The 200,271-nt window shown below is 60.3% G+C and carries 168 protein-coding genes, 2 tRNA genes and 5 pseudogenes (1 of these 175 only partly in view); 93 read left to right on the top strand and 82 right to left on the bottom strand.

The features are described from left to right. On the top strand, positions 1 to 325 hold the 3' portion of the coding sequence (locus J4D99_RS05555) for a hypothetical protein (protein WP_208130718.1). The gene continues 116 nt to the left of window position 1, outside the view; 325 of the gene's 441 nt are visible here — the last part of the coding sequence; its start codon lies beyond the left edge, outside the window; the stop codon is at positions 323 to 325. Between the two features lie 50 nt (positions 326 to 375). Here J4D99_RS05555 and J4D99_RS05560 read toward each other — a convergent pair whose 3' ends face one another. The 8 genes from J4D99_RS05560 to J4D99_RS05595 all read right to left on the bottom strand — a co-directional run bounded on the left by J4D99_RS05560 (position 376) and on the right by J4D99_RS05595 (position 11,035). Continuing rightward, positions 376 to 1,092 carry a VIT1/CCC1 transporter family protein gene (locus J4D99_RS05560; protein WP_208130719.1) on the bottom strand — a complete coding sequence of 239 codons (717 nt, stop codon included), beginning with the start codon at positions 1,090 to 1,092 and terminating at the stop codon, positions 376 to 378. 23 nt (positions 1,093 to 1,115) lie between these two features. Then, positions 1,116 to 2,384: a DUF3570 domain-containing protein gene (locus tag J4D99_RS05565; RefSeq protein WP_208130720.1), complete on the bottom strand. Its 1,269-nt coding sequence runs from the start codon at positions 2,382 to 2,384 to the stop codon at positions 1,116 to 1,118. 134 nt (positions 2,385 to 2,518) lie between these two features. Then, positions 2,519 to 2,749, bottom strand: a complete 231-nt coding sequence (locus J4D99_RS05570; RefSeq protein ID WP_208130721.1) for a DUF4266 domain-containing protein — start codon at positions 2,747 to 2,749, stop codon at positions 2,519 to 2,521. Beyond that, the gene (locus J4D99_RS05575) at positions 2,746 to 3,837 is read right to left on the bottom strand and encodes an FAD:protein FMN transferase (protein ID WP_208130722.1); all 1,092 of its coding nucleotides are present in this window, start codon (positions 3,835 to 3,837) and stop codon (positions 2,746 to 2,748) included. The genes J4D99_RS05570 and J4D99_RS05575 overlap by 4 nt, the downstream gene beginning before the upstream one ends. A gap of 6 nt (positions 3,838 to 3,843) precedes the next feature. Beyond that, complete coding sequence (locus J4D99_RS05580) at positions 3,844 to 4,308, bottom strand: thioredoxin family protein (RefSeq protein WP_208130723.1); 465 nt, start codon at positions 4,306 to 4,308, stop codon at positions 3,844 to 3,846. Between the two features lie 323 nt (positions 4,309 to 4,631). Then, entirely contained in the window at positions 4,632 to 5,834 is a 1,203-nt protein-coding gene (locus J4D99_RS05585) for an efflux RND transporter periplasmic adaptor subunit (RefSeq protein ID WP_208130724.1), read from the bottom strand. A 44-nt stretch (positions 5,835 to 5,878) separates the two neighbouring features. Then, positions 5,879 to 10,348 (bottom strand): CusA/CzcA family heavy metal efflux RND transporter, encoded by a 4,470-nt coding sequence (locus J4D99_RS05590; RefSeq protein ID WP_208130725.1) that lies wholly within the window; start codon positions 10,346 to 10,348, stop codon positions 5,879 to 5,881. 270 nt (positions 10,349 to 10,618) lie between these two features. Further along, a complete protein-coding gene (locus J4D99_RS05595; RefSeq protein ID WP_208130726.1) occupies positions 10,619 to 11,035 on the bottom strand; it encodes a hypothetical protein in 417 nt (138 codons plus the stop codon). Between the two features lie 135 nt (positions 11,036 to 11,170). Here J4D99_RS05595 and J4D99_RS05600 point away from each other — a divergent pair, with 135 nt between their 5' ends. Both J4D99_RS05600 and J4D99_RS05605 read left to right on the top strand, forming a co-directional pair. After that, positions 11,171 to 11,803, top strand: coding sequence for an LON peptidase substrate-binding domain-containing protein (locus J4D99_RS05600; protein ID WP_208130727.1), 633 nt, complete (start codon positions 11,171 to 11,173; stop codon positions 11,801 to 11,803). Between the two features lie 153 nt (positions 11,804 to 11,956). Then, positions 11,957 to 14,953, top strand: a complete 2,997-nt coding sequence (locus J4D99_RS05605; protein WP_208130728.1) for a DUF4394 domain-containing protein — start codon at positions 11,957 to 11,959, stop codon at positions 14,951 to 14,953. Positions 14,954 to 15,093: 140 nt separating this feature from the next. Here the strand turns inward: J4D99_RS05605 and J4D99_RS05610 are convergent, their stop codons facing one another. Genes J4D99_RS05610 through J4D99_RS05620 form a run of 3 tightly spaced genes read right to left on the bottom strand, consistent with a single transcriptional unit; the run spans position 15,094 to position 16,991 of the window. Next, the gene (locus J4D99_RS05610) at positions 15,094 to 15,588 is read right to left on the bottom strand and encodes an XrtX-associated membrane protein (protein WP_208130729.1); all 495 of its coding nucleotides are present in this window, start codon (positions 15,586 to 15,588) and stop codon (positions 15,094 to 15,096) included. Further along, entirely contained in the window at positions 15,585 to 16,130 is a 546-nt protein-coding gene (gene xrtX / locus J4D99_RS05615; RefSeq protein WP_208130730.1) for an exosortase X, read from the bottom strand. Before xrtX ends, J4D99_RS05610 begins: the two co-directional genes overlap by 4 nt. A gap of 45 nt (positions 16,131 to 16,175) precedes the next feature. Beyond that, positions 16,176 to 16,991 carry a M48 family metallopeptidase gene (locus tag J4D99_RS05620; protein ID WP_208130731.1) on the bottom strand — a complete coding sequence of 272 codons (816 nt, stop codon included), beginning with the start codon at positions 16,989 to 16,991 and terminating at the stop codon, positions 16,176 to 16,178. Between the two features lie 193 nt (positions 16,992 to 17,184). Between J4D99_RS05620 and J4D99_RS05625 the strand changes: the two genes are divergently transcribed. Together J4D99_RS05625 and J4D99_RS05630 are read left to right on the top strand one after the other, a co-directional pair. Continuing rightward, positions 17,185 to 17,595 (top strand): hypothetical protein, encoded by a 411-nt coding sequence (locus J4D99_RS05625; RefSeq protein WP_208130732.1) that lies wholly within the window; start codon positions 17,185 to 17,187, stop codon positions 17,593 to 17,595. 86 nt (positions 17,596 to 17,681) lie between these two features. Further along, complete coding sequence (locus J4D99_RS05630; RefSeq protein ID WP_208130733.1) at positions 17,682 to 18,389, top strand: RsmE family RNA methyltransferase; 708 nt, start codon at positions 17,682 to 17,684, stop codon at positions 18,387 to 18,389. Here J4D99_RS05630 and J4D99_RS05635 read toward each other — a convergent pair. Continuing rightward, a complete protein-coding gene (locus J4D99_RS05635) occupies positions 18,386 to 18,835 on the bottom strand; it encodes an ankyrin repeat domain-containing protein (protein ID WP_208130734.1) in 450 nt (149 codons plus the stop codon). The genes J4D99_RS05630 and J4D99_RS05635 overlap by 4 nt on opposite strands. Positions 18,836 to 19,036: 201 nt before the next feature. Between J4D99_RS05635 and J4D99_RS21750 the strand changes: the two are divergent. Next, positions 19,037 to 19,728 (top strand): annotated as a pseudogene (locus tag J4D99_RS21750) (IS5 family transposase); the annotation flags it as partial. Here the strand turns inward: J4D99_RS21750 and J4D99_RS05650 are convergent. Together J4D99_RS05650 and J4D99_RS05655 are read right to left on the bottom strand one after the other, a co-directional pair. Next, positions 19,725 to 21,086: an RtcB family protein gene (locus tag J4D99_RS05650; RefSeq protein ID WP_208130736.1), complete on the bottom strand. Its 1,362-nt coding sequence runs from the start codon at positions 21,084 to 21,086 to the stop codon at positions 19,725 to 19,727. The pseudogene J4D99_RS21750 and the gene J4D99_RS05650 overlap by 4 nt on opposite strands. A 60-nt stretch (positions 21,087 to 21,146) precedes the next feature. Next, on the bottom strand, positions 21,147 to 21,554 hold the full coding sequence (locus J4D99_RS05655) for a hypothetical protein (RefSeq protein WP_208130737.1): 408 nt from the start codon (positions 21,552 to 21,554) through the stop codon (positions 21,147 to 21,149). Positions 21,555 to 21,684: 130 nt separating this feature from the next. Here J4D99_RS05655 and J4D99_RS05660 point away from each other — a divergent pair, with 130 nt between their 5' ends. Continuing rightward, positions 21,685 to 22,353 (top strand): DUF4159 domain-containing protein, encoded by a 669-nt coding sequence (locus J4D99_RS05660; protein WP_208130738.1) that lies wholly within the window; start codon positions 21,685 to 21,687, stop codon positions 22,351 to 22,353. 129 nt (positions 22,354 to 22,482) lie between these two features. Here J4D99_RS05660 and J4D99_RS05665 read toward each other — a convergent pair whose 3' ends face one another. From J4D99_RS05665 to J4D99_RS05680, 4 genes are all read right to left on the bottom strand, one after another. Beyond that, the gene (locus J4D99_RS05665) at positions 22,483 to 23,055 is read right to left on the bottom strand and encodes a 1-acyl-sn-glycerol-3-phosphate acyltransferase (RefSeq protein WP_208130739.1); all 573 of its coding nucleotides are present in this window, start codon (positions 23,053 to 23,055) and stop codon (positions 22,483 to 22,485) included. A 31-nt stretch (positions 23,056 to 23,086) separates the two neighbouring features. After that, complete coding sequence (locus tag J4D99_RS05670; RefSeq protein WP_208130740.1) at positions 23,087 to 23,905, bottom strand: patatin-like phospholipase family protein; 819 nt, start codon at positions 23,903 to 23,905, stop codon at positions 23,087 to 23,089. 12 nt (positions 23,906 to 23,917) lie between these two features. Continuing rightward, positions 23,918 to 24,766 (bottom strand): MBL fold metallo-hydrolase, encoded by an 849-nt coding sequence (locus tag J4D99_RS05675; RefSeq protein ID WP_208130741.1) that lies wholly within the window; start codon positions 24,764 to 24,766, stop codon positions 23,918 to 23,920. A gap of 89 nt (positions 24,767 to 24,855) precedes the next feature. Beyond that, complete coding sequence (locus J4D99_RS05680) at positions 24,856 to 25,803, bottom strand: acetyl-CoA carboxylase carboxyltransferase subunit alpha (protein WP_208130742.1); 948 nt, start codon at positions 25,801 to 25,803, stop codon at positions 24,856 to 24,858. 294 nt (positions 25,804 to 26,097) lie between these two features. On the opposite strand from J4D99_RS05680, the gene J4D99_RS05685 reads away from it, so the two are divergent. From J4D99_RS05685 to J4D99_RS05700, 4 genes are all read left to right on the top strand, one after another. Further along, positions 26,098 to 26,171: transfer RNA gene (locus J4D99_RS05685), tRNA-Asp, on the top strand. 181 nt (positions 26,172 to 26,352) lie between these two features. Then, a tRNA-Asp gene (locus J4D99_RS05690) sits at positions 26,353 to 26,426 on the top strand. Positions 26,427 to 26,656: 230 nt separating this feature from the next. Then, on the top strand, positions 26,657 to 26,887 hold the full coding sequence (locus J4D99_RS05695) for a hypothetical protein (RefSeq protein ID WP_208130743.1): 231 nt from the start codon (positions 26,657 to 26,659) through the stop codon (positions 26,885 to 26,887). Between the two features lie 339 nt (positions 26,888 to 27,226). Continuing rightward, complete coding sequence (locus J4D99_RS05700; protein ID WP_208130744.1) at positions 27,227 to 27,598, top strand: hypothetical protein; 372 nt, start codon at positions 27,227 to 27,229, stop codon at positions 27,596 to 27,598. 769 nt (positions 27,599 to 28,367) lie between these two features. Here J4D99_RS05700 and J4D99_RS05705 read toward each other — a convergent pair. The 3 genes from J4D99_RS05705 to J4D99_RS05715 all read right to left on the bottom strand — a co-directional run bounded on the left by J4D99_RS05705 (position 28,368) and on the right by J4D99_RS05715 (position 30,761). Beyond that, entirely contained in the window at positions 28,368 to 28,934 is a 567-nt protein-coding gene (locus J4D99_RS05705; protein ID WP_208130745.1) for a recombinase family protein, read from the bottom strand. A 176-nt stretch (positions 28,935 to 29,110) separates the two neighbouring features. Beyond that, positions 29,111 to 30,589, bottom strand: coding sequence for an IS1182 family transposase (locus J4D99_RS05710; RefSeq protein WP_208130746.1), 1,479 nt, complete (start codon positions 30,587 to 30,589; stop codon positions 29,111 to 29,113). Positions 30,590 to 30,608: 19 nt separating this feature from the next. Then, positions 30,609 to 30,761 carry a hypothetical protein gene (locus tag J4D99_RS05715; RefSeq protein WP_208130747.1) on the bottom strand — a complete coding sequence of 51 codons (153 nt, stop codon included), beginning with the start codon at positions 30,759 to 30,761 and terminating at the stop codon, positions 30,609 to 30,611. A gap of 224 nt (positions 30,762 to 30,985) precedes the next feature. Between J4D99_RS05715 and J4D99_RS05720 the strand changes: the two genes are divergently transcribed. Further along, positions 30,986 to 33,562: a DUF7619 domain-containing protein gene (locus J4D99_RS05720; protein ID WP_208130748.1), complete on the top strand. Its 2,577-nt coding sequence runs from the start codon at positions 30,986 to 30,988 to the stop codon at positions 33,560 to 33,562. A 277-nt stretch (positions 33,563 to 33,839) separates the two neighbouring features. On the opposite strand, the gene J4D99_RS22160 is transcribed toward J4D99_RS05720, so the two are convergent. Further along, positions 33,840 to 33,989, bottom strand: coding sequence for a YcxB family protein (locus J4D99_RS22160; RefSeq protein WP_208130749.1), 150 nt, complete (start codon positions 33,987 to 33,989; stop codon positions 33,840 to 33,842). After that, positions 33,962 to 34,333: a hypothetical protein gene (locus tag J4D99_RS05730; protein WP_208130750.1), complete on the bottom strand. Its 372-nt coding sequence runs from the start codon at positions 34,331 to 34,333 to the stop codon at positions 33,962 to 33,964. The genes J4D99_RS22160 and J4D99_RS05730 overlap by 28 nt, the downstream gene beginning before the upstream one ends. Positions 34,334 to 34,465: 132 nt before the next feature. Here J4D99_RS05730 and J4D99_RS21755 point away from each other — a divergent pair. Next, positions 34,466 to 34,954, top strand: a pseudogene (locus tag J4D99_RS21755) (DUF1016 N-terminal domain-containing protein); the annotation flags it as partial. A gap of 150 nt (positions 34,955 to 35,104) precedes the next feature. After that, a complete protein-coding gene (locus J4D99_RS21760) occupies positions 35,105 to 35,479 on the top strand; it encodes a PDDEXK nuclease domain-containing protein (protein ID WP_309509638.1) in 375 nt (124 codons plus the stop codon). Positions 35,480 to 36,424: 945 nt separating this feature from the next. On the opposite strand, the gene J4D99_RS05740 is transcribed toward J4D99_RS21760, so the two are convergent. Beyond that, positions 36,425 to 37,369, bottom strand: coding sequence for an alpha/beta fold hydrolase (locus J4D99_RS05740; RefSeq protein ID WP_208130751.1), 945 nt, complete (start codon positions 37,367 to 37,369; stop codon positions 36,425 to 36,427). A 303-nt stretch (positions 37,370 to 37,672) separates the two neighbouring features. Between J4D99_RS05740 and J4D99_RS21765 the strand changes: the two genes are divergently transcribed. The 8 genes from J4D99_RS21765 (at position 37,673) to J4D99_RS05765 (ending at position 42,135) form a co-directional block, all read left to right on the top strand. After that, positions 37,673 to 37,897 carry a hypothetical protein gene (locus tag J4D99_RS21765; RefSeq protein ID WP_236018537.1) on the top strand — a complete coding sequence of 75 codons (225 nt, stop codon included), beginning with the start codon at positions 37,673 to 37,675 and terminating at the stop codon, positions 37,895 to 37,897. After that, positions 37,894 to 38,553: an amidohydrolase family protein gene (locus J4D99_RS21975; protein ID WP_255555004.1), complete on the top strand. Its 660-nt coding sequence runs from the start codon at positions 37,894 to 37,896 to the stop codon at positions 38,551 to 38,553. The genes J4D99_RS21765 and J4D99_RS21975 overlap by 4 nt, the downstream gene beginning before the upstream one ends. Next, the gene (locus tag J4D99_RS21980; protein ID WP_309509567.1) at positions 38,546 to 38,839 is read left to right on the top strand and encodes an amidohydrolase family protein; all 294 of its coding nucleotides are present in this window, start codon (positions 38,546 to 38,548) and stop codon (positions 38,837 to 38,839) included. The genes J4D99_RS21975 and J4D99_RS21980 overlap by 8 nt, the downstream gene beginning before the upstream one ends. A 111-nt stretch (positions 38,840 to 38,950) precedes the next feature. Beyond that, positions 38,951 to 39,643 carry a hypothetical protein gene (locus J4D99_RS05750; protein ID WP_208130752.1) on the top strand — a complete coding sequence of 231 codons (693 nt, stop codon included), beginning with the start codon at positions 38,951 to 38,953 and terminating at the stop codon, positions 39,641 to 39,643. Positions 39,644 to 39,723: 80 nt separating this feature from the next. Then, positions 39,724 to 40,407 carry a hypothetical protein gene (locus J4D99_RS05755; RefSeq protein WP_208130753.1) on the top strand — a complete coding sequence of 228 codons (684 nt, stop codon included), beginning with the start codon at positions 39,724 to 39,726 and terminating at the stop codon, positions 40,405 to 40,407. A gap of 115 nt (positions 40,408 to 40,522) precedes the next feature. After that, positions 40,523 to 40,657 carry a response regulator gene (locus J4D99_RS21985; RefSeq protein ID WP_255555006.1) on the top strand — a complete coding sequence of 45 codons (135 nt, stop codon included), beginning with the start codon at positions 40,523 to 40,525 and terminating at the stop codon, positions 40,655 to 40,657. Between the two features lie 245 nt (positions 40,658 to 40,902). Then, positions 40,903 to 41,589, top strand: a complete 687-nt coding sequence (locus J4D99_RS05760) for a DUF6624 domain-containing protein (RefSeq protein ID WP_208130754.1) — start codon at positions 40,903 to 40,905, stop codon at positions 41,587 to 41,589. 225 nt (positions 41,590 to 41,814) lie between these two features. Beyond that, a complete protein-coding gene (locus tag J4D99_RS05765; RefSeq protein ID WP_208130755.1) occupies positions 41,815 to 42,135 on the top strand; it encodes a hypothetical protein in 321 nt (106 codons plus the stop codon). Positions 42,136 to 42,175: 40 nt separating this feature from the next. On the opposite strand, the gene J4D99_RS05770 is transcribed toward J4D99_RS05765, so the two are convergent. From J4D99_RS05770 to J4D99_RS05785, 4 genes and pseudogenes are all read right to left on the bottom strand, one after another. Then, the gene (locus J4D99_RS05770; protein ID WP_370551402.1) at positions 42,176 to 43,402 is read right to left on the bottom strand and encodes a Y-family DNA polymerase; all 1,227 of its coding nucleotides are present in this window, start codon (positions 43,400 to 43,402) and stop codon (positions 42,176 to 42,178) included. 65 nt (positions 43,403 to 43,467) lie between these two features. After that, positions 43,468 to 45,216, bottom strand: a complete 1,749-nt coding sequence (gene ltrA / locus J4D99_RS05775) for a group II intron reverse transcriptase/maturase (RefSeq protein WP_309509568.1) — start codon at positions 45,214 to 45,216, stop codon at positions 43,468 to 43,470. Between the two features lie 534 nt (positions 45,217 to 45,750). Next, positions 45,751 to 45,861, bottom strand: a pseudogene (locus J4D99_RS05780) (Y-family DNA polymerase); the annotation flags it as partial. A 3-nt stretch (positions 45,862 to 45,864) separates the two neighbouring features. Further along, positions 45,865 to 46,332 carry a LexA family protein gene (locus J4D99_RS05785; protein ID WP_208130758.1) on the bottom strand — a complete coding sequence of 156 codons (468 nt, stop codon included), beginning with the start codon at positions 46,330 to 46,332 and terminating at the stop codon, positions 45,865 to 45,867. Positions 46,333 to 46,584: 252 nt separating this feature from the next. Between J4D99_RS05785 and J4D99_RS05790 the strand changes: the two genes are divergently transcribed. Continuing rightward, a complete protein-coding gene (locus tag J4D99_RS05790) occupies positions 46,585 to 47,109 on the top strand; it encodes a hypothetical protein (protein ID WP_208130759.1) in 525 nt (174 codons plus the stop codon). A gap of 75 nt (positions 47,110 to 47,184) precedes the next feature. Here the strand turns inward: J4D99_RS05790 and J4D99_RS05795 are convergent, their stop codons facing one another. Next, positions 47,185 to 48,969, bottom strand: a complete 1,785-nt coding sequence (locus tag J4D99_RS05795; RefSeq protein ID WP_309509569.1) for an ATP-binding protein — start codon at positions 48,967 to 48,969, stop codon at positions 47,185 to 47,187. A 308-nt stretch (positions 48,970 to 49,277) separates the two neighbouring features. On the opposite strand from J4D99_RS05795, the gene J4D99_RS05800 reads away from it, so the two are divergent. Next, positions 49,278 to 50,576, top strand: a complete 1,299-nt coding sequence (locus tag J4D99_RS05800) for a hypothetical protein (RefSeq protein ID WP_486327046.1) — start codon at positions 49,278 to 49,280, stop codon at positions 50,574 to 50,576. 242 nt (positions 50,577 to 50,818) lie between these two features. Here the strand turns inward: J4D99_RS05800 and J4D99_RS05805 are convergent, their stop codons facing one another. Continuing rightward, a complete protein-coding gene (locus J4D99_RS05805; RefSeq protein ID WP_208130761.1) occupies positions 50,819 to 53,008 on the bottom strand; it encodes a glutamine synthetase III family protein in 2,190 nt (729 codons plus the stop codon). Positions 53,009 to 53,606: 598 nt separating this feature from the next. On the opposite strand from J4D99_RS05805, the gene J4D99_RS05810 reads away from it, so the two are divergent. The 4 genes from J4D99_RS05810 (at position 53,607) to mtaB (ending at position 58,297) form a co-directional block, all read left to right on the top strand. Beyond that, positions 53,607 to 54,809: an outer membrane beta-barrel protein gene (locus J4D99_RS05810; RefSeq protein WP_208130762.1), complete on the top strand. Its 1,203-nt coding sequence runs from the start codon at positions 53,607 to 53,609 to the stop codon at positions 54,807 to 54,809. Positions 54,810 to 54,861: 52 nt separating this feature from the next. Then, positions 54,862 to 55,428 carry a DUF4468 domain-containing protein gene (locus J4D99_RS05815; RefSeq protein WP_208130763.1) on the top strand — a complete coding sequence of 189 codons (567 nt, stop codon included), beginning with the start codon at positions 54,862 to 54,864 and terminating at the stop codon, positions 55,426 to 55,428. A 45-nt stretch (positions 55,429 to 55,473) separates the two neighbouring features. Next, entirely contained in the window at positions 55,474 to 56,802 is a 1,329-nt protein-coding gene (locus J4D99_RS05820; RefSeq protein WP_208130764.1) for an ammonium transporter, read from the top strand. A 154-nt stretch (positions 56,803 to 56,956) separates the two neighbouring features. Continuing rightward, a complete protein-coding gene (gene mtaB / locus J4D99_RS05825) occupies positions 56,957 to 58,297 on the top strand; it encodes a tRNA (N(6)-L-threonylcarbamoyladenosine(37)-C(2))-methylthiotransferase MtaB (RefSeq protein ID WP_208130765.1) in 1,341 nt (446 codons plus the stop codon). A gap of 145 nt (positions 58,298 to 58,442) precedes the next feature. On the opposite strand, the gene J4D99_RS05830 is transcribed toward mtaB, so the two are convergent. Further along, on the bottom strand, positions 58,443 to 59,051 hold the full coding sequence (locus J4D99_RS05830; protein WP_208130766.1) for a helix-turn-helix domain-containing protein: 609 nt from the start codon (positions 59,049 to 59,051) through the stop codon (positions 58,443 to 58,445). Positions 59,052 to 59,131: 80 nt separating this feature from the next. Next, positions 59,132 to 60,382: an ABC transporter permease gene (locus tag J4D99_RS05835; RefSeq protein ID WP_208130767.1), complete on the bottom strand. Its 1,251-nt coding sequence runs from the start codon at positions 60,380 to 60,382 to the stop codon at positions 59,132 to 59,134. Positions 60,383 to 60,572: 190 nt separating this feature from the next. On the opposite strand from J4D99_RS05835, the gene J4D99_RS05840 reads away from it, so the two are divergent. Further along, positions 60,573 to 61,838, top strand: coding sequence for an asparagine synthetase B (locus J4D99_RS05840; RefSeq protein ID WP_208130768.1), 1,266 nt, complete (start codon positions 60,573 to 60,575; stop codon positions 61,836 to 61,838). Between the two features lie 380 nt (positions 61,839 to 62,218). On the opposite strand, the gene porX is transcribed toward J4D99_RS05840, so the two are convergent. Then, positions 62,219 to 63,787, bottom strand: coding sequence for a T9SS response regulator signal transducer PorX (porX, locus tag J4D99_RS05845; RefSeq protein WP_208130769.1), 1,569 nt, complete (start codon positions 63,785 to 63,787; stop codon positions 62,219 to 62,221). A gap of 223 nt (positions 63,788 to 64,010) precedes the next feature. On the opposite strand from porX, the gene J4D99_RS05850 reads away from it, so the two are divergent. Continuing rightward, positions 64,011 to 65,240, top strand: a complete 1,230-nt coding sequence (locus J4D99_RS05850) for an HD domain-containing protein (protein WP_208130770.1) — start codon at positions 64,011 to 64,013, stop codon at positions 65,238 to 65,240. 65 nt (positions 65,241 to 65,305) lie between these two features. Here the strand turns inward: J4D99_RS05850 and J4D99_RS05855 are convergent, their stop codons facing one another. Continuing rightward, positions 65,306 to 65,671 carry a cupin domain-containing protein gene (locus tag J4D99_RS05855; protein ID WP_208130771.1) on the bottom strand — a complete coding sequence of 122 codons (366 nt, stop codon included), beginning with the start codon at positions 65,669 to 65,671 and terminating at the stop codon, positions 65,306 to 65,308. 221 nt (positions 65,672 to 65,892) lie between these two features. On the opposite strand from J4D99_RS05855, the gene J4D99_RS05860 reads away from it, so the two are divergent. After that, a complete protein-coding gene (locus tag J4D99_RS05860; protein WP_208130772.1) occupies positions 65,893 to 66,681 on the top strand; it encodes an SDR family NAD(P)-dependent oxidoreductase in 789 nt (262 codons plus the stop codon). A 67-nt stretch (positions 66,682 to 66,748) separates the two neighbouring features. Here the strand turns inward: J4D99_RS05860 and dnaA are convergent, their stop codons facing one another. The 3 genes from dnaA to J4D99_RS05875 all read right to left on the bottom strand — a co-directional run bounded on the left by dnaA (position 66,749) and on the right by J4D99_RS05875 (position 70,214). Then, on the bottom strand, positions 66,749 to 68,281 hold the full coding sequence (dnaA, locus tag J4D99_RS05865) for a chromosomal replication initiator protein DnaA (RefSeq protein WP_208130773.1): 1,533 nt from the start codon (positions 68,279 to 68,281) through the stop codon (positions 66,749 to 66,751). 154 nt (positions 68,282 to 68,435) lie between these two features. Then, positions 68,436 to 69,362 carry a bifunctional metallophosphatase/5'-nucleotidase gene (locus tag J4D99_RS05870; RefSeq protein WP_208130774.1) on the bottom strand — a complete coding sequence of 309 codons (927 nt, stop codon included), beginning with the start codon at positions 69,360 to 69,362 and terminating at the stop codon, positions 68,436 to 68,438. Between the two features lie 96 nt (positions 69,363 to 69,458). Then, positions 69,459 to 70,214: a 5'-nucleotidase C-terminal domain-containing protein gene (locus J4D99_RS05875; protein WP_208130775.1), complete on the bottom strand. Its 756-nt coding sequence runs from the start codon at positions 70,212 to 70,214 to the stop codon at positions 69,459 to 69,461. A gap of 180 nt (positions 70,215 to 70,394) precedes the next feature. Between J4D99_RS05875 and J4D99_RS05880 the strand changes: the two genes are divergently transcribed. From J4D99_RS05880 to J4D99_RS05895, 4 genes are all read left to right on the top strand, one after another. Continuing rightward, positions 70,395 to 72,200 carry a methylmalonyl-CoA mutase family protein gene (locus J4D99_RS05880; RefSeq protein WP_208130776.1) on the top strand — a complete coding sequence of 602 codons (1,806 nt, stop codon included), beginning with the start codon at positions 70,395 to 70,397 and terminating at the stop codon, positions 72,198 to 72,200. A 143-nt stretch (positions 72,201 to 72,343) separates the two neighbouring features. Next, positions 72,344 to 74,449, top strand: a complete 2,106-nt coding sequence (gene scpA, locus J4D99_RS05885) for a methylmalonyl-CoA mutase (protein ID WP_208130777.1) — start codon at positions 72,344 to 72,346, stop codon at positions 74,447 to 74,449. A 39-nt stretch (positions 74,450 to 74,488) separates the two neighbouring features. After that, complete coding sequence (locus J4D99_RS05890) at positions 74,489 to 75,430, top strand: restriction endonuclease (protein ID WP_208130778.1); 942 nt, start codon at positions 74,489 to 74,491, stop codon at positions 75,428 to 75,430. A gap of 6 nt (positions 75,431 to 75,436) precedes the next feature. Beyond that, the gene (locus J4D99_RS05895) at positions 75,437 to 76,225 is read left to right on the top strand and encodes an SDR family NAD(P)-dependent oxidoreductase (protein WP_208130779.1); all 789 of its coding nucleotides are present in this window, start codon (positions 75,437 to 75,439) and stop codon (positions 76,223 to 76,225) included. A gap of 142 nt (positions 76,226 to 76,367) precedes the next feature. Here J4D99_RS05895 and J4D99_RS05900 read toward each other — a convergent pair whose 3' ends face one another. The 4 genes from J4D99_RS05900 to J4D99_RS05915 form a co-directional block, all read right to left on the bottom strand. After that, a complete protein-coding gene (locus J4D99_RS05900; RefSeq protein WP_208130780.1) occupies positions 76,368 to 76,868 on the bottom strand; it encodes an ankyrin repeat domain-containing protein in 501 nt (166 codons plus the stop codon). A 96-nt stretch (positions 76,869 to 76,964) separates the two neighbouring features. Next, the gene (locus J4D99_RS05905) at positions 76,965 to 77,366 is read right to left on the bottom strand and encodes a YybH family protein (protein WP_208130781.1); all 402 of its coding nucleotides are present in this window, start codon (positions 77,364 to 77,366) and stop codon (positions 76,965 to 76,967) included. A 106-nt stretch (positions 77,367 to 77,472) separates the two neighbouring features. Further along, complete coding sequence (locus J4D99_RS05910; RefSeq protein WP_208130782.1) at positions 77,473 to 78,954, bottom strand: M20/M25/M40 family metallo-hydrolase; 1,482 nt, start codon at positions 78,952 to 78,954, stop codon at positions 77,473 to 77,475. Between the two features lie 137 nt (positions 78,955 to 79,091). Next, positions 79,092 to 80,261, bottom strand: a complete 1,170-nt coding sequence (locus J4D99_RS05915) for a geranylgeranyl reductase family protein (protein WP_208130783.1) — start codon at positions 80,259 to 80,261, stop codon at positions 79,092 to 79,094. Positions 80,262 to 80,442: 181 nt separating this feature from the next. Between J4D99_RS05915 and J4D99_RS05920 the strand changes: the two genes are divergently transcribed. Then, complete coding sequence (locus J4D99_RS05920) at positions 80,443 to 82,296, top strand: glycoside hydrolase family 2 protein (protein ID WP_208130784.1); 1,854 nt, start codon at positions 80,443 to 80,445, stop codon at positions 82,294 to 82,296. A 73-nt stretch (positions 82,297 to 82,369) separates the two neighbouring features. Here the strand turns inward: J4D99_RS05920 and J4D99_RS05925 are convergent, their stop codons facing one another. Beyond that, complete coding sequence (locus tag J4D99_RS05925; RefSeq protein WP_208130785.1) at positions 82,370 to 83,065, bottom strand: hypothetical protein; 696 nt, start codon at positions 83,063 to 83,065, stop codon at positions 82,370 to 82,372. 185 nt (positions 83,066 to 83,250) lie between these two features. On the opposite strand from J4D99_RS05925, the gene J4D99_RS05930 reads away from it, so the two are divergent. The 3 genes from J4D99_RS05930 (at position 83,251) to fahA (ending at position 86,150) form a co-directional block, all read left to right on the top strand. After that, complete coding sequence (locus tag J4D99_RS05930) at positions 83,251 to 84,357, top strand: Mrp/NBP35 family ATP-binding protein (RefSeq protein ID WP_208130786.1); 1,107 nt, start codon at positions 83,251 to 83,253, stop codon at positions 84,355 to 84,357. 100 nt (positions 84,358 to 84,457) lie between these two features. Beyond that, positions 84,458 to 84,685: a NifU family protein gene (locus J4D99_RS05935; RefSeq protein ID WP_208130787.1), complete on the top strand. Its 228-nt coding sequence runs from the start codon at positions 84,458 to 84,460 to the stop codon at positions 84,683 to 84,685. A 157-nt stretch (positions 84,686 to 84,842) separates the two neighbouring features. Then, on the top strand, positions 84,843 to 86,150 hold the full coding sequence (fahA, locus tag J4D99_RS05940) for a fumarylacetoacetase (RefSeq protein ID WP_208130788.1): 1,308 nt from the start codon (positions 84,843 to 84,845) through the stop codon (positions 86,148 to 86,150). A 68-nt stretch (positions 86,151 to 86,218) separates the two neighbouring features. Here fahA and acs read toward each other — a convergent pair whose 3' ends face one another. The 8 genes from acs to J4D99_RS05980 form a co-directional block, all read right to left on the bottom strand. Continuing rightward, positions 86,219 to 88,132 carry an acetate--CoA ligase gene (gene acs, locus J4D99_RS05945; protein WP_208130789.1) on the bottom strand — a complete coding sequence of 638 codons (1,914 nt, stop codon included), beginning with the start codon at positions 88,130 to 88,132 and terminating at the stop codon, positions 86,219 to 86,221. 219 nt (positions 88,133 to 88,351) lie between these two features. Continuing rightward, positions 88,352 to 88,723 carry a response regulator transcription factor gene (locus J4D99_RS05950; RefSeq protein WP_208130790.1) on the bottom strand — a complete coding sequence of 124 codons (372 nt, stop codon included), beginning with the start codon at positions 88,721 to 88,723 and terminating at the stop codon, positions 88,352 to 88,354. Next, positions 88,720 to 91,524 (bottom strand): ATP-binding protein, encoded by a 2,805-nt coding sequence (locus J4D99_RS05955; RefSeq protein ID WP_208130791.1) that lies wholly within the window; start codon positions 91,522 to 91,524, stop codon positions 88,720 to 88,722. The genes J4D99_RS05950 and J4D99_RS05955 overlap by 4 nt, the downstream gene beginning before the upstream one ends. Positions 91,525 to 91,590: 66 nt before the next feature. Continuing rightward, positions 91,591 to 91,809: a hypothetical protein gene (locus tag J4D99_RS05960; RefSeq protein WP_208130893.1), complete on the bottom strand. Its 219-nt coding sequence runs from the start codon at positions 91,807 to 91,809 to the stop codon at positions 91,591 to 91,593. An 88-nt stretch (positions 91,810 to 91,897) separates the two neighbouring features. Then, on the bottom strand, positions 91,898 to 93,376 hold the full coding sequence (locus J4D99_RS05965; RefSeq protein ID WP_208130792.1) for an MFS transporter: 1,479 nt from the start codon (positions 93,374 to 93,376) through the stop codon (positions 91,898 to 91,900). Between the two features lie 45 nt (positions 93,377 to 93,421). Next, the gene (locus tag J4D99_RS05970; protein ID WP_236018540.1) at positions 93,422 to 94,987 is read right to left on the bottom strand and encodes a hypothetical protein; all 1,566 of its coding nucleotides are present in this window, start codon (positions 94,985 to 94,987) and stop codon (positions 93,422 to 93,424) included. A 428-nt stretch (positions 94,988 to 95,415) separates the two neighbouring features. Further along, on the bottom strand, positions 95,416 to 96,663 hold the full coding sequence (locus J4D99_RS05975) for an MFS transporter (RefSeq protein ID WP_309509570.1): 1,248 nt from the start codon (positions 96,661 to 96,663) through the stop codon (positions 95,416 to 95,418). Between the two features lie 95 nt (positions 96,664 to 96,758). After that, a complete protein-coding gene (locus J4D99_RS05980) occupies positions 96,759 to 97,181 on the bottom strand; it encodes an IS1/IS1595 family N-terminal zinc-binding domain-containing protein (RefSeq protein WP_208130887.1) in 423 nt (140 codons plus the stop codon). Between the two features lie 152 nt (positions 97,182 to 97,333). On the opposite strand from J4D99_RS05980, the gene J4D99_RS05985 reads away from it, so the two are divergent. After that, positions 97,334 to 98,248, top strand: a complete 915-nt coding sequence (locus J4D99_RS05985) for a flavin reductase family protein (RefSeq protein ID WP_208130793.1) — start codon at positions 97,334 to 97,336, stop codon at positions 98,246 to 98,248. Positions 98,249 to 98,619: 371 nt separating this feature from the next. On the opposite strand, the gene J4D99_RS05990 is transcribed toward J4D99_RS05985, so the two are convergent. The 5 genes from J4D99_RS05990 to lpxK form a co-directional block, all read right to left on the bottom strand. Then, positions 98,620 to 99,846: an alanine dehydrogenase gene (locus J4D99_RS05990; RefSeq protein WP_208130794.1), complete on the bottom strand. Its 1,227-nt coding sequence runs from the start codon at positions 99,844 to 99,846 to the stop codon at positions 98,620 to 98,622. A gap of 73 nt (positions 99,847 to 99,919) precedes the next feature. Then, on the bottom strand, positions 99,920 to 100,354 hold the full coding sequence (tsaE, locus tag J4D99_RS05995) for a tRNA (adenosine(37)-N6)-threonylcarbamoyltransferase complex ATPase subunit type 1 TsaE (RefSeq protein ID WP_309509571.1): 435 nt from the start codon (positions 100,352 to 100,354) through the stop codon (positions 99,920 to 99,922). 72 nt (positions 100,355 to 100,426) lie between these two features. Next, positions 100,427 to 101,029, bottom strand: coding sequence for a MiaE family protein (locus J4D99_RS06000; protein ID WP_208130795.1), 603 nt, complete (start codon positions 101,027 to 101,029; stop codon positions 100,427 to 100,429). Positions 101,030 to 101,091: 62 nt separating this feature from the next. Further along, positions 101,092 to 103,152 (bottom strand): putative porin, encoded by a 2,061-nt coding sequence (locus tag J4D99_RS06005; protein ID WP_208130796.1) that lies wholly within the window; start codon positions 103,150 to 103,152, stop codon positions 101,092 to 101,094. Between the two features lie 59 nt (positions 103,153 to 103,211). After that, the gene (gene lpxK / locus J4D99_RS06010; RefSeq protein ID WP_208130797.1) at positions 103,212 to 104,309 is read right to left on the bottom strand and encodes a tetraacyldisaccharide 4'-kinase; all 1,098 of its coding nucleotides are present in this window, start codon (positions 104,307 to 104,309) and stop codon (positions 103,212 to 103,214) included. A 36-nt stretch (positions 104,310 to 104,345) separates the two neighbouring features. On the opposite strand from lpxK, the gene J4D99_RS06015 reads away from it, so the two are divergent. The 10 genes and pseudogenes from J4D99_RS06015 to J4D99_RS06060 all read left to right on the top strand — a co-directional run bounded on the left by J4D99_RS06015 (position 104,346) and on the right by J4D99_RS06060 (position 115,230). Then, a complete protein-coding gene (locus tag J4D99_RS06015; RefSeq protein WP_208130798.1) occupies positions 104,346 to 105,029 on the top strand; it encodes a uracil-DNA glycosylase family protein in 684 nt (227 codons plus the stop codon). An 89-nt stretch (positions 105,030 to 105,118) separates the two neighbouring features. Next, positions 105,119 to 106,240: a Nif3-like dinuclear metal center hexameric protein gene (locus J4D99_RS06020; RefSeq protein WP_208130799.1), complete on the top strand. Its 1,122-nt coding sequence runs from the start codon at positions 105,119 to 105,121 to the stop codon at positions 106,238 to 106,240. Next, entirely contained in the window at positions 106,230 to 107,000 is a 771-nt protein-coding gene (locus tag J4D99_RS06025; RefSeq protein ID WP_208130800.1) for a zinc ribbon domain-containing protein, read from the top strand. Before J4D99_RS06020 ends, J4D99_RS06025 begins: the two co-directional genes overlap by 11 nt. A gap of 66 nt (positions 107,001 to 107,066) precedes the next feature. Further along, a complete protein-coding gene (locus J4D99_RS06030; protein ID WP_208130801.1) occupies positions 107,067 to 108,629 on the top strand; it encodes a DUF3808 domain-containing protein in 1,563 nt (520 codons plus the stop codon). A 10-nt stretch (positions 108,630 to 108,639) separates the two neighbouring features. Beyond that, on the top strand, positions 108,640 to 109,911 hold the full coding sequence (gene pabB / locus J4D99_RS06035) for an aminodeoxychorismate synthase component I (protein WP_208130802.1): 1,272 nt from the start codon (positions 108,640 to 108,642) through the stop codon (positions 109,909 to 109,911). A 291-nt stretch (positions 109,912 to 110,202) separates the two neighbouring features. Continuing rightward, positions 110,203 to 111,639, top strand: coding sequence for a tRNA (N6-isopentenyl adenosine(37)-C2)-methylthiotransferase MiaB (gene miaB, locus J4D99_RS06040; protein WP_208130803.1), 1,437 nt, complete (start codon positions 110,203 to 110,205; stop codon positions 111,637 to 111,639). Between the two features lie 46 nt (positions 111,640 to 111,685). Continuing rightward, a pseudogene (locus J4D99_RS22165) lies at positions 111,686 to 112,080 on the top strand (four helix bundle protein). A gap of 56 nt (positions 112,081 to 112,136) precedes the next feature. Continuing rightward, the gene (locus J4D99_RS06050; protein WP_208130804.1) at positions 112,137 to 113,471 is read left to right on the top strand and encodes a sigma-54 interaction domain-containing protein; all 1,335 of its coding nucleotides are present in this window, start codon (positions 112,137 to 112,139) and stop codon (positions 113,469 to 113,471) included. After that, positions 113,452 to 113,997: an LptE family protein gene (locus J4D99_RS06055; RefSeq protein ID WP_213019508.1), complete on the top strand. Its 546-nt coding sequence runs from the start codon at positions 113,452 to 113,454 to the stop codon at positions 113,995 to 113,997. The genes J4D99_RS06050 and J4D99_RS06055 overlap by 20 nt, the downstream gene beginning before the upstream one ends. 102 nt (positions 113,998 to 114,099) lie before the next feature. After that, a complete protein-coding gene (locus J4D99_RS06060) occupies positions 114,100 to 115,230 on the top strand; it encodes a DUF8458 domain-containing protein (protein ID WP_208130805.1) in 1,131 nt (376 codons plus the stop codon). Between the two features lie 827 nt (positions 115,231 to 116,057). Here J4D99_RS06060 and J4D99_RS06065 read toward each other — a convergent pair. The 3 genes from J4D99_RS06065 to J4D99_RS06075 all read right to left on the bottom strand — a co-directional run bounded on the left by J4D99_RS06065 (position 116,058) and on the right by J4D99_RS06075 (position 119,047). Next, positions 116,058 to 117,017, bottom strand: a complete 960-nt coding sequence (locus J4D99_RS06065) for a hypothetical protein (protein ID WP_208130806.1) — start codon at positions 117,015 to 117,017, stop codon at positions 116,058 to 116,060. A gap of 464 nt (positions 117,018 to 117,481) precedes the next feature. Continuing rightward, complete coding sequence (locus J4D99_RS06070) at positions 117,482 to 117,709, bottom strand: hypothetical protein (RefSeq protein WP_208130807.1); 228 nt, start codon at positions 117,707 to 117,709, stop codon at positions 117,482 to 117,484. 15 nt (positions 117,710 to 117,724) lie between these two features. Further along, complete coding sequence (locus tag J4D99_RS06075) at positions 117,725 to 119,047, bottom strand: tyrosine-type recombinase/integrase (protein ID WP_208130808.1); 1,323 nt, start codon at positions 119,045 to 119,047, stop codon at positions 117,725 to 117,727. A gap of 196 nt (positions 119,048 to 119,243) precedes the next feature. On the opposite strand from J4D99_RS06075, the gene secG reads away from it, so the two are divergent. The 3 genes from secG (at position 119,244) to groL (ending at position 121,831) form a co-directional block, all read left to right on the top strand. Then, on the top strand, positions 119,244 to 119,615 hold the full coding sequence (gene secG, locus J4D99_RS06080; RefSeq protein WP_208130809.1) for a preprotein translocase subunit SecG: 372 nt from the start codon (positions 119,244 to 119,246) through the stop codon (positions 119,613 to 119,615). A gap of 231 nt (positions 119,616 to 119,846) precedes the next feature. Continuing rightward, positions 119,847 to 120,137: a co-chaperone GroES gene (groES, locus tag J4D99_RS06085; protein ID WP_208130810.1), complete on the top strand. Its 291-nt coding sequence runs from the start codon at positions 119,847 to 119,849 to the stop codon at positions 120,135 to 120,137. A gap of 47 nt (positions 120,138 to 120,184) precedes the next feature. Continuing rightward, positions 120,185 to 121,831 carry a chaperonin GroEL gene (gene groL, locus J4D99_RS06090; RefSeq protein ID WP_208130811.1) on the top strand — a complete coding sequence of 549 codons (1,647 nt, stop codon included), beginning with the start codon at positions 120,185 to 120,187 and terminating at the stop codon, positions 121,829 to 121,831. A gap of 99 nt (positions 121,832 to 121,930) precedes the next feature. On the opposite strand, the gene J4D99_RS06095 is transcribed toward groL, so the two are convergent. Further along, a complete protein-coding gene (locus J4D99_RS06095) occupies positions 121,931 to 123,502 on the bottom strand; it encodes a peptide MFS transporter (protein ID WP_208130812.1) in 1,572 nt (523 codons plus the stop codon). Between the two features lie 359 nt (positions 123,503 to 123,861). Here J4D99_RS06095 and pckA point away from each other — a divergent pair, with 359 nt between their 5' ends. Next, entirely contained in the window at positions 123,862 to 125,478 is a 1,617-nt protein-coding gene (gene pckA / locus J4D99_RS06100; protein ID WP_208130813.1) for a phosphoenolpyruvate carboxykinase (ATP), read from the top strand. Between the two features lie 117 nt (positions 125,479 to 125,595). Here the strand turns inward: pckA and J4D99_RS06105 are convergent, their stop codons facing one another. Continuing rightward, the gene (locus J4D99_RS06105; RefSeq protein WP_208130814.1) at positions 125,596 to 126,090 is read right to left on the bottom strand and encodes a hypothetical protein; all 495 of its coding nucleotides are present in this window, start codon (positions 126,088 to 126,090) and stop codon (positions 125,596 to 125,598) included. Next, on the bottom strand, positions 126,090 to 126,785 hold the full coding sequence (locus tag J4D99_RS06110; protein WP_208130815.1) for an NUDIX hydrolase: 696 nt from the start codon (positions 126,783 to 126,785) through the stop codon (positions 126,090 to 126,092). The genes J4D99_RS06105 and J4D99_RS06110 overlap by 1 nt, the downstream gene beginning before the upstream one ends. Positions 126,786 to 126,924: 139 nt before the next feature. Between J4D99_RS06110 and J4D99_RS06115 the strand changes: the two genes are divergently transcribed. Continuing rightward, the gene (locus J4D99_RS06115) at positions 126,925 to 127,449 is read left to right on the top strand and encodes a metallophosphoesterase family protein (RefSeq protein WP_208130816.1); all 525 of its coding nucleotides are present in this window, start codon (positions 126,925 to 126,927) and stop codon (positions 127,447 to 127,449) included. A 53-nt stretch (positions 127,450 to 127,502) separates the two neighbouring features. Here the strand turns inward: J4D99_RS06115 and J4D99_RS06120 are convergent, their stop codons facing one another. Next, positions 127,503 to 128,009: a hypothetical protein gene (locus tag J4D99_RS06120; RefSeq protein ID WP_208130894.1), complete on the bottom strand. Its 507-nt coding sequence runs from the start codon at positions 128,007 to 128,009 to the stop codon at positions 127,503 to 127,505. Positions 128,010 to 128,104: 95 nt separating this feature from the next. Between J4D99_RS06120 and J4D99_RS06125 the strand changes: the two genes are divergently transcribed. The 9 genes from J4D99_RS06125 (at position 128,105) to J4D99_RS06165 (ending at position 137,169) form a co-directional block, all read left to right on the top strand. Next, positions 128,105 to 129,157, top strand: a complete 1,053-nt coding sequence (locus J4D99_RS06125) for a threonine aldolase family protein (RefSeq protein WP_255555020.1) — start codon at positions 128,105 to 128,107, stop codon at positions 129,155 to 129,157. A gap of 75 nt (positions 129,158 to 129,232) precedes the next feature. Beyond that, a complete protein-coding gene (locus J4D99_RS06130) occupies positions 129,233 to 130,519 on the top strand; it encodes a cation:proton antiporter (RefSeq protein WP_208130817.1) in 1,287 nt (428 codons plus the stop codon). 60 nt (positions 130,520 to 130,579) lie between these two features. Continuing rightward, positions 130,580 to 131,251, top strand: a complete 672-nt coding sequence (locus J4D99_RS06135) for a metallophosphoesterase (RefSeq protein ID WP_208130818.1) — start codon at positions 130,580 to 130,582, stop codon at positions 131,249 to 131,251. A gap of 38 nt (positions 131,252 to 131,289) precedes the next feature. Next, positions 131,290 to 131,961 (top strand): DNA-3-methyladenine glycosylase family protein, encoded by a 672-nt coding sequence (locus J4D99_RS06140; protein ID WP_208130819.1) that lies wholly within the window; start codon positions 131,290 to 131,292, stop codon positions 131,959 to 131,961. Positions 131,962 to 132,102: 141 nt separating this feature from the next. Beyond that, entirely contained in the window at positions 132,103 to 133,677 is a 1,575-nt protein-coding gene (locus J4D99_RS06145; RefSeq protein ID WP_208130820.1) for an acyl-CoA carboxylase subunit beta, read from the top strand. Positions 133,678 to 133,819: 142 nt separating this feature from the next. Then, entirely contained in the window at positions 133,820 to 134,890 is a 1,071-nt protein-coding gene (locus J4D99_RS06150) for a M42 family metallopeptidase (protein WP_208130821.1), read from the top strand. Positions 134,891 to 135,087: 197 nt separating this feature from the next. After that, a complete protein-coding gene (locus tag J4D99_RS06155; protein ID WP_309509572.1) occupies positions 135,088 to 135,846 on the top strand; it encodes a helical backbone metal receptor in 759 nt (252 codons plus the stop codon). A gap of 41 nt (positions 135,847 to 135,887) precedes the next feature. Further along, a complete protein-coding gene (locus J4D99_RS06160; RefSeq protein ID WP_208130823.1) occupies positions 135,888 to 136,745 on the top strand; it encodes a dienelactone hydrolase family protein in 858 nt (285 codons plus the stop codon). Positions 136,746 to 136,749: 4 nt separating this feature from the next. Further along, complete coding sequence (locus tag J4D99_RS06165; RefSeq protein WP_208130824.1) at positions 136,750 to 137,169, top strand: DUF7878 domain-containing protein; 420 nt, start codon at positions 136,750 to 136,752, stop codon at positions 137,167 to 137,169. 9 nt (positions 137,170 to 137,178) lie between these two features. Here J4D99_RS06165 and J4D99_RS06170 read toward each other — a convergent pair whose 3' ends face one another. The 4 genes from J4D99_RS06170 to J4D99_RS06185 form a co-directional block, all read right to left on the bottom strand. Further along, entirely contained in the window at positions 137,179 to 139,383 is a 2,205-nt protein-coding gene (locus J4D99_RS06170) for a xanthine dehydrogenase family protein molybdopterin-binding subunit (protein WP_208130825.1), read from the bottom strand. A 187-nt stretch (positions 139,384 to 139,570) separates the two neighbouring features. Then, positions 139,571 to 141,160, bottom strand: a complete 1,590-nt coding sequence (locus J4D99_RS06175; protein WP_208130826.1) for an FAD-dependent monooxygenase — start codon at positions 141,158 to 141,160, stop codon at positions 139,571 to 139,573. A gap of 51 nt (positions 141,161 to 141,211) precedes the next feature. Beyond that, on the bottom strand, positions 141,212 to 142,030 hold the full coding sequence (locus J4D99_RS06180) for a helix-turn-helix domain-containing protein (protein WP_208130827.1): 819 nt from the start codon (positions 142,028 to 142,030) through the stop codon (positions 141,212 to 141,214). A gap of 215 nt (positions 142,031 to 142,245) precedes the next feature. Further along, positions 142,246 to 143,823 carry a M28 family metallopeptidase gene (locus tag J4D99_RS06185; RefSeq protein WP_208130828.1) on the bottom strand — a complete coding sequence of 526 codons (1,578 nt, stop codon included), beginning with the start codon at positions 143,821 to 143,823 and terminating at the stop codon, positions 142,246 to 142,248. A gap of 691 nt (positions 143,824 to 144,514) precedes the next feature. Between J4D99_RS06185 and J4D99_RS06190 the strand changes: the two genes are divergently transcribed. The 4 genes from J4D99_RS06190 to J4D99_RS06205 all read left to right on the top strand — a co-directional run bounded on the left by J4D99_RS06190 (position 144,515) and on the right by J4D99_RS06205 (position 151,495). Next, on the top strand, positions 144,515 to 145,891 hold the full coding sequence (locus J4D99_RS06190; RefSeq protein ID WP_208130829.1) for a TolC family protein: 1,377 nt from the start codon (positions 144,515 to 144,517) through the stop codon (positions 145,889 to 145,891). A 15-nt stretch (positions 145,892 to 145,906) separates the two neighbouring features. Continuing rightward, positions 145,907 to 147,055, top strand: coding sequence for an efflux RND transporter periplasmic adaptor subunit (locus J4D99_RS06195; RefSeq protein ID WP_208130830.1), 1,149 nt, complete (start codon positions 145,907 to 145,909; stop codon positions 147,053 to 147,055). Positions 147,056 to 147,106: 51 nt separating this feature from the next. Continuing rightward, positions 147,107 to 150,343 (top strand): efflux RND transporter permease subunit, encoded by a 3,237-nt coding sequence (locus J4D99_RS06200; RefSeq protein WP_208130831.1) that lies wholly within the window; start codon positions 147,107 to 147,109, stop codon positions 150,341 to 150,343. A gap of 111 nt (positions 150,344 to 150,454) precedes the next feature. Further along, the gene (locus J4D99_RS06205) at positions 150,455 to 151,495 is read left to right on the top strand and encodes a glycoside hydrolase family 43 protein (protein ID WP_208130832.1); all 1,041 of its coding nucleotides are present in this window, start codon (positions 150,455 to 150,457) and stop codon (positions 151,493 to 151,495) included. A gap of 85 nt (positions 151,496 to 151,580) precedes the next feature. Here J4D99_RS06205 and J4D99_RS06210 read toward each other — a convergent pair whose 3' ends face one another. The 8 genes from J4D99_RS06210 to J4D99_RS06245 form a co-directional block, all read right to left on the bottom strand. Then, positions 151,581 to 152,402 carry an enoyl-ACP reductase FabI gene (locus tag J4D99_RS06210; protein WP_208130833.1) on the bottom strand — a complete coding sequence of 274 codons (822 nt, stop codon included), beginning with the start codon at positions 152,400 to 152,402 and terminating at the stop codon, positions 151,581 to 151,583. Between the two features lie 238 nt (positions 152,403 to 152,640). Further along, positions 152,641 to 154,314 carry a DNA repair protein RecN gene (gene recN, locus J4D99_RS06215; RefSeq protein ID WP_208130834.1) on the bottom strand — a complete coding sequence of 558 codons (1,674 nt, stop codon included), beginning with the start codon at positions 154,312 to 154,314 and terminating at the stop codon, positions 152,641 to 152,643. 268 nt (positions 154,315 to 154,582) lie between these two features. Next, entirely contained in the window at positions 154,583 to 155,494 is a 912-nt protein-coding gene (gene porD, locus J4D99_RS06220; RefSeq protein WP_208130835.1) for a type IX secretion system protein PorD, read from the bottom strand. After that, on the bottom strand, positions 155,487 to 156,140 hold the full coding sequence (locus J4D99_RS06225; RefSeq protein ID WP_208130836.1) for a phosphopantothenoylcysteine decarboxylase domain-containing protein: 654 nt from the start codon (positions 156,138 to 156,140) through the stop codon (positions 155,487 to 155,489). Before J4D99_RS06225 ends, porD begins: the two co-directional genes overlap by 8 nt. Before the next feature lie 116 nt (positions 156,141 to 156,256). After that, complete coding sequence (locus J4D99_RS06230) at positions 156,257 to 156,847, bottom strand: flavoprotein (RefSeq protein ID WP_208130837.1); 591 nt, start codon at positions 156,845 to 156,847, stop codon at positions 156,257 to 156,259. Between the two features lie 36 nt (positions 156,848 to 156,883). Next, entirely contained in the window at positions 156,884 to 157,222 is a 339-nt protein-coding gene (locus J4D99_RS06235; RefSeq protein WP_208130838.1) for a DNA-directed RNA polymerase subunit omega, read from the bottom strand. Between the two features lie 94 nt (positions 157,223 to 157,316). Beyond that, the gene (locus tag J4D99_RS06240) at positions 157,317 to 158,174 is read right to left on the bottom strand and encodes an outer membrane protein assembly factor BamD (protein ID WP_208130839.1); all 858 of its coding nucleotides are present in this window, start codon (positions 158,172 to 158,174) and stop codon (positions 157,317 to 157,319) included. Between the two features lie 83 nt (positions 158,175 to 158,257). Beyond that, entirely contained in the window at positions 158,258 to 160,054 is a 1,797-nt protein-coding gene (locus J4D99_RS06245; RefSeq protein WP_208130840.1) for an OstA-like protein, read from the bottom strand. A gap of 72 nt (positions 160,055 to 160,126) precedes the next feature. Here J4D99_RS06245 and tilS point away from each other — a divergent pair, with 72 nt between their 5' ends. From tilS to J4D99_RS06265, 4 genes are all read left to right on the top strand, one after another. Next, positions 160,127 to 161,455, top strand: coding sequence for a tRNA lysidine(34) synthetase TilS (tilS, locus tag J4D99_RS06250; protein WP_208130841.1), 1,329 nt, complete (start codon positions 160,127 to 160,129; stop codon positions 161,453 to 161,455). Positions 161,456 to 161,562: 107 nt separating this feature from the next. After that, the gene (mdh, locus tag J4D99_RS06255) at positions 161,563 to 162,507 is read left to right on the top strand and encodes a malate dehydrogenase (RefSeq protein ID WP_208130842.1); all 945 of its coding nucleotides are present in this window, start codon (positions 161,563 to 161,565) and stop codon (positions 162,505 to 162,507) included. A gap of 77 nt (positions 162,508 to 162,584) precedes the next feature. Then, the gene (locus tag J4D99_RS06260) at positions 162,585 to 163,607 is read left to right on the top strand and encodes a glycosyltransferase family 9 protein (RefSeq protein WP_208130843.1); all 1,023 of its coding nucleotides are present in this window, start codon (positions 162,585 to 162,587) and stop codon (positions 163,605 to 163,607) included. 65 nt (positions 163,608 to 163,672) lie between these two features. Further along, complete coding sequence (locus J4D99_RS06265; protein WP_208130844.1) at positions 163,673 to 163,840, top strand: hypothetical protein; 168 nt, start codon at positions 163,673 to 163,675, stop codon at positions 163,838 to 163,840. A gap of 26 nt (positions 163,841 to 163,866) precedes the next feature. On the opposite strand, the gene J4D99_RS06270 is transcribed toward J4D99_RS06265, so the two are convergent. The 4 genes from J4D99_RS06270 to pxpB are packed head-to-tail and all read right to left on the bottom strand — an operon-like array spanning position 163,867 to position 167,567. After that, complete coding sequence (locus J4D99_RS06270; protein WP_208130845.1) at positions 163,867 to 165,054, bottom strand: NRAMP family divalent metal transporter; 1,188 nt, start codon at positions 165,052 to 165,054, stop codon at positions 163,867 to 163,869. Beyond that, complete coding sequence (locus J4D99_RS06275) at positions 165,051 to 165,851, bottom strand: LamB/YcsF family protein (protein ID WP_208130846.1); 801 nt, start codon at positions 165,849 to 165,851, stop codon at positions 165,051 to 165,053. The genes J4D99_RS06270 and J4D99_RS06275 overlap by 4 nt, the downstream gene beginning before the upstream one ends. Then, a complete protein-coding gene (locus J4D99_RS06280; protein ID WP_208130847.1) occupies positions 165,848 to 166,852 on the bottom strand; it encodes a 5-oxoprolinase subunit C family protein in 1,005 nt (334 codons plus the stop codon). Before J4D99_RS06280 ends, J4D99_RS06275 begins: the two co-directional genes overlap by 4 nt. After that, a complete protein-coding gene (pxpB, locus tag J4D99_RS06285) occupies positions 166,842 to 167,567 on the bottom strand; it encodes a 5-oxoprolinase subunit PxpB (RefSeq protein WP_208130848.1) in 726 nt (241 codons plus the stop codon). The genes J4D99_RS06280 and pxpB overlap by 11 nt, the downstream gene beginning before the upstream one ends. A 165-nt stretch (positions 167,568 to 167,732) precedes the next feature. Here pxpB and J4D99_RS06290 point away from each other — a divergent pair, with 165 nt between their 5' ends. The 7 genes from J4D99_RS06290 (at position 167,733) to J4D99_RS06320 (ending at position 178,899) form a co-directional block, all read left to right on the top strand. Then, positions 167,733 to 170,327, top strand: a complete 2,595-nt coding sequence (locus J4D99_RS06290; RefSeq protein ID WP_208130849.1) for a M1 family aminopeptidase — start codon at positions 167,733 to 167,735, stop codon at positions 170,325 to 170,327. A 98-nt stretch (positions 170,328 to 170,425) separates the two neighbouring features. Then, entirely contained in the window at positions 170,426 to 171,664 is a 1,239-nt protein-coding gene (locus J4D99_RS06295; protein ID WP_208130850.1) for a M16 family metallopeptidase, read from the top strand. 8 nt (positions 171,665 to 171,672) lie between these two features. Further along, positions 171,673 to 172,587, top strand: coding sequence for a YDG/SRA domain-containing protein (locus tag J4D99_RS06300; RefSeq protein ID WP_208130851.1), 915 nt, complete (start codon positions 171,673 to 171,675; stop codon positions 172,585 to 172,587). Positions 172,588 to 172,594: 7 nt separating this feature from the next. After that, positions 172,595 to 173,050 (top strand): YDG/SRA domain-containing protein, encoded by a 456-nt coding sequence (locus J4D99_RS06305; RefSeq protein ID WP_208130852.1) that lies wholly within the window; start codon positions 172,595 to 172,597, stop codon positions 173,048 to 173,050. Between the two features lie 104 nt (positions 173,051 to 173,154). After that, a complete protein-coding gene (locus J4D99_RS06310) occupies positions 173,155 to 173,799 on the top strand; it encodes an O-methyltransferase (protein WP_208130853.1) in 645 nt (214 codons plus the stop codon). A gap of 61 nt (positions 173,800 to 173,860) precedes the next feature. Then, positions 173,861 to 176,809 carry a TonB-dependent receptor domain-containing protein gene (locus J4D99_RS06315; protein WP_208130854.1) on the top strand — a complete coding sequence of 983 codons (2,949 nt, stop codon included), beginning with the start codon at positions 173,861 to 173,863 and terminating at the stop codon, positions 176,807 to 176,809. Positions 176,810 to 177,039: 230 nt separating this feature from the next. Beyond that, positions 177,040 to 178,899, top strand: coding sequence for a LysM peptidoglycan-binding domain-containing protein (locus J4D99_RS06320; RefSeq protein ID WP_208130855.1), 1,860 nt, complete (start codon positions 177,040 to 177,042; stop codon positions 178,897 to 178,899). A gap of 77 nt (positions 178,900 to 178,976) precedes the next feature. On the opposite strand, the gene J4D99_RS06325 is transcribed toward J4D99_RS06320, so the two are convergent. Further along, positions 178,977 to 180,455 carry a TlpA family protein disulfide reductase gene (locus J4D99_RS06325; protein ID WP_208130856.1) on the bottom strand — a complete coding sequence of 493 codons (1,479 nt, stop codon included), beginning with the start codon at positions 180,453 to 180,455 and terminating at the stop codon, positions 178,977 to 178,979. A gap of 146 nt (positions 180,456 to 180,601) precedes the next feature. Between J4D99_RS06325 and panB the strand changes: the two genes are divergently transcribed. From panB to J4D99_RS06340, 3 genes and pseudogenes are all read left to right on the top strand, one after another. Beyond that, positions 180,602 to 181,417, top strand: a complete 816-nt coding sequence (gene panB / locus J4D99_RS06330) for a 3-methyl-2-oxobutanoate hydroxymethyltransferase (RefSeq protein WP_208130857.1) — start codon at positions 180,602 to 180,604, stop codon at positions 181,415 to 181,417. Positions 181,418 to 181,625: 208 nt separating this feature from the next. Next, positions 181,626 to 183,014 (top strand): annotated as a pseudogene (creD, locus tag J4D99_RS06335) (cell envelope integrity protein CreD); the annotation flags it as partial. Positions 183,015 to 183,179: 165 nt separating this feature from the next. Further along, positions 183,180 to 183,902, top strand: a complete 723-nt coding sequence (locus J4D99_RS06340) for a pseudouridine synthase (protein ID WP_208130859.1) — start codon at positions 183,180 to 183,182, stop codon at positions 183,900 to 183,902. On the opposite strand, the gene J4D99_RS06345 is transcribed toward J4D99_RS06340, so the two are convergent. Next, positions 183,899 to 184,834 carry a DUF6624 domain-containing protein gene (locus J4D99_RS06345; RefSeq protein ID WP_213019509.1) on the bottom strand — a complete coding sequence of 312 codons (936 nt, stop codon included), beginning with the start codon at positions 184,832 to 184,834 and terminating at the stop codon, positions 183,899 to 183,901. The two genes, J4D99_RS06340 and J4D99_RS06345, sit on opposite strands and share 4 nt — an antisense overlap. Before the next feature lie 210 nt (positions 184,835 to 185,044). Between J4D99_RS06345 and J4D99_RS06350 the strand changes: the two genes are divergently transcribed. From J4D99_RS06350 to J4D99_RS06390, 9 genes are all read left to right on the top strand, one after another. Continuing rightward, positions 185,045 to 185,818 carry an acyl-CoA desaturase gene (locus tag J4D99_RS06350; RefSeq protein ID WP_208130860.1) on the top strand — a complete coding sequence of 258 codons (774 nt, stop codon included), beginning with the start codon at positions 185,045 to 185,047 and terminating at the stop codon, positions 185,816 to 185,818. 138 nt (positions 185,819 to 185,956) lie between these two features. After that, positions 185,957 to 186,511 (top strand): 30S ribosomal protein S16, encoded by a 555-nt coding sequence (locus tag J4D99_RS06355; protein WP_208130861.1) that lies wholly within the window; start codon positions 185,957 to 185,959, stop codon positions 186,509 to 186,511. A gap of 111 nt (positions 186,512 to 186,622) precedes the next feature. Then, positions 186,623 to 187,189 carry a ribosome maturation factor RimM gene (gene rimM / locus J4D99_RS06360; RefSeq protein WP_208130862.1) on the top strand — a complete coding sequence of 189 codons (567 nt, stop codon included), beginning with the start codon at positions 186,623 to 186,625 and terminating at the stop codon, positions 187,187 to 187,189. A gap of 75 nt (positions 187,190 to 187,264) precedes the next feature. Continuing rightward, positions 187,265 to 187,942, top strand: a complete 678-nt coding sequence (gene trmD, locus J4D99_RS06365; protein WP_208130863.1) for a tRNA (guanosine(37)-N1)-methyltransferase TrmD — start codon at positions 187,265 to 187,267, stop codon at positions 187,940 to 187,942. A 173-nt stretch (positions 187,943 to 188,115) separates the two neighbouring features. Continuing rightward, entirely contained in the window at positions 188,116 to 188,490 is a 375-nt protein-coding gene (rplS, locus tag J4D99_RS06370; protein WP_173111843.1) for a 50S ribosomal protein L19, read from the top strand. 217 nt (positions 188,491 to 188,707) lie between these two features. Continuing rightward, entirely contained in the window at positions 188,708 to 189,490 is a 783-nt protein-coding gene (locus J4D99_RS06375; RefSeq protein WP_208130864.1) for a rhamnogalacturonan acetylesterase, read from the top strand. 12 nt (positions 189,491 to 189,502) lie between these two features. Continuing rightward, a complete protein-coding gene (locus J4D99_RS06380) occupies positions 189,503 to 190,321 on the top strand; it encodes a rhamnogalacturonan acetylesterase (RefSeq protein WP_208130865.1) in 819 nt (272 codons plus the stop codon). 1 nt (position 190,322) lies between these two features. Continuing rightward, positions 190,323 to 191,273 (top strand): pectinesterase family protein, encoded by a 951-nt coding sequence (locus J4D99_RS06385; RefSeq protein ID WP_208130866.1) that lies wholly within the window; start codon positions 190,323 to 190,325, stop codon positions 191,271 to 191,273. 81 nt (positions 191,274 to 191,354) lie between these two features. Next, positions 191,355 to 192,614 (top strand): pyridoxal phosphate-dependent aminotransferase, encoded by a 1,260-nt coding sequence (locus J4D99_RS06390; RefSeq protein ID WP_208130867.1) that lies wholly within the window; start codon positions 191,355 to 191,357, stop codon positions 192,612 to 192,614. Between the two features lie 86 nt (positions 192,615 to 192,700). On the opposite strand, the gene J4D99_RS06395 is transcribed toward J4D99_RS06390, so the two are convergent. After that, positions 192,701 to 194,995 (bottom strand): glycoside hydrolase family 3 C-terminal domain-containing protein, encoded by a 2,295-nt coding sequence (locus J4D99_RS06395; RefSeq protein WP_208130868.1) that lies wholly within the window; start codon positions 194,993 to 194,995, stop codon positions 192,701 to 192,703. Between the two features lie 316 nt (positions 194,996 to 195,311). Between J4D99_RS06395 and J4D99_RS06400 the strand changes: the two genes are divergently transcribed. Continuing rightward, positions 195,312 to 197,720 (top strand): glycoside hydrolase family 3 C-terminal domain-containing protein, encoded by a 2,409-nt coding sequence (locus J4D99_RS06400; RefSeq protein WP_208130869.1) that lies wholly within the window; start codon positions 195,312 to 195,314, stop codon positions 197,718 to 197,720. A gap of 92 nt (positions 197,721 to 197,812) precedes the next feature. Here J4D99_RS06400 and J4D99_RS06405 read toward each other — a convergent pair whose 3' ends face one another. Further along, positions 197,813 to 198,883, bottom strand: a complete 1,071-nt coding sequence (locus J4D99_RS06405) for an SDR family oxidoreductase (protein WP_208130870.1) — start codon at positions 198,881 to 198,883, stop codon at positions 197,813 to 197,815. 139 nt (positions 198,884 to 199,022) lie between these two features. On the opposite strand from J4D99_RS06405, the gene J4D99_RS06410 reads away from it, so the two are divergent. Next, positions 199,023 to 200,204, top strand: a complete 1,182-nt coding sequence (locus tag J4D99_RS06410) for a 1-deoxy-D-xylulose-5-phosphate reductoisomerase (protein ID WP_208130871.1) — start codon at positions 199,023 to 199,025, stop codon at positions 200,202 to 200,204. Positions 200,205 to 200,271 lie beyond the last annotated feature (67 nt).

A 200,271-nucleotide genomic window follows, 5' to 3' on the forward strand; every position in this document is an offset into this window, starting at 1 on the left:
CCTCGCCGACGAACAAATAGCCGAGCCCGTCATACTGGGCCGCACTACCCTAGCGCTCACGGGCATTTCGCAAGAGACGTTCGCTAGCTATGAGGAGGCAGGCGCTATGCGCGCCGTGTCACCTATTGCAGGTTTAGCCAAGCTGAAACTCATTACTGATAATAAGCTGTTGCTTCCTGATACATTAGTAGTTAATGGGTTACTTAACGAGGCAGCCGGCTCAAACTGGGTTGAATGGCGCATCACGTTCGCTACTAGCACCATCTCCTGGAAGGCATTTAGTACGCAGACAGAATGGCTTGCTGGCAAGCAGCCTCACGATTGAAACAGCTGTTTGAGTAGCGCAAAGCGAATGCTTCGCCGTGCTTGGCTACCCTAGCCGCCGTGGCCCTGCACCAGCCGCGCCACGTAAAAAGCAGCCGCAGCCGCAGCCGCGCCGGTAGCGGCCATTTTGAAGGCGCCGGCAATGGGTGCCTGGCCGGTGAGGCGGCTTTTGAAAAAGCCAAAAACCAGCAGGCACACCAGCGTAATCAGGCCCGACCACAGCAACCCCTGATGCGGGGTGGCCGTGAGGAAGTAGGCGCTGAGCGGGATAAGCCCGCCCACGGCGTACGCCCCGGCGATGGTGAAGGCGCTTTTAAACGCCTGCTTGGGGTCGGGCTCTTCGAGGCCCAACTCGTATTTCATCATAAACTTGACCCACTGCTCAGGGTCTTGCACCAGCTCGCCGGTGGCCTGGGCGGCGGTGGCTTCGGAGAGGCCCATCTCCACGAATAGCTCCTGCACTTCGCGGCGCTCCACATCGGGCACGGTGCGCACTTCTTCGTGCTCGCGGGCCAGCTCGGCGGCGTAGTGGTCTACCTCGGTGCGGCCGGCCAGGTAGCCCCCTAGCCCCATCGCGATGGAGCCGGCCACGATTTCGGCCAGCCCCGCCGTGATAACCAGGCCCGACGACTGCACCGCCCCGCTCAGGCCGGCGGCCAGCGCAAACGGCACCGTGAGGCCATCGGACAAGCCAATGACGATGTCTTGCAAAACGGCCGAGCTGGTGAGGTGCTTTTCGGCGGGCGCCTGGGTTTCGATAGGAGTCATAAACGGATTTTTGCTAGTATCTACTACGGCATTACGAACGAAAGGTCGGCGCTTATTACGTTGGCCGTGAGCCCCGTGCTTTGGCGGTAGTAGCCGTAGCGCAAATCCAGCGACTTGAATTTGGTAATGCGCTGGCCCAGCTTGAAGCGCCCCAGCCCGTAGAGCGGCGCGTAGCGAAAGCCCAGCCCCACCTTGCTGGCCGAGAAGGCCGACAAGTCGTAGTCGGAGGTGAAATATTCGTCGAAAACCGAGTGCGCCAGGTAGGGCGCAAAGTAGTCGGCCGCCGTCTGGGTGTGGTAGCGGTAAAACGGGTAGAGCGTGAAAAAGGGCGTCACCTTCAGCGGCGCTTCTACCTCGAAGGTGTGGGCCCGGATGCCGAAGTTGTCGTTATAGAAACGGTAGAAGCCCCGCAGCTGCACCAGGTCGGTGGCGTAGTACGTGAGGCGCAGGCTAGCGGGGTACTTGTAGCGCAGGCGCGGCAGCACCTCGGCCTTGGCCGTGCCCAGCGTGCCGGGCGCCAGGCCGCCGGGCGCGTAGTCGTAGAAATACACCCGCTGAAACGGCGTGCTCAGCAGCCCGCGCTGCGCCACCGGCTCGAAGCCCACGGCCGCCTGCAGGCGCTTGCTCAGCACCTGCGCATACACCAGCGACAGTGTGAAGCTCTGGCGGTTATCCGAGCCGTAGTTGTGGTTGCGAGTGCCGCCCACGCGCAGCTCGGCGGGCGTAATGAGCTTAATCTGGTCGAGAAATACCTGACCGCTGGCGCTGAACTGCCGGTTGCCATCGGCCGAGGCCTGCACCCAGCTGGCCAGGAGGTTAAACGACAGGTAGTCATATTCTTTCGACACGCCCGCGCCGGCCCCGAGCGTAGTCAGCTTGTTGGCTAGGGTGTGCGAGAGGCCGAAATCGGCGTGGTAGCGCACATCCGAAGCCGAGGGCGACGACATCACCTGGTCAATCTTATCCGACGAGGCCGAGGCGTAGTAGTCGATGCCCACATTGGCCGACAGCCGGGTGGTGGAGTCGAGCGGAATATTGAGCAGGATAGTTGGTGCCGCGTCGGTCAGGTGCTGGTCGCCGATGCCGCCCTCCACGGCCGAGTGGCTACCGTTCTGCTGGTAGTAGCTGCCCAGAATGTCGACCTCGGTTTCGCCGTAGCGGGCGGGCGTGGGCAGTTGCGAGCCGTTGGGCGCGATGCCCGAGCCATCGAGGCGGTTGGGCGTGGGCGTGGCCTGCGCCAGCACCCCTAGCGGCGCGGCCAGGGCCAGGGCAATGAGGAGTAGTTTATTCACTGATAATCAAGTAATGTTCGTTATTCCGCCTGTCATTGCGAGCAGAGCGAATCAATCTTTCCTTGTCGTTAGGATTAGTACCCCTAGCGGAAAGGAAAGATTGCCGCGCTGCGCTCGCAAGGACAACCGCTTTATTAGTTGCAGCCGCAGCCGCCGCCTACTTTGCCCCCGTTAGCGCCGCCAGCGCCCTCACGGTAGCTCTCGAAGTTGACCTCCGAAGTTTCTACTTTCTTGGTAGCCAGCTTCATATCCTCGTCGTTGAGGTAGGCCTTCTGGTAGGCTGCTACCGATACGCAGCCAGGCAGCGCGGTGGCCCCGGCCAGCAGCAGGCCTAGCAGGGCGGGCCGCAAGAGTATAGTTTTCATGATTTTGGTTTGGGCTGAGCCACCGCGGCCGGCGCGGCGCTGTGGTACGGATTGAGCTGCATCCCCTTGGAAACCAGCGTCTGGCCGCTGTCGGTGATGAGCGTGCAGTTGATGTCTTTGAGGCGGTTTATCAGGGCTAGCCCCTGCTCGGGGCCTAGCACAAATACGGCGTCGTCGAGGGCGTCGGCCAGCTCCACGTCGGGACAAATGATGGTAACCGAGCGCAGCCCCGTGGCCGGGTAGCCGGTATGCGGGTTGATGATGTGGCCGTAGTACTTGCCGCCCACCGTGAAATACTGCTCGTAGTTGCCGGCCGTCACCACGGCTAAGTCGCTCACCGTGAGCCACGACGACACGGTGTGTGGCCTGGCTGGGTCGCCGATGGCAATGCGCCAGCCGCTGCCGTCGGGCTGCTTACCCCAGCAGTACACATCGCCCGAGCCATTGATGAGTCCGCCGCTGATGCCCATCTTTTTCATGATTTCCGAAGCCCGGCGCACGCCATAGCCCTGCAGAATACCGGCCAGGTTAATCCGCATGCCCTTCTCAGGCAAAAACACGGAGTGGGTGGCGGGGTCGAGCCGCACCTTCTGCCAACCGATGCGCCGGATGGAGCGGTGCACCGTGGCCGAATCGGGCAGGCTGGCGTGCTCAGTTTTGTCGAAGTGGTAGATTTTGTCGCTGCTGGCAAACGTGATATCGAACGCGCCGCCACTAAGCTGCGAAATCTTCAGTGTACGCTGAATGAGGTCGTACACTTCCTGGTCAACCACCACCGGCCGGATGCCCGCCAACCGGTTGATTTTTACTACTTGCGAGGTCGAATCCCAATACGAGCAGAGGCGGTCGATGCGCCAGGTTTCGCGCAGGCCGGCGCGTAGCGCCCGCCAGGCCAGTGAGTCGTCGGCGCTCACGGCCGTGAACGTAAACGCCGACCCCATGAGGTGCGCCGAGCGCGTGTAGGCGCGCGGGCGCGGCGCTGCCCGCGGCTGGGCCAGCGCCGGGCTAGCCCCTAACGCCAGCAGCAGGCCGGCCGCCAGGCTGCCCACCCAGCCGCGCCACGTCGATTTTAGCCCAAAACCAGGCATACGCACTTATTTCTTAGCGAGCAGTTGGTCGAGGTAAGCGTCGTAGGCGGCAACGCCGCCGGGGCGGTAGCCGGTGCGCGCCAGCACCTTGCCCTCGGGCGAGAGCAGCACCACGGCCGGAAAAGCGCCTTCCTTGTTGAGCTGGGCCGCCGCAGACTCGTTGAGCTTGGTCTGGTCCTTGGAAAGCGCGTTTTTCTTGTTGCGCGGGAAGTCGAAGCGGGCCAGCACAAACTTGTCCTTGGCATACTGCATAAACTCGGGCTGGTCGAACACCTCCTGCTTGAGCTGCATGCAGGGCTTGCACCAGTCGGAGCCCGAAAACACGACCAGCACCGGCTTCTGGCTGGCCTTGGCCTGCTCCAGGGCGGTGGGTAGCGAGCTGGTCCAGGCCGTGGCCGGAGCCGTCTGGGCCGCGGCCGAAGCGGTGGCAAAAAAGGCAGCCGCAAGGCCGCTCAGCAAATATGTACGCATGGTAGAAAGGCAAAAAGCCTGATTAAACAAAACAACACTAAAACGGCCAGGCTGACGCCCGCAGGTGAGCGATAATCGGCCAGTAAGGTCAGGCAGTCGGCAAGCACGGCATCCTGACCGCCAGCTGCCGTGCAGCTACCCTAGCAGGACATTAGGTATGAGTTGAAAGAAAGCTGGAGACAAGTTGAGCGGCTAGCTTCTATACAACAAACGGCCCCGCATTGCAGGGCCGTTTGTTGCAGGGCCAGGACCCGATAAAAGCTAATTTCTTAGTTAAAGCAACGACTAAGGTGTACAACAAATAAACACTGATTTATACTACATTAATCACCGCCTTCACCTTTGCGGAGCTCGGCGTCGAGGAAGTAGGCGCCGCGCCGGACCAGCTGGGTGGTGTCGGGTAGCGGGTCGAGCACCGTCACGGCAACGTCGCCGTGCTGGGGCTGGCTGGCCCGCACCTTCACCCGGCGAAACACGGTGCGCCCCGAATCGGTGCCAACGCGCTGAAAAATGTAGCTGAGGTCGCCCGCCTGGATGAGGGCGGCCTCGGGAAGGGTTCTTACGCGGGCCCCGGCCGTCTGGATGCGGGCGGCCACAAATTGCCCCGGCAATAAGTCGCTGCGCTCGGGCTCCAGGTGGGCGTGCACGCGCACTGTGCGGGCATTGTCATCGAAGGCTTTACCTACCAGAAACACCCGAGCTTGCAGCTCTTCATCGCGGCCGGCATTTTGCACCTTAAAAAGTATCTTCTGGCCCACCTTCACCTGGGCCACATCTTTCTCAAACACTTTGAGTTCGAGGTGTAAATCGTCGCGGTTAAGCACCTCGGCCAGCGGGTCCTGCGGATTAACGAATTCGCCGGGGTTGCTATTCACCGACTTCACGTAGCCGGCAATGGGCGTGGTGAGCGGCACGGCGCTCACAATGGTACCCGCATCGAGCCGGGCCAGCGAAATGCCGAGCAGCCGCAGCTGGGCGGCCGTGGCGCGTAGCGTAGCCTGCTCGGTGGCGTAGTCGGCGCGGGCCTGCTGCAGCTTGCGCTTGGCGCCCACATCTTCCATGTCCAGAATGCGTTGGCGCTCCAGCTCCTCGGCCAGAAAGCGCACCTTGGCCTTGCTCTGCAAGTAGGTTTGCTGCAGGGTGAGGTACTCGGGCGAGCGCAGCGTGGCAATGACCGCGCCGGCCGCCACGTGCTGGCCGGGCAGCACGTTCACGGTCTGCACATAGCCCCCCATAATGGCCGTGATGGCCGCCCGGTTTTGGGGCGGCACTTCCACCGAGCCGTTGGCCTGCACTTCGGTGGTCATGTTCTGGCGCTCGAAGCTGCCGAGCTGAATGCCGGCCGCCCGCTCCTGAGCAGCGCTCACTTCTACCTGGTCGGGGTTGGCAGGGGCGGCCGGGGCAGCGGGCTGGCCAGCTTTGTTTTTGCCGGCGGGGGCTTCTTTGGCCGCGTCGGGCTTTGTGCCACAGGCCGTGAGTAGCGCCAGGCTAGTAGCCAGGGCGCAGTATTTTAAAGCAACTACCATTAGTTTGGGAAAGAGCCAAGGCTCATTTTTTCGGGGGAGAGGGGCTAGCGCATGGCCGTCGGGCCAGTGCCTACCAGGGTTTGGATGTTTGCAACTACCTCGTTGTAGCGCTGGGCCTGGTCGAGGTAGTTGCTCTGGATTTGCCAGGCGGGCTCGGTGTTCACCACGTAGGTTACGTAGTCGATGTCACCGGCCCGGAAGCTTTTTTCGGCCGTAGCCAGAATGAGCCGGGCCTGGGGCAGGGCCGATTTTTCGTAGTAATCGAGCGAAGCCCGCGCGCGCCGCAGCTGCAGGCGCAGCGTGCGCAGCTGGGTGCCGAGCTGGGCCGTGGCGTAGCTCAGCTGCCTGGCCGCCACCTGCTCGCCGATGCGCGCCGCCGCTACCCTGGCCCGCCCGGCGCTACCCAGCAGCGGAAACGCGAGCCCTAGCTGCCCCACGTTCAGGGCCCGAAACTCGGGGCGGATGCTTTGCTGAAAGTAGCCGGCGCGCAGGTCCGGCAGGCGGCGCAGGCGCTCCACCTTGGTTTGCTGCGCGCTTACGGCCACCTGCTGGCGCAAGAGGCCAAGCGTGGGGTTGCTCTCGGGCGAGAGGGCGGCCGTATCGGCGGGCGTGAGCGGGGCCACCAGCGCCGTGGTGGTGTCGATGGCCGCCGGGCCGGCCTGGCCCAGCAGCTGCCCTAGCTGGGCGCGCTGCACGTCGAGGTCGGAGAGCGTGGTAAGCAGGCGGTTTTCGAGCTCGCGGGCACGGGCCTCGGCGGCTACCTGTTCGAGGCGGTTGGTTTCGCCCACCTGGTAGCGAATGCGGGCCGCGTGGGCCGCCCGGCGGTAGAGGCTGTCCTGCCGGCGCAGCAGCGCCACCCGGCGGTAGGTCACGAGCAGGCTGTAGAAGCTGGTGCGAATGGAGCCGGCCAGCGTGCGCTGGTTGAGGCGCGCCTGCTGCTCGGCCGTGACGCTCTGGCCCTGCAGCAGCTGGCGCTGCGCCACATACAGGCCCGGAAAGGCCGTTTGCTGAATCACGTTGAAGGTGTGGTCAATCATATTGCTCGACACCTGCCCTAGCTGAAAATCGACCACCGTGCGCGGCGGCTCAATGCCGGTGCGAATGAGCGCCTGCGCCTGCTGCACCTGCAGGCTGGAGGTTTGCAGCGACTGGTTTTGCACGCCGGCCGTCTGCAAGGCTTGGCTGAGGTTCAGGGGCTGGCCAGCCGTGGAGCCCAACGTGTTCTGGGCTCGGGCACCGAGCGCTGCTCCCAGCAGCCCTAGCAGCAACACGGTAGCTACCACCGCCGGCTTGGGCGTGGGATTCTGGTCCGGGTTTTTAGTAGGCTGGCCTCCTTCGGCGGGCGGAGCCTCCCCCACCTCGGCGGCATGTTTGGCTTGCTCTTCGGCCTCGGCGGCTTCTTCGGGGTTGGGCTCGCCGTCTTTGGTGAAGAAAGAATAGAGCACCGGTAATACAATCAGCGTAAGCAAAGTGGCGGAGATAAGCCCGCCGATAACCACCGTAGCCAGCGGCTTCTGCACCTCGGCGCCCGCCGAGGTGCTCAGCGCCATCGGCAGAAAGCCCAGCGAGGCTACGCTGGCCGTAAGGATAACCGGCCGGAAGCGCTCTTCGGTGGCGCGCAGCACGCGCTCGCGCACCTTGCGCACACCCTCGGCCGCCAGCTCGTTGAGGCTGGCCAGCAGCACGATGCCGTTGAGCACCGCCACCCCAAACAAGGCAATGAAGCCCACGCCCGCCGAAATGCTGAACGGCATGCCGCGCAGCCACAAGGCCACAATGCCGCCAATGGTGGCCAGCGGCACCCCCGTGAAGATGAGCAGCGCCTGCTTCACCGACCGAAACGAGAGGTAGAGCAGCATAAAAATAAGCGTGAGCGACACCGGCACGGCCACCGCTAGGCGCTTCTTGGCCTGCACCAAGTTCTCAAACTGCCCGCCATACTGCAGGGTGTAGCCGGGCGGCAGTTTGAGGCCGGTGCTCAGCTTCTGCTGAATTTCTTCGACCAGGCTCTGCACGTCGCGGCCGCGCACGTTGATGCCGATGTTGATGCGGCGGCGGGCATCGTCTCTGGAAATCTGGATGGGCGCGTTGTGGTAGCTCACCTGGGCCACTTCATCGAGCGGGATTTTCTGGCCGCCGGGCGTGTCCACGTACAGGTCTTGCAGGTTGGCTAGCCCCTCGCGGTGGGTGCTGTCGAGGCGCACCACCAGGTCATAGCGGCGCTCGCCTTCGTACACCTGCCCCGCCACGTCGCCCGCAAAAGACGAGCGCAGTAAGGTGTTCAAATCGCTCACTTTCAGGCCATATTGCGCCATTTTCTGGCGGTCATAGCGCACGCGCAGCTGCGGCAGGGCGGCTATCTGCTCCACTTTTAAGTCGCCCACGCCTGCCAGGGGCCGAATGAGGTCGGCGGCCTGGTTGGCTTTCTCGAAAAGCACGGCCAGGTCGTCACCAAAAATCTTGATACTTACGTCCGATTTCACCCCCGAAATCAGCTCGTTAAAGCGCATCTGAATGGGCTGCTGAAACTCCATCGTGACGCCTGGAATACCCGCCAGGGCGGCGCGCATCTTATTGGCCAGCTCCTCGCGCGAGCTGGCCGACGTCCACTCCTTGCGGTCTTTGAGAATCACCATCTCGTCGCTGTCTTCCAAGGACATGGGGTCGGTGGGAATCTCGGAGGTGCCGCTTTTGCCCACAATCTGCTCGATTTCGGGAAATTTCTTCAGCAAAATCTGCTGCACGCGGGTGTTGGTGGCCACGGTCTGGGTGAGCGACGAGCCGGGGGCTAGCGTCACGTTCAGGGCAATGTCGCCCTCGTCGAGCTGCGGAATAAACTCGCCGCCCATGCGCGAGAAGATGAAGCCCGCCAGCACCAGCAAGGCCACCGCGCCGCCAGCCACCAGCCAGCGCGCCCGCAGCGCCGCCCGAATAATGGGGTCGTAGCCGCGGTGTAGAAACTTCATGATGCGGTAGGCCAGGGTGCCTTCCTCCTTGATATCCTTCTTGAGGGCCCAGGCGGTAGCCGCCGGCACAAAAGTGAGACACATGAGCATGGCCCCGATAATGGCAAAGCTCACGGTGAGCGCCATGGGCCGAAACATCTTGCCCTCGATGCCGGTGAGCGACAAAATAGGAAAGTACACGATGAGAATGATGAACTGCCCGAACAAGGCCGACGACATAAGCCGCGTAGCGGCGTGCTCGGTCATGTCATCCATGGTTTCGTGGGCGGCCTGCTCGCGCTGGTGCACGAGGTGAAAGATGACGGCCTCCACAATAATGACGGCCCCATCCACGATGAGGCCAAAGTCTAACGCCCCGAGGCTCATCAGGTTAGCCGACACCCCAAACAAGCTCATCATGCCCAGCGCGAAGAGCATGCACAAGGGTATCATAAGGGCCACGACCACGGCCGCGCGCCAGTTGCCGAGCAGCAACAGCAGCACGGCCAGCACAATTACGCCGCCTTCGATGAGGTTGTGCTCGACGGTGGCAATGGCCTTGTCCACAAGCTTGGTGCGGTCGAGAAAGGGCGTGATGACTAGGCCTTTGGGCAGCGTTTTCTGGATGGCCGCCACCCGCGCCTTCACGTTTTTGATGGTGTTTTCCGAGCTAGCCCCTTTTAGCATCAGCACAATGCCGCCCACGGTTTCGCCCTGGCCGTTGCGGGTCATGGCTCCGTAGCGCACGGCGTGGCCGTAGCGCACGGTGGCCACGTCGCGCACCAGCAGCGGCTGGCCGGGAGCGGCCTGCTTGATAACGGTGGCGCCCAGGTCGGCCAGCGACGCGGCCCGGCCCTCACCCCGGATGAAGTAGGCATTGGGGCCGCGCTCGAGGTACGAGCCGCCGGTATTGCCGTTGTTGTCCTGCAAGGCCTGGTAGAGCTCGGCCATCGTCACATTGTTGGCGGCCAGGCGGTTGGGGTCCACGGCCACCTCATACTGCCGCACAAAGCCGCCGAAGCTGCTCACGTCGACCACGCCGGTCACGCCAGCCAGCCGGCGCTTCACTATCCAGTCCTGCACATCGCGCAGCTGGGCTAGCGAAAAGCGTTTCTCGTAGCCCGGCTCCACCCGGATGCTGTACTGGTAAATCTCGCCCAGGCCGGTGGTGATGGGCGCCATGCCGGGCGTGCCCGAGCCGGCCACGAGGTCGCCCTCGGCGTCTTTCAGCTTTTCGGCCACCAGCTGCCGGGTGCGGTAGGTGTCCACGTTATCAGGAAACACGACCGTAATCACCGACAGCCCGAAGCGCGAGATAGAGCGAATTTCCGTAACGCCCGGAATGGTGCGTAGCTGCAGTTCGAGCGGGATGGTGAGCATCTGCTCGACCTCCTGCGCGGCCAGGGCGGGGCTTTGGGTGATAACCTGCACCTGGTTGTTGGTGACGTCGGGGATGGCGTCGAGCGGCAGATTGGCCGCCGAAAAACCGCCCCAGGCAATAAGGCCCAGCAGCAGCAGGCCCACGATGAGCTTGTTGCGCACGCTGGCCGCAATTATTTTTTCTAACATGAAAACAGAGGAATGCGGTGGATGCGCGAACCCGCCAGGGGCGCCGCGCTAGCCAAGCCGGGCGCGGCCCAGCCAAAACCACCCGCTAAAAATTCAGATAAACCACGCGTCAGCTGGAATGTCCCCGCGCACTACGCGCCGGGCCGCAGCCAGGGGCTAGCCAGGCACTGGGGCGCGGGCAACCGCTCAATCCGGAAGCCCTAAAGCCTTTTCTTAGAGCGAAATAGCCCCTTGATTGCTACGCACACTACGCCCGGGGGCGTAGCCAGGCTAGGCTCGGGGTGGCTGCAGCAGGGCCGCTTCGGGCTCGCCCCGGTACAACGAGGCATCAGCCGGGCGGTGGGCCAAGCCGGGGCTAGCCACTGCCTGGCTGCCCGCCACCGGGGCTAGCCCCAGCAGTAAAAACGCGACGTGCTCGCTGCACGAGTGCCGCCCGTGCAGCGGCAGGCCCTGGTGGTCTTGCTGGTGCCGAGGCTCGAAGGTGCAGCCGAAGTGCTGCTTGGTGCCCGAACCGTAGTGCTCGGCCAGAAATTGGGCCAGCGACAAGCCCCCGCCCGCCACCGAATGGTGGAAGCGGTAATGCTCCAGCAACTGGGGCAGCTTGCTCAGCTCCGACAGGTCGTTCTGCGGAATGAAGCTGCCGACCAGCATGAGGCAGGCGAGGAAAAAGGCAACCACCGATTTCATATCAGGCCCAAAACGTCGAGCTTGGCCGAAAGTTTGGCAATTGACGCGGGCCGGCAAAATTAATAGTCATTCTAAACAGTGGCTAGCCCTGGCTGGGCGAAAACATTTGCCCGGCCGTTGTATTCTTGGCGCACTATGCGCCTACTTCCGCTTTTTCCGCTCAACCTGGTCGCTTTCCCAGGTGAGAAACTGAATCTTCATATTTTTGAGCCCCGCTACCGCCAGCTCGTGCGCGACTGCCTGGGCGAGGGCCTTACCTTCGGCATCCCGCCCTTCCTCGATAATGCCGTGCAGGAGTTGGGCACCGAGATGCGCCTGCTGAGCATAGAAAAAACTCACCCCGGCGGCGAGATGGACATTCGCACCGAGGCCATCAGGGTGTTTCGGGTTGAGAAGTTTTTTCGCCAGGCGCCGGGCAAGCTTTACGCCGCCGGCCAGGTCGAAGACGTGGTGCAGGATGAAGAAGCCGACCCGGCCCTGCGCGAGGTGATAACCCGGCAGGTGCGCCAGCTCTACGAGGCGCTGGGCCTCCGTAAGCTGCTGCTGCAGCTCGACCCCAAGTTTCGCATTTTCGACGTGGCCCACCACATTGGCCTCAGCACCGAGCAGGAATACCAGCTGCTGGGCACCACTGCCGAGCAAGAGCGCCAGGAGCTGGTGCGCGAGCACCTCGAGCGCCTGCTGCCGGCCGTGCTCGAAGCCGAGCGCCTCAAGGAACGCGTGAAGCAAAACGGCCATTTCAAGCACCTGCTGCCGCCGCAATTTTAGGGCCTAAAACACTGACGAGGGAGACTCGAAAGCAACAGTTTATTCCTCAAACTCAACGACAAGCTAAATCGCCAGCGCCTGCGTACCTTGCTGTGCGTCCAGCTCAGGGGCGCGAAATCGTTGTCGTCTATCTTCCTCCCAATCAGTTTTTTTATGAAAAATCTTTCCTCTGTTACTACCATGGGGCGCCGGTTGCCGCAGCTCGCGCTGGCGCTAGGGTTGCTGGCGGGCCCGGCCCAGGTGTGGGCCCAGGCGCCTACCCTGGTGTATGCCACGGGCCTCACTACACAGGCGCTTCCTGCCAACGTGCTAGGCCCCAATCCCATTGCGGCCAATACCCCGCTGATAGCGCAGATTAATCCGACCACGCAGTCTTACGTGACTAACTCGGCGGTAGTAGTTACGGGGCTTACGCCGGGCCAGCAAATTGTGGGTATCGACGGCCGGCCGGCTACCGGGCAGCTTTACGCACTCGGCTACAACAATACCACCCAGGCTGCCCGCCTCTACCTGCTTGACCCTACTACGGGGGTGGCCACACCGGTGCCCGGCTCCAGCGAGATTACACTCAACCTGGTGGATGCCAACCGCGCCAACACGCGCGGCTTCATTCCTACTGTGGGCTTCGACTTCAACCCGCGCCTGGACCGCATCCGGGTAGTGGCACCCAACGGCACCAACTACCGCCTTAACCCTAATAACGGCGCCTTGGTCGCCACTGATGGTACCTTAACCTACGCCGCGAGCAGCTTGGTCACACCAGGCCGCGTGCCCTACATTGGCACGGCGGCCTATACCAACTCGGCGCTGGGCGTGATGGGCACCACGCTCTACGACATCGACGTGGCGAACACGAACGCTCTACTCTCAATTCAGGCCCCGCCCAACGCCGGTACGCTCAATGGAGTGGCCCCCGTCACGTTTCAAACCAACGGCGACCCTGCTTTTTATCCACTTACCTCGCCTACTATCGGGCTGGACCTGGATATTTTCTACGACCGGACTAACAAGAATAACCTGGCCTATTTGATTGAGGCACGCTATTCGGACTCCAAAAATACGGACATTAATAACGGCAGCTTCTACAACCAACTAGCCACTAACTTTTGGGCTTTAGATTTGGCGACGGGCAAGGCGGTCGGGCGCAACATTGTGGGCCAAGTGCCTGGCTTTTTTTCCAATATCGCGGTGATGCCCGTCATGCCCAAGACATGGACCGGCCTAGTAAGCACGGACTGGGGCAACGGCAGCAACTGGTACCCGGTGGGCGTGCCCACCAGCACCGACGACGTGGTGATTCCGGGCAGCGGCTCGTTCGTGGCCATTGCTAACGTGACGGTGAGCAACCAGCCCGTGGTGAGCAATACCCAACAGGCGGCTTCCGTCAACCTCGTCAACGGGGCCGTGCTTACCACGGCCGACGGCGGCGTGCTGAACGTGAGCGGCGACTTTGTGAACAACGACAGCCAGGTGGCCGGGAGCGGCACCGGTACGGTAGCGCTGGTAGGGGGTAGCCCGCAAGACATCGGCGGCAATATGGCCACCCGCTTTCAGAACCTGCGCGTGGGCACCGGCACTACGGCCAGTACCTCGGCCGATGTGTCCATCGGGCGCTCGGTGATGGCCTCAGGCAGCCTGGCCATCGGCGCGGGCCAGTCCTTTACGCTGCTCAGCGATGCCAACGGCACGGCCTATGCAGTGAACAACGGCAGCGGCCTCATCACCGGCACGGCCACGGTGCAGCGCTACATCACCCCCACCAACCCGGGACCGGGCTACCGCCACTACAGTACGCCGGTGAGCGGCAACACGGTGGCCGACTTCGCCACGGCTAGCTATTCGCCGGTGGTAAACCCGGCCTACAACAGCAGCAATACGCCGCGCCAGGTGAGCCCCTACCCCACGGTGTTTTACTACGACCAGTCGCGGCTGGCTACCAGCAATGCCTCCTACGCGGTAGGCGATTTTGACAACGGCTTCCTCTCGCCGGGCGACCTCACCGATGCGCTCACCATCGGCCAAGGCTATACGGTGAACATCGGCGGCAGCGAGCTGGTCGACTTTCAAGGCACCCTCAACCAGGCCAGCAGCTATGCGCGCACCGGCCTGGTGCGGGGCGCACAGGCTAGCGCCGGCTATCAGCTGCTGGGCAACCCCTATCCCGGAGCCATCAGCTACGACGCCCTAATTGCCAGCTCGACGGGCATGGAAAGCGCGCTGTACGTGTACAAGAGCACCGGGCAGTATGCGGGTACGTATACCACCTACGTGCCCGGCGGCCCCACCAACGGCGGGCCGGGTGTGAGCGCCAACGGCGGTACCAGCAATATCCCGCTCAGCCAGGGCTTCTTTATGCGCACGGCAGTGGGCCAGACCGGCAGCGTGACCTTTACGGCGGCTGCCCGCACCAATGCGCCCGAAACGGCTAAGTTTGAGCGCACGGCGGCCGACTCCCGCCCCACCCTGGCCCTGACTCTGCGCAACGCCAGCCTCGCCAACCAGACGCGGGTGTACTTCGACGAGCATGCCACTCCGGCCTTCGATGCCCAGTACGACGCGCATTACCTGCCTGCTACCCACGGCCTCGACCTGGCCAGCGACATCAGCACCGAGGCGCTGGCCATCAACGCCCTGCCTGCGCTGGCCAGTGCCGTAACCGTGCCCCTGCGCCTGCACGCGCCAGCGGCCGGCGCCTACACGCTGGCCGTAGATGAGCTCGCCAACCTGCCCGCCGGCTTCCGCGCCTACCTGCGCGATGCCACCGCCGGCACCTACACCGACCTCACGACCACACCCAGCGTGAGCCTCACCCTGAGCGCGACCGACCCGGCCACCGGCCGCTATGCCCTCGTGTTTAGTGCCAATGCGCCGCTGGCTACGGCCTCGGCTGCGCTGTCGGCCCAGGCGGGGCTTTACCCTAGCCCGGCCCACGGCACCGCCACGCTGGTATTGCCGCTGGCCCTGCGCGGCAGCAGCGCCAGCACCGTGCAGGTGCTCAACACGCTCGGCCAGGTAGTGCTGACCAAAACACTGGCCGCCGGCGCTGCCCCCAACGTGGAGCTACCCCTCTCGGGCCTGGCCACCGGCATCTACACCGTGCGGGCCACCACGGCCGCCGGCCTGATAGCCAAGCGCCTGGTGGTGCAGTAGCCTACCCGCCGGGCTAGCCCCACTCACAGCCAAAAGGCCCCGCCGGAGTTTCCGGCGGGGCCTTTTGGCTGGTTAAATACACCTGCTGCTGGCCGACAGCCATACCCTTGCGGCCAGGCCTGGCGCGTTGGTTGAGCTGCTTAACTGAGCCCTCGTTTGGTACCGGGCCACAGCACCGGCAGCAGGACCATCACCGGCAGCGGCGACACAACAAAGTCGATGATGCGGCGGCTCAGCTTGAGGGCCCAGTCCGGGTTGCCACCCAGCCGCCCGCCCAGCATCAGCACCACGTAGAGCCCCAGCAGCCCCAGGTAGACCTGCGCGGCCCAGCGGGTGCGGCGGCCATCGCGCAGCAGCACATGCAGCAGCAGCAGGCTCAGGCCCACGTACAGCAGCGCGTAGGTGGCCACGGCCGGCAGGCTGCGCGTCGTGACGAGATGGCTGGTGCCTTGCTGCCACCGGGCCAGCGCCGGGCCTAGCCCCAGCCCCTCAAAAGCGACCTGCCAGGCCCTGGTAAGCGCCGCAAAAATGGCCTCCGACTCGATACCTAGCAGAAATAACCCTAGTGCCAGCCCCCCGGCCAGCAGCCAGCGAGCGGGCGTCAGGGGCGGCACGGCCTTGGAAAGCGGGCTCATGCGGCGTCGGTGAGGTTTCCGTAGCGGCGTACCCACTGCACCCAGAGCAGGCAAATGAAGGCGTAGACGACGAAGCTAAAAGTATAGTGGTGGTTGAAATCAACCGACTGGTGCGCGTAGTGCTGGTTGAGGGCTAGCGCTCCTACCCGCACGATATTAAGTAGATACAGCGCCACAATACCCCCCGGAATAAACCACAGCTTGGGCCGTGCCGGCGCCGGAAAGGCCACGATAAATCCCGCAAACAGAGCATAAAGCACCAGTCCATCGCAGGGAGCCCCCACTATCACGGCCGGCCGGTTGTTCATGAGCAGCAGCGACGAGGCTGCACTGGCCGCGAAGCCCAGTACCCGTAGCAGGCCCGCGCTGGCCGCCGCGATATTGGTCGCAAGCCAGGTATCGAGCCGGCCATCGGGCCCGATAAACCCTTCATAGCCAATGAGCCAGCCCAGATACAAGGCAGCGGCCACAAGCAAAAACCGCCAGCGCGGGGCTAGCCGGGCCCACCACGAGCCAGGGGACGAGGGTACAGTTGGAAGCATAGGCACAAATATATCCGGCGCGGGCCTAGCTACCGCGGCCCCGCGCTAGGGATGCAGGCCGTCGGGCACACCCTGCGGATAAACCTGCTGAATATCCTTTTGCAGCTCCTCAATGCGATTGCCGGGGTTGGGGTGCGTGCTCAAAAATTCGGGCGGGTTGTTGCCGCCAGCTTCCTTTTCGAGCATCTGCATCACGTTTATCATAGCGTGAGGGTCGTAGCCGGCCTTAGGCGTAAACTCAACGGCAAACTTATCAGCGGCCAGCTCGTCGTTGCGGCTAAAGCGCAGGCTCACGAGCTTGGCAATCATGGCGGCGGCGGCGGCGCGCACGGCGCTGCTGCCAGGGCTGTTGGGGTCGTAGGCCGCAATGGCAGCGGCCCCGGTGAGGCCCTGCGTGAGCTGGCTCTGGGCCACCTGCTCGGCCGAGTGGCGGCCCACCACGTGGCCCACCTCGTGGGCCAGCACCCCGGCCAGCTGCGCTTCAGAAGTCAGATTTTTGAGCAGGCCCTGGGTAATGAACACCTGCCCGCCGGGCAGGGCAAAGGCGTTGATAGTCTGGTCATCGGCCAGCAAATGGAAGCGGTATTGGTACTGCGTTTTCTGGTCGAGGCCATTCGCCTGCACAATGCGCTGGCCCACCTGCTGCACGGCGGCGGTGGCGCGCGGGTCGCGGCTTTCGCCGCCGTACTGCTGCTCCATTTCGGGGGCAGCCTGCACGCCCAGGGCAATCTCCTGGTCGGCCGTCATATTCACGTGCTGCTTTTCGCCCGTCACGGGATTAGTCGAGGTGTTGAAGAAATAGCCCAGCAGCGTGACGACTGCGATAACAAGGCCAATAATAACGCGAAGATTCAGGCGCATGGTTAGATGAAAAAGGAAGAGTGAGGAAGCCGGACGCTAGTCCTCCGAAACCAGGCCCGGCCGAATGGGGTCTGTAACGGGACCGGGCGGGCTAGGTTATGCCTGGGCGCTGGGGTGGCCCGGTGCAAGTCGGTTTTCAGCCCTAGCTTCGTCGCGCCAGCCCGGCCAGTTCCGCTGGGTTGTTCGCTTTCTTATGGCTTTGCTTTCCTCTTTTACGCGTTCTGGGCGCCGGCTGCTGCTGGCCGCCCCGCTGCTGCTGGCCGGCTGCGGCCACGCGCTGCCCGACATTCCGGGCTTTGCAGCGCCCGCGTGGCGCGCCGACCGCTATGCCTGCGCCGGGCGCCGCGCGGCCCTGCTGCCGCCGCTGCTGGCCGCCCGCCCCCGCCTCTACGAGGCCCGCGCCAACGACGTAACCGCCCTGCTAGGCCCACCCGATGAGGAAGAGCTGCTCGCTAATACGGAGAAGGCCTACCATTATTACCTGGTGCCCGGCCCGCAGTGCGGCCCCCGCCGCCCCCACACCGCCGGCCCACGCCTGCGCATCCTCTTCGGCCCACTCGGCACCGTCACGGAGGTGCAGGCCGACCCCGTGCCGCTGCCCTAGCGCCTAAAGGCGGCCAGTAGCGCTAGGGCTCATTTGCTAGCCCTGCTGGCCGCCAGCCTACCTTCGCGGCCTTTTTGCCCCTGCTCATGCTCACCTGCTTCGCCCCCGACCTCCACCCCGACCAGCCCACCTACACGCTCTCTGAGGAAGAAAGCAAGCACGCCGTGCGCGTGCTGCGGCTAGCTCCCGGCGCGCCCGTGCTGCTCGTAGACGGGCACGGCACCCTAGCCAGCACTACCGTGCAGGACGCCAACCCCAAGCGTTGCACCCTAGCCATCACCAGCCACGAGTTCATCGTGCCCCGCGCCACCTACACCCACGTAGCCGTGGCCCCCACCAAAAACCTCGACCGCATGGAATGGCTCGTCGAAAAGGCCGTGGAAGTCGGCCTTGAGCGCCTCAGCTTCCTGCGCTGCGCCCGCTCCGAGCGCCGCGACCTCAAGCTCGAACGCTTGGAGAAAATCGCCGTCAGCGCCCTCAAACAGAGCGGCCAGGCCTACCTGCCGCAGCTCGATGAGCTAATTGACTTCGATAAGTTTATCGCCGAAATCGACCCTAGCACCACCTTCATCGCCCACCTCGAAGCCGGCGAGCGCACGGCGCTGGCCCAGGTTATCGGGGCCGCGCCGCGCTGCTGCGTGCTCATCGGCCCCGAGGGCGACTTCTCCCCTAGCGAAATCGCGCTGGCGCTGGGCCGGGGGGTTCGGCCCGTCACGCTCGGCAGCTCGCGCCTGCGCACCGAAACGGCGGCGCTGGCGGCCGTCTTCACGGCGCAGGTGGTGCGGGAGCTTTAGCGTAGCGTTTCCAAATCGATGCCAGCGATGGTTTCTGCTAGCTGCCTCGGCGTCCGCTGATACTTATTTAGGTTGTCAAGATTAGCACCAGCCTGAACGTAAAGCTGAACCAGCCGCATATCACCTTTCGCGTTAAATACTGCCGTCCACAGCGGTGTGTTTCCGTGAATATCCGCGATATCTATCTGCGCGCCAGCTTCCAATAGCAGCTTAGCCCCTAATTCATTTTTTCTTTCTGCTGCACAGTGCAAGGCAGTATAGCCATCCCTGTCTTGATGATTTATATCGGCACGATTATCAATCAGCCAAGCCAGTAAAGTATTATTAGTGTAAATAGCGGCCCATAAAAGCGCGCTTGTTGAATAACCGTCGCCAGCATCTATTCCTGTTTCAGCTAAAATCCTTTTTACCTCCTCATTATCTTGCTTTTCAATGAGGAAAGGCACCCCGTCAAGTCTGGGGTCTGATTTGCTCGGTCGTCCTGCTCTGGCCATGATTTAAGTTTAAGAAGCCTTCTTCTCCTGCCGCTTTTTCACGCGCCAAGGGGCGTTTTTCTCCCAGTCGCCGGCCATGATGCAGCCGTAGGGCCGAATCTCATCCACGGTGCGGGCTAAAGTGTGTGGACAGTGGCAGGGTTACTTTTGGGAATGCGCCGTCACGAACTAAGCGACCAGGAATGGCATCTCATTGAGCCCCACACGCTGGGTCAACCCGGCACGAGTGGTGGCACAGGCCGCGATAACCGGCTGTTTGTCAACGCGGTTTTCTACCGCACGCGCACGGGTATTGCCTGGCGCGACCTGCCCGCTCGCTTCGGCAACTGGAACACGATTGCGCGCCGGTTTCGGCGCTGGGCCTTGGCCGGGGTCTGGGAAGCACTGTTTCTGGCCGTGCAAGAGCCAGATTATGCGTGGGTGCTCGTGGATTCGACCACTGTCAAGGCCCACAAAGCCGCGGCAGGTCAAAAAAAAGCACGGCCCGCGCCGAATGCCTCGGGCGCAGTCGCGGCGGCTTCGGCACCAAAGTCCACGCCGTAGTCGACGCGCTGGGTAACTGTCTGTTTCTGACCCTGACTCCGGCGGAGCGTGCTGACAGCCCGCAGTTGCCCCGCTTGCTGGCCGCCCTCGCTCACCCACCGGGCGCGGTTGTATGCGACAAGGCCTATGACACAAATAAGGTGTTGACAGCCGTTGCCGACCAGGGCGCGGTATCCGTCATTCCACCCAAAACCAGCCGCTTGCACCAGCGCCCCTACGACCACAACCTCTACGCCGACCGCAACAAAATCGAGCGCTTTTTTGGTCGTCTCAAGGAGGCGCGCGGCTTCGCTACCCGTTACGAAAAAACCGCTGTCTCTTTTCTAGCTATTGCCCACCTACTGGCTGCCCTCGACTGGATGAGGTAACTGTCCACACACTTTAGCTTGAACTCGGCAATCTGGCGCTTCACCTCGGCGGCGTTTTTGTAGGCGCTGGGCAGCTCCGAGATGTCGATTTCGTTGAAGAAAAAGCGGGCGTCGATGCCTTGGGTTTCCTCGTCAAACCACTGCTGCTGGGTTTTGTCGGCCTTGCTGTATTTGTGGCGGGTGCGGCTGAGGTTGCGGCCCGCGCCGTGCGGGGCAAAGCCCAGGTTGTTGGCCGTGGTGTCGCCCTCCACAATTAGAATCGGCTCGGCCATGTTGAGCGGAATAATGCGCGGGCCGGTGATATCAGGCATAAACTGCGGGTCGAGCGGCGTGGCGCCCTTGGCGTGGTAGTAGAGGTCGCCGGCCCGAAACACGAAGTTGTGCTCGTTCCAGAAGCGCTGCTGCACGGGGGCTAGCAGGCGCTGGGCAATGTCGTCGTGCAGGCAGAGGTGGTTGAGCTTGGTCCACTGGCGCACGAGTTGCAGCGCCGCCCAGTAGGCCTCGCCCTCGGGCGAGTCGGCGGGCAGCCAGGCATTGGCCGGGGCCGTGTCGGGCGAGAGCTGCTGGCGGAAGCGCTCGGCTACCTTCATGCCCGCCGTGTAGAGGCGCGCGCCCACGCCCCGCGAGCCGTGGTGCGTCACGAGCACCGTGTCGCCGGTGGCGGCCGAAATGCCCACGTACAGGAAGTGGTTACCGTCGCCCTGCGTGCCCAGGTGCTCCTGGGCCAGGCTGAGGTCTTTGTCGGCGCTCAGAAACGGGTTGGCCTGAAACGCGGCCCGCAGCGCGGTGGGCAGCGGGTACTGCCGCTCGGGCGGGCGGCCGCCCGGCCCGAAGTGCGTGACTTGCTGGGCCACGTCGAGCACCGTTTTGGGGTCGATTTTGCCCAGGTTGGTCAGCATCACCGAGCAGCAGATGTCGGCCGAGTGCATGCCGGGGTGAATGGCCTGGCGCGTCACCACCACGCCACCCACCGGGATGGTGCCCACCGGCCCGGCCGGGCAGGCATCGGGCATGATGGCGCCCGTCACCACCGTGGGTGTGCGCATGAGCAGCGCCATCGACTGCCGCACCTGGTCGATGTTCTGCTGCTCCACCGTCGACTCGGCCCGGATGTTCTCAAAGAACGGCGCGGGCACGGCCAGCAGCGGTAGCTCAGCCGGCGGCTTCACGATATCAAGGTAGGCTAGCCGGGCCGCGCCTTCCAGCTCGTGTTCGTTGATATGCGCCAGGGCATCTTTAAACCATTTGCCCGATTTGAAGCCGAGGTCGAGGAGGTCTTTGCCGGTGGTCATGGGTGGGGAAACTTGGTCAAAATTTTTAACTGATACAGACTTTTCCTACTGCCTAAGTAATCAGGAAAGCGATGATAAATCAGGTACTGATGGCAAATACGGGATAATATCAGTTGAACTGTAATCGGGCTCAAGCATCATTATGATAATTTCATGCATACCCTTATTACCCACCCAAAACACCTTCTTATTAACCGCTTTAGCACTTTCGTAGTAGCTCTGCACTTCCAATCCCATTCCTAGGCCATGCAACAATTTACATTGCTGAAAGTCCAGAATTACATTCTTAATATCATTGTAAAAACTCTGCTTTTCAAGAAATTCAGTAGTACTGATAAAATCAGGAAAAAAGTATTCCTCAGGTATGAATACAAGTAAGACACTAGCAAGAACTGAGTACTTATAAACATGCCCTTGCTCTTCACCCTTAGGCCTGCCTAAAAATTTATCAAACAGTTTAAAAGCCATAGGTAAGCGCGGAGAAATAGGAGAGCGCTTGGCTAATGTAGCACCCGTTGACTTCTTACGCCTGCGCATGGAGAACTTTCTGCGCTAGCCCTTTCTTTGTGGAGTAGGCCGGCTAGCCCGGCGCCCCGCCATGCTGAAAAACTTCCTCCTCGCCGCTAGCCTCCTGCTCACTACCACGGCCGCCGCGCCGCCCGCCGCGCCCAGCTACCAGATTGCCAAGCTGCACTACGGCGGCGGGGGCGACTGGTACGCCAACAAAACGAGCCTGCCCAACCTCATCAGTTTCTGCAACCAGGCGCTGCACACCAACATCGCCCCCGACGAGGCCACCGTGGAGCTCGACGCGCCCGAGCTGCCCAGCTATCCCTTCCTGCACATGACGGGCCACGGCAACGTGAGCTTCACCCAGGCCGAGGCCCAGAACCTGCGCAAGTACCTCATCGGCGGCGGCTTCCTGCACATCGACGACAACTACGGCCTCGACAAGTTCATCCGCCCCGAGATGAAGAAGGTCTTCCCCGAGCTGGAGTTCGTGGAGCTGCCCTTCTCCCACCCTATCTACCACCAGAAGTATCAGTTCCCCAAGGGCTTGCCTAAGGTGCACGAGCACGACGGCAAGCGACCGCAGGGCTTCGGCTTGTTATACAAAGGCCGCCTTGTCTGCTTTTATACCTACGAGTGCGACCTCGGCAACGGCTGGGAAGACGTGGGCACCTACCCCGAAGACACCCCCGCCATCCACGACGCGGCCCTGCGCATGGGCGCCAACCTCGTGGCCTACGCCCTCACGCAGGACTAATCTCATTTGTCATTGCGGGCGCAACGAAGTGGAGCGCGGCAATCTTTCCTTCACGTCAGGGTTACTAATCCAACGACAAAGGAAGGATTGCCGCGCTCCACTTCGTTGCGCTCGCAATGACAGACGAATTTACCGCACACCCTTCTCCGGGAAGCGGCCTTTTTTGGTGCGATAAAACGCTTTGATTTCCTCCAAATCCTTTTCGTAGTCACCGGTAGGCCAGAATACCGGACCAACGCCGGCCTCGCGCTTCGAGTAGTCGAGGAAGCCTAGCACGATGGGCACGCCGGCATTGAGAGCAGCGAAGTAGAAGCCCTTGCGCCACTTGGGCTGGTAGGCGCGGGTGCCCTCGGGGGTGATGAGGATTACTAATTCTTCGTGCTGTTGGAAGAGCTGCACCATGCCATCGACGAGGCTGTTGTTGCGGCTGCGGTTCACGGGCAGCGCCCCAATGGCCTTCACCAGCCACCCTAGCACGGGGTTTTCGGTCCACTCGCTCTTCACGGTAAAGCGCACGTCCACGTCCATGATGTAGAAGGCGGCGCGGGCCATGATGAGGTCCCAGTTGCTGGTATGCGGGGCCGCAATCATCATGCACTTCTTAATCTCGGGCGGAATCTGACCGGTTTGCTTCCAGCCAGCCACGCCAAATATCGCCTTGGCGATGTAGTACCAGAATGTAGATGTTTTGCGCGCAGCCATAAACAAGAAAAGAGCGAAAAGGACCGCAAAGCTAGCCAGAAACCAGGGCAGGCCCCGCACTCAGGGCCCGCAGCGCGGCTTCCTGGCTAAGGGCGTAGCGGAAGCCGATGTCAAAGATTTCGGCCGACTTGCGGTAATCGAGCGGGCGGTAATTGACCAGCGCGGGCGGTTCGAGCAGCAAGTCGCATTGCGCCTGCCGGGCAATGGTGTTTGAGTGAATAGCTAGCTGCAAGGTGCGCTCGAGCACCCTGCGCAGGGTCGGCACTGTTGCTTCCCGGTTGAGGGGGTTGCAATGCACGCCCACCAGGGGCGCGTCGCCGGGCCGGGCCAGCAGCGGCTCCACGGGCAGGTTATTGAGCAAGCCGCCATCCACTAACAATTTGCCCTGGTACTCGACCGGACGGTAGATAATTGGCACCGCCGACGACGCTAGCAATGGGGGCAGCAGCGGCCCCTGGCTGAAATATACCGTTTCGCCCGCCACCAGGTCGGTGGCCGCTAGCGTAAGAGGCAGGCGCAGGTCTTCAAAACGCAGCGCAGGGCCTAAGTGCTTGGCCAGCAGCTGTTCCACGGCATCGAGCCCTAGCAGGCCGCGCTGCCCAAACACCGGCCGCGTGAGCCGCACCACGTTAACAGCCTGAAACAGCTTGAGTACCTCGCGGGGCGCTACGCCGGCTGCATAAAACGCCGCCGCGATGGCCCCCGAGCTTACGCCCGCCAGCCGCCCTACCGGCAGGCCCAGCTCATCGAGTGCCGCCAGCACCCCCAGGTGCGCAATGCCCCGCGCCCCCCCGCCCGAAAGGGCTAGCGACAAGGCGGCGGCTGGAGCATGAGCAGGACTGGGCGACATGAGCAAACCTTATTACAACTCGCTGATGCGCAGCGTTTCGCCCAGGCGCACGCCTTTGTCGGTGAGCTGTAAGGTGCAGGCCTCATTGAGAGGGTCATGCTCAAGCAGCAGCACCCAGTTTTCTTCGGCGGCGCGGCGCAGCACGGTTTCCTTCTCCCCGAGCGTCAGGAGTGGGCGTACGTCGTAGCTCATCACGTAGGGCAGCGGAATGTGGCCCGTACTTGGCAGCAGGTCAGCCATATAGGCTAGCGTGCGGCCTTTATACTGCATGAGCGGCACCATCATCTTCTCGGTGTGGCCGTCGGCAAACAGGATATCACTGAACTGCGGCAACGCATCGGGCACGCCCCGGCTAGGGTCGATAAACTTCAGCTGCCCGCTCTCCTGAATGGGTAAAATGTTTTCGCGCAGAAAGCTGGCCTTTTCGCGGGCATTGGGGTGCACGGCCCAGTCCCAGTGCGCCGCGTTGCTCCAATAAGTAGCGTTGGCAAACGCCGTTTGCAGCGCGCCGTCGGGCCGGCGCACCACCGAGCCGCCGCAGTGGTCGAAGTGCAGGTGCGTAAGGAAAACGTCCGTCACATCGGCACTCGTGAAGCCCAGCTTTTGCAAAGACTTTTCCAACGAATCGTCGCCGTGCAAGTAAAAATGGCCCCGAAACTTCTCATCCTGCTTGTCGCCAATACCGTTGTCGATGAGCACCAGCCGGCCGCCATCCTCGATGAGCAGGCAGCGCATGGCCCAGGTGCACATGTTGTTGGCATCGGGCGGATTGAGCTTTTGCCACATGCTTTTGGGTACCACGCCAAACATGGCGCCGCCGTCGAGCTTAAACAAACCGGTATCAAGCGAATGGATTTTCATTTTTTAAGCTGTTAGCTTTTAGCGGCTGGCTGTTAGCTTCTCCCGAAAAAAAGCTAATAGCCAGCCGCTAAAAGCTAACAGCTCATTATTTATTCTACGACCACGCCCATCGCCGAAAACTTGTCGATACGCTGCGAAATAAGTTCATCGACGGGTAGGGCCGCCAATTCCTTCAGAGTATTGATAAGCGTTTGCTTAAGTGTAGCAATCATTTGCTCCGAGTTGGTGTGGGCGCCCCCTAGCGGCTCCTGAATGATGCCATCGACTAGGCCGGCCTTTTGCATATCGGTGGCCGTGAGCTTGAGCGCCTCGGCGGCCTGCTCCTTATAATCCCAGGAGCGCCACAGAATGCTGCTGCACGATTCGGGCGAGATTACGGAATACCAGGTATTTTCCAGCATCAGCACCCGGTCGCCGATGGCGATGCCCAGGGCGCCCCCGCTAGCCCCCTCGCCAATCACCACGCATATCACGGGCACCTTCAGCATAAACATCTCCTTGAGGTTGCGGGCGATGGCCTCCCCTTGCCCGCGCTCCTCGGCCTCAAGACCCGGAAACGCACCGGGCGTATCGATGAGCGTAATAATGGGCCGGTTGAATTTCTCGGCCAGCTTCATCAGGCGCAGGGCTTTGCGGTAGCCCTCGGGGTTGGGCATCCCGAAGTTGCGAAACTGCCGCTGCTTGGTGTTGCGCCCCTTCTGCTGGCCTATCAGCATCACCGGCATCCCATCAAGCTCAGCAAAGCCGCCTACCATCGCCTTGTCGTCGGCCACGGTGCGGTCGCCGTGCAGCTCCACAAATTTATCAGTCATGCCCGCGATGTAGTCGAGGGTATACGGCCGCTCGGGGTGGCGCGACAGCTGCACCCGCTGCCAGCGGGTGAGGTTGGCGTAGGTTTCTTTTTTAAGAGAATTGATTTTAGCTTCCAGAGCCACCACCGCCTCCGTTACATCAACGTCGCTTTCGGCCGCTAGCTTCTGCATTTCCTGCAGCTTGCCTTCCAGGGCGGCGATGGGTTGTTCAAAATCAAGCAGCATAAGTCAGGTCGAAGGTTCCTGTTTTCTTGAGAGAAAAAATAAGTCAGCCAGACGCTAAAAAGCACGGCCTACAGCCGCTCGCTTTTTCGGCGCTCCTTGCCGGGCGACAAAGGTAAACCCAAACCTAGCCAGCTAGCCCGCTCAAAAATAATCAGCCTGAGAAACAACCCACAACGTTTATCTAAGCCCAAAACAAGCGCTTTTTTAGCCTTTTGGCTTGTACGAGGCATTTTTTCAGTTCTACCTTTGCAGCACCAAAGCGGAAAACGGCAGCGTTTTTCAGCTACGGCAAACGGTTTGGTAGTTCAGTTGGTTAGAATGCCGCCCTGTCACGGCGGAGGTCGCGGGTTCGAGTCCCGTCCAGACCGCTCCGTTTAGTAAAAGCCCCTTCCCTATCCTGGGAAAGGGCTTTTGCTTTTCCGGCTTTTCGTTCAAGAAAAGTTCATAATAAGATGCTTTTTTTGCGCACTGCTTGCGGATTTGAATTTTATTTTCCTACCTTTGCAGCACCAAAGCGGAAAACGGCAGCGTTTTTCAGCTACGGCAAACGGTTTGGTAGTTCAGTTGGTTAGAATGCCGCCCTGTCACGGCGGAGGTCGCGGGTTCGAGTCCCGTCCAGACCGCTCCGTTTAACAAAAGCCCCTTCCCTACCCCGGGAAGGGGCTTTTGCTTTTCCGGCACCCTAGAAGGCACCGCCGCCTTGTTCTCAAGCCGGCCATTTGCCGGTGTACTCGTTTACACTGAAAAGGTAAATGCCTGTTTGCCAAGCCTAAATAATTGTTCAAATAGTTTTTTTCGTTAATTGGACGAAAAAAAGGTAACAGAGTTGGGCACCACATCCTAACTTTAGGACATGAACTATCCCACCCCCACTCTTCAACCGCTACCCGTTTCTTCACTTGTTACGGAGCAAAGCCGCCAGCGCCTAGTAACAGCCATTATTTCTGTTACAAATGGTATCGCTTATTATATCGAACCCTACCAGCAACAGTTGCTCGACCGCTATACCCGGGGCCGCATGACTCTTGACGAAGTTGTATATTCCCTAGAGGCAGCTGCATCTTTTAGAGCCAGCGCCAAGTAAGCAATACTTGTGGGTTGCTTTTCACTTACTATTTATCACCACCTAATTTCTTCTACGCGCCTGCTCTAGCCCTGTTAACTACTACCCACGAACAGGGCTAGCTAGTTAGGGTTAGGGTAGGTGTGTTGCTTTTGGGACTATCACTAGCGAACGTTAAAAAAATTACTATTACTTCAATATAATAGCATTTACACTTTCTTAAAGCAACTGCAATAACAGAACAGAAACTTCCCACATTTAGGTTGATAATCTCTGCGTTACATTGGTTCGTAATTTTTTTATATCTTTCTCCCCGGCAATTAGTACAAATCATTCTTGCCATTATACATTCGTTGTCCAATGGCTACCCTCTCAAAACAAGCAGCAGGATTTCTATCCCGCGCTACTGACCCAACCTGGCAAGACCAGCTGCGAGCTAGCGTACGCTTGTACTTAAGTTTAAATCCAGCTTCCACGCTTGGGCAAGAGCTTGATGATTTGCTAAAGCGCAGCGAGCAGGAGCTGCTCGACTATCTTTTAGGAGGTGAGCCCCCTACCCCAGCTGCCCGCCAACGGGCACGGGATTTTTTAGATATGGCTCAATGTCAACTCTTGAGTTCGACACTCGACGTACAGCAATTGCTAGCTGAGTTAGCTGCCGAGCGCTCGCCTCAATTGCCCTCAGAAGCACTTAATGAAGCAAAATCACCAGATTGCGTACTTCAGAAGTAGATATCCTAACGCTTTACACCGTGAGCTTCGGGGCCGCACTGGCCTTTATTGAGCCGGGCTAACACAGTATCCAAACTTTGCCGAGCACTCAGGCGAGCTTCGAGACGCTGTAGGGGGCTAGCCCCCGATGGGCAAAGACTACGGCAGAGCCACCGCTAACCGCCCGGCGCTTGCCCAAGTAGGAAACCTAAAAAATGGGGGCAGATTGCCTACTGATCTGGCCGGGGTTATCGACACAACAATGCCCTAGCGACAGCAGCAAGGCCGATAAGCCCCATCGGAAAAGTATAGGCACAAAAAAAGGCCGCGCCACCCGGCACAATATGAAACTTGCTTTCTGCTCAATAGAGGCGCTTTTTGACTTTTAAGGGGCAGAAACAGGGGCAGACCATTCCTTAGCGCACTATTTTTTCGCTATCGGCGCAGTGTTGCTACGGGCACATCCGAGGGGACGCCACGCTTGGCGGCTTGCGCTTGGTAAGTAGTGACAAAGTCTTGTGCCTCAACTAAGGTGCTAGGATAGGTAATGTAATGGCCGCCCCAAGGATGTTCATAGATGTGCTGGTAGTAAAAGCCGTGCGCTGCTAGATACTGGGCCACTTTCCATTTAGCTTCCTCTCGCTTTTTGGGTGGTCGAAACCGATGAGATAATACCTCCAGCGGGCCCCCGCACCCAGGGCAAGTAGTGGGCCCTACTGCGTTATAATGGGCATTAAAGGCGTGCCGGCACGCAAAACAGACGTGTTTCCTTCCCATAAAGACGTTGAAATTAGCTCTCGTCCTGTAATTCCTGGCGGTAGCGTTTGACGCTGGCGCGGCTGATACCAGTGAGCGTCACAATCTCGGCCACCGATAAGCCCTTCTCTAAGGCTTTGTCCACCTTAGTCAGTTTCTCCGTATCCCGCCCCGCCGGTCGCCCCAGGTGCTTACCCTGCTGCTTGGCCAGGGCGATGCCTGCCAAGCTTTTCTCCCGGTTGTTCTCGCGCCCGTATTGATTGAAGCTAGAGAACACGCCAATAATCATCTTGCCCGCTGGCGTACGCGAGTCGATACCCAGATCTAAGGCCCGAAAGTGCACCCCTCGCCTATTAAATTCCTCTACCAGCTGGATGGTGTGCACCGTGTTGCGCCCTAGCCGCGCCAGCCGGTTAACCACGACCACGTCTCCCTCCCGCACGGCGGCCAGCAGTTCGTCGAGTGCGTGGCTACGGGTGCGCGTACCCGAAACCTTCTCTTGAAAGATGCGGCTGCAGCCGGCGTGGGTCAGGTCTTCGAGTTGGGTATCGAGGTTCTGGTCGGCCGCCGAAACGCGGGCGTACCCGAAGGTGTGTTGCATGGCTCTGAAAGTATAGCTCACAAAGCTACGTTTCAGAACCCACTTCTTGACCCGAGAAAACAGCCGAAAATAGGCTTTTTAAGGATGTGTCCGAAAGGTGCAGTGGCTGTTGCAGAACTCTTGGCTCCTGAGCGCGCGCTGTGGCTAAGCCGGTTCTGACGGCGGGGGCACCGCTGCTAACCGCGTAAAAAGTGCCCTGCAGGCGCTGGGACAGGCAGCGTGATGGCCAGGCACCGGGTCTGCTTAGGCTGGTGCTTGAGCAGCTTCTTGAGATTAAAGGCGACGGCGGTCAAGAGCATCGTTTTGTGGGCACTACTGCGGCCTCGCGTGTTCACGCGCCGCAGCCCGTAGTGCTGGAGTAAGCTGCCAAAAACGGGCTCCACTGTACGCTGTCGCAGCCGGCGCATACGCCGGCCAGGCCGACTTTGCTGCCGGGCCAACGCCCGGCGATAGTGGGCATCGTAGGCCGTACGGGTAATCTTGCGACTCTTGCTTTTTGGAATGCAGGTTGGTTTTCGCGGGCAGCGGCGGCAGTCGCCCGTCGCCGCGCTATAGCGTTTACTGAGGCGACCATCGGGATCCACATCGAAGCGCTTAAACGGTAGTTTCTTGCCCGCCGGGCAGGTAAAACAATCTGTTTCCTGCTCATAAGTAAAGCCCTCGATGTGGGGCTTGTACTGCCCGAAGACCGGAATCCAGGGCGTGATGCCGCGGGCTTCGAGCAGGGCGTAATTCAGCCCATTCGAGTAGTTGGTGTCGGCCACGACGTCGACTACCGGCAGATTGTGGTCTAGCAGACGCTGGTGCAGGGGTGCCACAATACTAGGTAGTAAGGTGCTATCACGGCGGTCGGCAAAATCGGCCTGCACGTGACTGATGACCCCGTGGGCTTCATCCACGGCCAGGCTACATAAATAGTTAAGGGCGCGCGCTTTGCCGGGCTTGACGGAGATGCGCGCATCCGAATCGGCCGGGCTGTAATGCGTTTTGTTGCTCAGCAGCCGCGCCTGCGCCCGATCGCGTCCTAACGGTCCACTGTCCTGGCGCAGGTAGCGGGCATGCGCGCTGGCCACCCGGCGCAGGTGGTGGTCGGGACTGGTCACTAAGGTCTCAAGTGGGGTACCAGCCACCAGCTCGCCGGCCACGTGCAGCGCCGGCGCCGTAGCGTCAGCAGGCTGCTTCTCGCACAAGCTTTCGAGCGAAGCATTGGCCTTGACGAAGGCCGAGTCCACGGCCTGGGTGTGGCCCGTGACAAGCCCCGCGGCCACGCACTGGGCAAACACATGCTCGAACAAGCGCTCGAAGACCCTCGCCGGGTAGAGCTGGCGGGTGCGGCTGATGGTCGAGTGCCAGGGCAGGTCCTCGTCGACCTCGTAGCCTAGAAAGTAGAGAATGTCGAGCCGCAGGCTACAGTGCTCGATGAGCCGGCGGTCACTGACCAGGTTTTCCAGCCGACTGACCAGCATCAGCTTGAAAAAGACCACCGGGTCGAGCGAGGGCTGGCCGGTGTGGCTGTAAAAGGGCTGGGTCTGGGCATAGAGAAAGTCCCAATCGAGCAGCTCGGCGAGGCGGCGGTAGAGATTGTGCTTGGGTACGCGCTCCGACAACTGGAAGCGCAGCACGACTTTGTCGACGAAGTGTTTGTGGCCCTGCATACTCCCAAGGTACCGCTGGTCAAGCACCCACTTCTGCAACAGCCACTGCACCTTTCGGAATATTCTTCACTGAAAAAAGAAGATAGAGATACGCTATGTGGCCGGTCAAGACGTAAGCTATATTTGCTGCTATTGGATTTTTATTCCAAAAAACTCCTAATAGCTTTCTCATAGCCTATGGCTGAATCTTTACTTGTCTTGCACTCTCTTACTAAAAGCATTCAACGAGTTGCACGCGCCCTAGCAGAGACGACTTGCGGTAGCGCTAGGACTTTTCACCGTAGAAATTTCTTATTTCTAGTCTATCTGCTACTGCCCATCACCTCGGCAGTCGCCCAGCTACGCGATCTCCGACTAGAGCGCACGCTGCGCGCGGCCGCTGTGGCGGGTAACCGGATGCGGCAGGATGAAACGGGTAACCTTTATTACAGTGACCAAAATCAGACGCGCATCTTAAAGCTTAACCCAGCTGGACAGCTCCTGGCCACCATCGGCGAGCCCGGGCGGGGGGATGGCCAATTTGGGGTGCTCAACAGCTTTGCCGTCGACTTGCAGGGCAATCTCTACGGGCTAGAAGGCAGCACCTTTCCTCCCCGCGTGCAGAAGTTCGATCCACAGGGCCGATTCGTCAGCAAAATCCTCTTGCCCGACCCCAAGACCAATCCTAACGGCTATTGGCCCACGGACTTGACGGTGGATCCCGACGGCAACCTCTACGTGCTGGATTACTGGAGTGCCGTGCGCAAGTATGATGCAACGGGTAAACTGCTGCTGCAGATTGGCGCGGGGGGTAGTAGTGGCGGGCCCGGTCCGGGACAGTTCTACGCCCCGCGCGGCGTCGTACTCGATTCGCGGGGTAATGTCTACGTTTCGGACGGGGCCGGCAGCCGCGTACAAAAGTTCAGTCCCACGGGGCAGCTCTTACGCGAGTTTATTTCCACTTTTCCGCCCTCGTTCACCGGCTCGCCTTCCTTATCCCCGGGCGACGCGGGCTTAGCCGTGGATGCGGCGGGCAACGTCTACGCCAGCATTGGCAAGAATAACTACATCACCCTGTTTGAGGGCACGAGTACCCGGCAGGTGAAGCTAGAAGGGGGCGCGAATCTCATCACTAGCAATCAACGCGGCACGCGCCTGACGTGTGGCTTTCAGGGCAGCGAGGTGCTGCGCGTTTACGCGCCTACCACCCAGCTACCCGAGAATCTAATCACGGGCAAGGTCTTCGCGGACCTCAACAACGACTGCGCGCAGCAAGCCGATGAGCCCGCGCTACCCAATATCGTGGTCATGGCCGAGCCAGGCGGCTTTTATGGCCTTACCGATGAGAGCGGCCGCTACACGGTAGCCGTCGATACGGGGGCCTACACCGTGCAGCAAGCCCTGCCCGCTCCGCAGCCGGGCCGGCTCGTGCAGCAGCTCTGCGCCAGCCCATCAACGACAGTATCCTTTCGCTCCTACGGCCACGCCGTCAGCGGCCCCGACTTCGGCAACTACGTCAGCACCGCGCCGCAGCTGACCGTGAGCGTGGCCTCGAACCGGCGCCGACGCTGCTTCCGCAACACGACCGTCGTAAGCTACGCCAATACCGGCTTTGCCCCGGCTCCGAATGCTACGGTAACGGTTGCCTTGCCGCCGCAAGTGGTGTTCGTGCGCGCGGACGTGCCCCACACCGTGGACGCGGCGGGCAACTACGTGTTTGAGGTAGGGACACTGCAGCCCAATCAGCACGGCACCATCACCCTGCAAGACTCGGTGGTATGCGGCAACCCGGCTCTGCGCGGGCTGACCGTGTGTACCAAGGCCTGGATTCGACCCGTGACACCCTATTCGGCCCCAACAGGCTGGAACAGCGCCTCGCTGGTCGTCACGGGCAAGATAGTCGGCGGCAGTCAGGTTCGCTTTGTGGTGCGCAACCAGGGCAGAGGCGCGACGACCGATAGCCTGGGGCTACGCATTTTTCAGGATGCACAACTAGCGCTGCTGCGCCACATTTCCTTGGCTGCGGGCGACAGCCTCGTGCTGCGCTGGCCGGCGACCCGGCCAGTGGTGCGGGTAGAAACCGACCAGCCGGCTCATCACCCCTATAGTCAGCTCGCCAGTGCCACCGTGGAAGTGCCCGCATTGCGCACGACGAGCTTACCCAGCGCCTCCATGCTCGCCATGCCGCCCAATCAAGGGCAGCCCGAAGTCGCCGAAGACTGCCAACCTATCCTCGACTCCTACGACCCCAATGACAAGCAAGTCGTCCCACAGGGGCAGACGGCCGAGCACTATACGCCTCCCACCGCGGCGCTTCAGTATCAGATTCGGTTTCAGAACACGGGCACTGACGTTGCCTACCAAGTTGTCGTCGTCGATACGCTCGCCGCCGACTTGGATCTGCGTACGCTGCAGGTAGGGGCCGTCTCGCATCCCTACCGGCTGACGCTCACGGGCCAGCAGCGGCCGGTGCTCACCTTCACCTTCGACCACATCTTGCTGCCGGATAGCACGCATAATAAAGTGGGTAGCACCGGATTCGTTCAGTTTAGCATTCAGCCCAAATCAGGATTGCCCGCCCGTACCCGTATCGACAACCACGCCGACATTTTCTTCGACTACAATCCCGCAGTGCGGACCAACACCACGACCAACCGCCTCTACGATATACCGGCCGTGGTAGACCCGGCGGTAGCCCTGAGCTACCCGGCTGTGCTGGCAACTACGCGGCTACAGCAGCTGCCCGGCCTAGCGCTGTGGCCTAATCCCGCGCACACCGCAACGCTAGTGTCCTTGCCTGGCGTCGCCGGCGCCACCCAAGCCGCGCTCGTACTATGCGATGCGCTGGGGCGAAAGGTGCGTACCGAACTCGTGCGCCTACCCCCAGCAGGAGCCGTACATGAGTTCCAGGTAGCGGGGCTGCCCCCTGGGCTCTATTTGTTACAAGTAGAAGCTGGAACAGCTAAAACGGCCCGGCAGTTAGCGGTGGAGTAACGAGGCTGATCAGGTGGCTATTGAGCCTGCTTGGTAGGGCCGCGTACTCGTAAAACGAAGGCAGCTTACTTAGATCAGTTGTCTATCCAAGCGCTGCCGCCAAATAGTTCTAGGGAGTTAGGCTTGCTACAGTGGCAGCTATGATGGAATCGTGCGCGTAGGGCGTGCGTGTAGAGATAAGGCAGGTTTTGACGTTTGCTACTTAGCCTTAGGAAAATGTCGAGCGACGCGCTGCTAACGTTAGCAAGCCTCGCTTAGCAACCGTTAGAAGCGCGCCTCATTTTTGCTGGGCATGTAGCAGCAGGGTTTGGAATTGTTCAGGCGAGCGAAAGGCAGTTTTGGGTAAATAGACACTACTACCATTCTCAAAAAGGAGAAAGAGCCCACGGGCGGTTTCCTTTACTTGTCGGATGCCGGTCCATAGCAATTGCCCTTGCGCAAATGGCCCAATATGCGTATCGCCTCAGGCTCGAAAGTCAAGCTTACTTGCTGATTGACTAATTTACTTTGCTGTCTACTCTGCATCCATTGTCGGCGCGTGTAGAAAAAGGCGCCTATCTCATACCCCCCAGCCAGCACAAACCCGAAGGGAATAAGCCATAAGTCGGGGAGACGAGGCCCGCACAGTATCGCCAGAAAGCAAGCTACCCCAACTAAGAGCAACCCAACTTGCAGTTGCCAGCGCTTGCCTTTGCTACGGAAACGCAACCACTCTTCATACACTTCCTGATAGTAGGCTTTCGATAAAATGAAAGCAACTTCAATTTTCATTAATTGTCTGAATAGAACTAGCGGGCTAAGGTAGATAAAATGAAGAACTCATCAATTAGTTGGCAAAGCTGATTGTACGCTTCCCTAAATCGAGCGCTAGTTGTGAGTAGAGAAAGGCGTAACTTGGGCCTTATGGCGGAAACCACGTTTTCTACACTGGCGAAACAGATTGGACAGCTACACGCACAAACTCAGCGAGCGGCGGCGCAGCAGCTAAATTATTGGCTAACGGTGCGCAACTGGCTTATTGGCTGGCATATTGCGGAGTATGAGCAGGGCGGCAGCGACCGAGCCGAGTATGGCGAGCAATTGCTTCCAGAGTTGGCCCGGCAGCTACACGGCATCAAGGGGCTAGCCGTGCAACGTCTCTATGATTGCCGGGCGTTTTACCGAGCATATCCGACAATTCTCTAGACAGTGTCTGGAGAATTACAACGCACTGGTTTGCTGAGTGCTGACAATCTTCCAACGCCGTTGGCAGCTGAGCAGCCGGTAGGAGTAGATGTATCAATAGGCCTTGCCCCCACCCTACTGTTGACCCGGCTCAGTTTCTCCCATTTTCTGGAACTGCTGGCCCTGGACCGGCCGGTACAGCGCGCTTTTTACGAGGTGCACGCGGTGAAGAACAGCTGGTCAGTGCGCGAGTTGAAACGGGCTATTAGCTCAGCGCTGTACGAGCGCACCGGGCTCTCGACCGATAAAGCGGCGGTGTTAGCTGGTCATGCCGGGGCACAGCCGCTAGTGGTGGCCGATGTGGTGAAAAACCCCTACGTGCTAGAATTTTTAGGCTTGGCTGAGCGGGCTAGCTACAGCGAAAGTGACCTGGAGACCGCCATTATTACGCATTTGCAGACATTTTTGGTGGAATTAGGACGGGGGTTCTGCTTCGAGGCACGGCAAAAGCGGATCACCTTCGACAACGAGCACTACTTCATTGACCTGGTGTTTTACCACCGCATTCTCAAGTGTCATGTGCTAGTAGACTTAAAGATTGGCACGTTCAGCCATGCCGACGCGGGGCAGATAAATGTCTACCTGAACTACTACCGAGAACAGGAGATGACGGAAGGTGACAATTTACCAGTAGGCCTCATTCTCTGCGCCCAGAAGAATGACACGTTGGTACGCTACCACCGGCATGGCTGAGCAACTATTTGTGAGCAAATACCAAATGAACTTGCCTTCGGAAGAGGAGTTGCAGCAATTGGTGCGGGAGGAGCAGGACCGTTTGAGCAACAAGTAGAAGATGCACCCTGCTTACTTGAGATCTTGAGATGATCGAGTCAAAACAGGCTCCGCCGTGTCTTATAATTTCTTTTCCGTTAAACAAGCACCGCAAACGGGCGGGTTGAACCTCGTTGTAAAGGCGAGTTACGCCTAAACTGCTCGGCAAACTGCTCTAAAACTGCTCAAACTGCTTTCAAAACTGGTAGCGAAACTGCTCCAAAACTGCTCAAAGCACTCTTAAAAGCAGGCGTACTAGCTCCTATTCTCACACACAAGAACCAGTTTAGAAGCTGTTTGAGCAGTTTGTCGAGCAGTTTCGCTACCAGTTTTGAAAGCAGTTTTAGAGCAGTTTGCCGAGCAGCTTAGGTGTTAAGGCGAACAGCGGCTAAGGTTGAAGAGTCTATCTAGTGGCTCCGAAAGGTGTGGTGGCTGTTGCAGAACTGACAAGTCAATTTACAAACAACCTAAGCCAACTGCTAAACACGCGTAAAAGGAGTATTTAGCAGGTTTTCTGGCTTGGTACGGTCCCGCTGGTACCCCTTGTCACATGCCGAGTTCTGCAACAGCCACTGCCCCTTTTGGGACCTGACCCTGCCTATAGCTGGTTCGGTGAAGAGGGAAGCGTACAGAGGGAGCTGACGACCCTTTATCAGTACGGCTACGATAGCCAGAATGTCTTTTATGACAACTATGTAATCACCATCTTACGCTTCGTCAGGAACAATGGGTAGCAGAAGCTCCCGCACGCGAGTCGACCAGTCAAGCCACTGGCTGCCCCCGTTCTCCTCAAGTTAGAGCGGCAGCCATACCAGCTCCTGCGGCGTCAGTACTGCCATCGCAACGCTCCACTTTATCCCCTGTATATTAGCGTGGGCCGTCCAGAAACTGTTCTACCACTGACCGGTACTTCGCTGGCTCTTCAAACCAGGGGAAATGGCCACTTTGCTCAAAGAAGACAATTTTAGCTCCTGGAATTGCCTGCCGCAAGCGCCAAGCGGTGAGTGGCGCTACGTTCATATCGAAGCGCCCCGTCAGCACCAGCGTGGGAAACGTAAAGCCCGCCAGCTTGGGCGTGAAATCCGCTTTGCTGGCATCTTCTCCCACCGCCTGGCCTACTGCTGGCTCCAGACCCACATTGTGGATGGGACCAAGCTTCTGGAAGTACAGGTCGCGCTGTGCCGCCGAATAAAAAAGCAGGTTAAAATGCGTGTGCATGCTGGCTTCGGCCGCTTCTTGCGTTACGACCGCCGGCCGTTTCTGCTGCTTCTCGGCCGCCATCGTTTCCGGAAACACCTCCTCAAACAGGTGTACAAGGGTGTTGAGATTGCTGCCCGCCGCATCCGAGAGGATGAGCTTGGCCACGTGCTCGGGGTAGGCACTCGCGTAGGCAATGCTGAGGAGCCCGCCGTAGGAATCGCCCAGTAGCAACACTTTGGGCAGGTTCAGGCCCTTGCGCAACGCCTCTAGGTCGGCTACCTGCGCCGCCAAGGTCTGCGGCGCGCCCGCTTGCAGGGGCTTGGAGGCGCCCGTGCCCCGCTGGTCATAAAAAATCACCCGACGCTTCCGTGCCAACTGCTGCCACACGTCTGTGGGCAGCAAGTAAGCGTGCGAGAGGCCGGGCCCGCCGTTCACAACCAGCAGCGGCAGCGCGCTGCTGCTAGCCCCGAAGGTCTCGTAGGCTAAGGCCACCTGCTCCGTGGGGATTTTGCCGGTCTGGTGGGGGAGGGCCTGCCCGGCGGCAAGCGCGGGCCACGTCAGCAGCAGGCTGCGCAGGGCCGCTACGGGCCAGCGCGTTCGAAACGACTTCATGAGGTACTCAGGAGGGGCAGGTAAAAACTGTTCGCGCCGGCCTTGTGTCCGGGTGCGGGCTCGGCAGGGAAAGGTAGGCAGGCAATTCCGGAAATGCCTAGGGCGATGGTTCGGCAGTGGCAGGCCCAAGCACTACTTATGCGTGCGCTGCACCCCGTTAGGGGGCCTGTGGCCGGGTGGTAGTGTGGCGCCGCCGTGGGACCTGACCGTCGTTGGTGCCATATTGCCGCGCCGCTGCCACCGGTCAGGGCCTCCTTACTTATGCGCAACATCTACTTCCTCCTCTCGCTATTCCTTTTTTCAGTGGCCTCGCCCATAGTTGTGTGCGGGCAAGTCCAGGCCCTGCGCTTTGGGAAAGTGGTGGACGGCCGCGGCAAGGTGCTCACCGATGCCGTTGTGCTCGTTCGGGCCGACCGCATTGTGGCCGTTGGCCCAGCCAAAGACGTGTCGATTCCCCCCAGGCCCAAACCATTGACCTGCGGGCCTACACCGCCATCCCTGGCCTCATCGATGCGCACACGCACATGAGCTTTTACTGGGATAAGGCGCCGGGTACCAGCCCCTGGGCTCAGCTGGGTACGCTTGGGCCGGCAGTCACGGTGTTTCTGGCCCAGGAAAACGCCCGCAAGGCCCTGGCGACTGGCGTGACCACCGTGCGCGACCTGGGCTCGTTCGACAACATGGACTTCGCCCTGCGCGAGCTGATTAACCGGGGCGCGATAGTGGGCCCGCGCATGTTTGTGGCCGGCAACGGCCTGCACATCAGCAGCTCGCCCTATAAGGTCGGGGCCATTCCCGACGCCGGGCAGTGCGACGGGGTAGAGGCCGTGCAGCGCGTCGCCCGCCAGCAAATCGCCGCCGGAGCCGACTGGGTAAAGATGTACGGCTCCACGGGCAGCGACAAGGACGTCACCGGCTTCCAGACCTTCACCTATGAGGAGATGAAGGCCGCCGACGTGGCCCATTTTGCCTGTAAGCGCATTGCCATCCACTCCTACGGCCCCGACGGGGCCCGCGACGCGGTGCGGGCCGGCACTAATACAGTGGAGCATGCCATTAATATCGACGACGCGCCCCTGGCCCTGATGGCCAAAAAAGGGATTATCTACGTGCCCACCGTGGAGCACAACAAGTACTATTGCCCACCGGGCCGAATTTGGCTACGATACTACCGTGGTGCGTGAGTTGAATCAGTACGTGGCCCAGAACTTCGCTACCCTAAAGCGTGCCATCAAAGCCAAGGTGAAAATCGCAATGGGCTCCGATGCCGTCTTTACCGGCTTTAGGGAGAATACGCGCGAGCTGGCCTGGTTTGTCAAGGCCGGCATGACCCCCGCTCAGGCCCTGCAAACCGCCACTACGACCGGCGCCGAGATGCTGGGCCAGGAAAAAACCTGGGGGCCATCGCCCCCGGCTACCTCGCCGACCTGGTGGCCGTGGAGGGCGACCCGACTACCGATATCAACGTAGTGCTGGACCACGTTAAGTGGGTTATGAAGGGCGGCAAAGTCGGCTTCGACAGTACGCAGCCGGCCGCTCCCGCTTCGCGCTGAAGCAAGTTGGCGCCCGGCTAAATAGCGCATGTTACGGCTGCCCTGTACGCTAACGCATCTTGCTGCTCAAGCCATTAGCTGCACGGTGCAGTTGGCCTGGACGACGGCCAGCGAGGTCAATAGTGCCCAGTTCGTTGCAAGTCGTTGCAAGTGCAGGCTAGTAAGGACAACAATAGGTAGCAGTATATCATACCAGCTAGGCTACGCAGCGCTAATAGCAGAGCTGGTAAAGTCAAGGCTAAGAGAGACAGAATTAGCGGAAAAGATTCAGGGGTTGATGCAGCAGACACATGCCGAACATGTAAGTATTGAAAAGCAATTAACAAACAACCCAAGTCAGTTAGGTAAGGGAGCCGAAAGGCGCAATGCTTGGACGCAGTTGGCGTCAATAGCGTGCGAGTTATTAGGCTGTAATGGTATATTAGCACCTACTTTGCAAGTGAAAGCCATAATAGCCAAGCACATGACACCAAGCGCGCAGAATACTAGCTCATCGACAAACAATATCACATCCGATAAAACCATCACTTTTTCCTTAAAGGAATTTATTGCTATATGCGTCTTTCTTGTCACACTCGGTATTTCAATTGGTGGTTATGTAAAAGTAGCTGGCGAGATAGAGAAAGTGGCCGATAAGATTGATTCCATGAATAAAGAGGTAACAGATATCAAGGTGCAAAACGCAGAAATTAAAACCCTGGTATCGGAGAAAAAACAATGAAAAGTTATTTTAAGTATTTTATAATATACTCAGCAGTTTTTCTGTTGCTACTGAGCGTATTCCCTTTGCTCCGGCTTCATATGAAAATAGTTGAGGCATCAAATGCATGCTTAGTTATAGCCAAGGAAATAAGAAATACGAAAAAACATCAGAAATACTTATTAGGTTATTTGAAAAATAATCCTAACGAAAGCGGTGTTGGCAAAAAAATACTTATTAAAAATAATGCACGCCCCTTTGCAAAAACGGATAATTCACACAGTAAACACCCAACATCCATAAAGCGCCAACTAACTCCTGTAATTGTAAAGACCCCTGAGCATTCGTTCGTTGCCCCAAGAACTTGGACTGTCGAACAACCCATAATTTCACCGGCACAATGCGTAGCCACCGTAACCGTACCTGAAAGCGGCTGCGTCTATAGAATAACCTTTGACAATATCGAGGCGGCATTTAGGGGCCAAAATGACAGTTTAGTTGACTCCCATATAACCTTCAGCGCTCAGGAAAAAAGCTTGGTCTGCCGTGGTGCGCAATATCCCTCCGCTAACGGCACTCAGTATTTTATGCTTTCCGGTTGTTCTCCGGATAAACAAGGCGGGATTCAACTCAAATATTCCAGCTCTAATGTTACTGCTTATCAAGTGCGGGGGGCAGGAATATTTGAAAATCATTCCTTCAAAGGGGTAATCACTATTGAGCGCAAGAAGAGCATGAACCAGCCTTATTTTAGGCAAGACGTGTTCGTTCACTTTGAAAAGTAACGCGCCCGGACTTGCAGCTGCCCAGGCGCTATTCTATTGCTTAAACACAGCGGCCCGTGGCGTAGACGATGCCGCTACGAACTACTTAAACCAGCGCCTGCTTGAACGCCTGACGGTGAGCAATACCGTACTAGGAGCCATCAACGGCCAGCAGGCCCTCGACTTGCTGCATATCCACTGCGAGCAGCCCACCTCCCCGAGCAGCCCGGCACTGATTCTACTCGACCTGAGGCTGGTGCGGGCCCGCTAGGTAGGCGGTTACTAATGGCCCGTTTAGTGCGGCCGCTACCTGAGGCAAAAACTGGTCACGGAACTATTCATTTAGCGCGGATTTCAGGTTACTGTACGTGCTATTCGCAATGGTCAAACCAGTTTTTGGCATCTTGCTCTGTACGCTTCCCGTTCGATAAGACACTGGTAGGCAAGAATTAAACAAATTTACGGCTGCCAGACTGAGCGTGACCAGCAAGCAAAAAAATGTGTAGCTTTGGAACTATGAAAAATGCTATACTTCTGGTCGGGATAGTGCTTAGCACAGCGCTGGGCGTACAGGCGCAGCAGCGCACGGGCATCCTTCGCCTCAAGCACGAGCTCGATAGTCTCTACTATGTAGACCAGGTCTATCGCGCGGCTATGTTTGCCGACAACAAGCAGCACTTGGTTGATTCGCTTGCGGCGGCTCAACACTTCCCCGTGGCCGAGGCGTCCCAGCGGCTAATCGGGTTGATGTTGCAAACCGACTCCTCCGACATACAGCGGGTCCGGGCCATAATTCAGCGCTACGGCTACCCCGGCAGAACGCTAGTCGGCACGCCCACCAATGAAGCGGCTTTTTACGTCATCCAGCACTCGAATCGCATTGCGCAGTATTTGCCCCTTATCAAGCGGGCTGCGGAGCAGGGTGAGCTACCCTTCCGACTTTATGCCATGATGCTCGACCGCCAGTTGATGTATCAGGGCCAGCCCCAGGTATACGGGACCCAGGGCCGCAGCTACTCTAGTGGCCAGCCCTTTATCTGGCCCATCCAAGACCCCATTCATGTCAACGAGCTTCGCAAAAAGGCCGGTTTCGACCAGACGGTGGAACAAAATGCCCAGCGCATGCATATAACTTACCAAGTGCTGACTTTAGATGAGGTGCACAAGATGCTAGGCTACCAGCCGCAGGCTACGCAGAAGTAAGTCGCCGCCCACACCTGCTTAGCCCATAGGTCTTGCTGAAATGCAAAGCTCAGGCACTCTGCCGCCAAGTCTTTAATCTCTATCCTAATCAAAAACGCAGATAGGATTCTATACTACAGAGAGTAGTAAATAGTCCCCGGCGAGGTAGTCAGTCTAGACATCCTGGCTAGCTCCGTTAGTCCTGCTGTTCATGTACTTATCAGAAAGTAGCTATAAGTTGGGGCTATGAAAAAACTTCTCATCCTAAGCGCCTGCCTGTTGGCCCTGGCTTCCTCGCCCGTAGCTGCCCAGACCAGTGGGCCAGAGGTTACCACTGTGAGCATCTATAATGGACTTGATATGCAAATTGTTATTACCCGTGGGGAGGGTAAGAGCGAAGTGATAGTAGTGAGTTATAAAGAGTCGCGTAAAAATCCCACTGTGAGAGAAGAGGCTTGTCAGAAGGTTTTCGCTAAGCTTTACCAAGAAGGTTACACCTTGAAAGGAACATATGGCGGCGGCTATAACTCTCACATAGAGAATACATTGCTTTTTATTAAGGGCTAGGAAGTTACTCCATTACTGGTATAATGCTTCAACTAAAAAGTTACGAAACCGTCAACAAGTCTTCCAGCCTAGTTGTATAAGCCGGCGTGCGCCATGCTGCCTGCCCCTGCCAGGGTGCCGGTCCACCGCCTTTGGGTCCCAGCGCCGCCGCCAGCCGCACCGTGCCACGCCCAAACCGTTCATTGAGCCCGTCCAGCGTGGCCATTAACTGTGACCCGCGCGGTTCCACTGGCGCGCGCTTCGCGGCCACCGCCGTCTCAAACAGCCCCAGTTGCTGCCCACCCGGCGGCTCCAACCCCGCCAGCACCACACCCGCTTTCACGTACACCGCTCCCGGCTCCCACAGCCGCGCTAGCAGCTGTCCAGCCCGTGCCGTCAGCTCCCGCGTGTCACTGGTGGGCACCGGCAAGGTCAGCACCGCCGAGCGCGAATGCCCGCCTGCCGCACCGGCGTCCGGCCCAAAGCGGTTCTTGCTGATAAACACCGTCATTACGTGCGCCAGCTCACCCTGTCGCCGCAGCTTCTCGGCCGCCCGGCCCACAAACGAGGCCACCGCCCCCAGTACTAGGTCCCGCTCGCGCAGCGGCCGGCCAAACGTGCGCGAGCAGCTGATACTTTGCCGGTGAAGCGTCCCGTCCTCACTCGGGGCCAGCCCCGCGCACGGAAATCCTTGTAGCTCGCGCACTAGCCGCGCCCCCACCACGCCGCCCAGGTGTTTGCGCGCCCACGCCTCGCTCACCCGCGCCAGGTCGGCCGCCGAGTCGATGCCGGCCGCCGTCAGTTTCTGCGCATACTGCCGGCCCACGCCCCACACGTCGCCCACCGCCACCTGCTTCAGCGCCCAGGCTCGCCGTTCCGCCGAGTCCAGGTATAGCACCCCGGCAAGGCTTGGGTCTTTCTTGGCCAGCCTATTCGCCAGCTTAGCCAGCGTCTTGGTAGGGGCCACTCCTACGCAAGTCGGAATACCCGTGCGCGCCTTCACGCCCGCCCGCAGCCGCCGGGCCAGCGCGTCGAGGTCGCCCAGGTAGGGCGTCAGATGCTGCTGCAAGCCGCCCAAATCCAGAAAAGCCTCATCAATGGAGTAGATTTCCACCCCCGGCATCGACGCCCCCAGGTAGTGCATCACGCGCCGGCTCATGTCGCCATACAGCGTGTAGTTCGAGCTGAACACTTGCACCTGCTCGCGCCGCAGCTGCTCTTTCACCTGAAAATAGGGCTCGCCCATCCGCAGCCCCAGCGCCTTGGCCTCGGCCGAGCGAGAAATGATGTTATGGTCAGCCGGGGAATCGCTTCCCCGGCTGCCACTTCAGAACCGTGCGTGAGACTTTCACCTCACACGGCTCCTCGTTGTGCACCGCTACCGCGGGCTGCCATGCTGCCGTCCTGCCGTGTCTTTTGGTCGTGACAGTGCCGGTGCAGCAGCTGTAGGTTCGCCAACTCCTCCTTCCCGCCGCGTATTCGGGGTACGCGGTGGTCCTTTTCGAGTACGTCCGTGTCCGTGAAGCACAGCCAGCACCACGCGCAGCGCCCGGCTTGCCGCTTCAGCAGCCAGCAGGTACGCCGGTCCAGGCCGTGGTACTGCCGCAGCCGGGCGCCCCAGTACGGCCAGTCCCCGTCGAAGGGCGAGCGGGTGCCCGCCACCTTCGCGTGGCGCTGGATGCGGGTGAAGCTGTGGTAGCGGAGCTGCACCCCGGCCGGGGTGGCAAAGTTCCAGCTGCCCTGCTCCAACCGCCAGTACTTGCGCACGATGCGTCGCTTGTGCTTGCCGCCGTGCCGGCGCATGGCCCAGCGGCGCAGGCCATGGTAGAGCACGTAGTCCATGCGGGAAAAGACGTCTTTTGCCACCACGCCGGCGTAGTACTGGCTCCAGCCCCGGATGACCGGGTTTAGCTCCCGAATCAGGGCCTGCTGGGGCGAGGCCCGTTGCCGAAACAGGATGTCCCGCAGCCGCTGGCCGTGCCGGTGCTGCGCCGTGCGCGAAGGCTTGATTAACGTCTTGAAGCCCAACAGGTGGCCCTGTGGGTCTTTGCCCGAATGGGTGCGTCCCACCGCGAACTGCCGGACGGTGGTCCCCAGGAAATCAAAGCCTGCCGAGTGCTCGGCCGTGGCGTGCAGCGTGTGCACCAACCGGGTTTTGGCAGGCTTCATGGCCAGTCCGACCTGCGCCAACCAGTCCGTCAGTAACTGCTGACACGTTTCCACCACGGCCCGGTCTTCGTGAATCACCACGAAGTCGTCGGCGTAGCGGATGAGCGTGACGGGTGTGCTGACGCGGGTGGGGCTCAGGCGACGGCGCCGGAAGTGGCTCTGGACCAGCGTTTCCATGCCGTGCAGGGCGATGTTGGCTAGCAGCGGCGAAATGACACCCCCTTGGGGAGTGCCGGCTTCCACCGGCTGAAAGACCTCGCCCTCCATCACCCCTGCCCGTAGCCAGCCCTTGAGCAGGCGACGGAACCGGGGCATGGTGCCCACTTTGGCTAAGAGCCGCTCGTGGTCGATGCGGTCAAAACACTTCTCGATGTCGGCGTCCAGCACCCACTTGGCTCGCTGGTTGATGCAGTTGTAGATGGCCCCGATGGCGTCGTGCGCCGACCGACCGGGCCGGAAGCCGTAGCTGTTGGGCTCGAACCGGGCTTCCCACTCGGGTTCCAGCGCCAGCTTGACCAGCGCCTGCAAGGCCCGGTCGCGCATGACGGGAATGCCCAACGGGCGTTTGTCGGCCGAACCCGGCTTCGAAATCCAGACCCGCCGCAACGGTTTGGCCGCCCACCGAAACGAGACCTGGCGGCCCAGCCGCAGGCGTTGCTTGTCGGTGAGCGATTTAACGCCGTCGACGCCGGCCGTGCGTTTGCCCTGGTTGTCCTGGGTGACTTTGCGGACCGCCAGGAGTTTGGCCGCCCGGGACTTACTCAATAGTTTTTGGAGTTGGCGCACCTGCCGGGTATCGCCCCGGCGGCTGGCCTGGTAAATGCGTTTTTGCAGTCTGAACACCGTGCGCTGAAGTTTCTTCCAGGGCAGGGTCTTCCATTCATCCATCTGCGGCAAGGCAGTGTCCATCGTCTTGACTGTTACTGGCTTCATTTACCGATACACAACGGGCGCAAGTGGGCATATCCGCCGGCTTTCCCGGCGGCGTTGGCTTCTTGCGCCATCCTGCCCCGAACCGGCGTGTAGCCGGCGGCCCACTGCCGAAGCAGAGCCGGTTCGGGGTTTCCCTGTTCCATCTGTCTGTTTCACGAAAGCGTAGCGTCCCACTGTTTCACCGGGTTGTGCTGTGAATGAGCGGCTCCAGGCGGTCATGCAATCCCGGAGCCCGACAACCAGTCCCTTTTGGGCAAGCTTCTCATACTGGCTAAGCTTGTTCAACGTAACGATGATTAATGGATTCAGAATTCTCACGCATACTTTCACACTCGCGGGGATGGCCGGCCAGTCTCCGACGTACCCGCTTTCTTTCCCGCTTCACCCGCCCAGGTTGCCACATCGGGCAAGTGGGGAAAGCGTTTTCGCCCGCTCATCAGGACGGCAGAGAATTTAGCTCTGCACCAGACAGATAGTTATTCTTTAGCCCGAGCTAAAGAACGCCTGTTTATGGAGTTCACAGGCAACAGGTCGCACGCACCCGTCATTGTTCGAGAGTACCACCACCGGCCGCCCTTCCAGCTCAGGCCGGAAAACCCGCTCGCACGAAGCGTAAAAGTTATTGCAGTCGACTAACCCGAACATCCCCTAGTCGCGGCTATGTAGCAGCGCCGTTAGTTTGCCCGGTATCAACTCATGCACTACATGGGTTACTACGCCCCAGATGTGCAGTTCCTCACCCGTCTGTATCTGGTAGGGGGCGTAGGCTGGATTGGCCGGCATCAGCCACCACGTATCCCCCTTGCGTATCAGCCGTTTCACGGTGCAGTCGCCTTCTACTACCGCCACTACAATATGTCCGTGGTCAGCTTCCAAGTGCTTATCTACTGCCAGTAGGTCGCCAGCGTGTATCTCCGCCCCGCTCATGCTCTCACCCGTCACGCGCACCATATAGGTAGCGTCCGGATGCCGGAACAGCAGCCGGTTCAGGTCGAAAAAACCCTCTACCTCATCGGTCGCCGGCGAGGGAAAGCCCGCCGGCACCCGGCAGCTGAATACGGGTAGATAAGCAGGGGCCGGAGCTTCCTGCACCGGAATAAGTCGCACGTCATACATAAGGCGAAAGGCTAGAGCGAAACGTCAAAATAAACGACTGCTAATCAAATTAGTCTAGTTGGACGCTAGCCTGTTTAGTATTCAGCGCTGATGCTCAGCTTAAAATTCTTACTAGTGTTTAGTATAGCCGTGCTAGCTTACCCACAATCTGTAAGTTAGCTCGGTAGGCTGCGTTGGCTCGTACACTTGCCAGCTAGCTTAGTGCCACCTAAATTGGCAGAAGTTTTTTCTAGCTAGTGTTCTTATTCCCTCATGGCTAACTCCCGCACAGCGCCGCAGCCGGTGCCTGCCGATGAATGGCTGATGGCTGATTCCGAAGTTGTAATGGATACCTACTCTGACGAGTTGCCCACTGCCGATGAGCCCGACCCATTCACCGACGAGCTTCCCGACGATACCCCGGCTAACCTGTTTACCGATGAGCTGCCCACGGCCGACGAACTCGATACGACCGCCGCGCTTTGCCCCGCCTGCGGCGACTTGCTGGCTTGGCATGAGCAAGCTTGCTTGACCGCCACCACTGTCCTTACAGTTGCCGCGCCCACCGCAACAACTGAGGAAGAACCCGTCGTCCGGCGGCCCACTCCCGCGGTTACTTTTGCCTATGAGCTGGGCCACCGCGTGCAGCCCACCCCCGCCCGTCCGGCCGAGGTCATCTGGCGCGGCCAGCTCAAGGAGCGCCATCCCGCCACCGGCCTCATCCACCGCGTCAATGTCTACCGCCTCAACGACGGCTATTGGGACTGCTACCGCGAAGAAGAACTGCAGGTAGCCTAGCCCGTCTTGTCCTGCCTGCAGTCCGGCCCAGCTACCCGCAGTAGCGCAGCAATACCTGCTCCTACAAAGGCTAGCCTAAACTGGTAGCCTGATACTAAACGTGGTGCCCTGCCCTTCTTGGCTTTCGACGCGGAGCGTGCCGCCGTGGCCCTGGGCGATAATGTCGTGGCTCAGGGAAAGGCCTAGCCCGGTACCCTGGCCTGTGGGCTTGGTGGTGAAGAAGGGCTGGAAGACTTTGGCCTGCACTTCTGGGCTCATGCCCGTGCCATTGTCCTGCACCCATAGCTCAACCGTGTCGCCGACCCGTTTAGTAGCCACGCACACGGTTGGCGCGTAGCCTGCCTCGCCGGCCTGCTGGCGCTTTTGTACGGCGTAGAAGGCGTTATTGAACAGGTTGAGCAGTACCCGGCCCAGGTCGGCGCCTACCCCCTCCACTAGCGGTAAGCCGGGAGCGAAGTCCGTTTGCAGCTCCGCGTTGAAGCTTTTGTCTTTGGCCCGCAAGCCGTGGTAGGCCAGGCGTAGGTATTCCTCAGCTAGGGAATTGAGGTCAGTGGGCTGGCGCTCGCCAGTGCGCTGGCGCGAGTGCTCGAGCATGCCGCGCACGATGCCGGCGGCGCGCTGCCCGTGCTGGTGAATCTTACTCAGGTTTTGCGCTAGGTCGTCAGCCAGCGCCGCTACTTCGTCGGTATCCCCCACCGCTTGCGCTTCTTTCAGTTCCTGCACCAGCTCGGCCGATACGTCGGAGAAATTATTGACGAAGTTGAGCGGGTTCTGAATCTCGTGGGCAATACCGGCCGTCAGTTCCCCCAGGCTGGCCATCTTCTCCTTCTGAATGAGCTGGGCCTGGGTGGCGCGCAGCTCGGTGAGGGCCTGGGTGGTCTGGTCGCGCTGAGCCTGAATCTCGGCTTTCCGCTGGCTTAGCAACGCGTTGGCCTGCTGCTGGCGGCGGTTGCTGCGCCAAAGCACGAAGCCCAGCCCGGCCAGCAGGGCCAGCACCGCTAGCGTAGCGAACAGCAGCAGGCGCTGGCGGCGGGCATGGGCCGCCTCCTGCACCTGGGCCAGGCGCAGGCGCTGGATGCGGGCCTGCTGGGCCTGGTCGGCTCGCTCGGCCTCGTAGCTGGCCACATGAAAGGCGCCTTGCTGAGTGCTGAGCGAATCGCTCAGGGCCAGGCCGAGGCGGGCGTACCGGCCGGCGGGTTCGATTTGCCCGCGCTGGGCGTAGAAGTCGGCCAGCCCACGCAGATAAGCCAAGCGTTTCGGCACTAGCCTAGACTCGCCGGCCTTGCGGTAGGCGGTTAGCCAGGCAGCTTCGGCACGGGCCGACTCGCCGTGGGCGGCGTAGTAGCGCGCCCAGGTGGCATCCAGCTCTAGAATGCCGCCGGGGCTGTTGTTCATGCCTAGCTTCAGCGAGTCGGCCAGCTGCTGCGCGCGGGCTAGCAGCGGTCCGGCCTCGGCCACCCGGCGCATATCGAGGAGCACGGCGCTTTTGACCACTAGGCCGTAGGCCTTGTTCTGTGGGGCCAGGGCGGCGTAGCTACGGGTCGTATCGGTGGGGACGCCCACTAGGGATTGGTTGGCCGCGCGCAGGGCGGCGGGGTAGTTGCGCAGCTGGCGGTAGGCCTGGGCCATACCCCAGTACGGGTAAGGATTCTTATCAAAGCCATAGCGCTGGGGCAGCGTGGTGCCCACGGCCAGTGCCTGGCGCAGAAAGAGCAGCGCCTTGGCCGGGTTGCCCCACTCCGCGTAGTAGTAGCCGACCACCTTCAGCTCATTTTCCTGATGATACCGGTCGATAGCACGGTAGAGGTCAGCCGAGCGTAGGTAGTGACTAATGCCTTGATTGTAGTCGCCCTGGTCCACGAAGGGCCGACCGAGTATATGGTGGCAAACAGCCAGATTTAGCTGCGCTTCCTGGGCCTGATACCGGGCTACCTTAGCTTGAAAATAGGCTATCCGGTCCGCCGGCTGCTTCAGTTTCCGGAATAACGCGCTAATAGTCGCTAGCAATTCCGGTGCGGGCCGATGCAAGCGGTCGAAGGCCTCCAAAACTACCTGGGCGCTATCAAGCTGCTGGGTGAGCGGCGCGCCGGCTTTGGCAAGTTGCGCAACGGCGTATTCCCGGCGGTCAGCTACGTCTCGACCAACTCACCAAAATCGGCCAGGCCTAGATTCAGGTCACTTGCTGCTGGGATGGTCAGCGCACTAAGTTTGGCGCTGGTCAGAAATGCCTATCTAGACACTGGGATGCTAAGCGCGAGCGCGTTAAAGAAAGGCCCGATTCCTATGCTGAGGATATCAACCAGGTGCTTGATGACTATGTAACCGCTGCCCAAGCTACCTACCGCGCCGCACAGAGCCAGCCTCTACCCAAAGAACAACTGCGGTCTGGCATCGAACATCATCTTGCGGTCCTTAAAGCTGAGCGTACTGGCCGGGCATTGGTGCCAGCGCCGCTCATGGCAGTCCGCACCATCCTCGACCACTTCGACGCTTGGATTGCCGAGGAAGAGCAAAAGGTATCTGTACGCACTGGGCGCAAACTCAGCGCCGACACCATCTGGACACACAGGGCTGTACGTAAGGAACTTGCTGACTTCGCAACCCATCGCCGACAGCCCCTAAGCTTTGAGGGACTCAATAAAGCCTTCTACGACGGACTGCGTAATTACATGCTTGGGGTGGTAGGCCGTAGCCCGCGCACGTTCAATACCTATGTTAAGCGCCTGCGCTCCTTTCTATTTTGGGCCGAAAGCCAAGAGCTACCTGTGCCGCCCCACTTTCGTAAAACTCTGCGCCTAGCTCCCAGCTATGTAGGTAAAGATGCCCTTACTCAGGAGGAATTAATGCAAATAGCTGCTATCGATTTTGCCTCGTCTCAGGTGCAGACTTACTTGGCCGCGGCATTCCCCGAGCCGCCATCAAGGAATGAAGGTAGTGGAGGGCGCAACGCCCTAACCTCAGCCGAGCACGCTTTACGCGCGGAGTGGACCCGCGACACGTTTCTGCTCTGCGCCTATACGAGCCTGCGCCACGGTGACGCACAAGAGCTTGGCTGGCAGCATGTCTTTCCGAAGCAAGAGTTGCTAAAGAAGCAGCTCAATAAAACAACCGTTGTGGGCCTTATCCCCTATCTTGATGACGACGTGTTTCAACCAGTAGCTCTTCTAGAAAAATACAGCCCTTTAGGGTTAGAAACTTGCATGCCTTTCGTGCGAGACCCTTGGCTGTATTTGCCTCATATAGCAGTTCTGGCTCGCATTACTCGCCTGAAGCTTGGCATGCATGTAGGTCGCAAAACCTACGCTACCCTGAAAATTTATCAAGGTGTTCCAGCACGCCTAGTAATGTTGGCCACCGGTCACCAGACCGAATCACAATTCAACGTGTACCTAGGTATTGATGAAAAAGAGTTGCTCGACTCACATCGCAAGACCGCCCGTCGACTACCGGCGGTCGCGGTAGCCTAAACCAATTGGCAAAAGCAGGGGCAGAATAAGGGGCAGAATAAGGGGCAGTATAACTCAGAAGCTAACTGAATGTGACTGAATCTGGCTGTCACAATCAACTCAAAACGCCTTCTACGCTTATTAAATGCCAATCAGAAAAGTATAGGCACAAAAAAAGGCCGCGCCACCCGGCACGACCCTTTCCAAACCCGGACGCAGCGAGAATTCCCACCCAGCGCTGGTCCGTGGCTCCAACCCAGTGGCTAGTGCCGGAACAAAAGTTCGCGGTACTTCACCAAGGGCCAGTCCTCATCGGCCACAAGCAGTTCGAGCTTGTCGGCCGCGCGGCGAATAACCGCAAATTTTTCCTTTACCGTGTCGCAGTACGCAATGGCACGCTCGCGGGCATCTTCAATACGGTTGGCCACTTTGCGGGCCTCTATCATCTCATCTACGGTCGTCTTGATAGTTGAGACGTAGCGCGAAATAGACTTAATCATTTCCAAGGTCACCTGGCTGTGGTCGTCGTCGAGGCCTAGCTCGCGCAGGCCGCGCACGTTTTGCACCAGTTTGTTTTGGTAAGCCAGGGCCGTAGGGATTACGTGGTTTACAGCCAAATCGCCGAGCACACGGCTCTCAATCTGAATCTTTTTCGTGTAATCTTCCAGCAGAATTTCGTGGCGGGCGTGTAGCTCGGTGTGCGACAAGATGCCGTGACGGGCGAACAGTTCGGCGGCGTTGTCGCGCACCATTGCATCGAGGGCTAGCGGCGTAGTAGGCACGTTAGAAAGGCCGCGGCGGGCAGCCTCTTCCTTCCACTCATCCGAGTAGCCGTTGCCTTCGAAACGAATATTTTTCGATTCGATAACATAGCTGCGCAGCACATCTACAATAGCTACTTCCTTCTTCTTGCCCTGTGCGATGAGCTCGTCTACTTCATTTTTGAAGTCGATGAGCTGGTCGGCCACGATGGCGTTGAGCGTGGTCATGGCCGACGAGCAGTTGGCCGACGAGCCCACGGCGCGCAGCTCAAACTTGTTGCCGGTGAAGGCAAACGGCGAGGTGCGGTTGCGGTCAGTATTGTCGAGGATGATGGCCGGAATCTTGTCGATTCCCAGCTTGAGGTAGATGTTGTCGCCCTTGTCGAGCGGCAGCTTGGCAGTGCGCTCCAGCTCGTCGAGCACGCCGTCGAGCATCGAGCCCAGGAATACCGACATGATGGCCGGCGGTGCTTCGTTGGCACCGAGACGGTGGTCGTTGCTGGCCGAGGCAATGCTGGCGCGCAGCAGGTCGCCGTAGCGGTGCACGGCCTTCACCGTAGTGATAAAGAAGGCCAGGAACTGTAGGTTCTCTTTAGGACGGCGGCCGGGGGCTAGCAGATTCACACCGGTGTCGGTGCTCATCGCCCAGTTGTTGTGCTTGCCCGAGCCGTTGACGCCGGCGTAAGGCTTCTCGTGCAGCAGCACTTTGAAGTTGTGCTTCAGAGCCACGCGGTCCATCACATCCATCAGCAGCTGGTTGTGGTCAATGGCCAGGTTGGCATCCTCGAAAGTCGGGGCGCACTCGTACTGGTTGGGCGCTACCTCGTTGTGGCGAGTGCGCAGCGGAATACCCAGCGCGTTGGCTTCTTCTTCAAAGTCAAACATGAAGGCGTGCACGCGGGGCGGAATCGAACCGAAGTAGTGGTCTTCGAGCTGCTGGCCCTTGGCCGGGGCGTGGCCAAAGAGGGTGCGGCCGGTCATCACGAGGTCGGGGCGGGCGTCGTAGAGCGCTTTGTCGACCAGGAAGTATTCCTGCTCAATGCCGAGCGTGGTGTTCACGCGCTGCACGTCTTTGTCGAAATACTGGCACACGTCGAGGGCAGCTTTTTCGAGCACGGCCAGCGACTTGAGCAGCGGGGCTTTGTAGTCGAGCGCCTCACCGGTGTAGGCCACGAAAATCGTGGGAATGCACAGTGTTTTGGCGCCTACCGTTTCGATGATAAACGCGGGAGAGGTAGGGTCCCAGGCGGTGTAGCCGCGGGCCTCGAACGTGTTGCGAATACCACCGTTGGGAAACGACGAAGCATCAGGCTCCTGCTGCACCAGCGCCGAACCTTTAAAATTCTCAATCGGCCGGCCGTCCGAGTTCAGGTCGAAGAATGAGTCGTGCTTTTCGGCGGTGGCACCGGTGAGGGGCTGAAACCAGTGGGTGTAGTGCGTGGCACCCTTGGCCATAGCCCAGGTTTTCATGGCCGAAGCCACGGCATCGGCCACATTGCGCTCAACCGGCGTGCCGTGCTTGATAGCCCCTTGCAGCTTTTTGAAGTATTCGCCGGGCATATTCGCCCGCATTGCCTCGAGGTTAAACACATTTTGCCCGAAGGAGTCGGAGCGGCGGCTTGCTATGGGCTTTACCGTCAGCGCCTGGCGCTGGTCAACGAGCTCGAGAGCTTTAAAGCGGAGAATGGCCATGAAATGAATGATGGGTATCTGATTTCAGGGCAAAACTACGGCAGAGGAGGTAATTTATAGCATACCCCCCTCCCCATTTAGCGGATTTATTAGCCAAAGCATCTTATTCAACCGATGAAGGGGCTAGAAAAATTATCGAGCCCCTCATGGGGCCCTATTCTTACTTCTTACACGTAGCGCCGCAAGGCAGTACTCAGTAGCAGATTGCCGGCGCAGTCTGCCCAGGGTCTAGCGGCCCATCCTTATCCAGTATTGCCGCTCCTACTTATACCCAAAATAGGCGAGGTGAGTATTTAACCTGGATGTTTACGCCCGGAAGTATAATTTTTTAAAAATCAGTGCTCTTCCTTGCAAATAACCTTGAGGCTGTTACTTTTGCCAATAGCCTCTATAAAGAATATTCCCTTATTATTTAGGGGTTGTTTGCTATAACTACAACCATTTTCGTCCAACTACCCTTTCCTATTACCCTATCATAGAACCACACGATAGCTTTTATTGCTAAATAGCCCTCTAGCTACACACCCCATGCACTGGTTGAATTTGCCGTTTTTTCTTTAAAAACTCCTTTCCTGCCTTACCAGCCAGCTAAGACCTGATGAAAAAACCGCTACTTGTAACCATACTGGCCTTGGGTAACGGGTCCGCCTTCGCCCAAACGGATACTACCGATATTGGCCGGCTCAGTATTTCGGGCTACATCGACTCGTATTACCTCACGGCTTTCAACCGGCCTAAGTCGGGGAACCTGCTAGGGGTAGACCAGTTGGCGGGCCGGGCGTTTGACCGGCTGCCCGACCAGTTTGCCCTGGGCTTAGTGCAGGCCAAGCTTTCATATTCCAATCGCAAGTCGGACATGGTTATCGACCTGACTTTCGGACCGAACGCGGAGCTGGGCAATTTTGGCAACACCAGCGGCGCACTTAATATGTATCGGCCGCAAGCGCCCTACGTGGCGGCACTCTACGGTACATCGGCCGCTATCAAGCAGGCTTATTTCACTTACCGGGCCACCTCCAAGCTCAGCTTCACGGTGGGACAGTTTGGCACTCATATCGGCTACGAGGTCATTGACGCACCGCTCAACTATAATTATTCACTGTCTAATCTGTTCAACAACGGCCCCTTTTACCATTTGGGGCTAAAAGCGGCCTATAGCTTCTCCAATAAGGCTGCGCTGATGCTGGGCGCGGTCAACAACTGGGACAACCTCACCGATAACAACAAGCAGAAATCGCTCATCGGCCAGTTTACCTATAAGCCTTTGGCTACCTGGACAGTGTACGTCAACTGGATAGGCGGCTACAGCGACGATACTTACCTGACCACCCTGGTGCAGAACGGAACCCTGCCCCCTGCTTTCGAGAACTACACCCGCAACCTTCTCGACCTCACTACGACGTACCAGGTAACGCCCAAATTTTTCTTGGGTCTTAATGCGGCCTATGGCCAGTACAGCTTCCGGCCCGACGACACCGATGAAGGCCTGCTTATGGCTAAATATGGCGGTGCAAGCCCTAGCTGGGGTGGCGTGGCGCTTTATAGTAACTACGCGTTCAGCGATGTGCTAGGGGTAGGCTTCCGCTTCGAGCACTTTGAGGATAAGCATGGGGTGCGCTACCTGCAAACGGTAAATAACTCGCTGACTATCACGGCGCCTATTACTATCGCCGCGGGCAAGCTGCAAGTCAAGCCTGAATTCCGGCTCGATACGGCCCCCGTCAAATATTACGAAAACTCGGCCGGGCAAGGCACTACTACGCAGAGCACGCTCGGGGTGGCCTTCATCTACAAGTACTAGCCCAGCGGTGGTGGCCCGGAGGGGCTAGCCGGGCCTTTCACGCTTTTTTGGTATGCGCACGCTGCTTTTACTGCTAGCCCTGGGGGGGCTGCTGCCGGGCCGGGCGGCCCACGGTCAGGCACTGCCCACCGATGCACAGGGCCGGGTGGCTTTTTGCGAGGTAGTACCCGCCGATAGCCTGCCCGCCGGCCGGCTCTACACACTGGCCAAAGCCTGGCTGCGCCGCCGCGGCTATCAGCTGGCGGTGGCCGACTCGGCCGGGGGCCGGCTAGTAGCCACCAATGCCTTTGGGGTATATGACCACGGCTACGCCACAAAGAAGCTGCACGGCAAAATACAGTATCAGCTCACGATAGAGGTTAAAAAAGGGCGCTACCGGCAGCAGTTTACCGATTTTGTTTTCGCCTACTACGCCGAAGACCGCACCTACCACCTAGCCCCCACCGGCAAAACCAAGCCCCTCGAAGACCCCACCGCGTCCGGCTGGGCCCATCTCTGGCAAAGCCACCGTGAAGCTACCCACCAAACCGTGGATGGCCTGGCCGCCGAGCTCAAAGCAGCTCTGCTAGCCCGGCCCAAACCCCTGGCCGGAGCTACACGCCCGGCTGCCGACTGGTAATCACCTTCTAACAACCCTCACCTTCACTTTTTACCCTGCTGCCTTATGCAAAAACCTAACTTTATTCCCCTGCTCATTCTGTTAGCGGTGGGCCTGTTGGCCACGCTGCTGCCGGCCCTGCCTACCACCATCGTCACGGAGGGCATCAACTCGGGCGATACGGCCTGGATGCTGTGCGCCACGGCCCTGGTGCTGCTCATGACGCCCGGCCTGGCTTTCTTCTACGGCGGCATGGTGAACTCCAAAAACGTGATTTCAACCATGTTGCAGAGCTTTTCGGCGATGGGTATCATCAGCCTGCTCTGGATAGTGGTGGGCTTCAGCCTGGCCTTTGGCTCGTCGATTGGTGGCTTCGTGGGCGACCCGCGCACATTTTTCCTTTTTAAGGGCGTGCTCGATGGCAAGCCGTGGTCGCTGATGCCGACCGTGCCGCTCATGCTGTTCGCGTTTTTCCAGATGAAATTCGCCATCATCACGCCGGCCCTTATCACGGGCTCCATCGCCGAGCGCATCAATTTCAAGTCCTACATTCTATTTATTGTGCTGTTCAGCCTGCTCGTGTATGCGCCGCTAGCCCACTGGACCTGGCACCCCGACGGCTTCCTGTTTAAGCTGGGCGTGCTCGACTTTGCGGGCGGCACCGTGGTGCACATGTCGGCGGGCTGGGCCGCGCTGGCCGCCGCCATCTACCTCAAGCCGCGCAAAACCTACGGCAGCGAGCAAGTGCTGCCCCCGGCCAATATTCCGTTTGTGCTGCTGGGTACGGGCCTGCTATGGTTTGGCTGGTTTGGCTTCAATGCTGGCTCGGCGGGCTCGGCCGGCCCACTGGCCGTGAGCGCTTTCGCTACCACCAACGTAGCCGCCTCGGCCGCCGGCCTGGCCTGGATTCTATTTGACGTGGCCCGCGGCAAGAAGCTCTCGGCCCTGGGCTTCTGCATCGGGGCCGTGGTGGGCCTGGTAGCCATCACGCCAGCCTCGGGCTACGTGACGGTGCCGGTGAGCATTTTCATTGGGGTAATCGCGGGCGCCACGAGCAATTTCTTCGCGCACCTGCGCTCCAAGTCGCGCCTCGACGATACGCTCGACGTGTTTCCGTGCCACGGTATTGGCGGCATGGTCGGGCTGATTATGACCGGCATCTTCGCCAGCAAAGCCGTGAACGCAGCGGCAGCTGATGGGCTGGCCTACGGCGGCACCACATTGTTTCTGAAGCATATGCTGGCCCTGGTTATCGTGTCGGTGTTTACGTTCTGCGCCTCCTTCGCACTGCTCAAGCTCACCGACCTCATCTCGCCGCTGCGCGTGACGGAGGAGGAAGAATTGCTGGGCCTCGACGTGAGCCAGCACGAAGAGCAGCTGCTGGCTGGCGTGTAGGCGCTGGGTACGGGCTAGCTAAGCTTACTCACAACAAGGCAAAAAAGCCGGGGCTAGCGCTCCGGCTTTTTTGGTTGGGTGCTGGCCCAAGGAGGGCGCCCCGCGGGCAGCACAGCCAGGCAGGCTAGCCCACTCGCCGTATCTTTGCAGACTTATGACTCCGCAAACCGTTGCCTTTTATACGCTGGGCTGTAAGCTCAACTTCTCCGAATCATCGGCCCTGGGCCGGCAGTTTGAGGAGCGCGGCGTGCGCCGCGTTGAGTTTGAGCAGGGCGCCGACGTGTACGTTGTGAACACCTGCTCCGTCACCGACCACGCCGACCGCAAGTGCCGGCGCGTGGTGCAGCAAGCGCTTAAGCATAACCCAAGCGCCTTTGTGGCCATCGTGGGCTGCTACGCCCAGCTCAAGCCCGAGGAAATTGCCAACATCCCGGGCGTAGGCGCCGTGCTGGGTGCCGCCGAGAAATTTCGGCTGGCCGAGATTCTGAGCGAGCTTGAGCTGCCTGCGGCGGGCGCAGCCTCGGGGCCAGGCCGGGTGTTTGCCTCGCCCATCAGCGCGGCGCACGAGTTTCACCCGGCGCAGTCGCTGGGCGAGCGCACGCGCACCTTCCTGAAGGTGCAGGATGGCTGCGACTACTCGTGCTCGTTTTGCACCATTCCGCTGGCGCGGGGGGCTAGCCGCTCGGGCAGCGTGGCCTCGGTGGTAGAGCGAGTAGAGGAGCTAGCTAGCCAGGGGGTGCAGGAAATAGTGCTTACCGGGGTCAACCTGGGCGATTTTGGCCTGCAAGGCCCCGAGCGCCAGCGGGTAGAAAGCTTTACCCAACTGGTGCAAGCGCTTGACCAGGTGGAGGGCATGCGGCGATTCCGCATCAGCTCGTGCGAGCCCAACCTGCTCACCGACGAGATTATCCAGACCGTGGCGGCCTCGCAACGCTTCATGCCGCACTTTCACCTGCCGCTGCAAAGTGGGTCAGATAAAATTCTGGGCCTGATGCGCCGCCGCTACCGCCGCGCCCTCTACGCCGACCGCGTGGCCCGCATTAAGGAGCTAATGCCGCACGCCGGCATTGGGGTGGATGTGATTGTCGGCTTTCCAGGCGAAACGGAGGCTGACTTTTTGGAAACTTACCATTTCCTCAACGAGCTTCCCGTCAGCTACCTGCACGTATTTCCGTATTCGGAGCGGGCCAATACGCTAGCCCCCACCCTGCCCGGCCGCGTGCCCGAGCGCGTGCGCACCGAGCGCACCACCCAGCTGCGCAGCCTGTCGGAGAAGAAGAAACGGGCCTTTTACGAGCAGCACGCCGGCCTCGAAACCGAAGTATTGTTTGAAGACGACATCACCGATGGCCGCGTGGAGGGCTACACGCCCAACTACATCCGCGTGGCGGCTAAATACGACCCGCTGCTGGTAGGCGAAATTCGGCCGCTGCGCCTCACCCAGGTAAATGCGCTTGGGCTGATGGAGGCCGAGGAAGTAGGCCTGCTTGTCTGAACCACGGATTCGAGCGGATTAGTCGGATTACGCGGATTTGGTAGCCGATTGTTTTATAGCATTTTTAGCAGCAAAAAGCCCGCTCAATGTGTCGGCTTCGGCTACCAAATCCGCGTAATCCGACTAATCCGCTCGAATCCGTGGTTCAGACGGAGCGTTGCAACACGGCCACGAGCTGCTGCATGAGCGCCTGCTGCTCGAGCAGGTGCTGGTTACGCTGCTCGGCCAGGGCTAACTGGTGCTGAAGGTGCTGGGTTTGCAGGGCGACGGCCAGATACGCCGGGTCGGGCGCAGCCACTGGGGCCGGGCTGGGCATCGGCGCGGGTGCTGGGCTGGCGGCGGGTGCGGCCCCTGCTGACGGCGCGGCCACTACTACAGCAGGGGCCGGCGCGGGAGCTTCGGCGGGCACTGCTCGGGGCGAGGGCGGTATGGGAGCTGGCACGGGCGCTGCAAATAAGTCGGGCTCAGTTGTAGGCGTGGGAACTGGCGCGGACGCGGGGCTAGCTAGCTCAGCGGCTGCGTTTTCAGCTGTCAGCATGGGCCCCTGGCCTAGCAGCAGCCAGTCTTTCGACACATTTGGGTACACTTCAAATACCTTGCATAGCAGGTCGTAGCCGGGCTTATTGCGCTCATCTACCAGGTGCTGAATGACCGTCGCGGTCTTGTCCAGCGACTGCGCGAACGCATTTTTACTCATGCCCAATTGCTGAATAAGCTGGGTAAAACGCTGGCCGATGGAGGTTGAAACGGGCATTTGCACAAATGGGAAGTTGCGCAAATGTAAAAGGCGAACGGCATTCCTGCCGTTCGCCTTTTACAGGGGCCTAGTATAGTTTATTCGTAGCGCAGGCTGTCGATAGGGTCGAGGGCGGCGGCCTTGCCTGCCGGGTACGAGCCGGCCAGCAGGCCCACCGTTACGCAAATGGTGAGGCCCACCCCTACCCAGCCCCAGGGCACGAAAAACGAGCTGCTGCCCGCCAGCAGCGCCACGCCGTTGCCGGCGCCCACCCCGAGCAAAATGCCAAACGTGCCACCCAGCACGCAAATGACAATGGCCTCGATGAGGAACTGTAGCCGCACCTGCTTGGCCGTGGCCCCGAGCGCCTTGCGAATCCCGATTTCGCGGGTCCGCTCGGTCACCGATACCAGCATGATATTCATGAGCGCAATGCTAGCCCCCAGCAGCGCCAGAAAGGCAATGATGCCGCCCGCCAGCTGCATCTTGCCGGCAATGGAATCGAGCGTGCCGGTGAGCGACTCGGGGCTTTCGATGTCGAACGAGTCTTCCTGACCCAGGCGGTCGTTGCGCACGGCGCGCATTACGCCGGTGGCCTGTCCTTGCAGGAAAGCGAGCGAGCCAGCGCTGGGCGTGGCCGTTTTCACATCGTAGGTGAGCGCGCCGGTGCGGGGCAGCTGGTTGCCGGTTTCGAGGGGCACCAGCAGCAGGCGGTCGGCCCCGCCCCCACCACCCATGCCGCTGCCGCTCTTTTCGAGCAGGCCCACCACCTGAAAGCGCTGGCCGAGGGCGTAGATGTACTTGCCCACCGGGCTAGCCTGCGGAAAGAGCTTATCCTTCATTTCCTGGCCAATGATGGCCACATTGGCGCCAGTATTCAGCTCGGCCGGCGAGAAGGTGCGGCCCTGCGTGAGGGCGTAGCTCTGGATGCGCAGGTAGTTTTCGTCGCCGGCCACTACCTGCATGTTGGGGTTGGTTTTCTCACCGCCGGCCTTTATTTCAGTAGCCCCGCTGATGAAGGCCGACACGCCCACCACCGTGCCGGGCTCGCGGCGGGTCAGCTCCTTTTTATAGAGCGTGGCTTGCAGGTAGCTCAGGGGCGGGTATTGCTTGGCCTGCACGCCGCCGCGCCGAAACCGGTTGCCGTACCCTTTCGCTTTGATTTCAAAGGCATTGGCGCCGAGGCTGGCGAAGGTTTCGCCCAGCGAGTGGCGCATGGCGTCGATGGCCGTGAGGATGCCTACCAGGGCCATCAGCCCGATGCTCACGATGAGGGCGGTGAGCACGGTACGCAGCAAATTGCCGGAGATGGCACGCAGCGCCTCGCGGATATTTTCTAGAAAACTCATTGCAGATTCAAACAGATTTAACGGATTGCACAGCTACGCTTGCTGAAGCTGGCTGCCTGAGCGCCGTTTTGAGCGTGGATAATTAGCTGGGTGACGCCTGAGCTTGCGCGTTGTGTAGCCCAGCGGTGGTACCTTGAACTAGGGTTACGGCCGGCTCGTTTGCTCGGCTAGCCCCTTAGCCCCCAAAAGTATGTTGCTGAAGCGTCTTGCCCTGCTGCTAGCCCTGCTATCCCCCTCCCTGGCGGCCCGCGCCAACCACATTTTCATCCCGATGGATAATACCCAGAAGGAACACCTTAAGGCTTACGGCCTGTGTTACTGGGCATTGAGTAAGCAGATTGAAGTCGACTGGCTGCTTAACTACAAGGGGGGCTCGTTTGCCTGTGAGGCCCAGCCGGCGGTAGAAAACGAGCTCAGCGTGCGCGGCATCACCTTTCAAACCATTTCGGAGGCGCAGTACACCGGCATTTTGCAGCAGATAGCCGACCCCAACGCCAATATGGACGTGATGAAGCTGGAGAAAGTGCCCAAAATAGCGGTGTACACGCCCAAAGGCAAGCAGCCCTGGGACGATGCTGTGACAATGGTGCTCACCTACGCCGAGATTCCGTACGATAAGATTTACGACGACGAGGTGCTTTCGGGGGTGCTGCCCAAGTACGACTGGCTGCACCTGCACCACGAAGATTTCACGGGCCAGTACGGCAAGTTTTACTCGACTTACCGCTACGCGCCCTGGTACCAACAGCAGCAGCACGAGGCCGAAGCCGCCGCCAAGCGCAACAACTTCAAGAAAGTGAGCGAGATGAAGGCCGCCGAAGCCGTCAAGATGCAAGAGTTTATCGCGGGCGGCGGCTTCATGTTTGCCATGTGCTCGGCCACCGATAGCTACGACATTGCGCTGGCCGGGCTAGGGGTCGATATGGTGGAAAGTATGTACGACGGCGACCCCGCCGACCCCAATGCCCAGAGCAAGCTCAACTTCAACCGCTCGCTGGCCTTCCAGAACTTCCAGCTCTACATGAACCCGATGGTGTACGAGTACTCCAACATCGACATGCAGCCTGGCGAGCGCGGCCTTTATGAGCAAAACGATTACTTTCAGCTCTTTACCTTCTCAGCCAAGTATGACCCGGTGCCGACTATGCTGACCCAGAACCACGAAAAAACCATTCACGGCTTTATGGGCCAAACCACGGCATTCCGCAAAAGCCTCATCAAGCCCGATGTCGTAATTATGGGCGAAACCAAGCAGGACGGCGAGGTGCGCTACATGCACGGCTCGCTCGGCAAAGGCACCTGGACGTTTTACGGCGGCCACGACCCCGAAGACTACCAGCACATGGTAGGCGAAGAACCCACCGACCTCTCGCTGCACCCCAACTCGCCAGGGTATCGACTAATACTCAATAATGTGCTCTTTCCGGCTGCGAAGAAAAAGAAGCAGAAAACCTAAGAAGTAATTTGCGGGTCATGATTATACCCCACCGCCTTGCTATTAGCTATGTGACCCTAGCGCTAAGCCTAGCATCTTGTGCTACTTCACGCTATGAGCCATGTACTACGCACATTACTACTCCAGCTAACCCTGCTATTGTGCGTCCGCACGATATAACAAAAATTCCTAGGAATAAACTGTTGTGGATAGTAAATGGAAAGAAATCATCTCAGCGGCGCATTAGTCACATAAGCCCCAGACGCATAGCCACTATAACTGTTATAAGAAGCGAAAATGCATATGTTTGCTACGGCAATCGCGGCAAAAATGGTGCTGTTTTTATCACAACAAAAAAGGCTGGCGAATAGGCCAGCCTTTTTTATTTGTTCTTGTTCAGATTAGCCCTTCGCAGTCAGCGTTATATACGGGATAATGCACTCCTCCAGCGACACGCCGCCGTGCTGGAACGTGTCCTTATAGTAGTTCACGTAGTAGTTGTAGTTGTTGGGGTAAGCGAAAAAATAGTCCCCTAGCGTGAACACGTAGGCGGTGCTCACATTTTCGCGGGGCAGGAAAATGCTTTCCGGCTTGCGCACCACGTAAATGTCGCGGCTCTCGTCGAAGCCCAGGTTGCGGCCGTGCTTGTAGCGCAGGTTGGTGTTCGTATTGCGGTCACCCACAATTTTATACGGGCGCTTCACTCGAATGGTACCGTGGTCGGTGGTGATGATGAGCTTGCCCTTTTTCTCCGAAATAGTTTGCAGCATCTCATAGAGCGGCGAGTGCAAAAACCACGAGCGCGTGAGGCTGCGGTAGGCGCTCTCATCGGCGGCCAGCTCGCGTATCATGGCCATGTCGGTGCGGGCGTGCGAGAGCATGTCCACGAAGTTGTAGACGATGACGTTGAGCTTGTAGTTGTTGTGCAGGTTGCTCATCTTGCCCAGCAAGTCTTTGCCAGCCTGCAGGTTAGTCACCTTATGATAGCTGTGCTTGGCCTTTTGGTTGTTGCGCTGGAAGTTAATTTCCATGAACTCAGCCTCGTGCAGGTTTTTGCCTTCCTCATCCTCGTCCCACACCCACAGGTTGGGGTATTTCTTTTGAATATCGCCCGGCATCATGCCCGCAAAAATGGCGTTGCGGGCGTAGGCCGTAGTAGTGGGCAAGATGCTGTAGTACAGCTCTTCGCTGTCTACGGTAAAGAGTTCGGCGATAATGGGTTCCAGCACCTTCCACTGGTCGTAGCGCAGGTTGTCGATGAGCACGAAGTACACCGGCGTGTCGCCGGTCTGCTTCATCAGTGGGAAAACTTTTTCCTTGAAAAGCTGGTGCGACATGAGCGGCGCATCCTTGTCGCGGCCATTGACCCAGTCCTCGTAGTTCTCAATAATGAAGCGGCCGAAGTAGGTATTGGCCTCGTCCTTCTGCATATTGAAAACCTCGGCCATGCTTTTGCCTTCGGTTTCGTTGATTTCCAACTCCCAATACGTCAGCTTTTTATACACGTCTACCCATTCTGCGGGCGAGAGCCGGTCGGAAAGCTGCATGCCGAGCTGGCGGAAGTCGCGCTGGTAGCCCGAGTTGGTAGCTTCCGTGACCAGACGCTTGTTGTCAAGCACCTTTTTCACCGACAGCAGAATCTGGTTCGGGTTGACGGGCTTGATGAGGTAATCGGCAATTTTAGCGCCGATGGCGCCCTCCATAATATGCTCTTCCTCGCTCTTGGTAATCATCACGACGGGCACCGTGGGGCGCACCACCTTGATTTCGTTGAGCGTTTCGAGGCCGGTGAGGCCCGGCATGTTCTCATCAAGAAAAACCAGGTCGTAAGAATTCTCCTGCACTTCTTCCAGCGCGTCGGCCCCGGAGTTGACGGGCGTCACATCGTAGCCTTTCTCCTTGAGAAACAGGATGTGTGGCTTGAGGAGGTCAATTTCGTCGTCGGCCCAAAGAATGGAGTATCGTTGCATAAGCAGGGGCGCGGAGGTAGGTGCGCGCGTCGGAATAAGGTAAGCGGTAGCGGTTCTAACGTAGACCAGCCCGCCCGTAGTATCGGCGGGCGTAGCAGGCCGTCCGTAGCTTTACCGGAAAACAGGGGTTTGGGTTCGTGCAAGGTGCAGCTTAGTCGGCCAACCGGCCGTAACTACCGGCTAACACCCCCTAGCCAGCTATGTGGGCCACGGCCCGTTTGCGATGAATAAAAAGAAGATTTTCAACGACCCGGTGTATGGGTTCGTCACGGTGCCCACTGAGCTGCTGTTTGACCTCATCGAGCACCCCTACTTTCAGCGGCTGCGGCGCATTCAGCAGCTAGGGCTTACCAACTTCGTGTATCCGGGGGCGTTGCACACGCGCTTTCACCACGCGCTAGGGGCCATGCACCTCATGCAGCTGGCGCTGCGCACGCTCAAGGACAAGGGCGTGAAGATATCGGCTGCGGAGGGTGAGGCCGCCCAAATTGCCATCCTGCTGCACGACATCGGCCACGGGCCGCTCTCGCACGCGCTGGAAACCAGCATCTTCCAGGACGTGCCGCACGAGCAGCTATCGCTCTATTTGATGGAGCGGCTCAACGAGCAGTTTGGCGGGCGACTGGGGCTAGCCATGCAGATGTTTCAGGGCAGCTACGGGCGCGAGTTTTTTCACCAGCTCGTGAGCTCGCAGCTCGATATGGACCGGCTCGACTACCTCAACCGCGACTCCTTCTATACCGGTGTGGCCGAGGGCCGGCCGGGCGCCGACCGCCTCATCAAGATGCTGCAAGTGGTAGACGAGCGCCTGGTGCTGGAAGAAAAAGCCGTGTACTCGGTCGAGAATTTCCTGGTTAGCCGCCGGCTGATGTACTGGCAAGTGTACCTGCACAAGACGGTTACGAGCGCCGAGCAGATGGTCATTCGCATTATGCAGCGCGCCCGCGACCTGGCCCGCGCCGGGGTGGCGGTGCCGGGTAGCACCTGCCTCACGTTCTTTCTGGGCCGCGCCGTGACCCTAGCCGATTTTGAAACCAACCCTGATATTCTCAGTCATTTTGTGGAGCTTGATGACACGGACGTGTGGTCGGCCATCAAAAGCTGGAAAAGCCACCCCGACAAAGTGCTGAGCTTCCTGGCCAAGAGCCTTATTAACAGGCAACTGTTCAAAATTGTAGTCAGCCCCGAGCCGCACGATGAAGAATTTCAGCTCGGCATCGTGGAGCTGATTGCCGAGCATTTCCGGCTAGCCCCCGAGGAGGCCCGCGAGCTGATGATAACCGGCCGCCTCAGCAACACGGCCTACGACGCCGGCAGCAACGAAACCATCAATATCCTGACTAAGCTCGGCAAAGTCGTGAACGTAACAGAAGCCTCCGACCTACCTAATATTCAGGCACTTAGCCAGAAGGTACAGAAATTTTACATCTGCTACCCCAAGGAAATCCTGTAGCGCCTGAACCCTTTTTATGAGCCGTGCAGCTGACTACTGCACGGCCAGGTAGTGCGCGCTAGGGCTTACAGTACTTCCAGGTTGAGGCGCGTGCGCTCGCTTTCCACGTTGCCGGTATTAACTGTGGTTTTGGGCTCTATCATCATAATCCAGGTTTCGGCGTCGGTGCGCGGCCGGTGCTCCACACCGCGGGGCACCACCAGCACTTGGCCAGGCAGGATTTCTTCGGTGCGGTCGCGGAAGTCGATGAAGAGCTTGCCTTGCACGACCATAAACAGCTCATCTTCCTCGGCGTGGCTGTGCCAGATGAACTCGCCATCTACGCGGGCAATCTTGATGTGCTGGTCGTTTAGCTCGCCGATGATGCGCGGGTTCCAGAGGTCTTCAAACTGCGCAAACTTATCGGTCAGGGTGATGGGCGTGGGAGTCATGAGAAAAGACTAAAGTGGCTTTATGAGCTGGAAAGGTACTAAAGCTCGAGTAGGGTGAGGCAAAAAGCATCCGGTTGGCTGCTAGGCACAAGCCAGCTAGCACGGCAGTAATCAAGGGTACTTACTGCCCGTTTCCTGACCTTTCCACTTAACTCACGTAAGAAAATTGACTGCATCTACTACCAGGCAGAGGTAAGTGCTACCGAATAAACAACAAGAGTATGAACCTGACCACTAAAAAAGTACTCATTACCGGGGGTAGTATCGGCATCGGCAAGGCCCTCGTTGCCGAACTAGCGCAACGCGGCGTGCGCGATATTGCCGTGATAGGCCGCCGCCGGGAGCCGCTAGAAGCCCTGGCTTCCGAATATCCAGCTGTCAGGTTCCTGCTACTCCCCGGAGACGTGGCCCGGGTAAAAGACCTCGACCACGCCGTGGCTACCCTAACAAACACCTGGGGCGCGCTGGATATTCTCATCAACAATGCTGGGGTAGTAAGCGCCGGCCTGCTCACGGAGGTAAGCGACGAGGACATTAGTAGCCAGATTGCCATCAACGTTACGGGCCTGATTTTGCTAACCAAAAAGTGCTTACCGTTGCTGCAAGGCAGTCCGGAAGGCGCTATCATGAACATCTCCTCCGGTTACGGCTACATCGCCATGCCTTTTTACAGCGTGTATGCTGCCACCAAGGCTGCCGTTGGGCAGTTTTCGGACGCCATGCGCCGGGAATTGGCCCAGTATCCGCTACACGTGATGACGGTGTACCCAGCCGCGACCGACACTGACATGATGAAAACGGCCGTGGTGCACAATATGGATTCGGCCCAGGATGTGGCCCAGGCCGCAGTGGAAGGCTTGCTCAATGGCGAAATCAACGTCATCTTGGGTGGCCCCGAACGAGAAGAGCAGATAAAGCTGAATTTCCTGGAGCCCAAAAAGATTGACGAAGTAGCTAAAGCCAACTTTGAAACTCTACGGGAGCGCACCCAAACTCACCGCTCCATGTAACCTAAAACAACTAAAAGGGGGCGCTTGCGCGCCCCCTTTTAGTTGTTTTGGCTGGGTAACAAAGCCGTTACTTCTGCACGAATTTCTTGCGCAGCTCGGCTATCTGGTCTTTGAATTTTTTGTCGGAATCAATCAAATCCGACACAGTTTGCACCGAGTGGATGACCGTGGCGTGGTCGCGGCCGCCGAAGTGGTAGCCGATGGTTTTGAGCGAGTGGTTGGTGTGCTCCTTGGTGAAGTACATGGCCACCTGCCGGGCCGTAACTATCTCTTTCTTACGGGTTTTCTCTTTTAGCAGCGCCACCGGCACGCTGAAGTAGTCGGCCACGGTTTTCTGGATAAAATCGACGTTGACTTCAGCTTCAACCTCTTCGATGATGTGGCGCAGGGCGCCTTTGGCCATTTCGAGGTCGATGTCGCGGCGCGTGAGTACGCTCTGAGCTAGCAGGGTGGTAAGCACGCCTTCGAGCTCGCGCACGTTGGTAGGCACCGAATGGGCCAGGTATTCTACTACCTGCGGCGCGATTTCCATGCCATCCTGCTGGGCCTTATTATGGATAATGGCGATGCGCGTTTCAAAGTCGGGGCTTTGCACGTCGGCAGTGAGGCCCCATTTGAAGCGCGAAAGCAGGCGGTCTTCGAGGCCGCTGAGCTCGCGGGGGGGGCGGTCGCTGGTCATCACAATCTGTCGCCCGCCCTGGTGCAAGTGATTGAAGATGTGAAAGAACATCTCCTGGGTCTTGCCCTTGTTGGCCAAGAACTGCACATCGTCGAGGATGAGCACATCGACGAGCAGGTAGAAGTTGGCGAAGTCCTGCACAGCATTGCGCTGCAGGCTTTCGATAAACTGGTTGGTGAATTTCTCGGCCGATACGTAGAGCACGAACTTCTCCGCATTCGTGGCCTTGATGTGGTTGCCGATGGCTTGCACGAGGTGCGTTTTGCCCAGGCCCACGCCGCCATATACCATGAGCGGGTTAAAGGCCGTGGTGCCGGGCTTGTTGGCCACCGCTAGGCCCGCCGAGCGGGCTAGCCGGTTGCAGTCGCCCTCCACGTAATTATCAAAGGTGTACGTGGTGTTGAGCTGCGACGGCACGATGTTGCGGTCCATCGTTTTGGCCGCGTCGAAGGGGTTGCGCAGCGTGGTGGCCGCTACCTGCGCGGCCGTGGCCGTATTGCCACCGGGCACCAAGTGGCGCGCCTGCGCCACGGGGCGCCCCGGTTGAATACCCCCGGGCGCAGTGCCATAATTTGGGCCGGCGCTACGCTCAGGAGCCGGGGCGCTAGGGGCCGCCTTGCGGGCGGGCGGCAGGTGCATGGCCTTGGGCGGCGCCTGAGCATTGCCCTGGTCGACTACTACGCTGTACTCCAGGCGACCTTCGGGGCCTAGCTCCTGGTAGATGGCCCGCTTAAGCTCCTCAACGTAGTGCTCTTCGAGAAACTCGTAGAAATACACGCTGGGCACCTGAATGGTGAGCACCTTGCCGTGCAGCTCGACCGGCGCAATGGGCTCAAACCAGGTTCGAAAACTCTGCTCCCCCACCTCAGCGCGGATGACGCGCAGGCAACTGGCCCAAACGGTGCGGAAATCCTGCGACATGAAGTGAACAAAAACGAACCCGGCTACTACAACCGACAGCGAAAAAAAGCCCTCCAAGTCGGACCGGCACGGCACCGGCCCGACTTGGGGGGGACAAATTTGCGCATAAACCAGCAGACAAAAAAGCCGGCAAATGCTTGCTTATATGGTCGCGCTAGCAGGTAGCGCCTACGGGCAGCACCAAGGCCCCGGTGGCCCGCACGGGCTGCGCGCCCCGGCGCATTTCATAATCAATACGGCCGAGGTTGATGCCCGACCAGCCTACCTGATTGATGAGCGTAATGTGGCCGTTGGGCCCTGTAATTGGCTCTGGCGCGGGCATAAACGTGTGGGTGTGCCCGCCCAGAATCAGGTCGATGCCCCCCACCTGGGCGGCTAGCTTGCGGTCGTCAAGCTTCTCGCTCTCATACTTATAGCCGAGGTGCGAGAGGCAGATAACCATGTCGCACTTCTCACGCTCGCGCAGCTGCTGCACCTGGGCCTTCGCTATGGCTACGGGGTCGAGGTACTGGGTGGCGCCAAAGTTCTTATCCGCCACTAGGCCCTTCAATTCAATGCCCAGCCCAAAGACCCCGATGCGGGCACCGGCTTTCTCAAAAATCTTGTAGGGGGCGAAGCGGCCGGCCAGCGGCGTGCCTTTAAAGTCGTAATTGGCGATAAGGAAGGGGAAGCCGGCGTTGGGCAATTGCTTCTGCAAGCCTTCGAGACCGTTGTCGAAGTCGTGGTTGCCGAAGGTGCTGGCGTCGTACTTCATGCGGCTCATCAGCTTGTACTCCAGCTCGCCCTGAAAGAAGTTGAAGTAGGGCGTGCCCTGCCAGATATCGCCCGAGTCGAGCAGCAGCACGTTGGGCTCCTGCTTGCGCACACTGTCGATGAGCGCCTCGCGGCGCGCCATGCCCCCTAGCCCGGCCCACTGCGGAGCATTATCGGGGAAGGGCTCGATGCGCGAATGCATGTCGTTGGTGTGCAGAATGATGAGCCGCGAGGTGCTGCCGGCGGCGTTGGCAACGAGGCTGGGGCCTAGCAGGCTGAGGCCCGCCGTGCCAACTAAAGATTTCTGGAGGAAGTCGCGGCGCTGCATAAAAATTCAGGAAGCAGTTATCAGTGAGCAGTGAACAGATAAGACAACGAGAAAAGCATCAGCGACTGTTCACTACTCACTGATAACTGCGCACTGCTACAGGGTTTTCACCCGGCCCTCGACCCTAGCCGTGACGGGCTGGCCGGCGGCGGTAAGCGCCTTGATGTGGTCGATGATGACGGTGCGCAGCAGCAGCCCGGTGTGGCGCAGCTTGGCTGCTTTAAGAAAATCCATGTGGTCGCCGCCGCCGGCCAGGTAGTCGGAGATGGCGATGCGATAGGTCTTGGCCGGGTCGAAAGGCTGGCCACCGATGAGAATATTTTGCGGCTTCTTATCGGGCCCTACGGTATAGACTGCGCCCGACACGGCCATGCCGATGGGCGCCGAATAATCGAAGAGCTGCTGCACCACGGGGCCGGGCGCGTCGAGCACAATGAGCTCGTTCTCGAAGGGCATGAGCTCGAACACATTGCCCAGCGTGACGTCGCCGGCGGGCAGGGCGTTGCGCATGCCGCCGTTGGTCATCACACCCAGCTCGATGGGCTCACCCTTGAAGTACTTGCTGGCGGCGGTGCGCTGCAAGTCGGCCACGAAGTTGACGATGGGGTTTTCGCCGGGATTCTTGCCCAGGGCCACCGGCGCCTTGCCAATCACCTGCTGCATCTCGCTGATTACCTTGTCGTGGTAGGGCTTGATGTAGTCGGCCGCGCCGGCATCGGGTACAATGGCGCCCCCCACGGGCTGGCTGGTAGTGGCCGGCAGGTGGGCGGTGGCTTGCAGCGGGCCACGCTGGCAGGCGGTGGTGAGGGCTAGCGCAAGCAGGCTGGCAGCAACAGAACGAACGAAACGCATCAGATTCGCAACAAGTAAAAGAGCGGGCAACGAGTAGCAGCGGAAACTACAAAAGTAAGCGCCGGAGGCGGCCGCACCGGTTCCAGGCCTAGCCTCGCTACCCGACGCCAAGCCAACAAAGGCGGTATCTTTCGGCCCCTGCGGGCCAGCCGCGCCACCCCGCTGCTCGCCAAAAACTGTATGACTGACTCCTCTCTTCCCCCTACCCCGCCCGTTTCCTTTCCCGAGTTTGCGCCCGTGAGCACGGCGCAGTGGCAGGCCCAGCTAGCCCGCGAAGCCAAGGGGGCCGACCCCGCCAGCCTGCGCTGGACGCTGCCCGACGGCCTAGTGGCGGAGCCCTTTTACCACCGCGAGGCCCTGGCCGCCCTAGGTGGGCCGCCCGCCCCGCTGCCGCCCCGCCCCGCGCCCTGCCGCAACGTAGTGCCCCTCACCGTGCCCGCCGGCACCGATGGCCGCCTGCAGATAGAGCAGGGCGCCGACGCCCTGGCCCGCGGGGCCGAGGGCCTGCACTTTCACTTTAGTGGCGACCCGGCCAGCTTTGCCGTGGGCGAGCTGGCCACCCGCCTGCCGCTGGCCAGCACCTGGCTGGGCTACACCGTGCAGCAGGGGCCCGATTTGCTGCTCGAACGGCTGCACACGGCCAGCAACGGCGAGCCGCTGCAAGGCTTTCTGCGCTACTCGCCTACCACGGTGCCCGAGGGCGCTGAGCTGCTGCCCTTCCGCGCCACGCTGCGGCGCTGCATCGGGCTAGCCCGCGAGTGGCCGGGCTTCACAGCGCTGGCCGTCAATGGCTTGTATTTTGGCAATCGGGGCGCCACGCTTACCCAGCAATTGGCTTTTAGCCTGAGCACTGCCACCGCTATGCTGAGCGAGCTGCCCGACGAAGCCAGCGGCCTTACCGTGGCCGACGTGGCGCGCCAGCTGCACCTCGACTTCGCCATTGGGCCTAGCTACTTTCCCGAAATTGCCCGGCTGCGGGCGGCGCGCCGGCTGTGGGCCACGCTGCTGCACGCCTACGGTTTGCCCGCCGTGGGCGCGGCCACGCTGCCCATCCACGCCACTACCTCGGCTTGGACCCAGACCACCCTCGACCCGCACACCAACCTGCTGCGCCACACTACCGAGGCCATGAGCGCCGTACTCGGCGGGGCCGACTCTATTCAGGTGGCGGCTTTCGACTGCTTGTATCAGGCTCCCAATGAGTTTAGCGCCCGGCTGGCCCGCAACCTGCCGGTGATTCTCAAGGACGAGGCGCACCTTGACTGGGTGGCCGACCCGGCCGCGGGCTCCTACTTCCTGGAAACGCTGACCGATGAGCTGGCCCGCGCCGCCTGGGCCGAATTTCAGGCCTTCGAAGCGCAGGGTGGCATGCTACAAGCCCGCGCCCGCGCCCTGGAGGCCGTGAGCCAGGCGGGACTCGAAAAATTCAAGCGCATTGCCACTGGCCAGGATGTAGTGGTGGGTACCAACCGCTTTCAGAACCACCAGGAGAAGTTTGAATTTCAGCCCAAGCAGCTGCTGCGCTCGCGCGACTTCGACACGACCCGCGCTACCTACCCTAGCGAGGTACTGCGCCTGGCCACGGCCCTGCACTTCGAGCGCCGCGCCAACCAGGACAAGCAGGCCACGCTGGTGCTGCTGGGCGGCGCCCGCGTAAACGAAGAAATTGCCGAGGCCTTCTGGCACCTGCTGCACCCCGAGCAGCGCACCGACACGCCCCCCAGCGCCTCCATTGCCCCCGATTCGTATTCGGTGTTGTTTTCAAAGCCCAAAGAAGCCACCCTCATGTATGCCCAGCCTGAGCAGTTCGACCACCTGGCGCGGGTGGTGCAGCAGGTGCCCGCCGGCCACACCTTCGATATTCCTTCGCTCATCACCTCCGACCTGGCTACGCTGCTGGAAGCCGTGCGGGTGTTCGGGTTCAAGGAATTTGTGGTGGAAGGCCACCGCACGGAGGAGGTATTAGCGCGCCTGCAAGGGAGGTAACAATATGTCTAAAGGAAAGAGAACGTCATGCTGAGCTTGCCGAAGCATCTTGCTTCTATCGTTAGAAAATGACCCTAGCGGCGCAAGCGAGATGCTTCGACAAGCTCAGCATGACCAACGTTATATAAGATAAGATACTAGCCATGCGCCCCGACTTTTCCACTATCGCCTACGACGCCGCTAGCCTACCCGCTCCGGCCAAGCCTGCCGACTACCCTAGCGCTGGCCCCGCCGTGTATACGGCCGCCGATGCCGCGCACCTGCCGCATCTGGGCTTCGGCGCAGGCATAGCGCCCTACCTGCGCGGGCCCTACGCCAGCATGTACGTGCGCTCGCCCTGGACTGTGCGCCAGTACGCGGGCTTCTCCACGGCCGAAGAATCGAACGCCTTTTACCGCCGCAATCTGGCCGGCGGGCAGAAAGGCCTGAGCGTGGCCTTTGACCTGGCCACCCACCGGGGCTACGACTCGGACCACCCCCGCGTGGTGGGCGACGTGGGCAAGGCCGGCGTGGCCATCGACTCGGTGGAGGATATGAAAATCCTTTTCGACCAGATTCCGCTGGGCGAAATGTCGGTGAGTATGACCATGAACGGGGCCGTGCTGCCGGTGCTGGCCTTCTTCATCGTGGCGGCCGAGGAGCAGGGCGTACCGCCCTCAACGCTGACGGGCACCATTCAGAATGATATTCTGAAGGAGTTTATGGTGCGCAACACCTACATCTACCCGCCCGCGCCGAGCATGCGGCTTATCGCCGACATCTTCGCCTACACGGCGCAGCACATGCCCAAGTTCAACAGCATCAGCATCTCGGGCTACCACATGCACGAGGCCGGCGCCACCGCCGAGCTGGAGCTGGCCTATACCCTAGCCGATGGCTTGCAGTACGTGCGCGCCGGGCTAGCGGCGGGGTTGAAAATCGACGACTTCGCCCCGCGCCTATCGTTCTTCTGGGGCATCGGCATGAATCACTTCCTGGAGATTGCCAAACTGCGCGCTGGCCGCCTGCTGTGGGCTAAGCTCCTTAAGCAATTTGACCCCAAGAGCGATAAAAGCCTCGCGCTGCGCACCCACTGCCAAACCTCGGGCTATTCGCTCACTGCCCAGGACCCGTTCAACAACGTGGCCCGCACTACTGTGGAAGCCCTCGCCGCCGCCCTCGGCGGCACCCAGAGCCTGCACACCAACGCCCTGGATGAGGCGCTAGCCCTGCCCACCGACTTCTCGGCCCGCATTGCCCGCAACACCCAGCTTTATTTGCAATACGAAACCGACATCACCAAAGTGGTGGACCCCTGGGGCGGCTCGTACTACGTAGAAAGCCTCACCGCCGACCTCGCCAACCAGGCCTGGGCCCTGATGGAGGAAGTGGAAGCCCTCGGCGGCATGGCGGCCGCCATCGAAACCGGCCTGCCCAAGCTCCGCATCGAGGAAGCCGCCGCCCGCAAGCAGTCGCGCATCGATACCGGCCAGGAGGTCATCGTGGGCGTGAACAAATACCTGGCCCCCGAGGGCGAAGCGCCGCTTGAAGTGCTGCAAATCGACAATGACGCGGTGCGCGAAAGCCAGGTAGCGCGGCTCAAGAAAATTCGCGCCGAGCGCGACACTACCGCCGTGCAAGCGGCCCTAGCAGCCCTCACCGTCGGCGCCACTGACACTACCCAAAACCTGCTGGCCCTGGCCGTGACTGCCGCCCGCTCCCGCGCTACCCTCGGCGAAATCTCTGACGCCCTCGAAGCCGCGTGGGGCCGCCACCAGGCCACCAGCCGCACCGTGCAGGGCATCTACCAGCAAGGCATGACCGAAAACGCTGACTTCGCCCAGGCCCGCCGCGCCGCCGAGGACTTCGCCGCCCGCGAAGGCCGCCGCCCCCGTATGCTCGTGGCCAAAATGGGCCAGGACGGCCACGACCGCGGCGCCAAAATCATCGCCACCTCGTTCGCCGACGTGGGCTTCGACGTGGACCTGGCGCCCCTCTTCCAAACTCCCGCCGAGGTAGCCCGCCAGGCCGTGGACAACGACGTGCATGTAGTCGGCGTGAGCAGCCTGGCCGCCGGCCACAACACGCTGCTGCCCCAGCTCATTGAAGAATTGAAGCAGGAAGGCCGCCCCGATATCCTTGTTATCGCCGGCGGCGTCATCCCTCCCCAGGACTACCAGCAGCTCTACGACGCGGGCGTGGTCGGCATCTACGGACCCGGCACGGTGGTAGCCAAGGCTGCGCTGGAGATTCTGGAGAAGCTGAACTAGGTTTTTGTATTGACATTTTCGACCTGAGAACTAACAAAAATGGCTATTCCGGATTTTCAAACTATTATGCTACCTCTAATGCAAACTATTGCAAATGGGCATGAGGTAAAAATGGCGGATATTAAGACATCGTTAGCCGAAAAATTTAAGTTGACATCACTTGAGCTAAACGAATTGCTTCCAAGCGGTAAACAGCCAGTATTTAACAATCGCATTGGTTGGTCAAAAACCCATCTGAAGAAAGCAGGACTAGTTGACTCACCTAAAAAGGGTTTTATTAAAATAACCCCTCTAGGAATTAGTGTACTGCAAAAATCTCCAACTTTAATAAATGTCTCTTTTTTAAAGCAATATCCGGCTTACTTGGAGTTTATTACAGGCACGAATAATAGCACACCAGCAAGCGAGCTTAAATCAACGAATGTTATAAATAACCAAGTAACTAGCGCTACAGAGTCAACGAAAACACCTGATGAAATTTTGGAAGGTGCTCATCAGCAATTGAGAAACTCCTTAGTACAAGATATTATCAGCACACTAAAGGGAGTATCTCCGTATTTTTTCGAGAAAATTGTTGTCGACTTACTCGTAAAGATGGGTTATGGCGGCTCATTTAAGGATGCAGGGAGTACCACGAAAAAATCAGGAGATGATGGAATCGACGGTATTATCAAAGAAGATAAATTAGGCTTGGATGTAATTTATATCCAGGCTAAAAGGTGGAATAGCCCTGTTGGCAGACCAGAAATTCACAGCTTTGTGGGAGCCCTTGCTGGCCAGGGCGCGAAAAAAGGGGTATTTATTACAACGGATAGATTTACCGCAGACGCGAAAAACTTTGTCCCTAAAAACGAGACTAAAATAGTACTCATTGATGGTGAGCAGTTAGCTCAGTATATGATTGACTATAATCTCGGTGTATCAACAATAAATACCTATGAAATAAAAAGGCTCGATACAGATTTTTTCGAAGAAGACTAATTTTTTATGGACCTCCAACTCACTTCCAAAACGGCCCTCATTACGGGCTCGACGGGCGGCATCGGGCTAGCCATTGCCCAGCGCCTGGCGGCCGAAGGCGCAACCGTTATCATCACCGGGCGCACCGAGGCGCGCCTCAACGACGCTAAAAAAGCCATTCTGGCCCAGACGCCAGACGCCAGCGTGCGCGGCGTAGCCGTTGATTTTGGCGACGCCGCACGGGTCGCTAATCTGCTCCAGCAAGTGCCCACGGTGGATATTCTTGTCAACAACGTCGGCATTTTCGAGCCCAAGCCCTTTACCGATATCACCGACGACGAATGGCTGCACTTCTTCGAGGTGAACGTGCTGAGCGGGGTGCGGCTTTCGCGCCAGTACTTCCCCTTGATGCTCAAGCAGAATGCGGGCCGCATTATCTTCATCTCAAGTGAGTCGGGCTTCCAGATTCCGGCCGAGATGATACAGTATGGCACCACCAAAACGGCCCAGCTGGCCGTAGCGCGGGGCCTGGCCGAGCTCACCAAGGGCACCAACGTTACCGTCAATTCGGTGCTGCCCGGCCCTACTGCCTCGGAGGGCGTCGAAGAGTTTTTGAAGAAGCTGGCCGGCGAGGGCAAAACCCGCGAGGAAGCCGAGCACGAGTTTTTCCGCGATGCGCGGCCCTCGTCGCTGCTACAGCGCTTCATCACGGTAGACGAGATTGCCAATACCGTGGCCTACCTCGCTAGCCCCCTCGCTGCTGCTACCAACGGCGCCTCGGTGCGCGCCGATGGTGGCGTAATACGCAGTATATAAAAACGGCCGGGTAGCTGAACTACCCCAAAAACCGTGTATCCTGCTGACGCTGGAAGTATCTTATCACGCTTAGATTATGCAGCGGTGGGAAGATGCTTCCGGCGTCAGCAGGATACACGTTTTTTATTCTGCCTATAAGGGCTCACTCCTGCTCGGGGCCGCCTAGCAGGTTCCAGGCTTCTTCGTTGCCTTGCTGGCCGGCCAGGTGCAGGGCCGAGAGGCCACGGTGGTCGTGAATGGAGGCGTCGGCGCCGGCATCGAGCAAGATTTTTACAATCTCGTTTCGCCCGAAGAGCGCTGCAAACATGAGGGCCGTGCCGCCGTTGCCGTTGCGCAAATCGAGGCTAGCCCCGCGCTCGATGAGCAGGCGCGCAATACCGGCATAGCCTTTAAAGCTGACGCCCATCAGGGCCGAATTGCCGCTGGCGTCTTGCAGGTCGGGGTTGGCACCGGCGTCGAGCAGCACCCTGGCCGCGTCGAGATGGTCGTCATAGGTGGCCAGGATGAGGGCAGTGTAGCCCTTGCCATTTTGGGCATTAATGTCGAGCTGCGGGTTTTGAAGCAGTTGCTTGATGTCGACTACGTTGCCGCGCCGGGCAGCGTCGTAGAGCAGGTCGATGGGTTGGGCAGAGGTAAAGGGCATAAGCTGGAGAGGTGGTCTGGCTGCTACGACAAACCGGGGCCGGGAGATGTTTAGCCGCTCGGCGGGGCCTGGCCAGCCCTCACTCGCCATCGTGTGCTACTGGGCCTGCGGAGCGGGCAGGCTGGTGTTCCAGATGTCCTGATGCAGCTTCCACTGGCCCTGCTGCTGCTTCCAGACCACAAGGTACTTACCCTTGTCGAGCTGCTGGCTGTTGGCTCCGAACAGCGTGTACACGCCCAGCTCGATGGCCGTATCGGACAGTTCTTCTACCTCCTGTGTATGCAGGCTCACCCGCGCCACGCCCATGTCGAGGGCACCCTGCCAGAACGCCTGAATACCTTCGTGGCCCTGAATGGGGTCGTGGCCCGTGGGCAGCAGCACGGCGTTGCTGGTGTAGAGGCTGGCAATGGCGGCGGCAGAACCCTGCGCAAAGTGCGCTTCAAACGCGGCATTGGCGCGCTGAATCTCGGAGCGGATGCTGGTGGCGGTAGGCGTCATACAACAGAGGGTTAACAGGTGGGAGACAGGCCCAAATGTATTCTGTTTCTGGCAACAATACTAGTTCCTGGCGCTCCTTTTCCCTTATTAGCTAAGCTTTTAGCCCCTAGCGGCCGCTACTCTGGCTCTGCATGTTTTTTATCAACGCCGCATAAAAGCGGATTACCTCCTGAAATGCCGCCGGGCGCAGGCGCTCATTGGTGCCGTGCAGGCTCTCGATGGCCGCCTGGTCCATGAGCAGGGGCATAAAGCGGTAGGTGGCCTGCGGGCAGAGGCTGGCGTAGGCGCGGGCATCGGTGGCGCCCACCACTACATAAGGCGCCACCAGCGCCTGCGGAAACACGCTTTTGATGGTGCGGTGCAGCGTAGCAAAGGCCGCATTATCAGTACGCGACACGGGCGAGGCATCGCGGCCCGGGCCGAGCATCTTCACTTGCACCTCCTGGTCGTTGATAATTCCCTTCACCCGCCGAATGACGGCCGCTACCGAGTCGCCGGGCAGCAGGCGAAAATTGACAGTAGCTATGGCCCCGATGGGTAGCACGTTGTCTTTATCGCCGCCCCGCATAATAGTGGGCGCCGTGGTGGTGCGCAGCGCCGCGTTGCCGGAGGGCGTGGCGGCCAGCGTTTTTTTAATAAGTGACCCAAACAGCCACTGATTGGCAAACACCAGCCGCTTGCCAAAGGGCACGGCCGGCGCCAGGTAGGCCAGTAAGCCGCTCACGCCGCCATCGAGGCGGGCCGGAAACGGCTCGGCTTCGAGCCGGGCCACGGCGGCAGCCACCCGGCCCACGCTCGTGAGCGCCGGCGGCATAGACGAGTGCCCCCCCTGTCCGGTAGCCGATAATTCGAGCGTGAGGTAGCCTTTTTCGCTCACGCCCACTAACGCCACGGGCTGGCTGAGCCCGGCCACGCCGTCGGACTTGATGAGGCCGCCCTCATCGAGCACCATCTCCAGCTGCGGGTGCTGCTGGCGCAGCAGCCTGGCTAGGGCCGCCGCGCCGCGCAGGCCCAGCGTTTCTTCGTCGTGGCCAAAGGCGAGCAGCACCGTGCGCCGGGGCTGCAAGCCGGTGCGCAGCAGATACTCTACTGCTTCCATCTGGCCTAGCACATTCAGCTTATCATCTAAGGCGCCGCGGCCGTAGAGGTAGCCTTGCGCCGTTTTGCCGGCAAAAGGGGGGCTAGCCCACTGTGCTTCGGTGCCGGGCAGCACGGGCACCACATCCTGATGGGCCAGCAGCAGCAGCGGTTTCAGGGCCGCGTCGGTGCCGGGCCACTCGTAGAGCAGGCCGTAATGGCTGACGGTCTGACGCTTGAGCCGCTGGTGCACGAGCGGGAACGTGCGCTGCAAGTAGGCCTGAAACTGGTCGAAGGGCACAGTATCCGTCTCGGCATAGTTGCTGCGCGACACCGTGGGGATGCGCAACGCACCTGCCAGGTGCGCCAGGGCCGAATCGGGCACTACCGCCACGGACGGCGCGGCTGGCACGGCAGCCAGCTGGTGGTTGGGCAGGCGCAGGGTGTTGACGAGCAGCACGGCCAGCAGGGCTAGCGCGGCGAATAACAGCAGGAGTAGAAAGCGACGCATTCTTTCGGGCTAGAGGATAATTGCCTGTCATGGCGAGCACAGCGAAGCAAGCGCATCCGAACGAGCCGTTCGGGTTTCGTTGGGGTGCGATTGCTTCGCAAGCTCGCCATGACAGCCGATTATTGCCAGGGCCTACCCTAGCCCACCAGCCGTTGGGCCCAGCGGCGCAGCCCGGGCAGCTGGGCTAGCCAGGTGCCCAGGTTCATGAGCCAGGGCCGGGTGCCGAGCAGGCGCTGCAGCCGGAAGCTGTGCGCCAGCTGCGGGCCAAGCCGCCGCTGCAGCTCTTCATCGTAGCGATGCATGAAATCGGCGCTAAAATTTTGCTGCGCGAAGCACTGGCGCACCTGCTCGGCCGCCATAATACCGCTGCGAATGGCTAGGTCGATGCCGTGCCCCTGCAAGGGGTCGATGAGCGAGGCCGCGTCGCCGCACAGCATAAAGCGGGCGCCGCTGGCCGGGCGCTGCCGCCCGCCGCCCATGGGCAGCCCAAAGCCCTGGATGGGCCCTAGCTGGCGCGCCTCCCGAAAGCGGCTTGCTAGTCCCGGGTGCGTGGCCAGCTGCTCTAGCAGCAGCTTCTTGAGGTCGATTTTGTGCTTCGACACCAGCTCCGAAAGCATGCCCAGGCCTACATTATAGCGCCCCGCGCCTACCGGAAACAGCCACAGGTAGCCCGCCAAATGGCTGCGGCTGAAGAAAAATTCGGTGGTGCCGCTCTCGGCCTCGGCCACGTTTTCGAAGTAGGCCCGCACGCCAGCACTATGGTAGGCGCGGGCTAGGCGCGGCTCGGGCAGCAGTCGGCGGCCAACCACCGAGTTGGCCCCATCGCAGCCAACGACCAGGCTAGCCCTGATTTCCTGGCCGCTGGCCAGGTGCAGCCGGGCATAGTCGGCCGTGATGTCGATAGTTTTCAGCGCCGCATTTTCGAGCACCTCGGTAGCAGTGTACTGGCGCACGAGGGCTAGCAGGGCGGCGTCAAAATCGAGGCGCGGGCTGTTGAAGGCGGGCAGCTTCCAGTGCATGTAAAAGCTGTTACCGCTCGGGGCAACCAGGCGGCTGCGGCGCACATCATCGCGCGGCTCAAGCTGCCAGAGCGCGTCTACATAGGCTGGGTCGAGTTGGCGTAAGGCCTTGAAGGCGTGGCCCGGCACGGCGTCGCCGCACACCTTATCGCGCGGGAAAGTAGCCTTGTCGAGCAGCGCCACGCGCAGGCCGCTGCCGCGCAGGGCTAGCGCGCAGGCCGTGCCCGCCGGGCCCGCGCCCACAATGGCCACGTCGAAGGGTAATAAATCGGTAGCAGAGCCAGACACGCGGTAAAGGTAAATGCCTGCCTGGCTTTGGGGCGGTCGGGCTGCATCCGGCCCCAATTGCATTGCCGTAAATAAGCAGCCCCGATTCGAAGGCGGGCCGCAGAAGCCCAGCCGTATATTTTGGCAAGCCCCTTGCCTAAACTTGCATCTGTTTGTTGTATTCTACCGTTAGCTACCTCCTATGGACGACCTCACGCATTCCAATTATGGCCTCTCGGCTCCGCCCGAAGCCAACGCTACCGAAGAAGTTGATAATTCGCTGCCCCGGGCGGTATTGCGCTCGGGCACCCACTATTTGCTGGATGGTACCTGGCGCTTTGCCCTCGACCCCGACGATGCGGGGCTAGTAGAAGAATGGTACGAGGGCCGCGACTATCGCTACACGGCGCAGTGGCCGGGCTCCATCGAAGAGCACATTGCCCAGGCCCACGCCACCGAGGCCGCCGCTGGCTGGCAAGACAAAGTAGTGGCCTGGTACGAGCGCGAGTTTCCGCTGCCCGAGGTGGCCACCAACCGCGATGGCAACGCCCGCTCGCTCATTCAGCTCACTTTCGGGGCCTGCGGCTACGAAACCCGGGTGTGGCTCAATGGCAAGCAGCTGCGCACCATCGAGGGCGAAGACGTGCACTACGGCGAGTACACCTCGTTTACCTACGAGCTGCCCGAAGAAGACCTGCACCTCATGAACCGCCTCACGGTGCGCATTGCCGACACGATGGACGCAGAGACTACCCGCGGCAAGCAGGAGTCACACGTGTACAAGCGCGGCGGCATCTGGTACCAGACGCATTCGGGCGCCGTGCGCTCGGTATGGCTCGAAGCCGTGGAGCGCAACCGTCTGCGCTCGCGCGTGGGCGTGGTGAGCACTATTGAGGACCAACTCGTGCGCTTCAACCTCACCCTGCGCATTCACGATGCCGGCGACTACACCGTGCGCCTGCAGGTGTTCGAGCCCGACGCCGAAGCTACTGATGCGCCGCTAGCCAGCTCCGACTTTCCGATGCGGCTGGCGGCCGGCCAGCACGAGCAGCGCTTCTCGATGGAAGTACCCGGCGCCGAGGTGTGGTGCCCCGAAAACCCGCACCGCTACCGCCTCGTGGCCCAGCTCATCGACAACACCGGCTACTCGGCCCAGATTGAGGCCCGCTTCGGCCTGCGCAAGATTGAGTCGCGCGGCCGCAAGGTGTACTTAAATAACGAGCCGATTTACCTCGACGGTATTCTCTACCAGCCCGGCACCGCTACCTACGCCGAGATGCGCCGCCACATGCACGCCATGAAGGAGCTGGGCTGCAACCTCGTGCGGGTGCACATCGCCGGTATCGACCCGCGCATCTATAACCTGGCCGATGAGCTAGGCCTCCTTTTGTGGGTAGAAGTGCCCAGCCCGCACTCAAGCACGCCCCGCAGCCGCGAAAACCACCGCGCCGAGCTGCTGCGCATGCTCTCGCTGATGGAAACGCACCCTAGCATCATCATCTGGAGCCTCTATAACGAGGACTGGGGTGCCCAGGACATTGCCACCAACCCGGCCACCCAGCGCTACATCGTGCAGATGTACAACTTCATGCAGCTGGCCCACCCGCAGTTTTTGGTAATTGACAACGACGGCTGGCACCACATCAGCTACCAGGGCTCGCTGAAGTCGGACCTGCTCACGGCCCACCTCTACACCCCCGACCTGGGCCGCTGGCGCGAGCTGCTCGACCGCCTCATTCACGGCGAGCTCGAAGGCACCGCCGCCTTCCCGCTCGTGGTCGGCGACCCCTACTTCTACCGCGGCCAGCGCCCGCTGCTGGTGAGCGAATGGGGCGGCTTCGGCTTCAGCGACTACGGCGGCCCCGCCGATGCCGAGGCCCGCACCAACAGCATCCGCGATTTCAAGCGCGAGCTGCGCGCTAGGCCCATCGCGGGCGACGTCTACACCCAGGCCACCAACATCGAGGACGAGCGCAACGGCCTCATCGGCTTCCACTCCGGCGAGCTGGAGGTGCCGGCTGGCCTGCTGCACTCAGACCCGGGGCAGCCGGGGTAGGTATCAAAGTCAACAAAAAAGCCGTGGCATCTACCACGGCTTTTTTGTTGACTTTGATATCAGGTCAAAAGCTCTATCTCAACTTATCCTTTAATAATTTATAATTTTCAGCTTTTTTATCAATACTCAACTTAGACAAAATAATAGACGCCTTTTTCTTATCAATATTTCCGAAATAATCAAAAGCACTATGCAATATGCTGTTGAATATAACTTCATGGCTGGCTTTGTCAGTAATCAGTGCTTTATAACAAGGCTCTTTTAAATCAAAAGGCACAGGACCAGCTATTTCTAGCATAGATAGCAAACATTTTTTATCGCGGCAATTATTCAGCAAACCTTGCCACGTGTCTCTAACAGTAGTTGCATCTTCGAAAAACTCTACCCATAGAACATAGCTAACGGGGTCGGCATAATAAGCTTCTGATGCTAAATATTGTATAAAGTGCTCCCAAATAATCTTTTTGTGGTCAGGAAGGGAAATTTCTTTATCACGAACCCCATGATAAAACGGCACTAAAAAATGATAATAGCTTGGGAATTTCTCATATAGCTGAAATCCTAATGAAATTTTATCCGCTACTTCCATTTTTGAGTACCATACTTCGTCCGATATTTCATCAAGCAATGTCCATGTTTCAGATGACAATTGCTTAACTACACCTTGTGTTCCGCAGCCTACAGAAACTGCCTTAGCTTCATTTGCTATGCGGCGTATCTCGGACTCATTCAGGTTGTATGTAGAAAGTATAGTATCGATAGTTTGCATAAACTTTCAAGGTGGCGTGACACAATTAATAAATCTAATATTCAGAGCTTTTAATCTCGTTTCATAACACAGGATTTGATTATTGATGTTCGTAAAGATACTTAGTACAACTGCCTGCCCTCCGAAACCCATCCCCGGCCCGGCGGGTTATCTTTGCAGCTACGCCCCTAGCGGCGCAATTGTTTATGCCGGAGATAACGATAGATGCCGTCCGCCACGCCCTGAGCTTCGTGGAAGAGCCCGACCTGGGCCAGGATTTGATTACCCTTAACATGGTGGAAGACATCGTGGTCGATGGCCGCACGGTGTCGTTTACCGTGGTGCTCACTACGCCCGCCTGCCCGCTCAAGCAGCTCATCCACGATGCCTGCGAGCGCGCCGTGCACACCATGGTAGACAAAGACGCTAACGTGGTGATTCAGATGACGTCGCGCGTGACCACCATGCGCAACAACAACACCGTGCTGCCCGGCGTGAAAAACATCATCGCTATTGCCTCGGGCAAGGGCGGCGTGGGCAAAAGCACCGTGACGGCCAACCTGGCCGTGGCCCTGGCCGCTGCCGGCGCCAAAGTCGGGTTGATTGACGCTGATATTTCGGGCCCGAGCATGCCCACCATGTTCGGCGTGGAAGATGCCCGGCCGCACGTGTACCAGACGCCCGCCGGCAAAAACCTCATCGAGCCCATTATCAAGTACGGGGTTAAGCTGATGAGCATCGGCTTTTTGGCCCCTAGCGAGCACGCCATTGTGTGGCGCGGGCCGATGGCCTCGTCGGCGCTCAAGCAGTTTATTACGGAGGTTGATTGGGGCGAGCTCGACTACCTGCTGCTCGACCTGCCGCCTGGCACGTCCGACATTCACCTCACCATGGTGCAGACCGTGCCTGTGACCGGCGCCATCATCGTGACTACCCCGCAGCCGGTGGCCCTCATGGATGCGCAGAAAGGTTTGCAAATGTTCCGCCAGCCCCAAATTAATGTACCGGTGCTGGGCATTATTGAGAACATGGCTTGGTTTACGCCCGCCGAACTGCCTGAAAACAAGTATTATATCTTTGGCGAAGGCGGCGGCCAGCGCCTGGCTACCAAGCACGACGTGCCGCTGCTAGGGCAGCTGCCGCTCATTCAGGCGGTGCGTGAGGCCGGCGACGAAGGCCGCCCGGCGGTGCTGGCCGACGTAAATTCGCCGCAGGCTGCCACCTTCCGCGACCTGGCCGAGAGCCTGGCCCGGCAGGTGAGCATCCGCAACAACGTAGCGCCTAAAACTACTATTGTGCAGATGAACAGCTAGGAAGTGCTCGGGGTGTTGCCCGCTGCCGGGCAGTGCACCGTTGCACATTTTGCTACTTACCGCTGTTCATAGGATATTGCTAACTGTTAATTGATTAAAGATGGATTCTGTTTTGTCCCGCGTCGAGCAAGCCCTTGATTCTCTGCGACCTTACCTGGCCACGGATGGCGGCAACGTGCGCGTGGCCGAAATCACCGAGGCCGGCGTGCTCAAGCTGGAGTGGCAAGGCGCCTGTGGGGCCTGCCCCATGTCGCCGATGACGCGCGCGGGCCTCGAAGACACCGTGCGCAAAGCCGTGCCCGAAATCACGGCCGTAGAAGCTCGCTAGGCCGGCTTTTCTTAGCTCACAATGCCTGCCCTGCTGCGCTCGTGCGGCATCTTGTCTTGCCAGAATAAATGGCATTGACCCGACAAGATGCCGCACGAGCGCAGCAGGGCAGGTGTTTTTTACGTATTAGCGGCTATCGTTCTGCTTATTTTTGCCTATGCCCGCTTCGCCCGCCAACGACCCCAGTCTGCGCTCCTGGATTGACATCCAGCCCACCGACGATTTTCCGATTCAAAATCTTCCCTTTGGGGTGATGGAAGTGCCCGAGTGGGGCCCGCGCCTGGCGGTGGCCATCGGCGGCTACGCGTTGGATTTATACGAATGTGCGCAGCTAGGGTACTTCGACAGCATTGCCGAGGACGTGCCGGAGTTGGGTGCGGCGCTGCCCAAGGTGTTTCGGCGACGCTCGCTGAATGCGTTTTTGCGGCTGGGGCCGGCCGCGTGGCGGGCCGTGCGCGAGCGCGTGAGCGAGCTGCTGCGCCACGACAACCCCGCCCTGCGCGACAACGAGCTGGCCATTCGCACCTGCCTGCTGCGCCAGCGCGACGTGACGATGCTGCGCCCGGTGAAGCCCACCAACTACGTCGATTTTTACAGCAGCCTGGAGCACGCCACTAACGTGGGCGTCCTATTTCGGCCCGATAACCCGCTGCTGCCCAACTGGCGCCACCTGCCTATTGCCTACCACGGCCGGGCCAATTCTATCGTAGTGAGCGGCACGCCCGTGCGCCGGCCGAGCGGGCAATACCGCCCCGCCGGGCAGGAGGCGCCGGTTTTCGGCCCTACCCAGCAGCTCGATTTTGAGTTGGAATCGGCCTTCATCGTGGGCCAGGGAACTCAGCAGGGAAGCACCGTGCCCCTAGCCGAGGCCGAAAACCACATTTTTGGGCTCGTGCTCTTTAATGACTGGAGCGCCCGCGATATCCAAAGCTGGGAGTACCAGCCGCTAGGGCCGTTTTTGGGGAAGAACTTCGCCAGCAGCGTGTCGCCCTGGGTCGTCACGCTCGATGCACTGGAGCCCTTCCGGGTGGCAGGCCCGGCGCAAGAGCCCGAGCCTCTACCCAACCTACAAGCTACTGGTGAGCAGCACTTTGACATTGAGCTCGAAGTGCTTTTTCAACCGGCCGGTGCTACGGCGGCTCCGTTGGTCATCAGCCGCACCAATATGCGGCATTTGTACTGGAGCATGGCCCAGCAGCTGACCCACCAGGCCAGCAATGGCTGCCCGCTCGATACCGGCGACATCTACGCCTCGGGCACTATCAGCGGCCCCACGCCGGGCTCGCTAGGCTCACTGCTGGAGCTAACGCAGCGCGGCACCCAGCCGCTCGCGCTGCCGGGCGGCGTAGAGCTCGGCTTCCTGCGCGACGGCGATACGGTTATCTTACGTGGCTTTGCCGAGAAGAATGGCCTGCGCATCGGGCTGGGTGAGGTGAGTGGCACGGTGCTGCCAGCGGCAGATTAACTATTGCTTTAAAGCAAAGAAGCCCCGCACCGTGACATCAGTGCGAGGCTTCTGTTTTTAAAGCAGCGCTACTTCTTGCCCGCCAAAATCTCGTCCACAATCAGGGGGTCGAGTAGCGTGGTGGTGTCGCCGAGGTTAGTGGTTTCGCCCTCGGCTACCTTGCGCAAAATGCGGCGCATGATTTTGCCCGAGCGGGTTTTAGGTAAGCCGCTTACCAGCTGAATCTTATCGGGCTTGGCAATGCGGCCGATGGCGGCTACTACCGCTTCGATTATGCTGGCCTCGGTGCGCTGGATGTCAATATCGGTGGTCGGCACGCCGTTTTGGCAAATAACGTAGGCATAGATGCCCTGGCCTTTCACCTCGTGCGGGTAGCCCACCACGGCGCTTTCTACCACGTACTCGCTCTGGTTGATGGCATTCTCGATTTCGGCGGTGCCGAAGCGGTGCCCACTCACGTTTATCACGTCATCGACGCGGCCGATAATGCGGTAGAGGCCGTTTTCATCGCGCCGGGCACCGTCGCCGCTGAAGTAGTAACCGGGGTAAGGCTGGAAATACGTCTGGCGGGCGCGCTCGTGGTCGCCCCAGGTGGTATGAATTACGCCAGGCCAGCTTGCCTTAATAGCCAAGTAGCCCTCCTGTTCGTTGCCCTCAATCTCGGTGCCATCCTGGTTGAGCAGCACCGGCTGCACGCCGGGCAGCGGCAGGCCGGCCCTAGCGGGCACGCTGGGCGTGATGCCGGCCAGCGCCGAAATCATGATGCCGCCGGTTTCGGTCTGCCACCAGGTGTCTACGATGGGGCAGCGGCCTTTGCCCACGTGCTGGTCGTACCAATGCCAGGCTTCCTCATTAATAGGCTCGCCCACCGACCCTAGCACGCGCAGGCTGCTGAGTGAGTAGGCCAGCACGTGGTCGATGGGTGCGGCCATGAGGGAGCGGATGGCCGTGGGCGCGGTGTAAAACACCGTGACGTGGTGCTTGTCAATAACTTCCCAGAAGCGGCCCGGCGACGGAAACGTGGGTACGCCCTCAAACAAGAGCGTGGTGCTGCCCGCCAGCAGCGGGCCATACAGGCCGTAGGTGTGGCCCGTAACCCAACCAATGTCGGCGGTGCACCAGTACACGTCTTTCTCCTCGATTTGAAACACGTTGCGGAAGGTGTAGTCGGCCCACACCATATAACCGGCTTGGGTGTGCACCACGCCCTTGGGCTTGCCGGTGCTGCCCGAGGTGTAGAGAATGAACAGCGGGTCTTCGGCCCGCATTTCCTCAGCGGGGCAGTCTTTGGGCACGTCCTTCACCTCTTCGTGGTACCACACGTCGCGGCCCTCAGTCCATTGCACTGGCCAGCCGGTGTGCTCTATCACGATGACGCGCTGCACGCTAGGGCAGTTGACCAGGGCCTCGTCGACCACGCTCTTCACGGGTATTTGCTTGGCGCCGCGGTTCAGGCCATCGGCCGTGATGACGCACACCGCCTGCGCATCGTTGACGCGGTCGGCGATGGCCACGGCCGAAAAGCCGGCAAAGACCACCGAGTGCACCGCCCCAATGCGGGCGCAGGCCAGCACGGCCACCGCCAGCTGCGGTATCATGGGCACGTAGAGCGCCACCCGGTCGCCCTTCTTCACACCGTTCTTTTTCAGCACGTTGGCAAACTGGCATACCTGCTCGTGCAGCTCGCGGTACGTAAGGCGCAGGTGGCGGGTGTGCGGGTCGTTGGGCTCGAAAATGATGGCTAGCTTATTGGCCCGCTGCTCGAGGTGGCGGTCGAGGCAGTTTTCGGTGAGGTTGAGCGTAGCCCCGGCATACCAGGTGCTGGTGCCGGCCGGCGAAAACTCGCCGCCGCGCACGGTATCCCACTTCTTACGCCAGGTAAAGGGCTCGGCCGCGGCGGCCCAAAAGCCATCAGGGTCGTCAACGGATTGCTGATAATCAGCGTGATACTCTTCGAGGGTGCGCGTGCGAATGGCAGACATTTTTTTAGGAAATTGGGAATGTAGAATGAGGAGTTAAAGGACGTTTTCACACTTGTCATTGCGAGCCTGCGCAGCAATCTTTCCTTCCGCCAGGGGTACTAGCCCAACGATGCGGACGACAAGGAAAGATTGCTTGGCTACGCCGACCTTCGGTTCGCAAGCTCGCAATGACAGACGACCAGGGGGCATATGAAACTGCCATGGCTCATAAATAGCGACTCACCCCCCTAGCAGCTCGCGCACTTTTTGCATGAGCTGGCGGGTGCTGAAAGGCTTGGGAATGTAGAGGTCGGCGCCGGCATCGTAGCCTTTTTGTACGTCGGCGGGTTGGCTTTTGGCAGAGAGGAAAATGACTTTGGTGGCAGTGCGGTCGGGGCGCTGGCGCAGCCGGCGGCACACCTGGTAGCCGTCTACATCGGGCATCATTACGTCGAGCAGCACGAGGTCGTAGGGTGTCTGGCTGATGGCCGCCAGGGCCTCGGTACCGTTGCGGGCAATGCCGACCTGGTAGCCATTCTTGCGCATCAAAAACTCTAATGACATGACGATATTGGGCTCATCATCAACTAGTAATATGGCGGGGGTGCTCATAGCTGGAAGGAAGTAGAAAAAGGAGCTGTCGCCCGCACAGGCACGGCCAGCGGCAGCTCGACAAAGAAGCGGGCACCCTGCTCGGGGGTGCTCTCAACCCAAATGCGGCCCTGGTGCAGCTCCACTATTTTTTTGGTAATGGCCAGGCCCAGGCCCGAACCCTCGGGCTTGCGCATATTCTGGTTGCGGGCCTGAAAAAACTTGTCAAATATCTGGTGCTGCTCGGCCAGGGCAATGCCCTTGCCATTGTCTTCTACGCACAGCAGTAGGGCATCGGCAGCCGGCCAGGCCAGCACCGCAATGCGGCCGGGCCGGCCGGGCACGGCGGCCTTGATGGCATTAGAAAGCAGGTTGATGAGCACTTGCATGAGGCGGTCGCGGTCGGCGGGCAGCAGCGGCAAGCCGGGCGGCACCTCTACGCGCAGCTCGCTGCCGCGCTCGCGGGCTAGCTGGCCCACGGCCTCGGCGGCGTCCTGCACCACCTCGGCCACTACCAGGGGCGTGCGCTCCAGGCTCGCCTGCCCGCTCTCAAACTTCTCTAAATCAAGCACCAGGGAGATGAGACGGGTGAGGCGCTCGGCCTCACGGCCGATGGTGTGCTGGAAGTGCTGGCGCTCCTCCACTTCCAGGTCGGGGTTATCGGCCAAGATTTCAGCCAGCGCCCGAATGCTGGTAAGCGGCGTGCGCAGCTCGTGGGTCACGGTGTAGAGAAACTCGTCCTTTTGCATGTCCAGCACCTGCAGCTGGTCGTAGGCCTGGCGCAGCTCATCCGTAAGGCGCTGCAGCTGACGGCTTTGCTTTTGCAGCTGGCGGTTGGCTTCCAGTAGTTGCTGGCTTTCTTTGAGAATGCCCACCACGCTGTCGTAGCTGATTTGCTCGGCCCCCGCCACCGACGCTAGCACCATGCGGGCCGAAGCCGGCCCTAGCGTGCCGGCCAGCAGCTTTTCGGCATAAGTAAGCAGGCGCGGGTCGGCCGTTGGCAATGGCTGAGTGGCTGAATGGGTAAATGACTGGTTGGTATTTTCTGAGGCGGGCAACGCATCGGGGAAGCGCTCGGCGAAAGCGCGCAGGGCCTGGTTGGTGCGCTTTTTTCCTAGGAAGCCAAGCAGCAGTGCGCGCACGTCGGGCAGGGGCGTGCGGCCCTGCCAGCCGGCTATTTCCTCCGCCAGACTGCGGCGGCGAAAGACATCAACAAACACATCAGCCTGGCGCAGCTCCAGCGCCGTGGGCGGCCAGGCCAGCGACAAGCCTACGTAGAGCCCGATGTTGAAAAACCAGCTCCAGAACAACCCGTGCGATAAGTAATCAAGCCCTTCGAGGCCAAAGAGCGCGCCCGGCCGCAGCCAGGCTAGCCCCCCCACCCCGTCGCTCAGCATGCTCACCGGCAGGTGCCCTGGCCCCACCAGCGTGGGCACTACCAGCGTAAAAAACCACACGCCAAAGCCGGCCAGCAGCCCCAGCGTGGCCCCGCGCCGGGTGCCGCCCTTCCAGTAAAGCCCCCCGAGCACGGCGGGCAGAAACTGCGCTACCGCCGCAAACGACACTAGCCCGGTATTAACCAGCGGCAGCTGCCGGCCCACCCCGGCGTAGTAGCCGTAGGCCAGGGCCAGTACCAGCGCCACGGCCAGCCGCCGGCTCGTGAGGGCCACCCGGCCCAGGTAGGCAAACCAGCGCCGCTGGCCTTCGGGCCGGGCCGCCGGCACCCGCACCAGCAAGGGCATGAGCAGGTGGTTGCTCATCATCACGCTCAGGGCAATTGTTTCGACGATAATCATGCTGCTGGCCGCCGAGAGGCCCCCCAGATACGTGAGCAGGGCTAGCCACGAGTGCCCAGTGGCCAGCGGCAGCGCCAGCACAAAGGTGTCGGCATCGAAGCCCCGGCCGCCGAGTTTTAGCATCCCGCCAAAGGCTACCGGCAACACGAATACATTGATAACAAGCAAATAGAGCGGAAACAGCCACATCGCCTTGCGCAGGTGGTTTTCGTCCACATTCTCCACCACGGCCACCTGAAACTGGCGCGGCAGCAGCAGCACCGCCGACATGCTGAGCACGAGCAGCGTGAGCCATTCGGCCCCGCTGGTGCCGGTAGCTTTTAACGTAAAAAGCTGGCGCAATGCAGGCACCGCCGCGGCCTGGTCAAACACGTCGGCGAAGCCCCCAAACAGCCCGAACGTGACGAAGCCCCCTAGCAGCAGAAACGCCAGCAGCTTGACCAGGCTTTCGAGGGCCACGGCCAGTACTACCCCTTCGTGCCGCTCGGTGGCCTCTACCGAGCGCACCCCGAAGAGCATGGTAAACACCGCCAGCGTGCCCGCCGCAAACAGCGCCGCCCCGCTAGCCCCCGCTCCCTGGCTGCCACCGGTGAGAATGACAAACGAGCTGGCAATAGCCTTGATTTGCAGCGCGATGTAGGGCACTACCCCGAGCACGCACACGGCCGTCACGAGAGCCCCTAACGAGGCGCTCTTACCATAGCGGGCCGAGATAAAGTCGGCAATGGAGGTGAGCCGCTGCTGCCGGCACACCCGGATTATTTTGCGCAGCACCAGCCACCACGCTGGCGCCAGGAGCCCCGGCCCCAGGTAAATACCCACGAAGCTCAGCCCCTGGTGCGCGGCCCGGCCCACCGAGCCGTAGTAGGCCCAGGCGGTGCAGTACACGGCCATGCTCAGGGCATATACATACGGATTGGCCACCAGGCTTTTGCGCGCCGCCGAGCGCCGCTCGGCGGCGTAGGCAACGCCGAAAAGCAGGGCCAGGTAGCCAAACGAAAAGGCGATGACGAGCAGCTTATTCACCAGAGAATGTCCACCGCAAAGATTGCGGGGCAGAAAAAAGCGGACATGAAGTATAACGCACCAGGGCTAGGTGGCCTTGCGCACCAGCCAGCCGGTGAGGCCAATGAGCAGCAGCCAGGTCAGCAGCACGTAGAGGTACAGCACCGGCACGCCCGCCACCCGCCCGCCGTGGTCGAAGGCCCCTAGCAAAGGGTAAGTAAGCAGCAGCGTGAAGAGCCCGGCCACAAACAGCAGGCGCTGGCCTCGCTGCCGGGAGGTATCTGAAGGCGTGTTTTCGGGCATCATGGAAGGAAGGGGTTAGCCGCTCAACGTAACGCAAAAACCCGCCCGGCGGGCTGCCTGACGGGTTTTTGCTTAAAATTCAATCACTTAGCTAGCTATCCATCAGCTTCACGTTGCGGGTGTCTTTCATCAGCGCCGTGCCTACAAAGAAGCAGATAAGCGCAATCACCACCGGGTAAATGAGCCCTAGCAGGCTGCTGTGCTCCTTGGTAAAAGTACCAGCCGGCTGCTTTGCCGCCCACACGCCGATGGAGGTAGCGATGAGCGGCACGAAGCCCCCAAACACGCCATTGCCAATGTGATAGGGCACCGAGAGCGAGGTGTAGCGCACGCTGGTGGGGAAGAGCTCGACGAGGTAGGCGGCGATGGGGCCGTACACCATGGTCACAAACAGCACGAGGCAGAAGGTGAGCACCGTCATCATGAACACGTTGGGCGTGAGGGCTTTCATCACGGCGGGCACGGCCTTGCCGGCGGCATCCACGGTAGCGGGGGTGATTTCGGTGAGCGGCCCGGCGTAGGCCTTGATGCCGTAGAAGAGCGGAATGGTGAACAGCGCCCCGCAAATCATGCCCGTCATGATGATGCGCTTGCGGCCGATGCGGTCAGACAAAGAGCCAAAGTACACAAACAGCGGCGTGGCAAGCACCATCGCCACCACCAGCACGGTGCTCGAATCGACGATGTCGAGCTTAAGCGTGCTGTTCATAAACGAGTAAGCCTGAAACTGCGAGGTGTAGAAAATAACCCCCTGGCCCATCGTCACCCCAAACAGCGCAATCAGCACCAGGCGACGGTTGATGGGGTTCACGAACGAGTCGCGCAGGGGGCTCTTGCTCGTGGTGCCGGTAGCCTTGGCCTTGGCAAAAAGCGGCGACTCGTGCAGCTTTTTGCGGATGTAGTACGAGGCAATAACCAGCAGGCCCGAGAGCAGGAACGGAATGCGCCAGCCCCACTCTTTGAAAGCAGCCTCGCCCATCGTTTTGCGCGTGATAACAATTACCAGAATGCTGAGAATGAGGCCACCGGTAGCCGTAATCTGGATGAAGCTGGTGTAGTAGCCGCGCTTGGCATCGGGGGCATACTCGGCTACGTAGGTGGCCGCACCGCCATACTCGCCGCCCAGTGCTAGGCCCTGCAACAGGCGCAGCACTACCACAATGGCCGGCGCCGCAATGCCAATGGAGTCGTAGCTCGGAATGAGGCCCGTGATGAACGTGGCGCCGCCCATAATGAGCAGCGTTACCAGAAACGTGTACTTGCGCCCAATCATGTCGCCAAGCCGGCCGAAGAACATGGCCCCGAACGGCCGCACTACGAAGCCCGCACCAAACACCGCCAGTGCCCCGAGCAGGGTGTCCTCAATCTTGCCGGCCTGCCCAAACAGCACTGGCCCAATGATGGCCGCCAGCGAGCCAAAAATGTAGAAATCGTACCACTCGATAACCGTGCCCACCGACGAGGCCGTGATGACCTGCCAGATGGTTTTTGAATCGACTTGGTTGTTGTCGTGCGCCGCCGGCGCATCCACGGCCGCGCCGTAGGCGGTGGGGTTCAGGCTTTGTTCCATTAGGAAAGGGTGGGAAAAGATATTGCTGAATGAGTGGCGACTAGCCTATAAAAATACCTGCGTTTGCAGCGTTATTTCGGGGCGGTGGGTCACGTCGCCGGCCACGCCCACGCCGTTCACGGTGGTCATGTTAAAATCGGGGCGGGCGCGGTAGTTGAGCGTCACCTTGGCGTTGTGGCCATCGATGTAGAAGTTGAGGCCCGCATCGTAGATATTCACGCCCTGCACGTCGCCGGCGGCGTTGCGCAGGCCCTCGTAATTGCTGTGCAGGTAGGCCACGTAGGGCTGCAGGCGCACCTTGGGGCCTAGCGTGTTTTTGCCCATGAGGAAGCCGAGCTGGCCATATACGGTGCCGCCCGTGCCCGACTGCGGCACGGCGTTGCCGCGGTAGGCATTGGCCCCGTAGCCGGGGTTTTCGGCACCGACAAAGCGCACGTAGTTGGGCCCGAAGTCGTAGTTCCAGTACACGCCGTAGAAAGTAACGGCCGTGCGCTTGGCCGTATCGAGCGGCGTATCGTAGAATACATCGGCGCCGAAGAGCTTGATATCGTGCTTGGTAGTGGGCACGGCCGCATAGAGGTCACTGCCGCTGGTCAGGTTAGCCAGGTTCACCGTGCTGCTGCCTGAGCGCGAGAACATACCATTCTGGTTGTACATAAAGCCCGTCCCGATGCTCAGCACCTTTTTGGTGCCCAGGTACGTGCCCTGCGTGTAAGGCAGCAGGTTGGCCTCGGGCTCGAAAAAGTTGTAGCTGAAGTAGCCCTGGTACACGTGCCCGTCGTTTTGGGGGTTGTACTGCGCCACGTTAATGCCGGTATTGGTCGTGATGCCGTTAGTTGTAGAATTCACCCCTAGCCCCAGCGGGTTACCGGTTTGTACGCCGCCCGCCACGTAGGTTGTATTGGTAGGCAGGTTGGTCAGGAAGGGGTCGCTCATCGACAGCTTGTAATCAAACTTACCCACCCGGCCCTTGGCATACACGCCAATCCAGCGCGCAAACTGGTCGATGGCGTCGATAGTTGGGAAGTTGGTCAGCGGCACGTCCATCGTCATGATGCTCGTGGTGCTGGCGCTACTCATGCGCGAGATGCCGTTGTAGTAGTGCAGGCCCGCCCCCAGGTTGAGGTACTTATTGACCTTATACTCGGTCACGGCCTCGTGGATAAAAAGCTGTGGCTTCTTGCCATCGGTGGTGGCATTCACGCCGCCGCTCACGTTGTTCTGGTTGTTGATACCGAAGTGCGTGTAAATGAGAAAGCGCGGACTGAGCTGGGCCAGCAGCACCATGCGCGAGCGCCGGATGCCGAAGTCGAGCTGGTCGCTTTTAGGCTCGTTAGGCCCGCGTAGTGTGCCACTGTTGTTTTCGTTGTAGCGCATGTACACCTGCGTCCAGGCCATCAGGCGCACGTATTTTTGGCCATCGGGCGAGAGGTTGAATTTCATGCCTGCCCCGTAGGGCACTGGCTTGGTGGGGGCCGGTGGCGTGGGTGGCGGCGCCTGGGGCGCGGGCGGCGGGGCGGGCGAGCCAGGAGCCGGGGGGGCTACCTGCGCCTGGGCGGCGCCGGCCAGCAGCAAGCCACTTAGGGCCAGCGTGTAGCGGAAAGCATGCATATAAGAAACGTACTGGGTGGGAAGAGTATCGAACGAACTGCGCGCCGGCCGCCCCGGCCTCCGCTTGGGGCAGCTAAGTAGCACTACCAGGCAGCTATATGGTGTGCGCGTGCTATCGTTTTGCTAAAAGTCTATAGCTCTTAATTTTGGCCAAAAAAGCTATTTTCCTTTTACTAGCGCAGGCCGTCTTTACTGCCCGGCAGTGGCTCCAACGCACGACAATACCTTACTTATCACGCCTGTAGCATTTTATCCTAGTTTTATCACCGACTAGCCCTCATTTAGCAAAGCGCTATAGCTACTGAGCAAACCTATAGCAGTTTAGCGATAAAGCTCCTTGTTTATCGTTTGCGACCCTCTGAGGCAGTAAAAAGGGCAGCCTCCGTACGGAGGCTGCCCAGCTAACTTTCGAGGATAGAAGCCGTTGGCTACTCTACATAATCCAGGTCTTTGCCGAAGCTTTCGGGCAGCGTGCTCACGGCCCAAAAGGCCACAGCCAACGTCACAAGGCCTAGCACGGCCGCCCCGGATAGGCTGCCGCCCAGGTGCGCCTCAGCCCACCGGTAGGCTGGCACCAGCGCCACTACCGAGCCGCGGGCAAAGTTGGGGGCCGTGGTGGCCACCGTGGCCCGCAGGTTGGTGCCAAACTGCTCGGCCGCTACCGTCACAAACAAGGCCCAGAAGCCTACCGCTAGGCCCATCACGAAGCACATCCGGTAAAAGCTCTCCGGCGAGGCCCCGCGCATCGCAAACAGGTAAGCCAGCACCACGGCGGTGCATAGCACCAGAAACACTTGCAGCGCCCGCTTGCGGCTGCGCAGCAGCTGGCTCAGGCCGCCGCTCGCAAAATCACCAAATACCAGCCCGAAGTAGCACCAGAATACGGCGCGCCCTGCCTCCACCGGGCCAGTCAGCCCCAGCGCCCGCCCAAACTCGGGCGCGAACGTGATAAGGATACCCACCACAAACCACAACGGCACCCCGATAAGCAGACAGCGCAGGTAGCGCTTCAGCCGCGGCCCGTTGGTAAACAGGGCCAGGAAATTGCCCCGCGCGGCAGTGCTTTCCTGGGTGCGCCGAAACATGCCCGACTCAAACACGCTCACCCGCAACACCAGCAGCGCCAGCCCCAGCGCTCCGCCCACGCCGTAGGCCGAGCGCCAGCCAAACTGCTCGCCCACCCAGAACGCCAGCATGGCCCCGCTCACGCCCACGGTGGCTACCAGCATGGTGCCCATACCGCGCCGCTCGCGGGGCAGGCTCTCGCTCACCAGCGTAATGCCCGCGCCCAGCTCGCCGGCTAGCCCCACGCCGGCAATCAGCCGCAGCCAGGCATATTGCCCCATCGTATGCACGAAGGCGTTGGCCAGGTTGGCCAGCGAGTACAGCAAAATAGAGCCAAACAATACCGACAGCCGCCCGCGCTTGTCGCCCAGCACGCCCCACAAGATGCCGCCCAGCAGCATGCCACCCATCTGCACCTGCAGCAAAAATTCGCCCTCGGTTTTAACGTCGGTCACGCCCAGCGCTGTCAGGCTCTTGACCCGCACAATGCTAAACAGTATCAGGTCGTAGATGTCGACGAAGTAGCCCAGCGAGGCCACGATTACTACGGCGCTGAATAAGCCCACTGGGGGCCGCTCGGCCGCGGGCACGGAAGATTGGGAAGGATGCACAGATTAGGGAAAACGATTTTCTGGCCCTAAACATACTGACCAACGGCTACGCTAGCCAGCTCATAGCGCAATAGGCCCCTACCCCCTGCGCGGCGCTAGCCCGCCCGAAAGCGCTCCCAGCGTATCATCATGTACTTATCGCCCAGCTCGGTCACGACCAGGCCGGCGCTTTTCAGGTTTTCCGGCTTTTGAAAGAACTCGGCTAGCTCCTTCTGATTGAGAATCTTATACGTGGGGTGGTAGTCGGTCTGGCGTGGGGCTTTCACGCCGTATTTCTTCACCCAGTTCATCACGCTCACGTGGCTGACCCCTAGCAGGCGCTCGATTTCGCGGTAGCTCACGCCTTCGATATAGAGCTGCAGGGCCTTCACCACGTAGTACGGGTTCACCTCGCGCCCCACCTTGGCCACGGTGTAGTGGTAGCCGCAGCTTTTGCAGCGAAAGCGCTGACGCTCATTGATTACCCCGCTCTTCGTGGCTTCTTTGGAATCGCATTTGGGGCAAACGGGCGCGGTCATAATAAATGGCCCGGGCACTGAGTCTTGCCGAGCCGGGGCTAGCGGCAAATGTATAGGAATTTAGCAAAAAGCTACTCCCTGCTCCTCCTCTTCTGCCTAGCGCTAGCCCGCAGCACGGCCGTAGCTTTGATTCGCCAACCCACCCCTAGCCCATGCCCACTCCTCCTACCCGCCCTATTGCACCGGCCGACTTATCGCCGGCCGATTTTTATCAATACCTCATTGGCGCAGTGGCGCCGCGGCCGATAGCCTTCGCCAGCACTATGTCGGCCGGGGGCGAAGTGAATCTGAGTCCGTTCAGCTTCTTCAACGTGATGAGCATGAGCCCGCCTATCCTCGTGTTTTCAGTTACCAGCCGCGGGCGCGACAACTCCCATAAGGATACGCTGCAGAACGTGCGCGCTGTGCCCGAAGTCGTTATCAATCTCTGCGATTACCCCCTAGTGGAGCAGCTTTCGCTGGCCAGCGCGGAGTACCCTGCCGGGGTCAATGAGTTTACCAAAGCGGGCCTCACCGAAGTACCGTCGGACAAAGTGCGACCGCCGCGCGTGGCCGAGTGCCCGGTAGCCTTTGAGTGTGTGGTAGGGCAGGTTATGGCGCTCGGCGATGGGCCGGGCCACGGCAACCTGGTAGTGTGCCGCGTGGTGCAGGCCCACGTGCGCGAGGCCATTTTGCTGGATGGCCGGCCCGGCATCGACCCGCTGAAGTACGAGGCTGTGTCGCGCCTGGGTGGCGACTGGTACAGCCGCCTGCGCCCCGAAAACCTCTTTACCGTGGGCCGCCCCAACCGCCACCTGGGCATCGGCTTCGACGAGCTGCCCACGCACATTCGCCACAGCGACCTGCTCACCGGCAACCACCTTGCCCGGCTGGCCAATACCGAGCGCGCCGCCCTGCCCAGCCCGGCCCAGATTGAGGAAATCAAAGCCGAGCCAATGGTGGCCTATCTGCTTAATAAGCACCGCAACGATGCCGCCGAGCAGCAAAAGCAGCTTACGCTGCTAGCCCGCCAGTGGCTGGAAGAAGGGCGCGTAGCCGAGGCGTGGCGGGTGCTGCTGGTGGGCTAGCATTTTCAAATCATGTGCCCTACCTGCTCGCTCACTCCTATCTACAGCTTTGCATCAGCTGCCAGCTTTGAGGCCTTCGATGCAGCATTAACGCAGCAACTGGCCAGCCGGCAGCTAAAAGTTGTACCTACACCTGCTTTACCTCACCTATCTGCCGCTTTTCAGTGCAGCAACTGCCTAGCTATATGGGTTCTAGCGGCCCCCGATAATGCCTGGCGAGGCTTCTTTTTACCGCAAGCCGAGGCTGCTCGCTATTTGCGGGCAATGCAAAGCGCCACCACTACCCGCCAGCTAGGCTGCTTGGTAACGGTGGCGCTTGCATTGCTGCTGATTATCTGGCGCAGCCTTTCCTGAACCTATTTGCTTAGGGCCTAATTCCGCACCGCAATCAGCAGCCCGAGCTCCTTGTAGCGCATGTTGAATTTCTTGGCAATGGCGGCATTTGTGAGCGAGCCTTTGTAGATGTACACGCCCGAGCGGAAATGCTCGTTCGTGAACAGCGCCTCGTTGATGCCGCCCTGTTGGCTGATATCCTGCAGAATGGGCGTAAAGATGTTGCTGAGCGCATTGGTGGCCGTGCGCGGCACGCGCGAGGCAATGTTGGGCACGCAGTAGTGCACCACATCATACTTGCGAAAAACGGGCTTGCTGTGCGTAGTCAGCTCGCTGGTTTCGAAGCAGCCACCCTGGTCGATGCTGATATCAATGATGATGGAGCCCGCCGACATGCTGGCCACCATCTGCTCGGGCACCATAAACGGGATGCGGCCCTCTTCCACAGCTAGGGCCCCAATAACCACGTCGGCCCGCCGAATCTGCTGGCTCAGGGCAAAGGTATCGAGGGTGCTGGTGTAGAGCTGCGCGCCCAAGTTGTGCTTAAGCCGTCGCAGCTTATACAGCTGATTGTCAAATACTTTAACCTCCGCCCCTAGTCCAATAGCTGCGCGGGCGGCGTACTCGGCCACCGTGCCCGCCCCCAGAATAACCACCTGCGACGGCGGCACGCCCGTGATACCGCCCAGAATAATGCCCTTGCCCTCGTTGGAGCGGGCCAGGTACTCGGCCGCCACCAGCATCACCGTCGAGCCCGCGATTTCGCTCATGGCGCGCACTACCGGGCGGGCGCCGCTAGGGTCCTTTATCAGCTCAAAGCCGATGGCATTCACTTTTTTGCGCGCCAGGGCATTGATAAACTCGGGCGTCATGGTGCCCATTTGCAGGGCCGAGATGAGCGTTTGGCCGGGGCGCATGAGCTCGATTTCATCCATCACGGGCGGAGCCACTTTCAGGATAATGTCGGCCTTGTACACCTCCTCGGTAGAGTAGGCAATGGTGGCCCCGGCCTCGGAGTAGTCGTGGTCGGAGTACTTGCTGGGCTCGCCGGCGCCGCTCTCCATCAGCACTTCGTGGCCTTCCGTCACGAGGTGAAGCACGGCTTCGGGCGTGAGGCCCAGCCGGTTTTCCTGCAAGGATGTCTCCTTGGGCAGACCGATGAAAAGCTTGCGCTTGCGCGTTTCCACGGCCAGCATCGACTCCTGGGTGAAGTAGGCGCGGCTCGTAGCCAGCGCGCCAAAGCCGGAGGGTAGCTGTTCGGCCATAACTTTTTTCAGAGAACAGAGGACAGTGAATAGCGAGCAGTTAGTCTGCGCACTGGCTACTGTTTACTGCTCATTATTCACTAGTAATTGATAATTGTCTTGATTCTGGGCCGGTTACGGTCAGCTCCACCAGCAGTCGCTGCGGGGGTAGCAGGCTGGCCACGCGGCTAGGCCATTCTACCAGGCAAAGATACCCCGAATCGAAGTACTCGGCCGCACCCAGGCGGGCAGCTTCTTCTTCGGAATCAACCCGGTAAAAGTCGAAGTGATAAATGGGCTGCCCGCGGCCGTCGCGGTACTCATTGACCAGGGCGAAGGTGGGGCTGCTCACGTCGTCTTCGACCCCTAGCGCGGCGCATAGGGCCCGGATGAGCGTGGTTTTGCCCGCGCCCATCTCGCCCTCAAAAGCTACTACGCTGCGGCCCGATTCGGCGATGGCGGCGGCGAGCTGCTGGGCAGCCATGGGCACGGCTGCTAGGGCCGGAATTTCGAGGGTACTAGGTGTCACGTTTAGCTAGGTTGTAAAGCGGGTGCGTTATCCTGTCAAGGTTGTAAGGCCAGCCCCGTGCGGCCCCGATAGTTAGTGCATGCGGTCGTCGCGCACGGGCAGGTTAACCACGATTTCGCCCTCAATTTTGAGTAATTCCTGCAAACGAGCATCGACCTCGGCGGGGTTGCAGTATTCCTTGGCCAGGTCGACGTAGCTCACAAAGTGGCCGGCTTCGCTGGCCATCAGCTCGTAGTAAAACTGGCTGAGCTCGGGGTCGCGGTCTTGCAGGTGCAGCCACAGCAGCTTGAAGCGCTCGCAGCTGCGTGCCTCGATAAGCGACGACACCAGCAGCTGGTCCATGAGCTGGCGCTCGCGCGGGCCGCCCTTGCGCACGTGGGCCATCAGCTGCACCACGTACTCGTCGCGCCGGGGGCGGCCTAGCGGCAGGTTGCGCTTGCGCAGCTCTTTCACCACGCGGTCAAAGTGCTCCCACTCTTCGGCTACGAGGGCGGTGAGCTCGTCTACCAGCCGCTCTTTTTCGGGGTAGTGCACGATGAGCGAGATGCCGGTGCTGGCCGCCTTTTGCTCGCAGTAGGCGTGGTCGACGAGGATTTCCTCCAGGTTTTTGCTGGCTAGGTCAACCCAGCGCGGGTCGGAATTGAGCTTGAGCTTGAGGATGGTTTTTTCTTTCATAAGGCTGGAAGCTGCTTGCTGCTTATTGGTTTATCAATTACCGAACAAGCAGCAAGCACCCATTAGCTGAAGAACCGCCACCGCACGCCAAACAAGAAGCGGCGCGGGTAGCCGGTGAAGTAAGGAGTGGTGAAGTAGCCATCGCTGTAGAGCCCCTGGTTGAGGTAGGCCACTTTCAGGAAGATAGAAGCCGAGCTGATGTCGGCGGCCACGAAGGCGTTGGCCACGGCGTAGGCGCCAATGGTGAAGTCGTTTTGCACGTAAAACTGCTGCGTGCCAGGCGCGTAGCCGTAGCCCCGAAACCGCGACTGGTAGTAGAGCTCGCCCCCCACTTGCGCAAACAGCGCGTGCCCAAACACCCGCCGCTGGTAATACACCCGCGACTCGGTAACGAGCGCCGGAATGCGCAGCCCCGCCCCATCGCCGCCCTGCGTGTAAGTGGCCTGGTTGTCGAAAAACACATTGCCGAGCCGCACCCGGTGTCGGGCATAGCCAATGAGCAGCTGCTTGCTATCGCCCACGTCGGTCGAGAGCTGCTGCGGCACTCCATTTTCATTATAAAACACCAGGCCCGAGAGGCGCGCCACCGCGGCGCTGAGCTCGATGGAGTGCTCGGCCAGGAAGGGCAGCGGCTGGCGCAGGCGCACGGTGAGCTGCTGGGTGTTGGTGTTGCTGAAGGTACTGGCCCAGCCATCCACCTTACCCCGGATATTGTCCCAGAAGTAATTATTGCCGACAAATACGCGCTGCGTGAGCGTGGGCGAGTACGAGTTGAGCAGCAGCTCGGCCGAGAGCGGGCCAGTGCGAATACGCCCGCGCAGCCAGTACTCGGCGCCCGCGCCCGGCACTTTGGGCACCAGGCTGTTATCGAAGGGCAAATATTCGCCCGCCACCTCCACGGCGTAGATGCTGCGGTAGTTGAACGAGGCCGTGCCGCCCACGAATAGCTGCCCGAAATAGAAGGGCGCCACAATGGTATCGGCCGGGGCGGTGCCCACGGTTTGGAGGCGCAGCCCGACGCCCGAGCGGCCTAGCGGCGTGGTGCGCTGCGAAAGCCAGGCATTGCGGTAGCGGGCATACAGGTTGTACTCAATACGGTCGGTGCGCCCGAGCAGGCCTAGCGTGTTCTCGATTTGGCGGAAGGTGGCGCGGTCGTCGGTAGTCACGATGTTGCGGTAGGTGCCGCGGCCAGTACCCTGGGTAGGGTCGACGGAGGGGTAAAACAGCAGGTTGCCACTGCCATCGCGCGGCAAAGCGTTGTCGGTGTAGCTGTTGTACTGGCGCCGCAGGTCGAGCACGTGGTAGGCCGTGAAGCCCCGGCGCGCCAGCCGGTAGCTCTGAAACACATGCACCTGGTCGCGGTCGTCGATGCTAAGCGCTGGCGCCAGGTAAATCCGCTCCAGGTCGTATTTGAATAAGCTGTTGTCGCCTTTCAAGGCACTTACCTGCTCGGTGCCTGTGGGCCAGATGCCCCCTAGCTCGCGGGTGCGCTGGCGGCTGGCCGAGTAGTTGGCCAGCAGGTGGTAGCGGCCGTCTTCGGTCTGGTAGCGGCCGTAGAGAGTAAAGTTATTGTGCTCGACCTGCCACTGCGAAGTGTTTACGGCCAGCACTTGGTTACCGGCAATACGCTCGTAATCGACACCGATACTAAAATTTTTCTTCAGCGAGCGCGAATAATTAATTTCAAATACCTGCTCGCCCCGGGTGCCCTGCACGTAGCGAAAAAACGAGTAGGGCGAGCGGCTGTCGTAGTACGGCACCTCGCTGGCATCGCGCACGTTGCGGTCAAAGGCATTGCGCCCGAAACGGGCCCCTAGCTGGTAGTTGGGCTGATACAGCAGCGGGCGCGAGGCCGAGCCCAGCACCCCCAGGTCTTGCTGAAACGTGGTGTCGTGGGCCCAGAAGCGCGCCTGCGGCCAGCGCGTGAGCGAGGTGTCGATGGGCGTGCCGCCGGCCGAGTCGCGCAGCAGCTCGGCCTCGTAAATGACGCGGGTCGTCTTGGGGCCATAGAGCACCTTGGTCGAGTCGTCGACAATCTGAGCCCTGGCGGCCAGCGGGCTGCCCAAGGCTAGTGTCAGCAGCAAAAAGAGCCAGCGACCGGCCGCATTTTTAAAAGAAACCATGCAACAAAAAACGCTCAACATAAACAGACTGGGTGCGCCCAGCGCCGCAGCTAAAGGTACTAGCGCGCGGCCGGCTGCGTAGCTTGGGCTACGAGGCCAGCCAGCCGCGCGGCGCCCTCGCCCAGCAACGCCACCCGCACCGGAATGGTATACACGTAGCTGGCCAGGGCTTGCCGCGACCCCGCCCACAAAGCAGGGCTAGCGAGGCGCGTCGCATCCTTTTCGGTGGTAAAAATAGGCCAGCCTGGCTGCCAGTGCCGCCGCAGGGCTTCCAGGTCTTCGGGTTGGAAAGTGTGGTGGTCGGGCAGCTGCTGGTGATGCACAATGCTATAGCCCTGGCTTTTGAGGTAGTCGCGCAGCGGCCCGGGCTGGGCAATGCCCGTGAGCAAAAGCGCAGGGCCAGCGGTGGCCGGCGGCCCTGGCACGTTCTCTAATTCAAGGCCTAGCGCGGCCAGCAGCGGCTGGGGGGCCCCGTAGGTGTAAGCCGAAAACAACACCGGCACGCCGGGCCGGGCGTAGCGCTGCACCTGCGCTGCGGCTGCCGCCTGCGCAGAGGCCGACAGGCCAGGCGGGCACTTCGTTAGAATAACTACATCGGCGCGGGCAGCTTCGGCACGGCTTTCGCGCAGGCGGCCGGCGGGCAGCACAAAGTCGGTGTAGAAGGGCCTGGCCAGCTCGGTGAGCAGGATGTTGAGCGTGGGCCGCACGCGCCGGTGCTGGTAGGCATCGTCGAGCACTACGCACGTGAGGCTTGGGTGGTGTTGGCGTAGCAAATTGAGGCCTAGCTGGCGGTTTTCGGCCACGGCAATGGGCACTCGTTGCGCGCTAAACTCCTGGTAATACTGCCATGGCTCATCACCTACCGTAGCGGCCGAGTCGGCGGCAGTGGCTAGCCTGGGGCCTTTGGATTGGCGGCCGTAGCCCCGGCTCAGGATGGCCGGGTGCTGGCCCTGGCGCAGCAGCTCTTCGACCAGCCAGGCCACGTGGGGCGTTTTGCCGGTGCCACCCACCCGCAGGTTGCCCACCCCCAGCAGCGGCACCCAGCCGGGCGCCGAGCGCTTCCAGCTGTGGTCGTAAAGCCAGTTGCGCACCGCCAGCACGGCAGCGTAGAGCCAGGAAAACGGGAGCAGCAGCCAGGCCGGCCAGGGAGGAAGCATAGGGCAAAGGTCGGGCTGCTAGCCGACCTTTGCCCTATGCCTGACTTTCCCGCTCGCCTGCTCCAGCTGCTTTCCACGTTCCCGCTGCCCGCCGCGCCGCTGCCGGGCGGCGTGGAGGTGCGCAACTCGTACCACGACCCGGCCGTGCGCACTATTCTGCAAGCGTTCGCGCACAAGTTTTACGCCACTGATGCCCCGCGCGTGGGCATTTTCGGCATCAACCCCGGGCGCTTCGGCGGCGGGCGCACCGGCGTGGCTTTTACCGACCCGGTGGCCCTAGCCAGCTGCGGCATTGCCCACACGCTGCCGCGCCAGCGCCGCGAGCTGTCGAGCGAGTTCGTGTATCAATTCATTGAGGCGCTCGGTGGACCCGGCGAGTTTTACCAGCATTTTTTCCTTAGCTCCATCTATCCGCTGGAGTTGACTCGTGAAGGTAAAAATTATAACTATTACGATGCGCCCGCGCTCACCAAAGCGCTGTGGCCCGACATGCGGCTATCGCTAACCGAGCAAACGAACCGGCTGAAGCTACGGCGCGATGTGGCCGTGAGCCTGGGCCGCCGCAATGGCGAATTTCTTCATAAATTGAATGAAGAGCTTGGTTTATTTAGCCGTATCGAAATTTTAGACCACCCACGCTTTCTCATGCAATACCGACGCAAAAGCCTGGCCGAAAACGTAGCTCGCTATGTGGAAGTGTTAGGGGGACTAGTAGATTAAATTTGTACAAAATTTGGATTAAGCCCCTCGCCTGGCGTAACCTTGCTGCCACCTCCGCTCTGCTTGCTATTTTATTGACTATTATTGCTATGGCTACTATCCAAGAATTATCGCGCCTGCTTGAGTCCGCCGCTCCCCTGGCCTACCAGGAAAGCTACGATAATGCCGGCCTGCAGTGTGGGCTGCCCGAAACGGAAATTACTGGTGTGCTCATCGCGCTCGACTGCACGCCCGCCGTAGTGGCCGAGGCTAGCCAGCGCGGCTGCAACGTAGTCGTGTGTCACCACCCGGTTATTTTTCGCCCGCTCAAGCGCCTCACGGGCAAAGGCCTGGTTGAGCAAACCATTATGGCTGCCCTTAAGGCTGACGTAGCCATCTACGCCGCGCACACCAACCTCGATAATGTGCGCCAGGGCGTCAATGCCAAGCTGGCCGAAAAGCTGGGCCTGGTCAATACCCGCATCCTGGCTCCGCAAAGCGGCACGCTAGCCCGCCTCAGCACCTACGTGCCTGACGAGCCCACGCCCGACGGCCAGCAGCTGGCCGACAAGGTGCTAGCCGCGCTCTATGCGGCCGGGGCAGGCCAGGTAGGCAACTACCGCGAATGCAGCTTTCAGACGCCGGGCCTGGGCACCTTCACACCGGGGGCCGGAGCCCAGCCCACCATCGGCCGCGAAAATCAGCCCACGGCCGTGGCCGAAACCAAGCTTGAAGTACTGCTGCCGCTGCATCGCCAGGCAGGCGTGCTAGCCGCCCTGCGCCAGGCGCACCCCTACGAAGAGGTTGCTTACGAATTGGTTAAGCTCGAAAATCAGCACCAAGACGTAGGCGCGGGCCTGGTAGGCGAGCTGCCCGAGGCGATAAGCCCGGCAGCGTTTCGCCAGCTGCTGAAAGCCGAGCTAGGGGTACCGGTAGTGAAGTATACGGCATTTGAAAAAGACATCAAAAAAGTGGCGCTGTGCGGTGGCGCGGGCAGCTTTCTGACCGGCGCCGCCCTGGCAGCCGAGGCCGACGCCTATGTGACCGGCGACGTGAAATACCACGAGTTCTTTGCGCCCGAGGGACGGCTGATGCTCTGCGACGTGGGGCACTTTGAGAGCGAACAGTTTACCGGCGAGATTTTCCGCGATTTGCTGCTGGCCCGCTTCGGTCGTACTTTTGCGGTCTTATTCGCTGAAACCCCCACGAATCCCGTTCAGTATGACTGCTAATTCTGCCGCCGTGGCAAATCCGGCCGACGCGCCTATTTCCGCCAAGCTCGAAGCTTTGCTCAACCTGCAACGCATTGATTCGCAGCTGGATGAAATTCGTCGCGTGCGCGGTGACCTTCCCGAGGAAGTGCGCGACCTCGAAGACGAAATTGCCGGCTACGAAGCCCGCGTAAAGCGCTTCGACGAAGAAATCAGCGGCCTGCAAGACCAAATCAAGCAGCGCAAAGCCGCTACCAAAGAGGCTGAAGGCCTCATTAAGCGCTACGAAGAGCAGCAAACCAACGTGCGCAACAACCGTGAGTACGAGGCCATTGCCAAAGAAGTAGAGCTGCAGCGCCTCGAAATTCAGATTTCGGACAAGAAAATCAAAGAGGCCCAGTACCTCATCGACCAGCGCAACACCGAGGCCAACGTGACTCGTCAGCGCCTCGACGAGCGCCGCAAGGACCTCGATACCAAGAAAAGCGAGCTCGACACTATCGTGGCCGAGAACGAAGCCGAAGAAAAGCAGCTCATGACTGAGCGCGAAACCGCCGTGCAGCCCGTAGAAGACCGCCTGCTGACGGCCTACGACCGCATCCGGGGCAATATGCGCAACCGCCTGGCGGTAGTGCTGGTGCGCCGCGACGCCTGTGGTGGCTGCTTCAACACGGTGCCCCCGCAGCGCCAGGCCGACATTATCTCGCACAAGAAAATTATCGTGTGCGAGCACTGTGGCCGCATTCTGGCCGACGTAGAAGGCAAGCAGTCGGCTAACTAGTAGCCATCTTCATCTTTGCACTAAAAGGAACGGCCCCGGTCGTTCCTTTTTTGTTGAGGCTAGCATATGTTACTCACCGCTCTAGGTCGCTCAAGACTTCGCTGCCGTACCCAGCTAGCCTTAGCTGCGGTAGCGCTGTTTTGCGCGAGCTTCAGCGGGGGCGCTCCGCAGGCCTATTCACGGCAGGCCCCCGAGGCTAGCCCTGCCGCTAGCCTTGCCCTAGCGCCAGACGCCCTCTCGCCCACCGCCCGCCGCGCCTACACCGAGCTACTGAAGCTGAAAGCCGGCACCTGCCGCCAACTGCTGGCTACGGAGCCACCCAGGGCGCCCGGCACCCTGCTGGTAGCCGACTGCGCCGATTTTCTGGAGCTGCTTGTCAGCCTCGATGCCAGCCGCTACGAAACCACGATAGCCGCGCAGGATGCCCGGCTTAGTGCCCTCGAAAAGACACCAGCCAGCGCGCTGCGCGACTACGCGCGGGCCGAAATCAGGCTGCACCAGGCAGCGGCCCAGCTGGCCTTTCACCACGAGGTGCGCGGCGCCTGGAACCTGCGCCAGGCCATGCTGCTGACCCAAGCCGTGGCGGAGCGGTACCCAGCCTTTGCGCCAGCACGCAAAACCCTGGGCTTGTGCCAGTTCGGTGTTGGCTCACTTCCCGAAGGCTACCACTGGCTGCTGCGCCTGCTAGGCCTGCGCGGCAGCATCGACGAAGGCCTGGCCAACCTGAGCCGAGCAGCAGCCCAGCCCCACGACTTCCAGCCTGAAAGCCAGATTCTGCTAGCCCTCGTGCGCGAGTCATACTATAAAAAAGGCGATGAAAGCCTGGTCGTGGCCGGCCGCCTGGCCCACGAGCAGCCCGACAACCTTTTATATAACTATCTACTAGTAAGCCTGAATAAGCGCCAGCACCACGGTGAGGAGGCGCTGGCAGCTTATCGCGTCCGGCCCACCGGTCCGGCTTATTTGCCGCTGGCATTTCTGCATCACCTGGCCGCCGACCTACTATTGTACCGGGGCGACTATGCTGCTTCTACCGCCGAGAACCAGCAGTTTTTGCGCGAGTTTCGGGGCGACTATTACCGCAAGGATGCCGCGTTTAAGCTCTACTTAGCGGCTTGGCTAGGGGGTGCGCCGGCCGCCACTGCCGAGCGCTACCGCCAGCAAATCAATCTGGCCGGCCCGCTTACTATTGAGGAGGATATTTATGCCCAGCGCTTTTACCACGATGCGCAACTCCTCAACCCTACCCTCACTCGCGCCCGGCTGCTTACCGATGGTGGCTACTACGCGCAGGCTTTGAGCCAGTTGCAGAAATTTCAACCGACGCCGGCCACGCCCATGCGCGACCGCCTCGAAGCGCCCTACCGGCGGGCCCGCGTGTGGCAGGGCCTGGCGCACCTCGACTCGGCCCAGGCCGACTACCTGCGCACCGTGCGCCTGTCGGCCGCGCTCGGCGACCCACCCTACTACTTTGCCCCCCAGGCGGCGTTGCAGCTCGGCTACCTGGCCCAGGCGGCGGGCCAGCGCGCGGCGGCCAAAAGCTACTTTCTGCGGGCCATGCGCTACGAGAAGCACGAGTATAAAAACAGCACCGACCAGAAAGCCAAAGTGGCCCTGCGCGGGCTGTGACCCTGACTGTATGCTAACCCTTGCCCTAGCCGACCTGCCCGCTGACTTTCGAGCCCGCGCCTTGCAGTGGGCGGCGCAGTTTGCGCACTGCGCTTATTATGAGCACAATGGCTTGCAAGCTTCGGCGGCCAGCACCTTTAGCCGGCTGCTGGCCGTGGCTGCCACCCCAACGGCCACCAGTTCACTGCCGGACTTACCGGCTTACCTGGCTAGCCCGGCAGCACTGCCGCACTGCGGCTTCGTGACCTACGATGTCAAAAACGAGATAGAAGCACTCAGCAGCCACAATTTTTCGGGCCTCGACTGGCCGCTGCTGCATTTTTTTCAGCCCGAAACCTGCCTGCGCTGGCACACCGATACACTAACTATTGAGGGGCAGACAGCGGGCGTACTGGCCGCGATTCTGGCTACGGAAGTGGCTAGCCCCTCCCCGGCCACTGTACCGCCTTTGCGCGCCCGCATGCCCCGCGCGGCTTATTTGCAAGCCGTTGAAAACGTGCGCGAGGACATTCTCAATGGCGAGGTCTATGAGCTGAATCTGTGCCAGGAGTTCTATGCCGAAGCTGTAAAGCTCGACCCGGTTGCTACTTTCTGGCGGCTGAATGAAACCTCGCCGGCACCCTACGCGGGCTTTTTACGCCACCACGACCACTACCTACTGTGCGCCTCGCCCGAGTCATTTATCCGGAAAGAGCAGCATACTATCACCTCGCAGCCCATCAAAGGCACCCGGCGGCGCGGTACTACCCCGGCCGACGACGAGCAGCAGCGGCTAGCCCTGCTGCACGACGAAAAGGAGCGCGCCGAAAACCTGATGATAGTGGACCTAGTGCGCAACGACCTGGCCCGCGTGGCGCGCACCGGCACCGTGCGCGTGCCCGAGCTGTTTGGCACCTACGGCTTTCAGCACGTTTGGCAATTAATTTCGACCGTTTCGGCCGAGCTTCGCCCCAATGTGGGGCTAGCCAATATCCTGCGCGCTGCTTTCCCAATGGGCTCGATGACGGGCGCCCCCAAAATCAGGGCCATGCAGCTCATCGAGCACTACGAAGCCAGCCGGCGCGGCCTCTATAGCGGCAGCCTGGGCTACGTGCTGCCGGGCGGCGACTTTGCTTTTAACGTCGTAATTCGCAGCCTGCAATACCGCGCCGATACGGGCTATCTGAGCTTGCAGGTGGGCTCGGCTATCACTTACGACTCGGTGCCCGAGCAGGAGTACCAGGAGTGTCTGCTCAAGGCCCAGGGGGTGCTCGAAGCGCTACGCACGGTTATCACAGCGTAATAAGCTGCGGTAGCTGTGCGATTCAGGTAGCTGCTGAGTTGGGCCGACGGGTTTCTGCTTTTCAGCCATTTGGGCGCTAGGCTTGCTAAAAACGAGCTTACGTAATTGTCTGACCGATGACCGGTCAGACGACTTAGAGCTATCTCACCGGTTTGAAAAGCAACTAATAGGATACTATTCCCACTCATTGGGTAGTGCGCCCTGCTAATTAAATCTGCCATTCTGTCATTTGAAGGGCGTATTTCGTATCTTTGTTACTTGCCGCGCACCCGGCTTAGGTGCCTGCCTGCTATGTCTCAACCGCTCATTACGTTAGATTTTCTTGATAAAGCGCCCGCTGCCGAGGCGCTGGCGCTGCCCACCGATGTGCGCGTAAGCGCCGCTACCCGCACCGGCGGCGCCCGCAAGCTCTACATCGAGAGCTACGGCTGCCAGATGAATTTTTCGGATTCCGAAATCGTGTCCAGCATCCTGGCCGACGAAGGGTTTGATACCACTGAGGACGTAGCCACGGCCGACTTGGTGCTGCTCAACACCTGCTCTATCCGCGAGAAGGCTGAGCAGACGGTGCGCATGCGCCTTAAGCAGATTAATTCGCACAAGAAGCGCAAGCCCGGCATGCTGGTCGGCGTGCTTGGCTGCATGGCCGAGCGCCTGAAAAGCAAGTTCTTGGAAGAAGAGAAAATTGTGGACCTCGTGGTAGGCCCCGATGCCTACCGCGACTTGCCCCAGCTTATCAGCCAGGTCGATGGCGGCCAAAAGGCCGTGAACGTGCTGCTGAGCCGCGAGGAAACCTACGCCGACATTACGCCGGTGCGCCTGAACTCGAACGGCATCACGGCCTTCATCAGCATCATGCGCGGCTGCGACAACATGTGCTCGTTTTGCGTGGTGCCTTTCACCCGCGGCCGCGAGCGCAGCCGCGACGCGCACAGCATCGTGCAGGAAGCGCGCGACCTCGTGGCCGCTGGCTACAAAGAAGTTACGCTGCTAGGCCAGAACGTAGACTCGTACAAGTGGGCTAGCGAAGACGGCACCGAGCGCGTCAATTTCGCGCAGCTGCTGGAGCGCGTGGCCCTCGTGAGCCCCGCCCTACGCGTGCGCTTCTCAACCTCGCACCCCAAGGACATCACCGATGAGGTGCTGCACACAATGGCGCGCCACGACAACATCTGCAAGTACATCCACCTGCCGGCCCAGAGCGGCAACTCGCGGGTGCTGGAGCTAATGAACCGCACCTACGACCGGCCCTGGTACGAGGAGCGCGTGCGGGCTATCCGCCGCATTTTGGGCGAGAACTGTGCCATCTCGACCGATATGATTGCGGGCTTTTGCTCCGAAACCGAGGAAGAGCACCAGGATAGCCTGAGCCTGCTCGACTTCGCGCAGTACGACATGGGCTACAACTTCTTCTATTCGGAGCGCCCCGGCACCCTGGCCGCCCGCAAGCTCGAAGACGATATTCCGCTGGAAACCAAGAAGCGCCGCTTGCAGGAAATCATCGACCGCCAGCAGCTGCACGCCCGTGCCCGCTACGCCCGCATGGTAGGCAAGGTGCACCAGGTGCTGGTAGAAGGCCCTAGCAAGCGCTCGGCTGACCACCTGAGCGGCCGCAACAGCCAGAACCAAGTGGTGATTTTCCCAAAGCAGAACTTCCAAAAAGGCGACTATGTGCAGGTGCTGGCCACCAGCACCACCGGCGCGGCGCTGCTGGGTGAAGCGGTTTAAAACTAGTTTTTGGTTGGTTGTTTTTAGTTTTTGGCCCTTCTTGCTAATGGATACTATAGGTAAACCGCCCCCTGCGACTACCGCCACGGCACAGCAGAACTACAAAGACTTGCGCGTGTGGCAACACAGCCGCCAACTAGTTAAGCTGATTTACTTGCTCACGAAAGACTTTCCCGCAGAGGAAAAATTTGGCTTGACAAGCCAGATGCGCCGGGCAGCCATCGCAGTTCCGTCGAATGTGGCGGAAGGCAGCATCCGCGCGATACCATTCAGTTTTTAGTAATAGCCCGCGGGTCGCTCTACGAATTAGAAACGCAGGGCTATCTAGCCTTCGACTTAGCTTTTCTTACATCTGAACAACTCTCGCAGCTAGAGACTTCTATAGCGGCCTGCATTCAATTGGTACAGGGTTTTATCCGCTATTATCGCTCATTAGGTTAAGGTTCTTTGGTCTTACCCCGACCAACAACCAACAACCAACAACCAACAACCAAGAGTTGACCAACCAAGAAATCCAATCCATTAAGCAGCGCTTTGGCATCATTGGCAACGCGCCGGCGCTGAACTACGCCATTCAGGTGGCTAGCCAGGTGGCACCCACCGACATGACCGTGCTTATCACCGGCGAAAGCGGGTCGGGCAAGGAGTCGTTTTCCAAGATTATCCACGCCCTGTCGCCCCGCAAGCACGGGCAGTTCATTGCCATCAACTGCGGCGCTATCCCGGAAGGCACCATCGACTCGGAGCTGTTCGGCCACGAGAAGGGCGCCTTTACGGGGGCCAACGAGGCGCGCAAGGGCTACTTTGAGGTAACTGACGGCGGCACCATCTTCCTCGATGAGATTGCCGAGATGCCCCTCGGTACCCAGGCCCGCCTGCTGCGCGTGCTCGAAAACGGCGAGTTTATCCGCGTCGGCTCCAGCAAGGTGCAGAAAACTGATGTGCGCGTAGTGGCTGCTACCAACGTGAAGCTGCTCGACCGCGTGCAGGCCGGCAAGTTTCGCGAGGACCTGTACTATCGGCTCAACACGGTGCCGATTACGGTTCCACCCTTGCGTGAGCGGGGCGATGATATCTACCTGTTGTTCAGAAAGTTTACCGCCGATTTTTCGGAGAAGCACCGCGTCAAGCCCATCAGTCTTACGCCCGATGCAGTGCGCCTGCTTACGCGCTTTCGCTTTCCCGGTAATATCCGCCAGCTCAAGAATATAGCCGAGCAGATTTCGGTATTAGAACTCGACCGGGAGGTTGATGCCGCCCGACTGGCCACCTACCTCCCGGCCGCCCAAACCTCGCAGCTACCAGCCTTGTTGCCCGGCAACGGCGGGGCTAGCGGCGACTTTGGCTCCTACTCGGAGCGTGACATCTTGTACCGGCTGCTCTTTGATATGCGCCGCGACATGACCGACCTCAAAAAGGTGGTGCTGGAGCTGGCCACCGGCAACCGCCCCGCCACTGCCGAGGCCCAAGAACTGCTGCGCCAAAACAGCCACCTGTTTAGCAACCTAAACGAAGCCTCGCCCTACGCCAGCCCCGACGGGCCGGCCGAAGCGGGCAATGGCTACTACCTGCCGGGCAGCCCGGCCGCCCCGCTACGGGTAGATGTGACGGCGGTCGGAGCCTATGCCGACGAGGACGAAGGCGACCACACCGAGGACATTTCGCACGAAACCGAAGAAGAAACGCTTTCGCTCGACGCCATAGAGAAGGAAATGATTCTCAAAGCGTTGAAAAAGCACCATAACAAGCGCAAGTATGCTGCCCAGGACCTGGGCATCTCGGAGCGCACGCTCTACCGCAAGCTCAAGCAGTATGACCTCGAATCGGCTTAAGACCACCCGGCGCCGGGCGTTAGGGCTAGTGGCGCTGGCCGTGCTGCCCCTGTGCAGCGGCTGCGGTATCTATTCGTTCAACGGCACCAACATCGACCCCGCCGTGAAGACGATTTCCATTCAGACCTTTCAAAATACAGCGCCTAACGCCCCAGCCTACTTGGCCCAGCGCTTTACGGAGGATATTAAGGACTATTTTCAGCGCAACACCACGCTGAAACTGGTGCCGCGCGATGGTGACCTGCAATTTGAGGGCACTATCGTGGCCTACGACTTTGCTCCGGCCCAGATTCAGCAAACCGGCGGCCTGCCCGCCGCTGGCAAAAATCGCCTCACCATCCAGGTGCAGCTGCGCTTTACGAATACCAAGAACAACAAGCAGGATTTCGAGCAGACCTTCCAGAGCCAGAAAGACTTTGCCTCGACCCAGGATATTGCCACGGTGAACAACGACCTGGCGTCGGTGCGCGAAATCACGCGCAACATTATCAGCGACATGTTCAACAAGTCGGTGGCCAACTGGTAAGCTCGACCGCCAGAGTTGCCCTAGCGCGTTATTCTGCCTGCTTTGCCGTAATGTTGCAGGTTCAAAACCCGCCAGGTAAACGCTAGCCCCCTTTTTTCTTCCATGACCCGCGCTACGCTCCTTCAATTGCTTGCCCACCCCACGGCCCTCACAGGGGCCGATGTGCACGCATTGGAGCAGCTAGCCGAGGCCTTCCCCTATTGCCAGACGGCGCACCTGCTGCTGGCCAAAGCCGCGCACGACCAGAGCTCGATGCTTGCCGGCCAGCGCCTACGCCGCGCCGCTACCTACGCCGCCGACCGCACCCTACTACGCCAGCTCATCGAGCAGCGCACCCCGGCTGAGCTGGCTGTGGTGGCTGCCGGCCCGCCTGCGGCCGCGCTGCCCATAACCTTGCCGCCGGAATCAACAAGTTCAGCTGAGCCTGCCTTTCTACCTGAGCAGCAGGCAGCTGAGCCCGCAGCAGTACTCATCCTGGAGGATAAGCCCGACCAGCTTATCGGGCTGGCAGTGCCCGATAAGCTTGGCGTTGAGGCAGAATTACTGGAAACCCCGGTAGCAGAAGCGGAAGATGAATTGCCCGCGCAGGCACCACCTATTTACCCGCCGGCCCAGGCAGCGGCTGCGCACGCCGAGTTTGGGCTAGCCCTCGAAGAGCCGGCCGAGCTTATTGCTTACCAACTGCCCGGGCTGGAAGTATTGGCAGTTCCACCCATTGAGGCGCTGCCAGCTACGCCTTTGCTACCCACCTTCAACGGGCTAGCCGGGGTGAGCTACGCCCCCAGTGAGGGTAGTCGGCTGGGGTTTGGGCTAGTGAGCGCAGCGGCAGCCGAAGTACTACCCGGCACCAATCTCCCCCCCGCGGGCGAGTTTTTTGCGCCCGATGCTCTGTTGCTAGACCACCTGGTGGCACACCAGGCGCCCACGCTTCCCAGGTCCAGTTCGCTTGACCTGATTAACAGTTTCTTACAGCGCAGCCCGGCCCCGGTGCGCCGCCGTGTGGCGCCGCTTCCTAATGCCCCCGAGCCTGATGAGCAGGCCGACCTGTCGGTGCGCAGCACCCGCGCCGAGCCCGACTTAGCCTCCGAAAGCCTGGCTAAAATTTTGGCCCGGCAGGGTAAAACTGACCGCGCCATTGCAGTTTATGAACGCCTTATGGTGAAACACCCAGAAAAAATGGCGTACTTTGCAGCCCAGATAAAAAATCTGTCTTCTGGTCAATCAAGTATCTAACAGATTTTCAATAGATTGCAAGCATTTAATGACGTGCTAATAAGTGATTAGTCCCACGAAACAGCCCAAAACGTGGGACTAAACTTGGACTACTGTGCTGACTCGCCCGCTGGGCTGATTTTGTACTTTACCGCATTCAGGGCGCGTGGACGTCGGCCATACAGTCTGAACCCTTCCCATAACTTTTCGAAGACGTTTCGAGAAGGAATGCATGAAATCGCCCTCAATTTACTATTATTCAGGAACTTACCTGACTACAGCGAAAAAAGTAGTAGTTTATCGACCTTTTCGAATAGTTCCACGCCCACTCTTTCCATTCCTCCGCTGCGCTGCTGAATGAAAAGCCCTCCGGGGCGTGTGCTACCTATCGACGCCCACTCTTCCCGGTCCCTACGCTTTGCTGCGGGCCCGGAAAGCCCCTTGCGGGTGCGTGGGCTACCCGGGGTTCTTTTCCGTCCGCCAGCGCGGGCTTTGGCTTTGAGGCCAGCCCGCTACCGTTGGGGGTTTGGGGCGTGGACCTACTCCAAAAAGGGTCGGGAAAAAACCGCCTGAAAACGTGCGAATCCAGCGCGTAGGCGGGGCATCCAAAATCATCCAGAAAACGACCGTTTTTTTTGGAATAGTGGGCTACTTGGGGTGGGTTCCAATTCTGAGACCATTGCAGCTATAGTTATAGCAGGCCGGGGCAAAAGAAAGGCCGACCCCAACGGAATCGGCTTTTGCTAGGATGCTATCGGATTCGACGCCGATGCTGTTAAATACTTTGACTGCTATCACGGCGCGGAGTTCAGTGGGAGGTTCCATTTTTGAGGCCGCTGTAGCTATAGTTATAGGGCCGGGGCACTGATGGCCGCTTTCAGTTCCCGTAGTGCTTCTACGCTGGGGCTGTCTGTTTCGTGGGCTAGGTAGCTTGCCAGTAAGGCAGCGTACTTCTTGCGTTCGCGGCATTGTGTTGCTTTAGCCACGTTTAGGGCTTTCAGCCGCGCATCAATCTTTTCCAGGTCGAAACCATGTTCTTTCAGGAACGAGAATTGGGGGGCGTCTTTGTGGCTGAGGGTGTCTGCAAATGCCAGGGCCCTAGCCGATGCAGGGGAGTCAATTGCCGCGTAAGCTTGGCTAGTGATTTCCGCGAACTGCGAAGCCAGGGGGTTACTTGTGGAATTCAGCAGGTCGGTCAACATGATGGCTGTGGGGATGTCAGGAAAGTATTGCCGTAGCTTCCGCTTCCCATTGAGTTCGGTTTCGGCCCGCACTTTATCGCCGTAGTAAGCGGCGACGGTCTGTTTCTCGGCGGCGCCCAGCGTCGCCCGGTAGGCCGCGTTTGCGGGCCGGGCGTACTCCTTCGCCTTGTCGTAGAGTTTCAGAAACTCCCGGTCCCGGCCCGTAGCATTCTGTAGGAAGGTCAGGGTCTCATCTTTGTAGGATACTAAGCGGTAGTCCCGGCTGACATGTAGCCCAGCCAACGGCGAGGCGTAATCGGCAAAGGGCCGGGTTAGCGCGAAATCCTGCGTCTGGTGGGCTTTCAGCACATGGGCGACGCGTAGCACCTCCTCTACGGGGAACGTGCCAGGGAAGGCCGTGCGAATGTTTGCCAGGGCCTTTCTAATTGTGTTGGTACTGAGTAGCTGAGGATACTCAGCTTTGAGAATTTTGGCGCTGAACTCAATAGCAGTTTCAGTATCGCCGATGCGAATGTAAATTATCCCCGGGCAAGGGTTGGCTAAGCAGTAATTCAGACGGTCCACATGTTTGCGGCTGGGAAATGCCGTGAAAGTGGAATAATTCACGGTTTCTAGGAACAGAGTAGGAAAAGCTATTTTGATAGTGTCGAATCGCAGCATTAAGGTGTTAAGGTGAACAGAAAGGGTTATGCAGCCTGTTTTAGGGGCTGTGAGGAAGCGTAAGCTTCGAGATGACGTCGCAGGATGGCCGACAAGGTTTCGCCGCGTTGGCGGGCCGCTGTTAGGGCTACCATGTGTAGGGCGTGGGGCAGGCGTATGAGGAGTTGAGAGTTGTGCTTCATAGGGATTTAAAGCCGTTTTGTATAGACGGTTTTCCCAAACATCCCACTTTTTTTCCCATGACGCTAGGCGAAAAGCACAACATGCTGATTAATAGCAGGTGCCATTTTTTGTCACCCTTATTAATGCAACATAAACTTGTTATAATTACAAATTTATTCTTTTCCAACAGGGCATAGAAAAGCCCCAGCTTGAGGGCTGGGGCAAGTGGCTTGCGTTCGTCTAAGCGGCTACTCCCGGGCGCGTAGGCGGGCGATGAAGTTAGCGACGGCTTGTATTCCTTCGGGAGTTTCGGGACCGGGCGGCACATGACCAGCCGCTACTTCGTAGGCTTCAACCGCATCGGCGAGGGTTTGGAGTTCGACGTTGTTCCTAGGGTTGGGCCCGCGTTCGAGTTCAATCATTCGGGCGATGGCCGCGTCGCAATCGGCGTCGGTGGCGATGATGGGTGTTTGCATGGGGATTAGGGGGTATTATAGCAACTTTAGGGCTTCCTGGGCACTTATGGCGTCTTTGTTGGCGTAGTGCTTCGCTGTCGTTTTGGTGTCCCGGTGCGCAGCCCACAGCGACACCACTGATTCCCTGACGCCGCTGGCTAGCCAGTGATTGATAGCCGTTTTCCGGCCGACGTGGCTACTCATGTGTTCCCATTTAGGTTTGGTTTCAACAGTGGGGACGTTGCCAACGTAGTGCGTGACCGTTACGGGGACATCGAACCCCGGGGCCTTCTTACAGATTGCGCGCAAGACCTTGTTAAAGTGGTTGACATGGTACTTCCTGAACGGGAAATCTGGTCCGTTCAGGATAGCGCGGGCGGCGGGCGTAATCGGCGGCTTTACTGTTAGGTTCTTTTTGCCCGTTACTACGGTTAGGGTCTCGCCGGTAATGTTGGCGGTCGTAATGTTCAGGGACTGATGCCGTAGCCCAGTGGCACAGGCGAACAGAAACTGTTGCTGCACTTGTCGCTGAGTCTTAGTCAGCTTCAGGGCCGCGATTGCGGCGACCTCTTCGCGGGTCAGGTAGATAACATCATCGTTCGCGAGTTCGGGGACCTGACGGAATTTTTTCAGGAACTCCGCAGATAGCCCGGCCTCATCGGCGAGGTAGCGATACACCGTTTTTAGGCGGTCTAAATGAGTACGAACCGAGTTGTTACGCATTCCTTTGGCTAGCAGATACTTTTGAAACTCGCGGAACGTGTCGAGGTCGATTTCTTCCAATCGTAGCTGGGGTCGGAACTCGCCGATGATAACGCGCAAGTCTTCGTAGCCGCGCACCGTGGCCGGGCGGTAAAAGTTGGGGTCTGCTTTTAGGTAGTCCGCTATTTTGTCAGTGAACAGTTTAACTGGCGCCGCAATACCTAGCAGGCGTTCGAATCGCCCAATTGCCGTTTTTACCCTCAAGGTCTCGCTTTCCAGCCATGCAAGTTCTTTCCGAAGGGCTTCCAAGCTTTGCGCATCCGCTTTTTCCAGGATAGGCAGCACAAAGGCGTCCGCCTCAGCTATCGTATCGATGTCGGCTAGTGCAGCGGCTACGGCGGCGCTGCTGGCCTCTAATCCATCTGCTTTTAAGTCCCTTACGATTCCCTCAATTGTGAGGGCTACAGCCTGAATCTTAGCATTTAGTTCTGGGTGCTGAGGAACCCGGGACTTTACCTTGCCCGTGGCCGGGTCAAAATCTGCTGGGGCGACAGCGACTCCCGTAGTCCGAAGACATTCCTTGCCGTTTTGGCGGTAAACGCAATAAACCGTACCTTTACCAGACTTTGGGCTAATGCCTCTGATTTTGTAGAACATTTTTTAGATTCGCTTTGGGGCACAAGTGATTGATTACTTGAAGATAATTAGTCCCACTACTTAGTCAGAATTTAGTCCCACGAAGACTCAAAAAAAACCATCTAACTAGTTGAAAATCAATCACGAATTTTCGTGGGTAGGATTTGCAGCCCAAATTGACTCTTTGCGCCCATCGGCCTAGCTTTTACTTCTTTCCATGTACCTCTTTCTCGTCATAGTCATTCTCCTGATTTGCCTCCTGCTAACCCTGGTAGTGCTGGCCCAGAACCCCAAGGGCGGCGGCCTCAGCAGCCAGTTTGGCGCAGGCGGCGCAGCTAACCTAATGGGCGTGAAGCGTACTGGCGACCTGCTCGAAAAGCTCACCTGGGGCTTCGCGGTGGGGCTGATTATCCTCTCCCTGGCCACGCACATCATTGGCGGCGGCGCGGGCCCCGTGCGTAGCGTCAACCAGCAGGCCGCCCAGCGCGCCGTCGTGCCGACGGCACCTGCCGCGCCGGCTTCGGCACCCGCTGCTCCGGCTGGCCAGCCTTCTACCATTCCGGTGCCAGCTCCCCAGCCTGCTAAGTAGGTTATTTCAAGTCATTGTTCTCCAAAAGCCAGCGGCACCCGTTTAAAGCGGGGCCGCTGGCTTTTCTGCTTTCTGACCTATTGCGGCAGGCTAGCGGCCTAACGTCTGCCAATCCGGCTAGCTGCGGCGCGCATTCTGTCAGGTTTAGGTGGTTGGCACATTTCGTGTCAATCGCGCTGCAGGAGTTCCAACTTCCCTGTTATCCAAAACATCCATTTCCCATTTCAACCAATGGCACTGAGCATTAAACCGCTAGCTGACCGTGTAGTCATTAAGGCCGCCGCCGCCGAAGCCACCACCAAGTCTGGCATCATCATCCCCGACACTGCCAAAGAAAAGCCCCAGCGCGGCGAAGTAGTAGCCGTAGGCGATGGCAAAACGTCGGACAACGGCACCATCATCAAGCCCGAGGTGAAAGTAGGCGACCAAGTGCTGTATGGCAAGTGGACCGGCACCGAAATCACTGTGGATGGCGAGGATTACCTCATCATGCAGGAGAAAGATATCCTGGCAGTGCTCTAAGCCTGTACTTTACTTAACATCTTACCACCCTAGCACTTAACCAACAAATGGCTAAGAACATCCAATTTGATACCGAAGGCCGCGACCGCTTGAAGCGGGGCGTAGATAAGCTGGCCAACGCCGTTAAAGTAACCCTCGGTCCCAAAGGCCGCAACGTTATTATCGACAAGAAGTTCGGCGCTCCTTCCATTACGAAGGACGGTGTAACGGTAGCCAAAGAAATTGAGCTGCGCGACCCCATCGAGAACATGGGCGCCCAGCTTGTGAAAGAAGTGGCTAGCAAAACGGCCGACCAGGCTGGCGACGGTACTACGACCGCTACGGTACTGGCCCAGGCCATCTACACCGCTGGCTCGAAGAACGTAGCTGCCGGCGCTAACCCCATGGACCTGAAGCGCGGCATCGATAAGGCCGTGCAGGCCGTAGTAGCCAACCTGAAGTCGCAGTCGAAGCCGATTGCCAACAGCGCCGAAATCGCCCAGGTTGGTACCATCTCGGCCAACAACGACGCCGAAATCGGCAAGATGATTGCCGATGCCATGGATAAGGTTGGCAAAGAAGGGGTTATCACGGTAGAAGAAGCTCGTGGCACCGAAACCGAAGTGAAGACGGTAGAAGGCATGCAGTTTGACCGCGGCTACCTCTCGCCCTACTTCGTGACCAACCCCGAGAAGATGGAGACGGAGTTTGACAACCCCTACATCCTCATCTACGACAAGAAGGTGAGCACGATGAAGGAGTTGCTGCCCGTGCTCGAGCAAGTGCTCCAGACCGGCAAGCCGCTGCTCATTATCTCGGAAGATGTTGATGGCGAGGCCCTAGCTACGCTGGTAGTTAACAAGCTGCGTGGTTCGCTGAAAATTGCTGCTGTAAAAGCTCCTGGCTTCGGCGACCGCCGCAAAGCCATGCTCGAAGACATCGCCACCCTGACGGGCGGTACGGTGATTTCGGAAGAGCGCGGCTATAAGCTCGAAAACGCTACCATCGACTACCTCGGCACTGCCGAGAAAATCATCATTGACAAGGACAACACGACCATCGTCAATGGCAAAGGCCAGAAAGAGGATATCACGGCTCGCGTGAACCAGATTAAGGCCCAGATGGAAACCACCACCTCGGACTACGACAAGGAGAAGCTGCAAGAGCGCCTGGCCAAGCTGAGCGGTGGCGTAGCCATCCTCTACATCGGTGCCAGCACCGAGGTGGAAATGAAGGAGAAGAAAGACCGCGTAGACGATGCCCTGCACGCTACCCGCGCCGCCGTTGAGGAAGGTGTGGTACCCGGCGGCGGTGTTGCCCTGGTGCGCGCCATCGAAGCCCTCGATGCCGTTGATACGCACAACAGCGACGAGAAAACCGGCGTGCAAATCGTGCGTACGGCTCTCGAAGCTCCCCTGCGTACCATCGTAGCCAACGCCGGTGGCGAAGGCTCGGTAGTAGTGCAGAAAGTGCGCGACGGCAAAGGCGATTATGGCTATAACGCCCGCGAGGACCGCTACGAGAACATGACGGCCGCTGGCATCATCGACCCGACTAAAGTAACCCGCCTGGCGCTTGAAAACGCCGCTTCTATCGCCGGCCTGCTGCTGACGACCGAAGCCGTTATCTCGGACGAGCCTGAGCCTAAAGAGTCTGGCGCTGGCCACGGCGATGGTGGCATGGGCGGTATGGGTGGCATGGGCGGCATGATGTAATCGCCGACTTAGCTGATTTGCTGAATCGGCTAGCCCCAAAAAGAAAGCCCCGCCGGACGATGTCCGGCGGGGCTTTCTTTTTGGGGCTAGCCGACCAGTTTAGGCCTGTGCTGGCACCTGGTGGTTGCGCGCGTCCATCATCTTGGCCAAGCGACCGCTGATGAGAAATAAGATAGCCGCAGCCACTGCGGCCGACACCACAAAGACCATGAAAAAGTCGTAGAGGTTAGTGATGTGGAAGCCCAGCACCGACGGCGCTGGCGCAGTTGATTTCGGGTCGGGATAGAGACTGCTCATGTAGCCGGCCAGGTAGTTGGCAGCGGCATTCGCAAGAAACCACACGGCCATCAGCAGCGAGGCAAACTTGGCGGGGGCTAGCTTATTAACCAGCGAAAGGCCAATAGGCGACAGACACAGCTCGCCGGCCGAGTGCAGGAAATAGAGGGCCACCAGGAAGAACATACTCACCTTCACCCCAGGCTGCAGGTTGTGCACGCCAAAGCACATAACGAGGTAGCCGGCGGCCAGCAGGGCTAGCCCCATTGCCATCTTTACGGGCGAAGCCGGCTCGGCGCCACGCTTACCTAAGGCGGTCCAGACCATCGCCATAAGGGGAGCGCCTGCCACTACGAAAATGGCGTTTAGGTTCTGGAAGATACTGGCTGGCAATGTAATACCAAAAATAGTGCGGTTCATCTGCTCATCGGCGAAGAACGTGAGGGAGGCCGGTGCCTGCTCGAACGCCGCCCAGAAAAAGACCACGAAAAAGGACACGATGAAAATAACCATGATGCCTTGCACATCGGCCCCGCTCAGCGACTTATCGCTGAAAATCATGAAGATGATAATAATCAAGGCGATGCCCAGCAGCGGCGCGATAGTCGGGAACATGGCCGAATCGAGCCACAGAATGCCGAGCATGAGGGCCAGCAGCACCGGCAGCAAGGCGTAGATACCGTTTACCCCACCCGAGTTGGCAGGCGTTTCGCCTACCTGCACCCCTTCAGGCGTGTGCAGGTACTTGCTCTTGCCCCAGTTAAACACAGCCGTGCCGAGCAGCATCGCAATGCCACAGGCCAGAAAGGCCCACCGAAAATCGCCGGGGCGGCCGGTGTCGCCGATGAGGCTCGTGATGGTGTTGCCAATAAAAGACCCCAGGTTGATACCCATGTAGAAGATGGTATAAGCCGCATCCTTACGTGTATCGGTGGGCGAATACAAGGAGCCGACCATGGCCGAAATATTCGGCTTGAAGAAGCCATTGCCGACAATCATGGCCCCCAGGCCGGCATAAAGCAGCCAGTGGCTAAGCTGGTGGCTACTAGCTGGGCCGTAGTAGCTAGCCGACGCAAACAGAATAAACTGGCCCACGGCCATCAGCAGCCCGCCAACCGTGATAGAACGCCGGTTGCCCCAGTAGCGGTCCGAGATAAAGCCCCCGATGAGCGGGGTCAGGTAAATCAGGCTCGTGTAGCCGCCGTAGAACTTCGACGCGAACGCCTTGTCCATCATCATGGCCTTGGTGAGGAAGAGCACCAGCACAGCACGCATGCCATAGTAGCTGAAGCGCTCCCACATTTCGGTGGCAAACAGGAGGTAGAGGCCGCGCGGATGGCTGCCCGAGGCCGTTTGGGGCGGTTGCGGGCGCAGGCTGGCGGTAGCAGGTTGCATGCAGGGAATGAAGAAGTAAAAAGAGAAATAAGAACAAAGCCCCCTTCCGCGACGGGTTGGGGGTCGGTAAAGCTAAGAAAACTTTAGGTAACAGCTGGGCTGCAAGCCCGCGCGGCTGTGGTCGGTTGCGACCCTTTCGACGAGCCGGCTTTCTTAAAAAGCGGCCGCTATTCGGTTTATTCAGCCCACGGTAGAGGCTGACAGACTGTGCTTAAAAGGCAAAACATAGCCCAAGCTTGATTTTTAACTGCACGCTAACTTTTATGTTCCGCAAACGTTTGCGGTCAAAATTTCCGGCGTCCGGCTTACCTTTACGCCACTATTTCTCTCCCTCCCACCCACTTTCTTACTCTCTTTACATGGCAGACCCAAAAGCTGTCGCTGCGCGCCTGGCCCCACTAGGATTCGCGCAGGCTCCTACCCACACCCACCTCAACCTGACACCTGCTGCGCTCGTGGGGCACGCCTTGCGGCGTGGCGAGGGCACGCTCACCGATACCGGTGCCCTCATGGCCGACACTGGCCAGTTTACGGGCCGCTCGCCCAAAGACCGGTTTGTGGTGCGCGATGAAAATACCACTGACAGCGTATGGTGGGGGGACATCAATATCCCCTTCGACCCAGCTAAGTTTGAGCAGCTGCACCAGAAAATGGTGGCTTACCTCGCCAACAAGGAAGTGTTTGTGCGAGATGCTTACGCAGGTGCCAACCCTGACTACCAGCTCAAGCTGCGTGTAGTAAATGAGCTGGCCTGGCACAACTTATTCTGCTACAACATGTTCTTGCGGCCCGCAGCCGGCGCCGACACTTCCTGGACACCCGACTTTAGCATTATCTGTGCGCCTGGCTTTGAGGCCGACCCGGCCGTAGACGGCACCCGTCAGAAAAATTTTGCCATCATCGACTTTACCCGTAAGCTTATCCTTATCGGCGGTACTGGCTATGCGGGCGAGATGAAAAAGGGCATTTTCGGGGTACTGAATTACCTGCTGCCCCATGAGCGCGCCACGCTGTCCATGCATTGCTCGGCCAACGTGGGGGCTAGCGGCGACACAGCCATTTTCTTTGGCCTCTCGGGCACGGGCAAGACGACGCTCTCGACTGACCCCAACCGCGGCCTTATCGGCGACGACGAGCATGGCTGGACGCCCGAGGCCGGCGTCTTCAACTTTGAGGGCGGCTGCTACGCCAAGGTCATCGACCTGAGCCGTGAGAAAGAGCCCGAAATCTGGGATGCCATCCGCTTCGGGGCCATCGTGGAGAACACGCGCTTCCAGCCGGACACGCATACCGTTGATTTTGCCAATAAGTCGGTGACGGAAAACACCCGCACGGCCTACCCCATCAGCTTCATTGCCAATGCCATCGAGCCGTCGGTAGCTAGTGCGCCGCAGCATATTTTCTTCCTCACGGCCGATGCCTTTGGAGTGCTGCCGCCCATCAGCAAGCTCGATAAGAGCCACGCTATGTACCACTTCATGTCGGGCTACACGGCGAAGGTTGCGGGCACCGAAATGGGTATTACGGAGCCCCAAACTACGTTTTCGGCGTGCTTCGGTCAGGTTTTTCTGCCCTTGCACCCCACGCGCTACGCTGAAATGCTAGGCCAGAAAATGGATGAAAACCCTGACATTAACGTGTGGCTCATCAATACCGGCTGGACTGGGGGCAGCTACGGCACCGGCCACCGCATGAAGCTGGGTCACACCCGTGCCATGATTACGGCGGCCCTCTCGGGCGTACTAAACGAAGTTCATTTCAAGACCCATCCCATTTTTGGGGTGGCCGTGCCAGGCGCCGTGCCAGGCGTACCTAGCGAAATACTGGACCCGCGCAACACCTGGGCCGACAAGGCTGCCTACGACCACACGGCGGCAGACCTCGCCGAGAAGTTTGTGAAAAACTTCGAGAAATATGCCGACTTTGCCAGTGCGGAAATCCTGGCCGGCGCACCCAAAGTCGCGGTAGAAGCTTAGCAAGAATCACTTGGTCTACCAGCAGTAAAAAGCCCTGCTGCCGAAATAATCCGGCAGCAGGGCTTTTTGCTAGCCACTAATAGCGCTCTTGTTAGCAGCGCGTTAGCTGAGGCTACTTCAATTAACAGGTACTACGCGCAGGCCTAGTAAATAATTGGGGCGGTCGTTGGCAAACAGGGGCAGCACCAAATAGTGACTGGCACTGGTGCGCAGCGTAGCTTTAGCCATGAGGCTGTCTTCGTAGTGGCCCAGCACTACGAGTTCGTGTACCCGGCGCGTTTGGGCGTTGTAATTAGCCAGCAGGGTAAGGCCTCCGGCTTGAAACGAAGCCAGCGAATCGCGGTTAACCAACTGGCTGGCAGCCTCTGGCACCCCTTGCGCTGCTGGAGTGAGGAAGCCGGCTGGCAGCGGCTGCCGCGAGCCCAGGCGCATATGGAGGTCGTCGATAGTGAGGCCTACCAGGGCCGGCACGTTGGCAGTGGCGGCTATGTCGGCGTGCACAGCCGTTTTGGTAGCCTGGGTTGGCTCATGGGCGCCCGAGCACGACGCCCCTAGCCAGCAGCTGGCCAGCAGAGCCCAGCTCAGGGTACGCAATGAGAGGGCAAGCTGCATTACTCAGAAGTAGCTTTGGCGGGCTTGCCGGCCATCTCGCTGAGGTAGTGACGCACTACCAGCGTGATGGAAGCATACGACTCTTCGAGGCGGGCTAGCGCATCTTGTGGCGACATCCAGCGCACTTCCTCAATGTATTCTTCCGTTTGCGGACGCATCACCGAGTCGTCGAGACACTTCATCACAAACCAGCTGGTTTTTTTCAGCATTTTATTGCCCTTATAGGCGTAAGAGTGCCAGGTGCTGGGCAACTTTTCGCCCAGCTCGACTTTGATGTTGCACTCTTCTTCTACCTCCCGCATGGCGCCTAGCGCAACATCTTCGTCTTTATTGAGCTTACCCTTGGGCAGGTCCCACTTGCCGAGACGGTAAATCATGAGTACCTGGCCGTTTTTTTCTACGAGTCCGCCGGCAGCCTTCGCAATCTTAAATTGGTCTTTGAGGTGCAGAATCAGACTTTTCTTCTTGCGAGCCATCAGGGTCAAAGTCTTGAGCTTCTTGAGCTTCTTCACTTCCATGAGCCGCAGCAACCGGTCGAGAAAAGCCGCCGTGGCGTCGCGCACCAGCACGTCGCCCACGAGGTCTTTGCTCGTAAACTCGTCATTGGTTTCGAGCACGAGGTCGTATTTATGTTTGTATACCTTGTCGCTGACTTTTTTAATAATCAGCGGCACATCATTGATGAAGACGTTCATCGGAAGTAATGCAAATGAAACGGCGTAGTGGGCTAGCGCCCGTGCCAATACCTGCCCCATACGGCGGGGCGCGCCGCAAGATACGGGCTGGCCGGATTTTCGGTGCCTTGAGTGCCTAGCTGCATCTTTGTAATCTCTTATGACGCGTATTGCTCTGCTTTCGGATACTCACGGTTACTTCGACGACCGCATTGCCCACCACTTGCGCGGCGCCGACGAAATTTGGCACGCCGGCGATTTTGGCTCGGCGGAGCTGATTTTGAAGCTTACGGCGCTAGCCTCCGTGTTTCGGGGCGTGTATGGCAACATCGATGGCACCGACATTCGGTGCACCGAGCCGCTGGTGCAAAACTTCACGGTCGAGGGTTTACGCGTAGTAATGACGCACATTGGCGGCTACCCCGGGCATTATGCCCCCACTGCGCGCCAGCTGCTGACCCAAACCCGGCCGGGGCTGTTTGTATGCGGGCACTCGCACATCTTGCGCGTCATGCCCGACCCCAAGCTTGGGCTGCTCACGCTGAACCCTGGGGCCGCCGGGCGGCATGGCTTTCATAAGGTGCGTACGCTGCTGCGCTTTGGCATCGACAAAAGCAAAGTGGTAGACATGCAAGCCGTGGAGCTAGGCCCCCGTACGGCCAGCCTGGATACGGAAGGGCACTAAAAAAGCGCCTGGCTAGAGTAGCCAGACGCTTTTTTAGTAGTTACTACGCAGTATTACAGTGCAATTTCGGGCTTGGGCTTGTCGCCTTCCTGGCCATCCTCATTCACCGGCTTGGTTACGGCCTCAGCGGCGTCGAAACCTTCAGTGCCGGTCTGGTTAGCTTCGGTAGCCTGGTTTTCTTCGGGGCTCTTGGTTTCGAGCAGGTGCTTGGCGCCTTCTACTACATTGTGAGCAGCTTCCTGCACCGCGTCGGTAGCTTTCTCAACAAGGCTGTTGTGGGCTACGGCGTCGATGGCATCGCTGGCAGCGTGCTTCACGGTGTCGGCAGCAGCCGAAGCAGCGTGGGCCACTTTGGCCAGCAGGCCTTCTTCTTTTACGCTAGAAGTTTTTTTTTCAGCGGCTTCGGTGGCGGGAGCCGACTGGCCGAAGCGCGATTTCAGCTCGTCCAGGTCCACGTTTTTCAGCACGGGCGTACGCAGCAAGTTCTTGATTTTGCGCGTTTCATTGTTGGCACGGGCAATGTTTTTGCGGTGCTTGCGCTTCAGACGGGTAACGGACATGATTTCCGGGACAATTAAATTTCTAGGGACTTCTGGCAAATGAGGTGCAAAAATAAGGCTTTACTTTTGAAATCCCAAACCTTTTGCTCAATCCCTTGGCTTTACCCGCTTCTCCCCTGCCCCTTATCGACTTGCGCTCCGATACTGTGACGCGCCCCACCCCCGCCATGCTCGCCGCTATGCAGGCCGCCGCCGTGGGCGACGATGTGTATGACGAAGACCCCACCGTGCGCGAGCTGGAAACCAGTCTGGCTGCCCGCTTCGGCATGGAAGCCGGGCTGTTCTGCCCCTCGGGCACGATGACTAACCAGCTGGCTATCATGGCGCACTGCGCGCCCGTGTCGGAGGTTATTTGCGAGGCCACGGCCCACGTGTATTTGTGGGAAGTGGGTGGCATCATGCACCACGCTCGCGCCTCAGTAGCACTACTACCCGGTGACCGTGGCCGCCTCACGGCCAGCCAGGTGGCAGGCGCCGTGCGCCCAGCCAATAATGTGCACTACCCCACCACTCGCCTGGTGTGCCTCGAAAACACGCACAACCGCGGCGGCGGCAGCTGCTACGCCTGGTCAGATTTGGAAGAAATCGCGGCTTTTACTAAAAAACAGGACCTAGCGCTGCACCTCGACGGGGCGCGCATTTTCAATGCCCTAGTGGCGACCGGGCAGCGCAGTGAGGACTACGGCCAGCTGTTCGACTCCATCTCGGTGTGCCTGAGCAAGGGGCTGGGCGCCCCGGTCGGCTCGGTATTGCTGGGCTCTCGGGAGTTTATTAACGGCTGCAAGCGGCTGCGCAAGCTGTTTGGCGGCGGCTGGCGGCAGGCCGGCTACCTAGCGGCGGCCGGGCTGTACGCCCTGGAAAACAACGTGGCCCGGCTAGCCGATGACCACCGCGCGGCGGCGCAGCTGGCCGAGGCGCTGCGCCCGCTGCCCTACGTGGCCGAAATTCTGGAGCCCGAAACCAACCTCGTCATCTTCCGCCTCGACGAAAGCCGCCTAACCGTGGCCAACTTCTTGGCCCGGCTGGAGGCGCAGGGTATCAAGGCCAGCGGCTTTGGGGGCAGCTGGGTGCGCTTCGTGACGCACCTCGACGTGAGCGCCGAGATGCTGGCCCGGGTCATCGCGGCCCTGCCGGGGCTAGCAGCCTAGCGGCCTTTCTTGCCTCGCTTTCTAATCGCCTGGGGGCTGCCTGCGTATGGCCAGGTAGCCCCCTACTTTTTTCGGATGAATGTATACAATGCGCTAGCCCTGCTGCTGGTGTTGGCTGCCGCCTTCGCCTACCTCAATCACCGCTTCCTCAAGATGCCGCCCGCGATTGGGTTGATGGTGTTGGGGCTGGCCGTTTCGCTCGCGCTAGTGGGGCTAGCCAAGCTCGGCGTGACGCCGGTGCTGGACCTGGCCCAGGTGGTGGGCTCCATCGACTTTAGCGCCTTGGTGATGCAAGTGATGCTGGGCTTTCTGCTCTTTGCCGGCTCCATCCACGTCGATACCCGGCGGCTGGGGCGGCTGCGCTGGTCGGTGGGCACACTGGCGCTCATTGGCACGCCGCTGAGCGTGGTGCTGGTGGGTGGGGCCATGTACTGGCTGCTGCCGCTGCTGGGGCTAGCCACGCCACTGGTGTACTGCCTGCTGTTTGGCGCGCTCATTTCGCCTACCGACCCGGTGGCGGTGCTGAGCATCCTCACTAAAGCCAACATCGACAAAGATTTGGAAATAAAGATTGTCGGCGAGTCGCTGTTCAACGACGGCGTGGGCGTGGTGCTTTTTGTGGTGCTGCTGGAAATGGCGCAGCTAGGGCCCCAGGATGTGACCCTGGGCCACGCCCTGGCCGTATTTGCCCAGGAAGCCGTGGGCGGCGTAGCCCTAGGGGCCGCGCTAGGCCTGGGGGCCGCATGGCTGCTGCGCTCGGTCGATAACTACCAGGTAGAAGTGCTGCTAACCCTGGCGCTGGTGGCGGGCGGCACGGCATTGGCTACCAGCCTGCACACATCGGGGCCGCTGGCAATGGTGGTAGCGGGCTTGCTGGTGGGCCATTTCAGCCGCAACGCCAGTATGCTTTCGGAGCAGTCGCAAGACTACGTCGATAAGTTTTGGGAGCTGATAGATGAGATACTCAACGCGTTGCTGTTTGTGCTGGTGGGGCTGGAGGCGCTGGTGCTGCCCATTACGGGCCGCATGATTGGGGCGGGGCTGGCGGCTATTGTGGTGGTGCTGCTGGCGCGGCTGCTATCGGTATGGCTGCCGCTGGTAGTGCTGCGCGGCAGCGGGCTATTCAAGCCTTCGCAGCATAGCGTGCCGGTGCTTACCTGGGGCGGGCTGCGCGGGGGGCTGTCGGTGGCGCTGGCGCTGAGCCTGCCGGCCTCGTCCCCGCGCGAGCTGCTGGTGGGCATTACCTACGTTATTGTGGTGTTTTCTATTATTGGACAAGGACTTACCATTGGGCCGCTGGTACGCTGGCTAGGGGTGAGCCGGCCGGTGCAGCAGCCCGTTACGCCACCCCATGCCGAGTAGCTTTTGCACGTCCCCGTTCGTTGTAAGGGCACCTTGGCTAGCTAGCTTTTGAAATAGCCTATGAATTTCTTTGTGATTGCCGACGTCCACGGCTGCCTGCACACTTTTCGCGAAATACTCACGCACTGGCGGACCGCCGAGGAAACGCTGGTGCAGCTCGGCGACCTCGTGGACCGGGGCAACTACTCGCCCGAAACCGTGGAGTTGTGCCGCCAACTCAGCCAGGATTTTCCAGAGAAAACCGTCTTTCTAAAAGGCAACCACGACTGGGCAATGGCTGAGCATGTCGGGGCATCCGGGCCTTACAAAGCCTGGCTAGGCTGGGGCGGCCGGGCCACGCTAGCGCAGTACCAGCGGCATCGCCCTCTGCTGCCCCCGCATGCCATTTGGCTAAGCCAACGGCCGCTGTGCTGGCAAAACGACCACCTGCTTTTCTCTCACGCTGGCTTTGCCGATGTGCCTGCGCCACTCGACCCGGCCAGTTCGGAAGGCGTGCTGTGGCGGCGTGGGCCGCTGCGCTATACCGGCCAGTTGCAAGTGGTGGGCCACACGCCCACCGCTAGCCACCGCCCCGAGCGCGACGAAACTTCCAACACCATTTACCTCGATACGGGCGCCGCCGATGGCCATTTTCTTACCGCCCTGCGCCTGAGCGAAACTGGCGAGGTACTCGACACTGTTGCTATCCCGACTGTGCCGGAGGATATTTATTCGTTTGGCAAAATACACTAGCCGCTAGCCTCTCCCCGGCTGGCTATTGCGCAATCTCAATGTCTGATTCAATTTCTGAACCCCACTGGCACGCCGCCGCGCTAGCCCACCTGCACCAAGCCGACCCAATATTATCCAAAGCCATTACCAGTGTGGCCGGGCCGGTGCGGCCGGCTGCCCACGAAGACCTGTACCTGGCGCTGCTGCGCGCCATCGTCAGCCAGCAGATTTCGACTAAAGCAGCGGCCGCCATCTGGCGACGCTTCACCGCTCTTTTCCGGCCCGATGGCTACCCCGAGCCCCGCGAGGTGCTGCGCATGGAGGAAGACGAGCTGCGCGAAGCGGGATTGTCGCGCCAGAAGGCCGGCTACCTCAAGGCCATTGCCGACTACCAAGAGCGCGGCCTGCTCGATTACGAGCACCTGAGCCAGCTCGATGAGGAAGCGTTTACGACGCATCTCACTGCGATAAAAGGCGTGGGCCGCTGGACCGCCCAAATGCTGCAAATGTTTGCCCTCGACCAGCCCGACGTGTTCAGCGAAGGCGACCTGGGCTTGCAAAATGCCATGCGCAAGCTCTACGGCATTGAAGAAACCGGCCGCGCCCTGCACAAGAAAATGCTGGCCCTAGCCGAGCCCTGGCGCCCCTATCGCTCGCTAGCCTGCAAGTATTTGTGGAAATCGCTCGACCCCACGCCGCCCATCAACGCTGATTTGGGTTGGGACGGCTAGCTGGTAGAGACGCATCTTTGCATCTCGGCGTTCGCACCGCCCGGAGGATGTCGTTCAACACCGAGACGCAAAGATGCGTCTCTACAACCCCCGCCTATCTTTGGGCTTTACGCCCACGTTACTCTACCCCTGCCCTCTCCAATGGCCGACCCCCACGTAGCCACCCACCCTACCCTTTCCAAAACCGAGCTGCTCGCCGCCAAAAACCAGGAAGCCCTGCTAGGGGGCGGCCAGGCCCGCATCGACGCCCAACACAAAAAAGGCAAGCTCACCGCCCGCGAACGCATTGACTTGCTGCTAGATGAAGGCTCATTTGAGGAAATTGGCAAGTTTGTGATGCACCGCGCCAAAGACTTTGGCCTTGACAAAGAATATTACCTCGGCGACGGCGTCGTGACCGGCTACGGCACTATTCACGGCCGCCTAGTGTACGTTTTCTCGCAAGATTTCACGGTGTTCGGCGGCTCGCTGAGCGAAACGCACGCCGAGAAAATCGTCAAAATAATGGACCTTGCCATGAAGAATGGCGCGCCCGTTATCGGCCTCAACGACTCGGGCGGCGCCCGCATTCAGGAAGGTGTGGTGAGCCTCGGCGGCTACGCCGATATCTTCTACAAGAATACCCTGGCCAGCGGCGTGGTGCCGCAGCTTTCGGCCATTATGGGGCCGTGCGCGGGCGGCGCGGTGTATTCGCCAGCCATTACGGACTTCATTCTGATGGTCGAAAACACGAGCTATATGTTCGTAACCGGCCCCAACGTGGTGAAGACCGTGACCCACGAAAACGTGACCAGCGAGGAGCTGGGCGGCGCCAGCACCCACTCGGCCAAGAGCGGCGTCACGCACTTCACGGCGCCCAATGAGGTCGTCATCATTCAGCAGCTCAAGCAGCTGCTGAGCTACATGCCCCAGAACTGCGAGGAAACCGCCCCCGCCGTGGCCTACGAGGCTGGCCAGGACGAAAGCCGCCCCGCGCTCGACACGCTCATTCCCGACAACGCTAACCAGCCCTACGATATCCGCGAAGTAATTGAGGGCCTAATTGATGCCAACTCCTTCATGGAGGTGCACCAGAACTTTGCCGAGAACATCGTGGTGGGTTTTGCGCGGCTAGCGGGCCGCAGCATCGGCATCGTGGGCAACCAGCCGGCGGTGCTAGCCGGCGTGCTCGACATCAACGCCAGCACCAAGGCCGCCCGCTTCGTGCGCTTCTGCGACTCGTTCAACATCCCACTGCTCGTGCTCGAAGACGTACCCGGCTTCCTGCCCGGCACCGACCAGGAGTGGCGCGGCATCATCACCAACGGCGCCAAACTGCTCTACGCTTTCTGCGAGGCCACCGTGCCGCGCATCACCGTCATCACCCGCAAGGCCTACGGCGGCGCCTACGACGTGATGAACAGCAAGCACATCGGCGCCGACCTCAACTTCGCCTGGCCCACCGCCGAAATCGCGGTAATGGGCGCCAAGGGCGCGGCCGAAATCATCTTCAAGCGCGAAATCGCCGCCGCCGAAAACCCCGAAGCCAAGCTGCAAGAGAAGGTAGATGAATACCAGCAGAAATTTGCCACGCCCTACCGCGCCGCCCACCGCGGCTTTGTAGATGAGGTAATTCTGCCCTCGCAAACCCGCCAGAAATTAATTCGCGCCTTTAAAATGCTGGAAAACAAAGTGGATACCCTGCCGCGCAAGAAGCACGGCAACATTCCGCTGTAAATCCACCTTAAAAAGTAAAACCCGTTTGTCATGCTGACGAAAGAAGCATCTTATCACGGCTGCTTTCGCCAGACTTATGTTGCACCCGAGCGTTGCGAACGTGATAAGATGCTTCGCAAGCTCAGCATGACACCCGCACACTATGCGCCCTGAATCGTTTGAATTTCTTGAGAAATACCTGAATAATCCCTCGCCCACTGGCTTCGAAAAAGAAGGCCAGAAGCTGTGGCTGGAATACATTAAGCCCTATATCGACTCCTATTTTGTCGACACATACGGCACGGTAGTAGGCGTAATTAATCCCGACGCGAAATACAAAGTCGTCATCGAGGCGCACGCCGACGAGATTTCTTATTTCGTGAATTACATCACCAAGGAAGGCTACCTGTACCTGCGTCGCAACGGCGGCTCCGATGCGCTGGTGGCCCCTAGCAAGCGGGTAAATATCTTCGGCGAAAAAGGCATTGTGAAAGGTGTATTTGGCTGGCCCGCTATTCACGTGCGCAAGGTGGAGCAAGACAAAGCGCCTACCATCGAAACCATTTTCCTCGACTGCGGGGCTAGCAGCGCCGACGAGGTGGAGGAAATGGGTATTCACGTGGGTTCGGTCGTCACGTTTGAGGACGAGTTTACAGTGCTCAACGACAAATACTACGTGGGCCGCGCCCTCGACAACCGCGTCGGCGGCTTTATGGTGGCCGAGGTGGCCCGCATGCTGAAGGAAAACGGCAAGCAGCTGCCCTTCGGCCTCTACATCGTGAATGCGGTGCAGGAAGAAATTGGCCTGCGCGGCGCCGAAATGATAGCGCACCGCATCAACCCCGACGTGGCGATTATCACCGACGTGACGCACGACACGCAGTCGCCGATGTATGAGAAGAAAACCAGCGGCGATATCTTCTGCGGCAAAGGCCCGGTAATTACCTACGGCCCCGCCGTGCAGAACAACCTGCGCGATTTAATTATCAATACGGCTAAGGAAACGGACATTCCGTTCCAGCGTGCCGCCGCCACCCGCGCTACCGGCACCGATACCGATGCATTTGCCTATTCGGGCGCGGGCGTGGCTTCGGCACTTATCTCACTGCCACTCAAATACATGCACACTACCGTAGAAACGGTGCACAAGGACGACGTGGAGAACGTAACCCGGCTCATCTACGAAACGCTGCTGCGCATTGAGGACAAGCAGGACTTCCGGTATTTTGTCTGAACCACGGATTTTTCGGATTAGTCGGATTGCACGAATTTTGTAGCCGACATTTCTACCCAACTAAAACGGCTGCCCGACTGGGCAGCCGTTTTAGTTGAACTAACTAATCCGAACACCAGCCATCCACAAAATCCGACGAATCCGAAAAATCCGAAAAATCCGTGGTTCAGACAGACCAAATGGGCCGCCGCGTAGTCGTGCCTTTTCCGCCGCAGCGCATTATTTCGCTGGTGCCTTCGCAAACTGAATTATTATTTGATTTGGGGCTGGGAAACCGGGTGGTGGGCGTAACCAAATTTTGCATTTACCCGCCCACCGCCCGCCATTCGGCCAGCGTAATTGGCGGCACGAAGAACTTTGATTTTGCGAAAATCAAGGCAGCTCAACCAGATTTGATTATCGGTAATAAGGAGGAGAACTATCAGGAAGGTATCGCACAGCTAGCCCAGCATTTCCCGGTCTGGATGAGCGATATCGTGGATTTGCCGGCCGCGCTTGATATGATACGCCGCGTGGGCGACCTCACCGCCAAGACCCAACTGGCTGAGCCCCTGGCCGCCGAAATCAAGCACTCGTTTGATAAGCTCCGCTTGGCGGCGGCTGCGCCCCTGGCCACGGCCGCGTATTTTATCTGGCGCAAGCCCTACATGGTGGCAGCCAGCGGCACGTTTATCGACGATATGCTGCGGCGGGCGGGTTTCCGCAATGCGTTTGCGGGCCTGGGTCGCTATCCCGAAATCACGCCCGAGCAGTTGGCCAGGGTCGCCCCGGCGCATATTTTTTTATCATCCGAACCGTATCCGTTTGGCGAAAAGCACGTGGCCGAATTTCAGGAAATGTGCCCAGCAGCCAAAATTCAAGTGGTAGATGGCGAGTTGTTTAGCTGGTACGGCAGCCGGCTGCGCCTTTCAGCTGCCTATTTTCAGGGGCTGCGCCAGGCGGTGGGCACGGAATAAGCAGGCCGGCAATACCTTGCGCTTCTAACCTTCCCGCCCGCATGGACCAGCGCATCATCAACCTCTTCGACGAGTACACCCACCGCCCGCTTTCGCGCAAGGAATTTTTGGACCGTCTGCTGGTGCTGGCGGGCAGTGCGGCCCTGGCTACCACCGCCCTCTCGGTGCTGGAGCCCGGCTATGCGCAGGCAGCCACTATTTCGCCCCTAGCCGAAGACCTGGTAGAAGAAAACGTGACCTGGCCCGGCGATGGCGCCACCGTGAGCGGCTACCTGGTGCACCCCAAGGCCAGGAAAAAGCGTGGGGCAGTAGTCGTAATCCACGAAAACCGGGGCCTTACGCCGCACATCAAGGATGTGACGCGGCGCGTGGCACAAGCCGGCTACCTGGCGCTGGGCGTCGATGCGCTGAGCGTGCTAGGCGGCACGCCCGCCGATGAGGACAAGGGCCGCGAATTAATCGGACAGCTCGACCCTAGTAAAAACCTGAATAATTACCTGGCCGCCCTCACCTACCTCCGCGCCCGGCCCGAGTGCAACGGCCGCACGGGCTGCGTGGGTTTCTGCTGGGGCGGGGGCCTAGCCAACCAGCTCGCGGTGCACGACGCCAAGCTTAACGCCGCCGTGGCCTACTACGGCCAGCAGCCCAAGGCCGAAGACGTGCCCCAGATAAAAGCCAATGTGATGCTGCACTACGCTGGCCTCGACCAGCGCATCGACGCCGGCATCCCGGCCTACGAAGCGGCCCTGAAAGCGGCGCACATTCCCTACGAGCTATTTATGTACGAAGGCGTAAACCATGCTTTTAATAACGACACCTCGCCCGCTCGCTACAATGCCGAGGCAGCTAAGCTAGCTTGGGAGCGCACGTTGCGGCTGTTTAAGGAGAAGCTGGGGTAATAGCATGAGATTTGTATTTAATATCACCCAAGTCAATAAGGAGGCTTTAATAAAATATCCTTACGCCGCATTAGACGGAGACTTAATCGTCCTTATTGAAGATTCAGTGTTTTTTGATGATGGAATTTCCCTTCTTGATTTTGCGCTCAGTATTCAAAGTTGGCTGGCTAAAGTACGAATAGGCTTTTTAGCAGATTTTGATTATTCATCAGATGAGTACACAGAAAATCCGGTTTTACATCTTACAAAACTTGATAGTCATCATTACACTATCTACTCGGCATGGGCGACAAACTATCCCGAAACTATTCTCGGTTTAGGTGAAATAACTCACTGTTTTCACAACTTTCTGAGCGAATTAAACGCGACTATTCAGCAAGAGTACGGGGTTGGATTCTCAGATATGAGGTTGTTCGCCAATTAATAATCTTGCTTAAAGCAGCTTATCCGGCGTAATCGGCAGGTCCCGTACCCGTTTGCCGGTGGCGTGGTACACCGCATTAGCAATGGCGGCGCTGAAGCCGACGATACCGATTTCGCCTAGACCTTTGGCGCCTATGGGGTCGAGGTAGTCGTCGGGCTTGTCGATAAAAATTACGTCGATAGCAGTCGGAATATCGGCGTTGACGGGCACGTGGTAATTGGCCAGGTCGTGGTTGGTGATGCGGCCGAAGCGGTGGTCTAGCACAGCGTCTTCCATCAGGGCTAGCCCCAGGCCCCAGGTGATGGCGCCATAAACCTGGCTGCGGGCGGTTTTGTGGTTCATGATGCGCCCCGCATCGATGGCCGATACGACGCGGCTCACGCGCACTTCGCGGGTGTGGACGTGCACGCGCACTTCTACAAAGCTGGCACAGAACGACTTGCCCGACTTCTCGCCCTTCTCCGGTACTTCGGGCGACTCGTGCATAACCTCAAGCGCGGGCTGGCCGGCCTGGCGCAGCACGTCGCCGTAGGCGCGGCTGGTGGCGGGGTGGCTAGCCAGGCGCACGCTGCCGCCCTCAGCCACAAGGTCGATAAGCTTGGCATGGGCGAAGGGCGAGCCGGGCATGCTGAATGCCAGGTTAATAAGCTGCTGGCGCAGCGCCGCGCAGGTATCATGCACGGCAGCGCCCACCGAGGCCACGGTGTGCGAGCCAAACTGGCCCGGCGCCTCTGGAAAGGCTGCGTCGCCGAGCTCGAAGCGGATATTTTCGGGGGCGACGCCGCTGGCGTCGGCCGCAATCTGAGTCATGACGGTGGCGGTGCCGGGGCCTACGTCGGCGGTAGCGCTTTGCACCACTAGGGTGCCATCGGGCAGCAAGCGGGCGCGGGCACTGGCCTTAGCGCGCGAGGCGTGGTAGATGCCCATGGCCATGCCCTGGCCCACCAACCAGTCGCCGTCGCGGGTGGCACCGGGCGTGGGGTTGCGCTGGCTCCAATTAAATTTCTCGGCGCCCTGGGCGTAGCACTCGCGCAGGTAGTTGCTGCTCCAGGGCTTGTCGTTTTCGGGGTCTGTCTCGGCAAAATTCTTCAGGCGCAGGGCTAGCGGGTCCATCTTCAGGGCATAGGCCAGCTCATCCATGGCCGACTCGATGGCGAACGAGCCGGTGGTTTCGCCGGGGCCGCGCGTCCAGGCGGGCGTGCTCATATCGAGCGGCACGAGGTGGTAGGTCAGCTCGGCATTGGGGCAGCGGTAGCCCGATTTGGTGGGGTGCAGAATACGCTCGGTGAACTGCTCGTAGCGCGACGTCATGCCGAACGCCTCGTGCGACACACCCACCAGCGTGCCATCGGCTTGCGCCCCCAGCGCCACGCGCTGCACCGAGCGCGGCCGGTAGCCCACCATGTTAAATTCCTGCTCGCGGGCATTTACTACTTTCACCGGGCGGCCCACCACTTTCGCCCCTAAAATGGCCGCCATCTCGGGCGGCCAAATGCGTGAGGCGCCCCCAAACGCCCCGCCCACAAACGGTGAATGCACCTGCACGCTCTCCTTGGGCAGGGCCCAGAGCTTCATCAAATCTTTCTGGGCCAGCGAGGGCGCCTGGGTTTTATTCCAGACCGTGAGCTGGTTGCCCTGCCATTGGGCAATAGCCGCGTGCATTTCCATGGGGTTATGCACTTGCAGCGGCGTCTGGTACTCGTGGGCTATTTGCACCGGGGCCGTTTTGTAGGCCTGGGGTTGACCGCGCAAGTGGTCTTTCTCTTTTTTAGGCTTGTAGCTGTGGGCTAGGCCCTTGGCAATATCCGTTTGCGGGGCTGTGTGCTCGTAGGCTACGCGCACGAGCGAGGCGGCGTACTGCGCCTGCTCCAGGGTGCTAGCGATAGCCAGAGCCACCGGCTGGTTGCTATAATAGATTTTATCGTCGAAGAATACCCGAAACTGCTGGCCTTCCACCCGCTCGTCGGGCTGCGGGTTTTCGTAGCCCGGCACCTTGGGCGAATTCAGGTGCGACACGATGGCCAGCACCCCGGGCAACTGGGCCGCGGCAGTAGTGTCGAGGTGCGTAATGCGACCGGTGGCAATGGCACTGGTAACCAGCACCCCATGCACGCATTCCGGCACGGCGTGCTCGGCGGCGTAGCGGGCCTGGCCCGTTACTTTCAGGTGGCCGTCGACGCGACTGCGGGGCTGGCCAATGTGGGGAGCGGGCATAGAGTAGGAAGACAGTAAACGGCAGGATGAGCTTGCCAGGGTTTACGCCATTTTAGTCTCCGCGTTAGCCCCGCTGCAGCTATTTAGCCCTGCTGTAGCTATATTATTTACCTGCGCCGCTAGCCCCCTTTTAATCTGCAGCTACTAGCGAGCCCATAACCCAAAAAAGCTCAGCCAACTAGCTTCCTTAAGGAAGCGCAGTTTGCCTAGCCGGCTGAAGCGCGGGCGTATGGACAAACCAGCGAGCGGCGGTTTCCTGAAATTCCCGGCTATCCGGGTCATGGTCAGCGGCCCAGGCCACTACCCCATCTGGGCGTATGAGTACCGCGCTTAGGCCTAGCTGCGCCTGGGCGTGGCTCGCTACGTAGTTTAAGCGGTTGCCATAGTCGCTGGCCGCCACTTTGAGAGAAGTATTCTGCGCAAAATCAAGTAAGACTCCCTTGCCATCGCGCAGCAGTTCGCCCAGCATTAAGCCATTTTCCAGCTCAAAATTGGGTGCGCTATGGCCTACCAGCGCATGGCGGCCGCCGAGGTTGTAGTGCGTGGTAATGCCCCACACCCGCCCGGCAACATAGGTAGCGCCGTCGCGCGTGTCCATCAGGTCGCGGATAATGGCGTGCAGCGCGCGGGCCGAGGAGTCGGGGCGCATGATGGCCACCTGGGCGCGCGACCAATCCAGCACCCGCGCCCCCACGGGGTGGCGTTCGGAAGTGTAGCTATCCAGCAAGCCGTCCGGGGCCTGCCCCTGAATGGTGGCGGCGAGTTTCCAGCCCAGGTTGAGGGCATCGCCAAGGCCCAGGTTCAGGCCCTGGCCGCCCAGCGGCGAATGAATGTGGGCCGCATCGCCGGCTAGCAGCAGCCGGCCGTGGCGGTAAGTGGTAGCCTGCCGGGCGCGGTCGGTCCAAGTCGTGGCCAGGTGCAGCGCCTTGATAGTGACGTCGGTACCCGAGATGCGGCGGGCCAGGGCCTGCACGTATTGGGCGGTGATGGGCTTCTGCGCCTGGTGCGCGGCCCCGCCATCAAAGTCCTGCAATATCAGGTAGCCGGGCTGCGGCTGCATATACATGCCCGTGGGGGTTACGTTGCGGCCGGGCTTGAGCTTCTCCGGGTCGGCCAGGTCAACCAGAGCAGTGTAACCCGTAAACTCGGGCTCGGTACCCACAAACTCAAACCCGCCGGCCTTGCGCACTACGCTCCGGCTGCCATCGCACCCCACTAGCCACTTCCCAGTAAAGGATTGGGTTTCGGTTTGAACCGTTACGCCCTCGTGCGTCTGCTGCAAGGCCGTAATGGCCAGCCCGCGCCTGATGACCACCCCTAGCGCTTCGGCGCGGCGGGCCAGCACGGTTTCCAGCTCCGCCAACTCAGTCAGTATCTGGTTGTCGGTTGGGCTGGGCAGGCGGTACGGCCACTGCGCAGGGTCTAGTTTATCGGGTTGAATCTGAATACCCGCAAAATGCCCGCCCCCTTGGGGTTGCTTGCGCTGGCCAGGAGCCGGGGCGGCGGGAGAAAAGCTAAGCTTGGGCACCTCCAGCTCCTGGAGCAGCCCCCGACGATACAGCGCCTCGATAGAAGGCGCATTAAGCCCCCGAACTCCAAATGGAAGCCGTTTTAAGGGTGATTGTGCGTGCTCGGCCTTTTCCAGGAGCAGCACCGAGCACTTGGCAAGCGCCAGCTCGCAGGCGAGAAATAACCCCACCGGCCCGGCGCCGGCAATAATGACATCATAAACCGGTGACTGGTGGGCAGAGGGGGCGCGGTCAACTATCGTTTCCATGGTATTTGTGTGCAGCAGTAGTGCAGCACAAAATTCCGGAGCGCCCCTGCGCTAGGCTTGTATAAACGCGACAAAATCGGGGCCGGCCAGCCGGCGCGCGGCGTTGGCCTTGCGCGCAAAGGCGGCGGGCGTAGTGCCGCTGTAGCGCTTAAACTCCCGGCTTAAATGCGCCTGGTCGGTATAGCCCAGCTCCTGCGCCAGGCCGGCCAGGTTGCTACCCGGCTGCCACCAAAGGTGGTTGCGCACCTGCTCGAAGCGCATCAGCGAAGACACCTCCTTGACCGTATAGCCGGCCGCTTGCTTAAACTTCCTTTCCAGCGTTCGCACGGTGCCATGCGCGGCTTCCGCAATCTGGCTTACCGGCAGGGTACCACGGGCATCGCGCATTGCGGCGCCCGCTTTGTCGAGCAGGCTATCGCTAGCCACCTGCGAATGGTCAGCCAAAAAATAGGCCCCTAGCTGGGCGAGCGCCTCAGCTATCTCACCAGCTGCTACACACTTGGCTAGGGTGGCTTGCAGCTGCGCGATAGGGTGCGCCATAACGCGCACGCCGTCTTGGCCAGCCGGCAGGCCTAGCAGCTCAAACACCGTCCAGGGAAAGCACCGAATCCCAATCACTTCCAACCGGTGCTGCGTGTGAAAGGTAATGGGCTGGTTGAGCAGCCCTACCAGAAAGGGAGAAGGCAGCGGCTGCAAGCCCTTGGGAGAAGCAATGCCACAGGCGCCGCCAAAATGAAAGATAATTTCGGCATAGCCATCGGGCACTACCTCAAAGCTGGCTGGCAGCTCGTCAAACTCTCTGCGGGTGTACCAAAAGCACTTTATTGTGGTGCGAAGCGCTTCGGGAGGCTCAACTTCCTGGTGGTGCATGTCGAAAGATAGCCCAGCTTACTCGGCAGATGGTGGGCTAGGCGATAGCTACTGCCTTTTGTTAAGCGCTTCCGTTTTCACCAGACACAACAAAGGGAGGTTTGCAGCACAATCAAGTAACGATTGCTGCTGCAAACCTCCCCCGGCGTTATCAGCCCAGCTTTAAAGCAAAATCAAGTTAAGCTCGCCCAACTGGTAGCCGCCTAAAAAGCTCCTTACTGTGGCTTCGCGGCAGTCGGCAGCGGCTTGCGGGGCAGCTTCTGGTCGCGCATGGCGGCATTGTACACAAACGAGGCTACTACTACCGAGGCCTGCTTGAGGTCGTCGGCCACCAGGCGGTCGTAGGTGTCTTGGTTGGAGTGGTGGGTGCGGGCGAAGTAATCCAAGCCATCCTGGATGAACTGGAAGCCGGGCAGGCCCACGGCGTCGAAGGCGATGTGGTCGGTGCTGCCGGTGTTGCGTAGCGTCACGGTGCTGGCGCCCATGTCGGCGAATGGGGCTAGCCAGGCGGTAAAAATAGGCTTCACAGCCTCGTTGCCCTGGGCGTAGATACCGCGGATTTTGCCGGCGCCGTTGTCGAGGTTGAAGTAGGCGGCCAGCTTCTCGTGGTCGGGCTTGAGCTGCATGGTGGCGGGGTCGGCAAAGTGGTTTTTCACGTAGTTGCGCGAGCCGTGCAGGCCTTCTTCCTCCTCACCCCACAAGGCAATGCGGATGGTGCGGCGCGGCTTGAGGCCGCTAGCCTTCAAAATGCGTACGGCCTCCATCATCACGGCCACGCCGGCGGCGTTGTCGGTGGCGCCGGTGGCGGCGTGCCACGAGTCGAGGTGGCCGCCGAGCATCACTACTTCGCTTTTCAGCTTCTTGTCGGTGCCGGGGATTTCGGCCACCACGTTGTAGCCTTTCAGGTCCTGATTCTGGAAATGGGTTTTCGTTTCCATTTCCAGCTCGACTGGAATACCCGCCTCCACGAGGCGGATGAGGCGCAGTTGGTCCTCGGCGCTCATTTCGAGCTCGGGCAGCACCGGCTTGGCGTCGGCGGCGTAAGGCGCACCGTTGGTGGTGAAGACGGTACCATCAGAGCCCCGGCCGGGGCTCAGGATGGCAGCGGCGCCTTCGGCCATCAGCATGTCGTTCAGTTTCATGCGCAGCTCGCGGGCGGCGAGCATGGCGGCGCGGCGGGCTTCCGGGTTAGCCTCGGCGGGGCGGTTAGCCGCGGTGGGGGCTCCGCCCCCGGCGGGCGCTTCGGAAAGCTTCTGCAGGTCTTCGGCGCTGAGACGCCGGGCATCGGGCTCGAAGTTGGGCTGAGGCGGCGTAGCCACCGGCAGCACCACGATTTTATCGCGCAGCTGGCCTTTATAGTTAGCCAGGTCGGCTTCGGTTTTCACGTTTACGTAAGCCACTTGCTTGCGCAGGGCGCCGGCGGTGCTGGGCGTCCAGGCTTTGGGCACGCCTATCATGGCGTGGTAGTAGGGCGCGGTCATGGCCACATAGCTCTTGTCGATGTCCCAGCCGCGGCCGAAGTCGCCCCAGGCCTCCACGTTGGCGTTGGCCAAGCCGTAGTCGGTGAGGCGCTTTTTGGTCCAGGCGTTGGCGCGGGCTAGCCCCTCGGAGCCGGCCAGGCGCGGGCCGCACACATCGGTGAGGTAAAAAGCGGTTTCCATCACCTTCGAGCGGTTCAGGCCTTCTTCCTTGATTTTAGTCAGGGCAGCCGCGTCGAGCTTTTCGGCGGTTTGGGCCAGCGCGGGCGTGGCGAGCAGGCTAGCGGCGGTGAGAGCAGCAAGTAGTTTTTGCATCAAAGAAGAAGCTTGGGTTAAGCGAAAGAAAGGTAGCCAGTGCCTAATGACACGACTACCACGCGAGCGTTGCGTCAGGTTTATGCCAGTTAGCTAGGGGGCGTTTTAAAGCCCGATATTAACCGCTCCCTGCCCGCGCTCGTTAGGAAACGTACTATTCTACTGGATGTAAGCTCTATTTTAGCAAGGCAGGCCACCAGCAAACTACCCTCATTACGGGCGGCACCAGCGGCAGCGGCTCCAAGTGCTTCGCCCAAGACAAGCATAGCCTCGTGCTCGCGGCCCGCAGCCAGGACGAGCTAGTCCAGAGTAGCAGATACCTATTTTTTCCACAAAGCCAGGCTGCCACGCGCCAGGCTGGTGGCCGAAGCGCCCCGCGCTCGCGTGGCCAAACACAGCTATAAAGCGCTGCTAGCCGGCAAAGACAACGTGGCATCGCACCTACTAAACAAGATAGAATATTTTAGCAATAACCTTTTGTTATACAGTTAATTATTTAATTTCTTTCACAAACAGACTGAGCACCTAGTTGGCTACGAAAGCGCCCGTTAACCTGAACCGATTATGTTTTTTTATTGAAGAAGCCCGGCCATTTGGCCGGGCTTCTTGTTGTAGCCCGGCACACGTAGGCCCGCGCCCTGCGCCACGGCCCGCCATAACCTTTGCCGGAGATATCCGGTTGTTGTCGCTTATGAAGATTTTACGCTACCCCAAGCCGGGCCGCTTACGGGCGCTGCTTGGGTGCTTGTTGCTGGTGCCCGGGCTGGCTAGGGCCCAAAACCTGCCCGATTCGCCCCCCCCGCCCCCTGCCGCCCCGCTCACCCTGCCCCAGGTGCTGAGCTACGCGCTGGCCTACCAGCCGCTGGTGCGCCAGGCCCGCCTCGACGAAGGCATTACGGATGCCGGCAACCGCGTGGCCCTGGCCGCCTGGCTGCCCCAGGTGGGCGTAACCGGCGTGACGCAGCACTATTTTGGGTTGCCCTACACCATTTTTCCCGACCCCACCACCGGCATTCCGACGCCGCGCCAGCTAGGGGTGGCCAACGTGACCACGCTGGGCCTAAGCGGCACGCAGGTGATTTATAACAACGACGTGCGGCTGGCGAGCCGGCAGGCGCCCCTCAACCGGTTGGCGGCGGGCCAAAACACGGTCAATAATAAAATCGCGACCGTGTCGGACGCCAGCAAGGCTTTTTATAGCGTGCTGCTGTCGCAGCGCCAGGCGCAGGTGTATGACGAAGACATCCGGCGCCTGGCCCGCAACTACCAGGATGCGCGCGCCCGCTACGACGCCGGTATTGTCGATAAAACCGATTATCTGCAGGCTGAGATTTCGCTCAACAACTCGAAGGCCAGCCGCAAGCAGGCCCTGGAAGGCGTGAAGGCCAACACGGCCTATTTGCAGCAGCTGATGGGCTTTCCGGCCACGCAGCTCATAGCGCTTAAGTACGATACCTTGCAGCTGGAGCAGGAAGCCGTGGTGGACACCCTGGCCCAGCTCGACCCCGCCAACCGCATTGAGTATCAGCAGGTGCTCACGCAAAAGTCACTCCAGGGCACAACCGTCGATTATTACCGGCTAGGCTTTTTGCCCTCGCTGTCGGCATTTGGCAACTACAACTCGGTGTATCAGAACAACTCGGTGAGCGAGCAGTACCGCCAACGCTTCCCCAACTCGTATGCCGGCCTGCAACTGGCGCTGCCACTGTTCACGGGCTTTCGGCGCACCCAAAACCTGCGCCGCGCTCGCCTGCAAGACCAGCGCGTAGACCAGGACCTGCTGAGCACCCGCAACCAGGTAACGACCGAGTACGCCACGGCCCTGGCCAATTACAAGGGCTACTTTGAGGCCTACGTGCAGAGCCGCCAAAACCTCGACCTCTCGCGCCAGGTGTACAAGGTGGTCGACCTGCAATACCGCGAGGGCATCAAGGCCTACCTCGATTTGCTTGTGGCCCAAACCACCCTGCGCACTTCGCAGCTCAACTACTACAGCGCCCTGTTTCAAGTGCTTACCAGCAAGGTGGAGCTACTGCGCACGCTGGGCACGCTGCCCACCAACTACTAACTACGCTTTCGCTTTATGACGACCAAGTACCTGGCTATGTGTGCCATGGCGGCCCTGCTGGCCAGCGCCGCGTGCGGCAAGCAAGACGAGAAAAAGAATGCCCCGCCACCCCCTACCCCGGTGAGCGTAGTGACGGCCCGCACCACCGACGCTGTGTACTATGACCAGTACCCGGCCACTGTGGTGGCCCTCAAGAGCGTGGAGCTGCGCTCGCAGGTGACGGGCTTTATCACGGGCCTCTACTTTCAGGAAGGCGACCTTGTGCCGGCCGGCAAGGTGCTGTATGAAATCGACAAGCGCCAGTATGAAGGCGCTTACCAGCAGGCCCTAGCCAACCTGCGTAGCGCCCAGGCCTCGGCCCAAAATGCCCAGGTAAACCAGGTGCGCTACCAGCGCCTGCTGCAGCAGGATGCCGTGGCCCGGCAGCTGGCCGAAAACGCCACTACCACCGCCAGCACCGCCTCGGCCCAAGTGGCTGCGGCCCAGGCCGCCGTCAATATTGCGCGCACCAACCTGGGGTTTGCCACGATAAAAGCACCGTTTGCGGGGCGCATCGGCATCTCGCAGGTGCGGCTAGGGGCGCAGGTGAGCGCCGGCTCGACCCTGCTCAACACCATTTCGACCGAGAACCCGATTGCGGTAGACTTCGCGGTGAATGAGACGGATATTCCGCGCTTCACCACGCTGCTCAACCAAAAAGGGGGGGCTAGCGACTCGACTTTGCGCTTTGTGCTGCCCAACGGCCAATTGTATAATCAGCCGGGGAAGATTCAAACCATCGACCGGGGCGTGGACTCGCAGACCGGGACTATCACGGTGCGCGTGCAATTTGCCAACCCCCAGCACCAGCTGAAAGATGGCTTGAGCGGCGTGCTGAAAGTGCTCAATACCAAGTCGGGCAGCCGCCTTGTCATCCCCAACAAAGCCATTGTGGAGCAGATGGGCGAAAACTTCGTGTACGTGGCCCTCGGCGACAGCGCCAAGCAGCGCAAAGTGCAGCTAGGCCCGCGCCTGCGCGACGAAATCGTGATTCTCAACGGTATCCGCGATGGTGATAAAATCGTGACCGAAGGCGTGCAGAAGCTGCGCGATGGCGGCAAAATTCAAATTAGCGCGCCCGGTGCCCCCGTGGCCGCGCCGGCCGGGCCTGGGGCCGGCAAGTAAAAAGGTCCGTCAGGCTCATCTGGCGTTCGCTTATAGACAAGGCATCCTTTTATGATTGCAGAAACCTTTATTCGCCGGCCCGTCACGGCCATTGTCTCCTCCTTGGTGATAGTGCTCGTGGGCGTGCTGGCCATGCTCACCCTTCCGGTCGGGCAGTATCCGGAGATAACGCCGCCCACGGTGTCGGTGACGGGCACCTACATCGGCGCCGATGCCCAGACCGTGGAGCAGACCGTGGCTACGCCCGTGGAAGTGCAGGTAAACGGCACACCCGGCATGACCTACCTGCAAAGCAACAGCACCAGCAACGGCCAGATGAGCATGACGGTGAACTTCGACGTGGGCACCGACATCAACATTGCGGCCCTCGACGTGCAGAACCGCGTGGGCATTGCCACGCCTACCCTACCACAAGAAGTTCAGCGCCTGGGCCTTACGGTGCGCAAGCGAAACCCCAGCATCCTGATGCTGGTGGCTATGTTTTCGCCCAAAGGCACCCACAATACGACCTTCCTCGACAACTACGCCAACGTCTTTATTAAAGACGCGCTGCTGCGCACCAAAGGTGTAGGCGACGTGGTGAGCCGGGCCGACGACTTTGCCATGCGCCTCTGGCTGAAGCCCGACAAGCTGGCCGCGCTAGGGGTCACGGCGGCCGATATTCAGGCTGCCCTCAACGAGCAGAACGCCCAGATTGCGGCCGGCTCTATTGGTGCGCCGCCTGCCCAGCGCGGACAGGCGTTTGAGTATATCGTGACGGTGCAGGGCCGGCTAGCCACCGTTCAGCAGTTTGGCGACGTGGTGGTGAAAACCCGCCCGCAGGATGGCTCGCTGGTGTATTTGCGCGACGTAGCCCGCATCGAGCTGGGCAAGTTCAACTACGCCAGCAACTCCTACGTGGACGGCAAGCGTGCCGCATATCTACTTATCTACCAAGCACCTGGTGCCAACGCCCTCGCCACCTACGAGAACGTGCTGGCCACCATGAACCAGCTCAAAAAGCAGTTTCCGTCCGACCTTACTTATATCGTGCCCTTCGAGTCGGCGAGCGTGGTGCAGGTATCGATTGAGGAAGTAGTGCACACGCTGGTCGAGGCGCTGCTGCTCGTGGTGGTGGTGGTATTTGTGTTTCTGCAAAGCTGGCGCTCGACGCTCATTCCGGTGCTGGCCATTCCGGTGTCGATTATTGGCGCATTTATCGCGTTCATCCCGCTAGGGTTCACCATTAATACACTGACACTCTTTGGCTTTGTGCTCGCTATTGGTATCGTGGTCGACGACGCCATCGTGGTGGTCGAGGCCGTAGAGGTGAATATGAATGAGCGCAAGATGAGCCCCCTCGATGCCACGCTCGAAGCCATGCGCGAGATATCGGCGCCCGTTATTGCCATCGCGCTTATTCTGGCGGCGGTGTTTGTGCCAGTGGGCTTCATTCCGGGCATCACGGGGCGCTTGTATCAGCAGTTCGCCATTACCATCGCCATTTCGGTGCTCATCTCGGCGTTCGTGGCCTTATCGCTCACGCCGGCGCTGTGCGTGCTGCTGCTCAAGCCTCATGAGGAAGGCTACGAGTCGAAAGGCTTTATTAATAAGGGCTTTAAGAAGTTCAACGACTGGTTTGGGCGTGTTACCGAGAAGTACGGCAACGGCGTGCAGCGCGGCCTCAAGCACTCGCGTTTTGTGGTCATCATTCTGGTGTGCGTGCTGGTGGGCGCCGGCCTGTTGTTCCGCAGCAAGCCTAGCGGCTTCCTGCCCACCGAAGACGAAGGCCGGATTTACGTCACCTTCAACCTGCCTGAGGGCGCTTCTACCGAACGCACCGTGGCCGTGCTGCAAGGCATGATGGACGAGCTAAAGCACACCAAAGGCATCGCGCACTTTGCGGCCCTGGGCGGCCTGAACGCCGTAAACTTCTCTTCGAAGTCAAACTCCGGCACCATCTTTTGCCAGCTAGAGCCCTGGGACGAGCGCACCGACAAGAACCTGCAGCTGCAAGGCCTGATGGCGACGCTGCAAAAAAACATGGCCCGTTTTAAGCAAGCCACTACGGTCGTTATTTCGCCGCCGGCCATTCCGGGGCTGGGCAACACGGGCGGCTATTCATTTATTTTTCAGGAGCGCGAGGCGGGCGGCGATATCAAAGCGTTTGATGCCAACCTGCAAAAATTCCTCGCGGCCATTCGCAAGCGCCCCGAAATTGCCTCGGGCTTCTCGTTCTTCACCGCCAGCACGCCGGGCTACCGCCTCGATATCGACCGCCAGAAAGCCAAGAAGCTGGGCGTATCCATTACGGAGGTGGGCAATGCGCTGCGCACCTACCTGGGTAGTGCCTACATCAACGATTTCACGCTTTATGGCCGCACCTTTCGGGTGGTGGCGCAGGCCGACTCCTCGTATCGCGGCGATATGGCCGACCTGGGGCAGTACTACGTGCGCAACAGCGCCGGCGGCATGGTGCCCCTGAGCACGCTCACTACCTATACCCGCACCGAAACTGCGCCGCTCATTTCGCACTATAACCTCTTCCGCTCGGCCGAAGTCAACGGCAACCCGGCCCCCGGCTACAGCTCGGGCGATGCCATCAAGGCCTTGCAGGAAACCGCCGCCCAGACCCTGCCGCAGGGCTACGGCTTCGAGTTTTCGGGCCTCAGCCGCGAAGAACTGCTAGCCGGCGGCCAGACGATTTACATCTTTGCGCTGTCTATCATCTTCGTGTTCCTGTTTCTGGCCGCGCTGTATGAGAGCTGGTCGGTGCCGTTTTCGGTGCTGCTGGCGGTGCCGGTGGGCATTTTCGGCGCCATCCTAGCGCTGTTCTTCCTGCCCAAGCTCACCAACAACGTGTACGCCCAAATCGGCATGATTACGCTCATCGGCCTCTCGGCCAAAAACGCCATTCTGATTGTGGAGTTTGCCAAGGAGCGGGTCGATAAAGGCCAGCCACTGGTTGAGGCCACGCTCGATGCGGTGCGCCTGCGCCTGCGGCCGATTATCATGACCTCGCTAGCCTTCATTTTGGGCATTCTGCCGCTGGTATTCGCCTCAGGCGCCGGCGCCCAAAGCCGCCAAACGCTGGGCTGGACGGTGCTCGGCGGTATGCTGGCCGCCACGGGCCTGGGCATTTTCATCGTACCGGTGCTCTATGTCATCATCACGCGTTTCGCCTACGGCAAGGCCAAGCTGGCCGAGTTGGAGAAAAACTACAAGCCCGACGAGGAGCACGGCGGGCCCAAGCCAGATGACGCGCCTGGGCAAGGCGAGGCGCCGCACGGCGCGCCGGCGCCGGCCTAGCGCTCACCCTACCTTTTACTCGAACGCCTCAGCCACGCCCGGCTGGGGCGTTTTCTTTGCAGCGCAATGCTGCCCCGCTAACCTAGCTAGCCCTTTTCCACCCTTTTGCTTATGCGCATCCGCTTGCTTTTCCTGGTTTTGCTAGCCTCTCTGGGCCGCACCTGGGGCCAGACCTTTACGAACCCGCTGCTGCCTAGCGGGGCCGACCCGTGGGCTATCTACCACGACGGCAGCTACTACTATATGCACACCACCGGGCGCGACCTCACCATCTGGAAAACGCCCAACCTCGCCCAGCTGGCGCAGGCTGAAAAAACGACCGTGTGGACCCCGCCCGCCACCGGCCCCTATTCCAGAGAGATATGGGCGCCCGAGCTGCATTTTCTGGCCGGCAAGTGGTACATCTATTTCGCCGCCGATAATGGCAGCAATAACAACCACCGCCTTTTCGTGCTCGAAAACCCCTCGCCCGACCCTACCAAAGGCCAGTGGACGATGAAGGGCCAGCTTAAAACGCCCGACGACAAGTGGGCCATCGACGGCTCGGTGTTTGAGCACGGCGGCCGGCTCTACGCCATCTGGTCGGGCTGGGCGGGCGATGAAAACGGCCGGCAAGACATTTACCTGGCGCGCCTCAGCAACCCCTGGACCGTGAGCGGCGAGCGCGTGCGCATCTCCGACCCGCGCTTTGGCTGGGAGCAGCACGGCCTGCTGCCGCGCTTCGGCCCCGGCGAGCCAGCCTACGCGCTCGTCAACGAAGGCCCGCAGTTTCTAGCTAGCCCCAACGGCCGGGTCAATATCGTGTACTCGGCCAGCGGCTGCTGGACTGATTTCTATGCCCTAGGCCTGGTCTGGGCCGAGCCGGGCGCCAACCTGCTCAACCCCAAGTCGTGGCACAAGGAGCCGGAGCCGGTGTTCCGGGCGCAAAACGTGAAGGGCACCTTCGCGGCCGGCCACAACTGCTTCTTCGACTCGCCCAACGGCAAGCAACACTGGCTGCTCTACCACGCCAATGCCGAGCCCGGCCAAGGCTGCGGCCGCGAGCGCACGCCCCGCATGCAGCCCTTCACCTTTGCCGCCGATGGTGCGCCCGTTTTCGGCGACCCGCTGCCGCTAGGCCAGGAGCTATCGGTGCCGGGCAGCGCAAAGTAGAGGCTAGTAAACTAATCGTACTCAGGCACGAAAAAAGGCCCGGCTGCAATGCCGGGCCTTTTCATTTACAACCGGTATTCTAAAACTACTCGCCCGACTTTTCCATCAGGTCGGCCATTTCCTGCGAGATGCCGGTGCTGCTGAAGCCACCGTCGTGCATCAGGTTTTGCATGGTCACGTAGCGCGTCAGGTCCGAGAAAAGCGACACGCAGTAGTCGGCGCAGGCCTCGGCGGGCGCGTTGCCGAGCGGCGACATCTTGTTGGCATACTCATAAAACGCGTTGAAGCCCGAGATGCCGGTGCCAGCCGTGGTCTTGGTCGGCGACTGCGACACCGTGTTCACGCGCACCTTCTTGAGGTGGCCTAGCCGCTGGCCGTAGCTGCGGGCAATGCTTTCGAGCACCGCCTTGGCCTGTGCCATATCGGTGTAGTCGAGGAAGGCGCGCTGAGCTGCGATGTAGCTAAGCGCCACCACGCTGCCCCACTCGTTGAAGGCGTCCTGCTTTTCAGCCACGGCTAGCATCTTGTGCAGCGAAAGGGCCGATACGTCGAGCGTTTGCTGAAAGAATTTATAATCTAAATCGCCGTAGCTCTTGCCCTTGCGAATGTTGGCACTCATGCCAATCGAGTGCAGCAGAAAGTCGATTTTACCCCCAAAGTGGCTTTGCGCTTCGGTAAACAACGTGCCCAATTCCTCAATCGATGTGGCATCGGCCGGAATGATAGGCGCGTCAATCTCGCTGGCTAGGGCCTTGATTTCGCCCATACGCATGGCAAGCGGCGCATTGGTGAGCACGATGCGGGCACCTTGTTCGTGGGCCTTCTGGGCTACTTTCCAGGCAATGGATTGGGAATTGAGAGCGCCGGAGATAATGCCGACTTTGCCGGCGAGCAGGTTGTTGGACATAAACTTCGTTTGTCATTGCGAGCGCAACGTAGTGCAGCGCGGCCACCATAAGAAAGCATAAGCTACTCTTTCCTTACCGGCAGCAATACTTTGAACGTGCGGCAAACCTAAATAGTGACGTTTGCGGCGGCAAGTTAGGAAGCTCCGCGCATACATAAGGGAAAGACTAGCTTACGCTTTCCTGCAATTGCCGCGCTGCACTACGTTGCGCTCGCAAGGACAAAACGGGTGAAAGCCCCTAGCCCGCTACTTCCTCCCCACGCAGGGCTAGCAGCTCGCGGGCGCTTTGCAAGGCATTTTCGCTGGGCTTGGCGCCGGCTATCATGTGCGCGATTTCCTTGATGCGGTCCTCGGGCGAGAGCTGCCGGATGCGGCTCACCGTGCGGTCGGCGCGGTCTTCCTTATACACGAAGTAGTGCGTGTCGCCAGCCGCCGCCATCTGCGGCAGGTGCGAAATAGCCACGAGCTGGTGCTTGTGCGCCATTTGCTGCATCATACGGCCCACCTTCACCGCAATTTCGCCGCTGATGCCGGTGTCGATTTCGTCGAATACTATCGTGGGCAGCGCTGTCTTGTCGGCTAGCATATACTTGATGCACAGCATCAAACGCGAAAATTCACCACCCGACGCGGCCTTGCTCAGCGTTTGGGGCTGGGCACCTTTGTTGGCCGTAAACAGGATGCTTACCACGTCGGCGCCGCTGGCCGAGAGCGGGCCGGTTTTGTGCTCCACCACGATGCGGGCGTGCGGCATCCCGAGGTCGGCCAGTAGTGCGCTTAGCTCTTTCTCAAACTTAGGAAACGCTTTGCGGCGGCTTTCGGTGAGCTTGGCGGCCTGGGCGGTGGCTTGCTTCAGGGCTGCCTCCGAGTCTTTGCGCAGGCGGGCAATTTCCTTGTCGAGGTTCAGTACCGAGCCCACTTTCTGGCGCAGGGTTTCGCGGGTTTCGAGCAGGCCTTCCACGTCGCGGCGCTGGTGCTTGCGCTGCAGGTTGTAGAGCACCGTGAGGCGCGCCTGCAGCTCCTCGGCGCGGGCGGGGTCGCCCTCGGTGCGGCGCTCGGCAGTTTCAACCTCATCGGCAATGTCGTGCAGCTCAATCAGGCAGCTTTCCAGGCGCTCGCGCAACTCGCGGAAGGCCTCCGAGTAGCCCGACACCTGCCCTAGCAGCGTCGAGGCGTCCTTCATGGTGCTGGTGGCGCAGCTTTCGCTGTCGCGCAGGCCGTGCAGCGCCTGGCTTAGCTTGTACTTGATTTCCTCGGCGTGCTCCAGCTGTTTTACTTCCTGCTCCAGCGCCTCCTGGTCTTCCTTGTCGAGGTTGGCTTCTTCCAGCTCATTCAGCAGAAAGCTATTGTAATCCAGCTCCTTGCTAGCTTGGGCTGACTGGTCTTCAAGCGCCTTAAGGTCGGTTTCGAGCTTGCGGTACTGCCGGTAGGCGTTGCCGTAGTGCGTGCGCGTGGGCACGAGGTTGGCGTAGAGGTCGAGCAGGTTGAGCTGAAACACGGCATCGCCCAGCAGCAGCGTATCGTGCTGCGAGTGAATGTCCATGAGGTTGGCGCCAATCTTCCGGAGGGCATCCAGTGTCACCGGCGTATCATTCACAAAGGCCCGCGACTTGCCCGAGGGGCTGATTTCGCGCCGCAGGATGCATTGCGTATCATAGTCAAGGTCTTCGGCCTCAAAAATATCCTGCAGCTGGTAATTCGTGATGTCAAACTGTCCCTCAATCACACACTTGCGCTCGGTATTGAAGAGCATGCGCGAGTCGGCCCGGTTGCCGAGCAGCAGTCCAATGGCCCCTAGCATAATGGACTTGCCCGCCCCGGTTTCGCCGGTGATAATATTGAGCAGCGGCGAGGGCCGCAGCTCCAGCTGCTCGATAAGGGCGTAATTCTGAATACGAAGGTCTACTAACATCGACCGTAGATTTAACGGATGTAACGGATTGCGCGGATACGCCTGCTAGAGCAGGCTGGCTACGCAAATGGCATTAGCCAAGTAGGTAAGCTTTGGCAACGCTACACTAAAATTACTAGCTAACCGGCGAATATTTTTACGAAGCTGCTTGAGCGCAAACCCAAAGTTGCCGCTTACCTGGTAAGAAATAAAAACGGGCGGGCGATGCCGCCCACCCGTTTACCCAATTAGCCTGCTCATAGCAGGCGTATCTGCTTCACTAGCTAAATCAGCGACTTAGGACAGTCTGATACTTCGGCAGGTTGCCGGGGTCTACATCCGTCATCAACGTGATGAGCTGCTGCTTTTGCTGCGTGTCGGTGCTGGTGCGGAAGATATTGGTAATCTCATCGGCCTTGGCATCGAAGAAGGCCCGCACAAATAAGGTGCTGGGCCGCACGGTGTTGGCTTTTTGAATGCCGGTGAGCGCGGTCAGGATGGAGGTGCGGGCCTCGTCGGGCTTTTCGATAAAAATGTCCATGCCCTGCCGGTAGTAGGCGTAGAGGCCGGTGCGGAAAGCTTCGAGCTGCGGGTCGGTAAGGTTATTGAGCAGCCAGTAGCGGTTGCGCGAGCTGGTATCGCGCCAGCCTTCATCGGCCTCGTTGGTCACGTTCTGGTTGGCCGAGTATTGCAGAATGTTGCGCGCCTGGTCGTAGTAAGTGCTGCCCCCTAGCCGCGAAAAGGTGTCTTGGTCGGTGCCAATCACCATGTAAGCGTAAAAGGCCAGCAGCGACGACAGGTTATTGACGAAGTTGCTGGGCGAGTAATCAAGTGCCGTTTGGGGTGTGTAGTTAAAATTGAAGCTCCGGTCGTTGATATTCAGCAGATTGGTTTCATAGCCGGTGCCGTACACCGGCCGCGTGGCAATGAGGCGCATCGTGGCCTGATAGGTGCCATTCTGCGGAATACCGGTGATGCCTACAAACATGCGTAGTTTGATGCGCTCTTCGGGCCGGTAGGGCTGGCGCGTCCAGGTGCGGGTGTTGAGGAAGGCCGTCATGTCCTTCTGCAGCTGCGCCACCAGCGTAGGGTCGGTTATCGTCACGTTTTCCAGCGAGATGGCCACCTGGGCATTGAGCTCCTGTGCCTGGCTGCTCAGGCTAGCCAGCAGCAGGGCCAGCAACGCGAAAATCTTACGCATAAACGGCAGTAAAACGGGTCTGAATAAGGGCTACCAGCGTGCGGGCCAGCTCCGACTTGGCTTGTAACTCAAAGTTAAGCACCTGCCCGGCGCGGTCGAGCACGGTTACCTTGTTGGTGTCGTGGCCGAAGCCGGCGCCGGCATCACGCAGCGAATTGAGTACCACTAAATCGAAATTTTTGCGCAGCAGCTTGCCCTGAGCATGGGCCAACTCGTTGGTAGTTTCCAACGCAAAACCGACCGAAAATTGTTCAGCTCGCTTGGTTTGGCCGAGCGTGGTGGCAATGTCCACGTTCTTGACCAGCTCCAGCGTCAGCGTATCGCCTTCTTTCTTCATCTTTTCCGGGGCCACGCTAGCCGGCCGGTAGTCGGCCACGGCGGCGGCAAATACCCACACATCGGCCAGCGGTGCGGCCTCGGCAGCAGCCTCGTACATCTGCTGGGCCGTTTCGACGCGCACCGTGCTGATGAGGGGGCTAGCCGGTGCGGGCAGCGCCGTGGGCCCGCTGATAAGCGTCACGGTAGCCCCTGTAGCAGCAAAGGCTTCGGCCAGAGCGTAGCCCATTTTGCCCGTAGAGCGGTTGCCCAAAAAGCGAACGGGGTCGAGCGGCTCGTAGGTGGGCCCAGCAGTGAGGAGAACGCGCATTTAGTGTATGTTTTTTACAAAAGAACGTCATGCTGAGCTTGTCGAAGCATCTCCCCCGCGCCGCTAGGAGGCATTCGGGAGAGATGCTTCGACAAGCTCAGCATGACGTTCTTTTATTATTTAACGTTGAAAAACTGCACTAGCTCGGCCACAATCTGCTCGGGCTCCAGCATGCGGCCGGGGCCGTTGAGGCCGCTCGCCAGCTCGCCAGCCGGCGAGTCGAACACGTAGTTGCCGAACGAGCGCAGGCGCTGGATATTCTGCTGCACGGCCGGGTGGGCGTACATATCCAGGTCCATAGCCGGGGCCAGAAACACCGGGCAGCGCGCCGACAAGTACACGGCGCTCAGCAGATTAGGGCACAGGCCCTGGGCTAGTTGGCCGAGTGTGTTGGCGCTGGCCGGGGCAATGACGTAGGCATCGGCCCACAGTCCCAGCTCGACGTGGTTGTGCCACTGCCCGCTGGCCGCATCACGCAAAAAGCCCGTCAGGACGGGCTTTTTGGAGAGGGTGCCGAGCGTGAGCGGCGTCACAAACGCCGCCGCCGCTTCGGTGAGAATAACCTGCACTTCGGCACCGGCTTGCACCAGCAGCCTCACCAGCGGGGCGGCCTTGTAGGCGGCAATGCTGCCACTCACCCCTAGCAGGATGCGGCGGCTATTTAATTGCTGGTTGTTGCTTGTTGCTTGTTGATTGCTTGCACTCATCGGATAACTACTTAACAATCAGCAGCCAGCAATCAACTAGAACAGCTCGCGCGGGATAACTACGGGCGCCGCTTCGGGCGTTTCGTAGTGCAGCTCGCCGGCGATAAACTCCTCAATGGCCTGGCTGGTGGGCTTGGGCTGGCGCTCGTACTGCTTGCTGATTTCAATCTGCTCGCGGTTTTCGAACACTTCTTCGAGGTTGTCGACGGTGGTGGCAAACTCGGCCAGACGGTCGGTCAGCTCTTCTTTCAGCTTCACCGACAGCTGGTTTGCGCGCTTCGAGATGATAGAAATCGCCTCGTATACGTTGTTATTATCCGACGTGATGTCGGCCAGGTTGCGGGTAACGATGGAGGCGGAAGCGGGGGTCTTCATGGTTCTTGGGTTATTGTTTTCGGTTGGTGGTCTATTGCTAGGGCTGACTTGGCCGGCGGCCAAAACCAACAGCAATAAACCCAAACTCAGGTATTTAGTTGGTGGCGGGCGCCGGAGTGGGGCTAGCCGCCGTGTTGGCATCGGGGATGCTCTTGAGACGTTCGAGCTCGGCGCGGCTGTCGTCGTACATGGCCTGGGCCAGCCGCAGGTTTTTGCTTTGCGGGTAGGTGTCGATGAAGTGCTGGTAGTAGGCCACGGCATCGGTGAAGCGCTCGCGCTGCTTCGACTCGATGCTTTCCTTAGCCCAGGCGTACTGCGCTTGCAGGCGAATGTAGTCGGCCTGCTCGCTGTATACCGAGCCAGGATATTGCTGCACAAAATTGCCGAGCGAAGTCACGGCCGCCTGGTTGTAGCGCAATGCATAGTAGAGCTTGGCGCTCTGAAAAGCCTTGTTTTCCAGCTTCTTTTGCAGCTCTTGCGACATGCTTTCGGCCTCGGCCTTAAACTGACTGCTGGCGTAGGTGTTCAGAAAGTCCTGGATAGTCTCGACCGCCGTGATGGTGTTGGTCTGGTCGAGCTCGTAGCTGGGCGAATCGCGGTAGAGCGACTTGGCCCGCAGAAACGACGCCTCCTCTACCTGCGGCGAGTTGGGATAGGTGTCGATAAACTGCTTGAAGTAGTAAGCAGCCAGCACGTAGTTGCGCTGCTTGTAGTTGGTGTTGGCGAAGTAAAACTGTGCCTTCTCGGCCTCGGGGCGGCCCTTAAGCAGCGGAATCAGCTCTTCGAGCAGCGTGCCCGAGCGGAAGAAGTCGCCTTTATCATAGTACTTGATGGCCGCCTCGTACTTCTCATTCACACTGCCGTTTTTGAGCAGTTTCTGGTAGCCCGTGCAGGACCCTAGCGAGAGGGTGCCGGTGAGCAGGGCCGCGGTAATCAAACGGGAGAATCGCATACAAAGGGCAAAGGTACAAGTAAAACGGCAGCCAGCCGCCGGGTAGTTCCGCCGGCCGGGTGGCTAGCCCAGGAGCCACGGGCCTAGCGGGGGGTTGCACCGGGGGCCGCCGGCGCCGTGGGCCGGGCCTTGGTTGGGGCAGCCTTGGGCGATGCCGGCTGCTGCGGCCGGGCGCGGGGCCTGGCTTTGGGCCGGGCTTTTGGGGCCTTAGATTTGGTTTTCGGTTTGGCTTTGGGCCGGGTGCGCTTGATGTCAGCGGCGAAATGCTTGCCGAAAACTACGCGCCGGGTGGGCCGCTCGTTAGGCCGCCAGCGAAAGCCTTTGAGCTCTTTATCAGTGGCTTTCAGCTCGTGCACCGGAAAGTAGCTGGCCTCGGGGTTGGTGACCCAGGTGAGCTGCTTGATTTTATTATCGGCAAAGCGCAAGGTCATCGAGGCCGAGAATGACTTGTTCATGCCACTCAGAAACGACTTGTTTGTGCTGCTCTTGGCAGAGTCGTTTTCCACGGTAAAATACAGGCTCTCGGCGTTGCCGAGCACGTCGATGCGGGCCATCTGGCTGCGCCGAAAGTAGGCCACCATATTGCGACCTTTCACTTGGTTGTAGTCCTGTATAGTGTCTTCCTGAATGGCAAACGCATTGGCAAACAGGCTGGCGCGGTCGAGCTGGCCGCGCTTGAAGCGCAGGTTCATCGAGTCGGCGGTGAGCTGGTTGCGGGCCTGCCAGATTACCGGGTCGCGGTTGAGGTAGATGATGCTGTCCTGGCGGTCGTAGGTGAGCGAGTCGCAGCGCCCTTGCATCCGGCCTCTGAAAATCTGCACCTTAGGCCAGGCATAAAGAATGGGCCGCTGGCTAGCCCGCCCCAGCCGCGATTCTACACTGAGCAGCGTGTCGGCGGCCATATAGAGGGTATCCTTGCCCGAGATATTGCGCACCACTGGCCGCGAGCCGAAGAGCTTGGTGCGGCCCAGCGCCCGCCAGTAGCGGCCCTGGTCGCCGCGCAGCACGAGGTTATCTTTCTTCGAGATGAGCGACACGTGGCCCGTCGCCACGCCGTAGAGCTTCACCTGGTCATACACCAGCACGTCGCCCCCTAGCAGATAGCCAGGCGTTTCAATCTGGGCCTTGCGGGCGAAGTTGGATACGCGCGTGACCGTATTGTAGGTCCCTTTTTCGGCGTAGAGGTCGCCCTGCGTGCTCTTAATGCGGGTGGGGCCGTCGAAATAGGCAATTTTGGTACTCGTATTAAACGTCAGCGTATCGTTGCGCAGGTCGGTGGGCTGGCCCTGCTCGTCGAGCGAAACCAGGTGCACATCGCGCTTAAAGACAAATACTTTGCTATTGGTATCGTAAAAGCCCTGCTGGCTGTCGAGCGTATTTTTGGGGTCGACGATGTGACCGCCCACGGTGTAAAAGGCGGTGCGGCGGGTGAGGTCGTAGTCGAGGGCCGTAGTGGTGAGCGTCATGCGCGGGTCGTGCATGGTCACGACCTGGCCGGTCATGCGAGCCAGCCGCTTGTTGCCGTCATAAAAGCCGTGGTCGCCGGTGATGGTGAGCGTATCGCTCTGCACGATGCGCACGTTGCTAAAGCCTTCTATCTCGTTGCGGTCGAGGTATTGATAGGCTGAATCGCAGTACAAGAGCACATCTTGCTGCTTAAAACTAACGGCTCCCAGCAGCTTGCGAATTTTCACGCCATTAAAATCGCCACCACGCAACTCGTTGGCGTGCAGCAGCTCTACCGGCGTGCCCTTCACTACAGGCTGTGGGCGGGCACCAGACGTGGCGGGCTGAGGGGTAGCACCAGGCCGTTTTTGGGCCCACGCGGCCCCTAGCGGCAGCAAAAACAGAAGAAGCAGGAAAAAGCGGGACAGCGGCATTCGGGCCAAAGTTACGGCGGCAGGCCGGGGCTAACGCGCATCTTTGCAGGCTAGTGCCCTTTCCTATTTGTCATGCTCGACCAGGTTCGCCAATTCATTACCGAGAATTCTCTTTTCAACCTCGAAGCCGACACCGTGCTGGTAGCCGTGAGTGGCGGCCTCGACTCGGTGGTGCTGCTCGACGTGCTGCACCAGCTAGGGGTGCAGCTAGCCGTGGCGCACTGCCACTTTGGCCTGCGCGGTGCCGAGGCCGATGCCGACGAGCAGTTTGTGCGCAAGCTGGCCAAGCAGTACGAGGTGCCCTACTTCGCCGAGTTTTTCCAAACCAAAGCCTTTGCCGAGCGCGAGGGCATTTCGACCCAGATGGCCGCCCGGCTGCTGCGCTACCGCTGGTTTGAGCAGGTGCGCGAAACCAATGGATACGCCGTGGTCGCCACGGCCCACCACCGCCGCGATGCGGCCGAAACGATGCTGCTCAACCTGACGCACGGCACGGGGCTGGCGGGCCTGCACGGCATTCAGGTTAAAAACGGCCACGTGGTGCGCCCACTGCTGGCCTGCGCCAAAGACGACCTCTACGATTACCTGGTTGAGAATCGCCTCATCTGGCGCGAAGATGCCTCCAACGACAGCCCCGTGTACCAGCGCAACCGCCTGCGCCAGCAGGTGCTGCCGGTGCTGCGCGAAATCAACCCCAACCTCGACAACACCCTGGCCGCCACCGCCGAGCGCGTGGGCGGCGCCGAAGAAATAGTGCGCCGCTACGTGCAGGACACCGCCGCGCAGGCCCGGCGCGATGCCCCCGAGGCTACGTACTTCAGCATAGCCACGCTCCAAAACACGGCCGCTACGACCCTGGTGCTGCACGAGCTGCTGCGGCCCTTTGGCTTTTCGTGGCCCGTGACCAAGGAAATCGTGGCCAGCCTGGGTGGCCTCTCGGGCAAGCAGTTTGACTCGCCCACCCACCGCCTAGTGAAAGACCGCGACCAGCTCGTGATTACGCCGCGCCGGCTAGCCCAGTATGGCACCTTTCAGCTCGCTGAGGGCCAGGAAGACCTACTGGCCGATGGCCTGCGCCTGCGCGCCACCTACCACGACGGCGCCGACTACGAGATTCCGCGCTCACGCAGCACAGCGGCCCTCGATATCGACAAGCTTAAGTTTCCGCTCACGCTGCGCCGCTGGCAGGAGGGCGACTGGTTTATGCCGCTGGGCATGAAGGGGAAGAAGCACCTCAGCGACTTTCTCATCGACCAGAAAGTGCCGCTCAACCTCAAAGACGACGTGCGCGTGCTGACCTCAGCCGATGGTAAAATCTGCTGGGTGGTGGGCTTCCGGGTTGATGACCGCTTCAAGGTGGAGGAAGAAACAACCCGCGTGGTGGCCGTGCAGCGGCTGTGAGTGTTGCCTAAAGTAATGCTGCCATATAGCAGCCGCGGGGCTTTAGGGTGTACTTTTACCGCGCCAGACTTGCTGGCAACGTTCCCTCCTACCCTTCATCCATTCCCATGAAAGTTACCGTAGTTGGGGCTGGCAACGTGGGCGCTACCTGCGCCGACGTGCTCGCCACCCGTGAAATTGCCAACGAAGTTGTATTGGTTGACATCAAGGAAGGCTTCGCCGAAGGCAAAGCCCTCGATATCTGGCAGAAAGCCCCCATCATCGGCTACGACACCCGCACCGTGGGCGTAACCAACGACTACGCCCGCACGGCCGGCTCCGACGTGGTAGTGATTACCTCGGGCCTGCCCCGCAAGCCCGGTATGAGCCGCGACGACCTTATCGCGACCAACGCCGGCATCGTGAAATCGGTGACCGAGCAGGTGGTGAAATATTCGCCGAACGCCATCATTATCATCGTGAGCAACCCGCTCGACGTGATGACCTACCAGGCGCACCTCACCGCCAAGCTGCCCCGCGAGAAGGTATTCGGTATGGCCGGCATCCTCGACACGGCTCGCTACCGCGCCTTCCTAGCCGAGGCCCTGAACGTGAGCCCCAAAGACATTCAGGCCGTGCTGATGGGTGGCCACGGCGACACCATGGTGCCGCTGCCCCGCTACACCACCGTAGGCGGCATCCCGGTTACCGAGCTGATTGACAAGAACAAGCTCGACGCCATCGTGGAGCGCACCAAGAATGGCGGCGGTGAGCTGGTGAAGCTCATGGGCACCTCGGCTTGGTATGCGCCTGGCGCGGCGGCCGCCCAGATGGTAGAAGCCATTGTGCGCGACCAGCGCCGCGTGTTCCCGGTGTGCCTTGAGCTGCAAGGCGAGTACGGCATCCACGGCGTGTACCTCGGCGCCCCGGTTATCCTGGGCAAAAATGGTATCGAGAAAGTAATTGAGCTGCAGCTCAACGACGAAGAAAAAGCTCTGCTCGAAACCTCGCGCGGCCACGTGAAAGAAGTAATGGATGCCCTGGATAAGATGAGCGCCCAGCCGGCCGCTTAATTTTGCCGATGGTTTTCTAAGTAAAATCCGAAAAGCGGGTGGCCTAGGCCGCCCGCTTTTTTAGTTTTATCCCGCTCATGGCGCCTACTTCTTCGACTCTGCTCATTCAAACCGCCTTTATCGGCGACGTCATCCTGGCAACCGCCCTAGTCGAGTACTTGGCTAAACGCGAGCCAGGCGAGCCCCTCGATGTACTGGTGCGGCGCGGCAACGAAGGGCTACTAGTTGGTAATCCACACATTCGGCGGGTACTCATTTGGGATAAGAAGAACCGGAAATACCCCAACTTGCTGCGCCTGCTAGGGCAGATTCGGCAAGCGAAATATGGCCGGGTGGTCACCTTGCAGCGGTTTGCCAGCACGGGCTTTCTCACGGCTTTTTCGGGGGCTACAGAGCGAGTAGGCTTCGCCGAAAACCCATTTAGCCGGTTTTTTACGCGGCGCGTGCCGCACATTATCGGCGACGGCACCCACGAAGTGGCGCGCAACCTGCAACTGCTGCCCGAGGCAGTCATCACTCATCCGTTGCCCCAGCCGCGCCTCTACCCTAGCCCGGCCGATGAGGCTACTGCCGCGCCCTACGCGGCCGTGGGCGACTACGTGTGCCTGGCGCCCACCTCGGTGTGGTTTACCAAGCAATACCCCGAAGAAAAGTGGCTGGAGCTGCTGGCCGCGCTGCCCGCCAGCCTGCCGGTGTACCTGCTCGGCGGCCCGCCCGACGCGGCCGCCTGCGAGCGGCTGGCCCAGGCGGCCAGCCGGCCGGGGCTGGTCAATCTGTCGGGCAAGCTCTCGCTGCCAGCCTCGGCGGCACTCATGCGCGGGGCCGTGCTGAACTATGTCAACGATTCGGCACCGCTGCACCTGTGCTCGGCCGTTGATGCGCCGGTGTGCGCCATTTTTTGCTCCACGGTGCCCGCGTTTGGGTTTGGACCCCTGAGCTCGTTTTCGCGGGTGGTCGAGCACCCGGGGCCGCTGGCCTGCCGGCCCTGCGGCCTGCATGGGCACGCGCGCTGCCCGCTAGGGCACTTCCGCTGCGCCCGCGAAATCGACACGGCGCAGCTGCTGGCAGTGCTGGCCGAGGCGCGGGCCTGGCGGGGCTAGCCACGCGTTGGTAACCTGGCCGGCCGCCAGCATCAAATCAGGGCGCTTCTGCGTAGTGCATTGGCATGGACCACCTCTATCGCCTCATCGCCCAACACTGGCACCTCACGCAGGCGCAGTACACCCAGTTGCACCTCGTAACCTCCGTGCTGCTAGGGCCTTTGCTGGGCGTCTTATTGGTTATATTCTTACTTCTAAGACGCCGGAAATCCGAGGCATCTACTACCGAGTAGCCGACCACTGGTAGCGCATGGCTTCGCTAGTGGCTCAGCTGCTCCCACAGTGCCTGCATGCTCAGCCCGCCCATTACGGCCACTACAACCCAGCCGGACAGCAGCATCCAGCGGGGGTGGCGATACGCACCCATAAGGCGGGGGCTAGCGGCCGCTACCAGCACGATGGCTAGCGCAATGGGCAGTATCAGCCCATTGACGGCACCCGCAAAAACCAGCAGCTGCGTGGGCTTACCGATGGACACGAAGATGCTCGTTGACAGCACGATAAACACCGAGATGCAGGCCCGCTCGTAGCGCGCAAACACGGGGTGAAAGGTCTTGAAAAACGACACCGACGTGTAAGCCGCGCCCACGACCGACGAGATGGACGCGCTCCAGAAAATGACCCCGAACACCCGGAAACCCAGCTCGCCCGCTGCCGACCGAAACACGCTGGCCACCGGATTGTCGGGGGCAAGCGCGGCGCCGTGGCTCAGCACGCCCACGATGGCCAGAAACAGCACGAACCGCATCAGGGTTGAAATAACAATGCCGCTCACGGCGCTGCGCGTCACTACTGCCTGGTTGTCAATACCCTTAATGCCCGCATCTAGCAAGCGGTGGGCGCCCGAAAACGTGATGTAGCCGCCCACCGTGCCGCCCACGATGGTAACGATGGCCGCCGCGCTCACCTTAGCCGGCAGCACGGTGTGTTGCAGCGCTTGCAGCAGCGGCGGGTGCGCGCTGAAGGCAATACCCAGCGTGAGCAAAATCTTGACGGTGCCCAAAATCTTGGTGAAGCCGTCGAGCATTTTACCCACCTCGCGCACCCAAAACAGCAGCAGCGCCACCGCGCAGCTAATCATCGCCCCCTGCTCGTAGGAGAGCCCCATGAGCACGTTCAGGCCCAGCCCGCAGCCCGCGATGTTGCCGATGTTAAAGGCGAAGCCGCCCAGGATGACCATTGCGGCCAAAAAGTACCCTAGCCCCGGGAGCAGCCGATTGGCCAGGTCCTGGGCCCGCAGCTCGCTTACTGTGAGCACGCGCCAGGTATTAAGCTGGGCGCCCACATCGAGCACCACCGACACGAGGATGACGAAGCCGAAGCTCGTGAGCAACTGCTGGGTAAAGACGGTCGTTTGGGTCAGAAAGCCCGGCCCGATGGACGAATTGGCCATCAGGAAGGCGGCGCCTAGGCTAGCCCCGCCCCAAGTGCGAAACTTCGGTTTCATCGGCCGCTGGGGGCTGGGGCGGGGGGCACCGCGCCGGTAGCCTGCACCGTCACGTTGGCCTCGGCCAGCGCCGTGCGCAGCTGCCGGGCAAATTCCAGAGCGTGGGCACCGTCGCCGTGCAGGCACACCGTATCGGCCCGAATGGCTACCTCCGGGCCCTGCTGGGTGCGTACCCAGCCGCCCTGCACCATGCGCAGCACCTGGGCAATAGCCGCCTCGGAGCTGGTGATGAGCGCGTCGGGCTGGCGGCGCGGCGTGAGCGTGCCGTTGGCCTGGTAGGTGCGGTCGGCAAATACCTCGTGGGCCGTGCGCAGACCGATTTTCTCGCCGGCCTTGGTCAGCTCGGAGCCGGCCAAGCCGTAGAGTGTGAGCTCGGGCTGCACTTTGTAGATGGCTTCGGCGATGGCTTCGGCCAGGGCGGCGTTGGTGGCGGCCATGTTGTAGAGCGCGCCGTGGGGCTTGAGGTGGTGCAGCTGCCCACCCTCGGCGCGCACCACGGCGGCCAGGGCCCCTAGCTGGTACACCGTCATGTCAAACGCCTCTTCGGCCGAGATATCCAGGTTGCGGCGGCCAAAGCCTACTAAATCGGGCAGGCCGGGGTGCGCCCCGATAGCCACGTTGTGGGCCAAGGCGCGGCGCACGGTCTGGCGCATCACGCCAGGGTCGCCGGCGTGAAAGCCGCAGGCGATGTTGGCGGAGGTGATAAAAGGCATGATTTCGGCATCCTGGCCCAGCGTCCAGGCGCCGAAGCTTTCGCCCATGTCGCAGTTTAAATCGACGGTAGCAGCTAATGTCATAGAAGCGATTTTAAGTGAACAGCCCGCGCCAACGCGCGCAATCGCCGTTCCTGCGCAAGATACAGCGCCTGCGCCTCGGCCAATGTTGCTAGTTGAAACCGTAGCCGCGTGCCCGGCAGCGCCTGCGCCAGCTTCCCAAGGTCGGCTGAGATAACCTGCGCCAGGCGCGGGTAGCCGCCGGTGGTTTGGCGGTCGGCCAGCAGCACAATGGGCTGACCGCCCGCAGGCACCTGCACCGTGCCAAACGTGACGGCGCTCGACAGCAGCTCGGTGGCCGTGGCGCGGGCTAGCGGCGGGCCGCTGAGCCGGCAGCCCATGCGGTCGGCCTCGGTCGTGACGCTAAAGTTTTCCTCCCAAAAAGCCCGCTGGCTTTCGGGTGCGAACTGCGCATACTCCGGCCCCGGCAGGGCGCGCACCACCAGCGGTGCGCCGGGGCTAGCCAGTGGCGAGGCGGGAGCATACCATCGGGCGGGGGCTCCGCTGGCGGGGGCTTCAGGCCTTAAGCTTTCGAATAATCGCCGCCCAATGGTTGACCATTCCCCTACCGGCAATTCATCCCCAGCCTGCAAGGCACGGCCCGCTAGCCCGCCCAGCCCGGCGCGCAGGTAGGTGGCACGGCTGCCCAGCACCACGGGTACCGCCACGCCGCCCGCCACGGCCAGCCAGGCGCGGCCGCTAGCTTTCGGCCTGCCAAAAGCCAGCACAGCACCCGCCCGCACCGCTACCGGGCGGCCCAGCGGCACTGCCTGGCCGTTGAGGCTGGCGACTAGGTTGGCTCCGGTGAGGGCTAGCAGGGCATCGGCTTCGAAGCGGAGCGTGGGGCCTTGTAAAGTTATTTCGAGGCCCGCCGCGCCAGGCGGGTTGCCCACCAGCAGGTTGGCGGTGCGCAAGGCTAGTGCATCGAGCGCGCCGCTCACTACCAGCCCGGTGTGTTGGTAGCCGAGGCGGCCTTCGTCCTGCACGGTAGTCAGCAGACCCGGTTTGAGAACGCTAATGGACATGGGCCAGGCGCTGAAATTCTACTTCCGAAATTGACACGAAGCGCAGCCGGTCGCCGGCCTGTAGCAAGCTGGGTTGGGCCCGGCCAGGGTCAAACAGCCGTAGCGGCGTGCGCCCGATAAGCTGCCAGCCGCCCGGCGTAGGCAACGAGTAAATCCCGGTTTGGGCGCCCGCAATGCCCACTGCGCCGGCCGGCACCAGCGGCCGGGGCTGCGCCCGGCGCGGGGTGGCTAGCCCCGCATCGAGCCCGCCGAGGTAGGGAAAGCCCGGCGCAAAACCGACCATATACACCAAGTATTCGGCCTGGGCGTGCCGGGCAATTACCTCCTCGGGCGAAAGCTGCGCGTGGCTAGCCACCAGGCCGAGGTCGGGGCCGAAATCGCCGCCGTAGCACACCGGAATCTCTACCAGCGGGCCGGGCACGTAGGCGGTCGCCGCAGCCTGGGCGGCGGGCAGCAGCCTTTGCAAATAGCTGGCTACCTGCTCGTAGGGAAGCGCTTCGCTAGCCTGGCTCAGCACCCAGGGGTCGTAGTACACGGTGAGCGTGGTAAAAGCCGGCACTACCTCGCGCAGGCCGGGCAGCGGGCGTTGGGCGAGCACCTTCCGGAAAGCCTGGATGAGCTGGTGCGTGGCCGGGGCAATGGCCTGGCCCAGCTCCAGCACCACGGCCGCATCGCCGAGCGGGTAAAGGCGCACGAGCGGCAGAGAATCAGCCATGCAGCGAACTGGTTACTTTTGAGAGATTCATAACTTATTCGTCGGGCTGCCGACGGAAGCATCTTGTTGGGTTAGCGCAGGGCTAGCCGCGTAACACCGACCAGATACTTCCTCCGTCGGCCTGACGGCTTCCTGGTTTAAGTTCGCAGCTGTCTTTGCTTTCGCATGATTTCCACTTACCGTAAATATGGGGCGCTTGGCGGCCTGCTGCTGGCCGCCGCGTGCCAGCGCGCCACCTACCCCACCGCTAAAGCGGCCGATACTACCCTAGCCGCCCCCGTGGCCGCGCCGCCCGTTGTAGCTGGTGTGAGCCGCGAGCTGGCCGAATTTCGCAAGCAAACCATCACCCGCGTGGCCTACGACCTGCGCCTAGCTGTGCCTGGTAGCAAAGCCGACCCCGTGCGCGCCGAAGAGACCGTCAGATTCCGCCTGCGCGACGCCCGCGCCCCGGTGCAACTCGATTTTAAGGGGCAGGCTAGCCAGCTGCACACGCTAACAATCAACGGCCAACCGGCTACCATCGACTACCGCCAGGAACACCTCGTGCTGCCGGCCGCCGCGCTGCGGGTGGGTGATAATGAGGTAAAAATCAGCCTCGACGCCGGCGACTTGTCGCTCAATCGCAACGCCGACTACCTCTACACGCTGCTCGTGCCCGACCGGGCCCGCACGGTGGTGCCGGTGTTCGACCAGCCCAACCTGAAGGCCACGTTTGCATTGGCCCTCACGGTGCCGCCGGGCTGGAAAACGGTGGCCAACTCGCGCTGGGCGGGCACCGACAGCAGCAAAACGGTGCAGTACATTCCGTCCGACTCCATTAGCACATATCTGTTTTCGTTCGCGGCGGGCAAGTTCAAACGGGTAACGCAGCAGGTGAACGGCCGGGCTATGAATTTTCTGCACCGCGAAACGGACTCGGCCAAAATCCGGCTGAGTATGCCTGTTATTTTCCGGCTGCACGGCGAGGCGCTGAGCTTTCTGGAGAAGTACACGGGCATTCCGTACCCGTTTCAAAAGTTCGATTTCACGGCCATCCCCGACTTCCAGTACGGCGGCATGGAGCACGTCGGCAACATTGATTACAAGGCCTCTAGCCTGTTTTTGGACGAAGGCGCCACCAAGGACCAGCTGCTGGCCCGCCAGAACCTCATCGGCCACGAAACGGCCCACATGTGGTTTGGCGACCTCGTGACCATGCAATGGTTCAACGATGTGTGGATGAAGGAGGTATTCGCCAATTTCATGGCCGATAAGATGAACCCCGAGGCTTCGGCCGGCCCGGCGCAGCTGCTCAAGTTTGTTACCGACCACTACCCTGCTGCCTACGCTGTAGACCGCACTGCTGGGGCCAATCCCATTCGGCAGCCGCTGGAGAATTTGCAGGATGCGGGCTCGCTCTACGGCAACATTATTTACCACAAGGCGCCCATCATGATGCGCCAGCTGGAGCTGCTCATGGGCGAGCAGCCGTTTCAGGAAGGCGTGCAGGAGTACCTCAAGAAGTACGCCCACGGCAACGCCACCTGGCCCGACCTTATTACCATTCTCGACGCCCACACGCCCGCCGACCTCGCCGCCTGGAACCAGGTGTGGGTGAACCAGCCCGGCCGCCCGGTCTTCGACTACGAGCTGCCTGCGGGGGCTAGCCAGCTCGTTATCCGCCAGCATGCCGAGGATGGCTCCGAGCGCCTCTGGCCCCAGCAGTTTCGGGTACTGGCCATGTACCCAAGCGGGCCGGTAGAGATTCCCGTCAACATGACCCAGCGCGAGGTGACGGTGCCGCTGCCAACTGGCAAAGGCACCCCGCGCTACGTGCTGCTCAACTCGCAGGGTTTGGGCTACGGTGTGTTTCCGGTGGCGCCCCAGGCCGCCGACCACCTGGCTAGCCTCGCCGACCCGGTGGCCCGCGCCAGCACCTACATTGCGCTGTATGAGAACATGCTGGCCGGCCGCGGGCTGGCCCCGCGCCCGCTGCTTGACCGCTACCTAGCCCAGACTACCAGCGAAACCAACGACCTCAACATCAAGCTGCTCACCGGCCAGCTGAGCGCCATTTTCTGGCAGTTTTTAAAACCCGCCGAGCGCACCGCGCTAGCCCCGGCAATGGAGAAAGCCCTCTGGCAAGCCATGCTGACGCAGCAAAAGCCCGGCGAGCAAAAGCTGTATTTCAAAGCCTACCAAAGCATTGCGCTCACGCCAGCTGCCCAAAAGCGCCTCTACCAAATCTGGCAAACGCAGAAAGCGCCCGCGCTCGTGAAGCTGACCGAGGACGACTACACTGCCCTGGCCTTGGCCCTGGCCGTGCGCGACTACGCCGCCCCGCAGCCTATTCTGCCCCAGCAGCTGGCCCGCATTACCAACGTAGACCGCCGCCAGCGGCTGGAGTTTCTGATGCCCGCGCTCTCATCCGACGTGGCCGTGCGCGACCAGTTTTTCAACTCGCTCAAAGACGAGAAAAACCGCGAGAAGGAAGCCTGGGTGCAGAGCGCGCTAGGCTACTTGCACCACCCGCTGCGCCAAGCCACTTCGGAGAAATACCTGCCCGCCAGCCTCGATTTGCTGCAGGAAATTCAGCAAACGGGCGACATTTTTTTCCCGGCCGGCTGGCTGCAAGCCACGCTGGGCAGCTACCAATCGCCGGCGGCGGCGCGCACGGTGCGCGAATTTTTGGCGGCTCATCCAGCCTATAACCCGCAGCTGCGCAACAAGCTATTGCAGGCAGCGGATGACTTGTTCCGGGCCGAGAAATTGACGATGTAGCGCGGACTTTTAGTCCGCGAGTAACAGGCGCACTCACTCGCGGACTAAAAGTCCGCGCTACTGGCCGAACTTTGTCTCTTTCGCCGGTTATAGCATCAATGTCTGATTACCACCAATTCGAATATCCTAACGGCATCCGCCTTTTACATAAGGAAGTGCCGCATACCAAGATTGCGCACTGCGGCTTTTTGCTCGACATCGGCTCGCGCGATGAGCAGGCGCACCAGCAGGGGCTAGCCCACTTTTGGGAGCACATGGCCTTCAAAGGCACGCACAAGCGCAAGTCGTTTCACATCCTCAACCGCCTCGAAACCGTGGGCGGCGAGCTGAACGCCTACACCACCAAGGAGAAAATATGCTTCTACGCCACCCTGCTCAGCACCCACTTCGAGCGGGCGTTTGAGCTACTTACCGACTTGACCTTCAACTCGGTATTTCCCGAGCGCGAGGTCGAGAAAGAGCGCGGCGTGATTCTGGAGGAGATGAGCATGTACCAGGATGCCCCGGAAGATGCCATTATCGACGACTTCGACGCCGTTATCTATGGCGAACACCCGCTAGGGGTCAATATCCTGGGCACCCGTGAAAGCGTAAGCGGGTTCCAAACCGCTGACTTCCACGCTTTCTACAATGAGAACGTGCGCACCGACCGGCTGATTTTCAGCTCCGTCAGCAACCTGCCGTTCAAGGAAGTGAAGCGGCTGGCCGACCGGTTTCTGGCGCCCATTCCGGCCCGGCTGGGTCCGCGCGAGCGCCTGCCCTTCGACGGCTACGTGCGCCACGACCGCGTGGAAAAGCGCCCCATCACCCAGGCGCACTGCCTGGTGGGCGGCCCTGCCTACCCGCTCACCGACGAGCGCCGGGTGCCGTTTTTTATGCTCAACAACATCCTGGGCGGCCCCGGCATGAACTCACGCCTCAACCTGGCCGTGCGTGAGAAATACGGCCTCGTGTACACCATCGACAGCTCGTATTCGCCCTACACCGACACCGGTTTGTTCGGCATCTACTTCGGCACCGAGGCCAAGCAGCTCAACCGTACGCTGGGCCTGGTGCAGAAGGAGCTGAAGCTATTACGCGACAAGGAGCTGACCACCAGCCAGCTGCACGTGGCCAAAAACCAGCTCATGGGCCAGCTCGCCATGAGCGAGGAAAGCAACTCGGGCCTGATGCAGCTGCTGGGTAAAAGCACCCTTGACCTGGGCCGCGTAGAGCCGCTAAGCGAGATTTTCACGCGCATCGAAAACGTGACGGCCAGCCAGCTGCGCGAGCTAGCCAACGACGTGCTGGCGGAGGCCAACCTCAGCATTTTGCAGTACGTGCCGGAAGAGAAATAGCGCGGGGAATGGCGAAGTCAGCGTCCGTCTTCGGCCCGGTGCAGGGCATCGCGCCCGGCCACGAGTTTGCCAACCGCCTGGAGCTGTGGAGTGCCGGCGTACACCGCCAGACCCAGGCCGGCATCAGCGCGCGGCAGGGTGAAGGGGCCGAAAGCATCGTGCTCTCGGGCGGCTACGAAGACGACGAAGACCTGGGCGCGGTCATTATCTACACCGGCCGGGGCGGGCGCAGCGCCGAAAGCCAGCAGCAGGTAGCCGACCAAACCCTGACCGGTGCCAACCGCGAGCTAGCCTGCAACGTGCTCAGCGGCCTGCCCGTGCGCGTGACGCGCAAAGTAACCGAGGCCGGCCGCAGCTTCTACCGCTACGCGGGCCTCTACCGCATCGCCAGCTACTGGGCCGAAACCGGCAAGTCGGGCCACCGCGTGTGGCGCTTCCGGCTGGAAGAATTGACCGAGTGGGAAACTCCGCCGGAAGCTACCGGGTCAGCTACCACCGCGCCCGACCTGTTCACGGCTCAGGAGCCTGGCCCCGCCTACGGACCGGCCCCGCGCCGGCTGGCTACCACGTTGCGCCTGGTGCGCGATACGGCTGTAACACGCCAAGTGAAGCTGCTGCACGACTACCACTGCCAGGTGTGCGGCGTGCGGCTGGCTAGCCCCGCCGGGCCGTATGCCGAGGCGGCGCACATTCGGCCGCTGGGCGCGCCGCACCACGGCCCCGACACCCTAGCCAACGTACTGTGCCTCTGCCCCAACCACCATGTACTCTTCGACTTGGGCAGCTTCGGCGTGGCCGATGATGGGACGCTGCTGGGGCTAGCCGGCCAGCTGCGGCAGCACCGCCAACACCTGGTAGCTGCTGAGTTTCTGGCTTACCACCGGGTCCATTTTTACGAGCCGCAGGCCGGCGAGCTACCCTAGCGCCGCCATGCGTACTCCCCTTTTCGGCCACGTGGGCACGGCGCGGCCCGGCGACTTATTCGCCTCACGCCTCGACCTGTCTTTGCGCGGGCAGCACCGGCCGCCGCGCGCCGGCGTGTGTGCCACCGTGGCCCACGGCGCCGAAAGCATTATTCTGGCCGACCAGTATGAGGACGATGAGATTCACGACGACTACTTCTGGTATGCCGGCCACGGCGGGCGCGATGGCCAGACCGGCCGCCAGGTAGCCGACCAGGATTTCAACCACCGCAACCGGGCGCTGGCCCGCAGCCAGGAAACCGGCCGGCCCGTGCGCGTATTCCGGCGCATCGATGCAGCGGGCGCAGCCTGGCAATTTCGCTACGAAGGGCTGTGGCGCGTAGTAGCGCACGAATACGTGGCGGGCCGGTCGGGCTACCACGTGTACCGCTTCCGGCTGGAGCCGTGGTTAGTCTTACTATAACGGTTACAGCTTGGTCAGTAGCGCGGACTTTTAGTCCGCCAGTAAAAATTTTCATTCACTCGCGGACTAAAAGTCCGCGCTACTACCCCATCAAGTCAACTTGCATGACTGACAACGATATCCAAGCCTACGCCAACCAGCACACCGCGCCCGAGCCGCCGCTGCTGCACCAGCTCTGGCGCGAAACGCACTTGCAGCTCCTGATGCCGCGCATGGCGACCGGCCACTGGCAGGGCCGCCTGCTGAGTATGCTTTCGCACCTCATCAAGCCCAGCCGCGTGCTCGAAATCGGCACCTTTACCGGCTACGCTACTTTGAGCCTGGCCGAGGGGCTAGCGGCGGGCGGCCATCTGCATACCATCGAAATAAACCCCGAGCGCGAAAGCCGCATCCGGCGCTACGTGGCGGCGGCGGGGCTAGCGGAAGCCGTGACGCTGCACATCGGCGACGCACGCGATGTTTTGGCCAGCTTGGTCGGCGAAGTGTGGGACTTGGTCTTTATTGATGCCGACAAGCTCCATAATGCCCGGTACTTTGAACTCGTTATCAACCAGGTGTGCCCCGGCGGGCTGGTGGTAGTGGACAATGTGCTGTGGGGCGGCAAAGCCTTACCCGATTACCCCTTGAAAGCCAACGACCACGACACCCGTGCCGTACGCGCCTTTAATGCGCAAATGCGGCACGACCCGCGCGTGGTGCCGCTGCTGCTGCCCGTGCGCGATGGGCTGCTGCTGCTGCGCAAAGTGTAAAACCCGTTTGTCAGGGCTTCGCAGGCTTGCCCTGACAGACGTTAAAAACATCAGCTGAACTATGCGCTTTCTACTCTTCGCTGTCCTGGCTTGGCTTCTCACGTTTAGCGCTGCTGCCCAGAGCATTGTGCGCGGCAAGGTGCTCGATGGCAAAGACCAGAGCCCGCTCATTGGGGCCAATGCCGTGCTTATTCACCTGCCCGACTCGGTGCGCACCGGCTCGGCCGTGGGGCCCGATGGCAGCTTCGAGATAACGGGCGTGGCGCCGGGCCGCTACGTGTTTTTGGCTTCCTACGTGGGCTATAAAGACCAGCGCCAGCCCCTGACGGTGCCGGCCGGTGGCGAGCCCATCAGCCTCGGCACCGTGACCCTGGCCACGGGCGGCATAGCCCTCAAAACGGTGGTCGTAACCGGCCAGGCCGTGCAGCAAACCCAGCGCGGCGACACCACCAGCATCAACGCCAAGGCCTTTAAGGTGAACGTGGACGCCACCGCCGGCGACCTCATTGGCAAGATGCCGGGTATTGCGGTCGATGCCCAGGGCAAGACCCAGGCGCAGGGCGAGCAGGTGCAGCAGGTGCTCGTCGATGGCAAGCCCTTTTTTGGTACCGACCCCGATGCGGTGCTCAAAAACCTGCCCGCCGAGGCCATCGACCGGGTCGAGATTTTTGACCAGCAAAGCGAGCAGAGCCGCTTCTCGGGCTTCAACGACGGCAACACCCAGAAAACGCTGAATATTATCACCAAGCCGCAGTTTCACAACGGGCAGTTTGGGCGGGCCGTGGGCGGCATCGGGCCCGATGGCAACGACCGCGCCAACGGCACCAGCGCCACCAAGGCCCGCTACCGGGCCAGCCTCAACCTCAACGACTTTCACGGCAACCGGCGCACTACCGTGCTGGCCCAGAGCAACAACGTGAACGAGCAGAATTTTGGCACCGACGACCTGCTAGGGGTCATTGGCAACTCGGGCGGCGGAGGAGGCGGGCGCGGGGGCCGGGGCGGCGGAGGCGGGGGCAGCGGTGCCAACCCCGGCGATTTTCTGGTAAACCAGAGCGGCGGCATCAGCACCACTAACGCGGCCGGCCTCAACTACTCCAACTCCTGGAACCGCCAGCACACCCAGCTCAACGGCAGCTACTTCTTCAACCGCTCCAACAACACGCTCAACAGCACCACCAACCGGCAGTTTGTCAACGGCACACTGTACCAGGAAACGTCGCAGGCGAGCAGCCTCAACTACAACCACCGGGCTAATTTTCGCTTTGAGCAGCAGCTGGATACGGCCACTTCGCTGCTATTTCGGCCGCGGCTGTCGTGGCAGCAGAACGATGCCAACAACACCCTGCTCGGCATCACTTCCAACAACGGCCAGCCGCAGAGCCAGCTCAACACGCTGTATAATTCGGATAACCGGGGCATTAACCCCGGTGGCGACCTGCTGCTGCGCCGCCGCCTGGGGCAGCGCGCCGGCCGCACCATCTCGCTCAACATCACGGGCGCCTATACCAACCGCCAGGGCACTAACTACCTCAACAGCACCAGCGTAGGCGGCACCAGCGCCACCCTCAACCAGCGCAGCACCCTGGCTCAGAACAGCGGCAACATCGGCGGCAACCTGGCTTATACCGAGCCGCTAGGCAAGCAATCGCAGCTACAAGCCAACTACTCGCTCAACTACGCCCCCAATAACTCCGACAAGCGCACCTTCAACTTTGAGAGCGGCGACTATACCCGGCTCGATACGGCGCTGAGCAACGTGTTTAACAACTACTACCTCACGCAGGGCGGCGGGCTGAGCTACCGCTACAACACCCGCAAAATCCAGTTTTCGGCGGGCGTGAGCGCGCAGGTGGCCCAGCTGCGCGGCGACCAGACCTTCCCGATTGCCGGCCCGGTTGACCATACCTTCTGGAACATCCTGCCGCAGGCTATGCTCATGTTCCGGCCCGACCGCCAGCACAACCTGCGGGTGTTTTACCGCACCAGCACCAACGCGCCCAGCATCAACCAATTGCAGGCCGTGGTTAATAACTCCAACCCGCTGCAGCTGACCATCGGCAACCCGGACCTGAAGCAGGAGTACGCCCACAACCTGGTGGCCCGCTACTCGGGCTCCAACCCCGAGAAGAAGGGCAATTTCTTCGCCCTGCTCAGCGGCTCGTTTACCCAAAATCCGATTTCAAACAGCACCATCGTGGCTAGCCGGGCCACGGTGGTGCAGCCCGAAGGCACCAATCTGCGGGTGCTGCTGCCGGTCGGGGGCCAGCTTACCCAGAGCACCAACCTCTCGAACCAGTACTCGCTGCGCACGCTGGGCAACTACGGCAGCCCGCTATTTGGCTCCAAAATCAACGTCAACGCCTCGCTAGGGGGTAGTTTCAGCCAAAACCCAGGCCTGGTGAATGGCGGCCTCAACTACGCCCGCACGCCGGCCGCCACCCTGGGCCTGACGCTGAGCAGCAACATCAGCCAGAACCTCGACTTCACACTGTCGTCGAACTCGACCCAGAGCTACGTGCGCAACACACTCAATACCCAGCTCAATACCAGCTACTTCAACCAGCTTACGCGCCTGCGCCTGAGCTGGATAGTAGGGCCGGGCATCTCGTTCCAGACCGATGTGACGCACACCCTCTACCGTGGCCTGAGCAGCGCCTACAACCAGGATTACGTGCTTTGGAATGCCAGCCTCGGCAAGAAGCTGTTTCCCGGCCAGCGCGGCGAAATCAAGCTCTACGCCTTCGACCTGCTAGCCCAGAACCGCGCCATTCAGCGCAACGTGAACGTAGCCTACGTGGAAGACGTGCAAACTACTGTACTCCAGCGCTATTTCATGCTGATGTTTACCTACAACATCCGCTCGGCCAACATGACGGCCCTGCCCGAAGGCCCTGGCCAAGGAGAGCGCCGTGGGCGTGGCGGCTTCGACGGCCCGCCCGGTGGCGGCCGCCCCGGCGGCTTTCCGGGCGGCGGGGGTGGCGGTTTTGGCGGCCCGCCCGGGGGCTAGGGGGTTGGGTTAACTTTTATTGAATACAAGCCGCTTCCACCTGTCATTGCGCGCAACTCGAAGCAATTGTTCTTGAACAACCCTAGCCAAACGCCTGGCACGGGCATTGTTCGGGTGCGGTTGCTTCGCGTTGCGCGCAATGACAATCAGGGTGATACGGACGCTATATCAGTTTCCTTGTCTTAACTTGCCAACCGTAGGCGGCGTGGTACGTTGACTGGCATATCGTTATGAAAAAATTTTTCCCGGCCTTGCTGCTGGGGCTGGCCAGCCGCCCGGCGCTGGCCGTGGCTCCGCCCACCGTGCCCACTAGCCTCGACGTGGCGGGCCTGCACCTGACGCTAGACGACGAAGCCCGGCAGCTGGTCCAGGCCAAGGTAAACAGCCTCTGCCGCCACACCGCCTCGTTTGAGGCGCGGGTGGCGCTGGCTGAGGCTGCGTTTCCACTCATCGAGCGGGTGCTGGCCGAGGAAGGCGTGCCGAACGATTTTCGCTACTTGGTGCTCCAGGAAAGCGCCCTGCAGGGCAATGCGGAGAGCAACCACGGCGCCGTGGGCTACTGGCAGCTCAAGCGCGAAACGGCCCTGAGCCTGGGCCTGACTGTGAACGGCAGCATCGACGAGCGCCGCCACCTCACGGCCAGCACCCGCGCCGCCGCCCGCTACCTCACCCGCAACAACGCCACGCTGCACAACTGGGCCAATGCTCTGCTCAGCTACAACACCGGCCTGGGTGGCGTGCGCCCCTACACCCGGCCCACCGACGCCGATGCCACCGACATGGCCTTTACGGCCCGCACCAACCAGTACCTGCTCGATTTTATTGCCCAAAAAATAGCCTTCGAGCCGGTGTGCACCCAGCACACGGTGCCCTTTGTGCCGTGGCACGAGGTGCCGGCCGCGCCCGGCCAAACCCTGGCCGAGCAAGCCGCCGCCCTCACTGCCGACCCCGAGGCCGTGGTCCAGCTCAACCCCTGGCTGCGGGCGCGCACCGTGCCCCAGGATGGCCATGCCTATACCCTGCTCGTGCCCTTGGCCAACGCGCCCCTCGTGGCCGCTAGCCCGGCGCCGACTCCTATGCCTACCCTGCCGGCCGCCGCGCTGCCCGCCCCTACCTACTTGCGTATCAACGGTATAAAGGCCCTGCTGGCCCGCCCCGGCGAAACGGCTGCCGCCCTGGCCGAGCGCGGTGGGGCTAGCCTGGGCTTTTTTCTGAAAGTGAACGAGATGAGCGCGGGCGAGGCCCTCACGCCCGGCGAGCCCTATTTCTTCCAGCGCAAAAAGGAGACGGCCGAGGAAGACTACCACATAGTGAGGCCCGGCCAGACCCTGGCCGCCGTGGCCCAGCACTACGGTGTGCTGCGCCACGCCCTGCGCACCTTCAACCATTTGCCCAGCGATGAGGCCGTGCGGCCGGGTCTGGTGCTGTGGCTCAGCCACATTCGCCCGCGTAGCGTGGCCGCCGAGTACCAGCCCGTGCCGGGTGTGCGGCCCGTAGCGGTGGCCCGGCCGGTGACCCCTAGCACGCCCCCCACGGCGCCTTCGCCCCCCACTAGCCCGGCCGATGATATCAACGAGGAGCTTGCCTCCATTAACGACCTGCCGACCGAAGTGCCGGGGCCGCCAGTGCAGCCGCTGCCCACACCGCACCCGGCCGTAGTAGTGGCCAGCCCCGCTCCCCCTAGCCACCCAGTCGTGCTGGTGCCAGTGCCGGTGCAGCCGGTAGAGCGCCCCGCGCCCCACCCACCCACCGACCTTAGCCGCCCCTACCTAGTGGCGCCCGGCGAAACGCTGTATGCGCTGGCCCGGCGCGTGGGCGTGCGCTCCGCCGAGCTGGCCGCCTGGAACAACGTTTCGCCCACTGCGCCGCTGCGGGCTGGCCAACTACTGCACCTCACTCCTCCGCCCACCGAACCCGGCATGGGCGAAGTAGTCTACTCCACGCCGGGGCTGTACACGGTGGCCAGCGGCGATACGTTTTACAGCATTTCGCGGCGCTATAACTGCACCGTGGCCGAGCTGCTGGCACACAATGAGCGTGCCGCCCCCGTCTTGCGCGTGGGTGAAACGCTGCGCGTGCCCCGGCACTAAGAAACTAGTACCCCTAGCCAATAAAAAGCCCCGCTCATACTGCATGAGCGGGGCTTTTTATTGGCTAAATCAATGGCTTACAGCTTATTAAGTGCCACGGCGCGATAGGCCGCCGCCCGGCCCACAGACGCCTTCAGGTCGTCTTGCAGGGCGCGGCTGCTGAGCACCCGCGGGTGCAGGTCGAGCAGGGTACCATCTTCGGCGATAACTACGGCGCTCGGCAGGCGCTGAATGCCATAGGCCTGGCGCACGGCTTCGCGCTGGCCCGCGGGCACGTAGGCTTGCACCCCGCTCAGGGCGGGCTCGGCGCAGGCCACATTTTGCTGCCAGTTGGTCAGCGTCTCATCCAGGGCCGCCATTACGATAACGATGGGCTGACCAGCCAGGCTAGCAGTTACTTCTTTCAGGAAGGGAATTTCGCGCTGGCCGGCTGGAAAGCGGCTGTCCCAGAACATAAGGTACACCAGCTTGCCCCGAAAATCGGCCAAGGAAAGATTTTGGCCATCGGCAGTGCGGAGCGCCACCGGCGGAGCCGCACTCCCGATGGCAAACGACTGATTATCGGCCAGGTCAGTGCGTAGCAGCGCTACCCAGCCGGCGGGCGCCTGGGCCGTGGCGGCGTAGGTATTCAGCATGGCCTGGGCATGGGCCACGTGGCCCTGCCGGATGGTTTCAAGCACAATGCGCCCTAGCACTACGGGCCGCGCCTCGGCGCGCAACAGCTTATCGGCCAGCTGGTAGCAGGTAGGGTAATAATCGGGGCTAGTGGGCAGGTGGCCAGTGGTGCGGGCCTGGTAGTGTACGTAATCCAGTAAAAAATCCTGGTAATGCTGGCTGGTCACTGCCAGCTCATTGCCGGGCAGCAGGCCGGGCTCTTGCAAAAAATTATAGTAGTCGGGCGAGAGGTTGATGCGTGGCTGACCGGCCACGGTCTGCTCGCGCAAGTCGGCGTACGTAAGCCGGTCTTCGGCGTAGGCATAGGCAATGTCGGCCTCGGCATAGGCCGTAAAAGCGGGGGTAAAATTGCCCCGGCGGCTAGCCTGCTTCAAAAGCGTGCTTTCGTGGTCGCGCCGGTAGTCCAGAAAGGAGAGAAAGCCTTTTTCCAGCAGCTTGATATTCTCGGGCAGCACCTGGTAATCTTCGTTATTCAGGTACTTACGGCTCAGCTCTTGCAGGTAGTTATTAGCGGCGGCGGCCGGGCGGTGGGCGTTACCATCGCCCGAGTCAAAGCTGCCGGTGGCGGCCAGGTCGGCGGCGTCGCCATGCAGCGCCAGCACGTCGCCGGGTTCTAAGAACACAGGTACTTCCTCGTCGCCATAGCTGAGCTGCGCCAGTGTGGGCCGCGTAATCGGCACTGAGATGCTGAAATCGCCGTTGGGCTCGACGTGCACGGCGCGCTGCTGCTCGTGGGTGGCCAGCGGCTGGCTCCACCAGCTTAGCAGCAGCTTTTCAGTACCGGTGTTTGCCAGGCGGCCGCGCAGCTCGGCAGTAGTTTGGGCTACTACAGGAGTAGCCAGAAGGCTCAGCCCTGTCAGCCAAAGGATTAGTGCTTTCATGCGAGAGAGTGAGTGAATCTGGCAAACAAGAAATCCCATTAATTGTTGCTTTCGTCCTCTACGCCAATCGTACGCCCCACGTTCCCGGCGCCGCGCATATCCAAAATTGTCGCCAGCTTTGTGCTCTTAAACCCTTCCCTAGCCCCATGTCGCAGCACAAAGAAGTCAAGCTCGTAACCACCCACCAAATGCTGGCCATGAAGCAGCGGGGCGAAAAAATCTCCATGCTCACGGCCTACGACTACTCGATGGCCCAGATTCTGGACGGCGCCGGCGTGGATGTGCTGCTCGTGGGTGACTCGGCTTCCAACGTAATGGCTGGCCACGAAACGACCCTGCCCATCACCCTCGACCAGATGATATACCATGCGCAGAGCGTGGTGCGGGCCGTAAAACGCGCCTTCGTGGTGGTCGATATGCCCTTTGGCTCGTACCAGGGCAACAGCTCGGAGGCGCTGCGCTCAGCCATTCGCATTATGAAAGAGAGCGGCGGCCACGGCATTAAGCTCGAAGGCGGCGCCGAGATTAAGGATAGCATCGTGCGCATCCTCACGGCCGGCATCCCCGTGATGGGCCACCTCGGCCTCACGCCCCAAAGCATCTATAAATTTGGCACATACAATGTGCGCGCCAAGGAAGAAGCTGAGGCTAACAAGCTGATTGAAGATGCCCACCTGCTTCAGGAAATCGGCTGCTTTGGGCTGGTGCTCGAAAAAATACCCGCCGCGCTGGCCAAGCGCGTGGCCGAGGAGCTTACCATCCCGGTTATTGGCATTGGCGCCGGGCCCGATGTAGATGGCCAGGTGCTGGTGGTGCACGATGTGCTGGGCATTACCAAAGAGTTTAAGCCCCGCTTTCTGCGCCGCTACGCCGAGCTGCACGATGTGATGACCGAAGCTGTGCAGCACTACGTAGCCGACGTGAAGAGCCGCGAGTTTCCGAGCAAGGAGGAAGGCTATTAGGTCTGTCCCTTAATCTCTTTCCCTCATGCCCCGCCATTCTGTAGAGTAGCGGGGCATTTTATTTTCTTACGTAGTACGCAACCTATTTCAGGAATAGTTTTTCCACCGCACCTTTGCTTTGCAAATCAAAGTTCTTCGTAGTATGGAACAGCCTCCGTCCCCACTTCTTACCCGCTCGGCCAGTTAGGCGCGCACCTCGGTTTCGCTCAAGCTCATCAGCATTGCGTTGCTGCTAGCCCTGTTGCTTATTCCGACGAGCATGGTCGAGTCGCTCATCAGTGAGCGGGCCAGCAACCGCGACAGTGCCACCGAGGCCATAAGCGCGCAGTGGGGCGGGGCGCAGCTCGTGCTAGGCCCGGTGCTGGTGCTGCCCTACACGGCCCTCGAAACCACCAACGGTCAAACCTCGGAGATGACCCATTACCTAAGCCTGCTGCCCGATACGCTCAGCAGCACCGGTACGCTAGCCCCCGAGCGCCGCCACCGGGGCATCTACGAGGCGGTGGTGTACCGGGCCAAGCTGCACGTGCAGGGCGTGTTTCAGGCGCCGCCGCTGGCCGACCTGGGCGTGGCGGCCTCCGCCGTGCGCTGGCCCGAGGCCTTTGTAGCGCTGGGCATTTCTGACCTGAAGGGTATCCGCAGCGGGCTGGTGCTGCGCTGGGATGGCCAGACGAAACCCTTTGAGCCGGGCCTGCCCACCGGCGAGGTATTGCCGGCCGGCTCGGCACCGGCTATCAGCTCGCAGGTAGAGGTAGTAGCCCAGGAGCGGTCGCGCTACTCTAAGTACCGAGAGGGCGACACGCAGGGCGAGGGTGCGGCGGCCAATGGCCTTAACGCCCTCGTGCCCGTGCCCGACGCGGCTGCCCTGGCCCAGCGCCACACCTTTGCCTTCGACCTCGACCTGAACGGCAGCACCGGCCTGCTGCAAGCCCCGCTAGGGCGCCAAACCACCCTGCACCTGAGCGCACCCTGGGCTGACCCAAGCTTTATCGGGGCGTTTTTGCCCGCACAGCGCACACTTACCGGCCAGCAGTTTACGGCCGATTGGAAAGTATTTCACCTCAACCGCAACTATCCCCAGCACTGGCGCTCGACCCAGGCGCGGCCCGACGTGGATGCCTCTACTTTCGGGGTGCGCCTGCTGGTACCCGTCAATGAGTATCAGAAAACTATGCGCGCCGCCAAGTACGCCTTGCTGCCGCTCGCCCTCACGTTCCTGGTTTTCTTTTTCGTCGAACTGCTCAATAAGCTGCGCATTCACCCTTTTCAGTATTTGCTGGTGGGGCTAGCGCTGGTTATTTTTTACGTGCTGCTGTTGGCGCTGTCCGAGCAAATGCCATTTAACGCGGCCTACGGGCTAGCTGGGCTCACTATTGTGGGGCTAGTAACAGCCTATGCGGCGGCGAGCTTCCGGCAGCGGCAAGCCACGCTGGCTACGGCTGGGGTGCTGGCTGTGGTCTACGGCTTCGTGTTCGTAGTGCTCCAGTTGCAAGACTACGCCCTGCTGGTGGGCAGCCTGGGGCTGGTAGTGGTGCTGGCGCTGGTGATGTTCCTCTCGCGCAATATCAATTGGTACAGCAACCTGGCCGAAGAGTAAAAGTGAGCGCGGGCGGCGTGCTGTTCATCGCGCCGCCCGCTTATCTTTGCCCATAGCAGCAGGTGCACCAGCGTCGGTGCCGAGGGCTTGCAACGCGCGTAAACGCCCCTTACCTCGGGGCTAGCGTGGCCCCTGCCGCCGCCATTAAGCCCGCCGTACCCAAGCGTGAACCGCCCCAATCTCTGGTCGGAGCAGAAAGAAATTCTGTTCGAAGACAACCATTTGCTCGTGATTAATAAGCCCGCCGGCATCCTGGTGCAGGGCGATGAAACCGGCGACGAGCCGCTCTCCAAAAAAGCTGAGGAGTACTTGAAATTCAAGTACAAGAAGCCCGGCGCTGCCTTCGTGGGCGTGGCTCACCGCATCGACCGTCCGGTGTCGGGTATTGTGGTGCTGGCCAAAACCAGCAAGGCGCTGAGCCGCTTGAATGAGATGTTTCGCGATAGCCAGATGAAGAAAACCTACTGGGCGCTCACCGGCAAGCCGCCGGTGCCCGAGCAGGGCAAGCTGGTGCACTGGCTGGTGAAAGACCCGATGCGCAACGTCACCAAAGCCTACACCGATAAGCACGGCCAGGGCCAGCGCTCGGAGCTGAGCTACGAGCTGCTAGGCCCCGCCGCCAACCGCTACCTGCTGCAAGTGAACCCCGTGACGGGCCGCCCGCACCAGATTCGGGTGCAGCTTTCGACCGGCCTGGGCACGCCCATCGTGGGCGACGTGAAGTACGGCTTCCTCAACCCGCTGCCCGACGTGAGCATTGCCCTGCACGCCCGCCAGCTCGAAATTCAGCACCCGGTCACTAAAGAGCAGCTGAAATTTGTGGCGCCCCTGCCCGACGCCCCGCACTGGGACGCCGCTAGGGCCTTCTACAACGAGCCAGCCAGCTAGGGCTGCTTAGGCGCCGGGCGGTAGTCGAGCCCGAAATTCTTGGCGTAGTCGGCTAGCGGCTCTAGGCCCACGCTGGCGCGGCGTTCGTCCACGTGCGCTTCGTCGGCAATGGGAAAAAATTCCATCTTGCCCGTCGCTTGATTGGTGTGCAGCTGGCTGCCGTAGAGTTGCGGCTTGTCCTGAAAAGTCAGCACCCGGTCTTCGACCAGGGCCAGGTTTTGCTTGGCCATCTCCCCTTTGGCAGCCGCCTGGCGCATCTGAGGCAGGTATTTCTGCATAGTAGCTAAGTCGGAGTGCTGAATGACGAGGAACGCGGCTAGGCTGCCCGAACGGCCCACCAGACTATTGCCCGGCCAGCCATACTGGTCGATGATGGCCGTGACGCGGGGCAGGTTGCGGGCATCGGCACGCTGCATCTGGCGCCACAAAGAGTCCATCTGGGGCGACTTGGGGCCATATTTTTCTTGCGTCGGCGCTATCTGGCGGCGCAGTCCTTGGTCCGATTCCAGAATTTCGGCCAATTCGCGCTTTAGCGGCTGGTTGAGCTTGGCTTCGGCCTGCGCCACACGGGCTTCGAGCTTGCGCAGCATGGGTTCCCAGCGTTTGTCAGCGTGCAGCGCGGTCAGGTCGCTGTCCGTTTTGAGGTGCGTTACGTCGTCCCATCCGGCCTCGGTAGCGCGGTCCAGGTTTTGAAAAGCTTTGGTAGCATCGCCCGCTAGGGCCCAGCTACACGCAGCATTGTAAAAGTCGCCCGCGGCAGGCTGGGCAGCTTTCACGCGAAAGCCTTCTTCGTAGCGCTGGGCCGACTCGCGGTACTGCTTGTTGTGATAAGCGGTGAGAGCCTGCCCGCGCAGCGTGGAAAAGGCGGCGGTTTGGGCCAACGCCGCTGTATTCCAGCACAGCCCCAGCGCAAGTAATAACGTGTTTTTCATCACCCTAAGTAACTCGTGATGGCCGCTGCTTAGTATCTGCCTTCGGCGGATTAGCCCACCCCTCTTGCAGTGTAACATTATGGCATTGTGCAAATCTGAAGGCATTCCGCCTAACCAACGGCCGTAATTTTGTCTTAACGGTTGAACTAAGCCCCTGGCGGATAGCTTGTGCGGGCGGGGTCTTCCTCACGTTTATCTTTTTTATTAAGAATGGCAATTCTGGTCTTCTTCGTTGCCCACTACTACCTCTCGCTGTTCACGCAGACGTTTTACCTGCACCGCTACGCGGCGCACAAGATGTTCACGATGAATAAGTTTTGGGAGAAATTCTTCTTCCTGTTCACGTATATCTGCCAGGGCAGCTCGTTTTTGTCGCCACGCGCCTACGCGCTGCTGCACCGCATGCATCACGCCTACTCCGACACGGAGCTGGACCCGCACTCGCCGTTGTTTTCCAACAACGCGTTTGACATGATGTGGAAGACCAAGAATATCTACAACGACGTGCTCAACAATAACTATGAGCTGGCCGAGCGTTTTGAGGGTGACTACCCGGTGTGGCAGGCCATTGAGAATTTTGGCGACAAGTGGTACTCGCGCATCGGCTGGGGCACGCTCTACGTGCTGTTCTACATCCAGTTTGCCACGGCGTGGTGGCAGTATCTGCTGCTGCCCATTCACTTCCTGATGGGCCCTATCCACGGCGCTATTGTGAACTGGGGCGGCCACAAGTATGGCTATCAGAACTTTGATAACCACGACCATAGCAAGAACACGCTAGCCCTCGATTTTCTGGCTTTCGGCGAGCTGTTCCAAAACAACCACCATAAGCTGCCCATGCGCGTCAACTTCGGCGTGAAGTGGTGGGAGTTTGACCCGACCTATGTGGCCATCTGGACCCTCGACAAGGCCCGCATTATCAAAATCAAGCGTAAAAACGTGCAGCCCAAGCAGCGCACCAAAAAGCTGGCACAAGCGGCCTAGCCGCCCGATGCCCCGAAAAAGGCCGAAGTTTGACTTCGGCCTTTTTTATTGCCTTGATGCTCCGTACCTTTGCGGCCCCAAACAGGGAAATGAATTTCACCCAGACGCACGAGCTGCGTCGCACAACCCCCAAGGTTTATGGCAGTTAAAATCCGCCTCGCCCGCCGTGGCCGCAAAAAGGCCGCGACTTACGACATCGTAGTAGCCGACGCCCGCGCTCCCCGCGATGGCCGCTTCATCGAGAAGCTCGGTACCTACAACCCCAACACCAACCCCGCCACCATCAACTACGATGGTGACCGCGCCTTTTACTGGGTGATGAACGGCGCACAGCCCACCGAAACGGTGCGCGCAATGCTGGCCTACCGTGGCGTATTGCTGCGTCGTCACCTCCAGCTTGGCGTAACGAAAGGCGCCCTGACCCAGGAAGTGGCCGACCAGCGCTACCAGCAGTGGCTGAGCGACAAAGACGCTAAAATCGAAGCCAAGAAGACCGGCCTCGTTGACACCAAGGCTGAGGCTCGCGCCACCGCCCTGGCTGCCGAAACCAAGGTAAAAGAGGCTCGCGCTGCCGCCCTAGCCAAGAAGCAGGCTGACGCCCTGGCCGCTGCTACGCCCGCTCCGGCTGCCGAAGGCGAAGCTACCGAAGGCTCGACGGAGACTGCCGAGACTTCGGCCGAAGCTGGCGCCTAAGTTTTTGGGTAACCCGCTACGAAAGAACGTCATGTCGAGCCTGCTCGGCATGACGTTCTTTTTTGCCCTAGCGCCCGCACTGTTTTTACTTGTTTTTATTGTTGCCCAGCCATGACTCTCGACGAATGCTTTGAGCTAGGTTTTATTGTGAAGCCCCATGCCCTTAAGGGCGCCATGGTGACCCAACTGGACGTAGATAACGCAGCCACCTACGACCGCCTGAAAACCGTGTACCTGGCCCTGCCTGCTACGCCCACCAAGCTCACCGCCTACGAGGTAGAGCGCGTCAATCCGCAGGATGGCCTGCGCGTGCTGCTCAAGCTGCGCGGCATCAACCGCATCGAGGAGGCCGAGCCGCTGCGCGGCGCCAAGCTCTGGCTGCCCCTGAGCGAACTGCCCGAGCTAGAAGAGCACCAGTTTTATTTCCACGATGTGATTGGCTTTCAAGTGATTGATGCGCAGGAGGGTGAGCTGGGTGTCGTCGAAAACTTCTACGAATTACCGCAGCAGGACGTGCTGGCTATGCGCTACAAAGGCCAAGAAGTGCTGTTGCCAGTAGTAGATGAGCTGGTAAGCCACGCCGACATGGAGAAAAAGCAGCTCTTCGTGAACATGCCCGAAGGCCTGCTGGACATCTATATGAACCCCGGTGCCCACAAAAACCCTAACGCCGACTAATACTACTGGCTTAGGAAGAGCCGGCTACAAAATCCGACTATTCCGATAAATCCGGTAAATCCGTGGTTCAGACAGATGCGTATCGATATCCTAACCTGCCAGCCCGATTTGCTCGACAGTCCCTTTGCCCACTCCATTGTGAAGCGGGCGCAGGACAAGGGGCTAGCCGAACTCTACGTGCACAACCTGCGCGACTACGCCATTAACAAGCACGGCCAGCTCGACGACTACGTGTTTGGCGGCGGCGCGGGCATGGTGCTGCGCGTTGAGCCCATTGCCAGCTGGATTGACGAGTTGCAGGCGCAGCGGAAGTACGACGCCATCATCTACCTCACGCCCGACGGCGAGACGCTGCGCCAGCCGCTGGCCAATCGGCTCTCGCTGCTGGGCAATATGATTATCATCTGCGGCCACTATAAGGGCGTAGACCAACGCATTCGCGACCAGTACGTTACGCACGAAATCAGCCTCGGCGACTTCGTGCTCAGCGGTGGTGAACTGGCCGCCGCCGTGCTGGTCGATGCCGTGGTGCGGCTGCTACCCGGGGTGCTCGGAAATGAAGAGTCGGCCCTTTCCGATTCTTTTCAGGATGACCTGCTGGCGCCACCGGTGTACACCCGCCCGGCCGAATGGCGGGGGCTAGCCGTGCCCGAGATTCTGCTTTCGGGCAACACACCCAAAATTGAAGAATGGCGGCACGAGCAGGCCCTGGCCCGCACCCAGGCCCGCCGCCCCGATTTATTATCGGAATAAGTTAAACTGCCGCTTTACAACGGGCGCGACGGGTTGTCATTCAATGGTTCGCGTCAGGAAACTTCCTTCCAGAGCTTGTATTTGCGCGCTTAATTTTCTATCTTTGCGCTCCGTTTCGCAAAATACCAACCTGCGGGCAGCGGCGCTGCCCTCTTTGTAATTCTTTTTTCGCCATGAGCGTACTACTCGACTTCATCAATGCCGAAGGCCAGGAGCGCCGCGCCAGCTTTCCCAAGTTTGCTGCCGGTGACACCATCAACGTGCACGTAAAAATCCGCGAGGGCAACAAGGAGCGCATTCAGCAGTTCCAGGGCGTGGTTATCCAGCGCCGCAACCCCAGCAGCAACGGCGAAACCTTCACCGTTCGCAAGATTTCGAACCAGATTGGCACCGAGCGGATTTTCCCGCTGCTGTCGCCCAACATCGACAAAATCGAACTGATTCGTCGTGGCAAGGTGCGTCGCGCCCGTCTGTTCTACCTGCGCGGCCTCTCGGGCAAAGCTGCTCGTATCAAGGAGCGTCGCCGCGACGTAGTAGCTGCGGCTTAAGCTGCGCCTACCCGCAAGCCATAGAGCCGGCCTTTCCTGCGGGAAGGGCCGGCTTTTTTGCGTCTGGCTGAGTCCGAAATTGGCAACGTTGTCGGCAACGATTGCGCAGAAAAGTCTAGCACTGGGGCAGCGGCCGAAGTAGGTTTGCGGCCATCTGCTCACGTCGAACGGCTTTTCGTGGCCCAAGCGCGCTAGCCTCCCTTTCCCACCCAGCCCGATGCGCTCCCGTTTCTTAGCCGCTGCGGCGGCCTTGTGCTTACTGTTGTTAGGGGCCTTCGTGCCCGCACCCGGCAAAATCAAGGTGTATCTGATTGGCGACTCCACGATGTCGGTTAAGCAGGTAAAAGCTTATCCTGAAACGGGCTGGGGCATGCCGTTCGCGGCGTTCTTTGATGAGTCCGTCACCATAGACAACCGCGCCCAGAATGGGCGCAGCACCAAGAGCTTTCTGGCCGAAAACCGCTGGCAGCCGGTGGCTAGCGAGCTGCACGAAGGTGACTACGTGTTTATCCAGTTTGGGCACAATGACGAGGTGCCCACCAAAGCTAGCTACACGCCAGAGGCCGATTTTGTAACCAATCTCAAGCGCTTCGTAAGCGAAACCCGCAGCCACAAGGCCCAGCCGGTGCTGCTCACGCCGGTGGCCCGCCGCAAGTTCGACGCTGCGGGCAAGGTTGAGGAAACCCACGCCGCCTACGCCGAGCTGGTGCGCACCGTGGCCCGCGACACCAATACCCCGCTCATCGACCTCGACCGCAGCAGCCAGGCGCTGCTTCAGCAGTTTGGGCCCGATAATTCCAAACTGCTCTTCAACCACCTGGCGCCTGGCGAGCACCCCAACTACCCCGACGGCCGCGAAGACAACACGCACTTCAATGAGCTAGGGGCGCGCCGCATGGCCGAATTGGTACTGGCCGATATCCGGGTGCTCAAGCTACCCCTAGCTGAGCGTTTGGTACAAGGCACCGTGAAGAAAACCGTGGACCCCCAAGCCCGCTAGCCTCATTTTAGTATGAAACTCCTTCAGCTTCGCTACGCAGCCCCGCTGGCGGTACTAGGGCTACTGGCGTTTACGCCGCCAGGCCCGCCGCGCAAAACCAAGCTCTACCTCATCGGCGACTCGACGATGGCCAATAAAGTCCGGGCGACGTTTCCGGAAACGGGTTGGGGTATGCCGCTGGTCACGTTTTTTGACACCACGGTGGTAGTGGACAACCGCGCCCAGAACGGGCGGAGCACGCGCACTTTTCTGGCCGAAAACCGCTGGCAGCCAGTGGTGAGCGCCCTGCAGCCGGGCGATTATGTATTCATCCAATTTGGGCACAATGACGAGTCGCAGAACTACCCTGACCGCTACACGTCGCCCGAAGACTACCGCAAGAACCTCATCAAGTTTGTGACCGAGACGCGCAGCCGCCAAGCTACGCCCGTGCTCCTGACGCCGATTACGCGCCGGTATTTTGACAAGGAAGGCCATATCAAGGAAACACACGCGCTGTACTCGGCTGCCACGGTGGCCGTAGCGAAAGAGTACAAGGTGACGCTCGTAGACATGGACCGGCTCAGCCGCGACCTCCTGCAGCAATTGGGCGACGAAAACTCCAAGCTGCTGTTTATGGAGCTGGCGCCCGGCGACCACCCCAACTACCCGCTGGGCCGCCACGACAACACGCATTTCAATGAGCTAGGCGCCCGCAAAATGGCGCAGCTCGCCGTGCACGACCTGCAAACCCAGCATCTACCGCTGGTTGAAGAGCATCTGGCCAAGCCCTTGGCTAAGAATGCCATAGCTGCTCCTACTGGCGCCGCAGCGCAGCCTACCACTCCTTAGAATGAAAAAGCTCTTCCTACTAGCTAGCCTCAGTTTCGCGGCCCTAGCCACGCATGCCCAGGCTACCGGGCCACTCGTAGTGGCGGCCGATGGCAGCGGGCAGTTTCGCACGGTGCAGGCGGCCATCGACGCCGCGCCCAACCAAGCCGATAAGCCCGTTATTATTCAGCTCAAGCCGGGCACCTACCACGAAAAAGTGACGGTGCCGACCCTAAAAACGCACCTAGTGCTGCGCGGCACCGACGCGGCCCAAACACGTATCACCTACAGCGACCACGTGGGTATGCCCGGCATTACCACCCCTAGCTCGTTCTCGGTGCTGGTGCAGGCCAACGACTTCACGGCCGAAAACGTGACCTTTGAGAACGCCGCCGGCTACACGGCTGGCCAGGCCGTGGCACTGAATGTGGAGGGCGACCGGGCTATTTTCCGGCACTGCCGCATGATAGGCAACCAGGACGTGCTACTGCTCGCCACCGGCGGCAGCCGCCAGTATTATCAGGACTGCTACATCGAGGGCACTACCGATTTTATTTTCGGGGCCAGCACGGGCGTGTTCAACCACTGCGTGATTAAGAGCAAGAAGAACTCGTTTGTCACGGCCGCCTCTACGCCCCCAGGGCAGGCCTACGGCTTTGTGTTTATGGACTGCAAGCTGACTGCCGACACGACCCTGGCGAAGAAAGTGTACCTCGGGCGGCCCTGGCGGCCCCAGGCGCAGGTGGTGTATCTACGCTGCGAGTTGGGCAGCCACATCGTGCCAGCCGGCTGGGACAACTGGAAAAACGCGGAGAACGAGAAAATAGCTTATTACGCCGAGTATAAGTCGACCGGCCCCGGCGCCAACCCCACGGCGCGTGTGCCGTGGAGCCACCAGCTGACGGCCAAAGAGGCAAAAAAATACACGCTGAAACAAATTTTTGCCGGGAAAGAAGCCTGGGAGCCGAAGTAAGCCAGCCAAAACTCGGCTAGGCCCCGCAACAAATGGTACCTTTGCCGGGTCATTGCTTCTCTCTCCCCTACCTCCTACCCCATGCGTATTTCCCGGCTAGCCGACCAGCTGAGCGGCTCCGAAATTATCCGAATCGGCAACGCCGTGAGCGAGCAGATTCGCCAGGGCGCCACCATCTGTAACCTCACCATTGGTGACTTCGACCCCAAGCTGTTTCCCATTCCGGAGGAGCTGCGCAAGGGCGTAATGGCGGCCTACGAGGCCGGCCAAACCAACTACCCACCGGCAGCCGGCACCGCCGACCTACGCCAGGCTGCGGCCGACTTTCTGCAAAAGCGCCTGGGCCTGAGCTACTCACCCAATGATGAGCTGCTGGTGGCCGGCGGCTCGCGCCCGCTTATCTACAGCGCCTACCTGGCGCTGGTAGACCCCGGCGACCGCGTGGTGTACCCGGTGCCGTCGTGGAACAACAACCACTACTGCCACCTCTCGGGGGCTAGCCAGGTGATGGTGCCCACCCAGCCCGAAAACGACTTCATGCCCACCGCCGCCGAGCTGGCGCCGCACCTGGAGGGCGCTACGCTGCTAGCCCTGTGCTCGCCGCTCAACCCCACCGGCACGGTGTTTTCCAAGGAAGTGCTGGAAGAAATCTGCGACCTTGTGCTGGCCGAAAACAAGCGTCGCGGCCCTGATGAGAAGCCGCTGTACATCCTCTATGACCAGATTTACTGGCTCCTGACCTTCGGCCAGACCCAGCACTTCGACCCGGTGAGCCTGCGCCCCGAGCTGCGCGACTACGTGGTGTACATCGACGGTATCTCGAAGTGCTTTGCTGCCACCGGCGTGCGCGTGGGCTATTCGTTTGGGCCTAAGCTGGTGATTGACAAGATGAAATCGCTGCTGGGGCACATCGGTGCCTGGGCGCCCAAGGCCGAGCAGGTGGCCACCGCCGCCGTGCTGCCCCAGACCGACGTGGTAGACGACTACCTCAGCGACCTGAAGGACGGCCTGCAAGCCAGCCTGGAGGCTGCTTACCAGGGCCTGAAAGACCTGCGCAGCCAGGGCTACCCAGTGGATGCCATTACGCCAGCCGGCGCCATTTACCTCACTGCCCAGGTCGATATCATTGGCCGCACCACGGCTAGCGGCACGTTACTGGCCAGCACCAAGGAAATCACCGACTATTTGCTCACGGAGGCGCAGCTGGCGGTAGTGCCATTCAGCGCCTTCGGTGCCTCGGCCGCCGAGCCGTGGTTCCGCCTGTCGGTGGGCGCCGAGTCGAAAGACTCTATTCTGGCCGCGCTACCGCGCCTGCAAGCCGCACTAGACAAGCTGAAATAGCGCGAAGCTTTTGCTTCACGCTACCATCTGCCCAAAAAAAGGGCGCGTCGTTTTTACGACGCGCCCTTTTTGGTTTAAGAATACTATTACAGCGTTACGCTGCTCGTCTGGCGGATATCGCGTGAGGAGCTGCCTACCAGCAGGTCGAACTTACCGGGGGCTAGCACCCAGGCCTTCTTGCCTTCGTCATAATACTTGAACGACTCGGCGGGTAGTGCTAGGGTTATGGTTTTGGTTTCGCCGGGCTTAAGGAAGACCTTTTCAAAGGCCTTCAGCTCTTTCTCGGGGCGCTTCACGGCCGTTTGGCCGGGCTTCACATACAGCTGTACTACCTCGGCCCCGGCCACCGGGCCGGAATTGGTGACGGTGAGCTTCACGCTGGCGCTCTGCTGGCCGGGCGTCACGGTGAGGGCGCCATACTGGAAGGTGGTGTAGCTCAGGCCGTGGCCGAAGGCAAACTGCGGCGCTACTTTGTAGGTGTCGAAGTAGCGGTACCCCACGTAGATATCGTCTTTGTAAGTCTGTTTGAGCGGGTTGCCGGGCGTGCTAGGGTACTCGCCCAGCTTCATAGCGGGCGAGTCTTCCAGCTTCACGGGGAACGTGAAGGGCAGCTTGCCCGAGGGATTCACGTCGCCAAACAAGATGTGCGCCAGCGCATTGCCGCCCTCCATCCCCGGATACCACGCCTCCACAATACTCTTGGCCTGCCCGGCCCAGGCCGACACGTCGATGGGCCCGCCACCGAGCAGCACCACGGCCGTGCGCGGGTTGGCGGCCACTACGGCCTGCACTAGCTCGTCCTGGCCGAAGGGCATGTTCATGTCGGGCTTGTCGACACCTTCAGCGTCGTAGGCGTTGTCGCTCCACTTGCTATAGTCGTAGCCGTGGATGGAGCCACCCACATAAATCACCACATCGGCAGCCTTGGCGGCGGCCACCGCCTGTTGCATGAGCTGCGGGTCAGCTTTTTGCCCCCTAGCGATGGTGTAGCCGGGCGAATAGGTCACATTTACCTGGCTACCCAGCTCGTTCTTAATGCCCTGCAGGGCAGAAATCTCGTATTTGGCCTTGATTTGGCCGCTGCCGCCACCCATCGAGTTCATGCGCTCGGCATTGGCGCCGATGATGGCCACCGTCTTTACCGACTTCTTGAAAGGCAATAGATTACCCTCATTTTTTAGCAGCACGATGCCTTCCTCGGCTACCTTAAGAGCGGTGGCCTGGTGCTCTTTGGTGTTGTAGGCGCCGGGCTGGCGCTTGGCGGGGCCTAGCTGGTGGGTGGCGTACATCACCCGCAAGATGCGGCGCACCTTGTCGTCGAGCACTGGCAGCAGCGTGGGGTCTTTTTTGATGGCCTCCAGGGCGGGGTCGGCCAGGAAAAAGCGGTCGTAGTAGCTGCGAACGGGCTTGGCGGCTGCCGTGCTGGCTGAAGCCGTCGCCTGGCTCTGGTCGACGCTGCTATACATCAATGACAGGTCGGTACCCATTTCGAGGTCGGTACCATTACGTAAGGCTTCCTGGGTATCGTGCACCGAGCCCCAGTCACTCATTACCAATCCTTTGAAGCCCCACTCGCCCTTCAAAATGGTATTCATCAGATAGGCATTCTCGGTAGCGTAGGTGCCCCGAAACTTATTGTAGGAGCCCATGAGCGAGTACACGCCGCCCTGCTGCACGGCGGCCTTGAAGCCAGGCAGGTAGATTTCGCGCAGCGCCCGCTCGCTCATATCCACGTCGATGTCGTTGCGATGCTCCTCCTGGTTGTTGGCCGCGTAGTGCTTCACGCAGGCCGACACGCCCTGGCTTTGCACGCCCTGGATGTAGCCCACCACCATCTTTGACACTAAAAACGGGTCTTCGCTGAGGTACTCGAAGTTGCGGCCATTGAGAGGTGCCCGCACGATGTTAATGCCGGGACCGAGGATAATGTCCTTGCCGCGCGCATTAGCCTCGCTGCCCAGCACGGTGCCGTAGGCGTGGCCGAGCGCGGGGTTCCAAGTCGCGGCCAGGGTGTTGTTGGTAGGCAGGTACGTGCCGGCGTCGTTGGCGCCCACCGGCGGCTTCCAGTTGCGGCCCTGTTCGGGGCGCACGCCGTGCGGGCCATCGGAAGTCATGATTTCCGGAATGCCCAGGCGCGGCACGCCCCCAGCCGCAAAGGCCGAGTTGGCGTGAATCATGTGCACTTTCTCTTCCAGCGTCAGCTTGGCGAGCAGCGCGGTGATTTCGGCTTCGTGGCTGAGCAGCGCCTGCTGGGCGTTGGGGCTGGCTGAGGAAGCGACGCGCGTGCTAGGCTTAGGTTTTTGCGCCTGCGCGGCGCCGGTTGTGGCACAGAAGAGCGCCGCCGCGAGTAGCGCTTGAGCGCGAATGGCTAGGGGTTGCATGCAACAAGGCAAGAAAACAGGGTGGGAAAAGGTAGTTTAGCCGCGGCCGCGACCGCCGGCGGCCGAAGTTATGACCTGGCCGGTGAGCGCGCCCGCTATCTCAGGTTTAGGAGGGCGCGCCTAGCCTAGTTCAGCGGTTTCAACTCACTTCTCTACCCGGCAAATGCGGCTATGTAAGCTGGATAGTGTCATTAAAATGGTGTACTATTGCCCAGGCCGACCGGCGCAACTACTCATTCTATGCTTGTCGGCCAAGCATTTTCGCAGCGGCGCGCCGCCCTGGTCTTTCTTGCTTTCTCACCATCTTTTCCGTCTTATGCCCACCCAGTACCCTCGGTTTTTGCGGCTCAGCCCTGCTGCTCCCCCCGCCCTACGCCTACTCGCCCTGGCCGCCCTGCTTGCAGCAGCCAGCCCGGCCCGCGCCCAAACGGCCGCTAGCCCGCCTCAACTCGGCAAAGCCAGCCTTAAGGAGATTCTGGCCGCCCTCACCACGGAAGAAAAGGTGAAGCTGGTGGTTGGGATGGGTTTTTACCCGTCGGGTTTCCCGGCCGGAATGTTGCCGCCCGGTGACCCGGGCGACCGCGAGGTGCCCGAAAAAGTACCCGGCGCCGCGGGCCGCACCCACGCCATTGCGCGGCTAGGCATTCCCTCGCTCACGCTTTCGGATGGCCCGGCAGGCGTGCGCATCGACGCTATTCGGGGCAAGGACAGCACGAAAACGTATTATGCCACGGCTTTTCCGGTAGCCACACTGCTCGCCTCTAGCTGGGATACGACGCTGGTGCGCCGCGTGGGCGGGGCCTTCGGTAGTGAGGTGCGTGACTTTGGCATCGACGTGCTGCTGGCGCCCGGCATGAATATTCACCGCAACCCGCTAGGGGGGCGCAACTTTGAGTACTACTCCGAAGACCCGGTGGTGGCGGGCAGCATGGCGGCGGCTTTCGTCAATGGCGTAGAAGGCAACGGCGTGGGCACTAGTATTAAACACTTTGCGCTTAACAACCAAGAGTTTAACCGTATGCAGCTCAACTCGCACATCAATGAGCGGGCGCTGCGCGAAATCTACCTGAAGGGCTTTCAGCTGGCCGTGCGCAAGTCGCAGCCCTGGACGGTGATGTCGTCATACAATAAGATAAACGGCACCTACACCTCCGAAAGCCACGACCTTCTCACCACGCTGCTGCGCCAGGAATGGGGGTTTAAGGGGCTGGTAATGACCGACTGGTACGGTGGCCACGACGCGGCGGCCCAGCTCAAGGCCGGCAACGACCTGCTCGAGCCCGGCACCCATGCCCAGACGGAGGCCATTCTGGCGGCGCTCAAAAGCGGCCAGCTCACCCCCGCCCAGCTCGACGTGAACGTGACCCGCGTGCTGGAGCTGGTGCTAAAATCGCCCACCTTCAAGGGCTATAAATACAGCAGCCAGCCGGCCTTGAAGGCCAACGCGGCCGTGGCCCGCCAGGCCGCCGCCGAAAGCATGGTGCTGCTGCGCAACGAGGCCGGCACGCTACCCATAGCGGCCGGCCACCAGGTGGCGCTGTTTGGCAATACGTCTTACAACCTCATTGCAGGCGGCACGGGCAGCGGCGACGTAAACCGCGCCTATACCATCTCGCTGGCCCAGGGCCTGAGCGCGGCCGGATACACGGTAGCCTCAGCCCCTAGCCAGGCCTACGCCCAATACCTACAATCCGAAAAGGCCAAGCTACCGAAAAAGCGGAGCTTTTTTGAGCCGCTGCCCGTCATCGCCGAAATGATGCCGGACGCAGCCATGCTCGCGCAGCAGGCCCAAACGACCGATGTGGCTATTATTACCCTGGGCCGCAGCGCCGGAGAGGGCGGCGACCGCAAAGTGACCGACGATTTTGACCTCACGAGCGCCGAGCAGGCCCTTATCAAGCAGGTGGCGGCAGCCTTTCACGGGAAAGGCAAGAAGGTGGTAGTCGTCCTCAATACCGGCGGGGTGATGGAGGTGGCCAGCTGGCGCAGTCAGGCCGATGCCATTCTGCTAGGGTGGCAGCCAGGCCAGGAAGGCGGCCACGCGCTAGCCGATGTGCTGAGCGGCCAGGTAGCGCCCTCGGGCAAGCTGGCCACTACGTTTCCGGTGGCGTACACTGACGTGCCCTACGCCACCGAGTTTCCGGGCAAGGAGCTGGCCAGCCCCGGCGGGGCGGGCGGTGGCCTAATGGGTAAGCCGTCGGAAAACGCTTATAATGAAGGTATTTATGTGGGCTACCGCTACTACACTACCTTTAAGGTGAAGCCGGCCTATGAGTTTGGCTACGGCCTGGGCTACACCACGTTCGCCTACGGCAAGCTGCAGCTGAGCGCGCCTTCGCTCACAGGCAAAATCACGGCTAGCCTCAAGGTCACCAACAGTGGCCGGGTAGCGGGCAAGGAAGTAGTGCAGCTCTACGTGCACGCGCCCAAAGGTGCCCTAGCCAAGCCCGAGAGCGAGCTGCGGGCTTTTGCCAAAACGAACCTGCTAGCCCCCGGCCAGTCGCAAACCCTCACTTTCACCCTCACGGCCGCCGACCTGGCATCATATAACACCGCTGCCGAGGCCTGGCAAACCGACGCGGGCACCTACACGGCCCGCGCCGGGGCGTCGTCGCTCGACATTCGCCAGTCGGCTACCTTCACCGTGCCCAAGCTGGTGGTAGTGCAGAAAAGCTATAAGCTGCTAGCCCCACAGCAGGTAGTTAAGGAGCTCATTGTGAAGTAGTTTTCTTTGTCATTGAGCAAAAAGAAGCGTGCCAGGCTGCATTGTATGCAGCCTGGCACGCTTCTTTTTAAGATGCTGCTAGCCTGGCTAGCTTAGTTGTCGGTTACCGGCACGCGGGGCTCGTGCGCGCCCGAGTCGAAAGGCACGCCGGCATCCTTGAGCGGGGCTTTGGTGCCCAGCACTAGGGCAATGGTGGCGGCCAGGCTGGTGGCGGCCACCACGCCGGCCACTACCGGGTGCAGGCGGGCGCGGGTGTAGAGGCTGGTTTTCATTACGTGGCCGGGGTTGTGGCCGTGCACCTTGGCGTGGGGGCCATTGGGGCGGTGCAGCGAGCCGGCCGGGTCTACGGCGCGGGTGCCTTGCTGCTTTTGCTGGGCCACGCCGGTTTTGGCTTCCACCCAGTCCATTACGCCGGGCACGTACTTATTTACGCTGCTCATCACCTTGCCGCCACCGCCCACAAATACATCGCGCATGGGATTCACGGCAGCGTGCAGAATGGCGTTGGCTACTTCTTCCGGCGCATACACGGGCTGGGGCAGCTTGGGCTTCTCGCTGAGGTAGTTGCGGGCGTGCTCGGGGAAGGGCGTGTTGATAGCGGCCGGCTTGATAAGCGTTACCGACACGGGGGCTTTCTCATCGGCCAGCTCGATGCGCAGGGCATCGGTAAAGCCTTTGACGGCGTGCTTGCTCGATGCGTACATGCCCTGGATGGGCACCGACACATCGCTCACCACGCTGCCCAGGTTGATGAGCGCGCCACCGTGGCGCTTGAGGTGCTTGATGGCTTCAAGCGAGCCATTCACGATGCCCCAGAAGTTGGTGTCGTAGAGACGCTTAAAGTCTTCGAGGTTGCCCTGTTCGAGCTTGCCCCACATGCCCACGCCGGCATTATTAACCCAGGTATCGAAGCCCCCGAAATTGGCGCGGGCGGCCTCGGCCACGCGGCGCACGGCGGTGGGGTCGGCCACGTCGGCAGCAACGGTGGCTACGTGGCCCCCTAGCTGGCGGGCCACGGTGTCGAGGTCGGGCTGCGAGCGGGCCACGAGCACGAGGCGGGCGCCGGCTTTGGCAGCAGCCTTAGCGGTGGCTAGCCCGATGCCGCTGGTGGCACCGGTAATGACAATAACTTGCTGGTCGAGCGGTTTGAGTTTGACAGACATTGGGGAGGAAGTGGAAAAGGATAGTTGGAATGGCGAAGCCAGGTATTCTCCTTACGGGCGGCGCGCCCAAATGGATAAGGCTGCAAGTGAGCCGCCGGGGCTAGCCCTACCTTTGGGCTTCTATTCCCAACCCTCGCTAATGGCGGATTCTTTTTCTCAACAAGCTTCTCTTAAATCGCTGGCCCTGCTGGGCTCTACGGGCTCGATTGGCACGCAGGCCCTGGAAGTGGTGCGCGAGCAGCCGGGCCGCTTTCGGGTGGCGGTGCTCACGGCCGGGCGCCAGTGGCAATTGCTCGTGGCCCAGGCCCAGGAGTTTCGGCCAGCCGCCGTGGTTATCGGCGACGAGTTTTACCAGGAAGTGAAGGCCGCCCTGGCCGGCCAGCCCGAAACCCAGGTGCTGGCCGGTGCCGCGGCCCTGGCCGAAGTGGTGCAGCGCCCCGACGTAGACGTGGTGCTCACGGCCCTGGTCGGCTACGCGGGGCTGGTGCCTACGGTAGCCGCCATCCGCGCCGGCAAAGCCATTGCCCTGGCCAATAAAGAAACGCTGGTAGTAGCCGGCGAGCTGATAACCAAGCTGGTGCGCGAGCACAACGTGCCACTGCTGCCCGTCGATTCGGAACACTCGGCCATTTTTCAGTGCCTGGCCGGCGAGGCCATGAACCCCATCGAAAAGGTCATTCTCACCGCTTCGGGCGGTCCTTTCCGCGGCAGAGGGCCTAGCGAGCTGGCCCACATTACCAAGGCCCAGGCGCTGAAACATCCCAACTGGACGATGGGCGCCAAAATCACCATCGACTCGGCCACGCTCATGAACAAGGGCCTCGAAGTAATCGAGGCCAAGTGGCTGTTTGGGCTTGATAACGAGCAGATTGAAGCTGTGGTGCACCCCCAGAGCATCGTCCATTCGCTGGTGCAGTTTCAGGATGGCTCGCTGAAGGCGCAGCTAGGGCTGCCCGACATGAAGCTGCCCATTCAGTACGCGCTAGGCTACCCCGAGCGCCTGCGGAATGATTTCCGCCGGTTTTCGTTTCTCGACTACCCCACCCTCACCTTCGAGGCGCCCGACGCGGCCACTTTCCGCCACCTGCCGCTGGCCTACGCGGCCATGCAGCGCGGCGGCACGGCGGCCTGCGTGCTCAACGCCGCCAATGAGGTGGCCGTGGCGGCTTTCTTGCAGGATAAAGTCAGCTTTCTGGGTATGGCCGACGTGGTAGCCGAGAGCCTGGAAAGGGTGCCGTATCTTGCAGCCCCAACTCTGGCCGACTACGCCGCTACTGACGCAGAAGCGCGTCGCGTGGCGACCAAGTTGCTCGACAGTTAAGTCGTTGTCATTGCGAGCGCAGCGCGGCAATCGCCCCAGAACGAGTCGTTCGGGTGTCGTTCTGGGG

The organism is Hymenobacter sp. BT559 (assembly GCF_017571525.1).
GTDB lineage: Bacteria > Bacteroidota > Bacteroidia > Cytophagales > Hymenobacteraceae > Hymenobacter > Hymenobacter ginsengisoli.

Coding starts and splice junctions, on each gene's coding strand:
- J4D99_RS06315 (WP_208130854.1), top strand. CDS start 173,861: ATGCGCTTTCTACTCTTCGCTGTCCTGGCTTGGCTTCTCACGTTTAGC.
- J4D99_RS06375 (WP_208130864.1), top strand. CDS start 188,708: ATGCGCTCCCGTTTCTTAGCCGCTGCGGCGGCCTTGTGCTTACTGTTG.
- J4D99_RS05830 (WP_208130766.1), bottom strand. CDS start 59,051: ATGCCCGTTTCAACCTCCATCGGCCAGCGTTTTACCCAGCTTATTCAG.
- J4D99_RS05705 (WP_208130745.1), bottom strand. CDS start 28,934: ATGCAACACACCTTCGGGTACGCCCGCGTTTCGGCGGCCGACCAGAAC.
- J4D99_RS05980 (WP_208130887.1), bottom strand. CDS start 97,181: ATGACCGCGCCCGTTTGCCCCAAATGCGATTCCAAAGAAGCCACGAAG.
- J4D99_RS06115 (WP_208130816.1), top strand. CDS start 126,925: ATGACGCGTATTGCTCTGCTTTCGGATACTCACGGTTACTTCGACGAC.
- J4D99_RS06325 (WP_208130856.1), bottom strand. CDS start 180,455: ATGAAAGCACTAATCCTTTGGCTGACAGGGCTGAGCCTTCTGGCTACT.
- J4D99_RS06165 (WP_208130824.1), top strand. CDS start 136,750: ATGAGATTTGTATTTAATATCACCCAAGTCAATAAGGAGGCTTTAATA.
- J4D99_RS05935 (WP_208130787.1), top strand. CDS start 84,458: ATGGATTCTGTTTTGTCCCGCGTCGAGCAAGCCCTTGATTCTCTGCGA.
- J4D99_RS06270 (WP_208130845.1), bottom strand. CDS start 165,054: ATGAAACCGAAGTTTCGCACTTGGGGCGGGGCTAGCCTAGGCGCCGCC.
- J4D99_RS05990 (WP_208130794.1), bottom strand. CDS start 99,846: ATGGCCGAACAGCTACCCTCCGGCTTTGGCGCGCTGGCTACGAGCCGC.
- J4D99_RS05570 (WP_208130721.1), bottom strand. CDS start 2,749: ATGAAAACTATACTCTTGCGGCCCGCCCTGCTAGGCCTGCTGCTGGCC.
- rplS (WP_173111843.1), top strand. CDS start 188,116: ATGAGCGTACTACTCGACTTCATCAATGCCGAAGGCCAGGAGCGCCGC.
- J4D99_RS05660 (WP_208130738.1), top strand. CDS start 21,685: ATGCTGAAAAACTTCCTCCTCGCCGCTAGCCTCCTGCTCACTACCACG.
- J4D99_RS05700 (WP_208130744.1), top strand. CDS start 27,227: ATGGCTACCCTCTCAAAACAAGCAGCAGGATTTCTATCCCGCGCTACT.
- lpxK (WP_208130797.1), bottom strand. CDS start 104,309: ATGCTTCCTCCCTGGCCGGCCTGGCTGCTGCTCCCGTTTTCCTGGCTC.
- J4D99_RS06225 (WP_208130836.1), bottom strand. CDS start 156,140: ATGCGCGTTCTCCTCACTGCTGGGCCCACCTACGAGCCGCTCGACCCC.
- trmD (WP_208130863.1), top strand. CDS start 187,265: ATGCGTATCGATATCCTAACCTGCCAGCCCGATTTGCTCGACAGTCCC.
- J4D99_RS05730 (WP_208130750.1), bottom strand. CDS start 34,333: ATGAAAATTGAAGTTGCTTTCATTTTATCGAAAGCCTACTATCAGGAA.
- J4D99_RS05965 (WP_208130792.1), bottom strand. CDS start 93,376: ATGGAACAAAGCCTGAACCCCACCGCCTACGGCGCGGCCGTGGATGCG.
- J4D99_RS06230 (WP_208130837.1), bottom strand. CDS start 156,847: ATGAGTGCAAGCAATCAACAAGCAACAAGCAACAACCAGCAATTAAAT.
- J4D99_RS06245 (WP_208130840.1), bottom strand. CDS start 160,054: ATGCCGCTGTCCCGCTTTTTCCTGCTTCTTCTGTTTTTGCTGCCGCTA.
- J4D99_RS05630 (WP_208130733.1), top strand. CDS start 17,682: ATGCTCACCTGCTTCGCCCCCGACCTCCACCCCGACCAGCCCACCTAC.
- J4D99_RS05970 (WP_236018540.1), bottom strand. CDS start 94,987: ATGCATGCTTTCCGCTACACGCTGGCCCTAAGTGGCTTGCTGCTGGCC.
- J4D99_RS05580 (WP_208130723.1), bottom strand. CDS start 4,308: ATGCGTACATATTTGCTGAGCGGCCTTGCGGCTGCCTTTTTTGCCACC.
- J4D99_RS06350 (WP_208130860.1), top strand. CDS start 185,045: ATGGCAATTCTGGTCTTCTTCGTTGCCCACTACTACCTCTCGCTGTTC.
- J4D99_RS06130 (WP_208130817.1), top strand. CDS start 129,233: ATGAATGTATACAATGCGCTAGCCCTGCTGCTGGTGTTGGCTGCCGCC.
- J4D99_RS05785 (WP_208130758.1), bottom strand. CDS start 46,332: ATGTATGACGTGCGACTTATTCCGGTGCAGGAAGCTCCGGCCCCTGCT.
- J4D99_RS06395 (WP_208130868.1), bottom strand. CDS start 194,995: ATGCAACCCCTAGCCATTCGCGCTCAAGCGCTACTCGCGGCGGCGCTC.
- J4D99_RS06160 (WP_208130823.1), top strand. CDS start 135,888: ATGGACCAGCGCATCATCAACCTCTTCGACGAGTACACCCACCGCCCG.
- J4D99_RS05920 (WP_208130784.1), top strand. CDS start 80,443: ATGGACGACCTCACGCATTCCAATTATGGCCTCTCGGCTCCGCCCGAA.
- J4D99_RS05715 (WP_208130747.1), bottom strand. CDS start 30,761: ATGAGAAAGCTATTAGGAGTTTTTTGGAATAAAAATCCAATAGCAGCA.
- J4D99_RS06280 (WP_208130847.1), bottom strand. CDS start 166,852: ATGTCCATTAGCGTTCTCAAACCGGGTCTGCTGACTACCGTGCAGGAC.
- J4D99_RS05695 (WP_208130743.1), top strand. CDS start 26,657: ATGAACTATCCCACCCCCACTCTTCAACCGCTACCCGTTTCTTCACTT.
- J4D99_RS05755 (WP_208130753.1), top strand. CDS start 39,724: ATGAAAATAGTTGAGGCATCAAATGCATGCTTAGTTATAGCCAAGGAA.
- porX (WP_208130769.1), bottom strand. CDS start 63,787: ATGCAACGATACTCCATTCTTTGGGCCGACGACGAAATTGACCTCCTC.
- ltrA (WP_309509568.1), bottom strand. CDS start 45,216: ATGAAGCCAGTAACAGTCAAGACGATGGACACTGCCTTGCCGCAGATG.
- J4D99_RS05960 (WP_208130893.1), bottom strand. CDS start 91,809: ATGATGCCCGAAAACACGCCTTCAGATACCTCCCGGCAGCGAGGCCAG.
- J4D99_RS06000 (WP_208130795.1), bottom strand. CDS start 101,029: ATGAAAGAAAAAACCATCCTCAAGCTCAAGCTCAATTCCGACCCGCGC.
- tilS (WP_208130841.1), top strand. CDS start 160,127: ATGCTCGACCAGGTTCGCCAATTCATTACCGAGAATTCTCTTTTCAAC.
- J4D99_RS05665 (WP_208130739.1), bottom strand. CDS start 23,055: ATGGCTGCGCGCAAAACATCTACATTCTGGTACTACATCGCCAAGGCG.
- J4D99_RS05650 (WP_208130736.1), bottom strand. CDS start 21,086: ATGACCACCGGCAAAGACCTCCTCGACCTCGGCTTCAAATCGGGCAAA.
- J4D99_RS06095 (WP_208130812.1), bottom strand. CDS start 123,502: ATGCAACCTGCTACCGCCAGCCTGCGCCCGCAACCGCCCCAAACGGCC.
- J4D99_RS06180 (WP_208130827.1), bottom strand. CDS start 142,030: ATGCACCACCAGGAAGTTGAGCCTCCCGAAGCGCTTCGCACCACAATA.
- J4D99_RS06305 (WP_208130852.1), top strand. CDS start 172,595: ATGCGTACTCCCCTTTTCGGCCACGTGGGCACGGCGCGGCCCGGCGAC.
- J4D99_RS06075 (WP_208130808.1), bottom strand. CDS start 119,047: ATGTTCTACAAAATCAGAGGCATTAGCCCAAAGTCTGGTAAAGGTACG.
- J4D99_RS06200 (WP_208130831.1), top strand. CDS start 147,107: ATGATTGCAGAAACCTTTATTCGCCGGCCCGTCACGGCCATTGTCTCC.
- mtaB (WP_208130765.1), top strand. CDS start 56,957: ATGACTCCGCAAACCGTTGCCTTTTATACGCTGGGCTGTAAGCTCAAC.
- J4D99_RS05895 (WP_208130779.1), top strand. CDS start 75,437: ATGGACCTCCAACTCACTTCCAAAACGGCCCTCATTACGGGCTCGACG.
- J4D99_RS05605 (WP_208130728.1), top strand. CDS start 11,957: ATGAAAAATCTTTCCTCTGTTACTACCATGGGGCGCCGGTTGCCGCAG.
- J4D99_RS05575 (WP_208130722.1), bottom strand. CDS start 3,837: ATGCCTGGTTTTGGGCTAAAATCGACGTGGCGCGGCTGGGTGGGCAGC.
- J4D99_RS05870 (WP_208130774.1), bottom strand. CDS start 69,362: ATGCAGCGCCGCGACTTCCTCCAGAAATCTTTAGTTGGCACGGCGGGC.
- J4D99_RS05670 (WP_208130740.1), bottom strand. CDS start 23,905: ATGTCGCCCAGTCCTGCTCATGCTCCAGCCGCCGCCTTGTCGCTAGCC.
- J4D99_RS05985 (WP_208130793.1), top strand. CDS start 97,334: ATGCCCACTCCTCCTACCCGCCCTATTGCACCGGCCGACTTATCGCCG.
- J4D99_RS21975 (WP_255555004.1), top strand. CDS start 37,894: ATGAGCTTTTACTGGGATAAGGCGCCGGGTACCAGCCCCTGGGCTCAG.
- J4D99_RS06385 (WP_208130866.1), top strand. CDS start 190,323: ATGAAAAAGCTCTTCCTACTAGCTAGCCTCAGTTTCGCGGCCCTAGCC.
- J4D99_RS06015 (WP_208130798.1), top strand. CDS start 104,346: ATGCCTGACTTTCCCGCTCGCCTGCTCCAGCTGCTTTCCACGTTCCCG.
- J4D99_RS06300 (WP_208130851.1), top strand. CDS start 171,673: ATGGCGAAGTCAGCGTCCGTCTTCGGCCCGGTGCAGGGCATCGCGCCC.
- J4D99_RS06310 (WP_208130853.1), top strand. CDS start 173,155: ATGACTGACAACGATATCCAAGCCTACGCCAACCAGCACACCGCGCCC.
- J4D99_RS05810 (WP_208130762.1), top strand. CDS start 53,607: ATGAAAAAACCGCTACTTGTAACCATACTGGCCTTGGGTAACGGGTCC.
- scpA (WP_208130777.1), top strand. CDS start 72,344: ATGCGCCCCGACTTTTCCACTATCGCCTACGACGCCGCTAGCCTACCC.
- J4D99_RS06135 (WP_208130818.1), top strand. CDS start 130,580: ATGAATTTCTTTGTGATTGCCGACGTCCACGGCTGCCTGCACACTTTT.
- J4D99_RS05710 (WP_208130746.1), bottom strand. CDS start 30,589: ATGCAGGGCCACAAACACTTCGTCGACAAAGTCGTGCTGCGCTTCCAG.
- J4D99_RS05890 (WP_208130778.1), top strand. CDS start 74,489: ATGGCTATTCCGGATTTTCAAACTATTATGCTACCTCTAATGCAAACT.
- J4D99_RS05625 (WP_208130732.1), top strand. CDS start 17,185: ATGGCTTTGCTTTCCTCTTTTACGCGTTCTGGGCGCCGGCTGCTGCTG.
- J4D99_RS05675 (WP_208130741.1), bottom strand. CDS start 24,766: ATGAAAATCCATTCGCTTGATACCGGTTTGTTTAAGCTCGACGGCGGC.
- J4D99_RS05590 (WP_208130725.1), bottom strand. CDS start 10,348: ATGTTAGAAAAAATAATTGCGGCCAGCGTGCGCAACAAGCTCATCGTG.
- J4D99_RS06190 (WP_208130829.1), top strand. CDS start 144,515: ATGAAGATTTTACGCTACCCCAAGCCGGGCCGCTTACGGGCGCTGCTT.
- J4D99_RS05610 (WP_208130729.1), bottom strand. CDS start 15,588: ATGAGCCCGCTTTCCAAGGCCGTGCCGCCCCTGACGCCCGCTCGCTGG.
- J4D99_RS06185 (WP_208130828.1), bottom strand. CDS start 143,823: ATGCAAAAACTACTTGCTGCTCTCACCGCCGCTAGCCTGCTCGCCACG.
- J4D99_RS05815 (WP_208130763.1), top strand. CDS start 54,862: ATGCGCACGCTGCTTTTACTGCTAGCCCTGGGGGGGCTGCTGCCGGGC.
- groES (WP_208130810.1), top strand. CDS start 119,847: ATGGCACTGAGCATTAAACCGCTAGCTGACCGTGTAGTCATTAAGGCC.
- J4D99_RS05720 (WP_208130748.1), top strand. CDS start 30,986: ATGCGGCAGGATGAAACGGGTAACCTTTATTACAGTGACCAAAATCAG.
- mdh (WP_208130842.1), top strand. CDS start 161,563: ATGAAAGTTACCGTAGTTGGGGCTGGCAACGTGGGCGCTACCTGCGCC.
- J4D99_RS06400 (WP_208130869.1), top strand. CDS start 195,312: ATGCCCACCCAGTACCCTCGGTTTTTGCGGCTCAGCCCTGCTGCTCCC.
- J4D99_RS05820 (WP_208130764.1), top strand. CDS start 55,474: ATGCAAAAACCTAACTTTATTCCCCTGCTCATTCTGTTAGCGGTGGGC.
- J4D99_RS06265 (WP_208130844.1), top strand. CDS start 163,673: ATGGACCACCTCTATCGCCTCATCGCCCAACACTGGCACCTCACGCAG.
- dnaA (WP_208130773.1), bottom strand. CDS start 68,281: ATGTCGCAGGATTTCCGCACCGTTTGGGCCAGTTGCCTGCGCGTCATC.
- J4D99_RS05760 (WP_208130754.1), top strand. CDS start 40,903: ATGAAAAATGCTATACTTCTGGTCGGGATAGTGCTTAGCACAGCGCTG.
- J4D99_RS06355 (WP_208130861.1), top strand. CDS start 185,957: ATGGCAGTTAAAATCCGCCTCGCCCGCCGTGGCCGCAAAAAGGCCGCG.
- J4D99_RS05805 (WP_208130761.1), bottom strand. CDS start 53,008: ATGGCCATTCTCCGCTTTAAAGCTCTCGAGCTCGTTGACCAGCGCCAG.
- J4D99_RS05875 (WP_208130775.1), bottom strand. CDS start 70,214: ATGCGTTTCGTTCGTTCTGTTGCTGCCAGCCTGCTTGCGCTAGCCCTC.
- J4D99_RS06150 (WP_208130821.1), top strand. CDS start 133,820: ATGCGCCCTGAATCGTTTGAATTTCTTGAGAAATACCTGAATAATCCC.
- J4D99_RS05880 (WP_208130776.1), top strand. CDS start 70,395: ATGACTGACTCCTCTCTTCCCCCTACCCCGCCCGTTTCCTTTCCCGAG.
- pabB (WP_208130802.1), top strand. CDS start 108,640: ATGCTAACCCTTGCCCTAGCCGACCTGCCCGCTGACTTTCGAGCCCGC.
- J4D99_RS05900 (WP_208130780.1), bottom strand. CDS start 76,868: ATGCCCTTTACCTCTGCCCAACCCATCGACCTGCTCTACGACGCTGCC.
- J4D99_RS06275 (WP_208130846.1), bottom strand. CDS start 165,851: ATGACATTAGCTGCTACCGTCGATTTAAACTGCGACATGGGCGAAAGC.
- J4D99_RS06290 (WP_208130849.1), top strand. CDS start 167,733: ATGATTTCCACTTACCGTAAATATGGGGCGCTTGGCGGCCTGCTGCTG.
- J4D99_RS05905 (WP_208130781.1), bottom strand. CDS start 77,366: ATGACGCCTACCGCCACCAGCATCCGCTCCGAGATTCAGCGCGCCAAT.
- J4D99_RS06320 (WP_208130855.1), top strand. CDS start 177,040: ATGAAAAAATTTTTCCCGGCCTTGCTGCTGGGGCTGGCCAGCCGCCCG.
- J4D99_RS06030 (WP_208130801.1), top strand. CDS start 107,067: ATGTTACTCACCGCTCTAGGTCGCTCAAGACTTCGCTGCCGTACCCAG.
- J4D99_RS05680 (WP_208130742.1), bottom strand. CDS start 25,803: ATGCTGCTTGATTTTGAACAACCCATCGCCGCCCTGGAAGGCAAGCTG.
- J4D99_RS06020 (WP_208130799.1), top strand. CDS start 105,119: ATGGCTACTATCCAAGAATTATCGCGCCTGCTTGAGTCCGCCGCTCCC.
- J4D99_RS06120 (WP_208130894.1), bottom strand. CDS start 128,009: ATGTCCGTTACCCGTCTGAAGCGCAAGCACCGCAAAAACATTGCCCGT.
- J4D99_RS06195 (WP_208130830.1), top strand. CDS start 145,907: ATGACGACCAAGTACCTGGCTATGTGTGCCATGGCGGCCCTGCTGGCC.
- J4D99_RS06210 (WP_208130833.1), bottom strand. CDS start 152,402: ATGTCCAACAACCTGCTCGCCGGCAAAGTCGGCATTATCTCCGGCGCT.
- J4D99_RS05600 (WP_208130727.1), top strand. CDS start 11,171: ATGCGCCTACTTCCGCTTTTTCCGCTCAACCTGGTCGCTTTCCCAGGT.
- J4D99_RS05950 (WP_208130790.1), bottom strand. CDS start 88,723: ATGAGCACCCCCGCCATATTACTAGTTGATGATGAGCCCAATATCGTC.
- secG (WP_208130809.1), top strand. CDS start 119,244: ATGTACCTCTTTCTCGTCATAGTCATTCTCCTGATTTGCCTCCTGCTA.
- J4D99_RS06110 (WP_208130815.1), bottom strand. CDS start 126,785: ATGAACGTCTTCATCAATGATGTGCCGCTGATTATTAAAAAAGTCAGC.
- J4D99_RS05585 (WP_208130724.1), bottom strand. CDS start 5,834: ATGGTAGTTGCTTTAAAATACTGCGCCCTGGCTACTAGCCTGGCGCTA.
- rimM (WP_208130862.1), top strand. CDS start 186,623: ATGACTCTCGACGAATGCTTTGAGCTAGGTTTTATTGTGAAGCCCCAT.
- J4D99_RS05765 (WP_208130755.1), top strand. CDS start 41,815: ATGAAAAAACTTCTCATCCTAAGCGCCTGCCTGTTGGCCCTGGCTTCC.
- J4D99_RS06240 (WP_208130839.1), bottom strand. CDS start 158,174: ATGCGATTCTCCCGTTTGATTACCGCGGCCCTGCTCACCGGCACCCTC.
- pckA (WP_208130813.1), top strand. CDS start 123,862: ATGGCAGACCCAAAAGCTGTCGCTGCGCGCCTGGCCCCACTAGGATTC.
- J4D99_RS05930 (WP_208130786.1), top strand. CDS start 83,251: ATGCCGGAGATAACGATAGATGCCGTCCGCCACGCCCTGAGCTTCGTG.
- J4D99_RS05850 (WP_208130770.1), top strand. CDS start 64,011: ATGAATAAAAAGAAGATTTTCAACGACCCGGTGTATGGGTTCGTCACG.
- J4D99_RS05620 (WP_208130731.1), bottom strand. CDS start 16,991: ATGCGCCTGAATCTTCGCGTTATTATTGGCCTTGTTATCGCAGTCGTC.
- acs (WP_208130789.1), bottom strand. CDS start 88,132: ATGTCTGCCATTCGCACGCGCACCCTCGAAGAGTATCACGCTGATTAT.
- J4D99_RS06390 (WP_208130867.1), top strand. CDS start 191,355: ATGCGTATTTCCCGGCTAGCCGACCAGCTGAGCGGCTCCGAAATTATC.
- J4D99_RS05910 (WP_208130782.1), bottom strand. CDS start 78,954: ATGCGTCGCTTTCTACTCCTGCTGTTATTCGCCGCGCTAGCCCTGCTG.
- J4D99_RS06260 (WP_208130843.1), top strand. CDS start 162,585: ATGGCGCCTACTTCTTCGACTCTGCTCATTCAAACCGCCTTTATCGGC.
- J4D99_RS05560 (WP_208130719.1), bottom strand. CDS start 1,092: ATGACTCCTATCGAAACCCAGGCGCCCGCCGAAAAGCACCTCACCAGC.
- J4D99_RS06005 (WP_208130796.1), bottom strand. CDS start 103,152: ATGGTTTCTTTTAAAAATGCGGCCGGTCGCTGGCTCTTTTTGCTGCTG.
- J4D99_RS06235 (WP_208130838.1), bottom strand. CDS start 157,222: ATGAAGACCCCCGCTTCCGCCTCCATCGTTACCCGCAACCTGGCCGAC.
- panB (WP_208130857.1), top strand. CDS start 180,602: ATGTCGCAGCACAAAGAAGTCAAGCTCGTAACCACCCACCAAATGCTG.
- J4D99_RS06025 (WP_208130800.1), top strand. CDS start 106,230: ATGACTGCTAATTCTGCCGCCGTGGCAAATCCGGCCGACGCGCCTATT.
- porD (WP_208130835.1), bottom strand. CDS start 155,494: ATGCGTAAGATTTTCGCGTTGCTGGCCCTGCTGCTGGCTAGCCTGAGC.
- J4D99_RS05655 (WP_208130737.1), bottom strand. CDS start 21,554: ATGGCTTTTAAACTGTTTGATAAATTTTTAGGCAGGCCTAAGGGTGAA.
- xrtX (WP_208130730.1), bottom strand. CDS start 16,130: ATGCTTCCAACTGTACCCTCGTCCCCTGGCTCGTGGTGGGCCCGGCTA.
- J4D99_RS06105 (WP_208130814.1), bottom strand. CDS start 126,090: ATGCAGCTTGCCCTCTCATTGCGTACCCTGAGCTGGGCTCTGCTGGCC.
- J4D99_RS06170 (WP_208130825.1), bottom strand. CDS start 139,383: ATGCCCGCTCCCCACATTGGCCAGCCCCGCAGTCGCGTCGACGGCCAC.
- J4D99_RS06055 (WP_213019508.1), top strand. CDS start 113,452: ATGACCTCGAATCGGCTTAAGACCACCCGGCGCCGGGCGTTAGGGCTA.
- J4D99_RS05740 (WP_208130751.1), bottom strand. CDS start 37,369: ATGAAGTCGTTTCGAACGCGCTGGCCCGTAGCGGCCCTGCGCAGCCTG.
- J4D99_RS06345 (WP_213019509.1), bottom strand. CDS start 184,834: ATGAAAAACACGTTATTACTTGCGCTGGGGCTGTGCTGGAATACAGCG.
- J4D99_RS05835 (WP_208130767.1), bottom strand. CDS start 60,382: ATGAGTTTTCTAGAAAATATCCGCGAGGCGCTGCGTGCCATCTCCGGC.
- J4D99_RS06070 (WP_208130807.1), bottom strand. CDS start 117,709: ATGCAAACACCCATCATCGCCACCGACGCCGATTGCGACGCGGCCATC.
- J4D99_RS06380 (WP_208130865.1), top strand. CDS start 189,503: ATGAAACTCCTTCAGCTTCGCTACGCAGCCCCGCTGGCGGTACTAGGG.
- groL (WP_208130811.1), top strand. CDS start 120,185: ATGGCTAAGAACATCCAATTTGATACCGAAGGCCGCGACCGCTTGAAG.
- J4D99_RS06205 (WP_208130832.1), top strand. CDS start 150,455: ATGCGCATCCGCTTGCTTTTCCTGGTTTTGCTAGCCTCTCTGGGCCGC.
- pxpB (WP_208130848.1), bottom strand. CDS start 167,567: ATGGCTGATTCTCTGCCGCTCGTGCGCCTTTACCCGCTCGGCGATGCG.
- miaB (WP_208130803.1), top strand. CDS start 110,203: ATGTCTCAACCGCTCATTACGTTAGATTTTCTTGATAAAGCGCCCGCT.
- J4D99_RS05925 (WP_208130785.1), bottom strand. CDS start 83,065: ATGCAAACTATCGATACTATACTTTCTACATACAACCTGAATGAGTCC.
- J4D99_RS06175 (WP_208130826.1), bottom strand. CDS start 141,160: ATGGAAACGATAGTTGACCGCGCCCCCTCTGCCCACCAGTCACCGGTT.
- J4D99_RS06140 (WP_208130819.1), top strand. CDS start 131,290: ATGTCTGATTCAATTTCTGAACCCCACTGGCACGCCGCCGCGCTAGCC.
- J4D99_RS05750 (WP_208130752.1), top strand. CDS start 38,951: ATGTTACGGCTGCCCTGTACGCTAACGCATCTTGCTGCTCAAGCCATT.
- J4D99_RS06060 (WP_208130805.1), top strand. CDS start 114,100: ATGACCCGCGCTACGCTCCTTCAATTGCTTGCCCACCCCACGGCCCTC.
- J4D99_RS05790 (WP_208130759.1), top strand. CDS start 46,585: ATGGCTAACTCCCGCACAGCGCCGCAGCCGGTGCCTGCCGATGAATGG.
- J4D99_RS06145 (WP_208130820.1), top strand. CDS start 132,103: ATGGCCGACCCCCACGTAGCCACCCACCCTACCCTTTCCAAAACCGAG.
- J4D99_RS05860 (WP_208130772.1), top strand. CDS start 65,893: ATGAACCTGACCACTAAAAAAGTACTCATTACCGGGGGTAGTATCGGC.
- J4D99_RS05595 (WP_208130726.1), bottom strand. CDS start 11,035: ATGAAATCGGTGGTTGCCTTTTTCCTCGCCTGCCTCATGCTGGTCGGC.
- J4D99_RS06405 (WP_208130870.1), bottom strand. CDS start 198,883: ATGTCTGTCAAACTCAAACCGCTCGACCAGCAAGTTATTGTCATTACC.
- J4D99_RS06410 (WP_208130871.1), top strand. CDS start 199,023: ATGGCGGATTCTTTTTCTCAACAAGCTTCTCTTAAATCGCTGGCCCTG.
- J4D99_RS05840 (WP_208130768.1), top strand. CDS start 60,573: ATGTTGCTGAAGCGTCTTGCCCTGCTGCTAGCCCTGCTATCCCCCTCC.
- J4D99_RS06295 (WP_208130850.1), top strand. CDS start 170,426: ATGTCTGATTACCACCAATTCGAATATCCTAACGGCATCCGCCTTTTA.
- fahA (WP_208130788.1), top strand. CDS start 84,843: ATGCCCGCTTCGCCCGCCAACGACCCCAGTCTGCGCTCCTGGATTGAC.
- recN (WP_208130834.1), bottom strand. CDS start 154,314: ATGTTAGTAGACCTTCGTATTCAGAATTACGCCCTTATCGAGCAGCTG.
- J4D99_RS05855 (WP_208130771.1), bottom strand. CDS start 65,671: ATGACTCCCACGCCCATCACCCTGACCGATAAGTTTGCGCAGTTTGAA.